Origin of the sequence: Coprobacillus cateniformis, from assembly GCF_009767585.1 — a bacterium.
Taxonomy (GTDB): Bacteria; Bacillota_I; Bacilli_A; order Erysipelotrichales; family Coprobacillaceae; genus Coprobacillus; species Coprobacillus cateniformis.
In genome coordinates this window covers 3140755-3371440 of record NZ_WSNW01000001.1, presented here as the reverse complement: position 1 = coordinate 3371440, position 230686 = coordinate 3140755, and the positions used below count along the sequence as shown (strand labels likewise).

At 31.6% G+C, this 230686-nt stretch carries 235 protein-coding genes, 11 tRNA genes, 2 pseudogenes, 1 riboswitch and 2 other annotated features (2 of these 251 running past the window's edge); of the genes and pseudogenes, 33 read left to right on the top strand and 215 right to left on the bottom strand.

Annotation, left to right across the window (positions count from 1 at the left end; genetic code table 11):
* The 73 genes and pseudogenes from GQF29_RS16690 to GQF29_RS16345 form a co-directional block, all read right to left on the bottom strand.
* Window positions 1-530, bottom strand: the 5' portion of a protein-coding gene (locus tag GQF29_RS16690) for a SpoIVB peptidase S55 domain-containing protein (protein ID WP_008789683.1). Its footprint begins 466 nt before the window's first position; the window shows 530 of its 996 coding nt (coding positions 1-530); its start codon is at window positions 528-530; the stop codon falls past the left edge of the window.
* 63 nt (window positions 531-593) lie between these two features.
* Window positions 594-2243 carry a DNA repair protein RecN gene (gene recN / locus GQF29_RS16685; RefSeq protein ID WP_054688607.1) on the bottom strand — a complete coding sequence of 550 codons (1650 nt, stop codon included), beginning with the start codon at window positions 2241-2243 and terminating at the stop codon, window positions 594-596.
* 8 nt (window positions 2244-2251) lie between these two features.
* Window positions 2252-3055, bottom strand: coding sequence for a TlyA family RNA methyltransferase (locus GQF29_RS16680; RefSeq protein WP_054325147.1), 804 nt, complete (start codon window positions 3053-3055; stop codon window positions 2252-2254).
* Complete coding sequence (gene dxs / locus GQF29_RS16675; protein ID WP_117598785.1) at window positions 3036-4910, bottom strand: 1-deoxy-D-xylulose-5-phosphate synthase; 1875 nt, start codon at window positions 4908-4910, stop codon at window positions 3036-3038. The genes GQF29_RS16680 and dxs overlap by 20 nt, the downstream gene beginning before the upstream one ends.
* A complete protein-coding gene (locus GQF29_RS16670) occupies window positions 4911-5759 on the bottom strand; it encodes a polyprenyl synthetase family protein (RefSeq protein WP_008789687.1) in 849 nt (282 codons plus the stop codon).
* Window positions 5760-5762: 3 nt separating this feature from the next.
* On the bottom strand, window positions 5763-5978 hold the full coding sequence (xseB, locus tag GQF29_RS16665) for an exodeoxyribonuclease VII small subunit (protein WP_008789688.1): 216 nt from the start codon (window positions 5976-5978) through the stop codon (window positions 5763-5765).
* 8 nt (window positions 5979-5986) lie between these two features.
* Complete coding sequence (xseA, locus tag GQF29_RS16660) at window positions 5987-7237, bottom strand: exodeoxyribonuclease VII large subunit (RefSeq protein WP_008789689.1); 1251 nt, start codon at window positions 7235-7237, stop codon at window positions 5987-5989.
* On the bottom strand, window positions 7237-7641 hold the full coding sequence (gene nusB / locus GQF29_RS16655) for a transcription antitermination factor NusB (RefSeq protein ID WP_008789690.1): 405 nt from the start codon (window positions 7639-7641) through the stop codon (window positions 7237-7239). Before nusB ends, xseA begins: the two co-directional genes overlap by 1 nt.
* A gap of 104 nt (window positions 7642-7745) precedes the next feature.
* Entirely contained in the window at window positions 7746-8090 is a 345-nt protein-coding gene (locus GQF29_RS16650; protein WP_008789691.1) for an Asp23/Gls24 family envelope stress response protein, read from the bottom strand.
* Window positions 8091-8145: 55 nt separating this feature from the next.
* Entirely contained in the window at window positions 8146-8604 is a 459-nt protein-coding gene (locus tag GQF29_RS16645) for a SpoIIIAH-like family protein (RefSeq protein WP_008789692.1), read from the bottom strand.
* Window positions 8605-8667: 63 nt separating this feature from the next.
* Window positions 8668-9225 carry an elongation factor P gene (efp, locus tag GQF29_RS16640; RefSeq protein WP_008789693.1) on the bottom strand — a complete coding sequence of 186 codons (558 nt, stop codon included), beginning with the start codon at window positions 9223-9225 and terminating at the stop codon, window positions 8668-8670.
* A 117-nt stretch (window positions 9226-9342) separates the two neighbouring features.
* On the bottom strand, window positions 9343-9501 hold the full coding sequence (locus GQF29_RS18455; RefSeq protein ID WP_008789694.1) for a hypothetical protein: 159 nt from the start codon (window positions 9499-9501) through the stop codon (window positions 9343-9345).
* Window positions 9502-9503: 2 nt separating this feature from the next.
* Window positions 9504-9881 (bottom strand): hypothetical protein, encoded by a 378-nt coding sequence (locus tag GQF29_RS16635; protein ID WP_017143735.1) that lies wholly within the window; start codon window positions 9879-9881, stop codon window positions 9504-9506.
* A complete protein-coding gene (locus GQF29_RS16630) occupies window positions 9865-10257 on the bottom strand; it encodes a competence type IV pilus minor pilin ComGF (protein ID WP_008789696.1) in 393 nt (130 codons plus the stop codon). Before GQF29_RS16630 ends, GQF29_RS16635 begins: the two co-directional genes overlap by 17 nt.
* Window positions 10258-10323 (bottom strand): annotated as a pseudogene (locus tag GQF29_RS19075) (prepilin-type N-terminal cleavage/methylation domain-containing protein); the annotation flags it as partial.
* A gap of 150 nt (window positions 10324-10473) precedes the next feature.
* A complete protein-coding gene (gene comGD, locus GQF29_RS16625) occupies window positions 10474-10905 on the bottom strand; it encodes a competence type IV pilus minor pilin ComGD (protein ID WP_236916456.1) in 432 nt (143 codons plus the stop codon).
* Window positions 10856-11161 carry a competence type IV pilus major pilin ComGC gene (gene comGC / locus GQF29_RS16620; RefSeq protein WP_008789699.1) on the bottom strand — a complete coding sequence of 102 codons (306 nt, stop codon included), beginning with the start codon at window positions 11159-11161 and terminating at the stop codon, window positions 10856-10858. Before comGC ends, comGD begins: the two co-directional genes overlap by 50 nt.
* A 15-nt stretch (window positions 11162-11176) precedes the next feature.
* Window positions 11177-12175 (bottom strand): type II secretion system F family protein, encoded by a 999-nt coding sequence (locus tag GQF29_RS16615; RefSeq protein ID WP_008789700.1) that lies wholly within the window; start codon window positions 12173-12175, stop codon window positions 11177-11179.
* Window positions 12168-13151 (bottom strand): ATPase, T2SS/T4P/T4SS family, encoded by a 984-nt coding sequence (locus GQF29_RS16610; RefSeq protein WP_008789701.1) that lies wholly within the window; start codon window positions 13149-13151, stop codon window positions 12168-12170. The genes GQF29_RS16615 and GQF29_RS16610 overlap by 8 nt, the downstream gene beginning before the upstream one ends.
* A gap of 78 nt (window positions 13152-13229) precedes the next feature.
* The gene (locus GQF29_RS16605; protein ID WP_008789702.1) at window positions 13230-13841 is read right to left on the bottom strand and encodes an MBL fold metallo-hydrolase; all 612 of its coding nucleotides are present in this window, start codon (window positions 13839-13841) and stop codon (window positions 13230-13232) included.
* Window positions 13842-13880: 39 nt separating this feature from the next.
* The gene (gene rpmG / locus GQF29_RS16600; protein WP_008789703.1) at window positions 13881-14030 is read right to left on the bottom strand and encodes a 50S ribosomal protein L33; all 150 of its coding nucleotides are present in this window, start codon (window positions 14028-14030) and stop codon (window positions 13881-13883) included.
* Window positions 14031-14095: 65 nt separating this feature from the next.
* Window positions 14096-16147: a peptidoglycan D,D-transpeptidase FtsI family protein gene (locus tag GQF29_RS16595; protein WP_017143736.1), complete on the bottom strand. Its 2052-nt coding sequence runs from the start codon at window positions 16145-16147 to the stop codon at window positions 14096-14098.
* A 241-nt stretch (window positions 16148-16388) separates the two neighbouring features.
* Window positions 16389-18197: a translation elongation factor 4 gene (gene lepA / locus GQF29_RS16590; RefSeq protein ID WP_008789705.1), complete on the bottom strand. Its 1809-nt coding sequence runs from the start codon at window positions 18195-18197 to the stop codon at window positions 16389-16391.
* A 77-nt stretch (window positions 18198-18274) separates the two neighbouring features.
* Window positions 18275-18607, bottom strand: coding sequence for a single-stranded DNA-binding protein (locus GQF29_RS16585; protein ID WP_008789706.1), 333 nt, complete (start codon window positions 18605-18607; stop codon window positions 18275-18277).
* Between the two features lie 491 nt (window positions 18608-19098).
* Complete coding sequence (locus GQF29_RS16580; RefSeq protein ID WP_008789707.1) at window positions 19099-19641, bottom strand: hypothetical protein; 543 nt, start codon at window positions 19639-19641, stop codon at window positions 19099-19101.
* A 372-nt stretch (window positions 19642-20013) separates the two neighbouring features.
* The gene (gene acpS / locus GQF29_RS16575; RefSeq protein WP_008789708.1) at window positions 20014-20343 is read right to left on the bottom strand and encodes a holo-ACP synthase; all 330 of its coding nucleotides are present in this window, start codon (window positions 20341-20343) and stop codon (window positions 20014-20016) included.
* Entirely contained in the window at window positions 20343-20948 is a 606-nt protein-coding gene (locus GQF29_RS16570) for a hypothetical protein (protein WP_017143737.1), read from the bottom strand. The genes acpS and GQF29_RS16570 overlap by 1 nt, the downstream gene beginning before the upstream one ends.
* Window positions 20949-20960: 12 nt before the next feature.
* Entirely contained in the window at window positions 20961-21563 is a 603-nt protein-coding gene (ytpR, locus tag GQF29_RS16565) for a YtpR family tRNA-binding protein (protein WP_008789711.1), read from the bottom strand.
* 10 nt (window positions 21564-21573) lie between these two features.
* Entirely contained in the window at window positions 21574-21897 is a 324-nt protein-coding gene (locus GQF29_RS16560; protein WP_008789712.1) for a thioredoxin family protein, read from the bottom strand.
* A 2-nt stretch (window positions 21898-21899) separates the two neighbouring features.
* Window positions 21900-22550, bottom strand: coding sequence for a tRNA (guanosine(46)-N7)-methyltransferase TrmB (gene trmB, locus GQF29_RS16555; protein WP_008789713.1), 651 nt, complete (start codon window positions 22548-22550; stop codon window positions 21900-21902).
* A 35-nt stretch (window positions 22551-22585) separates the two neighbouring features.
* Window positions 22586-23290 carry a pseudouridine synthase gene (locus tag GQF29_RS16550; RefSeq protein WP_008789714.1) on the bottom strand — a complete coding sequence of 235 codons (705 nt, stop codon included), beginning with the start codon at window positions 23288-23290 and terminating at the stop codon, window positions 22586-22588.
* A complete protein-coding gene (locus GQF29_RS16545) occupies window positions 23287-23760 on the bottom strand; it encodes a hypothetical protein (RefSeq protein ID WP_008789715.1) in 474 nt (157 codons plus the stop codon). Before GQF29_RS16545 ends, GQF29_RS16550 begins: the two co-directional genes overlap by 4 nt.
* A gap of 61 nt (window positions 23761-23821) precedes the next feature.
* Window positions 23822-23971, bottom strand: coding sequence for a DUF1540 domain-containing protein (locus tag GQF29_RS16540; protein WP_008789716.1), 150 nt, complete (start codon window positions 23969-23971; stop codon window positions 23822-23824).
* A gap of 37 nt (window positions 23972-24008) precedes the next feature.
* Window positions 24009-24176 (bottom strand): sporulation protein Cse60, encoded by a 168-nt coding sequence (locus GQF29_RS16535; protein ID WP_008789717.1) that lies wholly within the window; start codon window positions 24174-24176, stop codon window positions 24009-24011.
* 38 nt (window positions 24177-24214) lie between these two features.
* On the bottom strand, window positions 24215-25093 hold the full coding sequence (locus tag GQF29_RS16530; protein WP_008789718.1) for an aldose 1-epimerase family protein: 879 nt from the start codon (window positions 25091-25093) through the stop codon (window positions 24215-24217).
* Window positions 25094-25105: 12 nt separating this feature from the next.
* Window positions 25106-26236 carry an N-acetylglucosamine-6-phosphate deacetylase gene (gene nagA / locus GQF29_RS16525; RefSeq protein ID WP_008789719.1) on the bottom strand — a complete coding sequence of 377 codons (1131 nt, stop codon included), beginning with the start codon at window positions 26234-26236 and terminating at the stop codon, window positions 25106-25108.
* 90 nt (window positions 26237-26326) lie between these two features.
* Window positions 26327-27073 (bottom strand): SDR family NAD(P)-dependent oxidoreductase, encoded by a 747-nt coding sequence (locus GQF29_RS16520; protein ID WP_008789720.1) that lies wholly within the window; start codon window positions 27071-27073, stop codon window positions 26327-26329.
* Between the two features lie 99 nt (window positions 27074-27172).
* Window positions 27173-27517 carry a 30S ribosome-binding factor RbfA gene (gene rbfA, locus GQF29_RS16515; RefSeq protein ID WP_008789721.1) on the bottom strand — a complete coding sequence of 115 codons (345 nt, stop codon included), beginning with the start codon at window positions 27515-27517 and terminating at the stop codon, window positions 27173-27175.
* Window positions 27518-27530: 13 nt separating this feature from the next.
* Window positions 27531-29387 carry a translation initiation factor IF-2 gene (gene infB, locus GQF29_RS16510; RefSeq protein ID WP_008789722.1) on the bottom strand — a complete coding sequence of 619 codons (1857 nt, stop codon included), beginning with the start codon at window positions 29385-29387 and terminating at the stop codon, window positions 27531-27533.
* Window positions 29388-29391: 4 nt separating this feature from the next.
* Window positions 29392-29694, bottom strand: coding sequence for a L7Ae/L30e/S12e/Gadd45 family ribosomal protein (locus GQF29_RS16505; protein ID WP_008789723.1), 303 nt, complete (start codon window positions 29692-29694; stop codon window positions 29392-29394).
* Window positions 29684-29938 (bottom strand): RNase P modulator RnpM, encoded by a 255-nt coding sequence (gene rnpM / locus GQF29_RS16500; RefSeq protein WP_008789724.1) that lies wholly within the window; start codon window positions 29936-29938, stop codon window positions 29684-29686. Before rnpM ends, GQF29_RS16505 begins: the two co-directional genes overlap by 11 nt.
* Before the next feature lie 11 nt (window positions 29939-29949).
* Window positions 29950-31395: a transcription termination factor NusA gene (gene nusA / locus GQF29_RS16495; RefSeq protein WP_008789725.1), complete on the bottom strand. Its 1446-nt coding sequence runs from the start codon at window positions 31393-31395 to the stop codon at window positions 29950-29952.
* 14 nt (window positions 31396-31409) lie between these two features.
* Window positions 31410-31871: a ribosome maturation factor RimP gene (locus GQF29_RS16490; protein ID WP_008789726.1), complete on the bottom strand. Its 462-nt coding sequence runs from the start codon at window positions 31869-31871 to the stop codon at window positions 31410-31412.
* Between the two features lie 114 nt (window positions 31872-31985).
* Window positions 31986-36302 carry a PolC-type DNA polymerase III gene (locus GQF29_RS16485; protein ID WP_008789727.1) on the bottom strand — a complete coding sequence of 1439 codons (4317 nt, stop codon included), beginning with the start codon at window positions 36300-36302 and terminating at the stop codon, window positions 31986-31988.
* Window positions 36303-36344: 42 nt separating this feature from the next.
* Window positions 36345-37430: a M50 family metallopeptidase gene (locus tag GQF29_RS16480; RefSeq protein WP_008789728.1), complete on the bottom strand. Its 1086-nt coding sequence runs from the start codon at window positions 37428-37430 to the stop codon at window positions 36345-36347.
* Window positions 37431-38582, bottom strand: a complete 1152-nt coding sequence (locus tag GQF29_RS16475) for a 1-deoxy-D-xylulose-5-phosphate reductoisomerase (protein ID WP_008789729.1) — start codon at window positions 38580-38582, stop codon at window positions 37431-37433.
* Window position 38583: 1 nt separating this feature from the next.
* On the bottom strand, window positions 38584-39372 hold the full coding sequence (locus GQF29_RS16470) for a phosphatidate cytidylyltransferase (RefSeq protein WP_008789730.1): 789 nt from the start codon (window positions 39370-39372) through the stop codon (window positions 38584-38586).
* Window positions 39369-40118 (bottom strand): isoprenyl transferase, encoded by a 750-nt coding sequence (locus GQF29_RS16465; RefSeq protein ID WP_008789731.1) that lies wholly within the window; start codon window positions 40116-40118, stop codon window positions 39369-39371. The genes GQF29_RS16470 and GQF29_RS16465 overlap by 4 nt, the downstream gene beginning before the upstream one ends.
* A gap of 157 nt (window positions 40119-40275) precedes the next feature.
* A complete protein-coding gene (gene uvrA, locus GQF29_RS16460) occupies window positions 40276-43920 on the bottom strand; it encodes an excinuclease ABC subunit UvrA (RefSeq protein ID WP_008789732.1) in 3645 nt (1214 codons plus the stop codon).
* 100 nt (window positions 43921-44020) lie between these two features.
* Window positions 44021-44419, bottom strand: coding sequence for a GyrI-like domain-containing protein (locus GQF29_RS16455; protein ID WP_279383774.1), 399 nt, complete (start codon window positions 44417-44419; stop codon window positions 44021-44023).
* The gene (locus GQF29_RS16450) at window positions 44389-44850 is read right to left on the bottom strand and encodes a MerR family DNA-binding transcriptional regulator (protein ID WP_049939220.1); all 462 of its coding nucleotides are present in this window, start codon (window positions 44848-44850) and stop codon (window positions 44389-44391) included. Before GQF29_RS16450 ends, GQF29_RS16455 begins: the two co-directional genes overlap by 31 nt.
* 77 nt (window positions 44851-44927) lie before the next feature.
* On the bottom strand, window positions 44928-45473 hold the full coding sequence (gene frr / locus GQF29_RS16445) for a ribosome recycling factor (RefSeq protein ID WP_008789733.1): 546 nt from the start codon (window positions 45471-45473) through the stop codon (window positions 44928-44930).
* Between the two features lie 2 nt (window positions 45474-45475).
* Window positions 45476-46195 carry a UMP kinase gene (gene pyrH, locus GQF29_RS16440; RefSeq protein WP_008789734.1) on the bottom strand — a complete coding sequence of 240 codons (720 nt, stop codon included), beginning with the start codon at window positions 46193-46195 and terminating at the stop codon, window positions 45476-45478.
* Window positions 46196-46258: 63 nt separating this feature from the next.
* The gene (gene tsf / locus GQF29_RS16435) at window positions 46259-47146 is read right to left on the bottom strand and encodes a translation elongation factor Ts (protein ID WP_008789735.1); all 888 of its coding nucleotides are present in this window, start codon (window positions 47144-47146) and stop codon (window positions 46259-46261) included.
* Between the two features lie 65 nt (window positions 47147-47211).
* A complete protein-coding gene (gene rpsB, locus GQF29_RS16430) occupies window positions 47212-48078 on the bottom strand; it encodes a 30S ribosomal protein S2 (protein WP_008789736.1) in 867 nt (288 codons plus the stop codon).
* Window positions 48079-48233: 155 nt separating this feature from the next.
* Window positions 48234-48992, bottom strand: a complete 759-nt coding sequence (locus GQF29_RS16425; RefSeq protein ID WP_117768892.1) for a site-2 protease family protein — start codon at window positions 48990-48992, stop codon at window positions 48234-48236.
* Window positions 48958-49548: a M23 family metallopeptidase gene (locus tag GQF29_RS16420; protein WP_054325074.1), complete on the bottom strand. Its 591-nt coding sequence runs from the start codon at window positions 49546-49548 to the stop codon at window positions 48958-48960. Before GQF29_RS16420 ends, GQF29_RS16425 begins: the two co-directional genes overlap by 35 nt.
* 44 nt (window positions 49549-49592) lie before the next feature.
* Window positions 49593-50369 carry a septum site-determining protein MinD gene (gene minD, locus GQF29_RS16415; RefSeq protein WP_008789739.1) on the bottom strand — a complete coding sequence of 259 codons (777 nt, stop codon included), beginning with the start codon at window positions 50367-50369 and terminating at the stop codon, window positions 49593-49595.
* A complete protein-coding gene (locus GQF29_RS16410; protein ID WP_008789740.1) occupies window positions 50338-50928 on the bottom strand; it encodes a septum site-determining protein MinC in 591 nt (196 codons plus the stop codon). Before GQF29_RS16410 ends, minD begins: the two co-directional genes overlap by 32 nt.
* Window positions 50928-51449 (bottom strand): hypothetical protein, encoded by a 522-nt coding sequence (locus GQF29_RS16405; RefSeq protein ID WP_008789741.1) that lies wholly within the window; start codon window positions 51447-51449, stop codon window positions 50928-50930. The genes GQF29_RS16410 and GQF29_RS16405 overlap by 1 nt, the downstream gene beginning before the upstream one ends.
* Window positions 51446-52300, bottom strand: coding sequence for a rod shape-determining protein MreC (gene mreC, locus GQF29_RS16400; protein WP_008789742.1), 855 nt, complete (start codon window positions 52298-52300; stop codon window positions 51446-51448). Before mreC ends, GQF29_RS16405 begins: the two co-directional genes overlap by 4 nt.
* 72 nt (window positions 52301-52372) lie before the next feature.
* Window positions 52373-53053 carry a RadC family protein gene (gene radC, locus GQF29_RS16395; RefSeq protein ID WP_008789743.1) on the bottom strand — a complete coding sequence of 227 codons (681 nt, stop codon included), beginning with the start codon at window positions 53051-53053 and terminating at the stop codon, window positions 52373-52375.
* Entirely contained in the window at window positions 53046-53405 is a 360-nt protein-coding gene (locus GQF29_RS16390; protein ID WP_008789744.1) for a hypothetical protein, read from the bottom strand. Before GQF29_RS16390 ends, radC begins: the two co-directional genes overlap by 8 nt.
* 68 nt (window positions 53406-53473) lie before the next feature.
* Entirely contained in the window at window positions 53474-53638 is a 165-nt protein-coding gene (locus tag GQF29_RS18445; protein ID WP_008789745.1) for a hypothetical protein, read from the bottom strand.
* Between the two features lie 93 nt (window positions 53639-53731).
* Window positions 53732-56362, bottom strand: a complete 2631-nt coding sequence (locus GQF29_RS16385; protein ID WP_054688621.1) for a valine--tRNA ligase — start codon at window positions 56360-56362, stop codon at window positions 53732-53734.
* A complete protein-coding gene (locus GQF29_RS16380; RefSeq protein WP_054688624.1) occupies window positions 56343-57026 on the bottom strand; it encodes a DMP19 family protein in 684 nt (227 codons plus the stop codon). The genes GQF29_RS16385 and GQF29_RS16380 overlap by 20 nt, the downstream gene beginning before the upstream one ends.
* A 34-nt stretch (window positions 57027-57060) precedes the next feature.
* Window positions 57061-57263 (bottom strand) — a binding site (T-box leader).
* Between the two features lie 29 nt (window positions 57264-57292).
* On the bottom strand, window positions 57293-58198 hold the full coding sequence (locus GQF29_RS16375) for a hypothetical protein (protein ID WP_054688626.1): 906 nt from the start codon (window positions 58196-58198) through the stop codon (window positions 57293-57295).
* Window positions 58195-58923, bottom strand: coding sequence for a LysM peptidoglycan-binding domain-containing protein (locus GQF29_RS16370; RefSeq protein WP_117768890.1), 729 nt, complete (start codon window positions 58921-58923; stop codon window positions 58195-58197). Before GQF29_RS16370 ends, GQF29_RS16375 begins: the two co-directional genes overlap by 4 nt.
* A gap of 65 nt (window positions 58924-58988) precedes the next feature.
* On the bottom strand, window positions 58989-59294 hold the full coding sequence (locus GQF29_RS16365; protein WP_054325077.1) for a PTS sugar transporter subunit IIB: 306 nt from the start codon (window positions 59292-59294) through the stop codon (window positions 58989-58991).
* A 56-nt stretch (window positions 59295-59350) separates the two neighbouring features.
* Window positions 59351-59941, bottom strand: coding sequence for a ribosome biogenesis GTP-binding protein YihA/YsxC (yihA, locus tag GQF29_RS16360; protein WP_117768889.1), 591 nt, complete (start codon window positions 59939-59941; stop codon window positions 59351-59353).
* A 334-nt stretch (window positions 59942-60275) separates the two neighbouring features.
* Window positions 60276-62600, bottom strand: a complete 2325-nt coding sequence (lon, locus tag GQF29_RS16355) for an endopeptidase La (RefSeq protein ID WP_117768888.1) — start codon at window positions 62598-62600, stop codon at window positions 60276-60278.
* Between the two features lie 95 nt (window positions 62601-62695).
* Window positions 62696-63976: a trigger factor gene (tig, locus tag GQF29_RS16350; RefSeq protein WP_117768887.1), complete on the bottom strand. Its 1281-nt coding sequence runs from the start codon at window positions 63974-63976 to the stop codon at window positions 62696-62698.
* 64 nt (window positions 63977-64040) lie between these two features.
* The gene (locus GQF29_RS16345; protein WP_117768886.1) at window positions 64041-64964 is read right to left on the bottom strand and encodes a hypothetical protein; all 924 of its coding nucleotides are present in this window, start codon (window positions 64962-64964) and stop codon (window positions 64041-64043) included.
* 176 nt (window positions 64965-65140) lie between these two features.
* On the opposite strand from GQF29_RS16345, the gene ald reads away from it, so the two are divergent.
* Window positions 65141-66250 (top strand): alanine dehydrogenase, encoded by a 1110-nt coding sequence (ald, locus tag GQF29_RS16340; RefSeq protein WP_117768885.1) that lies wholly within the window; start codon window positions 65141-65143, stop codon window positions 66248-66250.
* A gap of 48 nt (window positions 66251-66298) precedes the next feature.
* Here the strand turns inward: ald and GQF29_RS16335 are convergent, their stop codons facing one another.
* The 8 genes from GQF29_RS16335 to GQF29_RS16300 all read right to left on the bottom strand — a co-directional run bounded on the left by GQF29_RS16335 (window position 66299) and on the right by GQF29_RS16300 (window position 74475).
* A complete protein-coding gene (locus tag GQF29_RS16335; protein ID WP_117768884.1) occupies window positions 66299-67417 on the bottom strand; it encodes a 6-phosphofructokinase in 1119 nt (372 codons plus the stop codon).
* Window positions 67418-67686: 269 nt separating this feature from the next.
* Window positions 67687-68250 carry a Maf family protein gene (locus GQF29_RS16330; RefSeq protein ID WP_054688632.1) on the bottom strand — a complete coding sequence of 188 codons (564 nt, stop codon included), beginning with the start codon at window positions 68248-68250 and terminating at the stop codon, window positions 67687-67689.
* Window positions 68243-70375 (bottom strand): polyribonucleotide nucleotidyltransferase, encoded by a 2133-nt coding sequence (gene pnp / locus GQF29_RS16325; protein ID WP_117768883.1) that lies wholly within the window; start codon window positions 70373-70375, stop codon window positions 68243-68245. The genes GQF29_RS16330 and pnp overlap by 8 nt, the downstream gene beginning before the upstream one ends.
* Window positions 70376-70491: 116 nt before the next feature.
* Window positions 70492-70947: a hypothetical protein gene (locus GQF29_RS16320; protein ID WP_054688634.1), complete on the bottom strand. Its 456-nt coding sequence runs from the start codon at window positions 70945-70947 to the stop codon at window positions 70492-70494.
* Between the two features lie 2 nt (window positions 70948-70949).
* Complete coding sequence (gene mgtE / locus GQF29_RS16315; protein WP_117768882.1) at window positions 70950-72308, bottom strand: magnesium transporter; 1359 nt, start codon at window positions 72306-72308, stop codon at window positions 70950-70952.
* Between the two features lie 160 nt (window positions 72309-72468).
* A complete protein-coding gene (gene rpsO / locus GQF29_RS16310) occupies window positions 72469-72735 on the bottom strand; it encodes a 30S ribosomal protein S15 (protein ID WP_008789762.1) in 267 nt (88 codons plus the stop codon).
* 122 nt (window positions 72736-72857) lie between these two features.
* The gene (locus GQF29_RS16305; protein ID WP_054688638.1) at window positions 72858-73556 is read right to left on the bottom strand and encodes a class I SAM-dependent methyltransferase; all 699 of its coding nucleotides are present in this window, start codon (window positions 73554-73556) and stop codon (window positions 72858-72860) included.
* Entirely contained in the window at window positions 73549-74475 is a 927-nt protein-coding gene (locus GQF29_RS16300) for an AraC family transcriptional regulator (protein WP_054325080.1), read from the bottom strand. Before GQF29_RS16300 ends, GQF29_RS16305 begins: the two co-directional genes overlap by 8 nt.
* A gap of 100 nt (window positions 74476-74575) precedes the next feature.
* Between GQF29_RS16300 and GQF29_RS16295 the strand changes: the two genes are divergently transcribed.
* Window positions 74576-75472, top strand: a complete 897-nt coding sequence (locus GQF29_RS16295) for an NAD(P)-dependent oxidoreductase (protein WP_117768881.1) — start codon at window positions 74576-74578, stop codon at window positions 75470-75472.
* Here the strand turns inward: GQF29_RS16295 and GQF29_RS16290 are convergent.
* The 18 genes from GQF29_RS16290 to GQF29_RS16205 all read right to left on the bottom strand — a co-directional run bounded on the left by GQF29_RS16290 (window position 75444) and on the right by GQF29_RS16205 (window position 89893).
* Window positions 75444-76328: a DMT family transporter gene (locus GQF29_RS16290; protein ID WP_117768880.1), complete on the bottom strand. Its 885-nt coding sequence runs from the start codon at window positions 76326-76328 to the stop codon at window positions 75444-75446. The two genes, GQF29_RS16295 and GQF29_RS16290, sit on opposite strands and share 29 nt — an antisense overlap.
* Before the next feature lie 1402 nt (window positions 76329-77730).
* Entirely contained in the window at window positions 77731-78135 is a 405-nt protein-coding gene (locus tag GQF29_RS16285; RefSeq protein ID WP_054688642.1) for a hypothetical protein, read from the bottom strand.
* 63 nt (window positions 78136-78198) lie between these two features.
* Entirely contained in the window at window positions 78199-78681 is a 483-nt protein-coding gene (locus GQF29_RS16280; protein ID WP_117768879.1) for a DUF6609 family protein, read from the bottom strand.
* 53 nt (window positions 78682-78734) lie between these two features.
* A complete protein-coding gene (locus GQF29_RS16275) occupies window positions 78735-79175 on the bottom strand; it encodes a DUF695 domain-containing protein (protein WP_054325084.1) in 441 nt (146 codons plus the stop codon).
* Window positions 79176-79287: 112 nt separating this feature from the next.
* Window positions 79288-79842, bottom strand: a complete 555-nt coding sequence (locus tag GQF29_RS16270) for a hypothetical protein (RefSeq protein WP_054688648.1) — start codon at window positions 79840-79842, stop codon at window positions 79288-79290.
* Between the two features lie 126 nt (window positions 79843-79968).
* A complete protein-coding gene (locus GQF29_RS16265) occupies window positions 79969-81183 on the bottom strand; it encodes an IS110 family RNA-guided transposase (protein WP_054325087.1) in 1215 nt (404 codons plus the stop codon).
* Window positions 81184-82368: 1185 nt separating this feature from the next.
* Window positions 82369-82506 (bottom strand): hypothetical protein, encoded by a 138-nt coding sequence (locus GQF29_RS16260; RefSeq protein ID WP_160340845.1) that lies wholly within the window; start codon window positions 82504-82506, stop codon window positions 82369-82371.
* 79 nt (window positions 82507-82585) lie between these two features.
* Window positions 82586-83503 carry a dihydroorotate dehydrogenase gene (locus tag GQF29_RS16255; RefSeq protein ID WP_054325089.1) on the bottom strand — a complete coding sequence of 306 codons (918 nt, stop codon included), beginning with the start codon at window positions 83501-83503 and terminating at the stop codon, window positions 82586-82588.
* Entirely contained in the window at window positions 83496-84254 is a 759-nt protein-coding gene (locus GQF29_RS16250; protein WP_054325090.1) for a dihydroorotate dehydrogenase electron transfer subunit, read from the bottom strand. The genes GQF29_RS16255 and GQF29_RS16250 overlap by 8 nt, the downstream gene beginning before the upstream one ends.
* Window positions 84254-85528, bottom strand: coding sequence for a dihydroorotase (locus tag GQF29_RS16245; protein ID WP_117768983.1), 1275 nt, complete (start codon window positions 85526-85528; stop codon window positions 84254-84256). Before GQF29_RS16245 ends, GQF29_RS16250 begins: the two co-directional genes overlap by 1 nt.
* Complete coding sequence (locus GQF29_RS16240; RefSeq protein ID WP_054688652.1) at window positions 85521-86393, bottom strand: aspartate carbamoyltransferase catalytic subunit; 873 nt, start codon at window positions 86391-86393, stop codon at window positions 85521-85523. The genes GQF29_RS16245 and GQF29_RS16240 overlap by 8 nt, the downstream gene beginning before the upstream one ends.
* A gap of 112 nt (window positions 86394-86505) precedes the next feature.
* A complete protein-coding gene (gene coaD, locus GQF29_RS16235) occupies window positions 86506-86991 on the bottom strand; it encodes a pantetheine-phosphate adenylyltransferase (RefSeq protein ID WP_054688654.1) in 486 nt (161 codons plus the stop codon).
* A gap of 3 nt (window positions 86992-86994) precedes the next feature.
* Complete coding sequence (gene rsmD / locus GQF29_RS16230; protein ID WP_054688655.1) at window positions 86995-87546, bottom strand: 16S rRNA (guanine(966)-N(2))-methyltransferase RsmD; 552 nt, start codon at window positions 87544-87546, stop codon at window positions 86995-86997.
* Between the two features lie 7 nt (window positions 87547-87553).
* The gene (locus GQF29_RS16225) at window positions 87554-87901 is read right to left on the bottom strand and encodes a YlbF/YmcA family competence regulator (protein WP_054688657.1); all 348 of its coding nucleotides are present in this window, start codon (window positions 87899-87901) and stop codon (window positions 87554-87556) included.
* Between the two features lie 8 nt (window positions 87902-87909).
* A complete protein-coding gene (locus GQF29_RS16220) occupies window positions 87910-88071 on the bottom strand; it encodes a YlbE-like family protein (protein WP_236916455.1) in 162 nt (53 codons plus the stop codon).
* 13 nt (window positions 88072-88084) lie between these two features.
* Entirely contained in the window at window positions 88085-88393 is a 309-nt protein-coding gene (gene ylbD / locus GQF29_RS16215) for a YlbD family protein (protein WP_236916454.1), read from the bottom strand.
* A 31-nt stretch (window positions 88394-88424) separates the two neighbouring features.
* The gene (locus GQF29_RS16210; RefSeq protein ID WP_054688659.1) at window positions 88425-89636 is read right to left on the bottom strand and encodes an FtsW/RodA/SpoVE family cell cycle protein; all 1212 of its coding nucleotides are present in this window, start codon (window positions 89634-89636) and stop codon (window positions 88425-88427) included.
* Window positions 89633-89893, bottom strand: coding sequence for a UPF0223 family protein (locus GQF29_RS16205; RefSeq protein ID WP_160340844.1), 261 nt, complete (start codon window positions 89891-89893; stop codon window positions 89633-89635). The genes GQF29_RS16210 and GQF29_RS16205 overlap by 4 nt, the downstream gene beginning before the upstream one ends.
* Window positions 89894-90015: 122 nt before the next feature.
* On the opposite strand from GQF29_RS16205, the gene GQF29_RS16200 reads away from it, so the two are divergent.
* Entirely contained in the window at window positions 90016-90228 is a 213-nt protein-coding gene (locus GQF29_RS16200; RefSeq protein ID WP_008789786.1) for a hypothetical protein, read from the top strand.
* Between the two features lie 73 nt (window positions 90229-90301).
* On the top strand, window positions 90302-90871 hold the full coding sequence (gene def / locus GQF29_RS16195) for a peptide deformylase (protein ID WP_054325092.1): 570 nt from the start codon (window positions 90302-90304) through the stop codon (window positions 90869-90871).
* A gap of 418 nt (window positions 90872-91289) precedes the next feature.
* On the opposite strand, the gene GQF29_RS16190 is transcribed toward def, so the two are convergent.
* Complete coding sequence (locus GQF29_RS16190; protein ID WP_160340843.1) at window positions 91290-92570, bottom strand: O-acetylhomoserine aminocarboxypropyltransferase/cysteine synthase family protein; 1281 nt, start codon at window positions 92568-92570, stop codon at window positions 91290-91292.
* A gap of 203 nt (window positions 92571-92773) precedes the next feature.
* Complete coding sequence (locus GQF29_RS16185) at window positions 92774-93199, bottom strand: hypothetical protein (protein ID WP_054325093.1); 426 nt, start codon at window positions 93197-93199, stop codon at window positions 92774-92776.
* Between the two features lie 113 nt (window positions 93200-93312).
* Here GQF29_RS16185 and GQF29_RS16180 point away from each other — a divergent pair, with 113 nt between their 5' ends.
* Both GQF29_RS16180 and GQF29_RS16175 read left to right on the top strand, forming a co-directional pair.
* Entirely contained in the window at window positions 93313-93738 is a 426-nt protein-coding gene (locus GQF29_RS16180; RefSeq protein ID WP_160340842.1) for a spore coat protein CotJB, read from the top strand.
* Window positions 93739-93755: 17 nt separating this feature from the next.
* A complete protein-coding gene (locus GQF29_RS16175) occupies window positions 93756-94337 on the top strand; it encodes a manganese catalase family protein (protein ID WP_054325094.1) in 582 nt (193 codons plus the stop codon).
* Window positions 94338-94373: 36 nt separating this feature from the next.
* On the opposite strand, the gene GQF29_RS16170 is transcribed toward GQF29_RS16175, so the two are convergent.
* The 4 genes from GQF29_RS16170 to GQF29_RS16155 are packed head-to-tail and all read right to left on the bottom strand — an operon-like array spanning window position 94374 to window position 97390.
* Complete coding sequence (locus GQF29_RS16170) at window positions 94374-94850, bottom strand: hypothetical protein (protein ID WP_054325095.1); 477 nt, start codon at window positions 94848-94850, stop codon at window positions 94374-94376.
* A complete protein-coding gene (gene galU / locus GQF29_RS16165) occupies window positions 94850-95743 on the bottom strand; it encodes a UTP--glucose-1-phosphate uridylyltransferase GalU (protein WP_054325096.1) in 894 nt (297 codons plus the stop codon). The genes GQF29_RS16170 and galU overlap by 1 nt, the downstream gene beginning before the upstream one ends.
* 11 nt (window positions 95744-95754) lie before the next feature.
* Entirely contained in the window at window positions 95755-96405 is a 651-nt protein-coding gene (locus GQF29_RS16160; RefSeq protein ID WP_236916453.1) for a rhomboid family intramembrane serine protease, read from the bottom strand.
* On the bottom strand, window positions 96398-97390 hold the full coding sequence (locus tag GQF29_RS16155) for a DNA-processing protein DprA (protein WP_160340841.1): 993 nt from the start codon (window positions 97388-97390) through the stop codon (window positions 96398-96400). Before GQF29_RS16155 ends, GQF29_RS16160 begins: the two co-directional genes overlap by 8 nt.
* Window positions 97391-97592: 202 nt before the next feature.
* Here GQF29_RS16155 and GQF29_RS16150 point away from each other — a divergent pair, with 202 nt between their 5' ends.
* Both GQF29_RS16150 and GQF29_RS16145 read left to right on the top strand, forming a co-directional pair.
* Window positions 97593-98192 (top strand): helix-turn-helix domain-containing protein, encoded by a 600-nt coding sequence (locus GQF29_RS16150; protein ID WP_054325097.1) that lies wholly within the window; start codon window positions 97593-97595, stop codon window positions 98190-98192.
* Between the two features lie 136 nt (window positions 98193-98328).
* On the top strand, window positions 98329-98610 hold the full coding sequence (locus GQF29_RS16145) for a hypothetical protein (RefSeq protein ID WP_160340840.1): 282 nt from the start codon (window positions 98329-98331) through the stop codon (window positions 98608-98610).
* Window positions 98611-99089: 479 nt separating this feature from the next.
* Here GQF29_RS16145 and GQF29_RS16140 read toward each other — a convergent pair whose 3' ends face one another.
* The 6 genes from GQF29_RS16140 to GQF29_RS16115 all read right to left on the bottom strand — a co-directional run bounded on the left by GQF29_RS16140 (window position 99090) and on the right by GQF29_RS16115 (window position 108368).
* Window positions 99090-100295 (bottom strand): phosphatidylinositol-specific phospholipase C domain-containing protein, encoded by a 1206-nt coding sequence (locus tag GQF29_RS16140; RefSeq protein ID WP_054325098.1) that lies wholly within the window; start codon window positions 100293-100295, stop codon window positions 99090-99092.
* Window positions 100296-100413: 118 nt separating this feature from the next.
* A complete protein-coding gene (gene ppdK / locus GQF29_RS16135) occupies window positions 100414-103047 on the bottom strand; it encodes a pyruvate, phosphate dikinase (RefSeq protein WP_054688669.1) in 2634 nt (877 codons plus the stop codon).
* 173 nt (window positions 103048-103220) lie between these two features.
* Window positions 103221-104783, bottom strand: coding sequence for a DEAD/DEAH box helicase (locus tag GQF29_RS16130; RefSeq protein WP_160340839.1), 1563 nt, complete (start codon window positions 104781-104783; stop codon window positions 103221-103223).
* A gap of 278 nt (window positions 104784-105061) precedes the next feature.
* Window positions 105062-106747, bottom strand: a complete 1686-nt coding sequence (locus tag GQF29_RS16125; protein WP_054688672.1) for a GNAT family N-acetyltransferase — start codon at window positions 106745-106747, stop codon at window positions 105062-105064.
* A 39-nt stretch (window positions 106748-106786) separates the two neighbouring features.
* Window positions 106787-107113, bottom strand: a complete 327-nt coding sequence (locus GQF29_RS16120; RefSeq protein WP_008789799.1) for a cyclic-di-AMP receptor — start codon at window positions 107111-107113, stop codon at window positions 106787-106789.
* A gap of 67 nt (window positions 107114-107180) precedes the next feature.
* Window positions 107181-108368 carry a deoxyguanosinetriphosphate triphosphohydrolase family protein gene (locus tag GQF29_RS16115; protein WP_008789800.1) on the bottom strand — a complete coding sequence of 396 codons (1188 nt, stop codon included), beginning with the start codon at window positions 108366-108368 and terminating at the stop codon, window positions 107181-107183.
* Between the two features lie 48 nt (window positions 108369-108416).
* On the opposite strand from GQF29_RS16115, the gene mutY reads away from it, so the two are divergent.
* Entirely contained in the window at window positions 108417-109445 is a 1029-nt protein-coding gene (mutY, locus tag GQF29_RS16110) for an A/G-specific adenine glycosylase (RefSeq protein WP_160340838.1), read from the top strand.
* 113 nt (window positions 109446-109558) lie between these two features.
* On the opposite strand, the gene GQF29_RS16105 is transcribed toward mutY, so the two are convergent.
* From GQF29_RS16105 to GQF29_RS16055, 11 genes are all read right to left on the bottom strand, one after another.
* Complete coding sequence (locus GQF29_RS16105) at window positions 109559-110524, bottom strand: PhoH family protein (protein WP_160340837.1); 966 nt, start codon at window positions 110522-110524, stop codon at window positions 109559-109561.
* Entirely contained in the window at window positions 110508-111449 is a 942-nt protein-coding gene (locus GQF29_RS16100; protein ID WP_054325099.1) for a sporulation protein YqfD, read from the bottom strand. Before GQF29_RS16100 ends, GQF29_RS16105 begins: the two co-directional genes overlap by 17 nt.
* A complete protein-coding gene (locus GQF29_RS16095; RefSeq protein WP_008789804.1) occupies window positions 111430-111633 on the bottom strand; it encodes a YabP/YqfC family sporulation protein in 204 nt (67 codons plus the stop codon). The genes GQF29_RS16100 and GQF29_RS16095 overlap by 20 nt, the downstream gene beginning before the upstream one ends.
* 56 nt (window positions 111634-111689) lie before the next feature.
* On the bottom strand, window positions 111690-111872 hold the full coding sequence (gene rpsU / locus GQF29_RS16090; RefSeq protein ID WP_008789805.1) for a 30S ribosomal protein S21: 183 nt from the start codon (window positions 111870-111872) through the stop codon (window positions 111690-111692).
* Window positions 111873-111948: 76 nt separating this feature from the next.
* Window positions 111949-112611 (bottom strand): deoxyribose-phosphate aldolase, encoded by a 663-nt coding sequence (gene deoC / locus GQF29_RS16085; RefSeq protein WP_160340836.1) that lies wholly within the window; start codon window positions 112609-112611, stop codon window positions 111949-111951.
* On the bottom strand, window positions 112589-114064 hold the full coding sequence (locus GQF29_RS16080) for a UDP-N-acetylmuramoyl-L-alanyl-D-glutamate--2,6-diaminopimelate ligase (protein ID WP_160340835.1): 1476 nt from the start codon (window positions 114062-114064) through the stop codon (window positions 112589-112591). The genes deoC and GQF29_RS16080 overlap by 23 nt, the downstream gene beginning before the upstream one ends.
* Window positions 114048-115358, bottom strand: a complete 1311-nt coding sequence (gene mtaB / locus GQF29_RS16075) for a tRNA (N(6)-L-threonylcarbamoyladenosine(37)-C(2))-methylthiotransferase MtaB (protein ID WP_160340834.1) — start codon at window positions 115356-115358, stop codon at window positions 114048-114050. Before mtaB ends, GQF29_RS16080 begins: the two co-directional genes overlap by 17 nt.
* 11 nt (window positions 115359-115369) lie before the next feature.
* The gene (locus tag GQF29_RS16070; RefSeq protein WP_054325100.1) at window positions 115370-116140 is read right to left on the bottom strand and encodes a hypothetical protein; all 771 of its coding nucleotides are present in this window, start codon (window positions 116138-116140) and stop codon (window positions 115370-115372) included.
* Window positions 116140-116874: an RsmE family RNA methyltransferase gene (locus tag GQF29_RS16065; RefSeq protein WP_008789810.1), complete on the bottom strand. Its 735-nt coding sequence runs from the start codon at window positions 116872-116874 to the stop codon at window positions 116140-116142. The genes GQF29_RS16070 and GQF29_RS16065 overlap by 1 nt, the downstream gene beginning before the upstream one ends.
* A 68-nt stretch (window positions 116875-116942) precedes the next feature.
* Window positions 116943-117440: a flavodoxin family protein BilS gene (gene bilS, locus GQF29_RS16060; RefSeq protein WP_008789811.1), complete on the bottom strand. Its 498-nt coding sequence runs from the start codon at window positions 117438-117440 to the stop codon at window positions 116943-116945.
* A 71-nt stretch (window positions 117441-117511) separates the two neighbouring features.
* Window positions 117512-120082: an ATP-dependent Clp protease ATP-binding subunit gene (locus tag GQF29_RS16055; RefSeq protein WP_008789812.1), complete on the bottom strand. Its 2571-nt coding sequence runs from the start codon at window positions 120080-120082 to the stop codon at window positions 117512-117514.
* A gap of 219 nt (window positions 120083-120301) precedes the next feature.
* Here GQF29_RS16055 and vanG point away from each other — a divergent pair, with 219 nt between their 5' ends.
* Genes vanG through GQF29_RS16030 form a run of 6 tightly spaced genes read left to right on the top strand, consistent with a single transcriptional unit; the run spans window position 120302 to window position 125443 of the window.
* Complete coding sequence (gene vanG / locus GQF29_RS16050; RefSeq protein WP_029158175.1) at window positions 120302-121366, top strand: D-alanine--D-serine ligase VanG; 1065 nt, start codon at window positions 120302-120304, stop codon at window positions 121364-121366.
* Window positions 121344-122087, top strand: coding sequence for a M15 family metallopeptidase (locus tag GQF29_RS16045; RefSeq protein WP_008789814.1), 744 nt, complete (start codon window positions 121344-121346; stop codon window positions 122085-122087). Before vanG ends, GQF29_RS16045 begins: the two co-directional genes overlap by 23 nt.
* Window positions 122080-122565: an acyltransferase family protein gene (locus GQF29_RS16040; RefSeq protein ID WP_049939232.1), complete on the top strand. Its 486-nt coding sequence runs from the start codon at window positions 122080-122082 to the stop codon at window positions 122563-122565. Before GQF29_RS16045 ends, GQF29_RS16040 begins: the two co-directional genes overlap by 8 nt.
* Before the next feature lie 50 nt (window positions 122566-122615).
* Window positions 122616-123131 (top strand): acyltransferase family protein, encoded by a 516-nt coding sequence (locus GQF29_RS19070; protein ID WP_008789815.1) that lies wholly within the window; start codon window positions 122616-122618, stop codon window positions 123129-123131.
* Window positions 123091-124266 carry a serine racemase VanT catalytic subunit gene (vanT, locus tag GQF29_RS16035; protein WP_008789816.1) on the top strand — a complete coding sequence of 392 codons (1176 nt, stop codon included), beginning with the start codon at window positions 123091-123093 and terminating at the stop codon, window positions 124264-124266. The genes GQF29_RS19070 and vanT overlap by 41 nt, the downstream gene beginning before the upstream one ends.
* Window positions 124238-125443: a M15 family metallopeptidase gene (locus tag GQF29_RS16030; RefSeq protein ID WP_008789817.1), complete on the top strand. Its 1206-nt coding sequence runs from the start codon at window positions 124238-124240 to the stop codon at window positions 125441-125443. Before vanT ends, GQF29_RS16030 begins: the two co-directional genes overlap by 29 nt.
* 250 nt (window positions 125444-125693) lie before the next feature.
* On the opposite strand, the gene GQF29_RS16025 is transcribed toward GQF29_RS16030, so the two are convergent.
* From GQF29_RS16025 to GQF29_RS15960, 14 genes are all read right to left on the bottom strand, one after another.
* Window positions 125694-126593 carry a DegV family protein gene (locus GQF29_RS16025; RefSeq protein ID WP_008789818.1) on the bottom strand — a complete coding sequence of 300 codons (900 nt, stop codon included), beginning with the start codon at window positions 126591-126593 and terminating at the stop codon, window positions 125694-125696.
* An 18-nt stretch (window positions 126594-126611) separates the two neighbouring features.
* Window positions 126612-127202 (bottom strand): thiamine diphosphokinase, encoded by a 591-nt coding sequence (locus GQF29_RS16020; RefSeq protein ID WP_008789819.1) that lies wholly within the window; start codon window positions 127200-127202, stop codon window positions 126612-126614.
* Window positions 127199-127843 (bottom strand): ribulose-phosphate 3-epimerase, encoded by a 645-nt coding sequence (rpe, locus tag GQF29_RS16015; protein ID WP_008789820.1) that lies wholly within the window; start codon window positions 127841-127843, stop codon window positions 127199-127201. Before rpe ends, GQF29_RS16020 begins: the two co-directional genes overlap by 4 nt.
* Window positions 127836-128711 carry a ribosome small subunit-dependent GTPase A gene (gene rsgA, locus GQF29_RS16010; protein WP_008789821.1) on the bottom strand — a complete coding sequence of 292 codons (876 nt, stop codon included), beginning with the start codon at window positions 128709-128711 and terminating at the stop codon, window positions 127836-127838. Before rsgA ends, rpe begins: the two co-directional genes overlap by 8 nt.
* 16 nt (window positions 128712-128727) lie before the next feature.
* Entirely contained in the window at window positions 128728-130518 is a 1791-nt protein-coding gene (gene pknB, locus GQF29_RS16005; protein ID WP_008789822.1) for a Stk1 family PASTA domain-containing Ser/Thr kinase, read from the bottom strand.
* On the bottom strand, window positions 130505-131257 hold the full coding sequence (locus GQF29_RS16000) for a Stp1/IreP family PP2C-type Ser/Thr phosphatase (protein ID WP_008789823.1): 753 nt from the start codon (window positions 131255-131257) through the stop codon (window positions 130505-130507). The genes pknB and GQF29_RS16000 overlap by 14 nt, the downstream gene beginning before the upstream one ends.
* Window positions 131258-132286: a dual-specificity RNA methyltransferase RlmN gene (rlmN, locus tag GQF29_RS15995; RefSeq protein WP_008789824.1), complete on the bottom strand. Its 1029-nt coding sequence runs from the start codon at window positions 132284-132286 to the stop codon at window positions 131258-131260.
* 4 nt (window positions 132287-132290) lie between these two features.
* Window positions 132291-133541, bottom strand: a complete 1251-nt coding sequence (gene rsmB / locus GQF29_RS15990; RefSeq protein ID WP_008789825.1) for a 16S rRNA (cytosine(967)-C(5))-methyltransferase RsmB — start codon at window positions 133539-133541, stop codon at window positions 132291-132293.
* 4 nt (window positions 133542-133545) lie between these two features.
* Window positions 133546-135735: a replication restart helicase PriA gene (priA, locus tag GQF29_RS15985; RefSeq protein ID WP_008789826.1), complete on the bottom strand. Its 2190-nt coding sequence runs from the start codon at window positions 135733-135735 to the stop codon at window positions 133546-133548.
* A gap of 895 nt (window positions 135736-136630) precedes the next feature.
* On the bottom strand, window positions 136631-137116 hold the full coding sequence (locus GQF29_RS15980) for a nucleoside-diphosphate kinase (RefSeq protein ID WP_008789827.1): 486 nt from the start codon (window positions 137114-137116) through the stop codon (window positions 136631-136633).
* A gap of 119 nt (window positions 137117-137235) precedes the next feature.
* Window positions 137236-139458, bottom strand: a complete 2223-nt coding sequence (locus GQF29_RS15975; protein WP_008789828.1) for a RelA/SpoT family protein — start codon at window positions 139456-139458, stop codon at window positions 137236-137238.
* Between the two features lie 42 nt (window positions 139459-139500).
* Window positions 139501-140013: an adenine phosphoribosyltransferase gene (locus GQF29_RS15970; RefSeq protein ID WP_008789829.1), complete on the bottom strand. Its 513-nt coding sequence runs from the start codon at window positions 140011-140013 to the stop codon at window positions 139501-139503.
* A gap of 59 nt (window positions 140014-140072) precedes the next feature.
* Entirely contained in the window at window positions 140073-141695 is a 1623-nt protein-coding gene (recJ, locus tag GQF29_RS15965) for a single-stranded-DNA-specific exonuclease RecJ (protein ID WP_008789830.1), read from the bottom strand.
* A 39-nt stretch (window positions 141696-141734) separates the two neighbouring features.
* Window positions 141735-142022: a post-transcriptional regulator gene (locus GQF29_RS15960; RefSeq protein ID WP_008789831.1), complete on the bottom strand. Its 288-nt coding sequence runs from the start codon at window positions 142020-142022 to the stop codon at window positions 141735-141737.
* Window positions 142023-142101: 79 nt separating this feature from the next.
* Between GQF29_RS15960 and GQF29_RS15955 the strand changes: the two genes are divergently transcribed.
* Complete coding sequence (locus tag GQF29_RS15955) at window positions 142102-143403, top strand: oligosaccharide flippase family protein (RefSeq protein WP_008789832.1); 1302 nt, start codon at window positions 142102-142104, stop codon at window positions 143401-143403.
* 26 nt (window positions 143404-143429) lie between these two features.
* On the opposite strand, the gene GQF29_RS15950 is transcribed toward GQF29_RS15955, so the two are convergent.
* The 4 genes from GQF29_RS15950 to GQF29_RS15935 are packed head-to-tail and all read right to left on the bottom strand — an operon-like array spanning window position 143430 to window position 146710.
* The gene (locus tag GQF29_RS15950; RefSeq protein ID WP_008789833.1) at window positions 143430-144545 is read right to left on the bottom strand and encodes an aminotransferase class I/II-fold pyridoxal phosphate-dependent enzyme; all 1116 of its coding nucleotides are present in this window, start codon (window positions 144543-144545) and stop codon (window positions 143430-143432) included.
* On the bottom strand, window positions 144545-145270 hold the full coding sequence (locus tag GQF29_RS15945) for an amino acid ABC transporter ATP-binding protein (protein ID WP_008789834.1): 726 nt from the start codon (window positions 145268-145270) through the stop codon (window positions 144545-144547). Before GQF29_RS15945 ends, GQF29_RS15950 begins: the two co-directional genes overlap by 1 nt.
* Entirely contained in the window at window positions 145263-145943 is a 681-nt protein-coding gene (locus GQF29_RS15940; protein WP_008789835.1) for an amino acid ABC transporter permease, read from the bottom strand. Before GQF29_RS15940 ends, GQF29_RS15945 begins: the two co-directional genes overlap by 8 nt.
* Window positions 145944-145951: 8 nt before the next feature.
* Complete coding sequence (locus tag GQF29_RS15935; RefSeq protein WP_008789836.1) at window positions 145952-146710, bottom strand: transporter substrate-binding domain-containing protein; 759 nt, start codon at window positions 146708-146710, stop codon at window positions 145952-145954.
* Window positions 146711-146834: 124 nt separating this feature from the next.
* Window positions 146835-147042, bottom strand: a binding site (T-box leader).
* Window positions 147043-147414: 372 nt separating this feature from the next.
* Between GQF29_RS15935 and GQF29_RS15930 the strand changes: the two genes are divergently transcribed.
* Window positions 147415-148056 carry an alpha/beta hydrolase gene (locus GQF29_RS15930; RefSeq protein ID WP_008789837.1) on the top strand — a complete coding sequence of 214 codons (642 nt, stop codon included), beginning with the start codon at window positions 147415-147417 and terminating at the stop codon, window positions 148054-148056.
* Between the two features lie 194 nt (window positions 148057-148250).
* Here GQF29_RS15930 and GQF29_RS15925 read toward each other — a convergent pair whose 3' ends face one another.
* Together GQF29_RS15925 and GQF29_RS15920 are read right to left on the bottom strand one after the other, a co-directional pair.
* On the bottom strand, window positions 148251-148814 hold the full coding sequence (locus tag GQF29_RS15925) for a GrpB family protein (RefSeq protein WP_017143761.1): 564 nt from the start codon (window positions 148812-148814) through the stop codon (window positions 148251-148253).
* Between the two features lie 9 nt (window positions 148815-148823).
* Entirely contained in the window at window positions 148824-149054 is a 231-nt protein-coding gene (locus tag GQF29_RS15920) for a hypothetical protein (RefSeq protein WP_008789839.1), read from the bottom strand.
* Between the two features lie 204 nt (window positions 149055-149258).
* Between GQF29_RS15920 and eno the strand changes: the two genes are divergently transcribed.
* Window positions 149259-150512: a phosphopyruvate hydratase gene (gene eno / locus GQF29_RS15915; RefSeq protein ID WP_008789840.1), complete on the top strand. Its 1254-nt coding sequence runs from the start codon at window positions 149259-149261 to the stop codon at window positions 150510-150512.
* A gap of 190 nt (window positions 150513-150702) precedes the next feature.
* On the opposite strand, the gene GQF29_RS15910 is transcribed toward eno, so the two are convergent.
* Window positions 150703-152439, bottom strand: a complete 1737-nt coding sequence (locus GQF29_RS15910; protein WP_017143762.1) for an ABC transporter ATP-binding protein — start codon at window positions 152437-152439, stop codon at window positions 150703-150705.
* Between the two features lie 82 nt (window positions 152440-152521).
* Window positions 152522-154228, bottom strand: a complete 1707-nt coding sequence (locus GQF29_RS15905) for a Na/Pi cotransporter family protein (RefSeq protein ID WP_008789842.1) — start codon at window positions 154226-154228, stop codon at window positions 152522-152524.
* Window positions 154229-154412: 184 nt separating this feature from the next.
* Between GQF29_RS15905 and GQF29_RS15900 the strand changes: the two genes are divergently transcribed.
* Entirely contained in the window at window positions 154413-155462 is a 1050-nt protein-coding gene (locus tag GQF29_RS15900; protein ID WP_008789843.1) for a hypothetical protein, read from the top strand.
* A 15-nt stretch (window positions 155463-155477) separates the two neighbouring features.
* Window positions 155478-155993 carry a GNAT family N-acetyltransferase gene (locus tag GQF29_RS15895; RefSeq protein ID WP_008789844.1) on the top strand — a complete coding sequence of 172 codons (516 nt, stop codon included), beginning with the start codon at window positions 155478-155480 and terminating at the stop codon, window positions 155991-155993.
* 14 nt (window positions 155994-156007) lie between these two features.
* Here GQF29_RS15895 and GQF29_RS15890 read toward each other — a convergent pair whose 3' ends face one another.
* The 3 genes from GQF29_RS15890 to htpG form a co-directional block, all read right to left on the bottom strand.
* On the bottom strand, window positions 156008-156547 hold the full coding sequence (locus GQF29_RS15890; protein WP_008789845.1) for a nitroreductase family protein: 540 nt from the start codon (window positions 156545-156547) through the stop codon (window positions 156008-156010).
* A 13-nt stretch (window positions 156548-156560) separates the two neighbouring features.
* Window positions 156561-156938, bottom strand: coding sequence for a hypothetical protein (locus tag GQF29_RS15885; RefSeq protein ID WP_008789846.1), 378 nt, complete (start codon window positions 156936-156938; stop codon window positions 156561-156563).
* Window positions 156939-157006: 68 nt separating this feature from the next.
* Window positions 157007-158902, bottom strand: coding sequence for a molecular chaperone HtpG (htpG, locus tag GQF29_RS15880; protein WP_008789847.1), 1896 nt, complete (start codon window positions 158900-158902; stop codon window positions 157007-157009).
* A gap of 154 nt (window positions 158903-159056) precedes the next feature.
* On the opposite strand from htpG, the gene GQF29_RS15875 reads away from it, so the two are divergent.
* The gene (locus GQF29_RS15875) at window positions 159057-159446 is read left to right on the top strand and encodes a PH domain-containing protein (RefSeq protein ID WP_008789848.1); all 390 of its coding nucleotides are present in this window, start codon (window positions 159057-159059) and stop codon (window positions 159444-159446) included.
* A 44-nt stretch (window positions 159447-159490) separates the two neighbouring features.
* Here the strand turns inward: GQF29_RS15875 and GQF29_RS15870 are convergent, their stop codons facing one another.
* Window positions 159491-160366, bottom strand: coding sequence for a LysR family transcriptional regulator (locus tag GQF29_RS15870; protein ID WP_017143763.1), 876 nt, complete (start codon window positions 160364-160366; stop codon window positions 159491-159493).
* Between the two features lie 119 nt (window positions 160367-160485).
* On the opposite strand from GQF29_RS15870, the gene GQF29_RS15865 reads away from it, so the two are divergent.
* Complete coding sequence (locus tag GQF29_RS15865; protein WP_008789850.1) at window positions 160486-160830, top strand: cupin domain-containing protein; 345 nt, start codon at window positions 160486-160488, stop codon at window positions 160828-160830.
* Between the two features lie 50 nt (window positions 160831-160880).
* On the opposite strand, the gene GQF29_RS15860 is transcribed toward GQF29_RS15865, so the two are convergent.
* The 9 genes from GQF29_RS15860 to GQF29_RS15820 all read right to left on the bottom strand — a co-directional run bounded on the left by GQF29_RS15860 (window position 160881) and on the right by GQF29_RS15820 (window position 169358).
* Entirely contained in the window at window positions 160881-161738 is an 858-nt protein-coding gene (locus GQF29_RS15860) for an SPL family radical SAM protein (protein ID WP_017143764.1), read from the bottom strand.
* 122 nt (window positions 161739-161860) lie between these two features.
* A complete protein-coding gene (locus GQF29_RS15855; RefSeq protein ID WP_008789852.1) occupies window positions 161861-163153 on the bottom strand; it encodes a uracil-xanthine permease family protein in 1293 nt (430 codons plus the stop codon).
* A 38-nt stretch (window positions 163154-163191) separates the two neighbouring features.
* Window positions 163192-163869 carry a Type 1 glutamine amidotransferase-like domain-containing protein gene (locus tag GQF29_RS15850; protein WP_008789853.1) on the bottom strand — a complete coding sequence of 226 codons (678 nt, stop codon included), beginning with the start codon at window positions 163867-163869 and terminating at the stop codon, window positions 163192-163194.
* Between the two features lie 68 nt (window positions 163870-163937).
* A complete protein-coding gene (locus GQF29_RS15845; RefSeq protein ID WP_017143765.1) occupies window positions 163938-164681 on the bottom strand; it encodes a CPBP family glutamic-type intramembrane protease in 744 nt (247 codons plus the stop codon).
* 21 nt (window positions 164682-164702) lie between these two features.
* Window positions 164703-165251, bottom strand: coding sequence for a helix-turn-helix domain-containing protein (locus GQF29_RS15840; protein WP_008789855.1), 549 nt, complete (start codon window positions 165249-165251; stop codon window positions 164703-164705).
* Window positions 165252-165397: 146 nt separating this feature from the next.
* A complete protein-coding gene (locus GQF29_RS15835; protein WP_008789856.1) occupies window positions 165398-166810 on the bottom strand; it encodes a glycoside hydrolase family 1 protein in 1413 nt (470 codons plus the stop codon).
* A gap of 228 nt (window positions 166811-167038) precedes the next feature.
* Complete coding sequence (locus GQF29_RS15830) at window positions 167039-167881, bottom strand: MerR family transcriptional regulator (RefSeq protein WP_008789857.1); 843 nt, start codon at window positions 167879-167881, stop codon at window positions 167039-167041.
* 14 nt (window positions 167882-167895) lie between these two features.
* Window positions 167896-168639, bottom strand: a complete 744-nt coding sequence (locus GQF29_RS15825; RefSeq protein WP_008789858.1) for an ABC transporter permease — start codon at window positions 168637-168639, stop codon at window positions 167896-167898.
* Window positions 168636-169358: an ABC transporter ATP-binding protein gene (locus GQF29_RS15820; protein ID WP_008789859.1), complete on the bottom strand. Its 723-nt coding sequence runs from the start codon at window positions 169356-169358 to the stop codon at window positions 168636-168638. Before GQF29_RS15820 ends, GQF29_RS15825 begins: the two co-directional genes overlap by 4 nt.
* A 200-nt stretch (window positions 169359-169558) precedes the next feature.
* Here GQF29_RS15820 and GQF29_RS15815 point away from each other — a divergent pair, with 200 nt between their 5' ends.
* Complete coding sequence (locus tag GQF29_RS15815; protein WP_008789860.1) at window positions 169559-170407, top strand: helix-turn-helix domain-containing protein; 849 nt, start codon at window positions 169559-169561, stop codon at window positions 170405-170407.
* On the top strand, window positions 170400-171728 hold the full coding sequence (locus tag GQF29_RS15810; RefSeq protein WP_008789861.1) for an MATE family efflux transporter: 1329 nt from the start codon (window positions 170400-170402) through the stop codon (window positions 171726-171728). Before GQF29_RS15815 ends, GQF29_RS15810 begins: the two co-directional genes overlap by 8 nt.
* 278 nt (window positions 171729-172006) lie before the next feature.
* Here the strand turns inward: GQF29_RS15810 and GQF29_RS15805 are convergent, their stop codons facing one another.
* Window positions 172007-173905 carry an Ig-like domain-containing protein gene (locus GQF29_RS15805; RefSeq protein WP_008789862.1) on the bottom strand — a complete coding sequence of 633 codons (1899 nt, stop codon included), beginning with the start codon at window positions 173903-173905 and terminating at the stop codon, window positions 172007-172009.
* Between the two features lie 95 nt (window positions 173906-174000).
* A riboswitch (cyclic di-GMP riboswitch) is annotated at window positions 174001-174086 on the bottom strand.
* 71 nt (window positions 174087-174157) lie between these two features.
* Complete coding sequence (locus GQF29_RS15800) at window positions 174158-175558, bottom strand: glycoside hydrolase family 1 protein (RefSeq protein ID WP_008789863.1); 1401 nt, start codon at window positions 175556-175558, stop codon at window positions 174158-174160.
* Between the two features lie 153 nt (window positions 175559-175711).
* Between GQF29_RS15800 and GQF29_RS15795 the strand changes: the two genes are divergently transcribed.
* Window positions 175712-176587 (top strand): MurR/RpiR family transcriptional regulator, encoded by an 876-nt coding sequence (locus GQF29_RS15795; protein WP_008789864.1) that lies wholly within the window; start codon window positions 175712-175714, stop codon window positions 176585-176587.
* A 19-nt stretch (window positions 176588-176606) separates the two neighbouring features.
* On the opposite strand, the gene GQF29_RS15790 is transcribed toward GQF29_RS15795, so the two are convergent.
* The 8 genes from GQF29_RS15790 to rbr all read right to left on the bottom strand — a co-directional run bounded on the left by GQF29_RS15790 (window position 176607) and on the right by rbr (window position 184240).
* Window positions 176607-178073 carry an IS1182 family transposase gene (locus GQF29_RS15790; protein ID WP_008789865.1) on the bottom strand — a complete coding sequence of 489 codons (1467 nt, stop codon included), beginning with the start codon at window positions 178071-178073 and terminating at the stop codon, window positions 176607-176609.
* A 175-nt stretch (window positions 178074-178248) separates the two neighbouring features.
* A complete protein-coding gene (locus GQF29_RS15785) occupies window positions 178249-179136 on the bottom strand; it encodes an SPL family radical SAM protein (protein ID WP_008789866.1) in 888 nt (295 codons plus the stop codon).
* Between the two features lie 78 nt (window positions 179137-179214).
* The gene (locus GQF29_RS15780; RefSeq protein WP_017143766.1) at window positions 179215-180696 is read right to left on the bottom strand and encodes a flotillin family protein; all 1482 of its coding nucleotides are present in this window, start codon (window positions 180694-180696) and stop codon (window positions 179215-179217) included.
* Between the two features lie 126 nt (window positions 180697-180822).
* Window positions 180823-181110, bottom strand: a complete 288-nt coding sequence (locus GQF29_RS15775) for a hypothetical protein (protein ID WP_008789868.1) — start codon at window positions 181108-181110, stop codon at window positions 180823-180825.
* The gene (locus GQF29_RS15770) at window positions 181104-181703 is read right to left on the bottom strand and encodes a DUF1700 domain-containing protein (RefSeq protein ID WP_008789869.1); all 600 of its coding nucleotides are present in this window, start codon (window positions 181701-181703) and stop codon (window positions 181104-181106) included. The genes GQF29_RS15775 and GQF29_RS15770 overlap by 7 nt, the downstream gene beginning before the upstream one ends.
* Complete coding sequence (locus GQF29_RS15765; RefSeq protein WP_008789870.1) at window positions 181696-182013, bottom strand: PadR family transcriptional regulator; 318 nt, start codon at window positions 182011-182013, stop codon at window positions 181696-181698. Before GQF29_RS15765 ends, GQF29_RS15770 begins: the two co-directional genes overlap by 8 nt.
* A 94-nt stretch (window positions 182014-182107) precedes the next feature.
* The gene (locus tag GQF29_RS15760) at window positions 182108-183478 is read right to left on the bottom strand and encodes a sodium-dependent transporter (protein WP_008789871.1); all 1371 of its coding nucleotides are present in this window, start codon (window positions 183476-183478) and stop codon (window positions 182108-182110) included.
* 108 nt (window positions 183479-183586) lie between these two features.
* Window positions 183587-184240, bottom strand: a complete 654-nt coding sequence (rbr, locus tag GQF29_RS15755; RefSeq protein WP_008789872.1) for a rubrerythrin — start codon at window positions 184238-184240, stop codon at window positions 183587-183589.
* A gap of 437 nt (window positions 184241-184677) precedes the next feature.
* On the opposite strand from rbr, the gene GQF29_RS15750 reads away from it, so the two are divergent.
* The 3 genes from GQF29_RS15750 to GQF29_RS15740 are packed head-to-tail and all read left to right on the top strand — an operon-like array spanning window position 184678 to window position 187253.
* On the top strand, window positions 184678-185268 hold the full coding sequence (locus tag GQF29_RS15750; RefSeq protein ID WP_008789873.1) for an ECF transporter S component: 591 nt from the start codon (window positions 184678-184680) through the stop codon (window positions 185266-185268).
* Between the two features lie 18 nt (window positions 185269-185286).
* Window positions 185287-186480, top strand: coding sequence for a bifunctional phosphopantothenoylcysteine decarboxylase/phosphopantothenate--cysteine ligase CoaBC (gene coaBC, locus GQF29_RS15745; RefSeq protein ID WP_017143767.1), 1194 nt, complete (start codon window positions 185287-185289; stop codon window positions 186478-186480).
* Entirely contained in the window at window positions 186474-187253 is a 780-nt protein-coding gene (locus tag GQF29_RS15740) for a type III pantothenate kinase (RefSeq protein ID WP_008789876.1), read from the top strand. The genes coaBC and GQF29_RS15740 overlap by 7 nt, the downstream gene beginning before the upstream one ends.
* 20 nt (window positions 187254-187273) lie before the next feature.
* Here the strand turns inward: GQF29_RS15740 and GQF29_RS15735 are convergent, their stop codons facing one another.
* From GQF29_RS15735 to GQF29_RS15700, 8 genes are all read right to left on the bottom strand, one after another.
* Window positions 187274-188569 (bottom strand): patatin-like phospholipase family protein, encoded by a 1296-nt coding sequence (locus GQF29_RS15735; protein WP_008789877.1) that lies wholly within the window; start codon window positions 188567-188569, stop codon window positions 187274-187276.
* A 2-nt stretch (window positions 188570-188571) separates the two neighbouring features.
* Window positions 188572-190017, bottom strand: a complete 1446-nt coding sequence (gene malQ, locus GQF29_RS15730; RefSeq protein WP_008789878.1) for a 4-alpha-glucanotransferase — start codon at window positions 190015-190017, stop codon at window positions 188572-188574.
* 8 nt (window positions 190018-190025) lie between these two features.
* Window positions 190026-190667 carry a lactate utilization protein gene (locus tag GQF29_RS15725; RefSeq protein WP_008789879.1) on the bottom strand — a complete coding sequence of 214 codons (642 nt, stop codon included), beginning with the start codon at window positions 190665-190667 and terminating at the stop codon, window positions 190026-190028.
* Window positions 190615-190794, bottom strand: coding sequence for a hypothetical protein (locus GQF29_RS15720; RefSeq protein WP_008789880.1), 180 nt, complete (start codon window positions 190792-190794; stop codon window positions 190615-190617). Before GQF29_RS15720 ends, GQF29_RS15725 begins: the two co-directional genes overlap by 53 nt.
* Entirely contained in the window at window positions 190791-192800 is a 2010-nt protein-coding gene (feoB, locus tag GQF29_RS15715) for a ferrous iron transport protein B (RefSeq protein ID WP_017143768.1), read from the bottom strand. The genes GQF29_RS15720 and feoB overlap by 4 nt, the downstream gene beginning before the upstream one ends.
* Window positions 192793-193026 (bottom strand): FeoA family protein, encoded by a 234-nt coding sequence (locus GQF29_RS15710; RefSeq protein WP_008789882.1) that lies wholly within the window; start codon window positions 193024-193026, stop codon window positions 192793-192795. The genes feoB and GQF29_RS15710 overlap by 8 nt, the downstream gene beginning before the upstream one ends.
* Window positions 193027-193543: 517 nt before the next feature.
* On the bottom strand, window positions 193544-195982 hold the full coding sequence (locus tag GQF29_RS15705; protein ID WP_008789883.1) for a heavy metal translocating P-type ATPase: 2439 nt from the start codon (window positions 195980-195982) through the stop codon (window positions 193544-193546).
* A gap of 14 nt (window positions 195983-195996) precedes the next feature.
* A complete protein-coding gene (locus GQF29_RS15700; protein ID WP_008789884.1) occupies window positions 195997-196335 on the bottom strand; it encodes an ArsR/SmtB family transcription factor in 339 nt (112 codons plus the stop codon).
* Window positions 196336-196451: 116 nt separating this feature from the next.
* On the opposite strand from GQF29_RS15700, the gene GQF29_RS15695 reads away from it, so the two are divergent.
* Window positions 196452-196973 (top strand): cysteine hydrolase family protein, encoded by a 522-nt coding sequence (locus GQF29_RS15695; RefSeq protein WP_008789885.1) that lies wholly within the window; start codon window positions 196452-196454, stop codon window positions 196971-196973.
* A 10-nt stretch (window positions 196974-196983) separates the two neighbouring features.
* Here GQF29_RS15695 and GQF29_RS15690 read toward each other — a convergent pair whose 3' ends face one another.
* The 5 genes from GQF29_RS15690 to GQF29_RS15670 form a co-directional block, all read right to left on the bottom strand.
* On the bottom strand, window positions 196984-197445 hold the full coding sequence (locus GQF29_RS15690) for a gamma-glutamylcyclotransferase family protein (protein WP_008789886.1): 462 nt from the start codon (window positions 197443-197445) through the stop codon (window positions 196984-196986).
* The gene (pcp, locus tag GQF29_RS15685; protein ID WP_054325108.1) at window positions 197445-198086 is read right to left on the bottom strand and encodes a pyroglutamyl-peptidase I; all 642 of its coding nucleotides are present in this window, start codon (window positions 198084-198086) and stop codon (window positions 197445-197447) included. The genes GQF29_RS15690 and pcp overlap by 1 nt, the downstream gene beginning before the upstream one ends.
* Before the next feature lie 10 nt (window positions 198087-198096).
* Entirely contained in the window at window positions 198097-199104 is a 1008-nt protein-coding gene (locus GQF29_RS15680) for a DUF979 domain-containing protein (protein ID WP_008789888.1), read from the bottom strand.
* Window positions 199104-199781 (bottom strand): DUF969 domain-containing protein, encoded by a 678-nt coding sequence (locus tag GQF29_RS15675; RefSeq protein ID WP_008789889.1) that lies wholly within the window; start codon window positions 199779-199781, stop codon window positions 199104-199106. Before GQF29_RS15675 ends, GQF29_RS15680 begins: the two co-directional genes overlap by 1 nt.
* Window positions 199782-199911: 130 nt before the next feature.
* Window positions 199912-200310 carry a PTS sugar transporter subunit IIB gene (locus GQF29_RS15670; protein WP_008789890.1) on the bottom strand — a complete coding sequence of 133 codons (399 nt, stop codon included), beginning with the start codon at window positions 200308-200310 and terminating at the stop codon, window positions 199912-199914.
* A 123-nt stretch (window positions 200311-200433) separates the two neighbouring features.
* On the opposite strand from GQF29_RS15670, the gene GQF29_RS15665 reads away from it, so the two are divergent.
* The gene (locus GQF29_RS15665; protein WP_008789891.1) at window positions 200434-201498 is read left to right on the top strand and encodes a branched-chain amino acid aminotransferase; all 1065 of its coding nucleotides are present in this window, start codon (window positions 200434-200436) and stop codon (window positions 201496-201498) included.
* A 65-nt stretch (window positions 201499-201563) separates the two neighbouring features.
* On the opposite strand, the gene GQF29_RS15660 is transcribed toward GQF29_RS15665, so the two are convergent.
* The 7 genes and pseudogenes from GQF29_RS15660 to GQF29_RS15625 form a co-directional block, all read right to left on the bottom strand.
* A complete protein-coding gene (locus GQF29_RS15660) occupies window positions 201564-202043 on the bottom strand; it encodes a PTS sugar transporter subunit IIC (RefSeq protein ID WP_147331703.1) in 480 nt (159 codons plus the stop codon).
* Window positions 201997-202569: pseudogene (locus tag GQF29_RS18750) on the bottom strand (HAD hydrolase family protein). Before GQF29_RS18750 ends, GQF29_RS15660 begins: the two are co-directional and overlap by 47 nt.
* Before the next feature lie 23 nt (window positions 202570-202592).
* Window positions 202593-203927, bottom strand: a complete 1335-nt coding sequence (locus tag GQF29_RS15645) for a citrate synthase (protein WP_008789895.1) — start codon at window positions 203925-203927, stop codon at window positions 202593-202595.
* A 71-nt stretch (window positions 203928-203998) separates the two neighbouring features.
* The gene (locus tag GQF29_RS15640) at window positions 203999-204520 is read right to left on the bottom strand and encodes a hypothetical protein (RefSeq protein WP_008789896.1); all 522 of its coding nucleotides are present in this window, start codon (window positions 204518-204520) and stop codon (window positions 203999-204001) included.
* A gap of 74 nt (window positions 204521-204594) precedes the next feature.
* On the bottom strand, window positions 204595-205368 hold the full coding sequence (locus GQF29_RS15635) for an HAD-IIB family hydrolase (protein WP_160340833.1): 774 nt from the start codon (window positions 205366-205368) through the stop codon (window positions 204595-204597).
* A gap of 60 nt (window positions 205369-205428) precedes the next feature.
* The gene (locus tag GQF29_RS15630) at window positions 205429-206442 is read right to left on the bottom strand and encodes an AI-2E family transporter (RefSeq protein ID WP_054688707.1); all 1014 of its coding nucleotides are present in this window, start codon (window positions 206440-206442) and stop codon (window positions 205429-205431) included.
* 54 nt (window positions 206443-206496) lie between these two features.
* On the bottom strand, window positions 206497-207891 hold the full coding sequence (locus GQF29_RS15625; protein ID WP_008789899.1) for a polysaccharide deacetylase family protein: 1395 nt from the start codon (window positions 207889-207891) through the stop codon (window positions 206497-206499).
* A gap of 111 nt (window positions 207892-208002) precedes the next feature.
* Here GQF29_RS15625 and GQF29_RS15620 point away from each other — a divergent pair, with 111 nt between their 5' ends.
* Entirely contained in the window at window positions 208003-208545 is a 543-nt protein-coding gene (locus tag GQF29_RS15620; RefSeq protein ID WP_008789900.1) for a hypothetical protein, read from the top strand.
* Here GQF29_RS15620 and GQF29_RS15615 read toward each other — a convergent pair.
* The 28 genes from GQF29_RS15615 to GQF29_RS15485 form a co-directional block, all read right to left on the bottom strand.
* The gene (locus tag GQF29_RS15615) at window positions 208534-210885 is read right to left on the bottom strand and encodes an HAD-IC family P-type ATPase (protein WP_008789901.1); all 2352 of its coding nucleotides are present in this window, start codon (window positions 210883-210885) and stop codon (window positions 208534-208536) included. The two genes, GQF29_RS15620 and GQF29_RS15615, sit on opposite strands and share 12 nt — an antisense overlap.
* Before the next feature lie 567 nt (window positions 210886-211452).
* Window positions 211453-213822, bottom strand: a complete 2370-nt coding sequence (locus GQF29_RS15610) for an InlB B-repeat-containing protein (protein ID WP_008789902.1) — start codon at window positions 213820-213822, stop codon at window positions 211453-211455.
* Window positions 213823-213952: 130 nt separating this feature from the next.
* Window positions 213953-215134 carry a BTAD domain-containing putative transcriptional regulator gene (locus GQF29_RS15605; RefSeq protein WP_017143773.1) on the bottom strand — a complete coding sequence of 394 codons (1182 nt, stop codon included), beginning with the start codon at window positions 215132-215134 and terminating at the stop codon, window positions 213953-213955.
* Window positions 215135-215755: 621 nt separating this feature from the next.
* Window positions 215756-215832 (bottom strand) — tRNA-Ile (locus GQF29_RS15600).
* A gap of 42 nt (window positions 215833-215874) precedes the next feature.
* A tRNA-Met gene (locus GQF29_RS15595) sits at window positions 215875-215951 on the bottom strand.
* 28 nt (window positions 215952-215979) lie between these two features.
* Window positions 215980-216055 (bottom strand) — tRNA-Phe (locus GQF29_RS15590).
* 4 nt (window positions 216056-216059) lie between these two features.
* Window positions 216060-216136: transfer RNA gene (locus GQF29_RS15585), tRNA-Asp, on the bottom strand.
* A gap of 4 nt (window positions 216137-216140) precedes the next feature.
* A tRNA-Met gene (locus GQF29_RS15580) sits at window positions 216141-216217 on the bottom strand.
* Window positions 216218-216242: 25 nt separating this feature from the next.
* Window positions 216243-216335 (bottom strand) — tRNA-Ser (locus GQF29_RS15575).
* A gap of 13 nt (window positions 216336-216348) precedes the next feature.
* Window positions 216349-216424: transfer RNA gene (locus tag GQF29_RS15570), tRNA-Ala, on the bottom strand.
* Between the two features lie 6 nt (window positions 216425-216430).
* A tRNA-Pro gene (locus GQF29_RS15565) sits at window positions 216431-216507 on the bottom strand.
* 23 nt (window positions 216508-216530) lie between these two features.
* A tRNA-Arg gene (locus GQF29_RS15560) sits at window positions 216531-216607 on the bottom strand.
* Window positions 216608-216697: 90 nt separating this feature from the next.
* A tRNA-Leu gene (locus GQF29_RS15555) sits at window positions 216698-216786 on the bottom strand.
* A 6-nt stretch (window positions 216787-216792) separates the two neighbouring features.
* Window positions 216793-216867: transfer RNA gene (locus GQF29_RS15550), tRNA-Cys, on the bottom strand.
* Window positions 216868-217003: 136 nt separating this feature from the next.
* A complete protein-coding gene (locus GQF29_RS18440) occupies window positions 217004-218056 on the bottom strand; it encodes an ABC transporter substrate-binding protein (protein WP_008789904.1) in 1053 nt (350 codons plus the stop codon).
* Window positions 218040-218714 carry an ABC transporter permease gene (locus tag GQF29_RS18435; protein WP_236916451.1) on the bottom strand — a complete coding sequence of 225 codons (675 nt, stop codon included), beginning with the start codon at window positions 218712-218714 and terminating at the stop codon, window positions 218040-218042. The genes GQF29_RS18440 and GQF29_RS18435 overlap by 17 nt, the downstream gene beginning before the upstream one ends.
* Before the next feature lie 94 nt (window positions 218715-218808).
* Window positions 218809-219699 carry an ABC transporter permease gene (locus tag GQF29_RS15540; protein WP_008789906.1) on the bottom strand — a complete coding sequence of 297 codons (891 nt, stop codon included), beginning with the start codon at window positions 219697-219699 and terminating at the stop codon, window positions 218809-218811.
* A complete protein-coding gene (gene potA, locus GQF29_RS15535) occupies window positions 219699-220742 on the bottom strand; it encodes a spermidine/putrescine ABC transporter ATP-binding protein (protein WP_008789907.1) in 1044 nt (347 codons plus the stop codon). Before potA ends, GQF29_RS15540 begins: the two co-directional genes overlap by 1 nt.
* Before the next feature lie 10 nt (window positions 220743-220752).
* Entirely contained in the window at window positions 220753-221286 is a 534-nt protein-coding gene (locus GQF29_RS15530) for a helix-turn-helix domain-containing protein (protein WP_008789908.1), read from the bottom strand.
* Window positions 221287-221443: 157 nt separating this feature from the next.
* Window positions 221444-222274: a prephenate dehydrogenase gene (locus tag GQF29_RS15525; RefSeq protein WP_008789909.1), complete on the bottom strand. Its 831-nt coding sequence runs from the start codon at window positions 222272-222274 to the stop codon at window positions 221444-221446.
* 10 nt (window positions 222275-222284) lie between these two features.
* The gene (locus tag GQF29_RS15520; RefSeq protein WP_008789910.1) at window positions 222285-222656 is read right to left on the bottom strand and encodes a hypothetical protein; all 372 of its coding nucleotides are present in this window, start codon (window positions 222654-222656) and stop codon (window positions 222285-222287) included.
* Window positions 222653-224122: a nicotinate phosphoribosyltransferase gene (locus tag GQF29_RS15515; protein WP_017143774.1), complete on the bottom strand. Its 1470-nt coding sequence runs from the start codon at window positions 224120-224122 to the stop codon at window positions 222653-222655. Before GQF29_RS15515 ends, GQF29_RS15520 begins: the two co-directional genes overlap by 4 nt.
* 65 nt (window positions 224123-224187) lie before the next feature.
* Window positions 224188-224550, bottom strand: coding sequence for an FMN-binding protein (locus tag GQF29_RS15510; RefSeq protein WP_008789912.1), 363 nt, complete (start codon window positions 224548-224550; stop codon window positions 224188-224190).
* A gap of 56 nt (window positions 224551-224606) precedes the next feature.
* Complete coding sequence (locus GQF29_RS15505) at window positions 224607-224873, bottom strand: LysM peptidoglycan-binding domain-containing protein (RefSeq protein WP_008789913.1); 267 nt, start codon at window positions 224871-224873, stop codon at window positions 224607-224609.
* Between the two features lie 63 nt (window positions 224874-224936).
* Window positions 224937-225635 carry a ribonuclease III gene (gene rnc, locus GQF29_RS15500; RefSeq protein WP_008789914.1) on the bottom strand — a complete coding sequence of 233 codons (699 nt, stop codon included), beginning with the start codon at window positions 225633-225635 and terminating at the stop codon, window positions 224937-224939.
* Window positions 225632-226615, bottom strand: a complete 984-nt coding sequence (plsX, locus tag GQF29_RS15495; protein WP_008789915.1) for a phosphate acyltransferase PlsX — start codon at window positions 226613-226615, stop codon at window positions 225632-225634. The genes rnc and plsX overlap by 4 nt, the downstream gene beginning before the upstream one ends.
* A gap of 35 nt (window positions 226616-226650) precedes the next feature.
* Window positions 226651-228660 carry an ATP-dependent DNA helicase RecG gene (gene recG, locus GQF29_RS15490; protein ID WP_008789916.1) on the bottom strand — a complete coding sequence of 670 codons (2010 nt, stop codon included), beginning with the start codon at window positions 228658-228660 and terminating at the stop codon, window positions 226651-226653.
* 59 nt (window positions 228661-228719) lie between these two features.
* Window positions 228720-229631 carry an AEC family transporter gene (locus GQF29_RS15485; RefSeq protein WP_008789917.1) on the bottom strand — a complete coding sequence of 304 codons (912 nt, stop codon included), beginning with the start codon at window positions 229629-229631 and terminating at the stop codon, window positions 228720-228722.
* Between the two features lie 130 nt (window positions 229632-229761).
* On the opposite strand from GQF29_RS15485, the gene GQF29_RS15480 reads away from it, so the two are divergent.
* Both GQF29_RS15480 and GQF29_RS15475 read left to right on the top strand, forming a co-directional pair.
* Entirely contained in the window at window positions 229762-230538 is a 777-nt protein-coding gene (locus tag GQF29_RS15480) for a Cof-type HAD-IIB family hydrolase (protein WP_008789918.1), read from the top strand.
* On the top strand, window positions 230535-230686 hold the start of the coding sequence (locus GQF29_RS15475; RefSeq protein WP_117598793.1) for a TraX family protein. The gene runs 619 nt beyond the window's last position; 152 of the gene's 771 nt are visible here — the first part of the coding sequence; it begins with the start codon at window positions 230535-230537; the stop codon falls past the right edge of the window. The genes GQF29_RS15480 and GQF29_RS15475 overlap by 4 nt, the downstream gene beginning before the upstream one ends.

Here is a 230686-nt window from a genome sequence, read left to right as displayed (position 1 = left end):
TATGAATTATAGACACTGCCTTTTTTAATAATAACATCACTTTCTAACGATACATCCATCATAACATGCCCTAAGGCCCCAAAATGATGTGTGGCAGGATTAAAATATGTCATTGTTCCTACACCAGTCAACCCATCCTGTACATATAAACCTGTTGTGAACTTCCCATCTGATTCCTGGAACTTTAATTCTTTGTGGAGTTCTTTTTTATCACGTGAGAGTGTAAGTGTAATCGTATTTTTGTTATCAATTTCCTTTTCAACGTTTGCCATTAAAGTTGATATTGAATCAATACTTTGTCCATTCACTTTCTTAATGATATCTCCTGTTAAATACCCATCTGAAGAAGGATTGTACTTTTTATTGTCAATAGAAATATCATATGTTCCAGTAATCAATACACCATCATAATCTAACTCTATCCCTATTGATTGTCCACCTAAAATAACATCTGCTGCAAATACATTGACTGTCTGGAATAACATCGTCACGACAATAACGAGTGTAATACTTAACTTTTTAAAAAGCAAAGCATATACACCTCCCTGTAATCTTTTTTTGATTACAGTTTATTTTGGCATATATGCTTTGAATTATACATTCAATAATTTTTTTGCATTTTCTATAGCTTCAGGTGTTAATTTTTCTCCTGAAAGCATCTTAGCAATTTCTTCTATACGACTATTTTTACTTAAAAGATGCACTGCTGTTGTCGTTTCATGATCAGTAATCATTTTTTCGATACAATAATGATGCTCAGCTAAACAAGCAACCTGTGGTAAATGTGTAATACAAATAACTTGCTTATTTTGTGCCAATTGAAGCATTTTATCACCAATACTAGATGCTACTTTACCACTAACGCCAGTATCGACTTCATCAAAAATAATGGTTTCTATTGAACTATATGCCAAAATAATTGTCTTTATTGCAAGCATAATACGAGATATTTCTCCACCACTAGCACTTTCGTTAAGCAAACTCAAATCTTGACCTTTATTAATAGAAACTAAAAATTGTATTTTATCAATTCCATTTTTACATAGTTCAACTCTATCAAAATTCACTTTTAATATTGCTTTATCCAAATATAAGTCCCTAAATTCTTTTTGGATAAGCCTTTCAAAATGATTTGCATTTTTTAAGCGAATATGATGCATTTGATTAGCAATTAAAAGTGCAGCATCTTTTGATTCAGAAACTTGTTTTTGCAAATCTTGAATATATTCTTCACGATGAGATATTTTTTCTATTTTTTCGATGATATCATTTCGATATTCCTTAATTCTTTCCATCGTAAAACCATATTTTCGCTTTAATCTATTAATTATATAAAGAGTTTCTTGAATTTCATTAAAACGATATTGATCGAATTGAAATTCCCTATATGTTTCCATAACATTTTCATAGTCATCAATAAGTAAATAGTACTGATTATAAATGTTATCATATGATTTTTGAAATGCCTCTATTTCATTGACTGACTCTAATGCATTTAAACTTTCTTTAATTAAAGGCAATGCTCCTTTTGAAGAATTCATTAATCTATCAAAATTCTGTATATCTTCGTTCATTTTTTCAAAATTTTGAAGCATTTTTAACTCGTTTTCTAATTCATCTACCTCATCATCAGTATACTCAACTTTATCAATTTCATCCAATTGACTCTCTAAAAAATCTAATTGTTCATCACTCATATCTTCTTCAAGTGTCTTTTTTAATTTCGTTTTAAGTTCTTTATAAGAAGTATATAAATCTGCATATTTTTTTTGTAAATCAGCCAATTCCTGAGAAGAAAACTCATCTAATAATATAATATGGTTTTTTTCTTCAAAAAGTTTTTGAGTTTCAAACTGTGAATGAATATCTATTAGCAAAGGCATCAATAACTTCAATGCTTGATTTGAAGCATTTTGATAATTTATTTTAATATTGCTTTTTCCTGATTGAAGAATTTCTTTAGTAATAACAAACTGTTCATCTGGTTCAATATGTAACTGTTCACATATATCTTCCAACGCTTCATTCATAGTTGCATCAAAAACACCCTCTATAATCGCTTTAGAGCAGTTTTTCTTAATTAACGATACAGAAGCCCTATTCCCACACAACTGCCCTAATGCATCAATAATAATAGATTTACCAGCGCCTGTTTCACCAGTGAGAACACTCATACCACTTTCAAAATCAATACGTGTCTGATCAATAATAACAAAAGAAGAAATATATAAACTTTTTAACATACTATCACCTACCCTTTAAAGTATTGATGTGCTGTAGCAACAACTTTTTGAACATCTATAAAACAATCCTGAGTTTCATTGTTTTGAAAACAACCTAAAAACTCTATATTACCAACACCACCAGTAATAGGTGAATATGTCAATTGTTTTAAAGACATGTGAGAATCATGAGCATAATCAATAACTTCCTTAATAACACGCTCATGAACAGATGGCTCGCTTACAATCCCATGCTTTCCAACATCATCTTTTCCAGCCTCAAATTGAGGTTTGATTAATGCAACAATATAACCATCTTTTTTTAAAATATGAGACAGTGCAGGAAATATATGCTTTAAAGATATAAATGAAACATCAATGCTTACAAATTCAGGTTGTCCAAATTGAAACATATCAAGTGTTGCATATCTAAAATTCGTTTTTTCCATTACATGAACACGTTCATCATTACGTAACTTCCAAACCAATTGATTCGTCCCAACATCCAAAGCATAAACTTCTTTAACGCCATTTTGTAGGCCACAATCTGTAAATCCACCAGTGGATGATCCAATATCTAGCATAATCAAACCGTTTAAATCAAGCCCAAATTCTTTGATAGCTTTTTCTAATTTTAAACCACCACGGGAAACATATGCCAATTGTTCACCCTTTATATAAAGCTGTGAATCAACAGGTATTTTTGTTCCTGGCTTATCAATATAATCATATTCATCTCTAACAATCCCAGCCATAATTGCTCTTTTGGCTTTCTCTCTTGAATCAAATAAACCTTGCTCTACACAAAGAACATCAACTCTTTCCTTCTTCATGACATTTCTCCTTTATAACATTGAAAAGATCATCCAAACTCATGTTTTCATATTTTAATAAAGTTTCAACATCTCCTTGAGGTGTATACCTGTCATCAATTCCTAAATAATCTATACTTATATTCATATGATTTTGAGAATAATATTTTGCAATCATCGATCCTAATGAGCCAATCATTAAATCAGTTTCATAAATAATTAAATCCTGATGATTATCATAGAATTCATTGAGCATCTTCTCATCCATTGGTTTTATAAATCTTGCATTGACAAGATTAATTGGCAAATGATTTTTTTCAATCAACTCTTTAACTGTATTAACTTTAGCATCATATGTAATAATTGTTAAATGATGTGTTTGATCATCAATGATTTTTTCCCAAGTCCCAATCTCAATAAACTCATCAGTTGCAACATCACAATCAAAAACATTTCCGCGAGGGAATCGCATAATATATGGCATATCAAAGTTTTTCATAGCTGTATTAACCATTCTGCGAGCCTCTTGCGTATCTTTCGGAGTCATATAGACAATATGAGGTATAGCAGACAGAAAACTTATATCAAAAACTCCATGATGTGTTTCACCATCTGCTCCCACCAGTCCACATCTGTCAACACCAATAAGACATGGCAAATTCATTCTAGCTATATCATGATTAATTTGATCATAGCAACGCTGTAAAAACGATGAGTAAATAGTAATGTATGGTTTTTTATGGGCAACAGATAACCCTGCTGCAAAAGTCATAGCATGTTCTTCTGCAATACCAACATCAAAACTCCGATGAGGATATTTTCTAAAAATTTCACCTAAACAACTCCCTGAAATCATAGCAGGAGTAATAACAACAATATCTTCGTCTTCTTTCATTAATTTTTCAATTTGTGAAGAAACAACAGCACTCCAACTCATAAGTTGTGACTCTTTTTTATATATTCCTTCTTTATAATCAAAAGGTGCGACACCATGATAAACGCCTTGGCGGTCATTTTCAGCCAATACATAACCTTTTCCTTTTATTGTATGAACATGGACAACCACACTGTGTGACATTTCCTTTGCTAAACTCAATGCATTAAAAAGTTCTCTAAAATCATGCCCATCTACTGGACCAATATAATCCAAACCAAACTCACCAAAAATATTGTCTTCTAAAACATTTTCCTTGATATGATCTTTAATTCTCTTTGTGAATTTATAGACTTTTTTTCCAAGTTTTGATTTTTCAAGAAAAGATACATAATTGTATTTAGCATTCTTATATTGTGTAGAAATACGCACCTCAGATAGAAAATTACTAAATCCACCAACATTTTTTGAAATTGACATATCATTATCATTCAAAATAATAATGACTTTAGAATCAATAGAACCTAAATGATTAAGAGCTTCAAAAGACTCACCACTCATAATAGCTGCGTCTCCAACTATACAAAGCACATCTCCATCTTCATGATTAAGATCACGTGCAACAGCCATCCCTATACCACCTGATATAGCTGTTGAAGAATGTCCAGCTTCCCAAACATCATGAACACTTTCCTTTCGTTTTTGAAAACCACTCAACCCTTCAAATTGTCTAAGCGTTGTAAAATCTTTAGCCCGTCCTGTCAATATCTTATGCACATAAGATTGATGTCCTACGTCATAAATCATTTTATCCTGTGGAGAATCAAAAATATAATGAAGTGCTATTGTCAATTCAACAATACCAAGATTGCTAGAAAAATGACCACCAGTTTGTGAAACGCTCTTTATAATAAACTGTCTGATATCACTTGCAAGATCTTCCAACTCCTCAATATTTAATTGTTTTATAAATTCTGGATTTTTGATCTTTTCAAGATTCATCTAATTCACCCTTTTCAAAATAATTGATAATAATTCTAGAATTAATCCATGATTAATTCTCATTGCATATATATTTTCATAACATTTTTTAAATAATTCCTGAATTGCTAATTCTGATTTATCAATCCCTATTAATGAAACATATGTTGTTTTATGATTTTCTTGGTCACTGCCAACTTTCTTTCCTAACTGTTCTGTATTTCCAACAACATCCAAAATATCATCTTGAATTTGAAAAGCAAGCCCTAAATCAAAACCAATACTTGTCCAATATTGATAATCACTAGGATTGGCAATCAAACTGCCTAATTGCATACTTACAGCAATCAATTCACCTGTTTTATGTTTGTGAATATCTTTGAGTTGTTCTAAATTCGCTAATTGCTTTTCAAAAGTGATATCCTGTTGTTGACCATAAATCATACCATTAATACCACTCGCTTCATAAAGACGATTCAAAAGTTTCACCTTTAAATCACTATCAATAGATATATTTAAAATAGTATTTACACCTAGATTTAGTAAGGCATCACCTGCCAAAATAGCAGTAGCTTCATCAAATTGTTTATGGCACGTTGGACGTCCACGTCTCAAATCATCATTATCCATTCCAGGTAAATCATCATGAATTAATGAATATGTATGAATCATTTCTATTGCACAGGCAATATCCATATAAATATGATAATCAATTTGATAACTTCTTAAAACACTTAAAAATAGCAATGGCCTTAATCTTTTTCCAGGAGCTAATAAAGAATAGCTCATAGCTTCTTTAACAGGTCCATTTTTTAATGGTTCTAGAAGTTCCTCTAATCGTGAATTTATCTCAGTTCTTAATTGTTCCATAAACTATTCCTCTGTCTTCATATCTTTTAATTGTCCATTTTCATAAATCTGAGCAACTTTTTCTTGAATATTCTTAAGTTTATCATCACAATATTTAGATAATTCAATTCCTTCTTGAAACAATGCAATACTATCCTCTAAAGGTATTTCATTTCCTTCAAGTTTTGAAACAATTTCTTCTAAACGTGAAATAGCTTTTTCATATGTCATATTTTCCATTTTCTCACCTACTTAATCTCTGCTTTTTGATGACCATCTTGAAATTGAATATCAATAATATCTCCAGATTTTAAATCTTTTGATTTCTTAATCATAGTTTTTTCTTTTTGAATGAGTGTATAACCTCTTTGTAAAACCTTCAGTGGACTCAATGCATCTAAAGTTGTAATATGTTGATGCAATTGATGTTCATATGCCTGTAATTTCAAATCTATTTGATTTTTAAGTTCGGTTTGATAACTTGCTAGTTGTTGATACACTCGCATATCAAAAACTTTAAATTGATATGACAACTTATCCTGCAATTTAGTCAATCTTAAAAACTCATGAGAATAAATCACTTCTGGATTATTTAAGTAATAAGATTGTTGTAAACGAGATAAGTATTGTCTTTGTACATCTAGGCGATGTTTCATTTTATATAACAATTGTCTTTGTAAGTTTTCTTGATATACTCTCAGTTCTTTTTGATCAGGTGTTGCTTTCACCGCTGCAGCTGTTGGAGTCGCACTACGATAATCACTGACAAAATCACAAATTGTAAAATCAGTTTCATGTCCAATGCCTGTTATAATAGGTGTTTGACATGCAAAAACACAACGTGCTAAATCTTCTTCATTAAAATTCCATAAATCTTCAATAGAGCCACCACCTCTTGCTAAAATAATTGTATCAAAGCCTAAGGTATCAACTTGTTTTAAAGTTTCAATAATCTGTAAATAAGCATTTTTACCCTGAACAGGTATTGGAAAAACAATGACTTTTGCAAAAGGAAATCGTAAATGTATTGTTCGAACAATATCTTGTACAGCAGCACCTTGCTTAGCTGACAAAACTGCAATTCCTTTAGGGAAAGAACGAATAGATTGCTTATACTTTAGATCAAAGAGTCCCTCTTTTTCCAATTTTCTTTTTAGTGCTTCATATTGCAGATAAAGGTTTCCTATACCATCCTGTTGAATTGTTTGAACATAAAGTTGATATTGTCCAGAAGCCTCATATACTGAAACGCTCGCATGAATAAAAACTTGCATACCATTTTCAATTTGAAAACTCATCTTACGGGCGGCAGATGCAAACATAATTGCACTTACCCTGGAATTCTCATCTTTTAAAGTGAAATAAAGATGACCACTAGGATGTGGCCTATAATTTGAAATTTCTCCTTTAATATAAACATTTTGCAAAGAAACATCTTGATTCATCTTTGCCTTAATATACTTATTTAAAGCAAAAACACTTATGTATTGTCTTTCCATTAAATAATTTGACCTAATACACCATTAATGAATTTGTAAGAATCATCATCACAGAATTTCTTAGCATTTAAAACTGCTTCATTAATAACGATAGTTTTAGGTAAATCAGACTCTAATAACTCACAGGCAGCAATCATTAAAATAGCTTTTTCCATCATACTCAAACGTTCGAATTTCCAACCCTTCTTTAAATGTTTTTCTATCAAAGTTTGATATGATTCTTTATTTTGAAGAGTTGTTTCTACTAACCAACGACTAAATGCCATTGTCTCTTCACTTTTTGTCAATGTTTTTTCTTCGCTCAAAAAAGTTAAAATATCTTCAAGAGAACTATCAACCAAAAGATTCTGATAAACTCCAATAGTTGCTTTTTCTCTAGCGATTTGTCTTCGTGTTTTTTCCATAAAATCAAAATGCCTCCACACTCTCTAAATATAACTTATTCTACCACAAATAACGATAAAAATAAACAAAAGAAAAGTAAGAATGCATATTCTTACTTTTGTTGCTAGAAATCAATATTATCAACTTCAATATCAACATGTTTAACTAAAACGCCTGTCATTTGTTTAATAGAAGTTGCAATTTTTTCTTGTATTTCTCTTGTCATTTTAGACACATTCACACCATATTTCAAACGAACATGAATGCATACATAAACTTCGTTATCCTTAATTGAACAAGAAACAACTGCTTTTGTTCCAGGAATTTGAATACCTTTAGATGTATCTAAAGAAACATTTTTCATTTCACTTACAGTTTTCTTAGTAATTTCATCAAAGACTTGAATATTCATTAAAATCTTTCCATTCACAGTTCCTTGATCAAATGTATAGTATTCATTATGTGCCATAATATTACCTCTTTTCTATACTCTATTGTATATAAAAAGTCATAAAATTACAAGGTTATTCACTAATAAATTTGACTTCAACTTGATAATTATCTCCTACCAACTTTAAAACTTCTTTGATAACTTTTGAAGCATCACTTTGTGTTGCATCTTTCTTTAAAACAGTTACTTTAATTGTTTGATTGTCTATTTCAACATAAACATCTTGATATCCAAGTTCTTTAATCTTTGCAACAATACTCTTTTCTTTTTCACCAAGGTTTTTCGTTTCACTAATTGTTTCAAGCGCTTCATTGATAGAATCTGATGTACTTGATTCTTTAGCAATAATCTCATTGTTTTTAGCAATGATATCATCTCTTTTTTTATTTAATTGTTGTTGCAATTGTTCAATTGTTGTTTGTGTATTGGTGACAACTTCTTGATTAGAACTTGGTGGTAACATAATGTAATAAATAGACAACACTAATATCAAACTAAAGAGTGTTAAAAAAGTAAAAGCTTGTTTATTCATATCCCATTCTCCTTTGTCTTCTACACTATATGAATAAACATTTAAAAATATGAAAAAAAGAGCTTACGCTCTTCCTTGATATTTACCATCTTCAGTATTAACAATAACTTTTTCACCTTCGCTGATGAATAATGGCACTTTAATTTGAAATCCTGTCTCAATTGTCGCATTTTTAGATGCACCTGTTGCAGTATCACCTTTCACAGCTGGTTCAGTTTCTGTAATTGTAAAAGCAACATTTACTGGTAATTGCACTCCTAAAACTTCATTTTCAAAACTTGTAACTTCCACTTCATCAGAAGCTTTTAAGAAATTTAATTCCCATTGTAAACGATCACTAGGTATTTCAATTTGGTCATATGTCTCATTATCCATAAAAACTAACATATCTCCACTATCATATAGATATTGCATTTTTCTTTTTTCAATATGTGCTTTAGCAACTTTTTCACTATTTCCAAATGTAACTTCAGTTGTAGAACCAGTTCTCATGTTTTTCATTTTCACTTTAATATTTGCAGCTGCACGTGCAGTTTTATTATGTGAGTATTCTAGAACAACATATAAGTTGCCATCATATTGAAAAGTCATACCTGGTCTTAAATCACCAACATTAATCATAATCAATCTCTCCTTTGTATAATTTCCTTTAGAATTATAACAAATTTCTATGAATATGTAAAATAAAAAATAACACGTATACCATATTCGCTTTATTTTTGTGCTTTTTCTTTTATTCTATGCTACAAAAAATGTAAAATATGCCACAAGCAACAATAATATAAAACTTGCCATACGAAGTTTGAATTGCATATCACGATTATCTTGATAACGTTTTTGCCTTAAATATGTTAATATAAAACTTATTATTAATAATGCCATAATAAAATAAAACATGGTTACACCTCCCTATATTCAAATTTTAAAACCCTAAAATTTTCCATACTTATTTGAACGAAAAAACTATAATTCATTTCTTTTGACTCTACATATGTTGTAATATCATAGACTGTTCCCAAATCATCAATTTGGTTATAAATATGATATCCTGATTCTTCATAATCATCGCTTAATAAAATATCATTTTCCATTTGATCAACATAATATGCAATAAGGTTAATTTCAAGATTCTTCTGTTTCATCATTAAATCCACTAATTTGTAATTACTAACATTGAATTGCATTGTCATAAGACATGTCGTTATAACAAAAATAATAACAAGAAAAATAACCAAAACGATCTGAAGAATTGATCCACGATTATTCAAGTTCTTCATCAGGAATATCTTCCTCCTCTTTTTCTTTTGCATAGTTAACCAAAAAACGATATTCTCTTTCGCTTCTTTCAATATTCATATATATATTATTATTTTCTATAACAAAATATAAGTTATCAATATTCGTCAACATAATTTCAAATCCAGGAGTTTTTACAAGTCGTCTATTGTTGAGCTCAAAAGTTACCTCCTCTTGTTCAAAATTATAATATGTATAAGAATCATCAACTTCTTCATAACAACTCCCTATAGCATACTGACTCACCTGTTTGGCAGCAATATAGATATCCTCATCATAAGAAGATATTTGATTCGAGTGAGCAATTATACGATAAAAACCTGTTAATGACAATACAATAATCATTGTAATTGACAAAGATAAAAGAACCTCAACTAATGTAAAACCTCTTCGATTAAACCTATAAAATCTTCTTTTTCTAATAATACCTCCTCCTTCTCCAAAATTTTAGTATAATTTTCTTTCAATCTTAATTCATGATTATATATAGTTGTCAATGATGTTATTAACACAATTAATACTGATATAAATATTTCAAAAGCCAACAAACTTTCAATCAGAGTGGAGCCTTTATTATTGAACATAAAAGCACCCACTACCAACTTGATATACAAACTGAAAATCCTGTTGCAAAGTATGATATGTAACAGTTTTTGCAGTTTTAATATGACCAGCCGAATTAAAAGTCATTTTGTATGAATCAAAATAAGTGTTTTCACTTAATTGATAGTTTTTTTCTTTATCAGTCGTTTTCCAGAGGACCTTATCTTTTAAAAATTGAACTGTAACAGTTTTTTTTGAAACGATCGCTTCCAATTTTGCTTGATTTAAAAATTCTGTTATTTCTTGAATAATGACTTGATTATTCTTATTTGGTAGATGCAATGTCATTGTGAGCAAAGAGAGCATACAAATAATAAATAAAACAAATAGTGTTTCCACCAATGTAAAACCTCTATTCGTCAACATATGCTTGACCATCATCAATTGAAATGCTTTTTCCATTAGGACATATTCCTTGCTTTTCAGTCAAATAAGGATGTGTCCCACCTGTTAAATCAGAAATACTTGTTGGTAATTCTCCATTCTCTATTTCATACAATAATATTTGAGAATTGACAACTTCAATTTGAGCATCACACCCTTTATTTTTAACAACTGTATTTTTTGATGTCACGTTTGGAATAACTAATAAGAGAATAACTAAGATAACGCTAATACAAAATATCATTTCAATTAATGTAAAACCTTTTTTGTTCATATAAACCCTTCCTTTCTAAATTTCAGAGATAATATTCATCATCGGAATAATAATAGATATATAAATCGTTATTACAAAAACTGCCACAAAACTATAAATAGAGGGTATTAGATATTTTAGAAAACTAGCAATCCACAAATCTATCTGATCATAAGTTAATTGTATATAATATATTAATGAATCATGTTGTGTAGGATTTTTCATATACATTTGAAAAAAACTAAGAAACAAAGGATCTAAATATTCAAAGTCCACAAGAATATCTTCTAATGTTTCTCCCTCTTGCAAACGATTATTCATTTCATATAAAACAATTTTTAAATCACTATGATTCATCTGTTCATTTAAAAGTTTAATAATTCTTGCACTATCCATATCCTCAGTGAGTAATTCCTGATAGTATGTAGCAAATTTAAGTGAAAAATATTTCTGTAAAAACACCTTAAACAATGGCAATTTTAAGTACCATTCAATAATACGAAATGACTTTTTCTTAAGTGCTATTATTAATTTTGTTAACAAATAAACAACAGCTATACCCAATACAATTATCAAAAAAGGAATCAAATAAAATGAAATAAATGCCACCTGAATCCATAATGTCTTTTCAATTTGAAATGAAATAAAAAGTTGATTAACATTAGGCAATAAAATAAAAACTACAAAAACAGAAAAAAGAAATAAAAACACAATAAGAATAAGAGGATAAGTTAGCTTCGATTTTAATTGATTTTGATAATTTTGTAATGATGTGCAAATATCTAAGCTTTTTTCAATGGCTTCTGATAAACATTTCTTGTTTTTAAAAAAATAGAAATATTCTTTAAATAATTCTGGCAGTTCAGCATTTAATATAATATTTTCTAAATCCATTCCTTTTTGAAGTTCATTATTCATATATGGAATAGCCGGATGATTTAAAATATGTTTACAAATAATCAGTGATTCTTCAACCGTATAATGACTACTTAAAAGTGTATAAAAATTTTTAAGAAACATATAATCCTTATTCATAAGCTTCCTCAATAAACAAATCAGATGAAAATCCCTGAGATATAAGTTGTTCAGCCTGATCAGAAAAATTAATATAGTTAAGACAATCCTTCTCTAAATAGTTTTTAATCTCTAATTGGTTCATTAATTCTGAAAGAACAATCACTCTTTCATTTTCCTTATCATATATCATTTTTTGTGATATAGCGCCAATGACCACATCAATTATATCAACTTGGGATATCCCCAAATTCATCAATCTCTTTAATAACAAAGGAGCATTACTAGCATGGATAGTTGTTAATACAAGATGTCCTGTTAATGCGCATGTAATGGCTATTTTTGCAGTTTGTTCATCTCTTATTTCTCCTATCATGATAACATCTGGATCATGACGCAAAATTTGTTTCAATGTATTATGGTAAGTAATCCCCAATGTCTCATTTAATTCAATTTGTAAACAATCCTGAAGATGCATTTCTATAGGATCTTCAATAGTAATGATATTTTTGTTATGTAGTCGTATAATTTCCTTTAAAACAGTATAAAGTGTTGTTGATTTTCCTGAGCCAGTTGCACCACCTATCAAAAACAAACCTGTTGATTGTCTGGTTAACCAATACAAAAAATCTTGAATGTTTTTAAGATAAGTTAATTCATTAATTTTGAGGACCTTATGATTGTTTAGAATTCTAATAACGATACTTTCAAATTCTTGTGATGGCAAATAAGATACTCTTAGAAAAAATTCTTTTTGATGTACTATTACTGAAAAGTCACCAGTTTGAGGCAATAATTTATAATTGGTATTAATTGAAGACTTATATTTAATATAATTCATCAATTTTCTGCCAATGACCTTATCAATATCCTCATATTTCTTTAAATCTCCAAAAATTCGAAATCGAATACTCAATTGCTCTTTGAGAACAAGATGAATATCAGTGGCCTTTCTTTTCAATGCTCTATAAAACATTTTGTCAAATAGTTCTTCCATAATTACCCTCCTAATATATATATTCTCATTTATTTTTGATTTTTCTTCTTTTTTATGAAAAAAAGTCATAATTTTTTATTATGACTTTAAATAAGGATTATTCTGTTGTTCATATTTCAGTGTACTTTCTTCACCATGACCTGGTAATAGCCTTGCGTCAAACGTAAATTCTTTAATTTGTTCTAATGATTTTTTTGTCTGTAAATGTGAAGATGTAGGAAAATCATAACGCCCAATAGATCCAGCAAACAAAACATCTCCACTCATTAAGGCATTTTCAGAAGGAATGTAAATCATACTACTCCCTTGACAGTGTCCCTCTAACAACAACCATCGAATCTCATATCCTGCTAACACCATCTTATCATGTGCTTCCTGGATAGGTGAATCAACAGTAAATGACTTTTCATAAAAAGATAGATTCAATTGAGCATCTCTCATCAATTCTATTGATTCTTTATGAGTGTAAATAGAACATTTATATTTACTATATAAATAATCAACAGCACCCACATGATCAAAATGCCCATGAGTTAACAAAATGGCTTTAAGAAATAATTCATTTTCATCAATGAATTTAGCCACTTTTTGACCATTAGCCCCCGGGTCAATAACAATACATTCTTTTTCACTATTATATACAACATAACAATTGGTTTGCATCATACCTAAAATAAGTTTCTTTATCATGACAATCTCCTTTTCCCTAAAGAAAAAAAGCCAATTGGCTTATTTCTTTTCTTTATGAGTTGTTTTTTTATTACATCTTGAACAATATTTTTTTACTTCCATTCGATCTGGATGATTTCTTTTATTCTTAGTATTAATGTAGTTTTCTTCACCACATTCAGTACATTTTAAAATGATGTTTTCTCTCATTTTTACACCTCCATCATGACTTCGCCATACTATAATAGCATAAAGTTTAGAAAATTGCTACAATTTTATTCACTTTTTACTCCATATTTCTCAAAGTATTTTGTAAAAGCAGTTTTTGATAAACCATTACATGCACTCGTTGATGTTCTTGTTTGTGTATCTGACATACAAGCAACTGCAATTTGAGGATTATCATATGGAGCATAACCAACAAAAGCACGATTCTGATATTCTTCACCCTTGATCATAACCTGTGCTGTACCAGTCTTACCAGCCGCTTGATATGATCCATTAATACTTTTAGCTAATCCTGAGACACACCCTTCTCTAAAGCCAGTTTGAACACGTTCAAAAGCTAATGTATAACTTGAAACATCATCAAGAACTTTCACTTTATGTTGAAGAAGAGAAATCTTTTCTCCCTCTTCTGTTTCAGTAAACGAATCCATAAACAAATGTGGTTGAATTCTTTTTCCACCATTGGCTATAGTTGAAACATATTGAGCCATCTGCATTGGCGTATATGTATCATATTGACCAATTGCAAAGTCAAGTAAGTTCCCGCCTTGACGTTTAGTAACATCTCCACGATACCCCAATTCTTCTTTAGGAACATCTAAACCAGTTTTAACACCCAAACCTAATTCACCAGCATCCTTACGCAAAATATCAAATGCCTTGGGATCAATATTGAGAGTTTCACGAGGAACATAAACACCACCGCCTAGTTTAATAGCAACATAGAACATATAGACGTTTGAAGACTGGGCCAATGCCTGTATCTCATTTAAGCGCCCAAGACCACTCTTATTCCATGATCGTTTAACAGGAGTTCCTTTGATTTGAATCCCATCAGCAGTATCATTAAAATATGTGTTTTTTGTAATTAAATTTTCTTTAAATGCCGTATATATTGTTGCACCTTTAAATGTGGATCCAATAGCATATGCATAAAGATAGTTTCCAGCTGCAAAATCGCTAATTTCGCCAGTTTTTGTATCACGTTTTTTCCCTGCCATAGCAACAATTTCACCACTATTTGGATCCATTAAAGTAATAAAAATATGATTATTGTTAGGACCACCTGACCTGTTTTTTAAAAAATCTTCAATTTCTTTATTCAAAATTTCCTGTAGTTCCCAATCAATAGTTATACGCATATTACTTCCTTTAGAGCCACTAGAAACCGGTTGAACAATTGGCGTTCCATTTCTATCATAGGAGATAGAATATTTTGCATTGTCACCACTGAGAATATGTTCATATTGAGCTTCAAGCCCACTAACACCTACACGCGCATCATTGTTATAATCTTCTGCCAATAAGATATCTTTTGTATTGGCTGGAAGCCCTTGTTTTTTAGTTGTCACTTTCCCTAAAACCTGATTCAAAGAGTTCTTGTATGTATATTCTCTTGACCAATCATTTGTTACTTTAATCCCTCTTAAAAGACTTGAGTTTTCACCAATAATACTTGCTTCCTTAATAGAAAGTCCTTCCAAAAGCACCGTTGATCCTCTTGTGCAATTTGCAATTTTAAAATATAGCATATAATATTTTATATCATTTTCAGTCAACCTCTGATTAACCATTTCATCAGTAATACGCTCAATCTGTAATTTATAAACAGTATCAGAATCCTGCTTTAATTCTTCAGCAGTCAAAAGACTCTTCACAAATTCTTCATCTTTTTTTATAAGATAATCTTTTTTATCACGCGGTTTTACATCGCTTATATCAACTGTTACATTATTAATTAAAAAATTAATAATAACCTCAATTTCTTCAGGTTGAATATTCTTGACAGCATAATATGTTGCACAATTGATATTTTTATTATAAACAAGTCTGTTATAATTTCTATCATAAATATTTCCTCTAAAAGTATCACTTGTAAATATACTTGTATTGTATTGAGAAAGTTTAGTTGCATAATAATCTTTTTGTCCAATTTGTGTCATAAACAAACGAATCAATAAGATTGCACCACCAATCGCCACACCAACCATTAATATTTTAAATCTTCTAGAGATAACATGATCAGTTTGATTTTTAAGCCTTGTTTCTACTTCTTTTTTACCATCAAATCTGATCTGATTCTTTTTCCAAAAACTCATTTCATGCACCTCCATGACCTATTATATTATAAACGATATTGAAAGTAAATCAACCCAAAAGAAAAAGAGAATTTCACAAATTTTCTTAATTCATTCTTAAGAAATTGAATACAGTGAATTATAACCACAATAAAATTGACAGTTACTTAACGTATATTTTTTAAATATACAATAAAAATGAACAACATAAAAATAGCCACCTGTTCATAGATGGCTAAGAGACCTTCATTAGTTAAATGGATTAATCATCGTCAACAGAAAGTATAGCCATAAAAGCTTCTTGAGGAATTTCTACACTCCCAACAGCCTTCATACGCTTTTTCCCTTCTTTTTGTTTTTCTAAAAGTTTTTTCTTACGTGAAATATCCCCACCATAACATTTAGCCAAAACATTCTTACGCATTGCCTTAATGTTTGTTCTTGCTATCACTTTCCCTTGTAGAGCAGCTTGAATAGGAACTTCAAACATTTGTTTAGGAATAATTTCCTTTAATTTTTCACAAATAATACGACCGCGATTATAAGCAAAGTCTTTGTGAACTATTGTTGAAAGAGCATCAACAACATCACCATTTAGCATAATATCCATACGCGTCAATTTACTTGTACGATAATCATCAAATTCATAATCAAAAGATGCATATCCTTTTGTACAAGATTTTAATTTATCAAAGAAATCATAGACTATTTCACTTAATGGAATCATATAAATAACATTACGACGCAAATCATCAATATATTCTATATCCATATATTCTCCACGCTTAGATTGGCAAAGTTCCATAATAGGTCCAACATATTCATGAGGTGTCATAATCGATGCTTTTACATATGGTTCCTCTATATGATCAATTTTCTGTGGCCCTGGTAACGATGCAGGATTATCAATTTCCAACATTGAACCATCAGTTAAATAACAATGATAAACAACTGAAGGAGCTGTAGCGATTAATTCTAAATCAAATTCTCTTTCCAATCGTTCTTCAATAACATCCATATGCAGCAGACCTAAAAAACCACATCTGAATCCAAATCCTAATGCCTGTGATGTTTCAGGTTCAAAAATCAGTGACGAATCACTCAATTTCATTTTCTCCAAAGCTTCTCTTAAATCCTTATATCTTGCATTATCAACTGGATAAAGTCCACAATAAACCATTGGATTTAGACGACGATATCCTGGCAATTGTGTCTGTGCAGGTTGTGAGAGTGTTGTAATTGTATCCCCAACATGAACATCTTGGATAGATTTGATTGAAGCAGCAATCCATCCAACTTCTCCAGTGACCAAAGAATCTTTTTTAACTTCTTTAGGATTTCTTACACCAAGTTCTACAACTTCATAAATTGCATGACTTGCCATAAATTTAATTTGATCTCCAACACTAATTTTACCCTCTTTAACACATACAAAAACAATAACACCTCGATAACTATCATAAAGAGAGTCAAATATCAATGCCTGAGTCGGATGACTCACATCACCTCGAGGAGCTGGAACATTTTTAACAACGTCTTCTAGAACATCAATAACATTCAATCCTGTCTTAGCAGAAATCAAAGGTGCTTCATCTGCGGGCAATCCAATGATATCTTCGATTTCTTGAATGACACGTTGTGGATCAGCACTCGGTAAATCAATTTTATTAATTACTGGTAAAATCTCTAAATCATTATCCAATGCCAAGAAAACATTAGCTAAGGTTTGTGCTTCTACGCCTTGAGCAGCATCAACAACCAAAACTGCTCCCTCACAAGCTGCTAATGAACGAGATACCTCGTATGTGAAATCGACATGTCCCGGTGTATCAATAAGATGCAATAAATATGTTTCCCCATTTTTAGCAGTATATGTTAATTGAACAGCATTCAATTTAATTGTAATTCCACGTTCTCTTTCTAAATCCATACTATCAAGGAGTTGTTCTTTCATTTCCCTATCACTAACAGCACCTGTTAATTGTAAAATTCTGTCAGCCAAAGTAGACTTTCCATGATCGATATGCGCAATAATAGAAAAATTTCTAATATGTGATTGATCTATTTTCATAATCAAACTCCTTTCTTTTTACTTTATCTATTTTACACAATTATTATTAAAAAAGAAACAAAAAAGTAGTATTAATACTACTTTTTTATAAAATATTTATCAAAAAATTCAACATGTTCGACTTTCACTTCCATGACAGTCATTGATTGATTATCAGCAGATTCAAATGTCCTTGATTGTAATCGCCCTTTAACCCCTAAAAAGCTTCCAATATCACAGCAATCCATGACTTGCTGGCTAATACCTTTCCAAAGCACACATGTAATGTAGTCATGATCATTGATACCTAAATTATTTCTATAAGGTCTTTCAATATCTAGGACAATTGTTGCCAGTTTTATACCATTTTGTGTTTCTCTCATAACAGGCTTATTTGCCAACCTCCCTATAACAATGATTTCATTAAACATAGTTTTCTCCTCCTCTTCTTCATTATAAAGGAAGACAAACAAATGACCAAATTCTCCATTTTTCCTATTATTACAGCATATTTATACATTTTGGTTCTCAATTTATCAAAAAAAGAAACTTTTTTCATCAATAAGTCGCAAATATAAGTCCAAAATTCATTATTTAGATATATTTTAATAGACTTATTTTAAATTTAAAAAATAACATTTATAATCTTTACAATATAAAACAAGGGATATCTTAGATATCCCCGTTATAAGAAAGCTCATTTCAGTAACGATTTATAATTCTCCCATCATCTCTGAATCTATAATATTTTCATATATTTAATCTCTTCTACATTATTATTTATTTTAACTATAAAAGTTTATTCATTTGTATCAATAAATTTTATGTTATATGTACAATTTTCCACTTTCACTGTGATCATGCTTAAAGATATTGTAAAAGCATATATGAAAGCCATTAAGCATTTTACATTCTCTTTACTTTAATGATTTTCTTCATTTAATTTTATGCTGTCCTTCATAATTTCATAAACAATAGTTTTCATTTTATCTAACTCTGTATCTATTTGCGAATTGTTTATCCTAATTCTTATTATACTCTTTTCATTATTGTTATGAGCTGCCACGTAAACACCAGAACTGTCAAAACAATAATAGATATTAAAATCTTTATCTATCAATTCATATTCTGCTTCTATTTTTTCAAATTCATCTTTAGTAAACTCTGATACCGAATAACTCACCTCTAAACTATTATTAACTTGAAATTGCATGCTGTAATCATTATCTACACTTCCTTGATACCAAATCTTCACATAATTTATTGCACTAAGAGTTTGTTTCTTTGATGTCTGATCTAAATAATATTCTGGAGCATAAAAATCATAAAAATGCCTTCCTGTACTGAGTTCGAACGCTTTGACTGACGAATATGAATTTCCCATATGTCTAGGAAATCCCACACATAATAGCCAAAAAACAAATAACAAAGATAAAACAATTATTAAAACAATGCGCTTATTCATACTATCCCCTCTCTTTCAAATTCATATTGTAAGATTACAACTAATGATTATCAAAGGTTCATATCAATCAATTTCACCCACTTTTTATTAATATTTATTATGATACCTCTTTCTATCTTTATAGTATTAAATAATAAGTTCATTGTCAATGTGATGATTACAACTATAATAAGTGTTAACTGAATTTCTATAGCCTGTTTACATATTTAAAATAGTACCAACAATTATATATTGAAAAATATCTTGATATGGCAGCATACAAGAGTCCAATTCGTGTGACTTTGAATTAAATATAACAATAAGTTTACAAAAAAGACACAAGTGAAATTGGTATTACTTTCAATCTAAGCGTCAAAGAGTAAAGCTTACGCTTTACTCTTCTAATACAACGAATGCAATTGCATATTTTTTTTCATGAGAAATTGATATATGTGCTTTTTTATCATTCAAATAAGGACAACCAGTTTCATCATTAAGTATCTGTATATCATGAAAATCTATGCCACCTAGGCCTGTATGATGAGCTTTTAGATAAGCCTCTTTACCTGCAAAGCGACCACCTAAAAACTCTAGCTTTCTTTGCTGAGTATGAATCATGCGAAAGATTTGATATTCTTCAACCGTTAATATACGTTCTACAAAATGCAAATTATCAATATCTAATCGATCAAGATCAACAATATCTACCCCTATACCTCTCATTAATCTTTAAATTTCTTTTCATAAAGACTCATTAATTCATCTAAACTCATAGAGTCTTCAATTTCATCAATAAACGAATCTTCATCTTCTTTATTCAAATCTAATTTAAATTCACCTGTACGTTCTTCAATAATTTTTAATTGATCTTGTTCTTCTTCTACAATTTTAGCAATATTTCTTAAATTTTGTTCAACACTAGGTTCTTCTTTGACCATTTTAGCTTTAACTTCAATTTCTTTTTCTTCTTGTTCGTCTGCTGGACCAAAAAAAGGACTAATAATAGGAATCAAATGATCAGTATCTTTTTTTATTTTTTTAGGTTTAGGCTTAGAAACATGTACCTCTGGCTTTCTGCTTTCTTTTATACCAGAAATAGGTGAAATAATTTCACTCATGTGATAAGTTGATTCACTCACAGGAGGTATGAATTTCTTAGGTTCAGTTTTTTTAACCTCTTTCTTTTCTTCTTGCTTCTTTTCCTCTTCTTCCTCATTATAAATGAGAGGGGTGCTAAATTTCTCTTTACGCCTTTGTTCTAAGACAGGATCAACCGTTTCATAAACTTCTTCCTCTTCTTCATCTTTCATAAAAAATTTCTTAAACATATATTTTACCTCCTATTTAAAAAATGGATTTCCGACTTGATAGTCATTTTCATCTAAAATCAATATACCACGTACTTGTGGAGCATTTGGCAAAGCAAGTTCTTTTGCTGAACAAAGCATACCATGAGATTCAACACCACGCAAAGAAGATGGTTTAATTATTAAACCAGATGGCATAACTGCATCATTTTTAGCAACAACAACCAATTGATTCAAAGCAACATTGGGTGCACCACATACAATTTGTAAAGTTTCATCTCCAGTATCGACCTGGCAAATATGCATATGATCAGAATCGGGATGTTCTTCAATTTGAATAACCCTCCCAACTCTGAATCTATCATCATAATCACTTTCAACCAATTCTTGATTTTCATTTTTTAAAACCCGATTTAACTGCTCAACAAATTCAGGTGTTATTTTGACTTTTCCATCTTGTAATGAAGATATATATGTAGATGCATGAAAAAGATTATATCCAATCACTTGATCATGATGATATAGCACACAAAGATCATGATATTGCTGATAATGAGTCACTTCTCTTTGCGAACATAAGCGTATCAGCAAATCATCACCAATATATTTTGAATTATAAAAAGCATGTAAGTTCATTTTATCCCACCTATTCTTCTATTGCATCAATAAATGCTTGTATATCAGATTGTGTTTTTCTCAATTTATTAACGAAACGCGAAACTTCCAGACCATCTTTATAAGCAATAAAAGATGGAATTCCCATAATATCTAAATCAATGCATAAGTCAACCATTTTATCTCTATCTATGTAATAAAATGTCCAATCCCTATTTTCTTCCACTAATTTATCAATAAAAGTTTTTAAAAAATGACAATCCGGACACCAAGTTGTTGAAAAAACCATTATAGCTTTTCCTTGTGTGGCCTTATCATATGATTCTAAATCACTTAATTCTAACAAGTTATTCATAGTTACTCTCCTTTAAATGTTGTTACAATTCTATAAATAGGTCCAAATGGTGAAAACTTTCTTTCATATTCTGTCTGAATGTTATCTTCATATCCATCACTGTGATGCAAATCCAAGCAAATATCATGAAAATCCATGTGAAATTGTTGAAACGATATTAAAGAAAATTCAAACAATATTCGATTATCTGTCTTTAATATTAACTCTCCATCTGGCTTCAATAATTTTTGATATATTGGCAAAAATGTATGAGAAGTTAGCCTTCTCTTGGCATGTTTTTTCTTAGGCCAAGGATCACTGAAATTTAAGTATATACGACTAATTTCATTATCTGCAAAGACTTCATTTAAAAATAATGCATCTTCTTTCATAAATCTTAGATTTTTTAAATCATATGATGAATCATCATACTTCTTAAGTGCTCCTACTATGACACTTGGAAATTTCTCAACTCCAATAAAATTAATATTAGGATATTGTTTGGCATTTTCTATAATAAAATCACCTTTTCCCATACCTATTTCAATAAATATAGGATTATCATTATCAAAGATATTTCTCCAATGACCTTTGTGTTCTTTTGTATTTAACACAACAACATCTTTGTGATTTTCTAAAATCTCATTTGCTTTAGGGTTATTTCTTAAACGCATATTTTCCTCCAATTTTTATATTATTGTATCACAATTTATACCTTTAATCTATCTAATTCTTCATCAGTTAAATGACGATATTCTCCGAGCTGTAAAGAATTGTCTAAACACAGATCTTTCATTCGAATTCTCTTTAAATATGTCACTTCTTTTCCTACTGCTATAAACATTTTTTTCACCTGATGAAATTTCCCTTCATAGATAGTGACTTCAATTTCACTTGTTGTAGCACTTGTACTAAGAATCTTTAATTCAGCACTTTGACATTGATAGTCATCTATAGTTATTCCATTAAAAAAAGCTTCTACATCCTGATTTGTAACAATTCCATTAATTTTTGCATAATAAACTTTTGGACAATGTTTTTTCGGTGATAATAACTGATGTGCCAACACACCATCATTGCTTATCAACAATAATCCCTCCGTATCAACATCTAACCTTCCTACTGGAAATAAATCATCTCGATAATAATCATCAATTAAATCAACAACAGTTGGGTAAAGATTGTCTTCTGTTGCACTTACATAGCCAGCAGGCTTATTGAGCATATAGTAAACAAATTCCTCATATGTAATGACTTCGCCATTGACACAGACTTCATCAGTTTGTGGGTCAACTTGCATTTTATCTTTTTCAGCAATCTCTCCATTAACTGTGACAATTCCTTTTTTGATAAAGTCCTTAACTTCTTTTCTTGTTCCAAAACCACTATGGGCTAATAACTTATCTAATCTCATTCTTCGTTAACCTCAATATATTTTTCAACACTTTTCTCTCTTTTCTCATCTGTAAAATAACGTAAATAGAGCTTAATTGTTTGTTTCTGAGAACATTTCCCAGATAATTGTATCCCTTTATAAAAACCCTCAGATTTATTTATGTAATTAACCTTTAAACTATATGTATCTTCATCAAATATCCCAATAGTAGGACAGATTTGTTGATCATCCTCATGAGCATAAGCAACTGCCATAATATCATACATATTTTCCTGAACTTGATCAATAACAATATCATAACGATATTCATTATCTAAAGGATTAAAAATCACAGAAATACGACAAGGAATATCCTTATCCATATCTTCACGAACAATCAACTCTTTTTTTAATTGGTTATATAATTCAAATTGTTTATCTTCTTGTGTTGATGCTGCACATGCAGAACAAAAAACAAGAAACAACAATAAAAGTATGGTCTTTCTCATAATATCACCTTGTCCATTATAACATCTTTTTCATAATGAAAAAAGGCTATAATAGCCTTTTCTATTTTAATTCAAATGTGTCACAAGCTGTTTCAGCAACATCTTTTGCATGTTGACAATGACAATTATCAACCATAATACAACTTGCATCACAACACCCATCACAATTATATTTACAACTTTCTACAGTACATTTTACATCTTTAGCCATGATTTCACCTCCATTGTTAGTATGGCAAAAATCATCATTAATATTCAATGAGACAACTAAAACTGTATTCCAGTTCACCATTGTGAGAGGTCATAGAAACTTGATAATGAATTTTATGAATTGTCGGATTTTCCTTCTCAATAAAATCATTAACTGCATCTTCTAAATCTAATTCATGTGTTTTTTCAATTATTTTTATCTTCATAAAACTATGATATCAAATCATAATTAAGTTTTTTGTCACTATTGGTTGATTTCTACAGTAAATTTACACTCGAACTCCTGATTTTGTGGAAGCGCAACGATACTTTCTTTTTCTTTAAATTCTCCTGTAAATCCAACATAATCATTATGTCCAACCCAAGGCTCAATAGCAATTAAACCACCTACATGTTTAGCAGCCCAAATTCCTAAGTGTTCAAAATTCTCCATATAAAATTTAATTGATTTTTGATGATGAATAGACTTTAATGCAACCCATTTCGATTGAAAATTTTTAACAACAACTGCATCGTTATTAAAAAGAGCTTGTCTTATAAAAAATCTTCTTTCATGATCAAAGAGTTGTTTCGTTTCATGAGACATACCACGCTCTTCTACATTAATGATTTTTTGATCTAAAGTTTCATCTTTTTCAAATTCTATATAGTATTCATTGCTTGACTCATTTTCCATAAATGGACAAGCAAAAGCTGGATGTCCACCAATTTGAAAATAAATTGTTTTTGAATCTGTGTTCCTAACAATGCAATGACATTCTAGCTGATTTTGATTTAGTGTATAAATTACCTTCAAATCAAATAAATAAGGATACTGTTTTAAAATATCTTCATTAGGAGTCAATTCAAATTCTACACACGTATCTGACAACTGATGTGTCATAAACTCATTATGCCTTGCAAAACCATGTTGCGTCATTGTATAGGTTTTTCCATCTATACGGCATTCATTATTATTAATAGCACCAACAATTGGAAATAAGATAGGTGCACTATTTGCCCATTGGACAGGATCTCTTCTCCACATATAATTCATATTGTCCTTTTGACCAACAATTTTAATTATCTCTGCACCTTTAGCATTTAATTCTACTTCCAACAAATCATTTTTCAAAATTGTCATAAATAAATTCTCCTATTTCATTTCACCTTTTATCATTGTCTTTTGGATGTTAATACGATCATCAAAGAAAATAATATCAGCAAACTTACCTTCTTTAATTTCACCTAATAATGGTTCTCCTAAACTTTGTGCCGGATTATAACTAGCTAAATTCACAGCCTCATTTAAAGTCAACCCAAGATGCTCAAAAGCATTTCTCACACAATCATTCATATTAGCAATACTTCCCGCTAATGCCCCATTAGCCAATCTTGCTTCACCATTTTTAACATATACTGGTTGTGTTCCAAGCTTATATGTTCCATCAGGTAATCCAGCAGCTTCTATTGAATCTGTGATTAAAATCACTTTATCTTTACCTTTTGCACGCAATAAAGCTTGTGCTGCAGCAAAATTAACATGAATACCATCCAAGATAAGTTCTGCATAAACACTATCATTCACCATAATAGCACCAACAACGCCAGGTGCTCTATGTGTCAATGGTGTCATAGCATTAAAAGTATGTGTTCCAGAAGTTGCTCCTGCATCAATAGCCACCTGAGCCTCTTCATATGTTGCATTTGTATGTCCCAAAGATACAACTGTGTTCTTATCATTTAAATAAGTAATTAATTCTATTGAATGTTCTAATTCTGGTGCAATTGAAATTTTTCTAACTATATCTTGATGTTCTTTTACAAAAGATAAATAATTTTCAACAGTTGGAAGAATCATACATTCTTCTGGTTGAGCACCTTTATAAATTTTATTGAAGAAAGGTCCCTCAAGATGAGTCCCTAATATCTGAGCACCTTCAACTTTATTTTTATTTATAGCAAGATTTTCTACTGCTTTTGCAATATCTACAGCAGGCATAGTCATAGTTGTTGGCAACAATGTTGTAACACCAGTTTTTAAAGCAGCCTTTGAAATCGTATTTAAATCCTCAAAAGTTGGATACATTGTATCACTTCCAGCACGACCATGTGTATGGACATCAATAAATCCAGGCGCAACATATAATCCATGAGCATCAATCACTTCTTCATCGCAAGGCTGACGCTGACTTATTTCCACTATTTTATCATTTTCAATAAAAATATTTTTTTCTACAATTTCATCATGTAGAATAACTTTCCCGTTCACAATACATTTTTTCATAATTTTGTCCTCCTTGTTATATTATACCACTTCTCTTCATATCTTCAAATAAAATACACAGAAAAAGGTATACAAAAGTATACCCAATTCTTACGACATTGTTGCACCATCAACTGACAAAATAACACCTGTAATATAACTAGCCATATCACTCGCTAAAAACACAAAAGCATTCGCAACATCTTCTGGTTCTCCAACTCTTCTTAGTGGAATTGTATTAATAATTGGTTGGATAACCTCATCTGGTAAAGCAGCAACCATATCTGTTTTGATAACACCAGGAGCCACAGCATTCACTCGAATATGATCTTTTCCCAATTCTCGTGCTAATGATTTTGTCATCCCATTAACTGCGAATTTTGATGTTGGGTAACCTGCGCCAGCTGGTTGTCCATATAAAGAGACCATAGAACTTGTATTCAAGATAACTCCGCCACCTTGATTCTTCATCAAAGAAGCTGCTTCTTTTGAACATATAAAAACAGCATTAACATTCAAATTCATAATCATCTCAAAATCTTCAATATTATAATCAAATATTTTATCTCTTTGTGAAATACCAGCATTATTGACAAGAATATCAATACGCCCAAATTCATCAACAACTGTTTGAAACGCTGATTTCACTTCTTGGGGATCCATCAAATTAGGGTGCAGCCCTATGACAGGATAATCAGCATTCTCTTCATTCAATTTTTCTAAAGCTATTTTGACAGTTTCTTCTCTTGACCCAAAAAGCGCTACCTTTGCTCCTTGCTCTAAAAAAGCTTTTACTGTTGCATAGCCAATTCCTCTTGTTCCTCCAGTGACAACTGCAATTTTTCCTTCTAATAACATATTTTCTTTTTCCTTCTTTCTGTATTGTCTTTTATATTTTATACTCATTATTATACTATGTCAATTATTTCACATAGTATATTATAAAAAAAGGCAAGCCTACGACTCACCTTTCTCATTCAATTCCTCAATAATATTATCAATTTTATTTCCATACTCCAAAGATGTATCTAAAACAAAATGAAGTTCAGGGCATTTGCGAATTGTCAAACGCTTAGCTAATAACGAACGAATAAACCCTTTAGATCTTTCTAAAGCCTCCATGCTTTTCTTAGTATTTTTATTTAAGAATGAAACATAGATTTTAGAAATTGATAAATCAGCTGTTGTATCAACACCAGTAATTGTACAAAAGCCAATTGATGGATCTTTTACTTCAGTTTGTAAAATAGTAGAAAGTTCCCTTTGAATAATATTATTCATTTTCTCTTTTTTTAATACCACTAGAAATCAACTCCTATTTTCTTTCAACTTCTTCCATGATATAACCTTCAATAATATCGCCTTCTTTAATATCATTGTAATTTTCAATTGTCATACCACATTCATATCCAGTTGCAACTTCTTTTGCATCATCTTTAAAACGTTTAAGAGAAGCTAATTTACCTTCATAAATAACCACACCATCACGAATTAAACGAATACCGCAGTCTTTACGAATATAACCATCAGTTACATAACATCCAGCAATATTCCCAACTTTTGATACCTTGATAACTTGTCTGATTTCTGCTTGTCCAGTTACAACTTCTTCAAACTCAGGAGCTAACATTCCTTTCATAGCTGCTTCAATTTCTTCAACCATTTTATAAATAATGTTATGCAACCTAATTTGAACGCCCTCTTCATCAGCCTTACGTCTTACATTTGCATCTGGACGGACATTGAAACCATAAATAATAGCTTTTGAAGCACTTGCTAATAAAACATCAGATTCACTGATAGCACCAACTGTAGATCGAATAACATTGACTCTTGCTCCATCAATATCAATCTTCTCCAATGATCCTTTGACTGCTTCAGCAGTTCCATTCACATCAGCTTTAACAATAATATTCAAATCAGCAACTTGTCCTTCTTTAATTTGATTAAATAAATCATCTAAACTCATCGCTGAATTCATACCACGATCTTTAACCTGTTTTACTTTTTGTCTTTCTTCCCCAACATGGCGTGCCATTTTTTCAGTTTCAAAAGCCATAAACTTATCACCTGCAACAGGAACTTCATTTAACCCAGTAATTTCAACAGGTGTAGATGGACCAGCATGTTTGATCTCTCTTCCATTGTCACTTAACATTTGACGAACACGCCCAAATGCTGTTCCTACAACAATAGGATCACCTGATCTTAATGTCCCATTTTCAACTAATAAAGTTGCAACTGGTCCACGTCCCTTATCAAGTCTACCCTCAACAACTGTCCCATATGCATAACGTTTTGGATTTGCTTTCAAATCTGCCAATTCTGCAACAACAGTTAATGTTTCTAATAATTCATCAATACCAGTTCCTTGCTTAGCAGAGATATTACAATAAATTGTCTCTCCACCCCACTCTTCTGGCATTAATCCAATTTCACTCATTTCACCCTTGATACGTTCAGGATCAGCACCTTCTTTATCAATTTTATTGACAGCGACAACGATTGGTACTCTTGCGGCCAAAGCATGATCAACAGCTTCCTTTGTTTGTGGCATAACACCATCATCAGCTGCTACAACAATGATAACAATATCAGTAACCTGTGCCCCACGTGCACGCATAGCTGTAAATGCCTCATGCCCTGGTGTATCCAAGAAAGTTACTTTTTTCCCATTCACATCTACTTGATATGCACCAATATGCTGCGTGATTCCACCAAATTCACCATCAACAACTTTAGATTTTCTAATTGAATCTAATAATGTTGTTTTTCCATGGTCAACATGTCCCATAATTGTCACAACTGGCGGACGACTTGTTAAATCAGCTTCATCATCAACAATCTCAATCTCTTCGAAGTTAATTTCACTGACAACAACTTTCTTTTTTGTTTCATAACCATATTCAAGACAAATCAATTCTACTTGTTCATCATCTAAAGATGAATTAATAGTCACCATTGTTCCTAACACAAATAAAACTTTAATAACATTAGCAGGTGTTTGTCCAATCTTTTCTGCTAACTCTCCAACAGTAATCCCTTCCTCATATTCCACAATTCCATCACCAATAATTTTCTTTTCTTCTTTGGCTTTATTTGGAATATTAGAAATCAATTTCTTTTTATGCTGATTACCTCTCTTTTTTGTTGAAGTATTCTTTTTTGCCATAATATCAACCTCCTAACTTTGATTTGATTTTATCTGCAAAACCTTTATCTTTTATTCCCACAGCAACTCGGTTATCTTTTCCAACTGCATGAGACAATTCATCACTTGTACCTATTATACGATAATCAATCTTATAATAAGTACATTTATCACTCCATTTTTTCTTTGAATTATCACTTGCATTTTCAGCTATAATAACAAGTGAAACACTTTTTGAACGAATATCTTTAAGCAAGACATCACCTGAACAAATTTTTCTTGCTCGCGCAGCAAGACCTAATAAAGAAAAAACATCACTATTTAACATAAGACTTTAATTCCTCATATATCTCATTAGGAATATCAATTTCTAATGAACGCTTCAAAATAGCTTTCTTTTGTGCTATTTCAATAGCTTCAAGACTTTTTTTCAGATAAGCTCCTCTACCATTCATTTTTCCAGTAGGATCAACAAAAACTTGACCCTCTTTATTTTTAACAACGCGAATTAATTCTTTTTTTGGCAATTGTTCACCAGTTGCCACACATTTTCTTAAAGGTACTTTTTTCATAAGTTTCACCTCTATTTTTCATCATAATATTTGTCAAATTCATCATAATCAATATCTTCATCATATTTAGGATCATAATCTTCATAATCATCATAATCCTCGTCATCATAATCTTGATCACTATAATCAGTAAATATCTCCTCTTCAATCACTTTTGTCTCCATATCATTTTCAACTTCATCATCTAAAAGTATTTCAGGCTCAGTTACTTCCACATCTGCCTTGACTTCTTCAACAATTGGTTGAACGACTGGTTCTTCAACAATGATATTTTCAGTGATTGGTTCTTCGATTATATCTTCTAACTCTTCAAAACTTTCTTCAATCATGACATCTTCAATAACAGGTTCATCTTTTGTCATTTCTTCTACAAATGTTTTTTCAAATTCAGCATCCTGACCATAAATAATACCTTCTCTAGCAGCTTCACTTACTGATTTAATATCAATTTTCCAACCAGTCAGTCTTACAGCCAATCTCGCATTTTGTCCTTTCTTACCAATTGCTAATGACAATTGATTATCAGGGACAATAACAAGTGCACTATGGTCATTCTCATTAATATCAACATTTACAACTTCAGATGGTGATAAAGCATGAGATATAAAGATAACTGGATTTTCATTCCATTCAACAATGTCAATCATTTCACCATTGAGTTCATTAACAACATTGCGCACACGGCTCCCTTTGGGACCAACACAAGAACCAATCGGATCAACATTTTCATTAGTTGTATAGACAGCAATTTTACTTCTATCTCCAGCTTCACGAGAAACAGACTTAATTTCTACAGTCCCATCATAAATTTCTGGAACTTCCATTTCAAACAATCTTTTGACTAAACCAGGCTCAGTTCTAGAAACACCAATATGTGTTCCTTTTGTATTTCTTTCAACATCACTGACATAGACTTTTAAGTGTTGTCCTTCGTAGATTGTTTCACCAGGAATTTGTTGATTAGATGGCAGCAAAGCTCCAGTTCTGCCAATATTGATAATCGCAAATCGTTCTTCAACACGATCTACAATACCTGTAATAATATCATCTTTTTTATCAACAAATTCATTGTAAAGTGTTTCTTTTTCAGCTTCTCTAATCTTTTGTTTTAATAACTGTTTTGTTTGAACTGCTGCTAAGCGACCAAAAACTTCTGGATCAATCTCATTAACAACATCATCACCTATTTGGTACTTAGGATTAATCATTTGAGCTTCTTCTAAAGATAATTCAAAATCTTCATCATTGACATCATCAACAACATGTTTAATTTCATATAAACGAATTTTTCCATTATTTTCATTAATATCAACACGAATAATAGATTCAGGTCCACCATAATTTTTCTTATAAGACTTTTCTAAAGCTTCTTTTAATGCCTCTAATACAACTTCTTTTTCAATTCCTTTTTCACTTTCTAATAATTCTAAAGCTTGAATAAACTTCTTGCTAGCCATTTTTATTTTCCTCCTTAAAACTTAACAGCTAATCTGATGAAAGCAATATCATCATATTTAATATCACATTTCTTTTTAATGTTCTTAACCATATATTGAAGTTCAATCATTTCACCATCAACATTGAAAAGAGTTCCATAGACTTCATCCATTCCAAGTGTTGGTTTTTTAAATTGAATATAAACATATTCTCCAATAGATTGTTGAACTTTTTCTAACGTTTTTAATGGTTTTTCAGCACCAGGCGAAGAAACCTCTAAATAGTATTCATTTGTAATGATATCTTCTTCATCCAACTTCAAACTAATATCTTCACTAACAGCAACACAAGTATCCATATCTAAGTGTCCATCATTTTTTTCAATAAAGATCCTCAAATACCACTCGTTTTTTTCGCTGACATATTCAATATCATCAAGATAAACATCATGATTATCTAAAATCGGTTGAATTAAACTTGTGATTTTCTCTAACATATAACCCTCCGTTTACAAATATAAACGAGAGGGTTACCCCTCTCGTAAATCACTTATTACAGATATAATATAGCACAGATGAATCAAAAAAACAATGCTTTCATCATATTTTTTCTATAAATCAAACAATGATAGCTGATTCTCATCTGACATATCTTCAAATACGCCAATTTTCGTCAAGAAATCGATTTGTGTATTCGTCAGTTTCGTACGCTTTGTAACATCTTCTTTTGATAAAAATGAATTCACTTTACGTGCTTCAACTACACTATCGCCTACGGCTGCCCCCAAACCATCAATTGATGTAAATGGCGGAAGCAAACCATGTTCATCATCAGGATCAAGAATAAAATTACGAGAATCTGATTTTTCTAAAGATATATTATTAAAGTGAATATCTCGTTCATACATTTCTAATGCGATTTCAAACACAGAAATCAAAGCTTCTTCTTTGTTAGAAATTTTCACTCCATTTTGTTTATCATTTAAAATTTGTTGATATTTTGCATAAATAACATCTTTCCCCTGTAATAGCGTTTCAATATCATAAGCATCACAACGTGTCGTAAAGTAAACAGCATAGTACTCACGTGGGTAATAAAGTTTCCACCACGCCACGCGAACCGCACTTAAAACATAAGCAGCTGCATGGGCTTTTGGGAACATGTACTTGATTTTCTTACATGATTCAATATACCAAGTTGGTACATCATTTTCACGCATTAATTCTTCATATTTCTTTTCTGGGAAAACAACAGGCGATTTTCCTTTACGTACGCATTCCATAATGTCAAATGCATCTTTATTTGGCAAGCCTTTTTCAATCAAATAAACCATAATATCATCACGACATCCAATGACCTCTTTAAGGGTGCATGTTCCAGATGAAATCAATGTTTCTGCATTTCCCAGATAAACATCTGTTCCATGAGACAAACCAGAAAGAATAACAAGATCACTGAATGATGTTGGATGTGTCTGTTCAAGCATGCCTCGAACAAACTTTGTACCAAACTCTGGCAAACCTAAAGCACCTGTTTTACAATTCAAATATCCTAAATCAATCTTTAACGCTTCTGTTGAGTTGAACAAACTCATAACTTCTGGATCATTTGTTGGAATATCCTTTGGATCAATGCCAGTTAAATCTTGTAGCATTCTAATAACTGTTGGATCAACGTGACCCAAAATATCAAATTTCAAAACATTGTCATGAATGGCATGGAAATCAAAGTGAGTTGTCTTCCATTCAGCACTTAAATCATCAGCTGGATATTGATATGGAGTAAAATCATAGACATCCATATTTTCAGGAATAACAATAATCCCCCCTGGGTGCTGTCCAGTTGTACGCTTAACACCAGTACATCCTTTTGCAATTCTTTCTAATTCAGCTGTACGAATTGAATTCTCTCTCCCCATCAATTCTGCATAACCTCTAGCATATCCATAAGCAGTTTTTTCAGCTACTGTTGAAATTGTTCCAGCACGATAAACATGGCTTTCTCCAAAAATTTCTTTTGTATAGGCATGAGCAGTTGGCTGATAATCACCTGAAAAGTTTAAGTCAATATCAGGTACCTTATCAGCATTAAACCCCAAGAAAGTTTCAAATGGGATATTATGGCCATCACCTTTGAGTGGTTTGCCACATTTTGGACAGACTTTATTAGGAAGATCAAATCCATTAGCTATAAAGCCATCTGGCAAAAACTCATTATATTGGCAATTTGGACAATAGTAATGCGGAGGCAAAGGATTAACTTCTGAAATTTCAGCCATCGTAGCAACAAACGAAGAACCTACAGAACCTCGACTTCCTACCAGGTACCCTGCTTCATTTGACTTTTTAACTAACTTATGAGCGATATAATAAATAACTCCAAAACCATGTTTAATAATGTTGTCCAACTCTTTTGTTAAACGCTTTTCAACAATATCTGGCAAAACTTCTCCATATTGTTTATGAGCATTATCAAAACATAATTTTCTTAAGTTCTCATCAGCATTATCAATATGTGGGGTAAAAAGTTTATCATGTACAACATGAAAACTTCCGTCAATCATATCAGCAATTTTATTTGTATTTTCGACAACATATTCATATTTTTCATCATCAGTAAGATATGGCAAACTATCCATCATTTCCTGAGTTGTTCTTAAATACTCATCTGGTGTCCAGGCACTAGGATTATTACGATCAGTTAAAGGGTGAAGTGTACCACCTAATCCAATTTTAGGATTACATGTAAAAACATCTCTAAAAATTTTATCTTTTTGATCAAGATAATGGACATCACCTGTCGCAACAATCATTTTTCCCATCTCTTTTGCAGTATCAACAATACGTCGCAAAATACGTTGTAAATCCTCTTTTGTATCAACTCTTCCACGTTCCACAAAATAATCACAGATATCCAAAGGAAGAATCTCTATATAATCATAAAAAGCCATAGCTTTTTTGAGTTCTTCAATACTTCGTGTCATTGCTAAATCAAAGATTTCAGAGTTATAACAACCACTTCCAAACAATAAGCCTTCACGATAAAATTCAAGTCGTTCACGTGGAATACGTGAAGTTTTTTGATAATATGTTGTATTGGCTTCTGAAACCAATTTAAACATGTTTTTTAAACCTGTTTTATCTTTTGCAAGAACACACATATGTTTAGGACGGACAATTTTATATGCACTTTCACATGGCATTGCATTCATATCTAAAAGTGAATACTGCTGATTTTGCATCATATCATGAAGCATCATATTAAACACACCTGCCAAGACTTCAGCATCATAATCAGCTCTATGAGCATCATCGCCATCATAAGCAATACGATAATATCTCGCAACATTTCCTAAACGGAATCCCTTGAGTTGAGGCAATAATTTCCATGCTAAAGCTAATGAGTCAATTGCAGGATTTTTTAATTTCTCATAACCATGTCTTTGAAGGATTTCATTTAAAAAGCCAACATCAAATGTCGCATTATGCGCAACAATAACATCATCTCCAAAAAACTCTAAAATTTTTGGAATATACTCCTGAATAGTTGGTGCATCCTTGACATCTTCATTCGTAATATGAGTTAAATTAGTAATCTTTTGTGATATACGTTTATTTGGTTTAATTAAACTTTGCAAACGACCAATTTCCTGACCATTTTTAATCTTGACAGCTCCAAATTCTGTAATATCGTCATCCATAACAGATAACCCAGTTGTTTCAAGGTCAAATGATATGAAAGTCAAATCTTTGAGTGAAATATCTTTTTCATTGAAAACAACAGTAAATTCTGGGTCTATCATATACATCTCGACACCATAAATCATTTTTATTTTATTTTTTATACTTGCCATTTGCGCTTCTGGAAAAGACTGTACATTTCCATGATCAGTAATTGCAATAGCTTGATGACCCCAATATGCTGCTCGATTGATATAGTCAGTAATACTCCCAATACCATCCATTGCTGACATTTTAGAGTGTGTATGCAATTCAACGCGCTTTTTTGTTGCATCATCTTGACGAACTTTAGGTGATGGAATCACTTCTACTTCTCTAGCAATAATGACAGTATCTTTAGCATATGTATCATACTCAACATTCCCTTTAATCCGAACCCAAACACCACCCTTTTTCACTTTGTTCATTTCTTCAAGGCTATTGCCACCTTTATTTTCAAAACGTTTAACGACTATACTGTTTGTATAATCTGTCACATATAAGGATTGAATTGTTTTACCAGTTTTAACCTTTTTAGAATCTTCATTAAATACATAACCCTGAATTTGTACTTCTTTTACATTTTCATCTATCTCATCGATTGTTAATGAAAAATATTCTTTTTTATAACTTTGGAACTTTGGTTTTCTATCTATAACTACCTCATCAACTTGATCAAAGGTTTTTTGATCAACTTTCACTTCATTTAATGCATTCATTTCTTCTTGAATTGATTGATATGTTTCATTGTTTTGATCAATATAAGCATCAAATCCAATTTGAATTCCAAATTTATTAAAATACTTATCAAATATCTTATAAAGCTGTTGCATTTGATTCAATTGAATGTCATTTAAAACTTCTATTTTTAATGTATTTTCTTCAAAAGATAACGAACCTTCATTAATAAAATCTATTTGAGGAAAACGTCCTTTTAAACCATTCAAAATAAACATCGCATAATCCTGAACATCTTCTGCAGTATATGATGACATCCAATCAAAAACAAAATCACTTGGATAAGGAAATTCATTCTTAGCAGAAAATAATTTTCTTATTTCCTCTAATGGAACAATATGTGAAGCAGATACATAAAAAACATATGAATTATCAGCATTAACAACAACTCTATCTATATTAGCATTCTTTAACTGTCGAACATCATTTTCCAGATGAAGTTGCTCCAACAAAATTAACATTTTATTCATTTTGATTCCTCCTTTTCAATATGAAAAGGGATATAGTATCCCTTATCCAAATATTCTCATTATATCTTGATATGTTACAAATACCATCAACAACATAACTAACCCTAACCCAATCATCTGTAAAGTCAGTTTTAATTTTTGTGGAAGTTCTCGACCTATCATCTTTTCAACTATAGCAAAGATAACTTGACAACCATCTAATCCCGGGATTGGCAATAAATTAAAAATCCCAACATTAATTGATAACATTGCTAATAAATTTAGAATATAAGTCACTTGTCCAGATTCTGTGACCTGTGCAGTAATTTGATAAATACCTGCTGGCCCAGAAAGCTGTGTGACTGTATCAGTAAACTTTGTGATTAATTGTCCAACTGCTACAAATATAGCAACACTCATCTCACCAAATGAAATAAATGTATGTTGAACTGCTTCTACAAAATTCATTGGACGAGTTGCTTGTGTAATTCCTAAGCGATATCGCGCATCTGTTTGGTCACATTGTACTTTCATTGTCAAAACTTTCTTTTCATTTTGCCTTTGCACAGTCACATTCATAGTAATTTCATTAGCCGTTGTTTTTAAGTTTTCTTGAGTAAAATATATATCTTCATAATTTGAAATCAGAATCGTTTGCCCTGTTTCTACAATATCCACTTGTTGAATGATATCTCCAACTTGCAAACCAGATTTTTCAGCAGCAGATCCTTGACTTATTGTTCCTACTTGAGCAACATTCACAGGTAACTGTCCAGCAAAAACATTCACAGACAAAAGCACAACAATAGCCAATATGAAATTCATAAATACACCTGCTAAGAATATAATGACTTTTTGATAAGCCTTAATTCCCTTCAGTGTTCTTTCAATTGGAATATCTTGCATCTCTTCATTATCTTCTTGATTCTCTTCACCAGCCATAGCTACAAATCCACCAAACGGTAAAGCACGAATCTCATATTCAGTTTCTTTTCCTTTTTTTGACCAAATTTTAGGACCAAAACCAATTGAAAACTGACCACAATAAACGCCAAAGAATTTGGCAGCTAAAAAGTGTCCCAATTCATGAATAATAATGATAGATCCTAAAATCAATAAAAAGACTAAAACGTTAATAATATTTTGCATCTAATCTTCTCCTACTCTTTTCAAAACAAAATCTCTTGCCCATTGGTCTATTTCTAATAATTGTTCTAATGTTGGATGATCAACCCACTCATGAGCTCGCATAGCATCTTCCACCAATCTTTCAATATCTAAGAAACGAATACGACCATTTAAAAATAAAGAATTAGCCTGCTCATTAGCGCCATTTAGAACACAGGGCATAGAGCCCCCTTGACGTCCTGCTTCATATGCTAATGCCAAAGCATGAAATCTTTTCAAATCAGGCTTGTAAAAATGAAGACTTCCGACATCATTTAAAGAAAGACGTTGACCATTAATTAATGGCTGACGACGAGGATATGTGAGTGCATATTGAATTGGCAAACGCATATCTGGAGTTCCTAATTGGGCAATGACAGATGTATCCTGATATTCAACCATAGAATGAACAATACTCTCAGGGTGAATTAAAACTTCTATATCATCATAATCAACATTAAACAGCCATCTTGCTTCCATAACTTCCAAGCCTTTATTAAATAATGTTGCACTGTCTATAGTAATCTTAGCACCCATAGACCAATTCGGATGCTTCAATGCCTGCTCAACAGTCACATCGGCAAGTTCATCACGAGTCCTATCTCTAAAACTGCCACCACTTGCAGTCAAAATAATTTTAGAAATATCTTGATGATTCTCACCATTCATGGATTGGAATATAGCTGAATGCTCACTATCAACTGGCAACAATGCAACTTGATACTCTTTAACCAAAGGACAAATTAAATGACCAGCCACTACTAAAGTTTCTTTATTTGCTAAAGCAATATCTTTATGTGCTTTGATAGCTTCCATCGTTGGCAGTAATCCAGCAAATCCAACAATGGCATTCAAAACAATCTCAACTTCTGGTAAAGTTGCAATTGTCATTAAGCCATCTTGTCCATAATAAAAATGACAATCTTTGTATTTATTCTCTAAATACTCTTTATCCTCTTTATTTTGAACACAAATATGGGAAACATTCAATTGCTTCATAATCTCTTCTAAAGCATCAATATTACGACCAGCACTCATAGCAACAATTTCAAACTCATCACGATGATGCACAACAACATCAACTGTTTGTTGACCAATTGAACCAGTTACACCCAATACTGTTATTTTTTTCATACTATATCACCGCCATTGCTATAAAATGAAGTAAAAGCCCAAAAACCATTGCATTAAATAAAATGGAATCAAAGCGATCTAGGACACCACCATGGCCTGGTAATAACTGTGAATAATCTTTCACTTCAAAAGTTCTCTTGATACTGCTAAAAGTCAAATCACCAATCTGTCCAGTTATTGTTAAAATTAAACACACAGCAATCAATAATGTCAAAGGTATGTTCACTTGAATATATGCACCATAAGCAACAGAAAGAACAGTTCCAAACAACATACCGCCAATTGACCCTTCAATAGTCTTCTTAGGTGAAAGTCTTGGATTAAGTTTATGTTTACCAAACATCATCCCAGCAAAATAAGCACCCGTATCTGTCCCAAACGTTGCCAATGCCAATATGATAAGATATTCAACACCATATGTTAAACGCAACTGATAAATCATATGTAACCCCATAGCAATCAAAACACCTGCTGTAAAATAATAGCATAAACGATGAAAGTTCATACCATTATCAAACATGCTACAGGCCAATAAAGTAATCAGATATACCATGATGATTTCAGTTGAAATCATCAAAGAATTCATAAAAAATAATGAATAAAATACAAATACACCAACTAATGGATACAAATAAATATTTGCTTTTGGACGATCACAAATAGAGAGCATCTCAAAAACCGCTGCTCCCGCAACAATTCCTACAAGAACTTGAAAAGGAATATTACCAATAATAACACAAGGTAAAATAATTGCAATTAAGACAAGTCCTGTAATAATTCTTGTTTTCATTTTAATACTCCTCCAAATCTTCTTTCTCTGCCTTGATAAATAGCTATTGCTCTATGTAAATGTTCTTCATCAAAATCAGGCCACAATGTTTCATCAAAAATAAATTCTGCATATGCCAATTGCCAAGGTAAGAAATTAGACAAACGACATTCTCCACTACTTCTCACCATCAAATCAACTGGTGGTAAATCTTTTGTCATTAAATGCTGTTCAAAATAGTCCTCAGTCATATCATCTAAAGAAATCTCACCATTCTTATACTTTTCACAAATCACTTTAGTTGCTTCAACAATTTCATCACGTCCACCATAAATAAAAGCAAAAGTTAAGATCAAACCACTATTAACAGAAGTTCTTTGGATTGCTTCCTTAATAATATTCTGAGTTTCAATGGGAGCCATTTCTAAATGACCTATATAACGAATTTGAACATTATTTTCCATTAATTCTTTTAGATATAAATTAAAGAACTCTTTAGGCAATTTAAAAATATACTCAACTTCACTAGCCTCTCTTTTAAAGTTTTCTGTAGAAAAAGCATAAACAGTCATTGCCTTCACACCTAAACGATTTGCTTCTAAAGCTAGAGTACGAATAGTTTTTGTGCCCTCATGGTGCCCATAAGTTCTTGGCATCTTTCGCTTCTTCGCCCATCTGCCATTACCATCCATAATAAAAGCAATATGACCAGGAATATTATGCATGTCTAAATCATAATCATGTTGCATTTTTTTCTTAAAAAACATACTTTCACCTCATAATCTTTTTGTATTATATCATAAACATTTCATTATGAAAACAAAATACAGAAAAGAAGTCTGTTTCATTCACTACTTCACCCGTTTACTTGAAGTATTAAATTGATAAAAGTAACACAAATAAAAGAGACTCCTTAGAAAGTCTCTAAATATTTTCATCGATATAACATTGCTTTAAAAGTTGACCAGTATAACTTTGAGAACATTGTTGGACATCATAAACAGTTCCTTGAACATTCACATTGCCACCCTTCTCCCCACCCTCAGGGCCCATATCAATAATCCAATCTGCATTTTTAATAACATCTAGATGATGTTCCACCAAAATAATTGTATGCCCTTTTGAAATCAAACGATCAAATATGTTTATAAGTTTCTGGATATCACTTATATGCAACCCAGTTGAAGGTTCATCTAATAAATATAAGGTATGCTGTGGATTTGGCATTTGGAGTTCAGCTGCCAATTTAATTCTTTGTGCTTCTCCTCCAGATAAAGTCAGTGAACTTTGTCCTAGTGAAATATAACCTAATCCTATATCAATAAAAGATTGAATTATTTGAGATATTTTCTTATGTTCTAAAAAAAACAGAAGGGCTTCTTCCATACTGAAATCTAATATTTGAGAAATATTTTTTCCTTTATATAAAATCTGTAATATAGGTGAATGAAATTTTTTCCCTTTGCACATTGAACATTTTGTTTTCATTTCTGGCATAAATGGTACTTCAATGGTTTTATAACCATAACCATGACATGCTGGGCACTGTCCTTCTTTACTGTTATAACTAAAATGACTCATTGAATAGTTTCGGATTTTTGCCATCTCAGTTTTTGAAAAAAGCATACGAATTTCATCCATAAGACCAGTATAAGTGGCAGGTGTAGAGCGGGAAGAACGACCAATAGGCTTCTGCGTAATATGAACCATACGGCGAATTGAATCGCCACCTGTTATGCTTTCATAATATCTATTTTTATCAATAGAATTTTCAATAACTGAGTGTACTGAAGGAATTATTCCATAATTAATGAGGCTACTCTTTCCTGAGCCACTCACTCCTGTAATACAAGTTAATGCATTCAACGGAAAAGTTATATGAATATTTTGAAGATTATTCCCATTGATTTTCTTTATATCAACCCAATGATTTAAAGAAGATGCTGTGCTTCTTGTAATATTTTTTTGACCACATAAATATTTTCCTAGCTGGCTTTGAGAACTCTTTAAAATCTCTTGAGGACTTCCTTGAGCAGTTAAATACCCACCCATCGTTCCTGCTTTAGGACCTATATCAATAATATGATCAGCCGCCAACATCATGTCTCTATTATGTTCTACCATAATAATAGTATTATTAAGCTTTTTTAAACTCTCTATAATTTCTAAAAGCAAAGCATAGTCTTTAGGGTGCAATCCAGCAGTAGGCTCATCTAAAATATAAAGAATATGAGAGAGTCCAGTATTTAACTGACTGCCCAGTTGTAATCTTTGCCATTCACCACCAGACAGTGATGGTATACTTCTGTCAGAAGTCAAATATCCGACACCAATTTTAATACAATGCATTAGCTTAATATGTATTTCTTTTAACAATGGATTGACAAGTTCAATTTCATGCAAATGAATCTGCTCAGGTAAATTCATTATCCAATTGTTCATTTCATCCATATTCATTTGAATCACCTCAGGAAAACGTTTGTTTCCAACAGTGACAAGACGACTTTCAAGTTTCAGCCTCTCTCCATGGCAACAATGACACAGTTGTGAAGTTAAAAAATGGGTAATCATAGATTTTTGAGAAATACCTTCCCTATTTTGAGATAATCTTTTTAAAATATAATACGCTCCTTCAACTGGCCTACAAATCGAATTTGTTCTGCCATGAGTTCCTGTATACCTCCATGTAACTTTATCATTGCCTGTCCCATAAATCACTTGTTTCTTAAATATTTCTGGTAAATCATTCCATGGTAATTCCAAATTAACATTTAATAATTCTGCCAATGCAAGAACTTCTCCTTTCATCCAATTGGCATTGGGGTTTTTCTGAAATTTCCTTAATTTTCCCCAAAACAATGAAGCTCCATCTAATATAGATAGATTCGGATATTGTACAATACGTTTCACATCAACATCCATAATAACACCTAATCCTCGGCATACTGGACACATACTTTCAGGATGATTAAAGCTGAAATCAGCAGGTGTTAATTCAAATAAGATATGATTGCAATCATAACATTTCTCAGTGGTTTGTAGAGTCAACAAGTCATCATCATCATCTACTAAGACTTGAATTGCCCCTTTTCCATACTGTAAACATTTTTTAACTTGAGTTTCTAGCAGTTGAATGTCATCATCATATTGTTCATTTCGTTTATCAAGAACAATTATCGATTTTTCATATTCCTTTTCAAATATTGGTTTTATCTTTAAAGAAGTACCAGCACGACAACATGAAAGAAGTTGAAGAATTTCCTCAAAAGATAACTTCTCAATAGAACGCCCACATTTTGGGCAATGTCTCATTCCTATATTCGCAAATAGTGTTCGCAATAAACTATTTATATCTGTTACTGTTCCAACTGTTGAACGAGGATTTCTGTTATTATTTTGTTGTGAAATTGCTATAGCAGGCGGTAATCCAATAATTTGATCACAATCCGGTTTCTCTAATTGTAAAAAATGATTTCTTCTAGAAAGCGACATACTAGCTAAAAATCTTTGTTGACTCTCTGCATAAATCGTTTCAAAAGCCAAACTAGATTTCCCACTTCCACTCACTCCTGTTATAACAGTTATTTTATGATATGGTATCATAACATCTATGTTCTTCAAATTATTCTGTCGCGCTCCTTTGATCATAATTCCTTTGTGAGACACTGGTTGTAATGTAGCTTCATCAAAAGAAATTCTTGTTGATATGTTCTTACGAGATTGATCAATATATTTTTCAAATTTATGAGAATCTGCTATTAACAAAATTGGTTCATGCATTATTGTGAATTCACTATCATCTAGCCATTCTGGCCAATGATTTAGCCAATTTGGCAAACGATATTCAACAACACAATCTCTATCTGGCACATACGGACTAATACCTAAACATGTTGTCTTATCAAAGCAGTCCAACGCAGAAACTTTAATGCGCTTCATATCTTCATCAATATCTAATATTTTTGCTGTTGTTATTGCTATGGGATTAGGTCGGACGGGTGAACGTGATGCAAAGACACCCGTTCTAGGAGCATTTTCATACGGCGGATCACATTCTAATATTCTTCTGTACTTATCAGTTTCAAACTTATGAAACCACCACACAATCTTAATATGAGAATAGTCTTTTAAAATATCCGCATAGTCCTCAAAACACTTATTGATTTCAATATAATATTGTCCTGCTTGTTTTCTAATTACACCTAATTGTGATACAGAATTCTTTAATAAAAATTTATAATTCCTTTCTTCAAAAACAACTGCATCTTTAACTCTATCTTCGTTTGGAAAATATGGTTTTATATCATACAAAAGGCTCTCTCTATCAAATTTATCCAGACCCTCTACAATTATTTTCCCTTGATATTCGTGAACCTCTTTTAATAAAACTGTTTTTTGGCAGAGGTTTGTATTTAATATATTTGAATTTTCACCATTTTTATAAATTAAAATAGCATGACTAAACATAGAAAGATATTTTAAACCTTTATTAAACTTTGAATTCACATTGATGATATGTTCTTTATCAATTGTTCCAATTGGATTCATTTGAAATTGATTTTGACTCACTTCATATTTCACTCCTTTGTTCATTAGTTAAAGAGATCTTTTTCTCTTTATAAACTGAGCATAAACCCTCACATCATGTAAGAGTCAAGGAAAAATATTTTTATCCATTCATAATATGAACAGGAATTTGAATTTCTGTTAGATAGTCATTTTCATTATTCTCATTCGTATAATCTCGATGACATATTTGTCTTGAAAGACCATTCATTTGATATTGAGGGTTATCTTCTAACCATTTAGCAAAAGACTGATAAGCAAGATTTAAATTTTGATAACTCCCTCTTACCATCATACAAGCCATAGTTTGAACACCTTTTATCACCTTGCATTGATAAGGCGTTGAACATTCAACAAAATGTTTAACTAAAAAGCAAACTTCTATATCTACCTGTCCTTCTTTATGTTCTTCATCATAATAAATAGCTATATTATTATTGTTCTGCTTTAATATTTCTATATGATTTTTCCTTACATATTGATAAAGTTCTTTCCATAAAATACCTTCGTTATGATAATGTGGTATTTTTTTCTTAATGAAATAACATATTGATCAAAAACTTCTCTTAAAATAACATTATAGTGTAAATCAAGTTGCTCTGTTTCGATACTATGGATTGTCTGTTCTATTTGCTTAATCAGTTTATTTTCCTTTTCAATTAAAGTCTCTTTTTCTAATATCTTGCATTTCATCTTTTTGATAAGCGTTTCCTTTGACCAATCATGAAGAGCACTTTGAATCTCTGGAATTTGAAAATGAAGATCACGAAGCATTACAATTTTTTGCAAGTCTGGAACTTGTGAAACAGAATAGAACCGATACCCATTTTGAGCATCTATTTTGATTGGTTTTAGTAATCCAATTTCATCATAATGATGAAGCATTCGAACAGAAATATTCGTTAGTTTCGAAAATTCTCCAATTTTAAGCATCTTAACTCCTCCTTTAAAGATGATTATAATATCAAACAAAAAGAGATAAAAGTATAAAACCTTTATCTCAATCGTTATTAAACACTCATCAAATCTTCTTCTTTATCTTTTGCTAATTGATCAATAATCTTTACATATTCATCAGTCAACTTCTGAACTCTTTCTTTTCCTTGTTTAACTTCATCTTCAGTTAAACCAGCTTTATCAACATCATCATTTGCTGATCTTCTAATGTTACGCAATGCAACTTTAGCATCTTCAGCAAATTTTTTTGCTTGTTTCACGTAACCCCTTCTTGTCTCTTCAGTCAAAGCAGGAACATTGATACGAATGACTTCTCCATCATTTTGTGGAGCCAATCCCAAATCAGCTTCATAAACACCATGTTCAATATCTTTTAATGTTGATTTGTCATATGGTTTAATCATTAACTGACGACCTTCAACAACAGAAATACTAGCCATTTGGTTCAATGGTGTCTTCTCACCATAATAATTAACCATAACTCTATCTAACATTGTTGGATTAGCACGTCCTGTTCTTACTGTAGAAAGTTCATTTTTAAAAGCATCAATAGATTTGTCCATCTTTTCTTTTGTTTCTTCTAAAATCAAATTTAACATATTTATTCTCCTCCCTTTGAAATAATTGTTCCAATAGAAGCACCATCACAAGCTTTAGCGATGTTTCCATCTTCTTGCATATTAAATACACATAAATCAATACCATTATCTTTACATAAAGTAATAGCTGTTTGATCCATAATATGTAAATCTTCGTTTAAAACATCTAAATAAGTGATGTGATCATATTTTTTAGCTGTTGGATCAACTTTAGGATCAGCTGAATAAACACCATCAACACCATTTTTAGCCATTAAAATAACATCTGCATTCATTTCAGCAGCTCGTAAAGCCGCAGTTGTATCCGTTGTAAAGAAAGGACTCCCTGTACCAGCACCAAAGATAACAATTCTTCCCTTTTCCAAATGACGAACTGCTCTTCTTCTAATATATGGCTCAGCAACTTCCTTCATGTCAATAGCAGATAATAATCTTGTATTAACACCAATAGCTTCTAGGGCATTTTGTAAAGCCATACCATTCATAACTGTAGCGAGCATTCCCATATAGTCTGCTGCTGCTCTTTCCATACCCATATCACTACCAGTTTTTCCACGCCAGATATTTCCGCCACCACAAACAATAGCAATTTCAACACCTAAATCTTTTGCATCTTTAATTTGTCTTGCTACATCAGCGACAACAACTGGATTAATCCCAAATCCTTGCTCTCCAGCCAATGCCTCACCACTTAATTTCAACAAAACTCTATTGTACTTCATATAATTCTCCTTCATTTTACAAGAAAAGGGCACAAAAAGTGTCCTCCCCCTTATATTCAGTTATTATCCCTTCATTTGAGCAGCAACTTCTTCAGCAAAGTTTTCTTCTCTTTTTTCCATTCCTTCACCAACTTGGAAACGAACCATTTCTAAAACTTTTCCATTTCCTAAGTATTTAGCTACAGTTTGATCAGGATCTTTAATGAATTCTTGATCCACTAAGCACATTTCTTTTAAGTTTTTGTTCAAACGACCTTCAACCATTTTTTCAATAATATTTTCTGGTTTAGGTTTAGCACTTGTAGCATTTTCTTCCATTGCTTGAGCTTTTAATACAGTTAACTCTCTATCTAAAACTTCAGTTGGAATAGCAGTTCTATCAATATATTGTGGTGCACTTGCAGCAACATGCATAGCAATATCTTTTGCTTTTTCTTCATCAGAATCACTTAATTTAACTAATGCAGACATTTTTCCACCCATATGTGAATATGCCCCAAAAACTTCAGCATCTTCTTTAGTTAAAACAGCAAATCTTCTTAAACTCAATTTTTCTCCAATTTTACCACTTTTTTCAGCAATCACTGTTTCTAAATCTTTACCATCTAATTGTAATTTTAAAGCAGCATCCAAATCTGCTGGTTGATTTGCTACAATTACTTTTGCAATATCTGCTACTAATTCTTGGAACTCAGCATTTTTAGCAACGAAATCTGTTTCAGAGTTCACTTCTACGATTGATGCAGCATTTCCATCAATGACAAAAGCAGTTAAACCTTCAGCAGCAATTCTGTCAGCTTTTTTAGCAGCTTTTGCAATTCCTTTTTCTCTTAACCAGTCAAATGATGCTTCTAAATTCCCATCACATGCTTCTAATGCTTTCTTACAATCCATCATTCCAGCACCAGTTTTTTCACGTAATTCTTTTACTAATTTTGCACTAATAGCCATTCTTTTATCCTCCATTTATGTTTTTTTATAAAAAAGGGAAAGACATAAGCCTCCCCTTGTTCTCACTATGCTTCAGTTTTTGGTTCCTTAACTTCAGCTGGTTTGCTTACTTCAGCATTTCTGTTATATCTAGGACGCCCTTGATTTTTATATCTAGGTCCTCTTTGTTTGCTTTCTTCTACAGAAGCGACAGCATCATTCATAGATACTTCTTTATCATCTTCATCTTTTACATATGCAACAGTTAAAGGTTCACCTTTTGCTTCACATACAGCATCAGCCATTGCAGCAACGATTAATTTAACAGCTCTGATTGCATCATCATTTGCTGGAATAACATAATCAACTTCATCAGGATCACAATTTGTATCAACAATACCAAATACAGGAATTCCTAAGATTTTTGCTTCTGCAACTGCATTATGTTCAACTTTAGGATCAACTACAAATAAAGCATTTGGTAATCTTCTCATTTCTTTGATACCACCTAAGTTCTTTTCTAACTTAGCTTGTTCTTTTTTAAGTAAGATTGCTTCTTTCTTAGTAAATAATTCTAAAGTTCCATCTTCATCCATTTTTTCTAATTCTTTTAATCTTCTAATTCTCTTTTGGATAGTTTTGAAATTTGTTAAAGTTCCTCCTAACCAACGAGAATTTACATAGAAACTTCCAGATCTTTGAGCTTCTAATTGTACAGCTTCTTGAGCTTGTTTTTTAGTTCCTACAAATAAAACTTTTCCACCCTTAGCAACGATATCCATCATAGCTGCATAAGCTTCATCGATTTTATCAGATGATTTCTTTAAATCGATAATATAAATACCGTTTCTTGAAGTGAAAATGTATGGAGCCATTTTTGGATTCCATCTTTTTGTTTGATGCCCAAAATGAACACCAACTTCTAATAATTTTTTCATTGAAATTACTGCCATTGTAACTTCCTCCTTTTGTTTTTTTCCTCCATTGCTTCTAACATAAACCACTCTACCAGAGCACTCGATTCACGAATTCACAATGTGTGTATTTGAAATACCTGTAGTATGATATCATAATCTATCAAAAAAAACAAGATATAATCTCATATTTCCTATTTTTTTACATTCTTAATCAATTCTCCTACCATTTCCTGTTCATCATATATCAAACCATCTACCTGGTAATAATTATGAAATCCTCTCCGATAAGTCAAGGTACGATTTAAAACAATCTTATCACGCGGATATAAGCTTGGTATCTGAGTATAGTATTTCCGTAAATAGACTGGTATAAACTTCAGATAATAAAATTGCTGGATAAACAAATAACTAAGTATAACAAATGTATTCATTTGACAATAAAAACAAAATAATATACAAAAAACAAACACAGATATTTTCAATGTTAAATACAAAGCTTTTTTTAAGTCCATAACACTTTGGAGAATCAAACCGATAATACGACCCCCATCCATTGGGTATATAGGTACAAGATTAAATACAAATACCATCATATTCATAGTTAAAAGATATTCTTGATAGACACCAGAACTCAACACCAGAATGAGCCCATAGATTAGCAAATGACTGCACGGTCCAGCCAAAACCACACAAATCTCTTCACGTATAGGGTGAAAATAAAAATCATTTAAAGACAAATAGGCTCCAAATGGTAAAATCTCAACTTTATCAATTTCAAAATCAAAATAATATGCCATCAAAAGATGGCATATTTCGTGAAGGCACACAATTAGCAAAGTGGAAAGATACCATTTTAAATATCCCCCTATCCATGCAAGTACAAAATATATAAGTGTAACTGGGTGAATATCAATTTTATGAAATAAGTTCTTCAAACGTTGAATAGTCAATTTCCTTTTCACCTTGCGTAAAGATAATCATAACCTGATTTTGATATGTTCCAAGTATCGTTGCCGCATCAACCTGATCATAAGCACTCACAAAGACATCTGTCATCTGTCCAAAAGTCACTTCAATATTGTTTTCTAATAAAACAGTAACATATTGCCCAAGCATATCTTGTTTTCCAACATAAATGACACGACCTTTATCAAAATTCAAAACTTCATTAGATTGATTCGTATAATAGTTATCTTTAATATTTTTATAGGATACTTGACTAGAAACGGTTGCTGCATTATCATTCTTTTTATTAAAAGATAACAATTGATTATTCACCCATTTTGTCAATTCGGTAAAATGCATATCATTCAAAACATAATCTTTTATATATTCGCCATTTGGACTCACCTTCACATAAGCACAAATTGCCACTCCCACCAATAATACAACCATACATTTGATCATTCCATTATACAACCTTGAAAAATGGCGATCAGTTAATGTTGGGTGATGGTGTGCCCTACGCTTTTCCATACGTCTTTTAATTTCATCTATTTCATTCACAAGTATGTCACCTCATCTATACTTATGAAAAAAATATAAAATTATTATCCAAATATTCTTTCAAACAACGGTTTTTTCTTATTTTTTTGAAAAGGAACTTCCTGCCCATCTAATCTCTTAATAATTCGATCAAAACATCCACTAATAGACAAATTCTTCTGTAAATAAATTGGCATTCCCTTATTGTTTGCCTCTAACATTTCATGATCATCATAAACAAGTCCCAGCAAAGGAATTGACAAAATGTCATAGGCATCTTTTAATGTCAAACTTCTTCCCTTATGTATATCTTCATCGTTATATTTATTCACCAGCATATGTAAGTTAGTGACTCCCTGCTTCAATAGCAATCCCACAACACGATCTGCATCTCTTAATGAAACAACATCTAGTGTCACAACAATAATAGCTTCTTGTGATAATCCACTTGCATATTGAAAACCTTTTTCAATTCCAGCTGGACTATCTATTAAAATAAAATCAAATTCATTTTTTAATTGTTCAATCATTTTCATCATATAATCAACATTCAAATTCTCAAATGATAACGATTTACATGCTGGCAACAAATACAACGAATCCATCCTCTTATCTTTTACTAAAATTTGTTTCAAAGAACATTTATTAGAAATGACATCATTCAAATCATAAATAACACGATTTTCTAATCCCATCATAACATCGAGATTTTTTAATCCAAAGTCTGCATCAATCAAACACACTTTCTGTCCCTGCGATGCTAATGCATACCCTAAATTAATTGTCATACTACTTTTTCCAACTCCACCTTTACCCGATGTAACTACAATAGTTCTGCTCATAACCATCCTCCTTCTTGGCTTTAATACAATTATCTTTATAATAGACACTTGTTAGTGCAGATGTTGTCAAATCATGCAAAGTTTCTTGATTTATGACAATTTGAGCGTTTTGAAAATCATGACCATAAATCTTTACATTTTCATTCATTGCAACTATTGTGCCACGTACAGTATTTAAAAAATAAACATTGTCATAACAATAAACATAACTTCCAGGATTCACTGTCCCTAAAAATAAAGTTTCTTTATCAATGAAAAGTTCTTCCCCATTACGCAATTGTTGTCGTTTGATTTCTAGTTGATTCTGAACATGCGGCAATGACAAACCATCAAACAAGATTTTCTTCTTTTGCTTTATCAACATAATCAGATGATTTAATTCTTCTTTTTTCAAATATCGACACCCAAAATCAAAATATGCCCTTGGATAATAACCATCTTGTTGAAAGATAGGTTGTTCCAAGAGCATATTTAAATCATTTAATACTGTATCAAAATCACAAAACTGATTCACTTTCAAAACCAAAACACCATTTACACCTTTAACTTCAATATTCATTATTCCACCTCTATCTTAACTTTATTATAGACCCAATAAACACCTACAGATAATACAAGATTAACTATTAAAGTAGGTAACATCCTCATTGTTAAGAATGAAACAATAGGATATCTTGTCATATTGGTAATCCACATCAGCCAATATACCACGCATTCTTGCGCAAATATTGTCAAAATACAGAAAATCATAGATTCTATCAAACTTAAAGACTCTAATTTGAAAAGATAAGATCGAACAAAGGCGATTAAACAATAAATAAGTATATAAATAGCTAAAGAGTTCGAATAAACAATCGAATAATAAACACTACATATAGCTGCAAAAAGATATCTCTCTGCACCATCAACAGTCCTCACAAGCATTGAAAACATCATCAAACCTAAGCAAGGGACTATTGTCATCCCAACTTTTGTATAGTTATAAGGCAAAAAATAACTGATTGTACTATCTAAAACAAAACAAGCGATAACAAGCATAATACATTTGAATAAATAACTATCTGTCATTCTTGTTTTCATTCTTCATTCACCCTTTGAACCACAGCAACATAATTTAATGAATTAAAATCTGCGCTTGGTTTTGCAGTACATACAGACTCAGTTGCATCATCACCCAATGTAAAACCATCTACTGTCCCTACCAAAATCCCTTTAGGACTCTTGCCAGGACCACCTAATCCACTCGTTACAACCTTTGCACCATTTTCGAGTTTTTCTACATCACTTAACAGTGTAATACGATAACTTTTTGTAGATAAATCATAACGATTTAAAAGACCATAATATTCTTTATCACCACTCAAGATCATAACCGGTAACTGACTCTTTGAATTTTCAGAAGATAATAGTGAAACAGTTGATGAAATTTCACTTACACTTGTCACTGTTCCAATCATACCTTGGGCAGTTATCACCGCCATTCCTTCTTTAATCCCTGAAAGTTTTCCAATATTTATAGTTACTTCATTTGTCCAGTTTTCAGCATCTCTAGTAATAACTGTTGTATATTTCACTTGATAATCAGTTGGTAGATATTTGATTTTTGTAATATCTTTTAATTGATTCAACTCAGAAGTTAAAACATCATTCATGGCTGATTCACGAGCTAAATCATCTAATTTCTGCTTAAGCTTTGCATTTTCTTCATAAACATCCTTCATCTCACTATATTCATTAAAAAGACCACTTACATATTCAATTGGTGCTTTAATCACATAATATTCAATATTTGCAATGGTATCTTTAAAAATTGTTTCAATTCCAGAAGCAGAACGACTTGTGACTAAAGTCACAACAGAAAAGAGTACCAATATAATTGTAACAATTACAATTCTTTTATTATGCTTATTCCATTTATTCTTTTTATACAAAATATCACCCCTAGTCTCATACCATTATAATATCTGGTATAAAAAAAAGCAAATTAAAAAAGGATAAACATTTCAACCATGATTATCATAATAGAGTTGTTTCGCTTTTATGCTATAAAATTGATTCCAGCCAATGATGATATGATCCATTATTTCAATAGCCATCATTTCGCCAAGTTTAACAAATTGCTCTGTCAAATACAAATCCTCCTGACTAGGCAAGGCATCACCACTGGGATGATTATGTAAAAGTATCATTTTAGCACTACTGACTCCAATAGCCTCTTTAAAGACTTCACGTGGCGTAACAATACTCATATTTAATGAGCCTATAAATATTGTTTTCTTCTTAATCACACGATTACGAATATCTAAGCACAAAACCACAAAATGTTCCTGCTTCAACATCATCATTTCATTTTTAACATAATCATAAATATCGCTTGGTGATAACAATGATTCATGTGATTCTTTTTGTTTTAATCGCTTACTCATTTCAATAACACTTAATAATTCAATGGCTTTGGCCTTTTTAATCCCTTTAAGCGCAATGAGATCAGCATAACAAATATGAGATAATTGTGATATACCACCGATTTCCTTTAATAATCTTTGTGCTAATTGGATAACCGATTCATCTTTATTACCAGTTCTTAAAACAAGTGCCAGCAACTCAACATTGCTTAAAGACTCAATCCCATTGACAATCGCTTTCTCACGTGGATTTTCTTCTATTGGTAATGATTTAATCATGTATAACTCCCTTCGATAAGTTGTCTAATAAAGTTTTAACTGTTGTATCGGATGATACAACATAAGTTTTCATAATCCCTTTCATATCAACCGCATGTTTTTCAACTTTCTTTTGATCTTCACTAATCATTGATAAAACATAGTATTGTCCATCTTTTTTATAACAATACCCTTCAATGCCAGATTCTTTAAGTTCAGCCAGCTTAGCATCTTTATTGCTTGCTTCTTTATAAATCCCAACCTGATAAGCATATATTGTCTTTTGGGTAAATGAACTTGCATATGTAAACACAAACATACATACTATAGAAAAAATAATACTCATAATAACAACTTTCACTTCAAATTTCATTTTCTTCACCTCACCAATTATATGCTCTAACAACAAAGAATATGAAAGGCAAAATGCCTTTCATATCATTAATTACGCCATTCCAAATTCACTAATCTTGGTATCGAAATACGCCCTTTTTTCGACCTCAAAATTTTATAAACTCCAGCACCTAATAACAAATAAAGAAGTGCTGTTCCTATAAATGAGCCACCTTGAATCTCGCATTGCTGTTGTAATGATAATTCTCTCATAATTTCTTCTTCCTTTCTATTAGCCCCCTTACTATATATATTCACTTCTTTTATAAGATTTTTCTTCTCAAAAATAAAAAAAGGTGAATTTTTTTATTTCACCTTTTCCATTTCCTCTAATTTAGCTTGAACAGCATTATATTTTGATTGATAATCAGCCATTTTAGCTTCCTCTGCTTTAACTTTTTCTGGTGGAGCCTTACTAGTGAAATTAGGATTTGAAAGCATTCCCTGACAACGTTTAATTTCACCTTCAAGTTTTTTAAGTTCATCCTCCAGTTTTTTCTTTTCAGCATTTAAATCTATATAATCACCAAGTTCAACAATTAAAGCATGTCCACCTTTAATCATTTCAGTAGCTACATGAGATGATGTTTCCACATTATAACCAATACAGCGAGCATTACATAATTTAGAAACATATAAAGCAATATCTTCCAAAAGTTCAGATAATTGTTCATCTTTTGTTTGAATACTATAAGCTATTTCAATAGAGTTTTTAATAATATATTGAGCACGAATATTTCTAATTCCTTTGATAATATCAAATAAGTATTGAAATTGTCCATTAATCTTAGTGTTTTCAAAATAAGTATTCACTTCAGGCCATTTTGCTATACAAATAGATTCCTCTAAATGTGGAATAGACTGATAAATTTCTTCTGTCACAAATGGCATAAATGGGTGCAATAAACGAACAATAGCATTGAGAACATAAACTAATGTTTCTTGTGTTGCACGTTTTTCAATCTCATTATCACTATTTAAATGAGCTTTAGATAATTCTATGTACCAAGAACAAAAATCATCCCAAATAAAATTATAAAGTTCGCTTCCCACATTCACAAACTCAAACTTATCCATATTTTCATCAACTGATTGAATAACATCATTAAGACGATTTAAAATCCATTGATCTGATAAATTTAAATATGTAAATGATAAATCCTCATATTTCATATCTTCATCAATATTCATTAATACAAATCTTGCTGAATTCCAAATTTTATTAATGAAATTCCAAGATGCTTCTAACTTTTCTGGGATATAACGCAAATCCATGCCTGGAGCAGAATTGGTTGTTAAGAAAAAACGTAATGTGTCAGCACCATATTCATCGATAACATCCATTGGATCAACACCATTGCCTAAAGATTTAGACATTTTGCGACCTTGCTCATCACGGATCAAACCATGAATTAAAACATCTTGAAATGGTCTTTCATGAGTAAACTCCAAGGATTGAAAGATCATACGAGATACCCAAAAGAAAATAATATCATATCCTGTAACTAAAGTATCAGTTGGAAAATAACGTTTGAACATTTCACTTTCTGTATTTGGCCAACCCATTGTTGAAAATGGCCATAACGCACTTGAAAACCATGTATCCAAAACATCTTCATCTTGCTTCCAATTTTCAATATCTTCTGGAGCAGTTTTTCCAACATAAACTTCACCTGTTTCCTTATGATACCATGCTGGTACTTGATGCCCCCACCATAATTGTCTAGAAATACACCAATCCTCAATATTTTCCATCCATTGTTTAAACGTTTTTTCAAATCGTCCTGGAACAAAATTGACTTTAGAATCTTTCTCCTGATTGGCCAAAGCAGCTTTGGCCAAAGGTTTCATTTTAACAAACCATTGCTTTGATAGATAAGGTTCAACGATTGCATGACTACGTTCCGAATGACCAACTTGATGTATATGTGTTTCAATATGATCAACAACTCCTGCTTCCTCAAAATCCTCTAAAAGGGCAGCACGACATTCAAAACGATCCATATTGGCATATTTTCCACACATGTCATTCATCGTTCCATTATCATGCATACAAATAGGCATACTTAATCCATATTTCTTAGCCAAAGCAAAATCGTTAGGATCATGAGCAGGCGTACATTTCATAACCGCAGTTCCAAAACTCATATCAATATAACTGTCTGCCATAATTGGCAAAGCTTCCCCATTAGCTGGATTTATTGCATGTTTCCCTACTAAATGTGTATAACGTTCATCATCCGGATGAACAAATATAGCCTGGTCAGCAAACATTGTTTCTGGACGTGTTGTTGCAATAATCAATGTCTCATCATTTTCTACCACTTTGTATTTAAAGTAATACATATGCCCTTCAATCTCTTTATGAATAACTTCGATATTAGACAGAGCTGTTCTTTGTACAGGATCCCAGTTAATAATACGTTCACCCTGATAAATTAATCCTTTTTCATATAAAGTAATAAAAACTGTTTTAACTGCTTCACTCAAACCTTCATCTAATGTAAAGCGTTCCTTAGAATAATCTAAAGACAGCCCTAGTTTTTCCCATTGATTACGAATAATAGAAGCATACTCTTCTTTCCAAGACCACGCTTTTTCTAGAAATTTCTCTCTTCCTAAATCATATCGAGAAAGCCCTTCTTCACGCATTCTTGCTTCAACCTTAGCTTGCGTTGCAATTCCTGCATGATCCATTCCAGGAAGCCACAAGGCATCAAATCCCTGCATTCGTTTATAACGAATAATCATATCCTGAAGTGTTGTATCCCAAGCATGTCCTAAATGTAATTTACCAGTAACATTCGGTGGTGGTATCACAATACTATATGGCTTTTTAGAAATATCACCAGCCTCAAAATAATGATGATCAATCCATGTTTTGTATTTACCTTCTTCAACTTTTTGATGATTGTATTTAGTCGCTAATTCTTTCATCTATCTCATCTCCATTTCCATCAATTTCTTTAGGAATATCTGTATCATAAAAATCTTCCTTATGATCTAAGATAAATCTTGTGATTTTTTCATTCAAGTTAGTTGTATTCACCAATGAAACAAATTCATTAGTAAAATCCGAGAAATTATATCTTGAAAAATCTCCCATTTCAGGATCATCTTCATCATCTTCTTCATCATTTTCAATAATCTCTGCAAAACGTCTTGCTGCTCTCATTAATTCTGCTATATCATGAGCACCGACCTCTTCAAAAATATCCACAACAATAGGAACAAATGGACGGTTTGAAGGGCTCAAGAAAAAACTATGAATAGAAGACCCCTGTCCTTCCAAAGATAAAGACACCTGATAGATTCCAAAAACAACTTTTTCACTATAATTCATTTTTTCAAAATAATGATCAAAGTCTTCATCTTCTTTTCTTATACAATGAAAAATAGCGGCTGCTGAAACATCTTCTCTAGGACATGTATCAAAAATCCCTGGTCTTAAATATGTATATTTCTCTTTTCTTTCTAAATATTCCATTTGCATTTGTTGTCTTATCTTCTTATTATCTTTGACTCTTTTTGTAAAGAAATAACCTAAAAAAATAAGCGCTCCAATAAATAATACCCAAACAACCAAATCAACAGTTCTCATATCTCTTCCTCCTTTAAATAAAAAAGAGCATTCGTATAAGGACGAATGCTCGTGGTACCACCTTAATTTATATACTTTCGTATACCTCAAAACTTTAACGCAGTTCTACGTGTTTACCTACATGATTTCAATAAACATACTCCGAGGCTACCTTCCATTTTTTCTTCTGTCTCTTCACACCTGCCAGAAACTCTCTTAAAGAATACAAAATGTACTCCTCCTCATCAACGTATGTTTATTTTAACAAAGCTGTAGATTAAAGTCAATTATAATTGACCTATAAAGTTATGAACTGAGTCTAAATAGTACAATAATCTTGATAATCTGATGATATTTTCAATTTCATCAGGGCCATAATCAATAAGAGGAACAACATTCATAAGACAACACAATAACAACTTCTCATCTTCTCTAATTTCTATCTTTTTAAAGTAATATTCACTAAAGCAATCTAAATCAAAGAGAATATCTGGAATTCTTTGATAAATATCAAACAAATCATAAATCGGTAAATCAATACAAACATTATCAATTGATAATAAAACCTTTGATTTTAATGAGATATGATCATAATCAAAATGTTTATAATTCAAGCATACACGAACCTGATGATAATCTTTGGTATGTTCTAAATATTGTGATAAATATTGGCGAGCACTGCACAATGCTTCATAAATGCGATAATAATTCATAACAAGCATCCATTGACTTGGCGATCTCATTGCAATATTCTCAAAATTCTGAATCATCTGTTCATAATAAACAGTTCGTTCATTAATAATTCTTAAGATATCAGAATTAAGTGTATCAAAATATTGCTGGTTCACTTTAGTGAAATAAAAACTGTTATAATGAAGATAAGCTAATGTTTCAAAATAATATTTAATCTTCATTTCTTTCAGTAATCCCTGATTGTTGTCTACATATGGCATGAGATAAAGATAGTTGTTTTGATAAGGTGTAAGAAGTTCGTTGTTTTTATTTAATAATATTTGAACAAAACAATGGATATGCAAAGTCTCAATATATTCATAGATTGTTTCAATGTGTTTATCTTCAACACATTTAGCAACATAATAACCATCATTTGTTTTCAATTTATAAACATTTTGAGTCAGTTTTATCAATCCAACAACTTGAATCTTATAGTATTGTAAAATCAGTTCATTCATGAATAATAAGGAACAATAACGATAGTTCCTTTCGTCAAAGGACGATCGTGATTGTAGTCTTTAAGCTTATATTCATCTACTTGATAATGAGCTGCTACAGATTGATAACTGTCCCCATCTTGAACAACATATAAATAATAAGTACCAATATCCTCATCATCATCTTCTTCAGGCATTTCTTTTTTCACTTCTACCGTTTCTTCTTTAATGGCAGCAACTGGAGCTGTCTCTACGACTGGTATAGCTATTTCTTTAGGAATCTCAACAACGGGAATTTCAACCTCCGGCACTTCTTCTACAACATCTTCTTCACGCAATAAACTTTCAATTTCTTCTACAACTGCTTCATCATTCGTTTCCTCAACTCTTGGAGCAGAAGTTTCAATAACACGGTCTTCATCATCTAAAACACCATAAACACAGGCCTGTATGACAAGTGATAAATTACCTTCATTGATCACATAATCAAAATCTTCTACTTTTACATGAAAATCTCTTTTATCAGTGATTTTTTCAAACAAGGCCATAATATCTAAATCAATAGATTCATGGAAACTATGTTTACCTTTTTCATCTTTATAATCTCCATTCATCATAATACTACCTACTGCTCTCATTCCTTGGCTTTCCATTTTATAATTGATTGATTCATCAACTGAAATAGATACCAATTCTTTTAATTGATGATTCAAATCCACTAACTTCTTAAAATATATCTTTTGCATACTTTCCCTCCTATCAAACTGTATGCAAAAAAGTTCAGAATATGAAAAAAAAGAAGTTACATTGCTTACTTCTTTTCAATCAAATCTAAGGCTTGTTTTAAAACAACAGCACCATTCATCATTCCGTATTCTCTCATACCAATATTGGCAACTGGAACACCAGGTGCTTCAGACTCTATCTTTTTTTGTGCATATCTTACTTGTGGTCCAAGCAAAATAACATCTGCCTTATCAGCATTTTCTCTTATTTCATTTGCCCCTACAGCCCAAATATCAACCTTTATGCCATCTTGAGAGGCTGCTTTTTTCATTTTTTCTACCAATAAACTTGTTGACATCCCCGATGCACAACATAACATAATATTAATCATTTCTCCATTACCCCCTAGTCGCAATTATACATTATTTAGGAATATTTGTTAAGGATTTATTGTTCACAAAGCTCTAAAATTTTCTCCCAAACCTCATCAATACCCACTTTATTTAAACTTGAGAAACGCAAAAATATATCATTCTTATCAAATCCTAAAGTATCCTTAATGATTTTTTCATTCTTTTTTAAATCATTTCTTTTTAATTTATCTTCTTTTGTTGCCACAACAATAACTGGAATATGATAATGCTTAGCATAATCGTACATCATCTTATCATCATGAGTTGGTTTATGTCGATAATCCACTATTAATACCAAACCTTTTAAAACATCCCGTTCTCTTAAATATGTATCTAACATATCTCCAAAACTTTCTTTAATTTTATCATTGACTTTAGCATATCCATATCCTGGGACATCTACCAGTCTAAGTTCATCATTAATATTAAAAAAATTGAGTGTTCTTGTTTTCCCAGGCGTTCCAGATACCTTTGCCAATTTACTATGATTTGTAATAGTGTTAATAAAACTTGATTTTCCAACATTACTACGACCAGCTAAACAGATTTCTGGCAAATCATTTTCTGGCCATTGTGATTTCCAGGCTGCGCATAGCATAAATTGAGCTTTATGAATTTTATACATTGTTTTCCTCCATTCTATTATTTCCTATTTCTATTTTCTTATTCATCTTATCATAATTCAAATAAAATAACTATTAGAAAAAATATCTATTCATCTTAAATTCTTTTTTGAAACATAAATCTTAATATTGAATTTCAATCATTTTTGCCTTCCTATGATTTCAATGAATTCTATCTTATGTCAACAAAATAAAAACCTTTTATGAAATTATTAAATTAAATCGTAAAATGAATAAAAGAAAGTACATATTCCAACAATCTTTAACTCATTAACAATACATATTATCATACAATTATTTGGCATGTAAAAAGGGACATAATCATGCCCCTTTCATTTATTTTACTAATGCATGTTCTAAAACTGTATCAATATGATCAGCCAAAACAATATCTAAATCCGCTTGTACTGATTTTGGAATATCATCAATATCTTTGGCGTTATCTTTAGGAATAATAATCTTACGAATACCACTACGGTGCGCAGAAATAGATTTTTCTTTCAAGCCACCAATTGGTAAGACTTGTCCACGCAAAGTAATTTCACCTGTCATTGCAACATCATCTCTCACTGGACGATTACTAAATGCTGATAAAATTGCTGTTGTTAAACTGACTCCAGCACTTGGGCCATCTTTTTTGACTGCCCCTTCAGGAACATGAATATGAATATCTTCTTTATCAAAAGCAATATTCTGCAAACCATACTTCTCGCGATTTGCTTTCATATAGTCAAGCGCAATAGAAGCAGATTCTTTCATAACATCGCCTAATTGCCCAGTAATAATAAATTTACCAGTTCCATTGAAATGATTGACTTCAATTGGTAAAATATCTCCACCATATTGAGTATATGCCATTCCTGTAACAACACCAATTTGAGGTTTATCCATTTTCTTAGTATGCTCAAAAGGAGCTTTTCCTAAATAATCCTCTAAATCACTCACTTGTAATGTTAACTCTAAATTACCTTGTTTTAAAATCTTTAAGACTGATTTACGACAGATTTGAGCAACCAATCTTTCCAATTGTCTAACCCCTGCTTCTCTTGTATAATGACGAATCACATACATCATTGTCTCATCAGGAATATTTAATTGCTCAGCTTTTAAACCATACAGTTCTCTTTCCTTCTTTAATAAGTGACGTTTAGCGATTTCTAATTTTTCTTGTTCAGTATATGAAGAAATTTCAATAATTTCTAAACGATCACGCAATGGTTCAGGAATGCTTCCTAAATCATTTGCAGTTGCAATAAAGAGAACTTTTGATAAATCATATGGTTCTTCTAAATAATTATCTGAGAAGAACTGATTTTGTTCTGGGTCAAGCACCTCCAACATTGCACTTGTAGGATCACCTTTATAATCACTAGACATCTTATCAATTTCATCTAATAAGAAAACTGGATTAATAACTCCGGCTTTTTTCATACTTTGTATAATTCTACCAGGCATTGATCCTAAATAAGTTCTACGATGCCCTCTAATTTCAGCTTCATCTTTGACTCCACCTAATGATGCTTTCACAAATTTTCTACCTAGTGCTCTTGCAATAGACTTAGAAATAGATGTTTTCCCGACACCTGGTGGGCCAACCAAACAGATAATTGGAGCATTCAAAGATTGTGTCATTTGCTTGACAGCCAAATGCTCTACAATTCTTTCTTTTGGCTTTTCTAATCCAAAGTGATCTTCATTTAAGACTTTCTCAACTTCATTGATATCTTGAATATCTTCAGTCTCCTGATACCAAGGTGTTTTCATAACCCAATCAATATAAGATCTTACAACATTTGCTTCTGATGAAGCAGATGGCATCATATCATAACGTCTTAACTCTTCTTCAATCTTTTCCTTGATATAATCAGGATATGGATGATTATTCAACTCTTCACGAATAGCATCAGCATCATCCTCTTTATTAGGAGTATCCCCTAATTCTTCTTTAATAGCTCTTAATTTTTCTCTTAAATAATATTCTTTTTGATTTTCATCAATACTTTCCTTGACTTTTAAATTAATCTTTTCTTCTAATTCATTAATAACCTTTTCTTCTTCCATACTTCCTAAAACAAGAAGCAAACGCTTATTAATATCACATTCAGCTAAGATTTTCTGTTTTGTTTGTAATTCTACATTGATATATTGACCAATTGTATCTGCCAATGCACTTGCACTCATCCCTTGTGAAAGATTCGAAAAAACTTCACGTGGGAACATTTGTAGATTTTTATTCATTGACTGCATTTGTTCACTAACCTTACGAACCAATGCAATTTCTTCAGTTTTTTCACTTTCAATATCTTCAAGATATCTTGTCTTTGCAAATAAACATCCATCTTTTTCGTCAAGACTTAAAATTTCTACTCTTTTTTGACCTTCAACAGTCAACTTGATTGTTCCATGATTATCTCTTTTAATTCTTCTTTTCACTTTACATAAAGTCCCAAAGTGATAAACATGTTCAAAATCTGTATTTTCATCAAGTGGATTGATTTGAGAAATAAAGACAATATTTTCATCAAATTCATTCACACCTTTTTCAATAGCTTTAAGACTAAAATCTCTTCCAACATCTAAAGAAATTTCATGGTTAGGAAAAACAATCATTCCTCTTGTACAAATGACAGGTAAATCAACTACAATATCTAACTCTTCCATAATTCATTACCTCCTTTTCATTCGACATCATTATATATAATAATATCACATTTGTCTAATCAAATGACTTAACAAAACAAGACGCATCAAGCGTCTTATTTCACGTTATCTTTGATTAGTTGAACTGCTTTACGAGTTGCTAAATCTGATTTGATTTGTCCCATTTGAGCTTCAAAAATTGTTTTGACTTCATCAAATTCTCTACCATAATAAGTCGCAATTTCTTTGATTTCATCATCAACTTCTTCATCAGAAATTTCAATGTTTTCAGCTTTAGCAATTTCAGCTAAAATCAAATTAAATTTTACACGTTTTTCAGCTTGTTCGCTCATTTCAGTTTTCATATCTTCCATTGTTTTTCCAGTTAACTGTTGGAACAGTTCCATATTCAAACCCTGTTGTGATAAATTTTGTTCAACTTCTCTTAACATTGTTTGTGTTTCTGTTTCAATCATTGCTTCTGGAACTTCTAATGGAGTGTTTTCAATAACCGCGTTAAAGATATCATCACTAAATTTAGATTCTACTTCTGTTTGTTTTTTATTCTTGATTTGTTCTTTTGTATAAGTTTCCAAATCAGCTAATGTTTCAATACCATCAATATTAACATCTTTTGCTAATTCATCATCAATATCAGGTAAAACTTTCGTTTTAATTTCATGTACTTTCACTTTGAAGACAGCCTCTTGTCCTGCTAATTCAGCTGATTGATATTCCTCTGGGAAAGTAACATTAATTTCTTTTTCTTCCCCTACTTTCATACCTATAACTTGTTCTTCAAAACCTGGAATAAATGAACCTGATCCAATTTCTAATGAATGATTTTCAGCTTTTCCACCTTCAAAAGCAACACCATCTTTAAATCCTTCAAAGTCAATAACGGCAGTATCACCGTTTTCAACAGTTCCTTCTTCTTTAATGATTAATTCTGCAAATTGATTTTGATAGTTAGCTAATTCAGCTTCAATTTCCTTCTTAGTTACTTTAACAGTTCCCTTTTTCACTTCTAATCCTTTATATTGTCCTAAAGTTACTTCAGGAGCAACAGGAGCAGTGACTGTTACTTTTAAAACATCTTCTGTCAATTCATCAATTTGAACTTGAGGTTGACCAACTGGTTGAATATTGTTATCTAGTAAGATAGCAGCATAACTTTTCTTCAAAACAACATCTGTTGCTTCCTCTAAGATTGCAGCTTTCCCCACTCTAGATTTAACCATTTTCATTGGAGCTTTACCTTGTCTAAATCCATCAATTTTTACATTTTTAGCTAATTTTTCTAATGCTTTTTCTTGAGCATTTTTCCATTCTTCAGTTGTGAAAGTCACTTTCACTTCCATCATACATTTTTCTAGTTTGTTACAAACTGTTTCCATTTATACTTCCTCCATTATTTCAACATGCATATTATACATGAATCATTATAAGAATGCAACCATTTTAACACTCTATTTGTTTGAGTGCTAAAATTCGCTGTTCAATCTCACTTTTATCACAATAATACATCACTTCTAAATCATTCAAGTCAATATCCATAGACTGCAAAGTTGCAACATAATAATGAATAGCTGCTGCTAAAACATGACAATCTTCTTCATATATATCTTGTGGATATAACGCATATAAGGTATATTCAAGATATTCAACACATTGCTCAAAAAGTGATGGATTTTCATCTTCAATACCGTTTTGTAAATATTTTAAAGTCTCAGCATACTGAGTTTGTTCAAGAACTAATGCCATATAACTTGGATTGATATCATAATATCTACCAAATTTTTCAACCTGTATATCTTCATCTATTTGTTGGTCAATCATAATTTCGATCAGTAATGTTTTAGCAAAAAAATGATTCTGAGGATTCATCAAATAATCTTGAATAACGGGAATAATCATGCGAACATTTAATTGTTGTAATTGATCTAGTGCCATATATAACAAATCTTCATTACATTCCTTGTTTTTTAAGACCTGTGAAATTTCTTCAATTGAGAAAATTTGGTTTTTCGATTCAACTTCATAGTTTGCTTCTTGTTTATCTAACAGAACTTCATCATACGCAGTATTAAATAAAGTTTCATATTGATAAGGAATATAAGGCATAGATAACTCTTCAATCAAAATATTAATAGCTTCTTCAAACTCACCCAATTCTTTTAATGTTGTCACATACATAGAAACAACATCATAATAAGTTTCTTTAGCATTTGCTTTTGCCCATGCCCCTTCTGTTTTAGCTTGTTGATATTCTCCCATTCCTACCAAACACACCAATCTTAAATATCTTACACTTTCATCATTCATATCTTCTAGCATCGTTAAAGCCTGTTGATAGTTTCCACATTGAATTAGTTCCTCAATCATCTTTTAACCTCCTTGACTTGCAATAGACATTCTATCAAAGTTATTTCTTTTCATCAACCAAAACTACAAATATTTTCAACGAAATTCAATAGATAACCACTATACCTATCCAAAATAAATTTACTTTATCTGTAAGTTCATGTTATAATGTGGCAATAGAAACGGAGTGTGAAAATATGATTATTGGAATTCCAAAAGAAATCAAAAACAATGAAAATCGTGTCTCATTAACACCAGCAGGTGTTCTTTCATTAGTCAAATTAGGGCATACTGTCCTTATTGAGGAAAATGCTGGTTTAGGTAGTGGTTTTTCAAATGAAGAGTATCAAACAGTTGGTGGAACTGTTTGTCATAGAGAAGAAGTATTCAAATCAGCCAACCTGATTGTCAAAGTCAAAGAATACTTAGAGAGTGAATATCAATATTTACGTGAAGATCAGATGGTCTTTACGTATCTGCATATTGCAAGTAATGAACCTTTTGCAGAAGCGTTAATGAAATCAAAAACAACTGCAATTGCCTATGAAACAGTTATTGGCAAAAACAACAGTCTTCCACTCTTAACACCAATGAGTGAAGTTGCTGGACGTATGTCAGTTCAAGTTGGTGCAAATTTATTGCAAAAAACAAATGGTGGAAGTGGCTTGCTTCTTGGTGGTGTTCCAGGAGTTATGCCAGCAGATGTTGTTATTATTGGTGGTGGTACTGTTGGCTTCAATGCTGCCCGTATTGCTAGCGGTCTAGGGGCCAGAGTTCATGTTTTTGATGTCGATGCCCAACGAATGGCTTATATTGATGATATCAGCAATGGAACAATTCATACTATATACAGCAATGAATATAATGTTCGAAACGCTCTTCAAACAGCCGATCTTGTGATTGGTGCGGTATTAATTCCTGGTGCTCGTGCCCCTAAGATTGTAACAGAAGACATGGTCAAAGAAATGAAAGATGGAAGTGTGATTGTTGATGTTGCAATCGATCAAGGTGGATGTATAGAAACTTGTGATCATACAACAACGCACGATCAACCAACATTCACAAAACATGGTGTGCTTCATTATTCAGTGGCTAATATGCCAGGAGCAGTTCCAAGAACATCTACGATAGCTTTATCGAATGCAACTTTACCATATATTATAAAATTAGCTGAATATGGTTTAGATGCCCTCAAACAAGACGAAGGTTTCTTATTAGGACTTAATACCTATAAAGGACTTTGCACTTGTCAGGCAGTTGCTGAAGCTTTAGATAAACCTTATAGAAATCCGAAAGATTTATTCTAAATAAATAATCCTCTGAGTCATTTCAGAGGATTATTTTTGTCTCATATCTTATTCATCACCAAAGCAAACACCAATAGCCTTTGCAGCTCTTATTAGTTCACCATTAGGATCAACACGTTTTTGCTTTCCAAATTTAGCATCACCAATCACTTCTTCCAATGAAGTATAATCCATAGTTTCACCATGAAGAGTGACAACATTTCCAAATTGACCTTCATCAATAAGTTCACAGGCCTTAACACCAAAACGAATAGATAAGATTCTATCATATGGAGTAATATCTCCACCACGGATAATATGTCCAGGATTCACTGAACGAACCTCATGATTTGGAATAACCTTTTCCAAATCATCAGCAACTTTTGCAGCCAAACCACTATAACGAACTGGATCTGGAGAATCTTCTACAATTTTACCAATAACTTTTGTACCATCAGCATATTTAGCACCTTCAGCAACAGCAATAACTGTATAAGGCATTCCTTGTTCGTCACGTTTAGCAACATGTTTAGCAATATTTTCAATAGTAAATGGAATTTCAGGAATTAAGCATACACCTGCATTCCCAGCCAAACCAGCATATAAAGAAATCCATCCTGCATCTCTACCCATCAACTCACAGCAGATAACACGATGATGAGATTTTGCAGTTGTTTGTAAACGATCAATAAAATCAGTTCCCACACTCATAGCACTAATAAATCCATAAGTCAAATCAGTACTTGATAAATCGTTATCCATTGTCTTAGGCACACCAATAACTTGCACACCCTTTCTTGAAAAATCACGAGCACTTGTTAAAGTTCCATCACCACCTAAAACAACCAATACATCAACACCAGCATCTTTTAGATTTTGAACACCAACATCACTTACATCTTTTTTTATTTTTCCACCTTTTCCATCATCTACTAAGTAATCAAAAAGATTATCCTTATTAGAACTAAATAGAATAGTTCCTCCCTCTTTATAAATATTTTCAACTTTTTCTTCTGTTAATTCAATATAATTATTGTTATATAAGCCTCTATATCCATAAACATAGCCAATGACTTCCCAACCATATTTAGAGATAGCAGTTTTTGTTATTGTTCTAATAACGGCATTTAATCCAGGACAATCTCCGCCCCCTGAAAGTAATGCAATTCTTTTAACTTTCTTTTCCATATATTTATCCTCCGTTTTTTTCCTACTTATCTATTATAGTAAAATTTCAACAAGAAAACAACAAGAAATGTATCCGTTTACATCATTTTTGAAATAAAAAACAACATTTCTAAAAAAGAAAATTCTTATCATTTTAACCTTGATAAACCTTTATTGATGATTACAGTACAAATTTACACCTATTTATCAATTATTTTTATAAAAAAAGAAAAGCAGAATTCTCTCTGCCCTCATTTCAATATAACATCAAATCATTTTATATTCTAACCTCATGATTTACCCTGAAGATAATCTAAGAATTCTTTGATACGCATTACTGGTAATCCGATAACAGTATCCTTATCACCCACAATACGCTCAACAAATACAGAAGCTTTGCCTTGAATACCATATGATCCGGCTTTCCCCATCCATTCCCCAGAATCAAGATATTCATCTATCATTGAAGAAATATCTTTAAAATAAACTTCTGTTTTTTCACAAAAGGTATGTAAACTATTACCATTATAAATAGCTACAGCTGTATAAACAATATGTTTTTGATTTGATAACATCATTAATGTCTGGTATGCATCTTCACGATTTTTTGCTTTCCCAATAATACAGTCCTGAAAATAAACAATCGTATCTGCTCCAATAACAATATCTTGTGGATATTTATGATGAATAGGTTCTGCTTTGTCTTTAGACAATTGACACAATCTTTCTTTGATTGGTAATGTCTCATCCATCGTTTCATCTATAGAAGAAGCATCGACTATAAAATCGATGCCTTCTCTTTCAAGTAATTCCTTCCTTCTTGGAGAAGTACTTGCCAATATAATTTTATTCACTTTCTTTTTTTTCTTCTTTCACAATTGGTTTAGGTAACAATGCTTTTCTAGAAACATTAACACCTTTATCAGTTATCTTGATGACTTTAACCTTAGCTGTATCTCCTACTTTTAAAACATCAGAAACTTTATTAATTCTTTCATGAGCTACATCACCAACATGTAAGAAACCATTTGTTCCTTCAAACAATTCCACAAATGCAAACTTATCTTCAACTCTCACGACTTTACCATCATAAACTTCACCAACTTCAGCTTTTTTAACAATATTTTCAATTAATTTAGCTGCAGTATGAATAGCCTCTTGATCAAAATGATAAATAGTGACACGTCCATCTTGTTCAATATCAATCTTCACATCATTTGACTTTTCAATAATTTCATTAATGTTTTTACCACCAGGTCCAATAACGTCTTTAATTTGTTCTGGTTCGATTCTCATCATGAAGACTTTTGGTGCATATGGACTTAATTCTTTTTTAGGTTCAGAAATTGCCCCTAACATACAGTCCATAATTTGTTGTCTACCAACATTAGCTTGAGCCAATGCTTCTTGTAAAATTTCTTTTGTAATTCCTTCAATTTTAATATCCATTTGCAATGCGCAGATACCTTTCTTAGTTCCTGCAACTTTGAAATCCATATCACCCAAATGATCTTCCATACCTTGAATATCAGTTAAAATTGTATAATCATCACCTTTTTTGACAAGTCCCATAGCGACACCACTGACTGGATTACTAATAGGTACACCAGCAGTCATTAATGCCATAGATGATGCACAAATAGATGCCTGTGAAGAAGACCCATTAGATTCTAACACTTCAGAAACAACACGAATTGTGTATGGGAATTCATCTTCACTAGGGATAACTTGAGCCAATGCTCTTTCACCTAAAGCCCCATGTCCAATTTCACGACGACCTGGTGCACCCATTCTTCCTGTTTCACCAACTGAATATGGTGGGAAGTTATAATGATGCATAAATCTCTTTTGATCTTCTAAACCTAAACCATCGATTTTTTGATGTTCTCCCAAAGCTCCTAAAGTACATACTGAAAGAACTTGAGTTTCTCCACGTGTAAACAATGCAGAACCATGAACTCTTGGCAATAAATCAACTTGTGCATTCAATGGACGCACTTCATCAATTTTTCTACCATCAGGTCTGATTTTATCTTCTGTGATTAATCTTCTGACTTCATCTTTCTCTAAATCATGTAGAACAATTTTTACTTGTTTTAAGACTTTAGCTTGTTCTTTTAAATCAGCATAATCTCTGTTTTCAAATAATGTAACAACTTCTGCATTAATATCATCAATAGCCCCATATCTTTCTAATTTACCAGGAATAGAAACAGCTTTAATCATTCGCTCTTTTGCTAAAGACTCAACTTCTTCAACTATTGCAGAATCCAATTCAAATAATGGGATTTCAATTTTTTCTTTCCCACAAGCTTCTACGACTTTTTCTTGAAACGCAATTAATTCTTTAATCTTTTCATGACCAAACATTAAAGCATTTAACATTGTTTCTTCATCAACTTCCTTAGCATCAGCTTCAACCATGTTAATTGCTTCTTTTGTCCCAGCAACTTCAAGATTAATCAAACTTCTTTCCATGTCTTCTGGACCAGCATTGATTGTAAATTCACCATCAATCAATCCAACATTAACACCAGCAATTGGCCCATTAAATGGAATATCAGATAAGCATAATGCAAGCGATGCTCCAAACATAGCTGCCATTTCAGGAGATGCATTTTGATCAACAGATAACACTGTATTCACAACTTGTACTTCATTTCTAAAACCATCAGCAAACAATGGTCGAATTGGTCGATCAATCATACGAGCAGTTAATGTACCATGCTCACTAGGACGTCCTTCTCTTTTTAAGAATCCGCCAGGAATCTTTCCTACCGAATATAATTTTTCTTCATATGTAACAGTCAATGGGAAAAAGTCCACATCTTTTGGTTCTTTCCCTGCTACAGCAGTTGACAAAATAACCGTATCATCATATCTCACTAAAACAGAACCATTGGCTTGTTTCGCAAGTTCTCCTGCTTCTACAGTTAATGTCTTTCCATAAAATTCTAAGTTAAACACTTGTTTTGACATTATATTTCCACCTCATTCATTATCTAAGTCATTATAGCATAATTTACTTTAATAACAAAACATTTCTTTTTTTTATAACCAAAAAAAGACAAAAAGAAAAGCATTTATGAAAATACTTATCTTTTTATCTCTAAGAAATGTTCTCTATGTATACCAATATGACCAATTCCTAAAATAATTGTAGAAAAAACAAGTAGCCAGTGTCCCTGTGATAATCCCAAAATAAGAAAGGCTATAACTGGCAAAGTCGCTCCAGCCAAAGGAATTTTTAAATAACTACAATAAAAATCAGACAATTTCTTTTCACTTTTAAAATATTGAATCCAGTACCCTTCATACATAAGCATGAAGACAAACGAAACCAAGACAAAGATATTCCAATCCATAGTTTCAAACATAATAACTCCAAAACAGCAAACAAGTACTTCGCCAAACCTTTCAAACATTAATAAAATTTTGTTTTCATGACTTGAATCATAATTCTCAGGTGTATTTTTAACCCATATCATATTAGGAATAAATAACATAAATAAGTAAACAATGCCAACAATTGAAATATATATATTCTCCATATCTATAATCCTAAAAAAATTCCTGCAACATTGAAATAAACAATTAATGATAGAGCATCAACAATTGTTGTAATAAACGGACTCGCCATAACAGCTGGATCAAATCCAATTTTACTTGCCAAAATCGGTAATGTACAGCCAACCAGCTTTGCTACAACAACAGTTACAAACAATGTCATACAAACAACAAAAGCCACAAGTATTGATGTACGATCAATAAGTAAAATTTTTCCAAAATTTGCAAGTGATAAAGTTGCCCCAACAAGAACAGAAACTTGCATTTCCTTCCATATAATTTGTGGCAATTCTTTAAACTCAACTTCGTCTAGTGACAAAGCACGAATGACTGAAACAGAAGCTTGTGACCCACAATTCCCTCCTGTATCCATTAGCATTGGAATAAAAGCAGTTAAAATTACACATGTTGATAAAGCCGCTTCAAAACCCTGTATAATCTTCCCTGTTATTGATGCAGATATCATCAATAACAATAACCATGGAATTCGTTTTCTATATGTTTCAAAAACACTGGTTTTCATATAAGGCTGATCAGTTGGCGTAATAGCAGCCATCATTTCAATATCTTCAGTTGCTTCCTCTTCTAATATATCCATGACATCATCAACAGTAATAATCCCAACTAAACGATTTTCGTTATCAACCACTGGCATAGCTGCAAAATCATATTTTTGAAATTGTTTTGCAACTTCTTCTTGATCATCTAATGTGTGTACAGTAATGATATTTTCATTCATCAAATCCTTAATGCTTTCCTGAGCATCTGCTAAAATAATTTCTCTTAATGTCACAATACCTAACAAATGTTTTTGAACATCTGTAACATAACAAATATTAATCGTTTCTTTATCTACACCTGTCTTTCGAATACGTTCAATAGCATCCATCACACTCATATATGCACGTAAATCAACAAATTCAACAGTCATAATACTTCCAGCAGAATCTTCTGGATACTTCAATAAGTTATTGATATCTCGACGTGTTTCTTTATCCGTTGCTGCCAATACTTTTTTTACAACATTAGCAGGCATCTCTTCAAGCATATCTACTGCATCATCTGAATACAAGTCGTTCATTATCTGTCCGATTTCACGCATTGTCAAAGATTCAATAATCATTTGCTCATATTCCACTGGAATATAAGAAAAAACATCAGCCGCACTATCTTTAGGTAAAAGTCTAAAAACACGTACAACATCTTCTTTTATCTCTATTGTCTCAATAATTTCAGCAATGTCTGCCTCATTAAGATCCATCAACAATTCTCTAATTTGATGATATTTTTTATCATCTAAAAGTTCTTTAATCTTAACTTCCAATTCTTCAATTCTTTCTTCCATAATTGCTCCTCCTGAATTTGATTGCTGTCTATAAAACTGGGCTCGGGAACATCATTATCTTTATATAACATGCAATCACATCCTTTCGTCACAATTCATCAATTATTATAACAAAATCAAAACAAAAAGGATATTGTTTTTTCAACAATATCCCTCATGACTATCTTCTTAATCCTAACTTATCAACTAATGTTGTATATCTATCAAGATCTTTATTTTTTAAATATTTTAACAAATCTCTTCTTCTACCAATTTTCTTTAAAAGACCTCTATTAGAATGATGATCTTTTTTGTGAACTTTAAAATGTCCATTTAATTTGTTGATATCAGCAGTTAATACAGCAATTTGTACTTCTGGAGAACCTGTATCTCCTTCTTTAGTTGCATATTCTTTCATGATAGCAGTTTTTTCTTCTTTAGTTAACATTTATGTTTCCTCCTTTTATTTAACTTAGCCAAATCCAAGGTATAGGTCGAGGACTCTTATATCCTAGAGATAGCCGCACTTGTTATTATATAGAAAGATACGAAAAAGTCAAGATAATTTCGTTAAATCTCTTTGTGATAGAAGACATGATGAAAAAAAGCAATGGATTGAAATTCAGGAATTGTACTGACTCTTTCTTCTATTTCAATCATATTTTCCTGCCACTCCTCCTCTGTTTGAACATCTTGATTTTGCTGTAAATCCCAAAATGTACGAATCCCTAAAGTTTTCTCTAATACAAAACGTTTTTCCCATCTGCAAATATCCTGATCATCAAAGTAATGAATCTCACCAAAATCTTGTGCATATCCATTTTGACCATCTAAAATTTGATGAGCAGTTGCAAATTCATTTAGCAAAACAACCATTTGCATGACTCTTCCTCTCTTATTATGTTTAACAACTGATAAGAATCCTGCCGGTTTTAAAAGTCTATAAAATTCTTTAACAATCTCTTCTCGACACTGAGCATATTCTAAAACATTGTGACACACAATGACATCAAAGGATTCTTTTGTTTGCTTTCTTAATTCCTCTAATCCGCCAATAATTTGAATAAATGAATTCTGATAAAGCATATCTTTGAACATATTTTGATTTGGCTCTATTGCAATGACTTCATTATCTTTAGCTAAATATGAAGACATGACACCATTCCCACTTCCAAAATCAAGAATTCTCTTATTCTTGATTCGCCCTAATTGTTTATATGTTATTCTTTTTTGTAAAAGTTCCCAAGTTGGAATTGTTTTTTCATTCATTATTATCACCAAATTTAATTGTATCATTATCTAAACAGGAGTCAAGAATAGGTATCCAATATTCTATTAAGCTCATACCTTGCTCATCACTCTGTTCACCATACTTCACAAAATCATACATACAATTTTGATTAAATAATAAAGTTGTTTCTAGAAACCAATGATTATAAATGTATTCTATAATATCTTGCATACTTTCTTCATTATGCCCTTTCAAGGAAAATACAATATATTGTGAAGCAGGTAAGCTTTTTGTTGTCATATTCACTGGAACATCTTTTAAATCCACCACTTCAGCAACTGCATAATAATCAAAATGAGGCTGTTCTTTATTTTTTTCAAAGAATGAATAGTCATTGATACCAACCAAAAAATCATTATCCATTCGATTTAAAATGAGATGTTTATATTTATGTAATTGATGCCAGCATTTGCCAATGACATAAAAACCTTTAGAAGTATTAGCTTTCATCCCAACAAATATCATTGAATTCTTTTCTTCAATTCTGACATCAAATATTTTTGTTTCACTTAAAGAAAGACAAGTCTCTGATAATTCATATTTCACTTGCACAGGATCATACTTTTGTTTGTGACGATAAGCATTTGGTGTCACATGATGTAATTTCTTAAAAGCTTTAGAGAAAGAACGTTGAGACTCATAACCAGCTTGTAAGGCAATATCAATAATTCTTTGATCTGTTTTCACCAATAATTCTCCTGTTTCACTCAACCGCCTTCTTTGAATATAATTATGAAGAGAAAAATGTGTTGAAGCAGTAAATAAACGATGCAAATGATACCTTGAATAACCAAAATGTAATGCAATACGATCAAGATTTAAATTCTCATCATAAAGATGACATTCAATAAAATTTAAAATCTCTTCTATCAATTCTTTGTTTGTAGATTTGTTCATCCTACCAACCTCCCTGATTCCATTATATAACTTCTTTTTGGTTTATTTGACATCAAATTTGCTATAATGCATAAAGAAAGATACCCAATCAACTTTATCCATGATAAAATATAAAAAAATTAAGGAGGAATATATAATGAAAAATATAGCATTTATAGGAGTAGGTGTTATGGGAAAATCGATGGTTCGCAATTTAAATAAAGCTGGATATCATATCACAATTTTTACACGTACAAAATCAAAAGTGAATGATTTAATAAATGAAGGTATAGACTGGTGTAACTCAATCCAAGAATGTGTCCAAAATAAAGATATTATTATGACAATGGTAGGTTATCCAAAAGATGTGGAAGATATTTATTATGGAAATCATGGAATCCTAGAAAATGCTAAGGAAAATGCAATTTGTATTGATTTTACAACATCTGCTCCAGCTTTAGCACAAAAGATTTATACTGATGCAAAAATCAGAAATATAAAAAGTTTAGATGCTCCTGTTTCTGGCGGTGATATAGGTGCTAAAAATGGAACACTTTCAATTATGGTTGGAGGCGACAAAAATGTTTATGAAGATGTTTATCCCCTTTTTCAAATTCTTGGTCAAACAATCAATTATGTTGGTCAAGCAGGACTTGGTCAACATACGAAAATGACAAATCAAATTGTGATTGCTGGAACAATTGCAGGTGTTGTAGAAGCTATTCATTACGCTCACCAAACTGGTCTTGAAACAGATACAATGATGAAATGTATTAGCAAGGGTGCAGCTGGAAGTTGGCAATTAGAACATAATGGGCAAGCCATTTTAGATAACAATTTTAATCCAGGATTCTATATCAAACACTTTATCAAAGATATGAAAATCGCTCAAAAAGAAATGAGCGATCGTGATATCCAATTAGACATATTGAATAAAGTTTTAGAAATGTATACAAACTTAAATGAAGATGAGTTAGGAACACAAGCGCTTATTCATCACTACGAGAAAGAGAATTAGTTCTCTTTTCTTTTTGCCCATTCATCATATAAATCGCAATTGCCAAAATAACAAATCCTATAAAATGAATAATATCAAATTTCTCATTCAAAAACAGCAGTGACTCAATATAAGTAATAATAGGATTTAAACTCAGAAAAAAACTTGTCTTCAAAGCCCCAATAACACCAATAGAACGCATATAAGTCACCTGTATAAATGCAAATCCAATACCTGATATTATCAAAAACAATAACCAATGAAACAAAGAAATTTCAAATAATGGTTGTAATTGAAATTGTCCTTGAACAAAACAATGAATAGTTAAAAAGAAAAAACCAAATAATAATTCATAAAATGAGAGAATCAAGGAATTATGTAATTTCCATTTTTGAATGCATACATTTGCTAACATATATAAAACCATTCCTAGAAACAAATACCAAAAACCTATTTTAATTGAAAATATTTTAAAGCGTATAGATAATAAAAAAGCAAAAACTGTCATACCAATCGCAATATATTCTTTCATATTGCCTTTTTGTTTTAATAACAACAAAGAAAACACAAAAGTAAGTATAGGCGCCAAAGCATTCATAAACGCATTATCTATCCCTTTCACTTGATTCATTCCTAAAAAAGTAAAAAAGAAATTCAAGTAAATCGCTAAAATCCCAATAGCCAATGCTTTTTTCTTATAATCATAATCAAAAGAAATCTTTTTCCACTTTAAGTAAATCCCTAAAAAAATAAGAGATAAAAAAACACGCATTGTAGCCAATAATAAAAATGGTATTTCATCCAGAAGAAGTTTCATAACAATAACATTACTTCCCCAAAAAAAACTTGCCAATAAAAGTTGTATATATATAGACATAGAATCACCAAGATAAGTATGCACACTTATTTATAATTTAACAAAAAAATAAGCAGAAAATCTGCTTATTTATTCTGCACAATAGATAAAAATTTAATTACTTCCATTGATAAAAAGACAACCAGTCCCTTATTATCTGTATTCGATTATGCAGGTTGTGACTTTTATATTACATATATGCTTATGTGTCACCAGCGAGAATGAATTGTAGTAATTATGAATGGATACCACTATAATCTACATTTAAGGAGATGTTTTTAGAAAAGTTCAAAAACTTTAAAGATGAGATTCATATCACTATGGAATCCACAAGTTGTTATCATTTGCCTATCTCTTATTTTTAGATTAGAAATAAAACGGTATAGATACCAAGATATTCATAACCATAAAACAGATTGTATTGATTCATTAATCATAGCTCAATATGACATTGATTTTTTGATATCGCATAATGCGACAGATCGATAGAACTCAAGAGCATCAGGAACTCTGTCTATTAGGGAAACAATACGAGCAGTATATGAAATGCATCGCTTATTGCTAGTTACTCAATCAACTGATTGTTCAGACCATGCCTAATGTATATAGATTATTAGATATTTCAATCGCTATAATGGCAAAGATAAGCTATATGACTTCGTTTTTGACTATTGGCATTGCGATAATATTGCAAAGAGTTCAAAGAAATTATTCATTAAAAAGTATCTTAATTAGTTAAAGAAAAATGAATACCGCCACAATGAAAACGAAGCCCACAAACTCTGTTTCATATTTCAATCAAGTATCACCACATTTCCATCTTACTTAGCATCAACAAAAATGCTTTTCCAAGAGGCGGTAACAGTTCTAAAAAAAATTAATTCTTCCCTCTTTATCATTTTAAACCAAATGAGAAATTTAGCTAAGAATACGCCTGAATACAGCATAGTTCTTTCGATGGGTGGCGTTAGAGAAACACTAGCCCCAAGACATATTGCAGAAATAGGAGATCTCGCTATTTTCATAGCACTAAAGTACTGCTGGGTGTAGATGCCCTCTATCATCTAATCAATTCACAGGCACTAAACGTCATATATCAAAATGCGATTCTTCAACATTAAGAAAAATAAGATATAAATTATTGGAATCTATAAACAAGCATTGATTGATGGCATTAGATGTCAATTCTTTTTAAAGAAACGTGAAGAAGGAAAAGTGTATAGAGTATCTCTGATAGCTGACCATAATAAATTTTTAAAGATATATCATCCACGTGTATCAAAAATATTGAATGAATCAGAAATAAGTAACACCAAACAAACTAGTGAAATACACATTTCTATTGCCTTTTCATTATTCCGTAGCAAAACTATAAAATATTTTAAAAATATACTTAATTTCTATTAGCCAGTTTGTATATAACTCAACTCTCATCATGAATAACTTCTAGTCCGTATTTATTTATCACTAAGAAGTAACAAAAACCTATTAAAGTTCCAACTATACCATATACTGCATCTAAGATATCAGTTGTGTTCATAAAACCCATTACTGTTTCGCATAAAATATTTGCAACAATAATAAACACTCCCAATAAAATGATTTTATGAAATGTCTTTTTTTGCAAAATCCAAGTAAAACCAACACCTAAATAGAACACCAAACTTAATGCAAAGTTTGAAATATGAGAATTTATTTCTGCATTAATCACTATTATGTCATTATTAAAGACACTCATCCAACGTGTGAATGCTAGTATAGCAGCAAATAAAATCAAAAAATTATATACAATTTTTGTTACCTTTTTGGGCTTTAATTTATCATTCATTATCACGCTTTGCTCCCTTAAAAAATTATAATTTTACAGTTTGACAAACTGAAATTTGTAGTTCTATATAAACAATAATGCAATCCCCATAACAATTTTCAATAGTGCATCTATTAAAAGTGTTATATAAACAGAACTATCTTTTTTGACAAAAGAATATATAGCATTCAAAGTAACTAGAATACTTAAAATAATAGTATAAATTGAATTAAATGGTAGAAAGTGTATTCCTACACTAAATAAAATTCCTACAATTACATATTTTTCACCTTTGTTACCTAACAAAATATAAGATAACATAATACCTATGATTAAAATTATAAGAGAAGGTATAGAATAAAAATTACTATTTGATGATACATTCAAATATGACTTTATAGGATTATCAGTCATCAACATAAGAATACCAAAAGTATAAAGGAAACCAAATGTCATCCACGCATATTGCATTTTCCTTGTTTTATAATATACTGAACACATCAAAAACATTGATAACCCCATAATAATTAAAAATAATCCAAGAAGTCCCTCTTTGCCCTGTATCATAATTTCCTCCACAAATTCTCATTTTCACAACTCTATAAACTAGAATTTCACAATCAATACCTCAAAAAATCAGGATATAAGACATGTTTATAATATCCCATATTATCATTTGGATAAATTCCTGTTATTAAGTCTGTATCTATTGTTTCTTTAATATAATCATTCCACTTAATATCTAAATTTGAAGCAAATGTAATATAACTGCTTCCACCAAATGTGGCTGTGCCCAAAAATACAACATTATCTTCGAATGTATTCTTTACCATTTCAAGCACTCTTTCTTCCAAAACTGCTAATTCATTTAGAAATTCCTTATTTGGTAAATCGTTGACTTCTTCTCCACTATATTTTAATTGAATATAGAAAGTATTATTGTAATTTTTATTAACATATTTAGTATCAACTCTTACACTTAACTTTTGATCTCCTAGCATATCTTGATAAACTTTCCAAGACTCTTTTTCTTTCTTTTTTATTTTGCTAAATAACCCCATAATCATTCCCTCCCAATCTTAACTACAAATTCTAATTTATCACTTCGATAAACTGGAATTTGTATAATTATTTCTGAATAAAAAACCTATTCCATTATATGAATTTATTTATTTATTTGAAAATTTCATTTAATAGTGCTAATTCATTAGAAACATTTGAAACATGACTACCTTGACAATATGTTTCTTCTAAGGGCCACTCTTTTAAATCAAGATAATTTCTGTCATAAATAATATCATATAATTTTAAATATAAACTAAGTGGAAATTCTTCGTCCCATTCAGTCCGATAACCGTATATTCCAACTCTCTCAATTAGTTTTGTCAAACTATCAAAAAGAGTTTTTATAAATTCAATGTAATCACATTGAATTTTTGTTGTTTCTATTTGTTTTTTTCTAGTTTCATCTTCAAAACAATTGATTTGTATAATTAAATTATTCTCTTTCTTATATAATAACCAATCATCAATAGCAGGTTCCCAATATGCAGTAAATTTTTCTCTATTCATTCCTTCAATGTACCCACCTATAGACAATGTTGCTTTTAATAAGTCATTCAAAAAATTTGAAATCCAACTATAATCAAAATACATCTTTTTTTCTTCGGTTACAATTTCACCCTTGATCCAACCTGCTTCCAATGTTATAAAATTTATTTTAATCATATGCTCCCTCCTACAAACCTGCTAATAAAAGTCAACATATTTTTGACTTTATTTACTTATGATTATACACCACGCCAAAAAGACCAGCAAGACTGGTTTTTTTTATTTTATCCTCTCAGCTAGGATTTATTGTATTGTTTTATTCAATACCTCTTTTACTTTAGCGTAATAGATTCTTAAAAATTTATTATATCCTGCAATCATTGCTACTCTATAGGCTTTTCCTTCAGCTCGTTTTTTCATAAAGAATTGACAAACTGCATCTTCATTAAGTTTCACTTGATGCTTATTGATGGAATCCATCAGTTCATATCCAATCTTTCTTAACGTTGATGATCCTCGTTTTGATATATGACGTTTTGTTCCTATAAATTGACCAGATTGATATGGTGGTGCATCAATCCCTGCATATGCCACAAGCGCCTTACCACTATGATACATGTGTGTATCACCTATCTCTGCAATTAATCTTGGTGCTAATGTTTCTCCTACACCTCCCATGGAAAGTACTGTACTGTATTCAGGCATGGTCTTGGCTAATTCTCTCATTTGGTTTAAAATAGTAAAGAGAGATAGATTGATTCCTTTCAAAACATTAACTGCTTCTTGTACAAGTAATTTGGTTGATTGTGCAGTTGAAGATAATGTTGAGATACTTGTTTTAGCGAGAACATAAAGCTGGCGTGCTTCTTTTTCGTTTTGATGGTATTCTTTTTTCTTTAGCCAATTGAGATACTTTTTAATAAATACTTTTTCAGAACTCTTTATAATATTATCGTTATGCCAATAGTCATAAGCAAAATCTGACAGTTTATCTTTACCATTATTACGATTAAAACCACTCAATAATTCATAAACACCAGGCATTGTTTGATCTAGTAACCCATTGAGAGCCTGACAACGTGCCACTCGACTTTTCATAAATTGCTCATATTGTCTTCCCAATAAGCGTAACTCTTGACGTTCTTGCACTCTATCATTTTGTTGCTTTACACGATACCAAAAATCTATGCCATACTGCGCTATAATCATGGAATCAATACGATCTGTTTTTGGATTACGGATTCCCTGACAACGATAACGCTTCATCTCTAAAGGATTTATTATTGAAATAAAATAACCTTTAGATTTGAGGTACATGTAAATAGGTAAATGATAATTACCTGTTGCTTCCAGAGTAATATGGATTTCTTCATTAAACTTACTGAGATTTTTAATCAATCGATCCAACTCTTCTGTAGTGTGTTTGTAGTCTTTTGGACTTAGCAGTACTTCGCCATATGCTTTCATAGCACATACTGTACTTTTTCCTTTTGAAACATCAATCCCTACACTAATCATTAAAAAAACACCTCCTAAATGTAGATTATAGTGGTACCCATTTACACTTACTATAACTCATTTTCGTTGGTGACACGTAATCTTTTATAATAAAAGTCACAACCTGCCTAATCGAGTATAAATAATAAGGGAATGGCTAACTGTTTGTGGACGGGAGTACTGGAGTATCCCTATTCTAATTACGTTAGACCACTACACCCTTATTATAAAAGCAAGTGCAGATGAATGTAACTACCATCTACACTTATATAGTACGAAATTCTAATTTGTAATCTTATCTTCATCATATCACTTTTACCTTTCAACAACAAATATATATTAAAAAATGACCAATTATGCTTCATGATAACTGGTCACTTTCTATTTGTTTTTCACGACATTTTTGCGTTTTTATGGAAAAGTCAGCAGTTTTATCTAACATCGTATACTGTCTGTATGCATCCAAAAGCGCCCGATTTATTGGCTGTTTTAATTTATATGCTATCTGTGTGGTACCTGTAGAGACCTCTACTTATTCTTGATATGAGCAAGAGGATACAGTCACCTAGAGATTGTTTTACTATTTTTAAATTTGATTTGACAATAGAAATCTCCTTTATCATATAATAAATAACAAACGCAAATCATAAAAAATAGTTTCTGCCTTTTGAATTTTTTCTAATGCATATTTTTTCTCCAATGGGATATAACAATAAGCAATCAATAATTTCATCAAGAGAAATTGCAGTTAAATTAACAAATGATATATAGAAAACAATAATATTGATAACGAGAAAAGTCCATTTATACTTTTTTGCAAAAGGAAGTAGAAAACGATATTAATAATAATCTCAATGTGTGAATTTTTGACCAATAAAAGACGATAGAATCAAAACGATCTCCAATTCTAAAACCATCATAGGTATTTCTAATATACATAGAATAAACAAAATAAATACATAGCCTTTCATAAAAATAACAATTTGCAATTAATCGATAAGAATAAAGAATAAGAGAACCCCAATGACAAACAAGAGCAACAGCATAACCAATTCTTAAAAATGCTTGATTGCTTCTTAAAATAATTCTTTTTGAAATTGATATAATATAAAAATTTTGCCAACTTGTCGTTATAATAACTATAAGCAATAAGAGAAAGAGAAAAACTATCCCCAAATATCCATACTGTTTTTTTGCTAAAGAAGGTCATTCTTCTTCAATTATACATTCAATAAATATCTTGTACCCATCCGATTCCAAATTACCAACAATTTCATTTGTAACAATTCTTGAATATCTAAAATCGAACTGTTTTGCTTGATAGTCATGTTCTTTTTTCAACATCTTTAATTATCAAAATCAATCCCCTCACTTTCTTTTACACCGTAAAAGTCAAGACATAAAAAAAGATGCATAATGCATCTTAATATTGATGAGATTTTCCAACAATTTCATTAATATCTTTAATACCCATTTCATCTAAGATTTCATTCATCTCTTGAATAATTTTTGGACATGCATATGGATCAACAAGATTTTGACACCCTACAGCAACAGCGTTTGCTCCCGCTATCATCATTTCAATAGCATCTTTACCACTTGAAATTCCACCCATTCCAATAATAGGTATAGAAACAGCTTGTGAAACTTGATAAACCATTCTTAAAGCAACAGGGAAAATCGCTGGCCCACTATATCCACCAGTTTTATTAGCAATAATTGGTTTCCCCGTTTTCAGATCAAAACGCATACCAATCATCGTATTGATCATAGTAATGCCATCAGCACCTGCTTCTTCAACAGCTAAAGCCATATCAACAATATCAGTAACATTTGGAGATAATTTGACATAAACTGGTTTACGGCTTACAGCTTTTACTGCTCTTGTAACCTCAGCAGCCATCTCTGGATTCGTACCAAATTGAATGCCTCCACAATGAACATTTGGGCAAGAAATGTTTAATTCTAAGGCTCCTACCATGTCATGGGCAGATAAGCATTTGGCTGTTTCTACATAATCATCAATTGCACTTCCGCCAATATTGGCAATTACTTTATCAGTGTATAACGGACGTAATTTCTCTAATTCTTCATTGATAACTGCATCAACCCCAGGATTTTGCAAACCAATTGCATTTAACATACCGCTAGGTCCTTCAGCAATTCTTGGTAAAGGGTTTCCAAATCGAGGTTCCAGTGTTGTGCCTTTTAGCATCATCGATCCCAAAAGATTGATATCATAAAATTTAGCAAACTCATAACCAAACCCAAATGTTCCACTTGCTGGAATAACTGGATTCTTCATATCTAACCCTGGTAAATTCACTCTTAAATTAGCCATTAACAATCACCTCACTCGAATGCAAAATCGGTCCTTCTACACAAATTCTTTTATATGGCTTTGTTTTGGTCTTGCATGAACACCCCATACAAGCTCCAAATCCGCATCCCATTCGTGCTTCAAATGAAAGATAGCCATTATCAGGATACTTCTCAACCAAAGCATCTAACATTTTTTCAGGACCACATGTATAATAAACATCCATATCAAATCGTTGCTGTTGTAAAACATCAACGACAGTTCCTTTCATCCCTAAACTGCCATCCATTGTAGCAATATATGTTGGACACAATTTCTCAAACTCTTCTTTATAAAATACATCATTTTGACCATTGAACCCTAATATAGCCGTTACTTTAACTCCCTTTGCCAATAAATCTTTTGTTAATTTATACATTGGCGGAACTCCAAGTCCACCACCAATCACAACTGCTGATTGATGGTCCAAATCAATAAAACCATTACCCAAGCCAGTTAAACAATCCAATTGATCCCCGACTTCCTTTTTTGAAAGTATTTGAGTTCCTTCACCGACTACTCTAAAAATAATTGTAATATGAGACTCATCATAATCACAGATACTCATTGGTCTTCTTAAATAAGGCTGTAATGAATCTGTAATTTTAATATTAATGAACTGACCTGGTGCAGTGACATAGCTAGCAGCTTCACCCTCTAAAATCATTTCATAAACATCTTTGACAAGTTCTTTTTTAGAAAGAATAGTCATCATTCCTTGATAATTTGCCACTATAATTCCCCCATTTCCACTAATTTTCCATTCATAATATTTGCTACAATCTGACCTTGACAATGCACTCCAATAAAGGGTGTATTGATAGACTTAGACTGAATATCTGCTTCTCTTATTTCAAATTCTTTATCCAGATCCACAATACATAAATTTGCGACATCACCAATGTCAACTGTTCCCTTTAATCTCAAAACATGTGCTGGTCCTATTGTTAATGCATCCAAAATTGTTTCTAATGATACTAAATTTTTCTTAACTAAATATGTATACAGAAGTGGAAATGCATGTTGAATGCCAATAATTCCAAATGGAGCATCTTGTATTGGTCGATCTTTTTCTTCCCTAGCATGAGGCGCATGATCAGTTGCAATAACTTTGATTGTATGATCATTGAGTCCTTGAATTAAAGCAGCATGGTCTTCAATTGAGCGCAATGGCGGATTCATTTTATAATTCGGATGACAATCTTTAATATTTTCTTCTGTTAGAATTAAATGATGTGGAGAAACTTCTCCAGATACAGGCAATCCATCTTTTTTAGCTTGTCGTAAGAGTTCAACAGTTTCCTTTGTTGAAATATGACACACATGATATCTATTGTTATATATCTTGACAATTCCTAAATCGCGCGCCACCTGCTGATATTCAGAAGCACTATTAATCCCAATCAAATGATGCTCTTTGGCATACTTGCCATCATGAATACATCCTCCATGAAGTTCACGCTCATCTTCACAGTGAGCCACAATGATTGAATCTATATTGCTTGCAAGCTGCATTGCCAGTTCCATCATCTCATCACTTTGAACACCTTTTCCATCATCTGAAAAACCTAAAACAATATCTTCTTCAACAACATGCGCCATATCTACTAATTCTTGGCCTTTGAGGTCTTTTGTAATGGCACTATATGTATAAACATTCACATAAGCATCTTTTTCTACACGCTTTTGAAAATCTTGAATTGTTTCTATATCATCCATACATGGTAAGGTATTAGCCATTGCAACAATCGTTCCATAACCACCATACAACGCACTTAAACTCCCTGTTGCAATTGTCTCTTTATGTTCAAATCCAGGTTCTCTTAAATGTGTATGAATGTCTATAAAATTATGTGAAACCATTTTTCCTTTTAAATCATATGTATGAATATCAGTTTGTATATCTGGAGCAATTTCTTTGATTTTTCCATCAACAATCAATATATCTACGTTCTCAAATTTTTGATTTCTATATAAAGAAGCATTCTTTAACAAATAACTATTCATTTTCTAACACCTCATGAATCATCGCCATTCTTATAAACACACCATTATGCATTTGTCTAAAAATACGACTCTTTCCACTTTCTACAAGTTCATCTTTAATTTCAACATCTCTATTTATAGGAGCTGGATGCATAATAATTGCAGTCTCTTTTAATCGTTTATATCGTTCTAATGATAAGCCATAGATTCGATGATAATTTTCTTTAGAAAAATCTTCATCACCAGCATGTCGTTCATGTTGTACACGCAATAACATAACAACATCCATATCTTCAATTACATCATCAAAATCAACATAGTTATAGCCATCTTGCTTATATTCTAAAGGACCAGATGTATAAACTTGCATTCCTAATCTTTGCATAACATCATAGTTAGAATGAGCTACTCTTGAATGTAAAATATCTCCTACAATAACAACTTTCAATCCTTCAAAATGACCGAATTCTTCTTTGATTGTCATTAAATCTAACAGCGACTGTGAAGGATGATTTCCTTTTCCATCACCCGCATTTAAAATAGGAATATGAATTCCTTCTAATTGCTTATAATAATCATCATCAGTATGTCTAATAACTAAAGCATCACACCCTATACTTTCAAACAATTTACATGTATCATATAAAGTCTCACCCTTTTTTAAACTAGAGTTACTGGCTTCAAAATTTTGTGTACGGCATCCCAAATTTCCAGCTGCCATGTCAAAACTATAATGTGTTCTTGTTGATGGTTCAAAAAACAAATTAGCAACGACCTTTTTTTGATGATAATCAACAGTTTTTCCATTTTTAAATGCAATGGCTTCATCAATTAAATGATGAATTTGTTCTAAACTCAAATCACTCAAATTCACAATATTCTTCATGTCCTTCTCCTCTCAAAAAAAATATACCTCTGTAGGTATATTGATTCTTCATGAATAGATATACCCTTATCCTTAATATCATATCAAATGTATAATATTTTGACAATTTATTCTACTCATTTATTTTTGTTTTTAATGCTTTTTCTACAATGTGTGGTACTAAACCAGAAACACTATGATGATGTGAAGCTATTTCTTTTACTGATGATGAAGAGATAAAAGAATGATTTGGTCTTGTCATTAAAAAAACCATATCTACACTATCATCTAAATATTGATTAGAAAAAGCTAGTTGTAACTCATACTCAAAATCCATTGTCGCACGTAACCCTCTAACCAATACACTTGCTCCAACTTTTTTAGCATATTGAACAGCCAATGCTTCACTACTATCAACAGTCACATTATCAAACTGAGATGTAACTTCTTTTAACAGAGTCATTCTTTCTTCTAATGTAAACATAGTTTGTTTAGATGGATTGTTAAAAATAGTCACATATAAATGATCATACATGCGACTTGCACGTTCTATAATATCTAAATGTCCATTCGTTACTGGATCAAACGTTCCAGCATATACTGCTTTGATATTTTTCATTCCTTACTCCTCATATACAATTATCTGCAAAGTTGTAATTCCATAAGATTGCTGTTTTTTTAATACAAATGGTTCTTTTATTTCAATCACTTCTTCATTTAAATCCTCAATAACAAGTAAGCACCCTTGTTTAAGCATACAGTTTTTAACCAGAAAATCAAGTATTTTTTGACTGATTTTCAAACCATATGGTGGATCTAAGAAAACCAAATCAAATTGAATATTCTCATTGGCGAATTGTTGCAAAGCTTTTTGATAGTCCATCTTATAAACATGAGCAACATCTTGAATCTTTAAAGTTTGAATATTTTCTTTAATCGTAGCAAAAGCTTTATATTGTTTATCAACACTATAAAGTTCATCCATTCCTCTACTGATGGCTTCAATTCCTAAGCCACCACTTCCTCCAAATAAATCCAAACAGACTCCACCATTAAAAAAAGGTCCGATCATATTAAATAAATTTTCCTTATTCTTATCTGTTGTTGGTCTTGTCAATTTAGAATCCACGCTTTTTAATTGTCTACTTTTAAATTTACCTGCTATAACTCTCATAATAACCTCATAATGTCAACTGATGAAAAGATAATTCTTCACTTATACCTTGAAAAATGATTTCTGTAACTTTTTCTAGTAAATCATTTAGGGCATAATAATTTTGATAATAAGATTGAATCTGAGGGTGCTCAAACAGTTCTTTTTTTACTTCTTTTAACTGCTCTTTTAAATCATCAGAAGTCATATAGTTCTGATATTGTTTCACCCTCAAATAATCTTCTTGTAACATTTGATGCCTTGATAACAGCAATACTATTTTTTCATCATGTAGTTTTTTTTCAGATTGTAAATATTGTTGAAAAATTTCATCAACATAAATTGCTTCTATTAATTCATCTATTTCTTTATACATTGTTTCTCCTATAATAACATTTCAATCATTTGCAGCATTGTTCCAACTTTTTCAATTCGATCAGCAAATGTTAATTTGTTCTCAACTTTATATTGTTCTATCATTGTCGGAAATTCTTGTGGATATCGTGAAAGGATTAAATACCATTTCGGATGTAATCTTAAATACATCCGAATTTCATCATTAATCATCATACCATTGTTTTTGTTGAGGTTTTTGATCATCTTTCACAACAAATCCACTAACTAAATCTAAAATCTTTTGAATACCATCAAAACTTTTTGATAATGCATTCAAATCCACATTCTTTACAATATCTAATATACCGCTTAAATCCATCTGTGACTTTTTATAAGGTTCCCACATTTTATCATTTTCACCATATAAAACATAAAACTCATATAATTGCTGCCAAGTATAGCGACCACTCACAACATCATCTTTTACTGATGGTATCGTTCTAACAAACGCTTTAAAATCATCTATTTCCATATTCTCACCCATATTAGAATATGCCAAAAGTCTAGATTTGTTCTTTTAAAGTATCACGATTGTATTTTGCTATAATAGATTGTGCTATTCCAATACCTATCATAGCCGCCCATGTTGATGAACCACCTGATGATATTAATAACAAAGGAACACCAGTCATTGGAATCAATCCAGATACCCCTCCGACATTAACAACCAGATGTGTAAAGAAATATATTCCAACACCATAGAGTATTAATTTACTTTTGGTTTCTTTCACTTTCATACCATACTGAAACATTTTATATATAATAATACAGTATGGAATTAAAAACAACATAAATCCAGCCAATCCCAATTCTTCATATATAATTGGAGCTATAAAATCATTATGGGATTCTGGTATGTATCCATATTTTTGACGCGATGCTCCAAACCCTTTTCCAAACAATCCGCCTGCTGTAAAGGCAATAAGAGCATTTGTTAACTGCCAACCATCATTTTGAACATCATATAAAGGGTTCAACCATGTATATATACGCCCTAACTGGTGAGGTTTTAAAACAAACGCTGCTCCAAAGAGAACCATAACACCAAAAATCAATAAAATAATCAATGCAAGTTTTTTATATTTAGAGTAATACGGCCTTGGAGTTATAAAAAATAATACCATACAAACAAAAGCCAAAATCAACGCACTTCCTAAATCTTTTTGGACAAATGCTCCAATAGCAAACGCAAAAACAATGGCCATAATAGGTTTAGCAACACAATACATAAATTTTCTTTGCTGTAAAACTTCACGTTTAGACTTAGAAATATTTTTAGGTATCTGACAAAATTCTTCCATCTCACCAAAATGAAAAGATAAAAAGAGAATCATAAAAATTTTCATAAACTCTGCTGGTTGAATTGTAAAAGAACCAAAGCGAATCCAGGCATGAGATCCTTTAACAGCGGTAAATGCCAAACATGAAAGCATTAATGCGATTCCAATAAAATAAAGAATCCATGTTGAACTAGAATTCACCCAACTCTTTTTAAAACAACGTGTTAAAAAAATCATAAAACAAAAACCAGTAACAACAAATATAATTTGCTTAACCATATTAATTGTTGCATACGCAGCTCCCATAGAAGCTGTTTGACCAACTGATGCACTTCCAATCATAACAATTCCAAAAATAGTTAAAATAACAACGCATGCATAAACAGTTTTATCAACACCTCGACTTTTAAATATCCTTCTAATTAAAGTAATCATCGCATGTCAATCCAATCACTGTTTTTTGATCTTTGAAACACTTTATATATAGAATAATGTGATACTCTTTCAAATTCAGCATTAATTTTCTTTTGTTCACTTTTTGAATCTACAACCATCGTAAAACGACGATAACATTCCATAAATTCCTTTTGAGAAATTCCTTCCTCATAAGCTTTCTCAACTGCATTATATAATGACATCACATCAATAATGTCTTGGGTACTCCAATAAGGATCCAATGGATAATCATACATGTCTCTCACTTCCTTGTCCTAACCATTATACATGATATCTAAAAAAAATAAAATAAGAATTGGGTAGAAACACTAGCAATTTTGTAAAACAGGAATATGTTAAATTGAAAGGAGGGAATTCAATGAACTCTTGTTATAACTATGGAGGTTGCGGATGCAATAGCTATATGCCAACATTTCCTTGTAACCCATTCGGTTGTGGTGGATGTGGATGTCAATCATTCAACAACTGTGGATGTGGCGGATTCGGTGGCGGAAGCGGATGCACTTGGTTTGCTATTGTATTAGTTGTCTTCTTATTACTCATCATCTGTGGATGTACTAAAATCTGTTAATTTAAGAAAAATATGCTAGAATCTAGCATATTTTTTATTTTTGTGATAAAATAATGCAGCGAGGTGAAAGTAAATGTTATTAATGAAAGATATAATTGATGATCATCATCCTTTGATTCGTGAGATTTCACAACCTGTTGAAATGCCTATATGTCAAGAAGATGAACAATTATTGCTAGATATGCATGAATTCTTAGTGAATTCGCAAGATGAAGAAATGTCTGAAAAATATCATCTTCGTCCCGCTGTTGGAATAGCAGCTGTTCAAGTTGGAGTTTTAAAAAGAATGTGTGCCATTCATGTTCTATCATATGATGATGATGGAAATGTTTCAAAAGCAGATGATTATGCATTGGTTAACCCTAAAATAGTTTCTTATACTGAAAAAGGATCATACCTTAAAGATGGCGAAGGCTGCTTAAGTGTCAATGATGATGTTGAAGGATTGGTCCCTAGACATGCCAAAGTCACTGTAAAAGGCTATGATGTCTTAACACATAAAAATGTAACAATTGTCGCTAGAGGATATTTGTCAATTTGTTTACAACATGAATTAGACCATTTTGATGGAAAACTTTTCTATGATCGTATTAACAAAGAAAATCCGAAAGCACCTATTCCTAATGCTATGGTTATTGAATAATATAAAGACTCTTATCTGTTTAAGCAGAGAAAATACACAAGAGTCTTTTTTATTATTTAATTTTTTATCGTGGAAGTAAATACTTAATCACCGCTATCCAAGCATCAATATATTGCACATTCCAAACCCAAATGTTAAGCAGCACAAATTAAAAAGAATTGTATGAGAACTTATTTTTGTCTATAAAACCTCTTTCAACTTTTTCCATTCATCCCACGTATACCCTTCTATCCATTCTTTTGAGATACACTTTCATACTGACATTATAAACTACACACCTTCCTTCTAATAATGGATATTTTTATTTGTTTCGTAGCCTTTATATATACATCTTTTATTAAACCTTATAATAATTTATAACAAAAAAGATGATTTGTATGAAACAAAATCATCTTACTTTATTCATCCTCACGATTTATTAAGCCTCAATTTTATCAAACACTTGTTTCAAATCATCAATCAAATCAATGGGGTTTTCTAATCCAACAGAAATACGAATTGTTCCTTGTTGTACACCACCAGCTAGTCGTTCCTCTTCACTCATTTGTGCATGTGTTGTTGAAGCTGGGTGTGTTAATAAACTTCTTGAATCTGCGAAATTTGTTACATGAGTAAAAAGTTTAATATTATTAATAACTGTCTTTCCACCAGTTAAACCGCCTTTTACGCCAAATGTAAATAATCCACCAAACCCACGTGGGAAATATTTTTGACATAACTCATAAGAATCATGATCTTCAAGTTCAGCATAACTCACCCATTCTACTGCTTTTGATGTCTTTAAAAATTGTGCAATCTTTCTAGAATTCGAAACATGTTTATCCATACGCAATGATAATGTTTCCAAACCCAACAATGTCATATAAGCATTAAACGGTGACATACATCCCCCTAAATCTCTTAATGTTTTTGCAATCATTTTGGTACATAAAGCACCTTCGTTCATATCAGCATAAATAATATCATGATAAGCTTTGTCAGGTGTCGTAAACAATGGATAGCGCTCGTTATGCCAATCAAATTTTCCACTGTCAACAACGATTCCACCCATGACATTTCCATGTCCAGCAATATATTTCGTTGTAGAATAAACAACAATATCAGCTCCATGAAGAATTGGTTGGAAAAGATATGGTGTTGGTGTTGTATTATCTACAACAAACAATACTTGATGTTTTTTACATATTGTACTAATAGCTTCAAAATCAAGCATATCACCATTGGGATTTCCAACAGCTTCTACAAAAATCATCTTTGTCTTTTCATTAATCAATGATTCCATTTGTTCTAAATCTCGAGGATTCACAAAATGAGAATGAAATCCCATTCCTGTCATTGTTCCTGACAAAGAACCAATTGTACCACCATAAAGATTATTTGCTGCAATAATCTCATCTCCCGATTGACAAACAGTCATGATTAAGCCCATGATGGCTGCAGTTCCAGATGAAAATGCAACAGCACCTACTCCACCATCTAAAGCCGCCATTCTTTGTTGTAAAACATCTACTGTTGGATTAGACAAACGTGAATAAAAATATCCCCCTTCTTCTAATGCAAATATATTTTTTGCCTGATCAGCATCATCAAACGTAAAAGCATTTGATAAACATAACGGTACACCAGTTGCTTTAGTCACTGGATCAGGTTTTTGTCCAGCATGAATTTGTAATGTATCAAATTGATAATTTTTGTTCATTTTATTATCCCCCTTTGTTTTAAGTATTTTACCATACCTTTATCACAAAAAAAAGAGCATTAAATTTTTTATTTCTTTTTTAGCAATAAATCTTTTATTTCCTTTAAAAATATACTCAATTATAGATAATTTCAATTAGAAAGGAATTTAAAATGCAAGACTACAAAAAAAAGGAAAGTTATCTTTCCTCTATACTATGCTAATTAATAATAATGATTACAAACATTAACCATGTCTTCTATATAAGTGCGACCATCAGAAATGATATCATCACTTAAAACACATTTTGAAAGTAACCCTTTTTTACAAGAATATGTTTCTCTCATTAAAGGTAAATCTTGTTTTTGACATAATTCAATAATTTGATCCATTTGTTTATTTTTCAAACAGAACAAATTAAACAATGCAACATTTCTAATATATTCTCTAGATAATTTACAAATAAATTCTTCTAATTCTTTATCTTTCAAACAAGGATATTCCTCAAACCCAATTACCAGTAAATCAATTTCTTCATGAAAATTAAAATCAGTCATAGGTTTTGCATAAGTACGTGCATATCTTGCCATGTCTTCAGCAAGTAATTTTGCTTCTTTACAATGAGTTGTATATACGACCTGTACTCTCATATGACCACCCTTTCCATCTCATCTTATTATAATGAGATAATATGAACTGAAAATAAACATTTGTCCTTATCACTAAAAAAAGAATTGAATAGTGTAAAGAGAAGGAGGTTTTTATGAACATTTTTCAAGACAATCAAAATTGTTTTCAACCCTATTTTATGAACAACGCAATACAACAAGAAAAAAATCCTAAACTATTCGATCCACAAGAAGCTATCATGTTAGGTAATTTATTTAAAGATCTATATATGACTTATAATGGATTTTCTAACTACTGTTTACAACCACACAATCGTAGACAACAAGCTTTATTAGAAGTACAAATGTATGGATTTGTTGCTCATGAAATAAACTTGTATCTTGATATGCATCCAAATAACCAACGAATGGTAGAATTGTATACTGAATATGCTAAAAAAGCAAAAGAAGCTACAGCTGCTTATGAAAAAGAATTTGGACCATTGTCTGTACAAGATACACCAAACAAAACCCCATTTGAATGGGTTCAAGGTCCTTGGCCTTGGGAATATCAAAACTAAAAGGAGGAATTTATTGAATGTGGGCTTATAGCAAAAAATTGCAATATCCTGTCTCTATAAAGAACAAAGATTTATCAATGGCAAAATATATTATCACTCAATTCGGTGGTCCAAACGGAGAATTAGGAGCTTCACTACGTTATCTTACACAAAGGTATGCTATGCCAGATGACAAAGGTAAAGCTTTATTAACCGATATTGGCAGCGAGGAACTGGGCCATATGGAAATGGTTTCATCAATGGTGCATCAGCTAACTGCTGGAGCAACAATTGATGAAATAAAGGCTGCTGGATTAGAGGCCAACTACACTGAACATGGTGTTTCACTCTATCCAACTGATGCAAATGGTGTGCCTTTTACAGTTCAATATTTTGCAGTTACTGGCGATCCAGTTGCTGATATAGCAGAAGATCTAGCGGCTGAACAAAAAGCGAGAGCGACTTACGAACATCTTATGGATTTAACTAATGACCCAGATTTATTAGCACCTCTTTCTTTCTTGCGACAACGTGAAATTATCCACTATGCAAGATTTAAAGAGTTATATGATGAATATGTTAAAAAATATTATCAACCTGATTTTAATCAAAACTGCTAAAGAGGATGCATAACATCCTCTTTAATTTATAAATCATTATTGTGATTGCTGATATGCAATAAACAATCCTAATATAGCAATAATTGTTGTAAATAAATTTTCAATAAAAAGACTCTTACAGCCTGCCACAAATAAATCAATCAAATTTAAATGTTGGAGTCCTACTCCTAATTGTTGTAATGGCAAATACATCATTGTCATTTCACCGACTATAAAACAAACAAGAGTTACACACACACTCACAATAGCAATCTGTTGAGAACGCACACCTGCAATTCTTGTCACTGCCATAGCAATAACATATCCACAAATCAAATAAAATATTGACGATGTTATACGTAATGTCGAAATGACAACACCTAAGATGATTCCAACTGCTATTGCTACTACAAGACCACCTAAAATTGTCTTCACCCATTGAGAAGAATCTAGAAATTGGTCATTATTTGATCTAAAGTATTTCTTTGCTTCTTGTTTTTCTTGATATTCCTTAAACTTATCCTGAAACGACATTATTCTTCACCTGCAATTTCTTTAATATATTCAAGCACCTGATTATGCAATTCATCTCTATCTAAAGCAAAATCAATAGTTGCCTTAATAAAACCAAATTTATCACCCACATCATAACGAACGCCTTCAAAGTCATACGCATAGACTGCTTGACGATCCATTAAACGCTTAATTGCATCAGTTAATTGTACTTCTCCTCCAGCACCAGATTCTTGAGTTTCTAGTAACTCAAATATTTCAGGAGTCAATACATATCTACCCAAGACAGCCATTTGGCTTGGTGATTTATCAATTTCTGGTTTTTCAACCATACTAGACAATTTTACAAGCCTTCCCTCATGGCTATGCATTCTATCAAGTTCAACAATTCCATATTTACAAACATCTTCTTTTGCAACTGTTTGTACACCAACAACAGAAGATTTTGTTTGTTCATAAGCATCGATTAATTGCTTTAAAGCGGGCTTACTATTTTTATTGACAACAACATCATCACCTAATAAAACTGCAAATGGTTCTTCACCAATAAAAGTCTTAGCACACAAAATAGCATGTCCCAATCCTTTAGGTTCTTTTTGTCTTATATAATATATATTTGCCAAATCAGCTATATCCCTAATTAGTTTCACTTGTTTATCTTTTCCTGAAGCTTTCAATCTTTCTTCCAATTCATAATTCACATCAAAATGGTTTTCCATTGCATGCTTATTACTATTTGTTATCACAAGGACTTCCTCAATTCCACTTGCTACTGCTTCTTCAATAATGTATTGAATTGTTGGGATATCTACAATTGGCAACATCTCTTTTGCTAAAGCCTTTGTTGCTGGTAAAAACCTTGTTCCTAAACCAGCAGCTGGAATAACTGCTTTTCTCACTTTTTGACTTTTCATAATATTCTCCTTTAATTAATCAAATCACTGTATTTTGATTTTTTCTTATATGTATGAATATGTAATATAATATATGTAGCAATAAATCCTCCAATCATACCAGCAACATGCCCTGATAATGATATAGATGGAACAACAACCGATATGAACAACATCAATAATAGATTAGGAGCCAACTGTCTAAAAACATCCAAAAAGATATCTCGATATTTAAGTGCCAATGCCCCTAATGCCCCAATCAAACCAAAAATCACACCGCTAATACCACCACTGACTGTATTCGCCTCAAAACCATTTATCAAGTACAATAAATAAGGCAACCCCGTTGTTGCAAGAGCACTAATCAATAGAACAATGCAATACTTCTTAGGTTTTAACGATGATTCAATAAACATTCCTATTCCATATAATGAATAACAATTAACTGCAATATGAATAACTCCAAAATGAATAAAATTAGCAGTTATTAAACGATAATATTCATGATTTAATTGAACAAAAACAGGATTATATCCACCAAAAGCCATTCCTTCATAAACATTCATTTCTTCACCATAAAGTAAAAATGAAATGACATAAATAACAACACACAAAGCAATAAGAACAGATGTTACAGGTGCTCTTTTATATTGTTTTAATAATTGTTTTTTCATATTATTCATCTAGAAACTCATAAATAGACATTTGATCTATTAGAATCTCTTCTTCCTCCTCAACAACTTCATTATTTTCAACAATTTGATCTAAAGTTAATAAAGATAGTATATCTTCATAAGTCACTTTAATCGCTCCCATTTCAAGCAATCTAATATTTCCATTATACCTATCATCATCCAATACCAATTGCTTAGTCCAGTGATAATGGAAATTTTGAATAGTGGTAAACCACACACCCCCACTATTGATATGACTTGCTGTAATAAACTGCAGTTCACTTAATCCACACACATAGATATTTCTGTCTAAAGCATTCGTCACATTAAAATAAGCAAATGGATCAACTGCACTCATCAATACAAGTTTACCCTCTCTAATTGGTTTTGCATACGTTTTTTTCTTATCAAACATATGATCACTCACAAAACAAACTGCCTTTCCACCCAATTGTAAATGAACTTTTAATGCATAAGCATCAATACCTTTTAAACCACTAGAAACTAAAGTTCGCTCTTCATCATAGATTTTTGTAACTAAATTCTTAGTAAAAGAATGTAATCTTTTCTCTACATTCTGTGGTCCCACAATAGAAACCATATTATTAGCAAGTGACAAATCACCAACATAATATAAGAATAATGGTGCTCTTTTTTTCAAAGAAGTTGCTAAACAGCTTGGATAATTCTCTTCATATTTTGTTGTTATGTAAATTCCTTCATTTTCTAAATTTGCTAAAGCAAACATTAAATCATTTAATGTTGATAATCTTGAAATCATTTTATATGCTATATATTCATCTATACCTAATATTTGAATCAATGTATCTTTATTCATTCCAAATAATTTAGAAGGCAACTTTTTTGATGAACTTTTCAATTTTTTCTCTACATCATACCATTCATCTTGTGTTAAGGGTGCAGTATTGTCTACAACTAAGTCACCACAAAATAAAAGAACTGCCATACTATCTAAATTTAATTGAATTCGCATTATACCCACCTACACTTTGTTAGATATTATAACATAGTTCTGACATTCAGTCGATATGATATAAATAATATTTCTCTTTCTTCTATAATAACTCAATTGAAAAAGTAAATTCCACTCATATCATATTGAGGATAGAATTTAATCTTTCAAAGGTTTATTATTTTTTGGGATATTCTGTTTATTATCTTGGAGTGAGAATACTATGAAAAATAAACATATGAATCAACATGATAGACTTATCATTGAAAATGGATTAAATAATTGTTTTTCCTTTAAGGCTATCACTTTAAAACTCGGTAAGGATTGTACCACTATTTCTAAAGAACTTCGTACAAATATGGTTCATTGTGATATCTCCTATTATGGTAGAGTTTTTAACAACTGTATCCATAGGTCTTTTTGTATAAAAGAAGATGTTTGTGATACTTGTCATTTATCAAAGCCAAAACGTTGTCATTCATTTGATTTTTGTAGAGATGAGTGTCAGGACTTCGTTGAAGAAATCTGTCCCAGACTTTCTAAGCCTCCTTATGCATGTAATGGATGCGAAGATAAGCAAAAGTCTACTCCTTCTAAACAAATGTATTTTGCTTTACAGGCAAATAAACAATATATGAAAAGATTATCTAAATCTAGATCTAGCTTCATTATTAATGAAGACGTGATTAATCATCTTAATAATCTATTTGTGCCTCTTTGTAAAAATCAGGGCCAATCAGTTCATCATGTCTTTATTAACCATAAGGATGAAATTATGTCTTTGAGAAAACCATATATTCGCTTATTAACAAGTATATATTGAAAATAAGAAAAAAAGATATCGTCCTCGTAGAAAAAAATCAACAACTTACAAGATTGATAAAAACTGTCTAGCAGGATGAAAATATGAAAACTTTCTAACTTTTATAAAAATTCATCCTGACAGAGCTATTGTTCAGATGAATACCGTTGAAGGCAAGAAAGGTGAATCCTGTTTATTGACTCTTCATTTTACAACATCTTCTTTCATGATTGCCTTCAAAAAAGATACTAATAATTCAAAATCTGTTATTCATTTTTTCAATGATATCTATGAAAAACTAGGAAGAGAATTATTTATGAAACTCTTCCCTATTATTCTAACTGATAATGGAACTAAGTTTTCCAATCCCTGTGCAAAAGAATTTGATAAAGAAAGATTAAGAAGAATCCATCCTAAAGGTCACTCATGGAATTCTTAAACACAAAGGGACATCAACTTAATGATGACCCTTATCAATTCCTATGTAAGAGAAACAATAAATAATAAGTCACCACACTTATTATTGAAAACATTATATGGAAAAGAAGTTCTCAATATCTTTAATATAACTTACATAGAAACAGATGATATTAATCTTACACCTAGCTTAATATCAAAATAAAATCAATAATAATCAGAATATCCAATAGCACAAATCAACTTTTTAGATATTTTCAAATATATTTTCACCCAATTAAATTCTACAGTTATCATAACAGTGGAAATTAATTTTTCATTTAACATTCTTCTATAAGATATCTTGTTATATAAACAAATACATAACGAAAACTCATTATATTTCAAAAACTAATAAATAGAAGAATAGTGCAAATCTTAGCCTATAAAACAAGATTTCCATACCATTTTTAATAAAATGTATATATGATTAATTTTGTAATTTTTCAGAAATTGACACTATCATTTAATGAAATTATTATTCTTAATTAGTCTGCTAACAAGACTAACCCAATAATGATCTAAAAGTTGGATCCCATGTTCACATGTTCCCATAAAACTTGAAGATCGATCCATCAGGCTATTTACTGCCCACGCAAGAGCTGATATTTTATATTTCCAATCATATATATTCCATCCTATATAATCCAAAGTTTCTGCTTCAAATGTTTGATTAGCCAAAAACTCATCGATAATTTTCTTTTTATAAGCTGTTTGAGAATCAAACCCACTATATGGAACATTATATTGATTTTGGTAATAAACTGTTATGTCGTAAATAGTAAAATGAGCTGTCTTTTGATTAATTTGCATATCTATAAATGGCAGATAACAAATTCCATTTTTATCTTTTAACCCAACAAAACTAGCACTATTACTACCACCTATAATGAGTATCTTTCCCCTTAAATCCCCAATTGTTGGCATTTTCTCTGTACCACACACTCTTGAATATCTGTGAAGGACTTTTTGAACTTCAATTGCCAAAGAACAATCTGATGTATGATTCTCTTTTTGCAAACTCAAAATGATAAATTCTCTTGGATGTTTATCCAAAAATTTTGAACAACAATTCATAACATCAACTAATGAAACGTGACAACTTATTCTATCGTGCCACATTTCTGGTTGTACACTGTCATGTGTCATTCCAACTCTCAGATCAAGAAAACGAATTCCTTCTTCTAATTGAATATGAATTGGTTGAGTTTGACACTTTGACATATCTTCAATAAGCGCGGAACTATGAATTCCAAACGTACAAGAATCATGCGTTCCAGGAATTGTCATTTTACGAAGTGGAATCTTATCATCTAAAGCACTAATCCATTCAGATAATATAATATCATCCTGTTTATTGGATGAAACATCATCGCTTTTTTCTACTGACTTCATAGAATATTCCCATTTACCTGATAAGGAATCTAAACCCTCTCTACTTTCTAACACAATGTGATTCGATGTTTCTAACATATGATATATCTCCGTACGCCCATCTTGATAATTAATGATTAATTGTTGACCATCCAAACTATAATTCGCACTCTCTTCTTCTGCACTAAAAGTTTTTTGATTTAAAATTTTCATAATATCAAGTTTATGATTAGACTCATTAAAAACCAATCCTTGAATAACCGTTTCCATTCTTCTTTCCAAAGCTAACTTCATTATATTCCCTCCATTTCTTTCAGTTTTAGAATACTCTTATATATTTATTATTGCAATGAAAATCATATAATCATAAAAAAAGACGTATCACATAGGATACATCTTTTTATACCATTTTTTATTCTCCCATTTTTTCTTTAACAGCAGCTTGAGCAGCAGCTAAACGAGCTAATGGTACACGGAATGGAGAACATGAAACATATGATAATCCAAGTCTATGGCAGAATTCTACCGAACTTGCTTCACCACCATGTTCACCACAGATACCTAATTTAATATCTGGACGTGTTTGTCTACCTTTTTCAACAGCAATTTTCATTAATTGTCCAACACCTTCTTGGTCAACTTTTGCAAATGGATCTGCTTCAAAGATTTGTTTAGAATAGTAATCATCCAAGAATTTAGCAGCATCGTCACGGCTAAATCCATAAGTCATTTGAGTTAAATCATTTGTACCAAAACTGAAGAATTCAGCTTCTTCTGCAATTTTATCAGCAGTTAATGCGGCTCTTGGAATTTCAATCATTGTACCAACTTTGTATGGTAAATCAACTCCTGCTTCTTTAATAATACTATCTGCAGTATCAGTAACAACTTTTTTAACATATTGTAATTCCTTAATATCTCCAACAAGTGGAATCATAATTTCAGGAATTACATTTTGACCTTCTTGGTTTGCAGCAATTGCAGCTTCAATAACTGCTCTTGTTTGCATTTCAGCAATTTCAGGATAAGTAACTGCTAAACGACAACCTCTATGACCCATCATTGGATTGAATTCTTTTAATGATTCAACACGTGCTTTTAAAGCATCAAAAGTCATTCCTAAACTTTCAGCTAAAGGTCTAATTTCATCATCAGTATGAGGTAAGAATTCATGTAAAGGTGGATCTAAGAAACGGATTGTAACTGGATAGATTTCCATAGCTTTAAATAATTCTCTAAAATCTGATCTTTGGTAAGGCAAGATTTTTTCTAATGCTTCTTTTCTTGCTTCTACTGTTTCTGCAGTAATCATACGTCTAAAGTTGAAAATTCTTTCTTCTTCAAAGAACATATGTTCAGTTCTACATAAACCGATACCTTCAGCACCAAATTTACGTGCTTGTAATGCATCTCTAGGTGTATCTGCATTTGTTCTGACTTTCAATGTACGAACTTCATCAGCCCATTCCATGAATGTTTCGAAATCACCACTAATTTCTGGTTCAACAGTTTTGATTTGTTCACCATAAACATTACCAGTGCTTCCATCTAATGACATATAATCACCTTCATGATATTTTTTACCATCAGGTGTTGTTAATATTTTTGTCTCTTCATCAATCTTTAATGAACCACATCCACATACACAGCAAGTTCCCATACCTCTTGCAACAACTGCAGCATGTGATGTCATACCACCACGGATTGTTAAGATACCATGAGCAATGTTCATACCTTCAATATCTTCTGGAGATGTCTCAAGACGAACTAACAAGATATCTTGAACACCATTTTTATGAGCTTCGATAACGTCTTCAGCAGTGAAATAAATACGTCCAGTTGCAGCTCCAGGAGATGCAGCTAAACCTGTTGCAACAACATGCGCACAACGTAATGAAACATCATCAAAGTTAGGATGTAACAATTGATCTAATTGTTTAGGTTCAACCTTTAATAAAGCTTCTTCTTTTGTAATCATACCTTCTTGTACTAAATCAACAGCAATTTTTAATGCAGCAGCAGCAGTTCTCTTACCATTACGTGTTTGAAGCATGAACAATTTACCATCTTCAATTGTAAATTCCATATCTTGCATATCTTTATAATGATCTTCAAGAACTTTATTGATTTTTACAAATTCATCATAACAATGAGGCATAACTTCCTTCAAAGTATCAATTGTTTGTGGTGTACGGATACCAGCAACAACATCTTCACCTTGAGCATTCATCAAATACTCACCATATAATTTCTTTTCACCAGTTGCTGGGTTTCTTGTAAACGCAACACCTGTACCAGAAGTTTCACCACGATTACCATAAACCATTTCTTGAACATTAACAGCAGTTCCCCAGCTACCTGGGATATCATTCAAACGTCTATAAGTAATAGCACGGTCATTGTTCCATGATCTAAATACAGCCTTAATTGATTCCATCATTTGTTCTTTTGGATCCTGAGGGAAATCAACACCAGCATGTTTTTTGTATTCAGCTTTGTAAATTTCAACAACTTCCATCAAATCTTCAGCAGTTAATTCTGTATCGAATTCAATATTTTTTTCCTCTTTAACTTTATCAAACATTCTTTCAAATGAGCTTTTTGGGAATCCCATAACAACATCAGCAAACATTTGAATAAAACGACGATAACTATCGTATACAAAACGTGGGTTATTTGTTGCTGTTGCAAACTCTTTTGCAACTTCATCATTTAAACCTAAGTTCAAAACTGTATCCATCATACCAGGCATTGATGCTCTTGCACCTGATCTTACAGAAACAAGAAGCGGATTTGCAGCATCTCCCATTTTCTTACCTGTAATTTTTTCAAGTTCAGCAAGTTTTTCGTAAACTTGTTCTTCGATTTCTTTAGAAATCACTTTTCCGTCTTCATAGTATTTAGTACAAGCTTCCGTAGTGACAGTAAACCCTTGAGGTACTGGTAAACCAATGTTAGTCATTTCAGCTAAGTTAGCACCTTTACCACCAAGTAGGTTTTTCATGTCTTTGTTACCTTCACTAAATAGGTAGACATATTTTTCCATTTCTATTCCTCCTTTATTACTACTTTACCTATTATACACTATGTGAGTGCTTACATTCAACCTTTAATTACCTGAATTTGTGAAAAAAAGAACAGAGTCATTTCGACATCTGTTCTGCTATTTTAAATTATGCTTAATATATCATTGAAATTTAGATTTAAACAAAAAATGAATTATCTATCACTTGCATACTCTAATTGTACACGACGTTGATTCAACTTCTGTTTTTGACATCCTTTCATTGCTTTATGACTCACTTTTGGTTTAATATCAACAAAAGTGAATTTTCTCTTAATTGTAATATCACCAATATCACTGCTTTTAATTTTTCCATACTTCGTTAAAAATTCAATAACATCTTTAACATTAATTCTATCCATTGAACCACAAGTCATAAAAATACGATCATATTGAGATCCTGCAGATGTTTCTTCCTGATAATCAAAACCAACGCGTTGTTGGTAACACATTGATAATAATGTTGCCATCACATCATTTCTCATATCGTGAGGAATATCTTTAATAGTATCCATAAAAACATCTTTATGAGACTTTAGCATCTCTTCTTGTACATCAAATAATAACTCTTTTATTTTTTGATCAAATATTTCTTGATTTGAAGGAACATCTAATTTTTCAATATGACTATTTGTTCTTTTTTGGATAGACATTAAGAAATTCTTTTCTCGATTGGTAACAAGTGAATAAGCTTCACCTTTTTTATTTGCTCTACCAGTTCTTCCAATTCTATGAATATATAATTCTTCATCTTGTGGCATCTCATAATTGATAACATGTGAAATGTTATCAACATCAATTCCTCTAGCAGCCACATCTGTAGCAACCAAATATTGAATATGTCCACTCTTAAATCTTTTCAATGTATTTGTACGTTGATTTTGTGATAAATCACCATGCATAGCTTCAACATCATAATGTTTTTGTTGCATTGAAGCCACAACTTCATCAACACTTCTTTTTGTTTTACAAAAAATGATTGTATTTTCCATTTGTCTTGAATCTAAGATTCTACATAATGTTTCAAATTTATTTGTTGGTCTTGTTTCAAAATAATATTGAGAAACGGTAGAAGCTGTTTTTGTCTTTGATTTGATTTGTATATGCATATAATCATCCTGCATATAATTGCTCGCAATCTTTTTGATTGTTGCTGGCATTGTTGCTGAAAACAAAACAGTCTGTTTATTTTCTGGTGTCGCTTCTAAGATTGTTTCAATATCTTCAACAAATCCCATATTTAACATTTCATCCGCTTCATCTAATACCATAAAATCAATATTATTGATTTTCAAAACACGACGACGCATTAAATCTTGCACACGTCCAGGTGTTCCCACAACGATATCTGCACCACGTTTTAAATCTTTGATTTGTCTTTCAATATCACTTCCACCAAAGACACTGACAATTGATAAATTTGTGCATTTCCCAATTCTTTTTAATTCTTCATGAATTTGCAATGCCAACTCACGTGTTGGTGATAAAATCAAAGCTTTAACATGTTTACCTTCTTTTTGTATTTTTGATAACAAAACACTCCCAAAAGCCAATGTTTTTCCTGTCCCAGTTTGTGCTTGTCCTATAATATCCTGTCCTTCTAGTAAAACTGGTATTGATTTTTCTTGAATAGGTGAAGGACTCACATACCCCATCATCTCAATCCCTTTTAATACATCACTTGACAACCCTAAATCTTTAAATGTTACTTTATTCATAATTTCCTTCTTTCTTTGCATACGTATCTATTGTATTGTTTTATCCACTTGGAAATGTATGTTTTCTTTGGCATTTCCCTACAATCACAAGATAGACTCTTTGCAAATCAAGGTCAACGCTAAACATATTCATTTTCGACTACTACTGTGCATTTCATACCTACAATATTGAAGATTTCCAAAAAGAAAACCAGGAACAATGATCTCCTGGTCTTTTCAGTCGCATTTTTTCTTCATTGAGATAATAACATAATATATCTCAAATAGCAAGTTTTATTTCATGAAGTTTTTTTCTGCAACAGATAAATATATGGTCTTACCTGCGAAATAAAGTAGAGTGATCCAGTAATAAAGACAACACCATTATGATGATACGATTCATCAATTGCTTTTTTCCAATCTTTTTCAATTTTTACTGGAAAATTCTCAGCCAATTTTTCAGCACTTTGTGCCCGATGAAAATCAAATTCACAGATAGTCACATCATGTGTTAATTTTAATAATTTTTCAATCATAGCATGAGTATCCTTATCTCTCAAGGCACTAAAGATGATTTTAATATTTTGATATTTCTTAGCTGACTGATAAAATGCTTCAATGCCTTCTTTATTGTGTGCACCATCAATAATCATCAACGGTTGCTGACATACAATTTCAAAACGTCCTTCCCAAACAGCCTCTCTTAAACCTTCCAACAAAGTTTCATTATCTAAAACAATATATCCATTATTCTTAAGATAAAGCAAAATCTCAATTGCTAATGCACTATTTTCACATTGATATCGAGCACCAGTTTGTAAGACAACATGATAAGTTGCATAATCAAATGAAATACTATTTTTATCTTCTTGGATATTTTGAATATCTTGAACCTTAATGAATTGACTATGATGTTGTTGACATAATTCTTCAAAAACCTTTAAGCAGCCCTGCTTTGTTTCTCCTGTTACAAAAGGAATATAATCTTTAATAATTCCTCCTTTTGTAAAAGCAATCTTTTCATATGTATCTCCTAAGTATTCTGTATGGTCTAAACCAATATTTGTATTGGCACTCAAAATCGGTGCGACTATATTTGTTGCATCCAATGCACCACCTAATCCAACTTCAAAAATCGCAAAATCTACACGATGTTTCAAAAAAAACATAATTGCAATAAAAACTTCAATCTCAAACATAGATAATTCATATTCTAACCATAAAGACATATAACGATTTGCATAACATATAATTTCATCATCTTGAATATGCTGATTATTAATACGCATAATTTCTAATCTCGTGACCAAAACTGGAGATGTAAAAGTTGCTACACGATATCCTTCTTTTTGCAATACAGAACGAATATAATTAGTAGTAGAGCCTTTCCCATTCGTTCCACCTATATGAATTGTCTTTAACAAAGTTTGAGGATTACACATATCATTCATAAAACGTTTAAAATTATCCAATGCATAAACTCGGTCTTTTTGACTTGCTATAAAATCATGAACTTGATCATAATTGCCAAACTTTTCTTCATTAACACTATGATACACCATAGGTACAAAACGTATACCATGAACAACTTGCTCATCATGTACTCTTTGAAAACCTTGGCTTCGATAAAATGTTTCTGCAGATGGTGCAGAATTCACATATATATCACCATACATGAGTTGTTTTGCAGATTTCAAAAGTTTTGTTCCTACGTGCTGACCTTGATATGTTGGATCAACAAAAAGACTTTGAATATCTTTTAAATCACGAATCCCAATGACTCCAACCAACTTTTCATCAAATGCCCCAAGCATTAAAAGATGCTGTTCTTTCATCAAAGAGAGAATATGCTCATCATTAAAAGATGATAAAAACGTTTGTATACCTTCCTCTACATAAGTTGGTGCTATCTGTCTCATAAACACATCTTTAATTAACTGATTGGCCTCGCTAACCTCATGTCCTCTTAATATTCTTATATCCATATATACTCCTCACTAAGAAAAAAGCAGCCTGAGCTGCTTTTAAATCTTTTCAAATCGATCTACATCAACCACAAACACTGTTGCTCCACCAACCAAAACATCTACCATAATTGGAGTAAAGAATTCTCCCATTTCTGTAGGTGGAACTGTCGGTTCTTTTTCAACACGTTTTCGTGCATGCGCTTTGATAATTTCTAATGCAGGATCAACTTTATCATCATTGGTTCCAATAAAGAAAGTTGTATTTCCTTTCTTTAAGAATCCCCCAGATGTCGCAAGCTTTGTTACAAAGAAACCACCTTCTGTTAAAGCAGATTGAACAGTAGAACTGTCATCATTATTGACAATGGCAATTATAAGTTTCATAACATTACCCCCTTCTTAATTATATATTAGCACTTTTTCCAAATAATTACACTCATTTTTTATTATCTTATATCATTTCTCCATGTTGCTTAGGTAAAAAACGATCACAATAAACTTGTAAAGCATAACTATCTGTCATTCCAGACAAATAATCACTGACAATTAATTCATTAGGTGTCTCTTGATAAGTTTCAATCATTTTTCTCACATGATTATCAATCCCAGAATCATCATTTCCATCATCTGTTAAATCATCATAAAAAGCATTGTATAACTGTTTGACGAGTCTTGTCAATTTTTCGTTTTCCTTAACTAATGTAGGATGATGATGAATATGTGTAGAAATAAATCCAAAAAGAACTTCTAAGGCCTGATAGACTTCTTCTGAGAACTCCAAATAAGGTTTACGATAACTATGAATAACAATATCACCAATTAAACGATTAATCATTGATTTGTTATCTTTTCCTAAAACATTAACGACTTCTTCAGGCAAATCATCTTCCTTAATAATTCCAACTGTCATTGCATCTTCAATATCTTTACCAACATATGAAATCACATCTGAAATACGTACAACACACCCCTCCAAAGTCATTGGAGCAATTTTTTTAGAATAATCTTCAACATGCCAGCACTTCTCATATTCTTCCCAGAATTGCGCAATCGTCTTATTCTTATCAGGTTTATAAATTCTTGAAAGAATCTCACCATTATGACATAAAATTCCATCAAGAACCTGTAAAGAAACATTATATCCAATTCCTTTTCTTTCAATAAACAACAAATGTCTTACACTATTAGCATTATGATTGAAATATCCAAATTGTCTTTCTTTCAAACAATCATCAATGGCTTTCTCGCCAACATGTCCATAAGGTGCATGACCTAAATCATGTCCCAATGCAATAGCTTCAATTAAATCTAAGTTTAAATTTAATCCTCGTCCAATTTGTCTTGCAATTCTTGATACCCATTGAACATGTAAAGAACGTTTTGTAATATGAACATTACTAAAGAATGATAATGCCTGTGTCTTATCAACATATCTTGAATAACTTTTTGAATAAAGAACACGATCTATGTCCTTTTCAAATGGCCAGCGAATATCAAATTCAATTAATGGCTTATGGGTATGTTTAACCTTAATGCACTCACTGTTTTTGGTTGCATAAGGAGATAATCTTTCATCCATGAGTCTTGTTTCTACTAACGATGTGTGTATAATTTTGTCTTCTTTTTTCAAAAATATCACTTCCTTTGATTTCTTTATAATTTATAGTATAATACTTGTGGTGATCTTATGCAAAATAATATGCAAAACAATTTAATTAACTGGTATCATCAATACCATCGACAATTCCCCTGGCGTGAAACTGAAAATCCTTATTTTATTTGGATTAGTGAAATCATGCTTCAACAAACAACGACTGAAGCTGTGATTCCTTATTTCAATCGCTTCTTAACGACTTTTCCTACCATTACTGATTTGGCAATAGCTTCACTAGAAGACGTTTATAAACTCTGGGAAGGATTAGGATATTATCGTCGCGCAAAACATATCCATGAAACTGCAAAAATCATTGTTCATCAATATAATGGGATATTTCCAAATACCCACAAAGAAATTCTTGCTTTAAAGGGAATCGGTCCATATACAGCTGGTGCTATTTGTTCAATTGCTTATCATATGCCTACTCCTGCCATTGATGGCAATGTTTTAAGAATTATATCGCGTCAATATTTACTAAAAGATAATATTGCTGAAACAAAGACACAAAAACATATTACCAGTATTGTTGCTGAGTTACTTATGGGATATGATGCTTCAGCTTTTAATCAAGGCTTAATGGATTTAGGAGCAACTATTTGTCGTCCATTGAATCCCAAATGTGATCAATGTCCAATTCAAAAAACTTGTTTGGCTTATCAAAACAATCAACAAAAAGTTTTACCAATCAATATAAAAAATATAAAACACAAAGAGCTTCACTATATTACTGGAATCATTACATACCAAGATCAATTTCTTTTGTTTCAAAATCCACCAGGTCTATTAGAAAATCTTTATGGTTTTGTACAATATGAATGTGAAAGTCCATATCGTTTTCAGGAAGAATTCGAAAATCAATATCATCTTCCTCTATCTATTGTGTCATATATTCAAGATATTAAACATGTCTTTACACATCGTACATGGCATATGCACATTTATCACTTTGTTATAGACAAACCAATAAAAGGTCTTTATACACTTGATGACATTCACAACTTACCATTATCAACAGCACATTTAAAAGTTTTAAAATCATTCCTTAAACATATGAAATAATAATTCAATTTATTGATTTTTTGACAGCAATCTTTGATTGCTGTTTTATTATATAATACAAACAAACTCGTGCATAATGAAAATACAGAGTATAAAAATACTCTGTACCTCTTTTAATCGTCTTGAGTCTCATTATCATTTTCATAACGTTCAATGATACGTTGAACAACTGGATGCCTTACAACATCTAGTGCACTTAAATAAATAAATCTAATTCCTGATACATTCTTCAAGATATGCAAAGCACGTCTTAATCCGCTCATTGTTCCTCGTGGTAAATCAATTTGAGTAATATCACCTGTAATAATCATCTTTGAATTAAACCCTAAACGCGTTAAAAACATTTTCATTTGCGCATCAGTTGTATTTTGTGCTTCATCTAATATCACATAGGCATCTTCTAATGTACGCCCACGCATATAAGCGAGTGGAGCAATCTCAATTGTCCCCTTATCAATAAGGCGTTCAGTTTGCTCTTGGCCCAACATATCATATAAAGCATCATAAAGTGGCCTTAAATAAGGATCTACTTTTTCCTTCAGATCGCCTGGTAAAAACCCCAGGTTTTCCCCTGCCTCAACTGCTGGTCTTGTCAAAACTATCTTTTGAACTTCGTTATTTTTTAACGCCTGAACAGCGAATATAACAGCTAAATATGTTTTTCCTGTTCCAGCTGGTCCTATTCCAAAAACCACATCATTATTCTTCAATGCGTAATAATATTCTTTTTGCCCTAATGTTTTAGGATAAATAAGTTTACCACTCATTGTTCTCGCAATTTTAATCTGATAAAGTTCATCTATCGCCTTTAAATTATGTGTTTCAGATAATTTAAGAGTATACATGACATCTCTCTTGCTAATTGTTTTCCCTTGTTTTACAAGTTTCAATAAAGCATCTAACACTTCTTTAATTTGCTTTCTTTTGTCATCCTCATCATTCAAGACAATTTCATCACCACGAACAATCATTTCTGTTTGAAAAGTATCTTCTAGTATCTTTATATTTTCTTCTTGATGACCAATGAATCTTTTGACTTCATCTATTGTATAAGAATCTAGTTTAATGATTTCCTTCATTCTCTTCTCCTTTAATGGCTATATCTTCTAATAAGGTATAGTGTACTTTTAATGTTATTTTACTACGAGTCTTTGTCATTTGTAAAACATTTTCTTTATCAATCACTGCATCGGTTGGTAGTTTTGCTCGAATAGACAATAATAATTGATAAAAAACTTCCCCTTGATCCTGATTTACATTCTTTACACTTGCTTCATATTGATTAAATGTGTACGCATATACATGACCTTTAACTGGAATAATCTTTGTTTCATTCTGGGTAGATATTAAAGTGTTTTCAACAAGTAAATCACCCTTTTTAACATAATCATTCTTCTTTATTTTAATTAGTCCGCTATCTACATCAAAAGATTCAATCATACCATCTTTTTTGGCATACAAATTCTGATAGTCATCTTTTTCTTTCTTATCCTGTTTACGTTTTGTATATTCAACATGAAATACGCTCCCTACCTGATAAATGTTAATATATTCAACCTTATCCTTGTAAATGGTTTTAAAATTAGAAAGAATTTCATTTAATCTTTCATAACTCTTTAAAGGAGATAATATATCAACATGTTCCTTCTTTAAATCCGTAATCATTTGTTTGTTGACTTGGGGCATTGTTCCAATAATTTGAATATCAAAAACAAAATAAGAACACGCAATCACAGATGCCATAAAACATATAACTCCTAAAATATTTAAATATTGACGAGACAAAAAGAGAACATATTTTAAGAGTCCAATTGTTTTGATATAATGTACTGGTTGTTCAAATGCTCGTAATGTGTACCTTTGATATGTAGGAATATAGAAAGTATACATATCATCTTTTAATCTCAAATGTAAAAGTTTAATTTTTTTGTTTTTTGCATACCTTAACAGCAGATAAATATATTGTGCATCTATACAACAAAAATCATACCCTATTTTCATCATATTCAATCACTTTCACATGACCATTTAAACGTATTTCATTTTGGTCATAATAATATATTTCCAATTTTTCTCCTCTCACACACAAACAATATTGATCCATTTGTATCTTAAAGAGATTTTGGTCCATCATCAGTATTTCTTTATAATCTTTCACAAATAATTGATTTTTATCTATAAGAAGCATGCAATCACCTCAACCTATTATATGAAAAACAAAAAAAAGAAGAACAATAGTTCTTCTTATCTTTGTTTACCTTTATTTTTTCTAGCAGCTTCTGATTTCATTTTACGTTTTAAACCAGGCTTAACATAGAATTCTCTTTTACGAGCTTCTTGCAGGGTTCCTGTTCTTGAAACTTGTCTTTTGAAACGACGTAATGCATCATCTAAAGACTCATTATCTCTTACTACAGTTTTTGCCATTTTTGAACTTCCCCCCTTTACTATTAAGTACATGCGTTATTATACATGGATAATCCAAGAAAATCAAGGGTTTTTGTTAATAATCTTGATGACTTTCTTCATTGTTCATCAATTGAACACCAGCAGACGTCCCAATTCTTGTCGCACCAGCTTCAATAACTGCCATCATATCTTCAAAATTACGAACACCTCCGCTCGCTTTCACTTCACAACTATCACCAACTGTTTTTTTCATTAAAGCAACATCATGAGGTGTAGCACCCCCTGTACTAAATCCAGTTGACGTTTTGACAAAAGTTGCTCCTGCTTTTTTAGCAAGTTCACAAACAGTGACTTTTTCTTGATCTGTTAATAAACATGTTTCAATAATAACTTTTACACATTTTCCATCACTCGCATCAACAACAGCTTTAATATCATTGTAAACAAGTTCCGTATGACCATCTTTTAGTGCACCAATATTAATAACCATATCTACTTCATCAGCCCCATGTTCAATTGCATTTTTTGCTTCAAAAGCTTTAACTTCAGGGGTGTTAGCACCTAATGGAAACCCAATAACAGTACAAACTTTTACATTAGAATCCTGTAAATAATCAGCACAATAACTAACCCAAGTTGGATTGACACAAACTGATGCAAAATCGTAATCTTTAGCTTCTTGACATAACTTTGTAATCACTGCTTTCTGTGTATCTGCTTTTAATGCAGTATGATCAATAAATTTGTTGTAGTTCATTTTCATCTTCTCCTTTAAATATTTTATCTATTGCTTCTAATGCTACATATTTATCACCAGGATAAGGTTCATTACCAATTGATGATGCCATAAATTGTTCATGCCCCTTTCCCAAGATTAATATGATATCGCCATGATTTGCAATTTCAATAGCCTGTTCTATAGCAATCCGCCTATCTTCTATAATGACACTGACTGGTTTTTCAAGATATTCTTGAATATCTAAACAGATATCATGAATATCTTCATCACGATTATCTTCGGCTGTTAAGATCACCTGATTACAATATTGATTGGCGAGTTTGCCAATTTTTTCTCGTTTGTTATAATTCTTTTTACCAGGAGCTCCAAAAACAGCAATAATACGACCATTTGTCTGGACACTTTTTGCAAATTGAAATACTTTTTCAAAACTTTTAGCATGCTGACAGTAATCAACAATCACTGTAAATGGATATGGATGCTCTAAAAGTTCCATACGACCATCTACCCCTCGAATATAACCAATAGACTCAAGGACTTGATCCATTGGCATTTCTAACGCTAACATAGATGTGATAACAGCTAATACATTAGAAATATTAAAACGCCCTAGAACTGGCACAGAAACATGTCTGAGATCATCATGAATCTGTAAATCAAATTCACTATGATCAATAAATAATTGGATATTCCTTGCCATAACATGAGCTTTATGTTCAATTCCATAGGTCAAAAGATGACAACGTATAGAATCTTTCACAAGATTGTAAAACCGCACCTCATCAGTATTCAAAATTGCATAACCTTTTTCATCAATCAAGGTAAACAATTTGGCTTTAGAAGCCATCAAATGTTCCATTGTTCCATGAAAATCGAGGTGTTCTTCATAAACATTTGTAAAAATAGCGATATCAAAATGAACACCATCAACACGTTTCAACGCCAATCCATGACTAGAGACTTCCAATGTCACGCCCTTTACATCTCTTTTCACCATATCATTTAAATGACGTTGCATAAAGATTGTTTCTGGTGTTGTATAAGGACATTGTTCAATAACACCAGCATATTCAATATTATTTGTACCAATATATCCCATCTTTAAATAATGAGATAAAACCTCTTTAATCATTAAAGCAACAACTGTTTTTCCACTTGAACCAGTCACACCAATCATTGTCATCTTATAGCTAGGATGATCATAAAAAACATCAGCAACACGATTCAACTCATCCAACACATTATTGACTTTAATATACAAAACACCACGATGTTTATAAGCTAATGGTTTTGAATAGACAATACATTTAGCTCCTTGAAAAACTGCATCTTCAATATATTTATGCCCATCTACACTCAATCCATCTACACAAAAGAAAATTGAATCCTTTCCAACATAGCGCGAATCACTATGTATAGAAACAACTTTAAACTCTTCTTCAACATCAAACAACTCATTTATTCTTTTCACTCTCAACACATCCAATCAATTCAGTTCCATTTTGAGATAAAATCTTCACACGATAAATATGCCCAATAGATGAATCAGGTAAATCAATATGCACCTTCAAATAATTTGAAGCATGACCAACCATTCTGTCCCCATGCCTTTCTTCAATTAAAACTTCTAATGTCTTTCCAATCTGGTAAGATGCAAATTCACTTTGCAGTCTTTGTGATAAGTCCATTAAGCTTTTTACCCTATCATGTTTGACATGACCATCAATCTGATCTTTCATACGAGCAGCAGGCGTTCCTTTTCTTATTGAATAAGGAAATACATGAAGTTGATTAAAATGCATTTTTTCAATCCATTGGTAAGTCTGCTGAAATTCTTCCTCAGTTTCTCCAGGGAATCCCACAATAACGTCTGTTGTTACTGAAAGAGATGGCAATTTTTCTTTTAAATCTCTTAATTTATCACTAAATTCAGCAGTTGTATAATGGCGATTCATACGCTTTAATGTTGCATCACAACCAGACTGAATGGGAATATGCAGATGATCAACAATAATAGGTGACATCGCAATTAAATCAATAATTTCCTGCGTAATCTGACTCATTTCAATAGATGAAATACGCAAACGTTTAAGTCCCTTAATTTTCGTTGTTAAATCTACTAATAAATCATAAAACGAATAATTTTCAAAATCTTGTCCATATCCAGCTGTATGAATTCCTGTCAATACAATCTCAACAAATCCATGATCAACCAATGATTGTGCTTGTTTCAAAACACTTTCTGGTCTTCTTGAACGAATCTGTCCCCTTGCATAAGGAATAATACAATACGTACAAAAATTATTACATCCATCCTGTATTTTTAAAAATGCACGTGTATTCCTTGTAAACTCATCTATATCTAAATCTTCAAAACGCGATAGTTTCATCACATCTGAGACTTTAATTACTGGCTTTTGTGTTGTCTTATATTCATTAACAAAATCTACAATCTGATTTCTAAATTGTGTTCCTAAGACAACCCCTACCCCTTCTATAGATACAACTTCTTCACTCGCCACCTGACTATAACATCCAACAACACAAACAATTGCTTTTTCATTTTGACGGATAGCCTTTCTAATCATTTGACGTGATTTAGAGTCTCCTGTATTTGTCACAGTGCATGTGTTAATAACATACACATCTGCTTTATCTTTAAAATCAACAGCTTCGTATCCAGCTTGATGAAATAATTTTAACATCGCTTCAGATTCATAAGTATTGACTTTACATCCCAAAGTTAAAAATGCTACTGTTTTCATAAACATCCTTTCTATTTATATTTCTTCAAAACTTTTTTATAAGTCTTTTCACAAATCAAATTCTTTTCTTTCAATAAATCTAAACATTGATTATACTGATATGTTTCAATATAATTAGCAATCTTTTTCACATCAGCAATATCTGGCGTTGCTTGACATTCCTGATCTAAAATAATCACTTTATTCAACAACTCTTTAGTTTCTTTTCGATAAATATATATTGTCTTTAACTGCTCATAATAAAGACAGACATGACGTTCATCTTCATAAACATTCTCAAGTGATGAAAAATTGGTTTGAAAAATATAATCACCATATAATTTCACAGGTAAATCTTGTTGAATTTTATAGTTCTTTAAGTAATCTTGATGTTGTTTTAGCATCATGAGTTGATAATCATCAGTATATCGCTTATTGACAAATGGTTCTAAATATGGAATATAAATCTGTGTTTGACTATCCTCATCATAAAAACTTGGTGCATTCTTTAAAATAGGTAAAATATCATTATCAAACATCTTTCTTTTTTCTTCATAATTTAAATAATCTAACAAATCATAATTTTGATTCATAAAAATTTCATAGGCATTTTCTATATTATGTTGTGTTAACATACCATTGTATATAACTTCATAATCAAACAAATCAAATTCATTCTTGATTTTGACCTTTAACCCCATAGCTTCTAATGATATTTGAGATGCTTCAATCTTTGCATATATTTCAGTCTTTTGAACTGATATTTTCTTACCAAATTTATTTAAAGTGTCAATAAATCCCACTATCTCATCAACTCCCTACTATACCCAATCACACTCAACATATAAAGCGGTGCAGTTTCACTTCTTAAAATCCTTTTTCCTAACGAACATTCCTGAATACCTAAAGCTTTCATTTGCTCAATTTCAGATTGATCAAAACCACCTTCTGGTCCCACAATAATTGTTAGTGTTTGATAATTCTGTTTTAATGCTGAAGCAAAACAACATTCTTCGCCACGCTTACTTGCTTCCTCATAAGCCACTAAATTAATATCTGATAGATATTGAGATAAATCTTTGATTGTTATTAACTGAGTTAACTCTGGTATCATTTGACGATAAGACTGCTCACTCGCTTCTTTTAAAATGCGTTGATAACGTTCTTCTTTTTTCGAAAAAGTTTTAGCATCGGTTTTAATAATACTACGTTTTGACAAAAATGGAACAATTCTCTTAACACCTAACTCTGTTGCTTTTTGTAAAACCCATTCAAATTTATCACTCTTTGGCAAGCCATAAATCAAAGTCACATTCACATCTAACTCATGATTTTCATGAAGTTCTTCAACGCGTTTTAGTAATCCTGTTTCAATATCTATAATTTCATATATATAAGTCTTAGCGGATGGCAAAATACAAATCACTTGATCACCATTATGATAACGCATAACTCTTTGCATATGTTTATGGTTATAAGCATCAATTCGAATCTCTTCATCTTTTAGACATTTTTCATCAATAAAGTATCTTTGCATATACACCCTCCTTTGGCTATTTTATCACAATTCATTCGATATAAAAAGAAAAAGGATACCTTTTTCTCTTATTTGACAGTTTCTAAAATTGCACTCCTGAGGTTTTCTAAATCCTGTAGATCTGGATGTGTTACTGCTTCTTCAAAATTAGCAATCATTTGTTGAATATGTTCATCATGAGGTTTTTCTAATGACATTTTTAAGTATCTTTGTTTGACACTATCAGGCATTTTCCCCTGACACATATATGTTCCTACAATCTCATTTGTATCATCTATATAAGTTTGAACTCTTGTGAGAATTCCCTGAAAATAACTTTTATCTCCACCAAATCCTGCTGTTCCAAACAAAAATATTTTTTGATGATGTAAGCCTTTTAAGAATCTTTTTACATCTTCATCACACTCTCCTTTGTCAGTCCAAAAACCAACATAGACAAGTTCCACATCTTCTACATCAACTGAAGTTATTAAAGATTGAGCTTTGATATGAAGTTGCTGAGCAATGATATCAGCCAAAAGTTTTGTATTTCCACCTACACTCTTATAAACAATTGCACTTTTCATAATATAACCCTTCTTTCGTCAATATCATACACCTATTTATTAGACTTGAAAAGAAAAAAGCATAAGTTCCCTTATGCCTTACTTAATCCAAATTGACCATGACTATATTCCACAGCAACATGATCACCTTTTTGAATTGTTCCTTTAATCATTTCTTTAGCAATTAAAGTTTCAATATGCCCTTGAATAAAACGTTTTAATGGTCTTGCTCCAAAAGTCGGATCAAAGCCTTCTCTTGCAATCTCAGCTTTTGCTTCATTGCTAATTTCAATTGTGATTTTCTTATCTGCTAATCTTGAAGATAACTGATTGACAAATTTATCAATAATTTGATAGACAACCTTTTCGTCTAATGAATTAAACATAACTGTTTCATCAATACGATTTAAGAATTCTGGTTTAAAATGTTGCTTTAATTCCATTTCTACCTCACGTCTTGTTTCTTCAGTATTTCCTTGCAATAAATATTGAGAACCAATATTTGAAGTCATTATAATAATAGTATTTTTAAAGCTTACTACATTTCCTTTTGAATCAGTAATACGTCCATCATCTAAAACCTGCAATAAAACATTAAAGACTTCCGGATGTGCCTTCTCAATTTCATCCAATAAAACAATGCTATAAGGAGCACGTCGCACTGCTTCACTTAATTGTCCACCTTCTTCATAGCCTACATATCCAGGTGGTGCTCCAAGCAAACGAGAAACGCTGAATTTTTCCATATACTCACTCATATCAATACGAACAATATTCTTTTCACTATCAAATAACTGTTCAGCCAGACTTTTAGCGACTTCTGTTTTACCTACTCCAGTTGGTCCTAAGAATAAGAATGAACCAATTGGACGATTTTCATCATTGATTCCAGCACGTGATCTTAAAATAGCATCACTTACTTTCTCAATAGCTTCATCTTGACCAATAACTCGTTGACGTAATATTTCATCAAGATGTAAAAGTTTCTCTCTTTCAGATTCCATTAACTTATTCATTGGAATGCCAGTCCATCTCGCAATCACTTCACTAATTGTATCCACACTGACTTTTTCCTGTAATAAGGCATCTTCAGATTCCTGAGATTGAAAATCAGAAATTTCTTGATTGATTTTTGGTAACGTTTCGTACTTAATCTTAGATGCTTCTTCAAGATTTCCCTCTGTTTCATACTTATCTTTTAAGGCTTCAAAACGAACTTTTTGATCCTTTAATTCTTTAATATGATCTAGTGCCTTCTTTTCCTCTTTCCATTTATCACTCAAGCCAATCATTTGCTCATCTAATGAAGCAATACGACTCTTAATTTCATCCAATCGTCTTTCATTATCCTCATTCTTATCTTCTTTCTCAATAGAAATACGCTCCATTTCAAGACGATTCTTTTCTCTTGTAATAACATCAAGTTCTTCTGGCAATGAATCAATTTCCATACGCACAGATGCGCAAGCCTCATCAATTAAGTCAATTGCTTTATCTGGTAAAAAACGATCTGTAATGTATCTTTGTGACATATGAACTGCTCCAACAATTGCACTATCTGTAATTTGGACACCATGATGTGATTCAAAACTATCTTTCAAACCACGTAAAATAGCAATTGTATCATCTGTATCAGGTTCATCAACAGTCACTTTTTGGAAACGTCTTTCTAAAGCTGCATCTTTTTCAATATATAATCGATATTCATCCAAAGTTGTAGCCCCAATACAATGGAGTTCTCCACGTGCTAACATTGGTTTTAAAAGATTAGCTGCATCCATAGCCCCATCAGTTTTTCCTGCACCCACCAATTGATGAATTTCATCAATAAAAAGAATGATATTTCCTTCAGCCTTCTTGATTTCGTTCAAAACAGCTTTCAATCTTTCTTCAAATTCACCACGGAACTTCGCACCAGCAACCAGCGAACCTAAATCCAGTTCATAAAGTGTTTTGTTTTGTAAACTTGTAGGCACATCGTTTTTAAATATACGCCAGGCCAAGCCTTCAACAATCGCTGTTTTCCCAACACCTGGTTCACCAATTAAGATTGGATTATTCTTTGTTTTACGTGATAAAATCTGCACAACTCTTCTGATTTCTTCATCACGACCAATAACAGGATCTAATTTACCATCTCGTACATCCTGAATCAAATCACGACCATATTTTGTAAGAACCTCATATTGATTTTCTGGATGAGGACTATTCACAGTATTTCCTCCTCGCATATCTTCAATTATTTTTTCTACACTTTTTTTATTCAAATGAAATTGTTGAATAATTTCCTGACACAAAGTACTTTGTGTTGCAAACAAAGCCATAATCAAATGTTCAACGCTTAAATATTCATCTTTATATTGTGACATTGTTGTTTGTGCTTTTGTAAGCAATTGATTTAAATCATAAGAAATTCTAAGTTGACTTTCATCAACACCCTCTACAACAGGTTTCTGTTGACGTTTATTTTCCAAATAGTTTATCAATCCTGCTATATCCACATCAGCCTTAACGAGAACACGATAAAATATACCACTAGTGTCTTCAATCAATGCTAACAAAAGATCCTCAATATCTACAACTTGCCGAGACATTGATAATACTTCCTGAAAAGCCTTCTGTAGTGCTTCTTGCATTGCTGCTGTCCATTTTTCTATATTCATAATCTCACTCCTTTAGCACTCTTATATCCTTAGTGCTAACTATAGTATACCACTAATTTTAGCACTGTCAACCCTAAAGTGCTAAAATTATCATACAAACTCTCTTAATGTTTTCATAAGATTTTCTTAATCAAATCATCATAATATATTATGAACACTTTCAGACATTCTTATTATTTGTTTGTTAGAATATATCTGCATTCAAATTATGGAGGTTATATTATGAAAAAAACAATTGCAATTCTTTTTGGAGGACATTCAAGCGAATATAGCGTATCACTTGAATCAGCATACTCAGTTCTTTGTCATCTAGATCATGATAAATATAACATTTATATGATTGGCATTACAAAAGATGGGAAGTGGTATCATTTTGATGGCGATATCTTAGATATTCAAAATGACACATGGTGGCAGCATCCTCTTCACGAAGTCACAATTTCACCTGATCCAACCAAACATGCACTTATAGAAATGAAAACAGATCACTTTATACTTGTTCACATTGATGCGATTTTTCCAATTTTACATGGTAAAAATGGTGAAGATGGAACAGTTCAAGGTTTAATTGCATTATCTGGCATTCCCCTCATCGGTTGTTCTGTAGCCAGTTCAGCATTATGTATGGATAAAGAACGTGCTCATCAAATTGTCAATCATGCAGGCATTCGTGTGCCAAAATCTTTTGTCCTAACATCCATGCAAGATTATCAATTGCAAAAAAACAATTTTCTCAAACTCTCTTTGCCACTCTTTGTGAAGCCAGTAAAAGCAGGATCATCATATGGGATTACAAAAGTCACTCATCTTGATGAAATAGAAAAAGCTATTGAATTTGCTTTTACTTATGATAATGAGATTCTTATTGAAGAAAATATTGAGGGATTTGAAGTTGGATGTGCAGTCATGGGAACTGATCAACTCATTCTCGGTCGTGTTGATGAAATTGAATTATCACAAGGTTTTTTTGATTTTACTGAAAAATATACTTTAAAATCTTCACAGATTCATATGCCTGCTCGTATAGATTCTCAAATTGAAAAACGCATTCAGGAAACAGCACAAATGATCTATAAAGCTTTAGGATGTCAAGTTTTTGCAAGAGTTGATATGTTCTTAACACCAGAAAATGAGATTGTCTTTAATGAAGTGAATACAATTCCTGGCTTCACATCTCACAGTCGTTTCCCAAGCATGTTGCAAGGCATTGGATATAGTTTTGAAAATATTTTAGATAAACTTATTGAAATGGGGTTAAACCATGAAAACAATTATTCTCAATAAAGCTGATATTCATAAAGGAAATTTAATTCTTATTAATTATCAGTATCCATACCATAACAATCCTGATCTTCCTATTTTAAAAGAAGATAACATTTCATTAGAAAAAAGAACATATAACTTACTCAAAAATATTCTCCAAGACATAAATCAAACACATCAAATATCTCTTGTCAGCGGTTTTCGTACAGAGGAAGAACAAACCCTTATATATAAAGATTCACTATATAACAATGGCATCGAATTTACCAATCGCTATGTTGCCTTACCACAACATAGTGAACATCAAACCGGCCTTGCTATAGATTTAGGACTCAATTCAGATCATATTGATTTTATACGCCCAGAGTTTCCACATGTAGGTGTTTGTCAAAACTTTAGAAACATAGCATATCAATATGGCTTTATTCAACGCTATGAAGAGGACAAAGAAGCAATGACACATATTGCAAATGAACCTTGGCATTTCCGTTATGTTGGCATTCCCCACTCCATGTTTATGATGGAAAAACATTTATGTTTAGAGGAATATATTGAAGATATAAAGAACTATTCTATACACAAACCATTAAATTACTATTTTCAAAATCGATTATTTTCTATATTTTATGTACCAATATTAAACCAAACAGCAACAATCACTTTAGCAGACAATGCTGTATATCAAATTTCAGGAAATAATATTGATGGCTTTATTGTCACTGTTTGGAGGACATATGCATAAGAGAAATTATCCAATGATTGATATTATGCGTATTATTGCTTCAATCCTTGTCATTGGCATTCATACATACCCATTTTTACAAATCAGTCCATCACTTGATTTTATAACAACACATATTATTGGCAGAATTGCTGTCCCTTTCTTTTTTATGACAACTGCTTTCTTTCTGTTTGAACATGGAGAACCTACACTACAAAGATTAAAAAAGACACTTAATCAACTGGGAATAATTTATCTGATATGCATCTTTATATACATTCCTATTCAAATCTATAATAATACTCTTATTCAATCAGTTCCAAATCTGATTCAGGATATTTTTATGGATGGAACATTCTACCATTTGTGGTATCTTCCTGCAACACTTATCGGAATAAGTTTGGTTTATATAATATATAAGTACTGTTCTTTAAAACTTGGATTTATTCTTGTCATCATTTTATATATTTTGTCATCATTTTATATATTATTGGTTTAGGCGGAGATTCTTATTATGGATTCAGTATTCAAATTCCTATTCTCAAAAGCTTGTATAATTCTATTTTTCAATTTTGTGAATATACACGAAATGGTCTATTCTTTGCTCCAATATTTTTATGGCTAGGAGCTTATATTGCTCAGCACCAACGCAGAATTTCCAGATATCATTGGTATATTACACTCTGTATTAGTTTTCTTTTCATGGCTGGCGAAACTATTATTTTAAATAGTTATAATATACCCAAACATGATGCTATGAATATATTTTTACCTATGTCTATGTATTTGCTTTTTATGATTATAATATCTTATACAGGTCAGCGTTATCCAAGGTGTAAAGATTTATCTTTGATGATTTATATTATTCATCCTATGATGATTGTTGTCACAAGAATGCTAGGAAAGATTTTACATTTAGAAACTTATTTTATTGATAATCATTTAATACATTTTTGCATTGTAACACTTTTATCAATAATCTGCTCATATATTTTTATCTTCATCAAGAAAGGAATGATTCAGCATGGAAAAACTCAAGTACCAAACAGATCGAAGTTGGGTTGAGATTAATTTAGATGCTTTAGAAAACAATGTTCAAGAAATATCAAAATTACTACGTTCTCGTAAACAGATTATGGCTGTTGTTAAAGCAGATGCTTATGGTCATGGAGCAATAAAAATTTCTCAAGAGTTAGAAAAATTAGGAATTGATTGTTTTGCAGTCGCAACCATTGATGAAGCTATGATATTAAGACAAAATCATATTCATGGGGATATATTAATTCTTGGTTTTACTGCACCACATCTTGCACCACTCTTATTAAAATATCATTTAATTCAAACAGTTATTGACTATGATTATGGTCAACAATTAAATGCTATGCAGCTGCCTTTACAAATCCATATAAAAATTGATTCAGGTATGCATCGTCTAGGTGCTGATTATCATGATTTAACACATATTCGACGACTTTTTGAATTACCTTACTTACATGTTGAGGGTGTATTCTCTCATTTATGTGTTGCTGACAGTTCAAAGATGGAGGACATTCATTTTACTAAGCAACAGTTCTTAAACTTTAATCAAACAATACATCAACTCCAGGAATTTGGTTATGATGTTGGCAAAGTCCACATCCAAAGCAGTTATGGTCTTTTAAATTACCCTGACTATCATTACGATTATGCTCGTATGGGAATTGCTTTGTACGGAGTGCAATCTAGTACTGATGACTATATGAAAAACCATCTGAATTTACAACCAGTTTTATCAATCCAATCACATATTGCTTGTCTGCATCATTACCCCGCCGGCTCTTCACTTGGTTATGGGAGAACATATACACTTGAAAAAGACAGTCTGATTGCAGTTGTTCCTCTAGGATATGCAGATGGACTTCCTCGTCAGCTTTCACAAAATCAAGATGTCTTGGTTCGCGGTAAAAAAATACCAATTGTGGGAAGAATATGTATGGATCAATTAATGATTGATGTGACTTCTTTAAAAGATGTACAACTCAATGATATTGTCACTTTTATTGGTCATAATCATCAACAAACAATTGGTATAGAAGAATTGGCTAAAAATGCACATACAATATCTAATGAGATTTTAAGTCGTATTGGTCAACGTCTTCCAAAAGTTTATATAAAGAAAGGAAATATCATTAATGAAAACACCCAAACGTTCTTACTATAATCAAAAACGCTCTTTTTCTAAACGTATTTTAATTATTCCTATTGTTGTTATATGCTTGACAGTTCTTATGTTCTTCCAATGGACAAGAATCCAACTGGCTTTCAAAGGATATAGTTTAACAGAACAAAATATGATTCTAAAACTTGATGACGAAGAAATCAAAAGTTTTTTAAACAATGATAAAATCAATAGTTTAGAATCTTGGAATGAATTAGAAAATGAAAATCATTATCAAGAATATGCTTATTATCAAAAATTACATAGCCAATTATCAAAGAAAGATGTTATTGCATATATTGATACATTCTATCAGAAATACTATGACAAACTTAAAGAATTAAATTATTCAGATGATGTGTTATGTCAGATGATGAAAAAAGCACAATTAAGTGATTTTGAATATATCACAAAACAGAATTTAAACTATCAGCAAACAAAATCATATCTTGATATAACAGGTGTAATTTATACTGATTTGAAAGCGTATATAGATTCACAAAAACAACCTCTTGAAGCTGTTTTATCTATCTCTTATCCATTTATCAATTCTCAAAACAAGGTGAATAGAACGTATCAAATTATTAATCCTGATTCACTTGCCACTATCATTAAAAAAGGGTTTCAAATTGCATCTGATTATATACCTAACGATCTCGTCACACCAAATATTATTTTCAGTCAGGATTGTACAAATAGACAATTAAGAAAAGAGGCATCTGAAGCTCTCGAACTTATGGCACAAGATGCTTCTAAAGAAAATTTACATCTTGCCATCAAAAGTGCATATCGTTCTTATCAAGAACAAAAAGATATTTATGATGAATATCATCAAAAATATGATCAAGTCACTGCTGATAGCCTTGTTGCCATCCCTGGGTCAAGTGAGCACCAATTAGGTCTTGGTGTCGATTTAACAAGCCAAAGTGTTATTGATGGGGAATGGCGTTTCTTTGGTGATACTCCAGAATACAAATGGGTTGTTGCCAATGCACATCGATATGGCTATATCTTACGTTATCCTAGTCACAATTCCAAGATGACAGGAACAACCAATGAACCATGGCATTTTCGTTATGTAGGTAAAGAGATTGCTAAAATCATTCATGATAATAATTGGACATTAGAAGAATATGTTTTACATTATGGTTTAGGTTCAGATTGTCTCATAACAAAATAAATATTACAAACAAACACAACCTATGCATAATAAGTTGTGTTTTATTTTGAAAATGATATTTTCCCTGTCGAAATATATTTTATATGATGACTTTTAAGATTCTTCTTTTATAGTGAAACATCAATACTCTCCACTTTCAACATTCACAAAGATGTCAGTTTAACTTTTTTATTTTTAGCATTTTAAATCAACTAACTATATTTATACATTAACAATTCATAGCTAAAAAAGAAACGTAACAAGACGTTTCTCATGATTTATTATATTTTTTAATCAACCCAACACCTATAGGATATGGTCCAGTATGGACTCCAATAGTTGCTCCAATATGCTGAATGAATATAGGTTCATTAAAACCAGATAACTTTTCTTTCAAAGAAGACTCTAAAAGTTTTTGAAACACTTCACCTTCTTTTTTATCGTAACCATAACCCACACAAAATGCATAATCATATGGGTTTAAATGATTCTCTCGAAAATAATCAATGACATTTTCAATGACTTTACGTTTTGACTTTTCCCTACCTCTTGTCACACCAGATGCAAAGATTTCCCCATCACGTAAAACAATCAATGGTTTAATCCCTAATGTCTTAGCAGCAACACCAGCAACTTTGCCAATACGTCCTCCATGAATCAAATATTCAAAATTGCCAACTGTAAAAAAGATTCTTCCTGTTTCTTTAATCATCTCAATTTTTTCAATCACTTCAGCATATTCATAGCCATTTAAACGCATTTTTCCTGCTTCTAAGACTAACAATCCTTGAAGCACAGTATTGACTGTCGAATCAATAATTGTTATACGTTGTAAAGGATAATGTGCTTCTAACATTTGTTTAGCTGTCAAAGCACTATTATATGAACCTGAAAACTTTGTTGTAATACAGATACATAAAATATCCTCTTTATTTTCTAGAATAGATTCAAAAACTCTCATATAATCTTGAACAGATGGCATAGATGTTTTAGGAAAAACATCTATGTGATCAACCATAAATTGATAAAATTCTTCAACAGAAATATCTTCTTTTTCTTTTTGATGAGTTAACCCATCTTTAGTAATATAAAATGGCACAACATGCAATTGATATTGTTCAACTAAAGCTTGTTCTAAATCACATGATCCATCCGTTACAATTTGAAACATTATTTCTTCCTTCTTTCTTTATTGCGATTGAATAAATAAAACAGATTCTGTATTTTCAACAATTGCATAATCATTATTCATTTGATTCGATACACATAAAGGATCATGTCTAATTAAATGATAGTGATTAAGAAGATAATGACATTCCTTAAGTGTAATAAAACTTTCTTTAAAGGCAAACAATGAAAAGTAATGATAACCATCTTTTGGTATTGTATGTATTCCTGGTCTTAAAACAAAGATTTTATTTTGTTGATCATATATTGTAATTGCATAATTTTGATATTGTTCTAATAGACACAAAACTGCAAGAAAATGATCCATACGCCTTTGCGTTACACCATACAAATCAATCTCATCATAGCCCTTCGCAATCGCATATTTAATAGCCAAAGCAGTATCAGTATCATCTTTAATACTTGATACTTGATCAACATCAAGTCCATTTAACAATGTTATATCTTCAATAGAATCCATATCCCCTAAAGCAATAATAGGTGTAATATTTTGCTTCAACAAATGTGAGACACCTCGATCCACACCAATATAATCAAGTGTCAAATCCCTTACATTTCCAACATCTACACCACAATAAATTCCTATTTTCATTTTAAAGAATCAATAGCCTTTTGACAATTATCTGCTTGGAAAACATAACTTCCTGCAACCAGCACATCAACACCAGCTTCTTTACACAAAAGACCTGTCTCAGCATTGATTCCCCCATCAACTTCAATAATAAAGTGTCTTCCATTTTTTAGAGAATGTAATTTTCTAATTTTATCAATTGCTTGATGTTGGAAAGACTGTCCTCCAAATCCAGGTTCAACACTCATAACCAAAACCAAATCTACATCATCTAAATACTTTTCAATTTCATCAACCTGTGTTGTTGGTTTAATGCTTAAACCAACATGAATTCCTTGATTTTGAATATGTTGAATTAACTCTCTTGTTGATGTTTCGTTTGCCATTGCTTCAACATGAAATGTTATTAATGAAGCTCCAGCTTTAATAAATTCATCAACATACTTCATAGGATGACTAATCATCAAATGGACATCTAAATACATATCAGTTACTTTTGATATATCTTTTAAAATACTATAACCAAATGAAATATTAGGAACAAAATGTCCATCCATAACATCATAGTGAATCCAATCAGCACCACATGCTTTTATCATATCCAAATCTTTCTTTAATTCAGCAAAATTTGCTGATAATACTGAAGGTGCAACCTTAACCATATTTCTTCTCCTTTAATGCTTTTGTTTCTTTTAAGAACGATAAATAATCTTCATACCTTTCCTGGGATATCCTTTCATCAGTGACCGCCTCTTTAACTGCACAATAAGGTTCACTATCATGAAGACATCCTCTAAACTTACAGAGTTGTGATAACTCTTCAAAATCATGATAACTATGAGCAAGTTCAATTGGTTCCATTGTTAATTCTAATGAAGAAAAACCAGGAGTATCGGCAACATACCCATCATACATCTTTAACAGTTCAACATGACGTGTTGTATGCTTTCCTCTTCCCAAAGCTTTAGAAATCTCATTTGTTTCAATATTCAAATGAATATCTAATGCATTAAGAAGGCTTGATTTGCCAACTCCGCTTTGACCAGTGATAACAGTGACTTTTTTCTTGAATAAGTGTTTAATCTCCTCTATCCCTTGGTTTTCTTGTGCACTTACATAATAAACACGATATCCAGCTGCTTCATATGGAAACATGAGTTGATGAACATCTTTTTGTACAGCTAAATCCATTTTAGATATACAAATTAGTGGCTCAATATGAAGATGCTCAATAAGTATTAAAAATCGATTTAATAAAAGCGTGTTTAAATCAGGCTCTTTAGCAGAAAAAACCAAAAGTGCCTGATCAACATTACAAATAGGAGGTCTCACTAATGCGTTTTTTCGTGGCAAAAGTTTAAGAATATACCCTTCCACTTCATTTTCTATAGAGAATTCACAAAAATCTCCTACCAATGGCGTTTGATCATTTTTTCTAAATTTTCCTCTTGCCCGACACTGATATATTTTTTCCTCACTCTCTACATAGTAAAATCCAGATAACGCTTTAATAATTCTTCCGCTTTGCATTTACACACCTCTTTCTTTAATTTGTTGGATTTGTTGTAGTTCCACTATCATTTCCTGAATTGTTTGGTTCATCAGTCCCAGGAGTTGTTGGATTATCAGCAGGTAAATCAGGTTTATGATCATAATATTCTAATATAATCTCCTGATTTTTCTTATATACCACTGTAAAAGCTTTAATTGATTGACTTTGAACCACATTGATTTTCATTGTTTGAATTTCAGCAGCTGTTGTTGGTGGTGTCAGGACTTTCAAAGTGACTTTAAATCCTGCTTTTTCAAGAATATCTTTTGCTGTTGTAATATCTTGACCATAAACATTTGGCACAGTTGATTCATAACCTTTAGAAACAGTTAAAGTAATAGTCGTTGATTTTGCTTCATCAGGTTTCAATTTTTCTCCAGAATCAAGAGACTGACTGATGATTTTCCCCTTATCAACTGTATCACTTATTTCCTCTTCTTTTTTAACATTCAAGCCAAGTTCTTCCAAATTCTTAGCAACCGTTTCAAAATCTTTACCAGTGTAATCCTCAATCACAACATATGTTCCTGAAGATACCGTTAAAACAATTGTATCTCCTTTTTTTACTGCCGTTAGTGGTGCTGGATCAGTTGTAATAACTCGTCCCTCTTCCACATCATCACTTACTTCCTGTTTCACAACATCATCAACCTTAAAACCTTCATCTGTCAAAATTGTAATAGCCTCTTCTTTAGTCATATTTCTGACATCTCTAAGTTTAATCGTATCTGCTGGTTTTAAGAAAATAAAATAAATAAGCAAGAAAATGAGTAAAGCACCTGCGACACAGCCACCTATAATTGCTATTTTCTTTTTATCTATTGTTTTTTTAACCTCTTCGACTTCCTCTTCAATAGGTGTTGGACGCATTTGCGTTTGCGTAAAGAAGTCTTTTTCCTCAGCCACAATTGTTGCTGATTCTTCTCCATCGTGATAATCAAAAACAAGCTTTTCTTCATTATCACGTGTTAAACATGTCATTAAGTCTTCCAACATATCATTAGCATATTGATAACGATCTTGAATATTCTTCGCTGTTGCTTTTATAATGATATTTTCAACTGATTGAGGAATAGAAGGATTAAAAGTTCTCACTGAAGGAATATCATCACGCATATGCTTTAAAGCAATATTAACAGGTGATTCACCATTAAAAGGTACCTCTCCCCTTAATAATTCATAAAAAACAATTCCCAATGCATAAATATCACTTTGAGATGTCGCTTTTTCACCACGTGCTATTTCAGGCGCTAAATAATGTAATGACCCCATAATTGTATCTGTTTGAGTGACTTGTGATAAAGATTGGATAGAAGCAATACCAAAATCTCCTATCTTAACAACACCACTATCTGTAACCATAATATTTTGTGGTTTTAAATCTCTATGAACTATCCCCATAGAATGAGCTTTAGCAGTTGCACTCACAACCTGTCGCATAATGTCAACAGCTTCTACAAAATGAAGAGCTCCACGTTTACGAATCAACTCTTTTAAAGTTTGTCCTGGGACATATTCCATAACAATATAATAATCGTCTTCTTCATCACCTACATCATAAATTTCAACGATATTTTTATGTGATAAAGCAGCTGCTGCACTTGCTTCACGATGAAAACGTGTGACATAAACAGGATCTCCTGTTAAAGATGAACGCATAATTTTAACTGCAACAGTTCTTTTTAAAATCTTATCATCAGCCAAATAGACATCAGCCATTCCACCTTGACCAATCAAGTCCTTTAAGACATAACGCCCAGCAATTGTTTTATTAACATGACTCATTGTTGACAACTCCTTTTTTTGATATTAATGCAAAACCAATGTTATCTTTACCACCATAAGTATTTGCACTTTCCATTAATTCTTTCCCCATTTTTTCAAGACTTAATTCTTTTTGTAAAATATCTATTAATTGTGAATCGAACAAAGAATTATACAATCCATCCGAACATACTAAAATAATACCATTATCAATTTCTTGAAACATAAAAGAAATCTTTAAAATATCACTAACCCCAACAGCCTGTAACAAAACATTTTTCTGTGGATGATATAAAGCTTCATCCTTAGAAATTGTTCCTGAATCTACAAGCACATTGACCAATGTATCATCCTTCGTTAATTGTTTTAACTCATGATTTTCATAAAAATAAGCACGTGAGTCTCCAACATGAGAAATATAGATATAATCATCTTTTAATAGTGCTAAAACAACTGTAGTCCCCATACCTTCTAAATCATCAGAAATATGACTTTTTGACTTCACCAATTCATGAGCATGATTAATCATCTCCATCATCCATATGCGAATATCTTCCTCATTATGAAAATCCCCATGATTTTGATAATGTTCAATGATATCATCACATGTCAATTGAGATGCCACTTCACCCGCATTATGTCCTCCCATACCATCGCAGAGAACAATCAAACATTCATTGTCATTTTTTTGGAAATAACGCACATAATCTTGATTAACTGTCCTCACATTTCCAATATCACTCATTGCAATGACTTCCATCTACTTCTCACCTACTTTCTTTGCTCGTAATTGTCCACACGCTCCATCAATATCACGCCCATGCTCTTTTCTTTGCGTTACATTGATATGAAACCTCAAAAGTTCTGCCTTAAAAGCTTCAACATCTTTTTGTAGTGACTGTTGATAACCATGTTCATCAACAGCATTATAAGGAATCAAATTGACATATGCATTCAATCCTTTTACATAATGCGCCAATTGTCTAGCATGTGTAATATCATCATTAACGCCTTTTAAAAGAATATATTCTAATGTCACACGACGATTTGTCTTTTGAATATAGTATGCCAATGTTTCTCTTAACTTATCCATTGGATACTTTTTATTAATTGGCATTAACTGATTTCTAATTTCATCATTGGGAGCATGTAGAGAAATTGCCAAATTACTTTGAATCCCTTCGTGAGCATACATTTCAATCTTATCACATAAACCACATGTTGAAATCGTTATATGTCTAGCGCCAATTGCCAAACCTTTGGGATGGTTAATAATATGTATGAAATTCATCATATTGTCATAATTATCAAAAGGTTCACCTGTTCCCATCACAACCACATGAGATACACGTTCTCCTGTATCATGCATAACAGTTAAAACTTGATTGACCATCTCTCCTGCTGTCAAGTTTCTTTGCTTCTTTAATAATCCACTCGCGCAAAACTCACAAGCCATATTACAGCCAAGCTGACTTGTTATACACAAACTTCTCCCATAATCATGAACCATCAAAACAGCTTCTATCAAACCACCATCTTCTAATTCAAAAAGATATTTTATTGTTCCGTCCTTAGATACCTGTTTAACATTAATTTGAAGAGGTCCTATTGAATATAGTGCTGAAAGCTTTTGTCTGAGACCCTGTGATATATTATTCATTTCATGAAATGAATTCACATTTTTAAGATACAGCCATTCAAAAACTTGCGTTGCTCTAAACTTCTTTTCTCCTAATTCTAAAAATTCATCAATCAGTTGTTCTTGGGTATAATCATAAATTGATTTCATTATTTCATTCCTTTTCTAATAAACACATATAGAAACCATCACTATGGTATTGATATGGTAAAATTGTTGTTTCTTCAATCTTTTTCATATCAGAATGATTTTTTATAAAGGTTTCTATTTGCTTTCCGTTTTCTTTTTTATTAATTGTACAAGTACTATACACAATTCTACCACCATTTTTCAATAAAAAATATGCATTTTCTAATAATTTTTGTTGGATTTGAATAATTTCATCCATAGAATCAGAATCATGGTACTTTATTTCAGGTTTTCTTGCCAATACCCCCAAACCACTACATGGCGCATCTAATAAAATTCTATCAAATGTATCCGCTGGATATAATTCGATAAGATGTGTAGAATCATATGCTTGAACATGAACAATATCAACTCCCAAACGCTGCATTTGTTCTTTAACCAAAGGAATTTTATGTTCATATAAATCATAAGCATCAATTCTTCCCTGATTTTTCATCAAAGCAGCAAGATGTGATGTTTTCCCTCCAGGGGCACAACACATATCTAAAATATATTCATGAGGTTGAGGATTTAAAAGTCTTGCAACCATTTGACTAGATTCATCCTGAATGGTAACAAGTCCTTCCTGGTAATATTTTGTATTCGCAATATTTCCACGTTGATAATAAAGACAATCTGGACTCAATTGACCTTCACTCCACATGTCATCTTTTAATAATGATTCCTTTTTTGTTTTTAAAGTATTCACTCTGGCACTTTTATAAGGAACTTCATTATCAGCATAACAAATTTTCCTTGTTTCCTCTTCACCATATTGCTTAGAAAGCATTTTTACCAGCCATAAAGGATGACTTGTTTCAATTGATAAGCGTTCTTTTTCATCATCAAGTTCATCTAGGGAACGATGCTGATGAAAAGCATGGTTTAAAACTGCATTGATAAACTGGGCAGTTTTTGTTCCTTTTTTCTTTTTCGCCAAACGAACTGCTTCATTGACAATTGCATAATCAGGAATACTATCCATAAATTCATGCTGATATAAACTCATTAATAAAAGCATTTTTTCATAAGCTTTCACTCTTGTTTTTAAATGTGGTTCTAATAAATATTCAAGATAAAGCATATTTTGAACTGTTCCATACACAACTCTTGTTATAAAATCTTTTTGTTCTCTAGAAATCTGTTGATTTTGAAAACAGGCATGAAGAGATAAGTTCAAATAACTCTTCTCTTGTTTATATTTTAATAAAATGTCTAATGCAAATTGTCTATCCATAAATCTATATTTGTGAGTATGGATTAAAATCACATACTACAGTTACCTTTCCTTTTTGTTTTTTATTATAGAATTCATTAATAGTTTCTAAAGCCTGATAAACTTCTTGACTATGAATAAATTTTATGAGAATTCTCTCACGATATATATCCTGCATTTTAAAGATGCCACTTTTTGCTGGACCTAATAATACAGCTTGCTGAATATGTTTATCTAAATAGCCTTTGATTTCTATTGCTGCTTGATGAACCAGCCCTTCTTGTCGTGATTGAATAATTAAACTGACCATATGACAATATGGTGGATACTTAGCCTTTTGACGATAAAGCATTTCCTGTTTATAAAATGATTGATAATCATGATGAGCAGCGGATGTGATTGCATAATGTTCAGGATTATAAGTTTGTATTAAAACAGTTCCTTGTTTTTGACCGCGTCCGCTTCTTCCAGCCACCTGACACAATAACTGGAAGGTTCTTTCACTTGCCCGAAAGTCGGGAATATTCAAGCTTAAATCAGCATTCAATACACCAACAAATGTCACATCTTCAAAATCCAAACCTTTCGCAATCATTTGTGTTCCTAAAAGAATATTTCCCTCTTTATTCTTGAATTTTTCTAACAATTTCAAATGACCATTTTTTTGACGTGTTGTATCCACATCATAGCGAATAACACGAGCCCCATGAAACATTCTTTCAATTTCCTCTTCAATTTTCTGTGTTCCAAATCCAACCGTTTTTAGGTGCTTCGAACCACAATGAGGACAAACTTGAGGGTAAGGAATCTGATACTCACAATAATGACATTTTAAACGATGTTCATCCTTGTGATAAGTCAAAGATACATCACAATGGGGACATTTTATCACTTCTCCACAGTCTCGACATTGAACATAACTGGCATAGCCACGTTTATTCAAAAGCAAAATAACTTGTTCCTGCCGATCAAGAGTCATTTGAATGCGTTCTTTCATCGTTCTTGAGAACAATGAATAATTTCGATGATGCATTTCTTCTAACATATCAACAATCTCAACCTTTGGCAAAGGCTTCTGATTAATTCTTTTATCTAATGTATACAAATCATAAATGCCCTTCATTGCACGTGAATAACTCTCTAAAGAAGGTGTTGCGCTCCCCAATACAACAGAAGCATGATGTGATGAAGCACGCATTTTGGCAATTTGAGAAGTCAAATAGCGCGGTTTTGACTCTTGCTTATAACTCGCATCATGTTCTTCATCAAGAATAATCAAACCAATATTTTCAAGCGGTGCAAAAACAGCTGATCGTGCTCCTACAACAATTTTGACTTCCTGACGCTTAATGCGACGATACTCATCATATTTTTCACCTTGTGATAAGCGTGAATGCAAAATAGCAACAGCCTCTTTAAAACGTCGTTTAAACACTTCTACCATCATTGGTGTCAATGAAATTTCAGGCACCAGCATCATAACTGTCTTCCCTTGCTCTAATATATATCCAGCCAATGCCAAATAAATTTCTGTTTTTCCAGATCCAGTCACACCATGAATCAAAGAAACTCTCCCTGTTTTTTGCATAATCCCATCAACGATTGCCTGTTGATCAGATGTTAGTTCAACACGTTTGTTTTCCATTATATCTTTTGAAAATGGATTACGATAATCTTCCACTTGAACATATTGAACAAAACCTTGTTCAACTAATCTATCAACAACTCCTTTAGTATAAGGAATATCTTTGGCTTGTGATTGAGGATTTTCTTTTAAATACTCCAAACATTCTTTTTGTTTAATAGTTTGAGGTGTTCCATCATTTAACACTTCAATAATTGTTTTTAATTTTACTCCTACCGCATGTGTTGTACTTGGTTTTAATTGTGTTGGCAACATAGCTTGTAAACAGGCAATACGAGGAGATAGTGTCATTTGAGATAATGTATTCGCCAAATCTTGTAATTCCTGATTTAATAATGGTTCTTCATCAATCACTTCCAATATATAATGATATGTAAAACCAGCTTCTTGTTCTAATTCTTCCTTCGTTAAAGATGTTTTTTCAACATTCTCTACATATCCAATAATCTTACGATGATGAAAAGGAATCAAAACACGTACACCTTTATTTAAACAACTTTCACTTAAATAATCAAAAGTTGTATCTAAAGAATGAACAGGATGTTCAGTCAATACTTTGACAATATACATTTTCTCACCACCTTATTGTTGTTATTCTATCATAAAATCGCTTTCTTGAATAGAAAGAAATATGAAACCACTTCCCTTAGACATACCAAAATATAATAAAATTGATAAATCTTTCATATAAAACATATTTGCTTTTAATTATAAAATCAATAATGAAAATCATACTAAACATATGAGTTAACTCTTTGATTACATAATCATTTATAAGACCACTATGCTATCAAAAAAAGATAGGAGTTTTTATAACTCCTATCCCTTTTATATTAAGAAGAAATATTTATCTTCTATGTGAATAATTTATATTTTTCAATCTTAATTAATTATTCATATTCTTGTGAATAACTCATTTACTTATCATTCATATTTCATTCCATTATAAACAATTTCCTATTATCTACTCTTCACATTCTGACTTATCTATTTTACATATCTTAGGAATTTTTATAATTTCATTTCCATATCAATCATAATCTCACGAAGGATGTTTACATCTTTTCCATAAAGTGATTTCATTATACTTATTTACTAATGAATTTCTTATATATCTATATGAATTCATTCCAAATAAAATATATCATTCATTTATAAACTATTTTGTTCACTTATAATGATCTTTCTTTACTATATCATGAACTTTTTTCTTTATATCTAAGGCCTTTTCTTTAGGCCTAACGTATGTTAGGGGGTAAAACGTCTCTTATTAATCTATAATCTTTTGGTAGATTTAGATTAACCATGAATACAGGTCCCAAATATAAAGTTTTTATTCTTCTACTCTCCAGCATCTCTGTGACCTCCTTTCATGTTCTTTCCTTTTCTTCATTTATATCTTAACATATTTCCATCAAAATTGAAAGCCCTTTCACTTTCATATTTTGAAAATAAAAGATGGCTATTATAAGTTTAAAAATTTTTCCCAAATATGCAATTCCCTATTGGCAGATTCATGTGAATCAGAGGCATGAATAATATTATTAACAAGCCTATGTTCCTGATCAGCTTTCACATAACTATCCTGACTAAAATGCCCTCTAATCGAGTCTGGATCAGCCTGTACAGGATTCGTCTTTCCTACCAGTCGACGAGAATATGTAATAATATCCTCATCACCTTCATATGAAATTTTCATAGGCATAATATATTTAGGTCCATTGTAATAAAATGTATAAAAGAGTTTACCAGTAAAATCAATCTCTGCACCCTTTTCATCTATCACTTGTTGATAATGATCCAATAATATTTTCATAACTTCCATATCAACTTCTAATAAACATGATGACTCAACATGCAATCCATATTTTTCTAATTCCTGAATAACTTTTTCTTTTTTACCATCAACAAAAGCATCTGGCTTTAACATCATATATGTATATTGTTTCATATAAAATCCTCCTACTCTTTATAATATAACATACTTTTCAGTATATGAGAAATTATTCATACATATACAAAAAATCATATATTTGAAAATAGTTTTCCCAAATATATGATTCTTTATCATTAATGTATAACTCTTTTAATCTCATAGATTCCCTGAATCTTATTTAAATTATCAATTGTGAGTTGTAAAACTTCAGCATTTTCAACTGATAATCTCAACTGTATATTGGCATCCATATCATGAATACCAGCATTAATATTAAGAATATTCACTTTTACCTGCCCTAAGACTGTAATAATATCATTTAATAAATTAGGACGATCTAATCCTACTAATTCAATATCAACTTCAAAACGTTTTTCTGTAATATTTGTATAATCCCAATAAACATCAATCAATCGGCCTTTTTCTGCTCCATTCAAATTGGGACAATCAGCTCTATGAACCTTAATCCCCTGTCCTTTAGAAACATATCCAATAATTGGATCACCTGGAATTGGATTACAGCATTTAGATAATTGTACTTTTAATCCATCAACACCATTAACACTAATTCCTAAACTGCTACTATTTGAACGTTTCTGATTTTTAATAGCATTATTATTTTTTTTCAGCATTTTTGATAGATTATCAAAGAAACCTGTATGATTTGGGATAACTTTATCAAGTAATGTTGAAGCTGTTGCTTGTTTTTTTCCAATCACAAGCATTAAATCTTCAAAGTTATTTGCACCAAACGAACCATAATAAGCCTTGTAAGTATCCGGATCCATATACTTCTTTTCATCTAATTCACGTTTTTTAATTTCTTCTCTTAATAGTTTCTTACCCTCTTCAATTGTTTCTTTATGCGTTTCACTATCTTGTTTAGAAATATATTGACGTATTTTATTTCTGGCACCTGCAGTTTGAACAAATTTCAGCCAGTCTTCACTAGGACCAGAGTTTTTATTTGTCTTAATTTCACAAATATCTCCAGTCTTCAATTTAGTATTAATTGGGACCATAACATTATTAACAATGGCTCCAACTGCATGATGACCAACTTCTGTGTGAATACGATAAGCAAAATCAATAGGTGTAGCCCCATTTGGAAGTTCAACAATCTTTCCTTGTGGTGTCATCACATAAACATTGGCTTCAAAGATATCACGTCTTAAAGAATCATAGAATTCTTTTGCATCACCATCTTTAATTTCATCACTTAATGTAATAAAATCACCAAGCCATTGCAACTTCTCCCCAATTTCTTTTTGTTCTTGTTTAGAAGAGTAACCTTTATTTTCTTTATAACGCCAATGTGATGCCACTCCACGTTCTGCCAGTTCATCCATTTCTTCAGTTCGAATTTGAATTTCAAAAATATGTCCACCTTCACCAATAATAGCTGTATGAAGTGACTGATACATATTTGGTTTAGGCATTGCAATATAGTCTTTAAAACGCCCTGGCAATGGACGATAATGATCATGTACAATACCTAAGACTTCATAACATTTCATTTTATCTTTTAAAATAATGCGTAAAGCATTTAAATCATATAATTCATCAAATCGTTTATGCTTGATAACCATTTTCTTATAAATACTATAAATATGTTTAGCACGACCTTTCATGCGATAATCAATATGATTTTCATCTAATAATTGTTTGACAGATTGCATCATTTTATCAACTGATTCTCTCCGTTCGCTACGCTTTTCTTCAAGTAAATCAGAAATTTCTTTATATGCTTTTGGATCTAAATAATACAAACATAAATCTTCTAACTCAATACGAATATCGTTAATTCCTAAACGATGAGCTATTGGTGCATAGACTTCCAGCGTTTCTCTTGAAATACGCTGCTGTTTATCAGGACGCATATATTCTAGAGTACGCATATTATGCAGACGATCTGCCAATTTAATCAAGATAACACGAATATCTTTTGCCATTGCAATATAGATTTTACGATGATTCTCTGCATAAACATCTGCTTCATCTTTGAATGGCATTTTATTAATCTTTGTAACACCCTCAACAAGTGTTGTAATTTCTTCACCAAAACGCTCTACCATCTCTTCATGAGACACATCACAATCTTCCATAACATCATGTAACAAACCAGCAGCAATCGTAATTGGTCCTGTTTCTAAAGTCGAAAGAATGTATGCAACCCAGATCAAATGAATTGTATATGGTTCCCCACTTTTTCGTTTTTGTCCCTCATGTTTAACCATAATGAAATCATAAGCCTTTTTAATAAGATCAATACTTTCCGGTTTTGTAATATAAGTTGAACAAACATCTAAAACATCCTGAAATATGACTTGATCATGTGCTCCTTTATATTCCATCATTCTTCCTCCTTTCATTTATGAAAAAAGAGACAATGTCTCTTTTTAATACTTTAAGACAGAATAAATATCATATCCTTTTAAAAGGTCTCTTCCTTTTAATGCTTCTAATTCAATCAAGAAAGCAATTCCTACGACATTTCCACCCATTTGTTCAATTAAAGACACAGCAGCTTCAACAGTCCCTCCTGTTGCTAATAAATCATCAACAATCAAAACATTTTGCCCTGGCTTAATACTATCACTGTGCATTTGAATTTCATTATGACCATATTCTAATTCATAAGTCTTAGACAAAATTTCTCTTGGTAATTTCCCAGGTTTTCTTACTGGAACAAATCCACATCCCAATTCTAAAGCAACAGGACATCCAAATAAAAACCCACGTGCTTCTGGTCCAGCAATAACATCTACGTTTTTATCCTTACCAAATTCAGCTAACAAACGAACAGACTCTTGATAAGCATCTTTATCAGCAAGTAAAGGTGTGACATCTCTAAACAGAACACCTGGTTCAGGAAAATCAGGTATATCTGCTATATATTTCTTTAAATCCATAGCTAAAAAGCCCTCCTTGTTTCTTTATTATACCAAAATTCATCATAATAATAAAGAATCTATACAATATCTTTTATAATAAAATTTATACTCTTTTGATTTCTAAATTCATTTACACTTAAAGTGCCAACAATACTTATATATTTTTTATCCTTTAATTCATCAAATAACTGTCCTTGTTGAAAATACAATGCAGTCATCTTTGTACGAGGAAAATCAATATCCATTTTTAAATGTTTTCCTCCACTTAACTGATAAAATTTCATGACAGGAACATCTTTCAAAAGATATAAAGGCTCTTCATTTCCCATCCCAAAAGGTTCCAACATAGCCAAAGATTCTATATTTTCAATACTTAAATCATTTTCATCAATCAATAAAGCATTGGTCGTTGCATGAAGTTCAACATCCTTTAAATTCTCTTCTATACAATGATAAAAAGATTCAAAATGGTCTTCATCAATACTAAATCCACCAGCTAAAGAATGCCCTCCAAAAGCCACAAATTGCTCACTATGAGCAGTGAAAAATTCATGCAAAGAAAATCCATCAACACTTCTCGCACTGCCTTTATATATACCAAGTTGTTTATCATAATGCATAACAAAACTTGGTCTTTCATATTGACGAGTATATTTACCAGCAATTAATCCAACCAGCCCCTCATGAACATCTTCGCTAGCCCAATATAAAAATTCATCATTCATTTTTTCACTTGCCAAAGTATATTGTTCATTTGTTAAAGCCTGTCTTTTTGAATTAATTTGTGTCGCCATTTGAGCAACTTTCATCATTAAATCTCTTGGTGCATCCTTTAAGAAATATTTAACCAGAATATTCGGATTGCATAATTCTGGCAATCTTCCAAATGAATTGATTTTAGGAGCAATTGTAAAACCTATTGTTGTTGTCGTATAGCTTTGCTGATCTCCTAATAATAATTCTAAAGATGGATATTTTTCACTCTTCATAAAAGTCAATGCTTTTTTAACAAGAGAACGGTTCTCATCTAATAAAGGCATCATATCAGAAATCGTTGTAATAGCTGCCAAACAATATAAATATTTATCTTGTTTCTCTAATAATGCACTCGCCAATTTATAAGCAACAAACCCACCTGATATTTCTTTAAAAGGATATTCTGGTGAAAGTTTGGTATGAATAAAAGACATAGCGTCAGGCAAATCATTATCAAATTGATGATGATCTGTAATAATGACATCAACACCTAACTCATTTGCACACTCTACAGCATCAAAAGCTTTCACACCATTATCAACTGTAATGATTAAAGAATATCCTCTTTGAGCCATTTGCTTCACTCTAGCAGCATTTAATCCATAGCCATCATCAAAACGATTAGGAATATGATAACCTACCTGTACTCCTAATTCTGCAAACGCCTGGACAAGAATCGTTGTTGCTAAGATTCCATCACAATCATAATCACCATAAATGCATATTTTTTCTTCATTCTCAATAGCCTCATGAATTCTTTCTAATGTCATATCAGCTTCTTCAAACAAAGAAAAATCATGATAGATGAGTCTAGGACTTAATAGTGTTTGTAAAGTCTCTTGATCATATTCATGAATATCAATAACTTTGGCCAATAAGGAATTGACTTGATATTGATTTTGAATATCTTGATATTTTTTTGGTTCTATAATTTTATATTCCATAATATATTCTCCTTAAAAAGAAAAATAACTGACTAACAGTTATTTCGCAATCAATTCACTAAAATCATTTAAATTCAAAGACGACGCTTCTTTAATCACTTTCACTTTTAAATAATCAAAGACCTCCGAAAAACGAAGAGACATAATATCATCAATCACATCACACATAGCCAATGTTTCTTCATTTTTCCATTTGATTTTATAAAGGTATTCTTTAATATCACTAGCATCGATATCATGAACCCCCTCTGTCTTGAACTCATTAGCCTTGATTCGAATTAAAAAAAGAATATCTAATGGCAAGTTATTCTTGAGATTGATTTCCATTTACTGCACTTCCTAACATATTTCTCAATTTTTCAACATATTTATTATAAAGGAAAATCACCAATAAAGGAAGTGTTTTATGAAAAGAAAATTGATTAATTCATTTATTATCTTAAGTGGCAGTACCCTCATAACCAAGGTCTTCTCAGTGTTTAACAGAATGCTTTTATCGAGACTTTTAAGTGAACAAGGTATGGCATTATACATTTTGGTTATTCCGACACTTTCTTTGTGTATAACCTTAGCCCAGTTTTCCATTCCGTCTGCTGTCTTTCGATTAATTTCACATCCAAAATACAACAATAAGAAAGTCATAATCTCAGCAATTCTGATATGTTTTGCCTCTTGTCTTTTGATAATGTTATCTATTTTATGTTTTTCACAAATTATAGCCCATGATTTTTTAAAACAAGATCAAGCCTATTATCCACTTTTAACTATGCTGCCTTTTATTCCTTTGGTTGCTATTAGTGGAATTATTAAGAATTATTATTTAGGAAAAGAAGATGTTTGGACTTTATCAGTTGCTCAATTACTTGAAGAAGTTGCTCGAATTATTTTCACTTATTTTATGATTAAATCATTTGTAAACCTTGATATGACTTATCTTGTTTCTATTGCAATACTCGCTATGAGCGTTGGTGAACTTGCATCTATCATTTATTTATATTTCAAAATGCATCGCAAAGTTAATGTAACCTACCACCCCATTGAATACTTTAAAGATCATTTCATTCTCAAAGACATGATGAATATCGCCCTACCTTTAACAGGCTCACGCATTTTGCATACATGCTATAACTTTATTGAGCCAATTGTTCTGGTGGCAATTTTAACCAAATTAAATATTAATGAATCAGATATTCATATGCAATATGCTATTATCAGTGGCTATGTTATATCATTGCTTGTTACTCCAACATTCTTCAACAACGTTGTTTTACGTTTATTACTTCCCATTTTAAATAAAGATATAGCATACCGGCGTCTAAGAGACTTACGGAAACATGTTATTTATGGTGTTATCGTTTGCTTCCTTATCAGTTTACCATTTACTTTGTTATTTTACTTTTGGGGCGACAAGTGCCTGCTGTTTATGTATAACACAAACAACGGTTATGATTATCTAAAATACATGTCTATTCCTTTTACCCTCTTTTATTTGCAGACCCCCTTAAGTGCAACACTTCAGGCTCTCAATAAGAATAAAGAAATGTTCATGATGAGCACTCTAGAAGTCATTATTGAATTTGTCTGCTTATTAATATTAACTCCTCGCTATCATGTTTTAAGTGTTGCTATGGTTATGCTGATTGGTCTATTTACAACTCTGGTGTTATCCATTTATCATGTTTATAAATATGTTTATAGAGAAGCATAAAGGAGGATTATTTCATCCTCCTTTAACTATTTATCAAATTGTCTTAACCATTGTGAAAACAATGGTAATCCTTCTTTAATCTCATTTAAATGAGTCAATCCAAATCGTAAATGATTTTCCACTCCAAACGCACTTCCTGGAACAAAGAATATACCTGTTTCTGCCTGTAATTTTTCACAGAATTCAATAGATGGCATATCAACTTCATATTTCAAGAAACAAACTGTTCCTTCATCAGGAATAACACAAGACACCAAATGCTCTTGTTCTAACCATGATTTTAATATTTTTTTACTTTCATCACAAATATAAAGACTTCTCTTGATAATATGCTCTTTGTTTTCAAGAACAAGACATGCAAGATAATCGTCCATTGGTCCACTACTAATAATATGATAATCTCTACGCATATCAATTGTGTGAACAACCTCTTTAGAACCTTTTATCCAACCTAAGCGAAGCCCAGGAAATGAAAAGACTTTTGATAGACTCTGTGTCACGATAGCTTTCTCATAATAATCACTAAATGAAGGAGACATAGTTTGGGTAATGGTATTGACACCCCGATAAATTTCATCACACAAAATATAACAATCAAAATCCTTAGCCAAAGTGATAAGTTCTTTCATAAATGATAATGGCAGTGTTGTTCCCGTTGGATTATTAGGTGAATTTAAACAAATCATCTTTGTATTATTTCTCATACATTGTTTAAAATCTTCAATTGTTGGCATCCATTTTTTTTCTTCAGATAAATGAATCAAAGACACTTCACAGCCCAATGATTTAGGAAAGTCGTACATTTGTTGATAAGATGGAAATAGACTGACAATATGGTCGCCCGGTTCTAGCAATGATATCATAACCAACTCATTAGCATTGATTGCACCATGTGCGATGGTAATATTCTCTACAGTACCTGTTTCATATAAAGACAAAATAGCTTGTTTAAGACGAGATGACCCAACTATTGGACCATAGTCCAAGGTCATTGACATTATTGTTTTAGAAATATCTTCTTGAACATATTTTTGAAGGTCATTTAAAGACAAGGATGACACACATGTCTCTGTCAAATTATATCGACAATGATTTTCATGATCTGTCATCCAAGTTTCAACTTCAAACTCTGCAATTTTCATTAATGCATGACCTTATTCAAGAAGTCTTGGGCTCTTTCTGTTTTGGGCTGAGAAAAGAATGCTTTTGAACTATTTTCCTCAATAATCTTACCATCTTCTAAGAAGATAACACGATCAGCAACTGTCCTAGCAAATCCCATTTCATGTGTAACAACAACCATTGTCATTCCTTCTTTTGCTAGTTCCTGCATAACTTCTAAAACTTCAATAACCATCTCTGGATCCAGAGCACTTGTAGGTTCATCAAATAACATAATCTCAGGATTCATACACAAACTTCTCGCAATTGCTACACGTTGTTTTTGTCCACCTGATAACTTGTTTGGATACTCGTCTTTCTTATCCAATAAGCCAACTCTTTTTAAATATTGGCAAGCAATCTCTTTCGCTTCTTCTTTTGATTTTTTCATAACTTGAATTGGTGCTAAAGTTAAATTTTCTAACACTGTCATATTGGGAAATAAATTGAAGTGCTGAAAGACAAATCCCATTTTATTTCTTAATTCACGATAATGTTCTTCTTTAGGGTCTAATAATTGATCATTTAAGTAAACAGCCCCTTTTTCTGGCTTCTCTAAACCATGAATACATCTTAAAACAGTACTTTTCCCTGAACCAGATGGTCCAATTAAACAAACAATCTCACCTTTTTTAATTTCTAAAGAAACGTCATCAACTGCTTTTAAACTATTGAATTGTTTTGTCATATTTTCTACTTTAATCACTGGCAGCCAACTTCCTTTCTAGTCTTCTTGCAAAATATGAAACTGTTAATGTCATAGCCAAATACATACATCCAGCAGTCACAAGTGGAACAAGATAATTAGAGTAATTTGCTCCCATTACTTGTGTTCTTAATAACAATTCACTAACACCAATACAACTGATTAAAGATGAATCCTTAATCAGCGTAATAAATTCACTAACGATTGGTGGAACAATTCTTTTAAAAGCTTGTGGTAAAATGACATGACGCATAGTCTGAATATAATTCATCCCAATTGTCTCACATGCTTCCCACTGCCCTTTATCAACACCTTGAATCCCACTTCTAATCAGTTCTGTTGAATAAGCACCACTATTGATACTTAATGCAATTAAACCACAAATAAATGGATCAGCATTAAACCTTTCTCCAGTGATTGATTGAATAATCAATGGAACAGCCAAATAAAAGAATAAGATTTGAAGTAACATTGGTGTTCCTCTGATAACTTCAACATAAACATTTCCTAAAATACGTAATATTTTATACTTAGAAAGTTTTGCAGCAGCACCTAAAGTTCCTAAAATCAATCCTAAGCATACAGCTATCGCCGCAAGTAACAAGGACAACCCTGCTCCTTGAAGCATAAATATTAAATTGTCCTGAGTTAAAAACTTTGTAAGTACATCCATCTATATTCCTATGCTCCCCATTTTTCTTTTAATTCATTATATTTATCTGAACCAACAAATTCATCTAATGCTTTATTAACAGCATTCATTAATTCAGTATTTCCTTTTTTAGAAATAATTAAGTTTTCTTCTTCCAATAAAGCTTGATCAATCATTTTAAATCCTGAATTATCAACATAGTTCTTAGCCACTGCATAATCTAAAATAACTGCATCTACTCCACCAGTTCTTAAAGTTTCAACCAATACTTTTACATCTGTAACTGCTTTTACATCAGCATTTTTAATATCTTTAGCACAAGTTTCACCAGTTGCTCCTACTTGAGCCCCTACTTTTTTACCTTCTAAATCAGCAGCTGTCTTAATATTACTATCACCAGCAATTAAAGCAACTTGTTTTGAATCGTTGTATTTATGTGACCATTCAACATCCCATTCATCATGTTTCGTAAATCCAGAAATTCCTAAATCAACTTGATCTGTTTCAACACTTGAACGAATTGACTCAAATGACATTTGTTTAAATTCATAAGAATAATTCCCACCATTTTTATTCATGATATCTACCAATTCTTTAGTCATATCAATATCAAAACCTTCCATTTCATTCTTTGTATTTAAAGATTCATATGGTGGATAATCAGGCGAAATCCCAATCAATAATTTTGTTTCTTTTTTATCGCCACTATCAGTATTGTCTCCACCACCACAAGCAGTCACCATAACTGCCATCATAATAACTAACATCACTTTTAATATCTTTTTCATAGTTCTTCCCTCTTCTTTCTTGTCTTATTTGTTTACCTTGATAAATGAATAGTTTCACCTACCGCAATAGACTCATCCTCATAAACTCAACCTCCCTAATAAAAAAACGCCTCTTAGTTTTAAACTAAGAGACGAAAGATTCCGCGGTACCACTCTTGTTGATATATCAAAGATATATCCCCTCTTGTCTTTAAAGCAGACTGACTCATTATCCTACTCAATTCAGATATTGCTCTCCAAAGTGCGGTTCATCTAAATCAGTATACTAACCTCACACCAACGTTAGCTCGCTTGATACTTCCTTAAACTACTCTCTTTTTCATTGAGTTTTTATATTTAACTGTATTATAACGAATTGTCTGCAATTGTCAATACTTAATTTTAATTTTCAACATTAAAAACAAAGGCAATTAATCATGCCATCTCTTAAAATACAATACTTAGGACTGTTCATTAATATAGAAAACATCTATTTTCTCAAAATGAATGCATAAGCCTATCTGTTTAAACAAATAGGCTTATGATAAAGATCATATTCATAAAACAACATAAAAACTTTCATTACTCAAAAAAATAACTTTCTCTTTCAATTGCCAATGTTATTGAACAGGTATATAATTACCCTATCAATATCGTTTGTGTTTAAATACTTTTTAAACTTTTTTATATGATGGCAAACGAGAATTCATAGGAGGAAATGAGTCATGAGATTGATGATGCTTTATGGTGTTAATTGTACGAAAGATGTATGGAATCATATAGTCCCTTACTTCAAAAATTTCGAAATAGATTATGTTGAATATCCTCATGAAATAACTTCAACCGCAAAAAAAGTTGATGATATAACTGAATGGGTCTATAAAAATTATAATCAGCATCACTATGATGCTATTATAGGTCATAGTCTTGGAGGAATAATTGCAATGCAATTAATCACAAAATACAAAATGAAAGTTGATAAATTAATTTATCTAGATACAAATCTAAAGCCCGCTAATAAATTTTATAGAAATTTGATGACACAAAAAAACATGGAAAAATATGGCGTAAGTATTCTACAAATATTAAATAAAGAACGAAGATTCTATACTGATGAATTATTGGAATCAATTCAAGTTGATTTTGATTATACCAATTTAGTTAATGAAATCCCACAGAATATTTACGCTATATATGGGGATAGAGGCATGCCTGAATATCCAAATAAAATTCAAGATTTAAATTTATCACCCCAAACCTTAAGCAACCTAAATTTGGTGTTTATCCACAATTCCTGTCATATGATTATGGTTGAAAACCCTAAGCAATTATCAGAAGTTATTAAAAAAATATTAGAAGCCAAATAGCAGCCTATGATAATTAGTAACTAAAATAATATGTTTTTAAAGATTTAAAATTTCAATAATTACCCTTGATTTTAGCCTCTCGAACTATAACAAGGGCAATTTTCACATTTTCTATAACAAACGGCAGTATTTATCATCCCATTATGCATAAACACTAACAGCAAAGAGCAAACTCTTTACTGTTAGTGTTTATATTATTTTGTTGATGCTCGTTCCATGATTTCTAAAACAACCTGACTCTTAGCATCTGCATAGTTTTGAACATATTTCCAAATCTGCTTTGCCAACTGACGCTTTGTATCAGCATACAATTCTCTATCAGCATCATTTTCACGCAGCCAATTTCTAAACAGCAGCATCTTATCAATTTCACTTGCTCCTTGACTAAAAACATGCAAATTAATATCAGTATCTGGCCCCTTAAGCATGCGATGTTCAAACCATTCTGGCTCTCTAATTTTTAGCCAATAACCTGCACTTAAAAGTTCTGGAATATAATCATCTTCGCTAGAAGAATCATCCACAACCATGAGAATATCAATAATAGGCTTAGCGCACAAACCTGGTACTGATGTTGACCCAACATGCTCTATGCATTTTATTTTGTCACCAAGAATTGTTAACAAGCGTTTTTCTTCATACTTATAAACAATTGGCCAAGAATCGTTATATTCTTCTAAAACGATAGTATGATTATACGGCTCTAATGATTGTACATTAACTTCATTTAAATATTCATCACTTAATCTCTTCTTCATGCCCACCACCTACTTCATATGACTTAAAATCTTCTTAGAAATATCATTTAATTTGGATAATGGTTCGTGCATCATATCCAATTGTTCTTGGACTTCATCTAACTGTCTATTTGTTTCTTCAATATCATGACGATATTCTTTAATTTCTTTAATTTCATGAGTCATCTTTTCTCTTTTATCTAAAAAATATACTGCTAAGATAAGAGCGAAAAGTCCTCCAATAATATAGATAACAATCATAACTATCCCTCATTTCTTTATTTATTATAACATAACTTTTCTTATTTGAATAATATATTCTTTGTCAATCTCTTATTCATCTATTATTGAATAACCACAAAAAAATATACAAATCACTGATTTAAAAAAGATAATTTGATTATCATATGAAAATGAATAATTTCTTTTATTTTGCCCACCCTATTCAAAAAGGAGTGAAAGTATATGCCATATATTACAAATATGTTTGCTAGACAAGTTTTAGATTCAAGAGGTTTCCCAACAATTGAAGTAGAAGTTTATACTGAAAGTGGTGCTAAAGGGAAAGCCATTGTTCCCTCTGGTGCTTCTACAGGAATTTATGAAGCTCATGAATTAAGAGATGAACAAAAAGATTGTTATTTAGGAAAAAGTGTTTTTAAAGCTGTTAATCATGTGAATGATCTCATTCAAGATCATCTTCTAGGTTATGATGTCACAAATCAGAGATTAATCGATGAAGAATTAATCAAATTAGATGGAACTCAAAACAAATCAAAGCTAGGTGCGAATGCTATATTAGGGGTTTCTTTAGCTTGTGCAACTTGTGCAAGTAATTATTATGATATGCCACTTTATCAATATATTGGTGGTTGCAATGCTCATGTTTTACCAATTCCAATGATGAATATAATTAATGGTGGCGCTCATGCTGATAACCCATTAGACTTCCAAGAGTTTATGATTGTTCCTGTTGGTGCTCATAGTATCCAGCAGGCTATCGAAATGGGTTCAACTGTTTTCCATCATCTCAAAAAGATTTTAAAAAACAAAGGCTTAAATACCTCTGTTGGTGATGAAGGTGGCTTTGCACCAATGTTAGAAGACAATGATGAAGCATTAAAATTAATTGTTGAGGCCATTCAAAATGCTGGATATAAAGCTAAAGATGATATTTGTATTGCTTTAGATGTTGCGGCCAGTGAATTCTATCATGACGGTTTTTATCATATGCAAGGTAAAAATTACACTTCTAGTGAATTGGTAACATATTATCAAAATTTATGCAGTCATTATCCCATCATTTCAATTGAAGATGGTTTAGATCAAGACGATCAAGAAGGTTGGATGGCTCTTACAAAGCATTTATCATCTATTATGCTTGTTGGTGATGATTTATTTGTCACAAATAAACAACGTTTACAAATGGGTATTGATGAAAACATTGCGAATGCGATTTTAATTAAAGTCAATCAAATAGGAACTTTAACAGAGACGTTAGATGCGATTGAATTAGCCAAACAACATCAATACAAAGTTATTGTTTCTCATCGTTCTGGAGAAACTGAAGATACATTTATTGCTGATCTCGCAGTTGCTACAAATGCTGGTTACATCAAAACTGGTTCCATGTCAAGAAGTGAACGTATTGCAAAATACAATCAATTGTTACGTATTGAAGAAGAACTAATTCCAACACAGTGTTATGGAAATCAATAAAAAAATCATATCCAAGTGATATGATTTTTTATATAAATTTCATTTTATCATTTATAACAAAAGACACTTATCACAAAAATATAATGCATAATATTCAAACATAGATCAAGTCATAACAGGTATGGAAAATTATCTTCAAAAAGTCTTAAAACAATTTTCTTTTCCTGACTTCCTCTTCAAATACTCTTATTTATTGATCTTTAAACTGCATATTATATAAATAAGCATATTGACCTTGACGTTCTAACAATTCTTCATGTGTCCCCTCTTCTTCAATTCCTTTTTCAGTTAAGACACAAATTCTTTTAGCATTTTTAATCGTTGATAAACGATGCGCAATAACAAATGTTGTACGATTTTTAGCTAATGATTCTAATGATTCTTGAACAATATGTTCACTTTCATTATCTAAAGCACTGGTTGCTTCATCAAAAATTAATATCGGTGGATTTTTTAAGAAAACTCTAGCAATTGACAATCTTTGTTTTTGTCCACCTGATAATTTAACTCCCCTTTGACCACAATCTGTATCGTATCCTTCAGGCAATTCCATAATAAAATCATGCGCATTGGCTTGTTTAGCAGCTTCAATAACCTCTTCATCAGTTGCACCGAATTTTCCATAACGAATATTGTCCATAATGGTTCCAGCAAACAAGTAAACATCTTGTTGAACAATTCCAATATTTTCTCTTAATGATGCTAGTTTGACTTCTCTGATATCTTTGCCATCTATCGTAATAGCCCCTTCACTCACCTCATAGAAACGAGGCAATAAAGAACATATTGTTGTCTTTCCTACTCCTGATGAACCTACCAAAGCAATATAATCAGCTGGTTTCACATCAAGGCTGATATGTTGAAAAACATAATCATTCTTTTCATTATATCTGAATCCAACATCATGAAATTCAATATGACCTTGAACATCCTTTAACTCAACAGCATCTTTATGATCTTGAATATCTGGTTGAATTTCTAAGATTTCCATAAAACGTTCAAATCCAGTTGCCCCCTCTTGGAACTGTTCAGTAAAATTAATTAATTTCTTTACTGGTTCAATTAAATTCGCAATATATAAGACAAAAGCTATTAAATCTGGTGTTGTAATCAATTCTTGACTAATAAACAGCGCTCCAAAGAAAATCACTGCAACTGTAATCAAACTCGTAAAAACACCTAATCCAGAATGATATTTCGCCATATATAAATAACTATTGCGTTTACTGTTAACAAAGTTTGTATTTTCAACTTGAAATTTATCCATTTCCTTAGACTCATTAGCAAAGCTTTTGACAACACGAATACCTGATAAATTATCTTCTATACGAGCATTAATATCACCAATTCTTTGTTTATTTCTCTTAAATGCTTTTTTCATTTTTTTGTTATAGTATAATGCAAATCCACCCATAACAGGAATAAATGCAAATACAATTAACGTTAATTGTAAATTGATTGTAGATAAAATAACAAAAGCTCCAACAAATTTAATTAATGAAATCACAATATCTTCTGGACCATGATGATAAAGTTCAGTCAGTGAAAAGATATCATTTGTGATACGAGACATTAATTGTCCTGTCTTTTGTTCATCATAGAAACTGAAAGATAATTTTTGATAATGCTCAAACAATTCATTACGGATATCTCTTTCCATATATGTCCCCATAACATGCCCTTGATAAGCTACATAGAAATTACAAAAGAATTCAATAATGACCAAAACAACCATAATCAATCCCAATTGATAAATAATTTTTAAATCAATTGGACTTTCAATCAATATAACTCCTGTAATATAACGGGTAAGCATTGGAAAAACCAAAGTAATAGCTGCCGCTACCATAGCACAGAACATATCTGTAAAAAACAACTTTTTATATGGCTTATAATATGATAAAAACTTTCTAAATCTTCCCTTCATTTTCATTTTCCCCCTTTATTCATGTTGATATTGTACATCATTTTCAAATCCTCGTCCATTGAAAAAGCCTACAATTATAGGCCTATAAAATATAATCAGAAGGATCAACATGTTCTTCTTCTATTAATCTGTTAATTTCTTCACTATCATCATTTAATATTGAGAAAGCAATGTTTGTCGCATGATCGCCAACTCTTTCTAAAGCAGCTGCTAAATCAGAATAAAGCATTCCTTCTCGTGGTGCAGTTTCTTTTCTTTTTATATCTGTTAAATAAGCTTTTTGTAATCTATCTTCTTTTCTATCAATTAATTCTTCTAATTTTAATATTTCATTTAAATGATCTAAAGATTTCTGAGTGAACATTTCTAAACTTAATTCTAATTCAGAATTAACCATAGTTAATAGTTCTCTAATTTCTACCTTATGCTCATGTGTAAAACGATACTTCTTGCGTTCACAAGTCAAGGTAATGTTACCAATTGATCTTGCATGATCGCCAATTCTTTCAATATCAGCAATGACGTGGAACAAAGGACCAATCATTCTTGAATCTTCTTCAGGTAAAGGTGATTGATTAATATGATTTAAATATTCAAAAATGGCATGATTTAAATAATCGATATGTTCTTCATTCTTTGTAATCTCATCCTGAGTCGAAGTATCTACATCCAATAAGGAATTAACAGCTAAATTCAAATTCTTTCTTGAGAGTTCAGCCATACGTTCAACCTCATGAATAACTTGTGGGATAGCAGTTGTCGCTGAAAAACCGACTTTTTCACTAATATACTGTAATGAGAATCCCTTGCTTTCATCATCACCTGGAACAAGTACATATGTTGCTTTCACAATCCATTTCGCAAATGGATATAAAATGATAACTTGGAAAACCTTAAAGATTGTATGTGCATTGGCAACATTTCTAGCCATTGCCTCATTCAATGCAGCGCCAGTTAAATTTTGCGAATTTGTTAATGCCATAATTCCATATTCTATCTGAGACATAAATAACTGTAAAACAATGACAATGGCTAATGAACCAAAAACATTGAATAAGAAATGTATGTAAGCAGCACGTTTGGCATTTTTCTTACCACCCAAACTTGCAATCAAAGCAGATACACACGATCCCATATTACATCCTAAAATAATATAAAAACAGATATTAAATTGTAAAAGACCTTGAGATGCTAACAATATAACTATTCCTACAGTAGCTGAAGATGATTGCAGTACAGCAGTAATTGCAAACCCAATGAAAATTGCAATCAATGGATTTGTCAATGTCGATAAAGCATTAACTATTACTGGTGAATCCTTTAATGTTGACATAGCCGCTGACATGGATGACAATCCAACAAACAAAATACCAAAACCAAGAATGACCTCACCTATTTTTTGGATATTTGGCTTCTTAGATGACATCAACATGATTACACCAGCCAAAACAAACAAAGGAGCAATATCAGATAAATTAAAAGCGATTAACTGTCCTGTAATTGTGGTTCCAATGTTGGCCCCCATAATAATTCCAGTCGCTTGATACAAATTCATTAATCCAGCATTCACAAAACTCACAACGAGCACAGTTGTTGCTGAAGATGACTGTACAATAGCAGTAAAAATCATTCCTACAATCATACCTATAAAAGTATTCTTTGTCATCTTTTCTAGTATATTACGTAATTTGGCTCCCGCTACATTTGCTAGGGAATCGCTCATTAATTTCATCCCATATAAGAACATTCCTAACCCACCCATTAGCGAGAATGCTAACGTCAAATCCATAAATGACCTCCTTGTATTTGCCATTTTTCTACAAAGTTACAAACGTATTATACTATATAAATATCTGATTGAAAACAAATAATTTACATTTCTTTAACCTTTTCTTAAGATAATCTTAACATAATATGACAAATTAGACATCTGTCATTAAGTTTGTTATAATAACACAGAAAGGAAAGTCATTATGTATAAAATTAAAATTATTAATTATCAGCCTTATGAATATGAATTATTTCAAAAAACTTTAGATAAACTTGGTCAAGAAGGTTTTTCATGTCAGGATTTATCTTTTATATCGCTTTTCAAAAAAGTGAAGCAACCTGTTTATTATAAAATCGATTTCTATAAAAGCGAAGGGAAATCAAGATTTGAAAAAATGGAAAATCGCAATCATTTCTTGAATTATTATATAGAAAGAGATTATCAACCTATTTATTCTAAAAGAGGAATGTATGTTTTTAAAGGTCAAAAAGAATGCGATACAAAAGAACGTCATTATGATAATTTAGAAACTATTATTTCATCACAACGAATAAAGACAATATTTCTTTCAATGCTTTTCTTATTTTTAATCTGTTTTCTATCTTTTCTTGTCATGAAAACAGCCACAATTGATAGTTGGTTAACATATGGAATCACATTTGTATACATAGGTATCTTTTTAGGTTTATTGACACTTTTTTATAGACAAATGATAGGTTTTTCTAGTTACAATCAATTATTTAAAAATATTAGACAGTCTTTCTCTAGGCTAAAAAAATGGCGTCTGATATATATTATTTGTGCAATGATTTCTTTATCATGTTTTGCTGGTGGTTTGGTAGAAGATATTTTTAATGCCAGAAGTTATACACTTAAAGAACATCCTATCATCACTTTAGAGAAGCTAGGCATTTCAGGAAAAAGCACAATTCAAACAAAAAAACATTCAAGCTTCACAGTCCCACATTATTATTCAGCTTTAGAAATGACAAATGATGAGACTATTCTCCTCACAAAGGAATATCAATTAAACTCCCCAACAAAGAGTAAAGAACTTTTTAAAAATTTCATTGATCACCCTGATCAATATTTATGTACACGTATAGAGGTTAAAGAAAACATTATTTATGGTTATCATGAAGACACTTTAACAACTTTAATTTTTCAAAAAGAAAAAAGTGTCATTATTGTATCATTCAGTTTTCAATTATCAACACAACAACTTTATCAAATCATACAATTCTATCAATAACAAAGGAGATATTCTATGCATACTATTGAAACAGAAAGATTAATCATTCGTCCTGTCAAATCAGAAGACAATTTAGCACTTTGTCAAATACGCAGTAGTGAATTTGTTCAAATGTATAATGCTATGAAAACACCTACACCAGAAGTTCTTACCCAAGAAATTCAAAACAACAATAAAGATATGTTCATTTTAGAACTCAAAGATACTCATCAAATTATTGGAGAAATATCAACACATCCTGATAATCTGCGTCATGGAATATCTTCTATTACAATATCCTATTATCTTGATGAAGCCTTTGCAAGAAAAGGCTATATGTATGAAGCTTTACATCATTTTTTAAAAGTCTTATTTAAAACTGATGTTGAAATCATTGTTGCTCGTCACTTTGGTGGAAACACTGCTTCTCAAGTCCTTCTTAAAAAACTCGGATTTGTTCACGAAGGAACTTTAAGAAAAGGGATAAAAGGTTATAAAGATATCATTTATGATGATTGCATATATTCATTAATGCCAGATGAATTAAAATAGAAGACACTCGTCTTCTATTTTTCATATATTCTCGTAATTTCTTCAAATGTTTTTCGTTGAGGCATATCTGGTTCAATATCTCCATATCCTACAGCAATAACACTCACAACACCTTCATTTTCTGGAATGCTTAGAAAATCTTTGATTTGTTTGGCATCCCTTATTCCCATCACAAGTGTTGATAACCCTAACTCTGTTGCCTTTAACAATAAATTCATGTTTTGTAAACCACAATCATAATACCCCCAACCATTTCCTAATTCATTACTAGGTGTTCCATCTCTTTCGTATCCTGAACGATTGAGTATAATAGTTGATATAATAAGAACTGGTGCATTCTTAACATTGTCAAAATTAAATTCAGGCAATGTGTTTTTTATTTTCTCCAACATTATTTCACCCTCCACAATATAATAACGTGTCACTTGGGAATTCTTCCATGATGGTGCTAAAATAGCAGCTTCTATCATTTGATGAATATCATCAATACAAACAAATTGCTTTTTATACTTCCTTATACTCCTTCTTTGCTTTAAAACATCATTCAATTGCATAACTATATCCTCCTTACCCTCTTAATGCTTTTTTTATATTGATCTCATAAAACTGTTTAGTAAAATCAAGCAATTCCTCTTCAGTTAATCCAATAGACTCAAGAAAACTATTGAAAGATGAATTATCATGATAACCAGATTCATCATAAACTATATACCCCTCAGAACTTCCCAGAAAAACAACTTGATAATCTTCATCCATAAAAATATCCCACTGTATTTCCTCTTGTCGTAAAAACATATTAGGTTGATGACTAGGTATCATTCCCATCGTGATATTTAGATTTTCTAATTGTTTGTATGTATCTTCATATGAAACACTGAAATGTGATGCTTGACATCCCCATAACATGATTAAAACACTGAAAACAATCACAATTTTCTTTCCCATATTTTTCTCCCTTTTTCTTATTTTAACATAAAAAAACAGTATATCAAAATTGATATACTATCTTTTTATTATTTATTAGCTTCAACCATTAAATCACAAACTTTATTAGAGAATCCCACAGGATCATCAATACTAAATCCTTCAATTAATAAAGCCTGATCATATAACAACGATGCATAATCCTTAATCTTTTCTTTATCTTTATCAAAAACTGACTGTAAAGCTGTAAAGATTTGATGATTAGGATTAATTTCAAGAATTCTTCCTGCTTTAACACCTTGAGCATCTGGCATTTGGCTCAATACTTTTTCCATTTCAAATGAAACACCTTCACCACTTACTAAACATACTGGATGTGTTTTTAATCTTGAAGAAACCTTAACATCTTGAACTTGATCTTTTAGTGCTTCTTTTAATGTTTCTAACAAATCTTTGTTATCTTCATTGACTTGTTCAAGTTCTTTCTTTTCTTCTTCACTTTCAATATCCAAATCACCTTGATTAATATTCTTAAAGGCTTTTTCTTTATATTCTCTTAACATTTGAATACAGAACTCATCAACATTATCAGTCAAATAAAGGATATCAAAACCTTTATCCTTAACCATTTCTACAGTTGGTAAATGATTAATCTTTTCAATTGTTTCACCACTTGCAAAATAGATTTCTTTCTGTTCTTCTTTCATAGCTTCAACATATTCATTTAAAGTGATGAGTTTCTTTTCATTTGCACTATAGAACAACAATAAATCTTGTAATTTATCTTTGAGCATACCATAACTATTATAGATACCAAACTTCAATTGCAATCCAAAGTTTTTAAAGAATTCTTCATATGTTTCTCTTTCATTCTTTAACATCTTTTCAAGTTCACTTTGAATACGTTTTTCAATTTTATCAGCAATTAACTTTAATTGACGATCGTGTTGTAACATTTCACGAGAAATATTTAATGATAAATCTTGTGAATCAACTAAGCCTTTTACAAATCTATAATGTTCTGGAACAAGATCACTTGCTTTATCCATAATAAAGACTCCACGTGAATAAAGTTGTAAACCTTTTTCATAATCTTGAGAATAATAGTTCATTGGTGGTTTTGAAGGAATGAATAATAATGAATCATATGAGATTGTTCCCTCAACACTATTATGCATAACTTTTAATGGTTCATTGAAGTCATTGAATTTATCTTGATAAAATTCATTATAATCTTCTTTTGTAATATCTTTCTTTGGTCTTTTCCATAATGGAACCATAGAATTCAATGTCTTATGTTCAACAACTTGTTCATACTCATCACTGTCTTCTTTTTGTTTAGAAGTTGTCATATCCATTTCAATTGGATAATGAACATAATCAGAATATTTTTTAACAAGTCTTTGAATTTCATATTCATCTAAATATTGATCATAATTTTCATCATCTGTATTTTCTTTTAAGAACAAATTAATTCTTGTCCCATGTTGTGGATAATCACATTCTTTAACAGTATAACCATCACTTGTATCTGATTCCCAAATATAAGCTTGATCTTCACCATATTTTTTAGAAATCACTTCGACTTTATGAGCCACCATAAATGCTGAATAGAAACCAACACCAAATTGCCCAATAATATCAACATCATCCTGTCCCTTTTCTAAGGCATTTTTAAATTCAAAAGAACCAGAATTCGCAATTGTTCCTAAATGTTCTTCCAACTCTTTTGCATCCATCCCAATTCCTTGATCAATAATAGACAGCATACGATGATCTTTATTGATCACAATTTGAATAGACAAATCTTCTCTTGAAATACCACTGATATTTTCAGTTAATGCTTTATAGTATAATTTATCAGAAGCATCACTTGCATTAGAAATCAATTCTCTAAGAAAGATTTCCTTATGCGTATAAATAGAATTAATCATTAAGTCTAATAATCTTTGTGACTCAGCTTTAAATTGTTTCTTTTTTGCCATTTTTTACATCTCCTTTAATTAGCACTCTTTGATTAACTGTGCTAATGATATCTTATACCTTTTTCTTAGCACTGTCAATATCAAACTGCTAATTTATAACATCTATACAAATTTCTATATTCATTGTATAATGTCGATATATGGAGGTAGGAATATGAAAACAAATGTCAAAAAACTTTGGTCAGATAAAAAAAGAATACTTGGTATGCCTATCAGCTTTACAACTTATTCTTTATCAGATGATCGCCTTTTTGTTGATAAAGGATTGGTCAGACTACAAAGTGATGAAATATTACTTTATCGCGTCCGTGATTTAAGTGTTTCTCAAACGCTAGGACAACGTATTTTTGGTGTTGGATCTATTATTGTCCAATCATCTGACAAAACATCACCTGTTCTAGAAATCAGAAATATCAAAACACCTTTTGATGTGAAAGAACTTCTTCATCAACATGTTGAAAAAATGAAACTGGAAAGAAGAATGCGTGTTGGAGAAATTCTAGAAGATGGACATGATTATGCTGAAGATTTAGATAATGATTAAGAGATTATAACCTGATAGATATCTATCAAGAGATAGTCTCTTTTTTATTCAATCAATTTTTTAGCCATATCTATAAAATGTTTTAAACTGGGCGATAGCCACTTATCTCTATGATAAATTAATTGCGATTGAATAGAATAATGAGTGAGATATTCAATTGCCTTTAATTGGTTTTGCTTCATTTCATCTTGAACAACAAACTCAGGTAATACACATATTCCTAGTCCACTTAATACAGATTGTTTAATAACTTGAATACTACTTGTCTCAAGAACAATATGAGGAGTTATTTTTATTTTATTTAAATCATAATCAAATTGTTGACGATAACAACATTCTTTTTTTGTGACAATGAGACGCTGATTAGCTAAATCTTTTAAAGAAACATTTTTCTTTTGAGCAAGTGGATGTTGTGGCAATGAGAAAATACCAATTGTTTCTGGAATCTGTAAAACCTTTTCAAAATGCAAATGAGCTAGTGGCCGATCTAATACAAATGCTATATCAATCGTATTGTTTGCTAATAAAGACAAATAATCATTGCTTTCTAATACATATAAACAAACCTCAACACTTGGATACTGATTTGAAAACAGTTTAATAATATTGGGTAAACGATATAGACAAAGAGATTCAGACGCTCCTATCACAATGCGACCATTATCCTGTTTAGCAAACTGAAATTCTATATCCTTAGAAAGAGAAAGCATTTTTTGAGCATAAGGAATTAATTTCTGCCCATCTGTTGTGAGACTAATTTTCTTTCCCAAACGTTCAAACAATTTGACATTTAATTCTTCTTCAAGCTGCTGAATCTGCATTGTCACATGGGACTGAGCATAATGAAGATGCTCAGCAGTCTTTGTAAAGTTCTTAATTTCACATAAGCATAAAAATGTCTGTAAATGCTTTAAATCCATAAAGACCCCCTTAATCATCTTGTTTTGTGATTGTTATCATCTAAACAATCTATTTTTATGATGAGTATATTTATGTTAACATAAATATATACAATTAACAATAACCAAGGAGGTCTGTTATGAAAACAGTCAATTTATTAAAAGAAGCCAACGCACTACAATGTCTTTATGTTTATAACAAGGTAGGAATTTTAAATGAACATGTTTTAAGTCTTGTTCAAGTCGAGAATCGTACATTAGATTTTCATATCCATGAAACTTCTGATGAACTGTTTTATGTTATTGAGGGTCATTTTATTTTAGAAACAAAAGACAATCAATTTCCAGTTCAGGCAGGAGAATTCATTATTGTTCCCAAAGGAGTTAAACACCGTCCAGTTGTAAATTCATTAACTAAATTTCTGATGATTGAACTGGCAGGAACATTAAACAAAGAAAACAGTGGTGATTTATATGAAGGGTGAAAATAAAAACTCATATCATAGGATACAATTCCTAAACTGATATGAGTTTTTCATTCGTCTTTATGTGTATCTTTAAGAACCTTATTTTCTAAATCATATTTTTTTCGGATTTGATTTAATGATTGATAAAATTCTTTTTTATATTCTTTTAAACAACTCCCTTTAGGATAAAGATGTTTTAATTTCCAATAAAGGTTTTCGTCATATTGGCGAATTGAATTTAAAAAATAAGGTTTTGTTTTTCCTCTTAAATACAATGTTCCAGGAACAATATAATCGAGATCAATTTGTTGAGCCAATTTGTAAATAGCTTCTATATTTTCATATGAATCAGTGATATATGGAATAATTGGCATCATTAAAATACCAACACTTGCATTGGTTTTCTGTTTCAAAATTTGAAGAACTTTCATTCTTTCCAAACTCGTTGCAGCACGTGGTTCAATAACCTGTTGGATACTTTCATCAGCACATGTCACTGTACAAGTCAAATTCACAGCTGCCACCTTTGATAATTCAGCCAAAAGATCAATATCCCTTAAAATCAATGTTGATTTGGTAGAAATATTGACAGGATTTTGATAACGAATCATTAACTTTAAAACCTCTCTCATCAATCCTAATTCTTTTTCACAAGGCTGATAACTATCACTCACGCTCCCAAAATTAATGATATTCTTCTGCCAACTTGGCTTGCTGATTTCTTTTTCTAAAATTTCTACAATATTCTCTTTATAATAAATATGGTCATAAAACTTTTCATCATCTAAATAATCATGTGAGTACAATGCATAGCAATATAAACATCCATGTTCACAGCCGCGATAAATATTGACATCATGTTGATAAGGCATTCCACCCCTCACCTTACGAATTGCACTTTTACATTGAATAGGTATATATTCCATTTTCTCACCACCTTTCTTCATTTTATCACATAACAAATCATTGAAAAACTTATTTTTAAGAAAAAAGATTTCAAATCTTTTCAGTTTGAAATCTTATATCCAATACAAATCATTATAAATGACTATTGTTCAGATTTTTCAGGTAAAATTAAATTTAAAACAACACCAACAATAGCAGCTAATGCTGTTCCAGATAAAGTTGCACTTCCACCCAGTGGGAAAACAGCTCCACCCAAACCAATCACCAGCATTGCAGAAGCAATAATTAAATTTCTTTGTTTATTGAAATCAACTTGCGCATCAATCAAAATACGAAGACCATTGCTTGCAATGACACCATATAATAATATACTCATTCCACCTAGTACACAGGCTGGAATAGAACTGATCACTGCTGCAATCTTTCCACAAAAAGATAAGAGAACTGCAATTCCAGCTGCTCCACATGTCACATAAACAGAACCAATTTTTGTCAAACCAATCACACCTGTATTTTCACCATAAGTTGTATTCGCAGGTCCTCCTAGAAATGCTGATACTGCAGTTGCAACACCATCTCCAATTAAAGTTCTATCTAATCCTGGATTTTTCAAGAAATTCTTACCACATATTTTCCCTAAAACTGTATGATCTCCAATATGTTCAGAAATTGTCACAATTGCAACTGGTAAAATAGCTAAAGTTTCTGGACCAAAATAGAAGTGATATTCTCTAAAACTTGTCCCAAATAAGTCTGGCATTGAAAATGGAAATGCAAAACTTGGGATTGAAAACCAATCAGCTTTAGCAACACCACTCAAATCAACAATTCCAAAACATAATGCCAATATGTAACCAACAACAATCGCTACTAAAAATGGAACAATCTTCAAGAAGCCTTTTGCTTGACTTGAAATGAAAGCAGCAACCAAGAATGTCACAATTGCGATAATCATGGGTGCAACATCACCATCAACAACAAATCCGGCATTTGTCACTGCATTTCCAGCTAAACCTAATCCAATAACTGCAATCATTGGTCCAATAACAATTGGAGGCAATAATTTATCAATCCAATCTTTGCCAACACATTTAATAATAATAGCAACAGCAACATAAATCAATCCCACAAGAATCAATCCTGTTTGGGCTGCAGAAATATCTCCACCCATAGCTTCAACAGCTAAAATAACTGCCGTAATATAAGCAAAAGATGATCCTAAATAAACTGGAACTTTTCCTTTTGTACAAAACGTATAAATGAATGTTCCTATACCAGATGCAAATAATGCCACAGATACTGGAAAACCAGTCAACATAGGAACAAGTATTGTTGCTCCAAACATTGCAAAAACATGCTGAAAACTCAAGAATACCCATTGAGGTGCACTTGGCATTTCATCAACATCTACGATTAATGTTTTTTCTTCTTTCATTCTTCTCTCTCCTCTTTTGACATATCTTGACTATTATATCAAAAGAATATCTCTTTGTCTTCACTATTATTCACTAAATAAGCATTTCCAAACGGAATCAACTTATCTTGATAACAAAGAATCCCTCCATCATTAGCGACCGTATATGTTGGTAATCCTTTTTCCTCAATGACTCTTTGTATTCCCATGTCTTGAACAGGACTATGGCAATAATGAACTTCTATTTCAAACCCACTCACTAATCCCAAACCTTTTTGATAATGATACTCAGGATAATCATCATCAGGAGTGATGTGATAATGATCGAATTGAATCATGGCACCAGCGCTTGCTCCAATGATCAGGGCCGAACTCTTTTGAATTAGTGGTATCAATTCAAATTGTTTTAAACGTTCAAAATACTGGTCTGGTAAACCACCAGTAAAGAAAAGAATATCAGCAGACATCACTTTCTTTTGAACAGTTTCTTTATCATCTCTAAAATAATCAACAAACTCAATATCATCTATTCCATAATAATGAAAAGGTCTTAAAATATAAGGAATATGTTGTCCATGAACACCATAATGTTGATCATAATCATCTACAGTTTTCACTTCCTTCTCATCAAATGAGAAAGGAATAACAACCACTTTCATATCTTGATGTAATAATGGGCGTATAATATCTTGTGCCCACTCTTCATGAAAATCATAAGAACTCAATAATATATTCATAAATTCCCTCCTTCCTTATCATATAATATTTGAAATTAAAAACAAGAATTTTAGTGCCTGACAAAACATTATATCCCTAGCATAATGAACCGGATGAAGTCAACAAAAGAATGTGCTCCTATCGCTGTTAACAAATTGATTTTTCTTGACATAAGAGCAAAAGGCAATCCAAAAAGCAATGAAAGAATAACAACACTCATCATATCAATTGAGAAAGAATTATGCAGCAATACATGTGGTAGAACCATAATGAAATAAGATAGTATAACTTGTGTATGATTCAAATAAGTAGATTGAGTGATGTGTAAACATAAAGCAAACAAAAACATTCTAAAAAATATTTCTTCAAAAATACCGGCCCTTAATGCGTCAAAAAGAAAATGTAAATGAAAGGAAATCTGCAACGAATAACTATTCATTGCCAAGAATACATTGATGCAACCTAGTAACCCCCCCATCATAAAGATAAAGAATAACGTTTTCCATAACTCATGTTTTTTTGCTGGATGATATAACATCATTTTTTGAGAATGATTCTCCATAATAACTTGAGCAGCTAAATATGCCAAACAAACAAAGATTGCCATGAATGCATTCGATATCATTGTTATCATTCCTAAGACAAGACTTATTATAATCTCTCTTTTTTTCATTTTCTCTTTATAACTCACAATAAAATATAAAGATAAAAGACCAATCAGGATAAACCATAAAATCATCATATTTGTGATATTTGTCAATAAAGAAAAGAATATCAAAATAACATTAAGTATAAGCAATTTGATTGTGTTCCTATTTTTCACAAAATCCATATGATCTCCTTTCCCAATAATTTAGTTTTCTTTTGAAATATCATCACGTATTAACAAATAAAAAAGAAAACCAACAACAGTAATTGAAACCAGTACATACCCAATAGGTTGAATATGCCTCATCTGACAATCCTTATAAACATATTTTAAAATCATTACTAAGAAAATAAGGTAAGCACAAAACATGAAAAAACCTGATAACCCTGCTATAAAATTCACAGTATTCGTATCATATCCATATCCTTTCATCACTACTGCAAACAAAAATATAACAATAAATAGTCCCAAGAATATCGAAATAGGAATGAGCACTTTTTTTCTAAACAAAAATTCTTTAAAAAAACTAGTTGACTCATAATCCTTTTTAAACTGAATATCGTTATCAATCAAATCTTCTACTGAAACCGAAAAGATCTCTGATAATCTTAATAAGTTATCTGTACTTGGTTTAGATAACCCTTTTTCCCATTTACTGACTGATTGACGACTCACATCTAACAATTGAGCAATACTCTCTTGAGATAATTGATTTCTTATTCTTAATTCTCTAATCTTTTCTCCAATAAACATAAACATCCTCCTAAGATGGCACAAGCATATCAGATTATCATAGATTCGTCTACCAACTGTAGCGCAACCACTACATTTTCTTTGTCAACTTTTAGGTACATAAAGAAAAAAGCACATCATTTTCATAATGTGCTTTATGATTTCTATTAATCTAAATCTTCACCATTAGATTCAAATGCCTTTTTGATCCATGCAAATGATTTCTTAGGAATACGTTTTAAATCTCTTAAATCTTTGTTTGTTCTATTAACATAAACAAAACCATATCTCTTATCCATATTACACATACTTGCTAAGATATCAATAGGCCCCCAAGTCACATATCCTAAGCATTTGACACCTTCTTCAATCATTGCATTCTTCATTTCTTGAATATGATCTCTATGATAATTTATACGATAATCATCTTCAATCATTTTTCCTTCTGCTAACATCTGATCAATTTCTTCTTGAGAGAAATCTTCACGCCATCCAATTCCATTTTCTAATACAAACACTGGTAAATCAGAACGTACAGCCAAATCATTTAATGTCCATCTAAATCCAATTGGATCAATTTCCCAATTCCACTCATTGGCTTCACAATGTGGATTTTTCACACAATGTTCATTGACAATTTCATGATAAGGTCTTTCATAATCAAATTCGCCTTCAGTAATTGTATTAGAACGATAATAACTAAATGCAATATAATCAACAGTATATTTTAACAATTCATCATCGCCTTCTTCAAATGTAGGCATCCATCCTCTATTTTCTAAATAAGCAACCATATAATCAGGATATTTCCCTTTTGCAAAAACATCACAGTGGAAACCATTCATATATTGATAAGCCTGCCATGCAAATAAGTTATTCTTTGGCGTATTTGTATATGGATAAATATTAGTGACAGCATTCATACCACAGAACTTTGCATCTGGTTGTAATTCTCTTAATGCTTTGACAGCCTTACAATGAGCAATAAAAACATTATGATTAACTTGATATAAATGTTTTGGAAGACTCACACCTTCTGGAATATCTTCAGCATTAGAAACTCTTAACATCATTCCATGTAAGTTTTGTTCATTGAAACTCATCCAATGTTTCACTCTATCTCCAAATCTTTCAATACATACTCTTGCATATCTTTCAAAACAATCAACAACATAACGAGAAGCAAAACCATTATGCTCTTTCACTAATTCATATGGCATATCAAAATGAACTAATGTAATCATTGGTTCAATTCCAGCAGCAAGCAATCTATCAATTAAACTATTATAGAAAGCAACCCCTTCTTCATTCACTGGTTCATCTAATGATCCATTAGGAATAATACGTGACCAGCAAATAGAGAAACGATAAAAATTGAACCCCATTTCTTTCATTAATGCAATATCTTCATCATAACGATGATAAGCATCAATACCAACACTCCAATCTGAAAACTCAGGGTTCATAGGTCTCACATCATAAATACATGTTCCTTTTCCACCTTCATCTCTTGCACCTTCTGTTTGAAAAGATGATACTGAGCCACCCCAATAAAAATCTTTAGGTAATTTCTTTTCCATTCAAAATATCCTCCTTATTTTCTCTGTCTTCATTTTATTTGAAATAAGCAAAAGAGTAAATATATTGTTAAGACTTTATAATATCGTTTCATATTTACTTAAAAATTGATACATTTTATGAAACTAATTTTCAACTTCTAATCTTTTTTATACAATTCCTAACTTATTATACAACTAACAAACAAAGCTTAACAAAAAAGAAAGCCATGAACAATCATGACTTTCTACTCAAATTTTACGAACTGGAAATTGAATTTCAGTTAACCATTCATCCTCAGTATCCTTATTCCAAATTCCATCTATATAAGATTCTCTTTGATATCCAATAATTTCATAGCCACTCTCTTCAATAAACTGGACTATCGCCCCATAGGCTTGTGGTAAAGTATAGTATGGCCCCTTATGTAAAACACATGCGGCCATATCAACAGCAGGAAGAACCTTAAACTGAACAAGTTCTGTATCTTCAGGCTTTTCTGTAATAGCTTCACAAATTTCTGCATGAATATCAGATTCTCTGTATTCTTCATCATAATAAATAGTAAAACAATATTCAGGGATTGCACATTCACAACCTGCTTTTTCCATTTCACTTCCCATTGTTGGCATACATTCAAAAAGATCTTCATAACTATCCATGTGTACCTGCATTGAAGCCACAATCACTTCTGGTATAGATTTCATAACAACACGATAATCACTATTTAAACAATTCCCTGCAAGATACCCTTCAACACATGCAATCTGTTTTTGGATATGAGCCATTTCTTGTAACAATTCACATTTTTTGCGTATCAGCAAATCTTTTTCTGAAACGCCATCATTGACTTTCTTTATTTCTTTTAACGAAAACCCAAGTTCACGCATAGCTAAAATTCTATGCAATTGTGGTAATTGAGCTGAAGTATAATAACGATAACCATTAATTTCATCTACGTACTCAGGTTTTAACAACCCAATATCATCATAATGTCTTAATGCTTTAATAGTTACTCTATTCATTTGTGCAAACATTCCAATTTTATATAACTTCTGAGGCAGTTTCTCTACATAACAATTTTCTCTACTCATAACGACTTCCTCCATTATTCCCATTTAAATGATACAACAGATATAACACATCCGACAATAGTAAATGCAACTAAAATGCCAATTGAAAAAAACATATGTTCACTTGAAACACCCATTGATATATCCTTTAATAATTTAATTCCATGTGTGAGTGGTAATATATTTGCTATATTTTGTAAAAATGAAGGAAATAATTCATATGGAATTGTTGCTCCTGATAAAAATAACATTGGAAAATAAACAAAAGTTGTCACAACATTTGCTATTTTCACCGTTTTACATAAACTCGCAATAATCATACCTAAACTAAACATTGACAAGACAACTAAGAAATATGCTCCAATAAATGCCCATACATTCCCTTGCATCTGATAACCAAACCCAAATATTGCAACAGCTGATACAATAATTGATGATAACAATGCAGTCAGCATTGCAATAATGACTTGTATAAACAACATAAGCATAGGACTGATTGGCGTCACAAAGAAATGCTTCAAAATCTTCTTATCACGATAGTCAGCAAAAGTGAGTGGCAATCCCATAAATGCTGTAGCACAAATCCCAACAGTTAACAAAGATGCAAAAGCACTTTCCATAAAAGTATAAGAACTTTGCCCACTCACAGTTTGATCTCCAGCAATAATTCCAATTAGGCACAGAACGCCGACTGGCATTCCAACTCCAAATATTAATCCATCAGGACATCTTAATGCTAATTTTCCTTCAACTTTCAACATTGTCATCATTCTTTTCATACAAGTTTCTCCTCTCCCATATACCATAAGTAAGCTTCTTCCAGATTGTTATAAGGACTCTTCTTGATAATCTCATCAACCGTTCCCTCAACAATTTTTTGACCCTCTTTGATAAGCAAAACACGATCACATAGATTTTCTGCCTCTTCCATATAATGTGTAGTCAGTAACAATGTCATTCCCTGCTTTTTCAGCAGTTTTAAAATCTGCCAAACTTCTCGACGAGCTGCAACATCAAGTCCTGTAGTTAATTCATCTAAAAAAATGACCTCTGGACGAGGAATTAAGGCAATAGCAACTGATAACTTCTGCCTTTCTCCACCTGATAATTGAGCAACTGGCTGATGAATATACTGTTCTAACTGAAATTGTTTTAAAAGATAATGATAATCTGCGGGGTGACTATACATTGCCGCTCTTTCTTCACAGACTTCACCAACACGAATATTGTTTTGATAATGTGACTGCTGTAATTGGACACCTACTTTTTCAAATACTGTTTTTCGATGCTTGGCTGCTTCTTTTCCCAACAACTTTGCAGAACCACTATCAGGGGTATTTAAACCAAGTATACACTCTATTGTTGTTGACTTTCCTGCCCCATTATGACCCAAGAGTCCATAAACCTCTCCTTTTTCAACCTCAAATGTCAGGTTGTCAACAACTTTTCTACCATCATATGTTTTTGTTAACTGATGGACTTCAATACATTTATTCATCTTCTCTTCCTCCTTACACGTCTAGGATATATCCTCCTGTTAGGGGAGAGTCAAGCAGAATAAAAAAACACTTTTCTATAAATATTATATAAGGTTTAATTTAAAAATTATTTTTTCATCATAATACTCAAAAACCGCAAGATTTATTAAATATTCAGATAATATTTGTATATAATGTTAAAGAAAGGAGGTTGATATATATGAATAAAATTCATAACATTATGACCGTTATCGATTATATCGAAGAGAACTTAAGTGACAAACTCAATTTATATAATATTTCTCAAGCTGTAGGCTATTCAAAATATCATTTACATAGAATGTTTGCTGATACCATTGGTATATCTATTCACGATTATGTACAAAGAAGAAAATTAACTGAAGCTGCTAAACTATTGGTTTTCTCCCAAAAACCAATATTAGAAATTTCTCTTGTTGCTGGCTATGAAAGTCAACAGGCATTTTCTAAAATTTTTAAACAGATGTATAAACAAACACCAAATGAATATCGAAACAATCAAAATTTTTATCCTTTACAACTGAGATTTCAATTCAATAAAGAGATAAAACACCTCACAAGTCAAGATATTCAAAAGAAAATTCATTTGGCTTCTTTATCAGATATTCCTGCCTGGATGAATTTAGTCCATCTTATCATAGATGGGTTTCCCAATTTAGATAAAACAAAGTATATGCAAACACTAGAAAAATACATTGATCAAAAAAGAGCCTTTATATTAAAAGAAGAAGATCTCGCTATTGGTGTCATGTTAATGAATGAAGAAACAGGAAGTATTGATTTCTTTGGAGTTCACCCACTTTATCATAAATATGGAATTATGGAAGCATTCATCAATAAACTGAGAAATGAACTCATTCCAGATATTGATATCACAATAACAACTTTTCGTTTAGGTGATAAGGCTGATACTGGTTATCGAAAACTTTATAAAGATTTAGGATTTATCGAAGATGAATTATTAATTGAATTCAATTATCCCACCCAAAAATTAAGACTTACCAAACAAGAGGAATCTTATTATGAATAATCCTTTAGCAAAAGACTTTACCTTTTCATCACTGTTACACTTTGCATTTCCAACAATTGTGATGATGTTATTTATGGGACTATATACAATTGTAGATACTATTTTTGTTTCACAATTTGTCAATACATTTGCTTTATCTGCATTAAATATTGTGTGTCCTGTCATTAACATTATTGTAGGAATTGGCACCATGATAGCAACTGGTGGTAGTGCTATAATCGCAAGACAAATGGGTGCTGGGAAAATGACAGAAGCACATCAAAACTTTACAATAATTTTTGTATTGACTATTCTTTTAGGTTTAATCATAACTTTAGTAGGTTTATTCTTTATTGAGAATATCATATGGGGATTAGGTGCAAGTCCTTTATTATTTCCTTACTGCAAGGATTATCTTCTGATTATTTTCATATTCACTCCAGCCAGTCTATTACAAGTCTTATTCCAGAGTCTTATTGTGACTGCAGGAAAACCAAAATATGGATTTTTTCTTTCTATCAGTGCTGGGATGATAAATATTATTTTAGATTATGTTTTTATTGTTGTTTTTGATATGGGTATTATGGGGGCTGCTTTAGGAACTGGTTTTGGTTATATGGTACCTGCTGTGTTTGGAATCTTCTTTTTTACAAATCATAAAGGAACACTCTCATTGACCACACCATCATTTAAACCAATGGTATTCATAGAATGTTGTACAAATGGTTCATCAGAAATGGTCAGTCAAGTCGCTACAGCCATCACAACTTTTTTCTTCAATCAAGCTATGATGACATTACTTGGTGAAAGTGGTGTTGCTGCTATGACAATTATGATCTATACTCAATTTCTCTTTACAACATTATATATTGGTTTTTCAATGGGTGTTGCACCTATTATTAGTTTCCAATATGGTGCTCAAAACTATAAATCACTTAAGAAAATATATAAAATATGTCTGACTTTTATTGGCATCAGTTCTTTGTGTATCTTTTTAGCTTCGCTATTTTCTAGATCTCAATTGATTCAACTTTTCACATCTTCAGATACATATGTTTATCAGATTGCATATTCAGGATTTACTATCTTTTTATTTCATTTTCTATTTATTGGTATGAACATCTTTACATCAGCAACCTTTACTGCCTTATCTAATGGGAAAGTATCTGCCTTCATTTCTTTCCTAAGAACATTTGGTTTTATTATGATTGGTTTACTTTTTTTACCAACATATTTCGGAGTGACTGCTGTATGGTTAACTGTTCCTATTGCCGAATGTCTTACTTCTTTAATATCTTTACTACTTATTTTCATATATCGCAAACAATATCATTATCTTTAATATGACAAAGACTATTTATTCATGAAGAATAGTCTTTTTTTAATTTATGCGACAAAGTATTTATCTTTTTATATTCAGAATTTATATATAGATTGTTCAATCATTTTCGTGTCAATAAAAAAATCATAATTTCAAGAAACAAAAGAAAGTCATTGTTATAAATTTATCTTTATTTTATATCTACATTTTTATTATAGTTTTGACTTCTTCTCATTTTTATAGATATGATTTAATGATAATCAAACAAAAATAGATGTTTTTTGAACATCTATCTTTTACTAATGATTTTTAGTTTTTGTATAATAACCTAGAACAAATAGTGAAGATATAAGAGAAATCAAGTAAAATATAAATAAAGTGGAATCCTCTGTTCGTACAGTGTCTTTATCCTCCAAATGACTGGAATTATCATTTGATTTCATTGGTTTATAAATTGCTTTTATAGTCATATCTTTAACAACATTTTGATAATTATCATCCCATTTTACAAATTCATACCCTTCCACATACGGTACCAATGGCGGTGTAGCTGCTTCTCCATGTCTCACATTTTCAGTTTTCAATATATGATTATTCATATCTACAAATGTAACAGTGTGAAAATTTTGTGTACTTTCCATTTCTTCTTCATACGCTATTGCATAAGTAGAAAAACGATCTGTCTGAAAACTTATCATATCATTTTGAATGGTTACAGGAAGCAATTCAGCGTTTCCATTATGCACACGAATGATATGAAATTTTCTTTGATTACTCAATAAATTCTGTTGAATTTTAACTGTCCATTCTGTATTATTTGGCAACACAGAAACATTTCCTAAAATATCACTTCCAGTTTTCAAGACTACACTTAAATCAAGGTACTGAGTAATCTTAATCTGACTTTTATTTTGTAAAGAAAGATTATCCAAAAGTATTTCTATTTTATCAATTGTAACTTGATCAATAGAATTTTTATCTATCATTTTTGCTGTTGGTTCTATAGTTATCGGTTTTCCATGAGTTAATGCCTGTTCAATAGCATTGATTGTATCTGAACTCATTGCACCTTCTGGTACATTAGAGTCAATAACAGAGTTTAATAGTTCTTTTAAGACTTCTAATGATTTTTGATCCACTGTTACTTGTGTGCTGTCAAGTGATTCATCTATTGCTGGTAGACTTGATATGATAATGGGCTTCACCACTGTTACATTGCAAGTTGCTGATTGACCAGCTGAAGATGCTGTAATGACAGCATTACCTTCTTTTAACCCTTGAACAACTCCTTGTTCATTAATTTCTGCAATTGATGAATCAGAAGTAATCCACATTATTTTTGAAGTGGCTTGTGATGGACTTATAGTTGCAAGGAGTTGAAATTCCTTTCCATTTTCTAATAAGAGTTTACTTTTATTTAAAGTTATCTTTTCTGCTTGAATTTCTTTTTTAAACTTCGCTCCTTTATACAAAAAGGATGGCAACTGAGTATTGTTACTCATTATCTGTTCAAACTCAATAATAGAATTTTTTTGATCATAGTTAAATAATAAACATGTAGAGTACGTATATACATACAATTGATGATTATATTTTACAGAACCATCACTATGAATGATATGATAAGAATCAAGATGATTATCTGATACAGTCATATCCTGAATAGTCACTTTTCCATTTTTATCAATAACGATACTATTATCTTTTGAATCAACGTATGTCCCTGCAAAAAGAGAACGATCAAAAGAACTTCCACTCTTTTCTCCAAAATCAATATTTGCATTATTATTTAACCCAGCACTTTGGATTGAAAGATAACTATAAGAATCTCTAGATTGATTCAATACAGAAGCAGGTATCTTTGTACATTTGTTAGAATCCAATTCCACACTATAAACTCCCCAGTCATTTTGAAAACTCACATGAATATCAGAAGCATCAAGCTGCTGATTATTTTCTACAAAAGAATCTATTTTTAAATAGACATCTTGTGAATCATTTTCTAAAGTGATGTATGTTTTATCAAATCCGCCAAATTGAAGGGGTGTTGGTGAATAAGGAGTCCAATCATTTCCATTATAACTTATTGAAAAAGTCAGTGCATGATTGAAACCAGTCTCAGCATGTCCCACTATCCCTAAAGACAACATCAAAACAAATACTGCAAAAACACAAAACACCTTTCTTAATTCTTTCATTACATTCTCTCCCTTTGTCATAATATAAAAACGCAAACTATTTCCACACGAAAAATAGAATGCGTAATTGACTACAGGTATATCAACATTATCATATTGGCAACTGGCTATCCTACTTCAACAAGCTTAGACCCTATAGTTTTGCGTACTCCATTTTTCAATGGGCTTGCTATTTACATATTTATTATATGCACATATATACAACAACGTCAATAAAATAATCCATTATTAAAATATTATGTTTAAATACCTTTATTCAAATTCGTTTGTTCTTGCTACTTCTCTAATCCATGAAGCAGATTTCTTTTCTTTACGTTTATATCCATCATCTAAACAGACTCTAACAAATCCATAACGATTCTTAAAAGCATTACACCAAGACCAGTTATCAATAGCTCCCCAATAATGGTATCCTAAACAGTTGGCTCCATCTTCAATTGATTTAGCAATCCATTCCAAATGATCTCTCACAAACTCAATTCGATAATCATCTTGAATTGTTCCACTATCATCCATGAACTTCTCTTCACCTTCAACACCCATACCATTTTCAGAAATAAAGAATGGCAAATCAGGACATTCCGTTTTGATTTTCATTCCAAAATCATAAATTCCTTTTGGATAAATTTCCCAGCCACGATGAACATTCATTTTTCTTTCTGGCCAGATATAAGGTTTTGCAATACATGGTAAACCATTTTCATCAAATTTTGAATCTGGTGCCTGGACTCTTGTTGGCTGATAATAGTTAAACCCTAACCAGTCGACCTTTCCTTGTGCTAAAATCGCTTCATCACCAGGACGTCTATCAATTTCTACTTTCCAGTCATTTTCAACAGTATCCAATACATCTTGAGGCAAATGTCCATGCGCCACAACATCTAACCACCAGCGATTATGCAATCCATCAGTCATACGGACTGCTTCTAAATCTTCTGGTGATGGATTTTCTTTTGTATAAGGAGGTGCAAAACAATTAATCATACCAATCTTGGCACCTTCAATTAATTTTCCTTCTTCTTGAAGTTTTCTAAAATTCATCACTGCTAAACAATGGGCCAATGTAATTCCATATTGAACATTGATAGATTGTTTGAAGTCATGTAAATATGGGTACCAAGCTCCATGTAAGAATTGTTGTTCTGGTTCTACAATTGGTTCATTGAAAGTAAACCAGTATTTCACTTTCATACCAAACTCTTCCATTGCCTTTTTGACAAAGTTTGCATATGCTTCTACTACTTCCCTATTTTGCCAGCCACCACGCTTAATTAAGTACTCTGGCATATCAAAGTGATACATATTCATATAAATATCAATCCCATTTTCATTCGCACAATCAATTAATTTATGATACCATGCAGCTCCTTCTGGATTAATATTGCCATCTTGATCTAATAATCTTGTCCATTGCATAGATGTTCTAAATGATTTAAAATTCAAACTTTTTAATAACTTAATATCCTCTTCATATTTATGATACATATCATTTCCAACATATGAACCGACATTATTATGGAAGGCATTGATTTCCTGATCAGAATACATATCCCAATATGAACGAAGTCTTCCACCAACGTTCCATGATCCTTCAGTTTGTGGTCCAGACATTGCTGCACCAAAGAAAAAATCTTTAGGTAATTTTATTGTCATTGTTATTCCTCCTTAATTTACACCCCTATTATATTTGAAAATGATATAAGGGTAAACAAATATTGAATTGTTTCAAAATAATTTCATAAACATTTCATAAAATCTTACTTTTATGAAACTTCGTTTCATGATATACTAATACTGGTGATAAAAATGAGCATAATGACACAGTTAGAATTTGAATTAGAGTTTTCCGAATCTGAAAAAGAGATTGCAAAATATATTTTAAATCATGGTGAAGCTGTTTTAAGTATGTCCGTTAAAGAACTTGCTAAACATACTTATACATCTCCAGCAACAATAGTAAGACTATGCAAAAAAATTGGTCTAGAAGGATACAATGACTTTAAAATCAAATATTCTGCTGAACTTCAATATGATTTACAACACACTGATCGTATAGATGTCAATTTCCCATTTCAAAAAGATGACTCACATCCTTTGATTTGTCATAAGCTGGCTTCACTTTCGCAAGAAGTCATTGCTGATACAGTTAAACTTATTGATTTTAATCAGCTTCATCAAATTGTTGATTTAATATATCACTATCCAACAATTGATATCTATGGTTCGGGAAATTCTTTATTGGCTGCTATGAGCTTTCAACATAAGATGATGAGAATTTCAAGAGATGTGAATTTAAGAGTATTACATGGCGAACAGATTTTCATGTCCTATAATACAAACCCTGATAGAATTGGAATGATTATTTCTTATTCAGGTGAAACCAATGAAGTGATTCAAATTGCTCAAACTTTAAAAGAAAAGAAAACACCACTTATTGTTTTAACTTCTATTGGCGATAATCGTTTATCTCATTACGCTGATTATATCTTAAATATAGGTTCTCGTGAAAAAATATTTACAAAGATTGCACCATTTGCTTCACAAATCTCTATGGAATATCTATTAAATGTTATTTTTTCATGTCTTTTTCAAAAAGATTATGAACAAAACATCCAAAATAAAGTTGGCTATGATAAAAAGAATGACTCTCGTCATCCTCAATCAAGTCCAGTGAGTGATTAAAAGCATCCTTAAGGATGCTTCAGATTGTTGACAAAGTGGTACTCCAAAACGAGTATCGCTTTTCTTTGTGTGTTTCAAAGCGGGAAATCATCATTTTCAACCAATTATGAATGGTATTTGATGAAGTTTTCCAACTCCACCTTGCCATTCTTTTTAAATTATGACATGCAAAAATCATCAGCGCTTGATGCTGATTTTTTTCTATTCCTCGCAATCTTGTATATCTTAAATTATGCTGCTCCTTACAATCTCCAAATACCCGTTCTATACTTTCCTTACGCTTTGGATATAATTCTTTCCATTTTGGAGTATGCCGTATCTCATCCATGACTTCTTCTCGATATTCTTCCCATACATGGCGTGTAATCACTTTTTGATAATTCTTTGATTGTGTACATTTTTCTAAAAATGGGCATTCCTTACACTCTTTTGGATTTGATTTATATTCTTTATAACCCAATTTATTCGTATTGCTATATTCCAGTAACTTTATATTTGGACATATGTAACAGTCATATCTTTCATCATATACATATTCGTATTTCTTAAAAAAACCTTTCTTCGTCATTGGTCTTTTGTATGGCGCATACATTTTTTGCTTGTGTTCTAATATTGTCTTGCATACTGCTGGTGTGATGTACCCTGCATCTAAACATAGATTCTTGATTTGGTCTTTATACTTTTTATTTAATAAATGATATGCTGGAAAGAAAGATACACTATCATGTACATTTCCAGGCACACATAGACTTAATACCACAAATCCATTCTTATCACAGAATGTTTGGTGAGAATAGGCAAAGCATCCGCTTTCTCCATCGGTTTTACTAACCTTAATATGCTTCGTTTCTATATCTTTTTTCAGTTCTCCACTTTTTTCATCAAAATTGAACTCTTCTTTCTCATTTGATTTCAATGGCTTTTTCCCATGTGCTTCTCTATCTTTATTGATTTCATCTAACAACTCATCTTCATACACCTTTTTTACTATTGCGACTTCTTTATCTAAACACTTATTTTTGTTTGCGTTTGCTTTTTGATGTGTTGAATCCCCAAAAATTGTTTCCATATCCACAAATCCATATCCCATAGCCTGCCTTAATATTTCATCAAATATCTGTTCAAATACATCGCTGTCACTATATCTTCTCATGTAATTTTGACTCCATGTAGAATAATTAGGAACTTCCTCATCCATAGAAATACCCAAAAACCATCGATACGCTAAATTGACTTGTATCTCCCTACATGTTTTCCTCATCGAATGAATTCCAAAAGTGATATTAATAAAAACCATTTTAAAAAGTACCACAGGATCAATGCTGGGTCTGCCAAAATTGCTGTATAGTTCTTTTACTAAGGGATAAATAAAATCCCAGTCTATACAGGAATCTAGCTTTCTTACATCATGATCTTGTGGTACTAAACCTTCTATTGTATTTAAAATTATATTATCATGTTTACCTATTCTTCTTGTCATTGTCATATGTATTTTCTCCTACTCAACCTATACATATTATACCATTTTTCCATTATAAAAGACAGTAAGAGCCACATGTTTTAGGTTGAGTAGTCATCTTACTGCCTTATTTATTCTATCATATTAAGTAAAGCCTGTCGACCTTCTTTGTCAACAGGCTGAAGCATCCTTAAGGATGCTTTTAAAATAATGTTAATTGCTCAAATTTTTGTTGATGTGTCTTATAAGCTTTAATAATATCATCCATTTTATATAATAAACCATATTTCTTACACTCTCTTTGAAAAACCCTCCACAAATGGCTTGCTTTTAGACAGTTGCAGTTATATCTACTTCCATAATATTTCATATATTTTTCTTTAAGACCAGGAAAAAATTCATCTAATTTTTCATAGTAATAATCTCTTTGTCGATCTCTCAAGGTCACCCCAAAATAAGCATGAATAAACTTAGCTTCATGAAGATGCGCCAATCTCACCATTTGAATAACATTGTCTTCAGTATCATTAATAAATGGTAAAACAGGACCCATTAAAATACCAGTAAAGAGACCAGCCTGGCTCATTTTTTTAATTGCTGCAAAACGCTTTGATGATACACAAACATGAGGTTCAATAATTTTAGATAAAGTATCATCATATGTCGTAATTGTCATCTTTACAATGACATCATTATATTTTTGAATTTCTAAAAACAAATCAATATCTCTAACAACCAAATCACTCTTTGTTTCTAAAGAAACACCAAAACGATAATCTCTAATTAACTGGAGAGCTCCTCTTGTTATTTCTTCTTTTTTTTCATATTGATTATAGCTATCACTCATTGCTCCAATTCCTACAACACCCTTTTGTCTTTTTTTCATCAATTCTAAACTCAATATATCTAAAGCTTTCTCTTTCTTTTTGACGATATCAAATTCATCGTTTTGATAACATTCACTTCGACTATCACAATAAATACACCCATGGTGACAGCCACGATATAAATTCATATTATAGTCATTTCCAAACCATACATTGGCATATTTATTTTTTGATAATATTGTTTTGGCTGGTATTGTTTGCATGTCTTTCTCCTTCTTATCTTTTGATTATTATAACATGAGAAAAAAGAAAAGAACTGAAAATTTTCAGTTCTCATTCATTTATTTTCTTTTATCATTTTTGTCATCAGTATCATCATGATCACTCGTTGCGATTTTTCCACCTAGAAAACCTGCCAACAAACTCTTTAAATCAATACCAATAGACTCATTCATTCCTTCACTCACTTGAGTTGCAGTTGTTACAATATCAGAAACAAGTTTAGCACTGTTACCTTCACCATACATTGTAATCTTATCAACATTCTCAAGAGGTTTAGCAGCAGCTTCAACAGCTTTAGGCAACATATTAAAATACATTTCCATAACGGCTGCCTCACCGTATTTTTTCATCGCATCAGCTTTCTTATTAAGAGCCTCTGCTTCTGCCATCCCTTTTGCTTCAATTGCTTTGGCCTCTGCTTCACCTTTTGCTTGAATCCCAGCTGCTTCTTGTTCCATTTGATATTTTATAGCTTCAGCTTGAGCCTTTTGTGCTTCAGCATCTTTTTGCATTTCAAACAATTGTGCTTCTGCCTCTTTTTGACGTTTATATAATTCAGCATCTGCTCTTTGTTGAGCAGCAAATTTTTCTGCTTCAGCTTGCTTCTTGATTTTTGCATCAAGTTCTTGTTCTGTAACTTCAACGTCTTTACGTCTCAATTCAATTTCTTTTTCTTGTTTCATAATATTTGCATCAGCTGTTGCAATTTCAATTGACTTACGAGATTGTTCCTCTTGAATCTTATAAGCAGCATCAGCTTCTGCCTGCTTAGCATCCGCAATTTTCTTTAACTCAGCCTGTTTAATAGCCAACTCATTATTACGCTCTGCAATCTTTGTATCTGCATCAACTCTTGCATCATTCGCTTCTTGAGATGCTTTGGCTTGAGCCTGAGCAATATCTCTTTCACTCACAGCACGAGAAATTGCCGCATTTTTTTGAATCTTTACAATATTGTCAACCCCAAGATTTTCAATAACACCATTGCCATCAACAAAATTCTGAACATTAAACGAAACAATATCCAAACCCATCTTTGCCAAATCAGGTTCAGCATTCTCCTTTACCAATTCAGCAAACTTTTGACGATCAGAAACCATCTCCTCTAGATTCATACGGCCAACAATTTCACGCATATTCCCCTCTAAGACTTCTCTTGCCACATTAGCAATATATTCAACTGGTTTATTTAAAAAGTTTTGAGCTGCGAGATTTAATCTTTCTGAATCATCACTAATCTTGATATTAACTGCTGCATCAACATTAATATTGATATAATCAGCAGTTGGCACAGCATTTGATGTTTTCACATCAATAGGAATTAACTGTAAATTCAATTCGTCCTTCTTTTCCAAAAAAGGAATTTTCACTCCTGCTTTTCCAATTAAAACCTTTGGCTGTTTTCTTAGCCCTGAAATAATATAAGCAGTATCTGGTGATGCTTTGACATATCCTGTAACAATAACTATGAGAATAAGTACAGCAACAATAACACCAATAATAACTGCCAAATTATTTGATAGCATATCTATAAATTCCATATATATCCCTCCATTTACTATCATATATATTTTACCACTTCCTTATTCATGTAGGCAACAAATATCGACAAAATCGTATCTCCAAAAAAAATAGGAACCCTAAGTTCCTACAAATTTCATATATCACTAAGGTGCAACAGGTGCACTTGGAGCTTGTGGCACTGCTGGTGCATCTGGTGCATCTGAAATCCCAAAACCACCAAAAGAAACCAAATCACCAAAAGTCACACCAAATCGAAACCATCCATTTTGATCAATATAAACAATTTGATACCATTTATGATTTCCATCTTCTTTTAAATATTCTGTATTTCTTTCCATTGCAAAACCTATACCAGTAAGAACAACACCAATTCCTAACATTAATGCAATTGCTGGAGCAACCAATTTATGCATTCCCATTGTTTTTAACATACAACGCCCACCTTTCTTAATATTTGAACACTAAATTCCTTAACATAAACTGTCATCTTTTTAGAATATGCAAGAATTGTTCCTGATACTCGATAAGTTAGGGCGATCCCAATAAGTCCAACAGCTCCAAATATTGCGCTCACACCTAATTGTGTAATTCCTAAAGAGACGGATTCTGTAAACAGTACAAATGAACCAAAAATCCCAACAATAAAACTCATAGAGCCAGCCAGTCCTAACGCAACTGTTATGATAGGAACACACCAAATTAAAATATATGCTGCCAACAACAAGCATAACCAAGCAGCCATTAAAGAACCCCAAAGAGGAAAACCTAATATTAATAAAATACTCACCCAAGCAGATGTTGTTGTTTTCATCTTTTTAATTTCAATAATTTCCTCATTCCCCTTAACATTCGCAACTGTTTCTTGAATGCTTCCTAGTTTTGAGATAGCATCCTCTTCACTATATCCATCTTCCATTAAATCAGCAATGATTTCTTCATAATAAGTCATCACTTGTGTAACAGTACTATAAGTTTCATCTTTTAATTCTGCTTCTAATTTTTCAATAAATTCTTTTTTAGTCATGATTTAACTCCCCTTCTATATAATGATATATATTTTCTATTTGATTCCAGCCAGATAAGAAATCCTGAATATGTTCCTGTCCATTTGCTGTTAACTTATAATATTTTCTAAGTCGACCATTATGTTCTACAGTATATGTCTCTACATAAGAATGATTTTCTAATCTTTTTAAAATTGGATAAAGCGTTGATTCAGATATATCTATACATTGACTCACATCTTTAATAATCTGATAACCATATGAATCTTTCTGAATTAAACTTGCCAATACACAAAACTCTAAGAACCCCTTTTTTAATTGTGTATCCATCAATATACCTCCTTATATCTTATACTATACATTACATAGTATAATGTGTCAAGAGGTATCATAAAAAAAGATACCTCATAACGAAGTATCTTAATCATTTCATAAAAAAAGTCCAATATCCTTGAATAAATATGAAAATAATAATACATGGTAAGATATACTTTAAATAAACTTTTGTCCATTTTGGAAAATGAATCCCTTGACCAGTATTCGCTTCTTCTAAAAAATTTTCAAATCCCCACCCATAGCGAGATGTACAAAAAATCAAATAAGCAAGTGATCCTAGTGGCAGAAAATTATATGTTACAAAGAAATCTTCTAAATCCTGAATATATGTTCCTGCTCCAAAAGGATGAAAGCCACTTAAAACATTAAATCCTAAAGCACATGGTAATGAAAGAAACAAAATCAAAACCAAATTAACAAATACAGATTTCTTTCTTGTCCACCCAAACAAATCAATACCAAAAGATATAATGTTTTCAAATACAGCAATAATTGTAGACATGGCTGCAAAACTCATAAAAACAAAAAATAAACTTCCCCAAAGCTGTCCCATCCACATTTCATTAAAAATACTAGGTAAAGTAATAAAGACAAGACCAGGTCCACTTTCAGGATTTACACCAAAAGCAAAACAGGCTGGAAAAATAATTAAACCTGACATCAAAGCAACAAGTGTATCTAATGTACAAACACTCATTGTTTCGCCTAATAAACGACGTTCTTTGCCTATGTAACTTCCAAATATAGCAATAGCTCCAATCCCTAAACTCAAGGTGAAGAATGCCTGTCCCATAGCTGCAAATATAACCTCCAAGACTCCATATCTAGCAATAGAATCTAAATTAGGAATTAAATAGAAAGCTAAACCTTCACCGCCACCAGGTAAAGTGATAGCACGAACAACCAAAATCAAAATAATGACAAATAATGATGACATCATAATCTTTGTCATCTTTTCAACACCATTTTGTAGTCCTAATGAACAAACACCAAATCCTAATGCAACAACAACAATCATCCAAAAAACCTGCATAAATGGATCTTGTAAAGATTGATTAAAGATATCTCCCACTTGAGTTGGTGTTATACCATTAAATTCTCCCTTGATCATCTTCAAGAAATAAGCAAGCATCCAGCCACCAACTGTTGTATAAAACATCATCAGCATATAATTTCCAGCTGCCTGAAAATAGCCAACACCTTTCCAGATTTTCTGCCCTGGCTTTAAAGTTGTTAAAGCAGAAACGGCACTTTTTTGACTTGCTCTTCCAACCGCAAATTCCATTGTCATGATTGGTGCTCCTAATAGAATTAAAAACAACAAATAAATTAAAACAAACAGAGCACCACCATATTGCCCTACCACATAAGGAAATCGCCATACATTTCCTAATCCAATCGCACACCCAGCTGAAATCAAAATAAAGCCAAAACGCGATGAAAATTTCTCTCTAGCCATAAAACCTCTCCTTTTTTCATGCCTTTTTATTCTACAATAAATCTCATAAAATGTGAACCCATTAAGAAAAAGAAAAAGTGATGAGAAAATCTCATCACCACATACTAATTAATAGTTTTCAGTCATTCTTTCAAAAAATGCTTTTGGATAACCACAAGTTGGACATCTTTCTGGCGCTTCTTCACCTTCGTAGATAAATCCACATTGTCTACACTTCCATCCCTTTGGTGCATCTCCTTTGAATGTTTTACCATTCTTATATGAATCCAATAATTTTAAATAACGTGCTTCATGTGATCTTTCCACTTTACCAACGTTTTCAAATTTAATTGCTAATTCTTCAAATCCTTCTTCTCTTGCTTCCTTAGCCATTCTTGCATACATATCTGTCCATTCTTCATTTTCACCAGCAGCTGCAGCAACTAAGTTTTCATCAGTCGCTCCAATACCATGAAATTCAGAGAACCACATTTTTGCATGTTGTTTTTCTTGATCTGCAGTTTCATCAAAAATAGCAGCGATTTGTTCTAAACCTTCTTTTCTTGCCATTTCTGCGAAATACGTATATTTGTTTCTTGCTTGTGATTCACCAGCAAATGCTTCCATTAAATTCTTTTCTGTTTTTGTACCTGCATATTTTGAATTTTTTTCTTCTTCTACTTTTTCAAATTTATCAGCTGAAACTTTACAAATTGGACATACTTCTGGAGGTGTATCTCCTTCATGTACATACCCACATACTTTACATACCCATTTAGCCATAATTAAATTTCCTCCTTCATTTTTTCATCTGTCTTTATTATACTACAAAAATTGGCAAAATCAAGAACTTTTTTAATAATAGTAATTATTACTATTAAATAATTATATTATTTAATATTTTTGATATGCTTTTTTATAAATACAATCATATCCAACATAATTATTTTAAAAAGCAATCTCTATACTAATATGATCATATCCATATTTAACATATGTCAGTGATTTAAAAAAAGACCACTCCCTTATTTCATTTTGATTGTCAAAATATGGAACATAAAATGAGTAGGAAAATTGTTTTTTCGTTATAAGTAGTGTATAATGGCTTTGTTAAAGGAAATATAACTCAAGTAGTGACTTTTATAAGCATTAACTTATATATTCTTTTGACAAATTTAAGGAAGCGTCGTATTCAAAAGAAACGACAGTGGAGGAGAAAAATGAATAAACAAAAAACAAAGAACCTTTCGTTCATGTCGCTATTTATAGCGATAGAAATTCTCATGGTTATGGTGCCTTTTCTTGGTTTCATTCCAATTGGACCTTTACGTGCAACAACATTGCATATTCCTGTTATTATCGCAGGAATTGTTCTTGGAAAAAAACAGGGAGCAGGCATAGGACTAGTATTTGGTATCTCTAGTTTAGTTATCAATACTATTCAACCAACCTTGACTTCTTTTGTCTTTTCACCTTTTATCAGTAAATCTTTGATGAGTGCATTCATTGCAATTGTGCCAAGAGTTCTTATCGGATATATTGCTGGTCTTCTTTTTGAAAAGTTAAAAGATAAAAATGAATTCATGGCAATGATTGTTGGTTCTTTTTTAGGTGCTATGACAAATACAGTTTTGGTATTAGGTGGTATTTATTTTATCTTTGGTTCTCAATATGCGAGTGCTATTGGTAAAGATTTAAGTGCTTTATTCCCTTACCTTATTGGTATTATAACAACAAGTGGCTTATTAGAAGCTATTGTTGGAACCATGATTGCAGTTATGGTCTCACGTATATTAATAAAATTAAAATAAAGAAATGAGGTTTATTGTATGTCTAAAAAGATTATTGTTGGAATAACTGGAAGTATTGCAGCATATAAAGCTATCCAATTGATTAGTGATTTAACAAAAAAAGATTATCATATTGAAGTCATGATGAGTGAGAGTGCTGCAAAATTTATCACACCAGTTTGTATTCAATCACTTACAAAAAGAAAAGTTTATATTGATACTTTTGATGATGAGAATCCTGCTATCATTACACATGTTGATATTGTCAAAGATGCTGATTTATTTATAGTCGTTCCAGCAAGTGCACATACGATTGCCAAATTAGCTTATGGGATGGCAGATAACATGTTAACAAGTGCTTTCTTAGCAGCAACTTGTCCAAAATTGATTGCGCCTGCTATGAATGTTCACATGTTTGAAAATCCTATAACTCAAAAAAATATGCAATCTTTAAAAGAGACTGGTGTATTGTTTGTAGAACCTACTTGTGGTTTATTAGCATGTGGCGATATAGGACGTGGAAAACTGGCTGATCAAGAAGATATTATGGAAATGATACATTATGCCTTGTCTAAAAAAACATTAACAGGTAAAAAGATTTTAGTGAGTGCTGGACCTACACAAGAAAGTATTGACCCCGTTCGTTATATTACAAATCATTCAAGTGGCAAGATGGGGTATGCCATCGCTAAAGCAGCCTTTTGTTTAGGAGCAGATGTTACACTTGTCAGTGGCCCTACTTATCTCAAAAAACCATATGGCATCAATTGCATAAACGTTGTGAGTGCGGATGATATGTATCAGGCTATTCATGAGATTTCAAAACAACAAGATTTTATCATTATGTCAGCCGCAGTTGGAGATTATGCTAGCCAAAATATCGCAGATCAAAAAATCAAGAAAAATGATCATAAAATGACTTTAGAACTTATAAAAAATAAAGATATTTTATTTGATTTAGGTCAAAAAAAATTACCACAGCAGATTCTATGTGGTTTTGCAATGGAAACCAGTGACTTGATTGAACATGCTCAGGATAAATTGAAGAAAAAGAATTGTGATATGATTGTTGCTAATCATTTAAAAACAGATGGTGCTGGCTTTCAAGGGGATACAAATATTGTAACATTTATAACTCAAGATAGTATGAAAGATTATGGATTATTATCTAAGGATGAGCTTGCTTATGAAATTTTAATGACATTAAAAAAGATGGAGGAATCATTATGTTAGTTGCTATCGATATTGGTAATACAAATATTACAATGGGAGTTTATGACCGAGATCAGTTAATTGGTAATTATCGTTTAACAACAAAGTTTCAAAGAACATCTGATGAATATGGATTCATGTTATTATCTTTCTTAAATGCATCTTCAATTGAAGTTGAACAAATCGAGGATATTATTATTAGTAGCGTCGTTCCAAAAATCAACTATTCTTTTACCAACTGTATTAAAAAATATCTTCATAAGAATCCTATATTTATTGGTCCAGGTGTCAAAACAGGTATTGATATTCGCATTGACAATCCTTCAACACTTGGTGCCGATCGATTAGTAGATGCAGCTGGTGCCTTTTATACTTATGGTGGACCTTGTTTGGTCATTGATTTTGGAACAGCAACAACTTATGATGTTGTTACTGCTAAGGGTGAGTTTATAGGGGGAGCAACTGCTCCTGGTATTGGTATATCAACAAATGCCCTTTCCTCACAAGCTGCTAAATTGCCAGAAATCGAAATTCAAAAACCTAATAAAATTATTGCTAAGAATACAATTAAAAGTATGCAGGCTGGAATTGTTTTCGGATATATTGGTCAAACTGAATATATTATTAGAACGATTAAAGAAGAATATGGAGAAAACCTAAAAGTCATTTCAACAGGTGGTTTAGGACGTATTATTGCAAGCGAAACTGATGAAATTGATATTTATGATGTTGATTTAACATTCAAAGGACTTAAAATTATATACGATAAAACGAAAAAGAACATATATATTTAATTATAAAAAGAGATAAGAACTCAGTTTTCAACTGAAGTCTCATCTCTTTTTTCATTATATAACATAAACAGAAGCCTAGCGATAATGACTTCTTTAGAAAATAATGTAAGAAATTTCTCAACATCGACCTTCTCTTCTGCAGGATACAGCATACCATGCAACAAACGTCCTACAACACCTAACTTATTAATATTCTTTAATGTTTTAGATATTTCATCTGTTGAACGTAATGATACCATTTGATATTCTGGATTTGTGTATTTTTCAAAATCCTTTAACAAATCTTGAACCACCAAATCAAACTGATAAACATAACTTGGATCACGCCCTACAAGTTCTAATGTCCAGTCTAAAGCTACAAATAAATAATCATTTTCACTTAAAGGCTGATCCTTATGAGCCTCCATGAATCTATAAACAAGATTACCACCTGTATCACTTCTAAACATTTTACGCATATAACGTTCTAAATAAAGAATATCTTTATAAAAAACATGAAACAAAGGTGATTCAAACTGCTGAAATGTATATTTTACCCCCAAGTAATCACCAAAACATTTCATGGCTGTTTGATAACCCAAACGTTTATTTCTATCTAATGCTTCACGACTAAAGTCCATGAATCCACCTAAATCCACATAAGGCATTGTATATGTGATATGAGGACGATTGACATAATGTTTATGAGTTGCTTCTTTACTATTCATATCCACAACAATAATCTCATCAGCACCCATATCAAAAGCGAGGTCAATTGGAACATTATCATAATAACCACCATCTATAAAGTCTTCGTTTTGAATTGAATGAATTGGAAAAACTGGAAAACATGATGCACTTGCAATGAGATAATCAAATATATATTGTTTGTTCATTTCTTCTTTGGTAATGAATAATGGTTTTAATGATGGATAATGAACTGTACACAAGCCAAAATCAATTGGTGATGATAAGAGTTGTTCTTCTTTTAACAAACTTCGAATAAGTTCCTTTAATGGTGTAATATCAGCCCCTTTTTCTTTTATATATTTCTTAAAAAAAGAAATAATTAAGTTAGATTGATTTAACATAGTATCTAAATCAAATTGAAAATCTGGTTGAAAGCCACCAGCAAAGACTTGAGAAATATCTATATGGTTCCAAAGTTTTTCCAAAGCCTCTAAATCTTGTTGAGCTAATAAACATCCATTCATTGCCCCTATTGATGTTCCTGTCACAATTTGGTAATCAATACCCAACTCACTAAGTGCTTTCATGAAACCAGCTTCATAAGCACCTTTAGATCCGCCACCAGCTAATACCACTGCACGTTTCATAATTAAACCCCTTTTCTTCCACTCACTTCTATCATATTTTTATAATCTTCTAAATATGAATCAAATTGTTCAAAGGATGACAAACGATACTCCCAGTTTGGCGAACCTATCTTACCAGGTACATTAAATCGTGCTGATGTATCACACCCCATCATATCCCATACTGGAACAATAACATGCATTGCTTCTAAATCTAAACAGTAATGAATGATTTTTTGATAATCGTGAACCTCATCATAATTAGCAATATATGTGGATACTTTTTTATAGTCTTCTTTTTCTAATGAATCTAACCAGCCAACAAGTGTATCATTATCGTGTGTACCAGTGTAAACAACAACCTTATGAAAATCAAAATCATAACAATAATGAAACTGAAAAACATACATTCCTTTCAAATGATAATGATCTCTTAAATCATAAACCTGATGACGAAGTTCGCCTAAATCTTCAGCGAGAATAGATAGTTCTGGAACCTTATTAAACAAAGTATCAAACAATTGATAACCAGGAGCTTCTATCCAATCACCAATAATAGCTGTTGATTCACTTTCAGGAATTTTCCAATACGTATCAAAGGCTCTAAAATGATCAATCCGTACTGTATCATAAATTTGTGAAGCTGCTTTCATACGTTCAACCCAAAAGTCAAACTGATGTTTAGATAAATACTCCCAATCATAAAGTGGATTTCCCCATCTTTGACCAAATTTACTAAAATAATCTGGTGGAACTCCTGCTACAAATGATGGCTTTCCATCTTCTTCCAAAAGAAAACATTGTTGATTCACCCAAACATCAACTGAATCTAAACCAACATAAATTGGCATATCTCCAATAATTGAAATACCTTTTTGATTTGCATAATTTTTTAATGCATTCCATTGTTTAAAGAAATAATATTGTAAGAAGATTTGATAATTAATTTCCTTTAAAAATGGTGTTAAAGAAAATGATAAATCACGATAATAATACTTATATTCGTCTTCCCATTCAACCCATGATTTTTGATGATTATGATCTTTAAAAACTTTAAAAACTGCATAAAGATGTACCCAATCATTTTCTTTTACAAAACGTTGATACTCATCAGTTTCCTCAAAACGTTCAAAAGCTTTCAAATATAATTTCTCTTTAACGTGTCTTACTTCTTTATAATCCACAAAATGATAAAGCGTATGAAAAGATGTCACTTCTTCAGCCAATAATAAATTATCTTCTACCAATCCAGCAAGACTTAAATAAATTTCATCTCCAGCATGAGTTGATAATGGCTGATATGGGGAATTTCCATAGCCTAATGGATTTAATGGTAAAATCTGCCATAGTGTTATTGATGCGCTAGCCATCTTATCAACCAGCTCATAAGCATGTTGACCAAAATCACCAACACCATAACGTCCTGGCAAAACTGATATCGGAAATAACAATCCTGCTTGTTTTTTCATAAATTCACCTAATATCCTAAATAGTCTTCAACAATGATGACTTTCATACGATTAACCTTCCCTTGATATCCTAATTTAACAAAACTGCTACAAATTCTTTCTGGACTATGGCATTCCATACATCTGCCTGTTTTTACACAAGGTGTTTTTTTATTTAAACGAATAGCGTTTGCTGGAGCACTACAATTTTTAATATGTGACAATGCACCTGCTTCATCTTGACAGATTTTATTCAATCCAGCAATCACAATAACCTCTTTTGGTCCAAATATCATTGCTGCTACACGATTCCCTGTTCCATCAACATTATACAAACATCCATCCATAGTTAAAGCGTTTGTACTCGTAATGAATAAATCAGCATAAAATGCCTCACGAAAACGATCTTCCATAACATCTCTTGACAATCCTTCTTCATATCGATCAATAAAATGGACATCACTCGTACGCAATAAATCAACAACACCCATTTGATTCAGCGTTACACTTCCACCAACAGCAACTTTCTTACCATCTTTTAAAATACTTTTTAAATAAGTCTCCAATTCTGTTTGATTTTTCACAAACATTAAAGTCATATTATTTGCCTCAAAAGATTTAATCAATTCTGTCTCTTTGATTTTCAATAAAGTCTTTAAATTCTCTTCCATCTTTCTTCCCTCCACAATTCTTATGACAATCTGAACAATTATGGCAATGTCCTTTTTTTATGATACGATAAGCCAAAATAATACATATACATAAAACTATAATAACAATGATATCAACTCTATTCATAGAAATAAATTTCCTATCTGATATATCAGCATAGCAACTAAATATGCCATCCCAGTTTGAAATCCAGCAGTTAATAAAGCCTGTAACCAACTACCTAGTTCTCTCTTTGTAGCAGCAAATGCTGCAATACAAGGCATATACAAAACAGTAAATACCAAGAATGCAAATGCACTCATAGGAGTAAATATTCCTGCCAAAGCACTATTTAAAGAAGTAGCTGTATTTGTTGCAGTTAAAACACTTAAGGTAGAAACAACAGATTCTTTTGCAGTAATCCCAGTCATTAATGCTGTTGAGGCACGCCAATCATTAAATCCAAGTGGCTTAAATATAGGCGAAACAAATGTACCAATTGCTGCTAAAATACTTTGACTGCTGTCCTCTATCATTTCAAATTGGAAGTTAAAACTTTGTAAGAACCATATCACAATAGAAGCTATAAAAATCACTGTAAAAGCTTTACGAATAAAATCTTTTGCCTTATCCCAAACATTTAGCATAACATTTTTAGCAGTTGGAATACGATATGCTGGTAATTCCAATACAAATGGGACAGGCTCTCCTAAAAAAATTGTATTTTTCAACAGCAAAGCTGAAACAACAGCAACAAGTATACCAATACAATAGATTGTAATCATAACTATAGCAGCTTTACTTGGAAAAAATGCTGCTATAATCATTCCATAGATAGGCAATTTAGCACTACATGACATAAATGGTGTTAATACTATTGTCATTTTACGATCACGATCACTTGATAATGTACGTGTAGCCATTATAGCTGGTACACTACATCCAAAACCTATCAGCATTGGAACAAATGATCTGCCAGATAAGCCAATTTTCCTTAAAGCCTTATCCATAACGAAAGCAACTCTCGCCATATATCCACTGTCTTCTAGCAATGATAAAAAGAAAAACAAAATAACAATAACAGGCAAAAAAGACAAAACACTTCCCACTCCTGCTAAAATACCATCCCCAATTAAGGCGCGTAACCAGTAAGCAACATGGTTCGTTTCTAAAAATGCCAATAACCAATCAGAAACAATGGTAATTCCACTATCCATCAAATCCTGCAAAGGAGCACCAATAAGATAGAATGTAAAGTAAAAAATGAATAACATAATCAATATAAATACTGGTATTCCTAAGTATTTATGTGTAAGTAGCAAATCAATCTTCTCTGAACGAATTTGTTCTTTGGTTTCACACTCTGTAAAAACACAGTCTTGACAAACCTCTTCAATGAAAGAATAACGCATATCAACCAATGCTGCTTCACGATCAGTTCCTGACTCTTCTTCCATTCCTTCCAGTATATGCTCAATAATATGACAGTCATTTTCAGATAATTGTAGAGTCTTAAACATCTCTTTGTCACCTTCAATCAGTTTTGTCACACAATAACGTACTGGAAGATGCAATGCTCTAACCTTCTGTTCAACAATATGTGAAATGGAATGAATCGCTTTATGAACAGGTCCATGACATAAATCTAAATGTCTAGCTGGCTGATCCATATTCCTTTCTATCTCAGTAATAACATCTTCAATACCTTCATTTTTACTAGCTGAGATAGGAACAATACTCATCCCCAGTTTTTCTTTTAAGCCATCCAAATCTATACAATTCCCACTGCTCACAACTTCATCCATCATATTTAAAACAAGAATCATAGGAATATTTAATTCCATTAATTGCATTGTTAAATATAGATTTCTTTCCATATTTGTTGCATCAACAATATTAATAATTAAATCCGGATGTTCATCTAATAGAAATTGAATGGAAACAATTTCTTCAGAAGTATATGGAGATAATGAATAAATACCTGGCAAATCAATTAATTCAAATTGCTCTTTATGCTTTTTTATGAAACCCTTTTTTTGTTCAACTGTTACGCCAGGAAAATTCCCAACATGCTGACTTGATCCTGTTAAAGCATTAAACAATGTTGTTTTTCCACAATTTTGATTACCTATTAACGCTATTTTTCTACTCATCACTAACCTCCTTGATTGCTATCTTGGAAGCATCATCTTTTCTTAAGGTTAAAACATAACTTCGTAAATAAACTTCTATTGGATCACCCATAGGTGCCACTTTACGAACCTTTATTTTTGTTTTAGGTGTTAATCCCATTTCTAATAAACGACGGCGTAATAGCCCTTTACCACCAACTGTTTCAATAACAACCGTCATTCCTGGTTTTACTTCATCTAATGTCATAAACAATCCCCCATTATTTATATTATAACGCATTTTTATAACGATGAAAACACAAGACATTCATTAAATCTTAAAAAGTTATCATATTCTAACTCAATATCATCAAAAAAACATAATCTTTGTCAAACAAGCACTAATCACTTGTTTATTGAAGACTATACTATTTATTTAATCTTTCCTTACATAGCAAATAAGAGTTTCAGTGACAACAAGATCCACCAAACCACCATACGATAAATAAACCAGTCTGACTCTTTTTTCTGGCTGAAAGTTAATTTGTTCTAATCATCAGACCATTGATAAAGTCATAGATGAATCATTTTTTAGAATTTTTATACCTTCTTGAGTCATATTATCTACCACAACTACTATTTCACTTGAAGCATCAATAGTCATTAATGAATACCAGCATTTCTTATTTTACATCAAAAAAAGATAGCATCTCTATGAAATCCCCCAAAGTTTAAACAACCTGATATTTGGGTTCATTTCATTATTGAGATACTATCTCTATTATTTATTTTAAAACTCTCATAGAATTAAGAATCGCAATTAATGTAACTCCAACATCAGCAAAAACACCCATCCACATATTTGACCAACCAAACATCGTTAACAACAAGACACCAATTTTAATAACTAATGTGAAAGTAACATTTTGCTTCAAGACTTTATTTGTCTTATGAGAAATGATAATTGCATCTTTAATTGTTTCAATATTATCTTGCATTAAAACAACATCTGCCGCTTCAATAGCAGCATCACTTCCAACACCACCCATTGCAATCCCGATATCAGCCCTTGCTAAAACAGGAGCATCATTGATACCATCACCTACAAAGGCAACATAACCATCTTGTTTCAATAACTTTTCAACCTGTTGAACTTTATCTTGTGGTAACAGCTCACTATAAACTGTATCAATTCCTAGTTTCTGTGCAACATCATTCGCAACCCTATGATGATCTCCAGTTAGCATAACAGTATTTTTAATTCCAACTTCTTTTAATAACTGAATTCCTTTCATTGTAGATTCTTTAATTTGATCTGCAACAACAATGGAACCAGCAAATTGTCCATCAATAGCAACATAAACGATTGTACCAACAGTTTTTGGCTCTTTCACTTGAATATTCATATCCTCAAAGAAAGATTCATTTCCTAGACATACATGTTTTCCTTGAATCTTAACATCAATACCTTTACCTGCAATTTCTTTAAAATCATCAATTTGATTCTCATCAATACTTTGACCATATTTTGCAACAATACTTTTTGCAATTGGATGATTACTATAAAACTCTCCATATGCACCATACATCAATAAATCATCTTGTCCATTCACTTCAACAACATCAAATTGCCCTTGAGTTAATGTTCCAGTTTTATCAAAAACAACAGTATCAACATCTTTTAATAATTCAAGATAATTCCCACCTTTGATTAGAGCACCCATTTTGCTTGCTTTACCAAGTCCAGCATATAAGCCTAATGGAATAGAAATGACCAAAGCACAAGGACAAGAAACAACAAGGAATGTTAGAGCACGATATAACCAATCACTAAAAACAGCATCTTCAAAAATAAACATCGGAACAATAGCCAACAATACCGCCAAAGCAACAACTGTAGGCGTATATATACGAGCAAACCTTGTAATAAATCTCTCAATAGGCGCTTTCTTACTGGCTGCATTTTCCATTAATTCCAAGATTTTTGAGACAGTAGAATCCACATACGGTTTTGTGACTCTTATTTCAAGAATGTTTGTTAAATTAACAACTCCTGCCAAAACATCTTCGTTTTCACGAACTTCTCTTGGCATAGATTCACCAGTCAAACTAGATGTATCTAAAGAAGAAATCCCCTTTACAACAACACCATCTAATGGAATTTTTTCACCAACTTTCACAACAATAATATCATCAACCTTAACATCTTCAGGCTCAACCTTTCTAACACCTGTAGATGTTTTTAGATTAGCAAATTCACTTTTAATATCCATCAATGAAGAAATTGAACTTCTTGTCTTATTAACAGCATAAGACTGAAAAATCTCTCCAACACTATAGAATAGCAATACTGCAACAGCCTCTTTATAATCACCTATACAGAAAGCTCCAATTGTTGCTATTCCCATTAAGAAATTTTCATCAAAAATTTCTCCTCTTAAAATATTTTTAATAGCCTTCCAAATAACTTCATAACCAATTAAGATATAAGAAATAAGAAAACCAAAAAATGAAATATTTTGTCCTTCTAATAAAATACTGATAAAATAAACAGCAACTCCTAAAACCAATGCCCAATTTTCTTTTAAACTAAATAACTTCGGCTTCCCTAGTGAGCGATTGGTATTTTTATATGATAATGTCACACCATCTTCTACTTTATCAACAGTTTTTTGTAAAGATGCAATCAAAATTTCTGCTTCGACATTTCCTTTTGCTTTCACTTGTAATGTTTCAGTAGAAAAATTTAATGCAGCATCTTCAATTTCATCCATCTTACGGATAGCTTCTTCAACTTTCATTGCGCAAGATGCACAATCAAGCCCAGATATTTTGTAAGAAATCGTTCCATCCCGATTCAATGAGTGTGTTTTGACATCAAGATGTTCATGGTCATGACTGCAATCACATTGATCATGTTTATGATGTGTATGGTCATGACCACAGTCACAATTGACATGTTCATGCTGATGCTCTTGATGTGTATGCTGTGATGACAATTGAGTTCGCTTTCCTTTCTCTTCTAATTGGACATCTGGTTCCACTTTTTGAATAGCCACTTGTAATTCATGAATATCAATATCATTTTGTGATTCAAGCACTAACAAACTATTTGCAAACGAAATTGAGCATTCAATAATATCATTTCTTTTGTTTAATACATCTTCAATTTTTTGTGCACATGATGCACAATCAAGATTTTTAATAATATATTTTTTCATCATAACAGCTTATCCCCCTATTCAATGACATGTTTATATCCAGCATCAAAGATTTGCTGTACATGTTCATCATCCAATGAATAATAAATCATTTTACCATCTCTTCTAAATTTGACCAAATTCGCATTTTTCAATATTCTTAACTGATGAGAAATAGCAGATTGTGTCATTTCTAAAGTTGCTGCCAAATCATACACACACATCTCAGATTCAAATAAAACACAGATAATCTTAATACGTGTAGAATCACCAAAAACCTTAAATAACTCTGCAACATCATATAATATCTCTTCATCAGGTAAAGCATCTAAGACTTTATCCACTGCATCTTGATTGACAATGATAGTTTTTTCCATACTTTGCCTCCTTCTTCATATGAACATATATTCATATGACAATATGATTATACAATCAAGTATTTGACATGTCAATATATTTTGGTAAAATAATGAAAAACGAGGAGATGAAAAAGATGAAAAGATTATTAATCGTAGTAGATTATCAAAATGATTTTGTTAATGGAAGCCTTGGTTTTGAAAAAGCACAATTATTAGAAGAACATATTATTCAACTGATTAAAGAGTATCATATGAATGGTGATGAAATTATTTATACAATGGATACTCACCAACAGAATTACTTAGAAACGTATGAAGGTCATCACCTACCAGTTGAACACTGCATTGAAAATACAGAAGGTTGGCAACTCTATGGAAAAGTTGGAGAATTACTTCAAGATTGCTTATGCTTCAAAAAACCTACTTTTCCTTCTTTAGACCTAGCATATTACTTAGAAGATAAAGAATATAAAGATATCACACTAGTTGGAGTTGTTTCACATATCTGTGTACTCTCTAATGCTATTATGGCTAAAGCTGCTCAACCTGATACACCTATTCGAGTAGATTTGAGAGGAACTTCTAGCGGTGACGAAAAAGTTCATCATGAAAGTATCGATGTTATGAAATCCATGCAAATTGAAATTATTGAATAAGAAAAAGAGTTTATTCTTCTTCAGAATCGAAGTCGAATAAACTCTTTTTTCCATCTCTTTTTTGTTGAATATATTGAACATAATCTAGACAGTGAATATCATCACCTAATAATAAAACATTATCTTCATTATCCATATTGTAAACATATACTGGAAGTTTTTCAATTTCATGGCCTTGATCATCATATATAGGACATATTTCCTTATTATATTCATTATCAATACAATTATATCCTTTATATCCTTCCATTTTATCAATTTTCTTTAAAGTCTCTTCATCAACTTCATGAATTTCACCTAAAATCATATGGTGACCCTCAGTTAAATAAGCTGGATAAACTTTTGTTAAAATTGTCATTAAACTTCCTTTGATGTATGCATAACTGCGAAACGAATCTTCATCCCTTAGATACAAATCATAATTATACATACCCAATCTTAAAGTTCCATATACAAATATTCGATGTTTCATTAATGTGTAGCCCCACCTGTTACTTTGATATCTTCCTGTGTGTCAATGATTGCTTCAATTGCAGCCGTCAGAGCTTCAACAATACTATCCAAGCTCATGCTTGGCATATTTTTCTTATCAATCACTTGTTGTGGCAAAAATGGGATATGTATAAATCCACTTCTTTTTCCAGGATATTTGGTTTCAATAATATGTCTCACCCCATAGAGAACGTGATTGCATACAAATGTTCCTGCACTATTTGAAACTGATGCAGGAATTTGACGTTCCTGGATACGAGCAACCATTGCCTTAATCGGTAAATTTGAGAAATAAGCAGCAGGTCCATTGGGAAACACAGGTTCATCAATAATCTGTTGACCATCATTATCTGGAATACGACAATCATCCATATTAATACCAATACGTTCCACTGTAATATCTGTTCTTCCTCCTGCCTGCCCAATTGATAAGACAACATCAGGATTATGTTCCTGAATTGCCTGATCTATAACTGCTAAAGAACGATGACAAACTGTAGGAATTTCCAATTTTACAATTTGTGCTCCAGCAATTGTATCTGACAGTTTCTTCACAGATTCAATCGCTGGATTAATTTTTTCTCCACCAAAGGGATCAAAACCAGTTACTAAAATTTTCATAACTTTCCTCCTAGAATCCTAAGACTAACATTAAAACAACGTGAATAACAATCATAATTAAAGCCATTGGCAACTGTGCTTTAATAACAGCCCATTTCTGGTCTTTTGTTTCTAGTACAGCACAAGGAACAATGTTAAAGTTGGCAGCCATAGGTGTCATCAATGTTCCACAATAACCTGCTGTCATTCCTAAAGCACCAATAACCGCAGGATTCCCACCTTGAGCAATAACAAATGGGTATCCTATGCCAATCGTAATAACTGTAAATGCTGCAAATGCATTACCCATAATCATTGTAAAAATAACCATTCCTAAAACATAGACAATAACACCAACAACAATATTGCCAGCTGGAACAACACTTGAAATGATTTGTGAAATAACATCACCAACTCCTGCCTCTTTAAATACAGCACCTAAAGCTCCTAACAATTGTGGCAACAAACAAGATGCACCAACTTGCATTAATAAACGTGATGTATCAGAACGTGTTTCAGAAACTTTAGGTCTACAGATAGCCATCGCTAATATCAAAGCAACCAGACAAGCTGTTCCAGTCATTACAGCACCATCTAAGGCAACTGCATCTCCACCACCGCTTCCAAATGAAATAATTGGTGCCAATATATCTCTAAAAGCAAAGAAGAATGTATTGGCATTATATTTAATAAATGATAAAAGCAGTGCCATAATTCCAATTGATACAGCTGGAATAAAAATCTTATTCCCTACTTTTTCACTAGCAGCCTGACGAAATTCAGGTGTTGACTCAACAAAGCTAGACATTCTCACTTGCTTCGTTGCTGTCAAACATCCCATAACAACCAATAAAGCCCCAGTAACAACAGAGGGAATCAATTTTCCAAACATAAAGATAATTCCAAGTAAACACCAGAATAATGATGTCCCTATCTTAGATTCTTCATTTTTAGTAGCTCTTAATGCAGTATCAAAACTCACCAAGCCACATAATACATAGAAAAATTCTGGAAGAAACGTTCCTAAAAATTCAGTCATTATCGATTTCCTCCTTTCTTGAGTTTCCTATCATACCATAGCACTTGTATTACTGTTAAAAAAACAGAAATAAAAGCAATGTAGAATGCTGATGATGAAATCATTGACAACGTAACATCTTGATATCCTAACCCAACCAACGTTCCTTGAATCAAAACAACTCCACTAGAAGCAGGAAAACAGTTTTGAGCAAAGAAATTTCCATAGTTTTCAACAGCAGCAGATAACCCTTTAATCTCTTCATCTTCAGCCTCAGTTAACTTCTCACCTTTTGATTTTTCAGCAGCAGCTTCACTCATAGGTAAAATTAAAGGTCTTACAAATTGAACATGCCCTCCGATTCTTACATTTAATCCTGAAGCAATTGAACGAATGACACTATAAATAGATAAAACTTTCCCAGCTGATGCATTTCTAATTTTCCCAATCAAATAAGCTGCTCTTTCCTTTAAGCCATATCTTTCGATGATAGCTATAACTGGAAAAATAATCAAGAAAATAGACATCAATCTATTATTGACAAAAGATTCACCAAGAATCCTTAAAATTTCTAAAAAATCCATTCCAGCAACTAGGCCTGTAACAATACCAGACACAATAACAACAGCCAATACATCTAGTTTTAATGCAAACCCAATAACAATAATAACAATACCAATTAATGTAATATATTGCATAGTTTCTTCTCCTTTCAAAATTTCTCGACGGTTTGTATTATATAGGAATTTACCCATTCTTTCAACAAAATATCAATAATTTCACATTCTGCAAAAAAAACATATCAAAATAAGATAAACATTGTTTATCTTATTGATGACGATATGCACATTGTCTTGTGATTCTTAAAACATTATCCTCATGGGGAAAATGAACAGGATTTTGATGTGTTTCTTGAAACATTTGAATCAAATCACAAGCATCCTGATAAATTTCTTTAATTTCCATGTTCCCATACATCCTTGGAGGTAAAACATAAATTGGAATGGGAATATCTTCTTTTTCAACCAATTGTTTCACATAAATATTGAGATGTGGACAACACACAACAATATCAAACTCTAAAAATCTATTTTTAGCAATAGAGAAAGGTGAAAATTCAATCATAACATCATCTTCCATTCCTAAATTTTGAATTTCCTTTTTCATTCTTTCAGCAACAAAACTAGAAGAAAAGCCACCACCACAACACAATAAAATCTTAATCATAAATAGCCTCCATTTTTATCTTATTCCTTAATATTATATCATTCTTTTTGATAATGTAAAAATATATTGCCACTTATATAAAAAAAGAGTATAATTTCATTAATTATCAAAGGGGGATTTATTATGGAAATCAAAATTGAAAAAGCGGCATCTCTCAAAGAGAAACCAGACCAAAACAATTTAGGATTTGGCAAATATTTTACTGATCACATGTTCATCTTGGATTGGAATAAAGAAAAAGGCTGGCATGATGCAAGAATTGTACCTTATGGTCCAATTGCTATGGATCCAGCGACTATGGTTCTACACTATGCCCAAGAAACTTTTGAAGGTTTGAAAGCATATCGTAATCCTGATGGGGATATTCTTCTCTTTAGACCAGAAATGAATGCACGAAGAATGATTAACTCTAACAAACGTATTTGTATGGCTGAATTACCCGAAGATATGTTTGTCGAAGCTGTTGAAGCGATTGTGAAGTATGAACAAGAGTGGATTCCTACAGCACCTGGAACTTCACTTTATATTCGCCCATTCACTTTTGCGACAGAACCTGGTGTTGGTGTTCATCCTGCTAATAGTTATAAATTTATAATTATTTTATCACCAGTTGGTAATTATTATCCAGAAGGAGTTAATCCTGTAAAGATTTGGGTTGAAGATGAATATGTTAGAGCTGTTAAGGGTGGAACAGGATTCACAAAATGTGGTGGTAATTATGCTGCCAGTATTGCAGCCCAGGTCAAAGCTGAACAAAATGGTTATACACAAGTCCTCTGGTTAGATGGCGTTCATAGAAAATATGTTGATGAAGTTGGTACAATGAATGTTATGTTCTTAATTAATGACACAATTGTTACTGCTGCTTTAGAAGGAACTGTCCTTCCTGGTGTAACACGAGATTCTATTCTGCATATTCTAAGAGATTGGGGCTACAAAGTTGAAGAACGTAATTTAAGTATTGATGAATTAATGGAAGCTGGAAAAACTGGGGCTTTAAAAGAAGCTTGGGGAACAGGTACTGCAGCGGTGATTTCACCAATCGGTGAGTTATGTTATAAAGGTGATAAAGTCACTATCAATAACTTTAAAACTGGGGAGTTGACACAAAAGTTATTTGATACTTTAACTGGTATTCAATGGGGTCGTTTGGAAGATAAATATAATTGGACAAAAATATTAAAATAGCAAAAAGGTTTCTCTTTATACTAGGAGAAACCTTTTTATCTCTACTTTTTTCACTTTGGGATTTATTATTTCATTGATAACTCATGATTTTTTTCTTTTTCTAATTCATTTTTTTCAAAGGCTTTAAAAAATGGATAAAAGATAATCAAACCAATAATAACATTCAAGAATACAACTACAATCGTCATCATATCACCAGAAGCTAATGGTCCTAAAATAAATGGAGGTGTAGCCCATGGTAATGTTGCATAGAATTTTGAAAAGACGCCTAACATACATAATCCATATGTCACAAAACTTCCGATGCATGTCGAAATGATAAATGGAATGATCAAAAATGGATTTAATGCTAGCGGTAATCCAAACATAACTGGTTCGATAATTGAGAAAATAGCCGCCGGAATTGAAAGAATTGCCAATTTCTTTAGAAACTTAACTTTTGAAAATAACATTAATATCAACAATGGCCAAACTGTGCTTGTCCAGATATGCAAATAATTAAAACCTGCAGTCCAAATATGTTCTAACGATCCGTTTGAAGCCATCACCTTTATCAATTCCTAAAATTGTTGCATCAGCACTTAAATGAGGATAATGTTCATTCAAAACCACAGTTTCCTTAAGTTCATTTTGAACAGCCTTAAATTGATCATAGTGTGAAAAATAAAGATCAAACATATAACCACTTACATCCTCATCATTAAAGTCAATCTGATAATAACCTTTTTTATAGGTTGTCATAATCTCTTCTAAAACTTGAATATCTTGATTCTCTAAATAACCGCTATCATGATCTATAAAAGCGAAACCACAGTGATGTTTTCTTATAACTTTCATAAAATATATAATCTGTTCATGATTCAGCGGTTCATCTCATAAAACCTTATTTCTATAAATAACATAGCGTCCATTACTTGCAATGAAGCCATCAACATATTGTTGAAAAAATTGTGAAGCATATTCATATGGACGACCTGTACAAATGAAGAGCAGATGCCCTTCTTTTTTTAATTCATAGAAAGCTTTTTGAATCGATAAAGGAACATCAGTTCCTATTGCTAATGTTCCCATCAATATCATAGAAAAACGCTTTTCTATCGGTCTTCAATGTTTTCATATTCATCAATTCCACCTACATATTTTGTTGCCGGTCTAATAATACGATTAGAATATAATTTGTTTTCAATATTATGAGCAATCCATCCTACTGTTCTTGCTGCAACAAAGAGCAATGTATATAAATCACTTGGAATATCTAACATGTCATAAACAAGTCCACTGTAAAAATCAACATTTGTACAGACACGAATACCCTTTCTTGTATATATTTCATCAATCGCAACCATTGCAAAGCGTGTATAAAACTCAAATTCTTCAAGACGATTTTTTTCCATTGCCAGTTCTTTACATTTCGCAGCCAATATCTCACTACGAGGATCACTTAAAGTATAGACAGCATGTCCAATTCCATAAATCAATCCACTCTTATCATTAAAATCTTTATCCAAAATGCGTTGTATAATAGTTCTGATTTGCTCATCAGATGCCTGCGTAGAAATCTCATTAATTGCTAATTCCATTTGCTTTTTAACAGCCAAATTTGCTCCACCATGACGTGGACCCTTTAGCGAACCAATCGCCCCTGCAACTGCAGAATAAATATCTGTACCTGTTGAGGAAATCACAACATTTGTAAATGTCGAGTTGTTCCCACCACCATGATCAGCATGTAAAACTAAAGAAATATCCAATATTTCTGCTTCTTTCTCACTAAAATTACCATCATCCCTCAGTAAAGACAGGATAGTTTCAGCTATACTATAATCCTGATTAACATGATGAATAAATAAGCTCTGTTCATCAAAATAATGAACTTTTGTCTGATAAGTATAGCAAACTATTGATGGAATTTTTGCTAATAAATTAATTCCTTTTTCTAATGTTTCCCTTGTTTCAGTATTATCAGGATTATCATCATAAGAATACAACATTAAAACTTCTTGTTGAAGTTTATTCATTAAATTTTTAGCTGGAAATCCTAAAATATTCCCCTCAAGATAATGTGGAGGCAATTCATAATTATCACTTAAAATTTGTTTGAACTCTTTAAATTCCTGCTCATTAGGCAAATAACCAAACAAAATCAAAAAGCAAACCTCTTCAAAAAGATATCTTTTTTCTTGACGCTGTGCTTCAATAATATCTTTGACATTTATACCTCGATAATACAGGCTACCATAATCATCAAACTTTTCTCCATCAACTTTTTTATATCCTACAACATCTGAGATTTTCGTTAATCCGACCAATACACCTGTTCCATCTTCATTACGCAATCCCTTTTTAACAGAATATTTTTTGTATAATTCATTATCAATTTGATTTTCTTCTAAAGATTTTTCAAAAAAACTTTGAATTCTATTTTCCATATCAATCACCCCTTTTATGATATAGAAATAATTATATCACACTTTTGTATAATTGTATACAATAAATTATTTTATACCATTTGAGGAACTTGATAATTAATCTTTAAGACATCAAACCATTTTTGTTTTTTTGACATATCTTGATTAACACCATGTGCTTTATACACAGTTGTCCCTTCTTTAACAACAAACCATACTTGATTATCAGAAGTCTTATAGCAAGTCACTGTCGATACATCAGAAATATTCGTTTCATTCTTATCCACGACTTCTTGTGACTTCATACTTTCTTTTAAAGTCTGATATTTGTGATAAGCTGTATCTTCAGATTTCATATAAAATGTTTCAAAACTTAATGAGTATACATCTTGATAATCTGGCGTTAACGTTCTTGTATGACGTACACATCCCTCATCATTTCCTGCATCTCCATATTCATCAACCTTCATACAATTTGGGTATTCACCTAGACCTAAGTAATCTTCATATCGATCACCTGATAAAAGAATTACAAAGGTTGAGATTATCACCATTGCGCCTAAAATCAATCCTATTATTTTTAGATTATGTTGTCCATAACGTCCACTGTTCATAGCAATGCCTCCTTACATATTTAAGGTTATACCAATTTTTTTCAAAAGTCAACATCATATGTAAGGGCTTTCTTTTATATCCATCCATAATGGCGACAAGCATATTCAATTCCATCATCATAGCTTGCCTTTGTAACAAAGTCTGCTTTTTTCTTCAATGCATCACATGCATTTCCCATTGCAATTGATGTCCATTCAGGTCGAAACATCACAAGATCATTATAATCATCACCAAAAACAACAACATCTTCAACCTTTCCATGAATTGTCTTGATCATATTTAAAATTCCTCGATCTTTTTCATCATGCTGAAATGTTAAATAGTCATCAACAAAACGAATATACCCAATTGAGTCTTTTAATTTAAGGTTCTTCTCATCATCTTGTGAAATTGCGATATATATTTTATAAATCTCTGGTATATCACAATAACGAAGTGATTGTTTTAAAAAATAGCGTGTTGGTTCCTGACGATATCCCACCTGATTGATAAAGTTATCATTAATCATAGTCACATCAATGCTATCATCAGTTGCAATTAACACGCCATAGCCTTTTCGTTCAGCTTCTTCACATAAAGCAACAGCTGTCTTATGGTCTAATGGTCTGTTAGCTATAACATGGTCATCGATTGTCAAAGCTGCCCCTCCATTACTAACAATGTGATGTATACCAGATATTTTTGCAAAATCTTTAGTTTTATAGTATGCACGTCCAGTCGCAATACACACAAAATGACCATTTTCTTGTAATTGACGAATTGTTTTTTGAGCACTCGGTACCAATTCACCTGTCAATTTATTAGTTAATGTTCCATCTATATCAAAGAAAAAATATTTTTTATTCATCTTTCTAACCTCATTTCTATGTTTTATTATAGCAAATTTGATTTTACGAAGAAAGAAATATTATTTATTCTCATTTTGAATGTCCAAAAAACCATAAATTAAACTCATATGAATTGGTGATAAAATAACTCCAATCATACCAAAGAAATACAAATGAACCATCATAGATAACAATAATAAGAATGAGGGTATCTTCATTTGTTTATTCATAATATGAGGTTCTAAAAGACTTCTTACAACATTAATAATTAAATAAATCAAAAAAATATAAAAAGCTTTCAGATATGCTCCTTGTAGCAAATAGACAATGCATAGAGGAATTAAAACAATACCAACACCAATAAATGGTAGACTATCTAAGAGTGCTGTTACAAAAGCATATAGTAATGGATGACTCATTCTCATGACAGCAAAACCTATAAGTAAAATAAAAAAACAAATAGACATCAATATCAATTGACACTTAACATAAACCCACAAACTCTTTAAACATTTATTTTTAATTCTGACAAAAGAATTCATGACATGCTGACTACATATCGATAACAAATTTCCTTTCATTTCTTCATAATCAAGCATAAAGAAAAAAGTTGAAATCACAAATAAGAAAAACGAAAATAAGTAAATTGGTATTTGAGTAATCACCGTTGAAAAAGAACCTGCTACATTCAATAGAGACTGACCCAAAAAGTTTTGTAATGCTAATAAATAGTCTTCATTCATCAAAATAGGGAAATGTTGTTGCACCCAAATTGTTAATTGCTCTAAAAATGGCAATAACATATCTTCATAGTACATAGGTATTTTTTCAAAAAAATGAATCGTGAAAAAGACACCATAAGTAAATAGACACCCTAATAATATTGCTAAAATCAAATAAATAACTAATAAAAGCGAAACACCTATTGCACTTCTTTGTATATGAAAACATTTTTCCAAACGATCAATTAAAGGTTTCATTACAAAATAACAGACAACTGCAAATGCAAAAGGAAAAATGACATGAAACATATATTTCAAAACAAAACAATATATAACAACACAAATAAGCCCAATCACTTTTGTCCTTTTCATAACATCACCACTAATATATATGCTCAAAAAGCAAAAAAAAGCCCTGAGGCTTTTTTAATTGTTTACTCTTTGATGTGGTACAAATGTTGAATCATCAATTGCTTTAAAAGTATATCCACGTTTTTGATAATATTCAATGACATCTGGTAGGATATCAACTGTATTCTGTTTTCCATTTGCATCATGCATTAAAATCATTATTTTCTTTTCTGAAGATGATGTAGCACGTCGCAACATTTCTTTTTTGCTCATCTTAGAGTAACCATCACCATTTTCAGCATTCCAATCATAATAAATATAACCTTTTTCTTCTACCATTTTTACTAACTTAGACATAATTCCAGGAGTGTATTTTTTAGAAATTGTATTCGATCCTCCACCTGGAAAGCGAATATATTTAGGGACAAAACCAATATATTCTTTAGCTAGAGCCCCAACTTTTTCTAAATCATCAAAATAAGCATTAATAGAAGCATAAACTTTAGAATAAGAATGCGTATAGGTATGCAAACCAATTGTATGTCCTTTATCATGTGCAATTTGTATGTATTTACGATAACTTGCATTCATACCTGTGATAAAGAAAGTCGCTTTGGCATTATAACGATCCAAAATTTCTAAAACTTCAGGAGTATGACGCGATGGTCCATCATCAAAAGTCAAATAAACAACTTTTTCATTTTCATCAGTCTTGTCAATAACCTGAATTGTTATTGTTTTTTCCGATTGATTTCCTGCTGCATCTTTAGCAATATATTTAATTTCATAGTTTCCCTTTTTATTGACATCAAAATCATTTGCTACTACATCAATAGATGGTTCTTTATCAAAATTATCTTTTGCACTTACCAAAGATTTTAAATCAGTTTTTGTTCCAACAATAATACTTACATTTCCAGCAATGATTTCAGGAGCCTCTTTATCCTCAACCACTTTAACCTTTGCTGTCTTTACTGTTTTATTTTGAGCTTCATCAGTTACCACAACTTCAACTTGCTGCTCACCTGCTTTATTAAAAGTATATTTTTCCTGAAACGTTACAGTTGTTTTTGTTACATCTTTGATATTCTTAACAAGATATTTTGGATCAATGGTTTGGTTCAAAGCAACAGTCTGATCCTGTACTTCAAATTCTGGTGGAGTTGTATCAACAACCTGGACCTTTAAAATTCTTTTTTCATCTTTGTATTTATAAACGACTTCATATTCTCCTAATTTTTCAACATTTACTTGAGAACTATCTATCTCTACATCAGTTGGATTGCCACCATCAACAGCTTTGATAAAATTTGTATAATCAACAACTGAATTAATCTCAATCTCATGACTTGACTGAAAATGAATACTTGAAGCCGTAAAGTATAAGTAAGCTACAAATATTGCCACTAAAGCTACAGCAACACAAACAGAATCAATTATTAATTTTTTTAATTTCAATTTTGGCTTCATGTTCATCCCTTTCTTGCCTAATTTTCTAAACATTAAGCATTTCTATATATATTTATCCTTTTCACTTTATTTTGTAGTTAAGTATATGTTACAACAAAAATGGTGAGACACATGCATATCTACAATTATAAACAAAATTCGCAATCTCCACATCATATTTTGGACCCAGATTATACATATCATACATCTTATGAAGCAGAGATTCTTTATCATTTTTTTAAAAATTTAATCATTCCTCAAAATATTAATACAATGGCAAGTATTTATATTGAATATCAGGTTTTGCCTTTCCTTTTTGAAAAATATCCATTTATTTATCAAAAAATTTCGCCATATATTCTCAAAGAAATTATGCAATATTTAGACTTCGGAAATGCAAACCTTTATACGAATCAAACAAACATGTTTTTCATTATTATGTTTGATGTCACTTCAGAGCAAATCAATACTGCATTTTTAAATCTAAAAAAACATTTGATTCAAAAAAACTTTTTATATAAAAACCATAATTGCCAATTTGATATTAAATGTGGTGTTTATTTTTCGCACACATATATTCATCCATTTGAATTCTACAAATGTGCTCAAGAACAATTTAACAACACACTAAAGCATGAGGAAATTATGATTTCAATCAAAGAACTATCTCTTTAATAAAATCCTTTTTTCATGCTGCTTGTATAAATAACGAATGAATTCCTTAAACGCTCCCATAACAAATATCGAACTTGCACAAAGAGGAATCGTCCATACAACTTGCCAGCTAATTATTGGATAAATTCCAAAGAAATTTGGCATTACAAGAAGTATCATATAGAACAAACATGTAATTATACTTGCTACAATTGCACGTAAGCGATTTAATGGCATACAGACTATAAATACAACTAAGAAACTAATAAATCCCGCAACGAGAAAGTAATATGTTGAATACATCTTAGCATCAAAATGCAACCATTGCCCAAGAATTCCAATACCTAACATATAAACAATCATTGTCATTGCACAAGGAACAGCTGTAGAAATAACATGTTTTAAAAAACCTTGAGATGATAGTTGTGAAGATCGCTCTAATGTCAGTAAGAAACTAGGGATACCAATAGCTAGCCCACTAATCAAACTCAGCTGTAAAGGAGTAAATGGATAGCTCATTTTCAATGCTGCAAAAATCAAACAAAGTACTGTTGAATAAATCGTCTTTGTGAGATATAAAGAACTGACACGTTCAATATCTGCAATAATTGCACGCCCTTCATTGACAATTGCCTTCATTGATGCAAAGTTAGAATCGAGCAAAACAATATGTGCTGCCTGTTTAGCAGCATCACTTCCAGCTGCCATAGCAATTCCACAATCAGCATCCTTTAGCGCTAATACATCATTAACACCATCACCAACCATGCCAACAACCAACCCTTGCAGCTGGCAGGCCTTGATAATCTGCTGCTTCTGTTCTGGTTTTACACGTCCGAAAACACGATAATGTTTCACAATATTCTGAAGTTCAATTTCATCCTCAGGCAAAGTCGTAGCATCAATATAAAGATCGCCATTTTTTAAACCTGCAAGCTGAGCAACACGTGAAACAGTCATAGGATTATCACCAGAAAGTATGCGAATTTCAACCCCTGCCTTTTCAAAGAAAGATAGTGTATCTTTCGCTTCTTTTCTAATACAATCATGAATAATAATCAGTGCCATTGGAAAGACATGACCAATTTGACTATTGTCCTCATCAACTTTATCTGTTCTCCCAAGTAACAAAACACGTAAACCTTGCTGCGAAAATGCATTGACTTGCCTCAATATTGGGTCATCCTCTCCCAACAAAAACTCAGGCGCACCTAAAACATATTGCCCTTGTTCTTGAAATGCAATTGCACGCATTTTTCGCTGAGAAGAAAACGGAATCATAGCAGTCACTTGATAGCCATCAGGTTTCTGAAAATAATCTCGAAGAGCTTTTTGAGTAGAATTAATATCATCAAAATAATATGCCATTGCACCCATTATTGTTTCAATATTTTGATTTGAATTATCTCCTAAAACAACAACATCTTCAACCTCTAATTCACCAGTTGTAATTGTTCCCGTTTTATCTAAACAAAGAATATTAACACGAGCCAATGCCTCAATTGCTTCCATTTCCTGAATCAAAGCTTTTTTTCTTGCGAGTTTTCCAACACCTAAGATAAAAGATAAACTTGTCAAAAGAACGAGCCCTTCTGGAATCATTCCTATGACACCACCTACAGTCTTCACAATTGCTGTAGCTTGGTCATTAGGAAAAGCAGCCATTTGAGATATAAATAAGATGATACCAACTGGAACAATAACAAAACTCAAAACCTTAATAATTTTTTCAATTGCATCTTTCATTTCAGAGGATGCTTTATTTTTATGTTTAGCCTTATGAACAAGCTGTGTAGAATAGTTATCATTTCCTACTCTAATAACCCGAGCATAGCCACTTCCAGCAACTACAAAACTTCCAGACATTAATTCATTACCATGTTTTTTCTTTACAGGTTTCGATTCTCCAGTTAACATAGATTCATTAACTTCCATACCACGTGATTCAATCACAACGCAATCAGAACCAATTTGATTTCCATTCTCTAAATAAATAACATCATCAAGTACCAATTCATTAATTGGAATAATTTTTTCTTGATGATTTCTCACAACTTTCACTTTCTTAACAGTTACAACGGTTAATTGATCAATAATTTTTTTCACTTTTAATTCTTGATAAATACCTACCAAAGCATTAATTGTAACAACACCCATAAAAGTTAAATTTGTCCAACGTCCAGTAGAAATAATAATTCCTGCCAAGAAGATATTTAAAAGATTAAAGTAAGTCAAAGTATGTTCGAGAATAATTTGTTTCTTTGTTTTAGAAATGTTATCTTGAGAAATATTAATCTGTCCCTTTTCAATACGCTCTTGAACCTCTTGTGTTGATAAACCCTGTTCTTCAATTATATCCATCTTCTCACCTACTTTAACAATATAACATATCGATATGAATAATTTGTGTATATAACAAAGATATGATTAATCATATCATACCATAATTTATAGCCTTTTGACATCATGAAAAATCATCTGTTCTTATAAAACTTATCAAAAATCAATATATAAAATAATATAATCCATTTCCTCATTCATAATTCTCTATTCAAAACATCAACACAATACTTTTACAATGATTATTTCTATTAAATTCAAATAAAATAATTAGAAAAGAGAATCATTTTCAATGATCCCACTGTTTCACAATTCAGTTCAAATTGATTTGTTATCCTTTGAATTCTTTTATCGTCTTAACCAATTTACCTTTCAGATAACTCCCACTCACTATAATTGACTCATCAATAATAAATCATAGATGAGGATACTGTTGATTTTGTGAATAAAAGAAAGGACAAAGCAAAGTCATATTTAAAATATATCTATTTGATCCTTGAAAATATCTACACTAACTGGCACTGCTATACTCTTGCTATATAAAAAAACTGTTCATTCTTTTTGAACAGTTTTTAGGACCGCTATTTTTTAACTCTCATTGATAACTGTTTGTTTTAATTGACCATTATCTTTATATTTTCTACCAATGATAGTCATAACAATCTGGATAAGACTTAATCCCAACATAATAATTGTATATTGATCAGTTAATTTCATTGGCAAGAAGATATTTTCTGTTACAACAAAGATAACAATAGATACTACTGCAATAATTATAGCTACTACTTTTGTCCATCTTCTTCTTGTTCTCATATCTTCATCTTCTTTGTTTCTTTTTGATAACAACAAAGCAATTGCTAGAATAAGACTTAACATGACTGCTATTAAATTAAGAACTGCCCATTGCTTTTCAACTGCTCCATGAGACTTTGGTGTCTGCTGATCTGTGATTTGAGCAATTTCTTCTTGTTCTGTATCATTTTGGTTATTACTTACCTCTCCACCTATTAATGATGTTTGCTGATTTGTATCTCCTGTAACAATCATTCTATCTGGTGGAGTTGGGAGCGTTGGTGCAGGAACAGTTATCTCTGGCAACTCAGTTGGTGGCTGTGTTGGTGGTATGACATCACTAGGATCATCTGCTGGTGGGATAACTGTTTGTCCAATTTGACGATATTGTGCAGTTACTATCTCATCGTTTTGAATGTTCTGATACGTTCCCTTCCAGCCTGTAAATTCATATCCTTCTATAGTTGGTACATCTGGCAAAGTTGCATCTTGACCATATTCTACCACTTGTCTGCTGATAGTATTGCCTTTTTGATCCTGAAATTCCACTGTATATGTATTGATTTTATATTGAGCTGTAATATCTAGAGAAGCTGTAATATTTGTCATATCCTTATCCCAGCCAGTAAAGTGCATTCCTGTTACTTGAGGAGCCTCTGGGGCTCTTGCAAAATCTCCATATTTTACTGTTTCACTCTTAATAACCTGACCATCTTTATCTAAGAACCTTACCTGATATTGTTCTCTTACATATTCAACTTTCATAACATTCTCATCCTTACCAATTGTGAGAGCTGGAGCAGAAAGTAATTTAAATCCTTCCTTATTCTTATCCACAAATTCCGTAATGATGTCATTGAGGTAGCCGCTGCCATTCTCATTTTTATCTATATCAAGTACTCCGTCATAATAATATTGAATAACATATGGATACTCTATTCTATCATAGTAGAAAGATATGACTTGCTGGTCTTGAACAATTTCTATATTCTTATCAGATTTCTCATTATTATATTTATAACCATCATATACGTTTTTCTGTTGGTCAGTAGCATTTATGACCGTTCCTTTAAAAGCAGATTTATTCTCACTTTGAATCAATTTATATCCCTTTATATCTTCCTGATAATATTTAATAGTGTATTGATATGATGGTACAGATTCAAAAATAGCATAATAGACAGAATCATAAATGACACTATCATTGACATTGAAGTCTCTTCCATTTCCATCCATACGTGTATTCCATTTAATAAATCTGTATCCTTCACGAATTGGAGTCTCTGGCATTGTTGCCTTTCCCTCATATTTAATATTTTGAACTGATAGAGTTTCATTACCATTCATAAATGTAACTGTCTTTATATCTCTATCATAATATAAGTTCAGTTCATCATCTTGACCAGCAACAATAGATTTGTCAGACTTCTCAGCATTAAAGATAAAGCCAGTTAATCCAGTTTTTATCATTGACTCAGCTAATATCAGTTGATTATTAGATGCCTGATTCTTTTTTGATTCATAGTTTTTATACTCACCATTCAACTGTTCTGTATAATGATTAACTGTGTACACTTTCTTTTCACTGTTCTTTACATACTTTGCATAGACATTCAAGTCTTCCTTAATAATGGAATCCTTTTCAAATCTATATCCCTGTTCATCATACCACCCCATAAAAGTATATCCTTCTTTTTGAGCAGGATCTTTAGCCTCATATCCAAGGTTATATGGAAAACGAACTGGCTTTGAATCTACTTGTTCATATGTATGATCTTGCGAACTTCTCCAGTCCATAAAATTGACAGTATTATCCATATAAGCACCAAAAATGATATCACAAGAATTTTTCCCCTTATAATCAACTTTTTTCATACCTACTGAAAGATAGAGCTGGATTCCATCGCTAGTTGTAAAATGAGTTGTTCCCCAAACATAAGAATCCTGAGCAAGATTGACATAGGTTTCTTCTTTGACAAGAATACGCTGCTCCAAATCTATTCTCTCACCATCCCAGTTAATATAGTTTTCTTGGTCATCTGTCAAGTAATAATTCACATGGACAGTCTTATCATTTGTTATGGCATTTGCTGGAATAATAGAAGCAGTACATATCATTGAAGCAATGGCTATTATAACTATAACAATTTCCTTTAATTTCCTCATCGTGTCACTATCCTCCAATCTTTATTGTCAGTTAGATTATAGTCACTCATGGTTATATTTTGGTTATATTTGTCATTTTTTGTAATCTTTATGATAAAAGTTCTACTTATTAACCAAGTAGAACTCTTTATCATGAAACCATTGCTTCTTCAATGCTATAATGTAAACGATATTTATTTTGATCACACTTTTTATAAAATTGTGAAGTAATTCTTTGGGCTATCAAATACACATTATCCACTTCTTTACAATTGACAAGTATGACCATTTGTGAATTATTCACTTTTGAAACGATATCACTACTTCTTAAAGAGGTCATGATAATAGTTTTTAATTTATTTAATACATAAATTTGTTTGTCACTTGACTCCTTGGTTTCAATTTTAAATAAAGCAATAAAGTACCTCTTTCTTTCTCTAGCTGCCCCTCGTAACGAAATTTCATATATATTCTTGAAAAGATCATATGAACAATAAAAGGCCTCATCGCGATTATGAGCTTTGTTATCAAGGTTCTCATGGAACTCTGATATACCTACAACATCACTATTTAGTTCATCATTTTGGTTAATACCATATAAATCATTAAAACGTGAAGAAAGACCAAAACCCAAGGCTTTATAAAAATTCTCATCAACCTTATTGTAATATTGCCGAACCTCATGATAATCTTTTGTACCTATAAGTCCATACATATAAAAATAATGTAGTTCCTCTACAAACGGTTCTAAAAGAATAGCACTATATGCAATTCTTTTTATATCCTGATACTTATGCTGCTGTAATAAACATTCACATCCCTTTGAAATCATTTCTATAAAAGCATTTCGATAATACTCCTGTTGTTGTATAATCCATAACAATTGGGAGGAAGTCGTATAAAGATGTCCTTGATAAATACTTAAAACTTGCTGCACATACTCTAATTCATTCTCTTTATAAGTTTGTCCCTCTATTTGAGAATAAAGATTATCAAAATGCATAAAATCACAATCATATGTATAATCCGGATTCATACGATATCCGTTTTTCGTCGTTATAATTAATTCCAGTTTATGCAATCCAGGAATTTTCTTCAATTCGTTTCGCAAACGAAAAACTGTAAATTTCATAGCACTATTAGGATTTTCACTTTCTGACCATAGTATATCCATTAGGAATTCTTTACTGACCTCTACTTGGTTTTGCAACAAAAGAATTTCCAGCAGGTTCACTAATTGTTTCCCAAAATACTGATTAACTACTATTTTTTCATTATAGCATTCAATGACAAAGCAACCAAACATCCTTATTTTTAATATAATATTATCCACTTTCTCACTCTTCTCTATAGAACACACGTTACCATGATAATACTTTTAACCAAGTGAATTACCTTAAAGATCCCTAGTCAATAAAAAAACATCTTATTATTTAGTATAATAAGTATTTTATAAGAAAGTCATTTATGTATTTCACTCTCTTTTAAATGCTTATCTGCTATACAATTCTTTATTATGTAAATTGTCAATTCTATCTTGTTGATCTCTTTTGTTTATCCATAACAAATTAATTCAAGATAAGCCAAACAAGATGTTAAAACTTTTGATGATATTAAAAATCATAAAGATAAAATCAATCACTTGTCACAGAGTAAACATAAATGATAATAACTCGTTTCTATGCATTAATTATATCACACTCACTTATACAGTACAATGAATATACAATTGCATTGAACATGACTTTTTGGTTTCTAATTACAGACATTTAATAATCAAAACAGATATACTTTCAATTAATATAATAATAATTCAAAGTATATCATTAATGAAGTTAAATATCTATGCACCATTAGAAACAATAATTTTTCTTTATACTTAAATACATTATCATTTCAAAACAAAAAAAGTATAATCAAGATTTTCCTATCGACTATACTTTCATATTTCTTATGGTGGACCCTGCAGGACTCGAACCTGCGACCAACCGGTTATGAGCCGGTAGCTCTAACCAACTGAGCTAAGGGTCCAAATAAAATAAAAAGTGGCATATTCACCACTTGTTAGCTTAATGGTAGCGGGGAAGGGATTCGAACCCCCGACCCACCGGGTATGAACCGATTGCTCTAGCCAACTGAGCTACCCCGCCATGTAGTGAATCGTTTGTAAAAAATAAATGGTGGTTCCGGCCGGAATCGAACCAGCGACACGAGGATTTTCAGTCCTCTGCTCTACCGACTGAGCTACGGAACCATAATGGCGGTCTGGACGGGACTCGAACCCGCGACCTCCGCCGTGACAGGGCGGCATTCTAACCAACTGAACTACCAGACCAAAATGGTTGCGGGAGAAGGATTTGAACCAACGACCTTCGGGTTATGAGCCCGACGAGCTACCAGACTGCTCCATCCCGCGATGTTATAAAACTTATTTTTTAAAATGGCGGAGGTTGAGGGATTCGAACCCCCGCGGGACTTTCATCCCCTGTCGGTTTTCAAGACCGATCCCTTCAGCCGGACTTGGGTAAACCTCCGCAATAATATTAATGGTGGAGCTTAGCGGGATCGAACCGCTGACCTCCTGCGTGCAAGGCAGGCGCTCTCCCAGCTGAGCTAAAGCCCCATTAAATGGTCGGGAAGACAGGATTTGAACCTGCGACCCCCTGGTCCCAAACCAGGTGCACTACCAAGCTGTGCTACTTCCCGAATCTTCAATTTTAATTCTCAAATGGCGCGCTAGGCAGGAATCGAACCCACAACCTCTTGATCCGTAGTCAAGCACTCTATCCAGTTGAGCTACTAGCGCATCTCTTTAACAGCGCCATTCAATAATAACATCTTTGCTGTTAATTTGCAACACTTTTTTTCATTTTTTTCAACATTTCTTTTTTAGAAATGGTGCCCAGGGCCGGAGTCGAACCGGCACGGATTTTAAGGTCCGCAGGATTTTAAGTCCTGTGCGTCTACCAATTTCGCCACCTGGGCAGATGATGGAGGTTCCAGCCGGACTCGAACCGACGATGACAGAGTTGCAGTCTGTAGCCTTACCAACTTGGCTATGGAACCATTTTCCTGTTGCTCAAATAGTATATAATATTTTGTATCTGATTGCAATACTTTTTTTACAAAAAAAGTATGTTTCTTTACCCCAATACAAAAAACAAAGTTCTGATGAGGTTTTTTCAACAGAACTTTTTTTAAATTATTGTGCTTTCACTTTTGTCCAATAGTTACTATACATTTCTTTAACATCTTGGCTTTGATATGCAAAAACTTCATCATTTTTATCCATGCGAATAGCATATGCGCTATTTCCTTCAAAATCGCTTTCTGAAGCTTCTTTTGCTGCATTGACATTAGATGTTAAATATCCTACTTCCAATGTGTTATTCAAAGCATTCTCATCACTTATCATATAATTAATAAACTCCATAGCCAATTGTGTTTCTTGACAATCTTTACTAACAACAAAACCATCAAACCAAATATTTGTACCTTCATTTGGCATATAAAAGCCCATATCCTGATTTTCAGCCATAACCGAAGCAGCATCACCAGAGTACATAACTGCCATTGCTTTTTCACTATTTTTCATAGCATCAATTGTTTCATCAGTTGCATATGTTGGATTCATCGTTTTTCTTTGATCAATTAACCAATTATACGCTTTTTCAATCTCATCTTTATTAGTTGTATTCATAGAATATCCTAATGCTTTTAAAGCAACCATGAACGAATCTCTTTCTGAATCATACATATAAATATTACCTTTATATTTTGTATTTCTTAAAACTTCCCAACCCGCACTTAAATCACTTTCAGAAACCTTTGTCTTATCATAAACAATTCCAACATTCCCATAAAAGTAAGGAACCCAATAATCATTATTTTTATCAAAATTTTGATTCAAAACCGAATTATCCAAACTATCCTTATTTGTCATTACATTCCAATCAATTTTTTGTAAAAGGTCTTCTTTAATTAATCTTTCAATCATATATTCAGATGGAACCATAACATCATATTTATCTCCACCTAATAACTTAGTATACATTGTTTCATTAGAATCAAATGTTTCATAAATAACCTTACAATCAAATTCATTTTCAAAACCACTAATGACATCTCTATCAACATATTCTCCCCAGTTAAACACCTTCAATGTTTTAGAAGCACCTTGAGAACTCGAACCACAGCCCACTAAAGTTGATAAAGATAAAACAGAAGCTAAAGCAATTTTAACTAATTTTTTCATTTAATTTCTCCCCTTTTCTTTTTACAATCAAATACGGAACAAAAGTTCCAACCAATAAAACCAACAGAATGACAACAAGAACAATAGTAGATAATGCATAAATACTTGGATTCATACGTTTAGACATGTTGTAAATCACAATTGATATATTTTCAACACCATTACCACTCACAAAGTAAGAAATAATAAAATCATCAAAAGACATTGTAAATGCCAGTAAAGCTCCTGCAACAATTCCAGGTTTAATCTGAGGTAAAATAACCTTTGTTAGTGTTTGGAGTGGTGTGGCTCCTAAATCCATAGCAGCATCAGCTAAATTTTCATCTAATTGTTTCACCTTTGGATAAACATTCGTAATCACATAAGGTGTACAAAAAGCAATATGTGCTAGCAGCATCGTTAAATAGCCTTTCTCAATATTCAAGAAAGAAAAGAATATCATCAAGGAAATAGCTGTAACAATTTCAGGGTTCATAATTGGTAAATTATTAACCTGCATAATAGCTGTACGAACAACTTTCTTTGATTTCGTTAAAGCAATAGCAGTTACAGTTCCTAAAATAGTAGATATAACTGTTGCTAAAATAGCTATTGTAACCGACACAATAACAGCATCTAACAATTGACTGTTTCCAAACAGAGACTCATACCAGCGCATTGAAAAACCTTTAAAATTAGACAAAGATTTAGCGCTATTAAAAGAGAAAAACGCCATAATAATTAAAGGAAAATATAAAAACGCCAAGCACAGACTAATGCATAAAATTTTTACGGATTTTCTTTCTTTTCCCACTACGTTTACCTCCCTCATCTTTTTCATCTGAAACATTTGTACGTTTCTCTACTTTATAAATCAAAGCCATCAAAATAATGACGATGACCGCAAGAACCAGTGATACAGCACTTCCAAAATGCCAATTTCCAACTGTAATAAATTGCTGTTCAATAAAATTACCAATAAGTGAATACTGTCCTCCACCTAACATCTTTGGAATGACAAAAGCACTTATAGCTGGTAAAAAAACCATTGTAACACCTGTTAACACACCACTCAATGATAAACGAAACGTCACTTTAAAGAATGTTTGAATACGTGAGGCACCCAAATCCATAGATGCTTCTGTCAATGATTTATCCATATTTGTTAATGATGTATGAATTGGTAAAATCATAAATGGTAAAAAGTTATAAACCATCCCCATAACAACTGCAAAATCTGTATACATCATTTGCACAGGTCCTAACCCAATACTTTCTAAAACATTATTAATAATACCATTATTACTAAGAATACTCATCCATGCATAGGTTCTCATCAAAAGATTAATCCATGTTGGAATTGTAATCAATAAAATCAAAACTGTTTGTGTCCCTTCTTTACATTTAGAAATCATATATGCAATGGGATAACCTATTAAAAAACAAACAGCAGTCGTCAAGATACCTAGAATCAATGATCTCATCAAAACAGAAACAAAGATAGGATCTAAAAATTTAAAGAAGTTATCAAAGGTAAATTTAAAAGTTGTAATCTCTGTACCTTTAGCAGTTAATGCATAAAATGCGATTAACATCATTGGTACAATCGTTAAAACGAATAGCCAAAAACAATAAGGCGAAACCAATTTCTTATATTGTTTCATTAATATGTCCCCATTGTTTCCATAACATGAATATCTTCAGGCCAAAAATCAAGATTTACCTTTTTACCAACTTCACTCATATCAGTTGTATGCACCTTATACATACGTTCCTCTGTTTCTACCATGATTTCATAATGAACACCTTTAAAAACAATAGAAGAAACAACACCAGCGATTTTTCCTTGCCCTTCTTCAACAATATCTAAATCTTCTGGCCTTAAGACAATATCAACATCTTGTCCTTCATCAAATCCTTTATCAACACAAACAAATTGCTGATGATCAAATTCAACTAAGAAATCTTTAATAAATTTCCCTTCAACAATATTTGATTCACCAATAAATTGCGCAACAAATCTATTCTCAGGTTCATTATAAATATCTGTTGGCGTTCCAATCTGCTGAATATTTCCATCATTCATAACAACTATTGTATCTGACATTGTTAATGCTTCTTCTTGATCATGAGTTACATAGACAAATGTAATACCAACTTCCTTTTGAATATTTTTAAGTTCAATTTGCATAGCTTTTCTTAACTTTAAGTCCAATGCTCCTAAAGGTTCATCCAACAAAAGAACTTTTGGTTCATTAACAAGTGCTCTTGCAATTGCTACACGTTGTTGCTGGCCCCCTGAAAGTTGTGAAATATTTCTTTTTTCAAAACCTTCTAATCCAACAAGACTTAACATTCTCATCACTTTTTGTCTAACAATATCTTTATCCAATTTCTTAATTTTCAATCCAAAAGCTATGTTATCAAACACATTCATATGTGGAAACAAAGCATATTTTTGAAAGACTGTATTGACCTCTCTTTTATAAGGTGGCAATGTTGAAATATCAATACCATCAAACAAAACCTCTCCTGAGCTGGCTTCTTCAAAACCACCAACAATTCTTAATGTTGTTGTTTTTCCACATCCACTTGGACCAAGCAAAGTCATAAATTCGTTTTCATGAATATCCAAATGAATTCCCTTGAGAACAACTTGTCCATTAAATTCTTTTGTTAAATTATCAAGTTCAATTAATTTTTTCATATTATCCTCCTTAAAATAGTGGTGGTGTTGATACCCATATCACTTTTGCTTTAGAATCACCAGAATTCTCAAGATAGTGTGTTCTTTTTCCTGGCAAATAAAAAGTTTCTCCCTTTTTAACATTTAATGTCTTATCACCATAATGCAAAAGCACCTTCCCGCTTATCACATATCCAAATTCCTCACCATCATGTGGTTCCATTTCCATTGATGATTTCCCTTTCTCTATCTCAATTAAAATAGGTTCCATATCATTCTTTTGAGCATTTGGAACAATATAAGAAATTTCATAATCATCCTGTGTATTAACAAAATAGTCTTCTTTCTTAAAAACAATTTGTTCTTCTTGAGTTTCACTGAAAAAATCATGTAAGGTGGTTCCCAATGCCTCTAATATATCTTCCAAGGTCGTAATTGAAGGTGAAGTTAAATTTCGTTCAACCTGAGATAAAAAACCTTTCGTCAGTTCACTTCGATTCGCCAATTCTTCTAAGGTCAATTGATTGGCAATTCTCAATCTTTTTATCTTACTACCAATATTCATACTCTCACTCCCCTTTGTTTAGTCATATGAAACTTAATGTTTAAAATACAAAACATAATCATTATACAAAATATTATAAAAATTGCAATATATTTTTAAACAAAATGTTTAATATATTAAACTTAACTATAAAAAAATAACCTACCCCCAAGATAAGTTATTTCTCAAGTTTCTCTCTACGCAGCGAAGATTCCTGAAACATTCTTTTCAAACTTTCCTCATCATTGCCTTTAAGAGCATGTTTCAAACAGTCAAACTGTTCTTCAAAGCGTTCCATTGAAGCCAGAAGATAATCTTTATTATTCAAAAAAAGTTCACTCCATAAATCAGCGTTAATATTTGCTATACGGGTTAAATCCCTAAAGGAATCACCAATGTATTTTCCAGTATCATATTTTTGATCATCACTGTTCATCAAAGCAACAGCAATCATATGTGGCAATTGTGAAGTAAAGGAAATAATTTCATCATGAGCATAAGGGCTCATAATTTTCACACTTTTAAATCCCAATTGAGAAACAAATTGGCACATAAATTCAATGGCTTCTTTTTTATTTTGTTGATGTTCAATCACAATATAGTTAGCATTTTTAAAAACCTCTTTGCTAGCATAAGCATAACCTTTTTTCTCACGACCAGCCATAGGATGTCCACTGACATATTCTACTGACTCATCAATAATTGTTAAAGCTTTTTCTAAAAAATATGATTTAATACCTACAACATCTGTAACAATGCTGCCTTTTTTAAAACTATGACTTGCAATAAAGTCCAATACCAAAGATGGGTACAAACAAATAATAGTCATATCACTTTTAGCGACAATATTATGCCCATCTCTATATCCTTCAACAATATATCCCTCAGCTTTTGCCTGTTGTAATGTCAATGTATCATTATCAACACCATATACCTCATGCCCTAATCCTTTAAGAGCCTGAACATAACTTCCACCAATAACACCTAAACCAACAACTGTAATAATCATATAAAACCTCCTACAGTTTCAAAATCATAGCTATAGCAAGTGAAAAACCACCAAAAATCAAAGCACAGAAACAGTATCTTACAAACAATGACTTTAGTGATGCGCGTTTTGCTTCTATGGCCCAAAAAACAACAGCAACAAGCACACTAGATATAACCCCATGCGAAATAACAAGTGCAGCAGCCTGCCCACAATATTGAGTTAAAAATGGATTGCATAGAAATTGTGAAAAAGCAAAAATAATTGCTATCATGACAAAACTCTTATAATGAAAAGGTATCCAAGTCAAATTAAAATCTGATTGAGATCTGGTTTCTTGTTCAAACTGTTTATGCGTTATCTGAGTTTTGTGATTTCTTTCTATACTTCTTTTAAAACTCATTCATTTTCTCTCCCATCAGCTAACATTTTCAATTTATAATCTAATAATTTTTTAGTTAAATCAACATAATATATATGAGGATATTCTAATCGGAATGCTTCATCCCAAAGCAGTTCTTTTTGCTTAATAGAATATTGACGAATATCTTCTAATGAATATTCTGGATATACACACTGTCCTTTATCAAAAACAATCGTCTGCAAAGGTTTGATTTCATATGTTCCAGCATAAAGTTTTTTGTTTTTCCATGCATCAGATTGATGATATATTGTTATATCTTTCTGTTCATCTAAAACTTCATCATGAAAAGCAATAATATCAGCAATCGCTTTGTTGTTTTCCTTTTCAATTAATCGATAAACTTTTTTATAGCCAGGATTTGTAATTTTTTCAGTATTTTCTGAAATTTTAATTTTAGGTATAATGACACCATCTTTTTCCACAGCCGCCAATTTATAAACCCCACCAAAGACTGGTGAAGATTTAGAGACAATCATATTTTCACCAACTCCAAATGAATCAATTTGAGCTCCTTGTTCTAAAACAGAGCGAATCAGATATTCATCCAATGAATTGGAAACAGTAATTTTACAATCATGTAAACCAGCAACATCCAACATCATTCTTGCCTTTTTTGTTAAATACGCAATATCTCCACTATCAAGACGAATACCAGCCAATTTTTTACCCATAGGTGCCAAAACCTCTTCAGCCACCTTAATTGCATTTGGGACTCCACTTTTTAATGTATCATAAGTATCAACAAGAAGTACACAAGCATCTGGATACACCTGTGCATAAGCCTTAAATGCTTCATATTCATTATCAAAGGATTGAACAAATGAATGTGCCATAGTCCCTAGCACAGGAACTCCAAAAGCTTTTCCGGCTGAAGTCGTTGCTGTTCCAGCCACTCCACCAATATAAGCCGCTCTAGCCCCATAATGTGCAGCATCATAACCTTGTGCACGTCTGGCACCAAATTCCATCACAGGGCGCCCTTTCGCTTCCTGACAAACACGATGTGCTTTCGTTGCAATTAAAGATTGATGATTAATTGTCACCAACAAAAAAGTTTCAATCAACTGTGCCTCAATCAACTTTGCTTTAACAGTAATCAGTGGCTCATAAGGAAAAACTGGTGTTCCTTCTGGGACTGAATAAAGTGTTCCTGTAAATTTAAAATTTCTTAAATATTCAAAAAATGCTTCATCAAAAATATTTAAACTTCTTAAATATTCAATATCCCCTTCTGTAAAACGCATATCTTTGATAGCCTCAATCAGTTGCTGCAAACCAGCAAAGATAACAAAGCCTCCATTATCTGGATTCTTTCTAAAAAACATATCAAAATAGACAATCTGATCCCCTTTGCCTAATTTAAAATAATTATATGACATCGTTAATTCATAAAAATCCATAATTAAAGTAATATTTCTTTCACTACTAACGTTAACTTTTTCCATTTTGTTGCCCCCTGTCATGACATCTATCATATACCAAATCACAAAAAAAATAAAGCATTTCTGCTTTATTCTGTCGTATTCTTTGCTTTTTCATATGCATTTTTGACAGCATCTTTTAATGCTTGTGAAGTTTTTGTTGCACCTGAGATTGTATCAACATCATACTTATTCTCAGTTTTCATTTTTTCAATCATTTGTTCCATTGCAACACCACCAATAGAAGGTGTCTCATTATGCTCCTTTACAACAATATCAACAACTTTATCATTTTTAATTGTTGTTTCCACTTGAAATTCTCCACCATAACCTGTAGCAGTTGTTGTATAAGTTCCATCTTTATAGACAGTCTTTTTGGTCTCTTCTTTTTTTGTATTGCCTGAACAACCACATAATAAGATTGCCATAGCAAATAACATCAACTTTTTCATTGCAAAAACCTCCTATTAATAGTGTTTGTCAAAGATCAAAACTTATTCATAAAAGATTAAAAATATAAATCATAGCTTTGTCTTTGATATGGCTGAGGCAATGGATTCACTTTTTGATAAACAATAGGAATCATTAATTGTTGATTTGGATGAATAAGCATATCTTCATTTAAATTATTCATACATCTTATCCAAGGCACTTCACTATTAAATGTTTTTGCAAGTCTATAAACATTATCGCCTTTATTCACTGTATATAAAATAATTTCTCCAACTCTTGGATATGTGACTCTTTCATCTTCATACATATATGGATTGTACATTTTATCCCTCCCAAAATACAATATGTCAAAAACACATATTTGACTGGGCGAAAAAACAAGTGACTATTTTTTTAAATAATCACTTGTTGCTAATTTATTCAATGCATCTTTAGCCGCTTGTTGTTCAGCACGCTTTTTGCTTGTTCCTTTCCCAACTCCCAAACGCATTTCATCCATAATAACTGCAACTTTAAATTCTGGCGCATTTGATGGTCCAGACGTTTCCAGCAATTCATAAGTCACTGTCTTTCGTTGATCCGCTTGTATTAATTCTTGTAATGTTGTTTTGTAATCAGTAATATCATCATAATCCAAATCATTGACATGTTGGAATATTGTTTGTTCTAAAATCTTAATGACCTCATCTTTGCCACAATCCAGATAAAGTGCACCAATAAATGATTCAAAGATATTTGCCAAAACGCTTTCTCTTTCTCTACCACCACTTTTTTCTTCACCAACACCTAAAAACAACAATTCTCCTAACCCTAGTTCTTTAGAGAATCTTGCTAATGATTCCTCACGAACTAACTTACTACGTAAAGTTGTCAATGTTCCTTCTGGAACATCTGGAAATAGGTGAAAAAGAAAATCTGAAACATACAATTGTAAAACTGCATCTCCCATAAATTCTAACCTTTCATAATCTTTATTATAATGATGTGCTTCATTTGCATATGAAGCATGAGTAAATGCTTCTTTGTATAAAGATAATTTTTGGAAAGGAATATTTTCTGCCTGTAAAAAATCTAATATTTTCATGAAACCTTCAATCCTTCTTTCATTTGTGTTACAACATCCATTTTTACCATTTGATAAGCCAATTCCATTGCATTATAGAAGGCTTTAGAATCACTAGCACCATGGGCTTTCACAACCGCCTTTTCAAAACCAACCATTAAAGCACCACCAACTGATTTATAATCAAATTGATCTTTCAACGAATAAAGTGATGACTTTGCAAAAAGTGCCCCAATCTTTCCTGATAATGAAGACATCATACTTTCTTTGACCATCTTCATCAATACAGAAGCAGCTCCCTCACATGTTTTCAAAGCAATATTACCACTAAATCCATCCGTCACAATCACATCAACTTCACCTAACAAGATATCTCTACCTTCAATATTACCAACAAAATTAATCATTTTATCTTCCTCTAACAATTGATAAGTTTGTTGATGAACTTCATCACCTTTTTTAGCCTCTGAACCAATATTTAGCAAAGCAACTTTAGGTTTTTGAATTCCTCTTATATTTTTCGCATAAACATGTCCCATAATTGCAAAATCTTTCAACTGTTCAGCAGTGTTTTCTGCATTTGCACCCACATCTAAAAGTACTACTCCCTTTTTATTATAGGTCGGAAGCATTGCCATTAAACAAGATTTTTCTACACCTTCAATACGTTTTAAAAACAACATAGCACTTGTATAAAAAGCCCCTGTTGAACCACATGAAACAACGCCATCAACAATACCATCATTTGCCAACGTTACAGCTTTAACCATACTTGATTCTTTTTTACGGCGAACAGACATAATACCAGCGTCCATTGGCACGACATCTCTTGCATCAACAATTTGAATACGTTCATGATGAGTTAACTTTTCTAATTCTTCTTTTTTTCCAGTTACATGAAGTTCTACATCAGCATGATCCTTAATAAAAGCAGAGCATGCTTCGACAACAATGCTACTCCCTAAATCTCCACTCATTGCATCTATTGATAATTTATACATTTCCATCACTCCTTATTTTTAGTAGTATAACACATTTAATCAACATATTCATTATTCTCTTTTAATTTCTCTTGAATTGTACTCATCAAATGATAATATTCATTTCTTTTTTCATAGCCTTCAACAATCCTCATAGCATCTTCTCTAGCAACATTCAAAATAGGAAAATCCTTAAAGACATCTGCCACCAGGAAAGTTGGCAAACCACTTTGACGATTTCCTAAGACCTCACCAGGTCCTCTAATCTGTAAGTCATACATCGAAATTTCAAACCCATCATGACTTTTCTCCATATATTTCAAACGTTCTATTGCTTCTTTTGATGTCGAAGAACTCATAAAAAAACAATAAGCTTGTTGATGACCTCGGCCAACACGCCCACGCAACTGATGAAGCTGACTCATCCCAAAACGTTCAGCATTATAAATAACCATCATGTTGGCATTTTTCACATCCACCCCAACTTCTACAACAGTTGTTGAAACCAGTATATGGATTTTTTGTTTTTGAAAGTCTTGCATAATTCTGTCTTTTTCATCATCTTTCATCTGACCATGTAACAAGCCCACTTGATATGTCCCACGAAAATACTGTTGCATGGCTTCAGCAATTTGAGAAGCGCTTTTTGCATCCAGAACCTCACTATCTTCAACCAGCGGACAAATCACATAGCATTGTCCTCCACTCGCAAGATATTCTTTTAAATCTTTAAGAATGGGTTTCATAGAAGATGATTTTATATATTTTGTAACAACTGGAATACGCCCTTTAGGCATTGTTTTCATTGTTGAGACATCCATATCACCATACATCGAAATTGCTAGTGTACGTGGAATCGGTGTCGCACTCATAATTAAGAAATCAACTTGACTCCCCTTGTTTTTCAATGCTTTTCTTTGTTCAACACCAAAACGATGCTGCTCATCAGTGATAACAAATCCCAAACGATGATATTCCACTTTCTTTTGAAATAAGGCATGTGTACCAACAATCATATCTATATCTCCATTTTGAATTTGTTCATAGATACGCTCTTTTTCTTTATTTGTTAATGAACCTGTTAATAAAGCAATTTTAACATCTGTATCCTTAAAAAAAGATAATAAAGTCTGATAATGCTGAGAAGCTAAAATTTCTGTCGGAGCCATTAACGCACCTTGATAGCCTGCCAAATAATTTGCATATAAAGCAACACTGCTGACAACTGTTTTCCCACTTCCAACATCTCCCTGTAGAAATCGATACATCATCCTTGGACTCTGTAAGTCCGAAACAATTTCCTTGACTGATGTCTGTTGATCTTGTGTTAATTGATATGGTAGGGATAATATAAATGATTGGAACTTTTGTACATCAAATCTCTTGGCAATTCCTACTTCTAAAGTTCTTTGCTGTTTTATTGTTTGCATTGTTAATTGAAATTTTAAAAACTCTTCGTATTTTAAATATTTCAATGCCTGTTTAATATCTTCCTGTGATTGTGGAAAATGAATATTCCACAATGCACTTTCTTTATGTATGAGTTGATGCTTTATGATATATTCTTCAGGAACAAAAGATTCTATGTTTCCTTTTAATAAGTTCAAAGCTTTTTTCACATATTGTTGAAATGATTTTTGCGTTAATCCTTCCTTAAGCGAATAGACAGGATGAACTCCCTGAATCTCACTTATAGGTTTAATCTTGATATCACTAGCAGTGATTTTATCTTTTTGACATTTTCCTATAATTGTTATTATTGTCATTTGTTTTAAATACTGTCTTAAAAAATGGCGATTAAAAATAGTAACCTGATAAACATTTTGATAACGATCCTCCACTGAAAAAGACATTCTTGACATTCTTCCTCTAAAAAAGATTTTAACAGGTGAAATCAATGTCCCTTCAATAATGATTTTATCATCTTCTTGTGTGGGATATGTTTCTTCAATAACATCATATCGATAAGGATAATGATTAATCAAATCCTCTAAACTCTCAATGTTCATAAGTTTCAATATATCCAATCTTTTTTCTGTTATTTTTAACAAACGAATATCACTCATCAAATCACCACCTGTCCCCTATTTTATAACAAATTTCAAAAAAAAGATACCATTTGGTATCAAATAAATAAAACCAGTAACACTGTCATACAAACAACTCCTAGAATAATACTTAGAGAATTTGCTGTTGCAGACATATCTCCAACGTAGCCAACCTTTTTTGTGAAAACTGCAGAAACAGTGGATAACGGAGCACAATAAGCCATTATTAAAATCTGCTTAGCTAAAAGTGGTAATGGGAATATAAAGTATGTAATGAGTGAAATCATAATTGTTCCTATAATTCTTAGATACAGGACTTTTATAACATTTTTAACTTCACGAGGTGATATTCTTATTTCTAATAGTAAGCCAATCATAAGCATAGCTAAAAAACTATTTCCTGCACCAATTGTATCAGCAATTGAGAGAATAGGTGTAGGAATTTGAAGTTTAAAAATGGCAAGTATAAATATCAAAACATAAACATCAAACGGAATAGATGAAAAGAGCTTTTTGAGTAATTCTTTTAAAGAAAAATGATTTTCACCACTTGCAACATGATCTGCTGCTGCATATGTTATTCCTAGTCCCATAAGTGCATTACCGATATCAAACGAACATAAATAAACAACTCCTAAACCAGGAAAAAAACTTTGTACAAATGGCAAGACAAAATTCCCAATATTATATCCTGATGTATTGATCATAAAAGAAGCTTTTAAGCAATTATCTTCATGTTGTGTAGCGAAATATCCAATCATAATCATGATAACATTTGTGAGTATCCCTATAACAATCAAAATAATAATAACTCCATTTAATTCAATCCCATTAGCACTTGTTAAAAGTGCACATGGCAATGTAATATTCATAATAATCGTCGCTAAAACATTAGCATCTTCTTTTTTTAGAACTTTAATTTGTTTTAAACTATATGCAATAACGATAATCAATATAAAAGTCAATGATTTAATCAAAACCTCTAACATATCTACCCCACTCTTTCTGCATGTATTATAACAGCCTGCTTGATAAAGATGAAAAATCCATCAAAATTTGAAAATCTTTTTTTCAATAGAAAGATATAATGCTATAATTGAGACAAGGAGGTAAAGAAAAATGATGAAAGCAATATTTTTTGATATTGATGGAACATTAGTGAGTTTTAAGACTCATAAGATTCCAGAAACAACATTTCAAACTTTATACCAATTAAAGGATAAGGGATATAAACTTTTTATTGCAACTGGAAGAGGTATTGATGGATTACATGTCTTAAATGACTTTCCTTTTGATGGATACATTACTTTAAATGGTCAATATTGTTATACTGATGAGCAATTAATTTATGAAAATACAATTCAAAAAGAAGATTTACAAGCACTTCTTGATTATTTAAAGATTCACCCTTTCCCATGTGGGTTCACTGAAGAACATACAAAATACTTTAATTTAAGAGATGAAAGAGTTGATGAAATTCATCGCATTACATTAAACGACGATCATCCAGCTGGTGATTGTCAAGATGTTGTTAATCACAAAGTTTATCAATGTATGTGTTTTGTTGATAATGACGAAGAAAAAGAACTTATGAAAGTAATGCCCCATTGCATTTCAGCAAGATGGCATCCTTTATTTTGTGATGTTTCACCAATAGGAGGAACAAAGCAAAATGGAATTGATAAATTCTTAGAACATTATCATATTGATTTATCTGAAACAATGGCTTTTGGTGATGGTGGCAATGATATCCAAATGTTAAATCATGTTGCTGTTGCAATAGCTATGGGAAATGCTAATGACGAAGTCAAAGCCATTGCTGATTATGTCACTGACGACGTAGATAATGATGGTATTACGAAAGCATTACGCCATTTTGGGCTTCTTAGTAAATGAAGAATTTGACAAGTTATCATCTGAAAATAATTGCAATGATAACTATGGTAATAGATCATTCCTGTAAAATATTTTCACTTTTACTCATTCAATTTTTAGGATTTTTAGAGAATCAAAATGTTGTATATTGCACATATTATTTTATTGA

Excerpts from the sequence above, each read along its gene's own strand:
- recN (WP_054688607.1), bottom strand. The coding sequence starts at position 2,243 with ATGTTAAAAAGTTTATATATTTCTTCTTTTGTTATTATTGATCAGACA.
- GQF29_RS16680 (WP_054325147.1), bottom strand. The coding sequence starts at position 3,055 with ATGAAGAAGGAAAGAGTTGATGTTCTTTGTGTAGAGCAAGGTTTATTT.
- dxs (WP_117598785.1), bottom strand. The coding sequence starts at position 4,910 with ATGAATCTTGAAAAGATCAAAAATCCAGAATTTATAAAACAATTAAAT.
- GQF29_RS16670 (WP_008789687.1), bottom strand. The coding sequence starts at position 5,759 with ATGGAACAATTAAGAACTGAGATAAATTCACGATTAGAGGAACTTCTA.
- xseB (WP_008789688.1), bottom strand. The coding sequence starts at position 5,978 with ATGGAAAATATGACATATGAAAAAGCTATTTCACGTTTAGAAGAAATT.
- xseA (WP_008789689.1), bottom strand. The coding sequence starts at position 7,237 with ATGGAAAGACAATACATAAGTGTTTTTGCTTTAAATAAGTATATTAAG.
- nusB (WP_008789690.1), bottom strand. The coding sequence starts at position 7,641 with ATGGAAAAAACACGAAGACAAATCGCTAGAGAAAAAGCAACTATTGGA.
- GQF29_RS16650 (WP_008789691.1), bottom strand. The coding sequence starts at position 8,090 with ATGGCACATAATGAATACTATACATTTGATCAAGGAACTGTGAATGGA.
- GQF29_RS16645 (WP_008789692.1), bottom strand. The coding sequence starts at position 8,604 with ATGAATAAACAAGCTTTTACTTTTTTAACACTCTTTAGTTTGATATTA.
- efp (WP_008789693.1), bottom strand. The coding sequence starts at position 9,225 with ATGATTAATGTTGGTGATTTAAGACCAGGTATGACTTTTCAATATGAT.
- GQF29_RS18455 (WP_008789694.1), bottom strand. The coding sequence starts at position 9,501 with ATGTTTTATTTTATTATGGCATTATTAATAATAAGTTTTATATTAACA.
- GQF29_RS16635 (WP_017143735.1), bottom strand. The coding sequence starts at position 9,881 with ATGAAGAACTTGAATAATCGTGGATCAATTCTTCAGATCGTTTTGGTT.
- comGD (WP_236916456.1), bottom strand. The coding sequence starts at position 10,905 with ATGGAAAAAGCATTTCAATTGATGATGGTCAAGCATATGTTGACGAAT.
- comGC (WP_008789699.1), bottom strand. The coding sequence starts at position 11,161 with ATGAACAAAAAAGGTTTTACATTAATTGAAATGATATTTTGTATTAGC.
- GQF29_RS16615 (WP_008789700.1), bottom strand. The coding sequence starts at position 12,175 with ATGAATAAGGATTATATGTTTCTTAAAAATTTTTATACACTTTTAAGT.
- GQF29_RS16610 (WP_008789701.1), bottom strand. The coding sequence starts at position 13,151 with ATGGAAGAACTATTTGACAAAATGTTTTATAGAGCATTGAAAAGAAAG.
- GQF29_RS16605 (WP_008789702.1), bottom strand. The coding sequence starts at position 13,841 with ATGATAAAGAAACTTATTTTAGGTATGATGCAAACCAATTGTTATGTT.
- rpmG (WP_008789703.1), bottom strand. The coding sequence starts at position 14,030 with ATGAGAGAAAACATCATTTTAAAATGTACTGAATGTGGTGAAGAAAAC.
- GQF29_RS16595 (WP_017143736.1), bottom strand. The coding sequence starts at position 16,147 with ATGAGTTTTTGGAAAAAGAATCAGATCAGATTTGATGGTAAAAAAGAA.
- lepA (WP_008789705.1), bottom strand. The coding sequence starts at position 18,197 with ATGAAAATAGATCAATCACATATTAGAAATTTTTCTATTATTGCGCAT.
- GQF29_RS16585 (WP_008789706.1), bottom strand. The coding sequence starts at position 18,607 with ATGTTTAATGAAATCATTGTTATAGGGAGGTTGGCAAATAAGCCTGTT.
- GQF29_RS16580 (WP_008789707.1), bottom strand. The coding sequence starts at position 19,641 with ATGAATAAGCGCATTGTTTTAATAATTGTTTTATCTTTGTTATTTGTT.
- acpS (WP_008789708.1), bottom strand. The coding sequence starts at position 20,343 with ATGAGAGGTATAGGGGTAGATATTGTTGATCTTGATCGATTAGATATT.
- GQF29_RS16570 (WP_017143737.1), bottom strand. The coding sequence starts at position 20,948 with ATGTTTAAGAAATTTTTTATGAAAGATGAAGAAGAGGAAGAAGTTTAT.
- ytpR (WP_008789711.1), bottom strand. The coding sequence starts at position 21,563 with ATGAACTTACATGCTTTTTATAATTCAAAATATATTGGTGATGATTTG.
- GQF29_RS16560 (WP_008789712.1), bottom strand. The coding sequence starts at position 21,897 with ATGAATAACTTGTTAGAATTAAGTGATTTAGAATCATATGATAAGGCC.
- trmB (WP_008789713.1), bottom strand. The coding sequence starts at position 22,550 with ATGCGTTTAAGAAATAACCCTAAAGCAAATGAGATTTTAGAAAATCAC.
- GQF29_RS16550 (WP_008789714.1), bottom strand. The coding sequence starts at position 23,290 with ATGAGATTAGATAAGTTATTAGCCCATAGTGGTTTTGGAACAAGAAAA.
- GQF29_RS16545 (WP_008789715.1), bottom strand. The coding sequence starts at position 23,760 with ATGAGAAAGACCATACTTTTATTGTTGTTTCTTGTTTTTTGTTCTGCA.
- GQF29_RS16540 (WP_008789716.1), bottom strand. The coding sequence starts at position 23,971 with ATGGCTAAAGATGTAAAATGTACTGTAGAAAGTTGTAAATATAATTGT.
- GQF29_RS16535 (WP_008789717.1), bottom strand. The coding sequence starts at position 24,176 with ATGAAGATAAAAATAATTGAAAAAACACATGAATTAGATTTAGAAGAT.
- GQF29_RS16530 (WP_008789718.1), bottom strand. The coding sequence starts at position 25,093 with ATGACAATTTTGAAAAATGATTTGTTGGAAGTAGAATTAAATGCTAAA.
- nagA (WP_008789719.1), bottom strand. The coding sequence starts at position 26,236 with ATGAAAAAATGTATTGTGAACGGGAAAGTTATTCTACATGATGAAATT.
- GQF29_RS16520 (WP_008789720.1), bottom strand. The coding sequence starts at position 27,073 with ATGTTATTAGAAGGAAAAATTGCAGTTGTCACTGGAGGAACAAGAGGA.
- infB (WP_008789722.1), bottom strand. The coding sequence starts at position 29,387 with ATGGCAAAAAAGAATACTTCAACAAAAAAGAGAGGTAATCAGCATAAA.
- GQF29_RS16505 (WP_008789723.1), bottom strand. The coding sequence starts at position 29,694 with ATGTTAAATAGTGATGTTTTTTCTTTATTAGGTCTTGCTGCGCGAGCA.
- rnpM (WP_008789724.1), bottom strand. The coding sequence starts at position 29,938 with ATGAAAAAAGTACCTTTAAGAAAATGTGTGGCAACTGGTGAACAATTG.
- nusA (WP_008789725.1), bottom strand. The coding sequence starts at position 31,395 with ATGGCTAGCAAGAAGTTTATTCAAGCTTTAGAATTATTAGAAAGTGAA.
- GQF29_RS16490 (WP_008789726.1), bottom strand. The coding sequence starts at position 31,871 with ATGTTAGAGAAAATCACAAGTTTAATTCAACCGATTTTAGATAATCAT.
- GQF29_RS16485 (WP_008789727.1), bottom strand. The coding sequence starts at position 36,302 with ATGAATAAAATGTTAATTTTGTTGGAGCAACTTCATCTGGAAAATGAT.
- GQF29_RS16480 (WP_008789728.1), bottom strand. The coding sequence starts at position 37,430 with ATGCAAAATATTATTAACGTTTTAGTCTTTTTATTGATTTTAGGATCT.
- GQF29_RS16475 (WP_008789729.1), bottom strand. The coding sequence starts at position 38,582 with ATGAAAAAAATAACAGTATTGGGTGTAACTGGTTCAATTGGTCAACAA.
- GQF29_RS16470 (WP_008789730.1), bottom strand. The coding sequence starts at position 39,372 with ATGAAAACAAGAATTATTACAGGACTTGTCTTAATTGCAATTATTTTA.
- GQF29_RS16465 (WP_008789731.1), bottom strand. The coding sequence starts at position 40,118 with ATGTTTTTTAAGAAAAAAATGCAACATGATTATGATTTAGACATGCAT.
- GQF29_RS16450 (WP_049939220.1), bottom strand. The coding sequence starts at position 44,850 with ATGCTTAAAATTGGAGAATTTTCGAAACTAACGAATATTTCTGTTCGA.
- frr (WP_008789733.1), bottom strand. The coding sequence starts at position 45,473 with ATGTTAAATTTGATTTTAGAAGAAACAAAAGAAAAGATGGACAAATCT.
- pyrH (WP_008789734.1), bottom strand. The coding sequence starts at position 46,195 with ATGAAGTACAATAGAGTTTTGTTGAAATTAAGTGGTGAGGCATTGGCT.
- tsf (WP_008789735.1), bottom strand. The coding sequence starts at position 47,146 with ATGGCTATTAGTGCAAAATTAGTAAAAGAATTACGTGAAAAAACTGGT.
- rpsB (WP_008789736.1), bottom strand. The coding sequence starts at position 48,078 with ATGGCAGTAATTTCAATGAAAAAATTATTAGAAGTTGGTGTTCATTTT.
- minD (WP_008789739.1), bottom strand. The coding sequence starts at position 50,369 with ATGAGCAGAACTATTGTAGTTACATCGGGTAAAGGTGGAGTTGGAAAA.
- GQF29_RS16410 (WP_008789740.1), bottom strand. The coding sequence starts at position 50,928 with ATGAATATTGAAGTTAAAGGTGTAAATGGTGTTTTGGTTTTGAAAGTG.
- GQF29_RS16405 (WP_008789741.1), bottom strand. The coding sequence starts at position 51,449 with ATGAAAACAAGAATGACAGATAGTTATTTATTCAAATGTATTATGCTT.
- radC (WP_008789743.1), bottom strand. The coding sequence starts at position 53,053 with ATGATTAAATCATTACCAATAGAAGAAAATCCACGTGAGAAAGCGATT.
- GQF29_RS16390 (WP_008789744.1), bottom strand. The coding sequence starts at position 53,405 with ATGAAATTTGAAGTGAAAGTTGTTATTATGAGTATTATTTTTTCTATA.
- GQF29_RS18445 (WP_008789745.1), bottom strand. The coding sequence starts at position 53,638 with ATGAGAGAATTATCATTACAACAGCAATGCGAGATTCAAGGTGGCTCA.
- GQF29_RS16385 (WP_054688621.1), bottom strand. The coding sequence starts at position 56,362 with ATGAAAGAATTAGCGACTAAATACAATCATCAAAAAGTTGAAGAAGGT.
- GQF29_RS16380 (WP_054688624.1), bottom strand. The coding sequence starts at position 57,026 with ATGAGAACTGTTGATTTGGTTGTTTGGGTATTATTTATTGGAGCGCTT.
- GQF29_RS16375 (WP_054688626.1), bottom strand. The coding sequence starts at position 58,198 with ATGAATGAACTGATTTTACAATACTATAAGATTCAAGTTGTTGGATTG.
- GQF29_RS16370 (WP_117768890.1), bottom strand. The coding sequence starts at position 58,923 with ATGCAAAAGATATATTTTAAGAAGTTAGTGGATTTGAATCATCAATTA.
- GQF29_RS16365 (WP_054325077.1), bottom strand. The coding sequence starts at position 59,294 with ATGATTAATATTATGTTATGTTGTGCATCGGGGATGTCAACAAGTTTA.
- yihA (WP_117768889.1), bottom strand. The coding sequence starts at position 59,941 with ATGTATAAAATTCATAAAGCTCAATTTATGCTATGCGCAGCCTGGAAA.
- lon (WP_117768888.1), bottom strand. The coding sequence starts at position 62,600 with ATGGAAGAGTTAGATATTGTAGTTGATTTACCTGTCATTTGTACAAGA.
- tig (WP_117768887.1), bottom strand. The coding sequence starts at position 63,976 with ATGGAAACAGTTTGTAACAAACTAGAAAAATGTATGATGGAAGTGAAA.
- GQF29_RS16345 (WP_117768886.1), bottom strand. The coding sequence starts at position 64,964 with ATGATTGAGGAACTAATTCAATGTGGAAACTATCAACAGGCTTTAACG.
- ald (WP_117768885.1), top strand. The coding sequence starts at position 65,141 with ATGATTATTGGAATTCCAAAAGAAATCAAAAACAATGAAAATCGTGTC.
- GQF29_RS16335 (WP_117768884.1), bottom strand. The coding sequence starts at position 67,417 with ATGGAAAAGAAAGTTAAAAGAATTGCATTACTTTCAGGGGGCGGAGAT.
- pnp (WP_117768883.1), bottom strand. The coding sequence starts at position 70,375 with ATGTCAAAACAAGTGTTTAACTTAGAATTTTATGGAAAGACATTAACT.
- GQF29_RS16320 (WP_054688634.1), bottom strand. The coding sequence starts at position 70,947 with ATGGAGAATATATATATTTCAATTGTTGGCATTGTTTACTTATTTATG.
- mgtE (WP_117768882.1), bottom strand. The coding sequence starts at position 72,308 with ATGGAAGAAAGAATTGAAGAATTGGAAGTTAAGATTAAAGAACTTTTA.
- rpsO (WP_008789762.1), bottom strand. The coding sequence starts at position 72,735 with ATGTTAACTAAAGAAGAAAAAACTGCTATCATGAAAGAATATGCAACT.
- GQF29_RS16305 (WP_054688638.1), bottom strand. The coding sequence starts at position 73,556 with ATGAATGAAAAAACAATTCCAACTTGGGAACTTTTACAAAAAAGAATA.
- GQF29_RS16300 (WP_054325080.1), bottom strand. The coding sequence starts at position 74,475 with ATGAACAAATCTACAAACAAAGAATTGATAGAAGAGATTTTAAATTTT.
- GQF29_RS16295 (WP_117768881.1), top strand. The coding sequence starts at position 74,576 with ATGATAAAATATAAAAAAATTAAGGAGGAATATATAATGAAAAATATA.
- GQF29_RS16290 (WP_117768880.1), bottom strand. The coding sequence starts at position 76,328 with ATGTCTATATATATACAACTTTTATTGGCAAGTTTTTTTTGGGGAAGT.
- GQF29_RS16285 (WP_054688642.1), bottom strand. The coding sequence starts at position 78,135 with ATGAATGATAAATTAAAGCCCAAAAAGGTAACAAAAATTGTATATAAT.
- GQF29_RS16280 (WP_117768879.1), bottom strand. The coding sequence starts at position 78,681 with ATGATACAGGGCAAAGAGGGACTTCTTGGATTATTTTTAATTATTATG.
- GQF29_RS16275 (WP_054325084.1), bottom strand. The coding sequence starts at position 79,175 with ATGGGGTTATTTAGCAAAATAAAAAAGAAAGAAAAAGAGTCTTGGAAA.
- GQF29_RS16270 (WP_054688648.1), bottom strand. The coding sequence starts at position 79,842 with ATGATTAAAATAAATTTTATAACATTGGAAGCAGGTTGGATCAAGGGT.
- GQF29_RS16265 (WP_054325087.1), bottom strand. The coding sequence starts at position 81,183 with ATGATTAGTGTAGGGATTGATGTTTCAAAAGGAAAAAGTACAGTATGT.
- GQF29_RS16260 (WP_160340845.1), bottom strand. The coding sequence starts at position 82,506 with ATGTTGAAAAAAGAACATGACTATCAAGCAAAACAGTTCGATTTTAGA.
- GQF29_RS16255 (WP_054325089.1), bottom strand. The coding sequence starts at position 83,503 with ATGGCTAATTTAAGAGTGAATTTACCAGGGTTAGATATGAAGAATCCA.
- GQF29_RS16245 (WP_117768983.1), bottom strand. The coding sequence starts at position 85,528 with ATGAATAGTTATTTGTTAAAGAATGCTTCTTTATATAGAAATCAAAAA.
- GQF29_RS16240 (WP_054688652.1), bottom strand. The coding sequence starts at position 86,393 with ATGAAGAATATTGTGAATTTGAGTGATTTGAGTTTAGAACAAATTCAT.
- coaD (WP_054688654.1), bottom strand. The coding sequence starts at position 86,991 with ATGAAAAATATCAAAGCAGTATATGCTGGAACGTTTGATCCAGTAACG.
- rsmD (WP_054688655.1), bottom strand. The coding sequence starts at position 87,546 with ATGAGAGTTATAGCAGGTAAATTTAAAAGTAGACAATTAAAAAGCGTG.
- GQF29_RS16225 (WP_054688657.1), bottom strand. The coding sequence starts at position 87,901 with ATGTATAAAGAAATAGATGAATTAATAGAAGCAATTTATGTTGATGAA.
- GQF29_RS16220 (WP_236916455.1), bottom strand. The coding sequence starts at position 88,071 with ATGTATTTAAGATTACATCCGAAATGGTATTTAATCCTTTCACGATAT.
- ylbD (WP_236916454.1), bottom strand. The coding sequence starts at position 88,393 with ATGGAAATAGATGATTTTAAAGCGTTTGTTAGAACGATACCATCAGTA.
- GQF29_RS16210 (WP_054688659.1), bottom strand. The coding sequence starts at position 89,636 with ATGATTACTTTAATTAGAAGGATATTTAAAAGTCGAGGTGTTGATAAA.
- GQF29_RS16205 (WP_160340844.1), bottom strand. The coding sequence starts at position 89,893 with ATGTATGATTATCCATTGGATCCTTATTGGAGTACCCAAGACATTATT.
- GQF29_RS16200 (WP_008789786.1), top strand. The coding sequence starts at position 90,016 with ATGAACTCTTGTTATAACTATGGAGGTTGCGGATGCAATAGCTATATG.
- def (WP_054325092.1), top strand. The coding sequence starts at position 90,302 with ATGTTATTAATGAAAGATATAATTGATGATCATCATCCTTTGATTCGT.
- GQF29_RS16190 (WP_160340843.1), bottom strand. The coding sequence starts at position 92,570 with ATGAACAAAAATTATCAATTTGATACATTACAAATTCATGCTGGACAA.
- GQF29_RS16185 (WP_054325093.1), bottom strand. The coding sequence starts at position 93,199 with ATGAGAGTACAGGTCGTATATACAACTCATTGTAAAGAAGCAAAATTA.
- GQF29_RS16180 (WP_160340842.1), top strand. The coding sequence starts at position 93,313 with ATGAACATTTTTCAAGACAATCAAAATTGTTTTCAACCCTATTTTATG.
- GQF29_RS16175 (WP_054325094.1), top strand. The coding sequence starts at position 93,756 with ATGTGGGCTTATAGCAAAAAATTGCAATATCCTGTCTCTATAAAGAAC.
- GQF29_RS16170 (WP_054325095.1), bottom strand. The coding sequence starts at position 94,850 with ATGTCGTTTCAGGATAAGTTTAAGGAATATCAAGAAAAACAAGAAGCA.
- galU (WP_054325096.1), bottom strand. The coding sequence starts at position 95,743 with ATGAAAAGTCAAAAAGTGAGAAAAGCAGTTATTCCAGCTGCTGGTTTA.
- GQF29_RS16160 (WP_236916453.1), bottom strand. The coding sequence starts at position 96,405 with ATGAATAATATGAAAAAACAATTATTAAAACAATATAAAAGAGCACCT.
- GQF29_RS16155 (WP_160340841.1), bottom strand. The coding sequence starts at position 97,390 with ATGCGAATTCAATTAAATTTAGATAGTATGGCAGTTCTTTTATTTTGT.
- GQF29_RS16150 (WP_054325097.1), top strand. The coding sequence starts at position 97,593 with ATGAAAAATAAACATATGAATCAACATGATAGACTTATCATTGAAAAT.
- GQF29_RS16145 (WP_160340840.1), top strand. The coding sequence starts at position 98,329 with ATGAATACCGTTGAAGGCAAGAAAGGTGAATCCTGTTTATTGACTCTT.
- GQF29_RS16140 (WP_054325098.1), bottom strand. The coding sequence starts at position 100,295 with ATGAAGTTAGCTTTGGAAAGAAGAATGGAAACGGTTATTCAAGGATTG.
- ppdK (WP_054688669.1), bottom strand. The coding sequence starts at position 103,047 with ATGGAAAAATATGTCTACCTATTTAGTGAAGGTAACAAAGACATGAAA.
- GQF29_RS16130 (WP_160340839.1), bottom strand. The coding sequence starts at position 104,783 with ATGAATAAAGTAACATTTAAAGATTTAGGGTTGTCAAGTGATGTATTA.
- GQF29_RS16125 (WP_054688672.1), bottom strand. The coding sequence starts at position 106,747 with ATGGATATAAGAATATTAAGAGGACATGAGGTTAGCGAGGCCAATCAG.
- GQF29_RS16120 (WP_008789799.1), bottom strand. The coding sequence starts at position 107,113 with ATGAAACTTATAATTGCCATTGTCAATAATGATGACAGTTCTACTGTT.
- mutY (WP_160340838.1), top strand. The coding sequence starts at position 108,417 with ATGCAAAATAATATGCAAAACAATTTAATTAACTGGTATCATCAATAC.
- GQF29_RS16105 (WP_160340837.1), bottom strand. The coding sequence starts at position 110,524 with ATGAAGGAAATCATTAAACTAGATTCTTATACAATAGATGAAGTCAAA.
- GQF29_RS16100 (WP_054325099.1), bottom strand. The coding sequence starts at position 111,449 with ATGATGAAAATAGGGTATGATTTTTGTTGTATAGATGCACAATATATT.
- GQF29_RS16095 (WP_008789804.1), bottom strand. The coding sequence starts at position 111,633 with ATGCTTCTTATAGATAAAAATCAATTATTTGTGAAAGATTATAAAGAA.
- rpsU (WP_008789805.1), bottom strand. The coding sequence starts at position 111,872 with ATGGCAAAAACTGTAGTAAGAGATAATGAGTCTTTAGATGATGCATTA.
- deoC (WP_160340836.1), bottom strand. The coding sequence starts at position 112,611 with ATGAACTACAACAAATTTATTGATCATACTGCATTAAAAGCAGATACA.
- mtaB (WP_160340834.1), bottom strand. The coding sequence starts at position 115,358 with ATGAAAACAGTAGCATTTTTAACTTTGGGATGTAAAGTCAATACTTAT.
- GQF29_RS16065 (WP_008789810.1), bottom strand. The coding sequence starts at position 116,874 with ATGCAAAGATACTTTATTGATGAAAAATGTCTAAAAGATGAAGAGATT.
- bilS (WP_008789811.1), bottom strand. The coding sequence starts at position 117,440 with ATGAAAAGTGCAATTGTTTATAAGAGTGTAGGTGGAAATACAAAACTT.
- GQF29_RS16055 (WP_008789812.1), bottom strand. The coding sequence starts at position 120,082 with ATGAATATAGAAAAATGGACAGCAGCAATGCAAGAAGCACTACAGAAG.
- GQF29_RS16045 (WP_008789814.1), top strand. The coding sequence starts at position 121,344 with ATGAAAACAATTATTCTCAATAAAGCTGATATTCATAAAGGAAATTTA.
- GQF29_RS16040 (WP_049939232.1), top strand. The coding sequence starts at position 122,080 with ATGCATAAGAGAAATTATCCAATGATTGATATTATGCGTATTATTGCT.
- vanT (WP_008789816.1), top strand. The coding sequence starts at position 123,091 with ATGGAAAAACTCAAGTACCAAACAGATCGAAGTTGGGTTGAGATTAAT.
- GQF29_RS16030 (WP_008789817.1), top strand. The coding sequence starts at position 124,238 with ATGAAAACACCCAAACGTTCTTACTATAATCAAAAACGCTCTTTTTCT.
- GQF29_RS16025 (WP_008789818.1), bottom strand. The coding sequence starts at position 126,593 with ATGTTTCAAATTGTAACGGATGGATCATGTGATTTAGAACAAGCTTTA.
- GQF29_RS16020 (WP_008789819.1), bottom strand. The coding sequence starts at position 127,202 with ATGAAAATAGGAATTTATTGTGGTGTAGATGTTGGAAATGTAAGGGAT.
- rpe (WP_008789820.1), bottom strand. The coding sequence starts at position 127,843 with ATGGTTAAGGTTGCACCTTCAGTATTATCAGCAAATTTTGCTGAATTA.
- rsgA (WP_008789821.1), bottom strand. The coding sequence starts at position 128,711 with ATGCAAAGCGGAAGAATTATTAAAGCGTTATCTGGATTTTACTATGTA.
- pknB (WP_008789822.1), bottom strand. The coding sequence starts at position 130,518 with ATGAGTCATGTTAATAAAACAATTGCTGGGCGTTATGTCTTAAAGGAC.
- GQF29_RS16000 (WP_008789823.1), bottom strand. The coding sequence starts at position 131,257 with ATGGAAGTCATTGCAATGAGTGATATTGGAAATGTGAGGACAGTTAAT.
- rlmN (WP_008789824.1), bottom strand. The coding sequence starts at position 132,286 with ATGAAATCAATTTATGATTATACCCAAGAACAACTGATTGATGAATTT.
- rsmB (WP_008789825.1), bottom strand. The coding sequence starts at position 133,541 with ATGGATAGACAATTTGCATTAGACATTTTATTAAAATATAAACAAGAG.
- priA (WP_008789826.1), bottom strand. The coding sequence starts at position 135,735 with ATGTATATTGTCAAAGTATTGACTGAACATCCTGTTCATTCTTTAGAT.
- GQF29_RS15980 (WP_008789827.1), bottom strand. The coding sequence starts at position 137,116 with ATGAAACAATATACATATATGATGTTAAAGCCAGATGCTTTTGTTGAT.
- GQF29_RS15975 (WP_008789828.1), bottom strand. The coding sequence starts at position 139,458 with ATGATGGAATATAAAGGAGCACATGATCAAGTCATATTTCAGGATGTT.
- GQF29_RS15970 (WP_008789829.1), bottom strand. The coding sequence starts at position 140,013 with ATGGATTTAAAGAAATATATAGCAGATATACCTGATTTTCCTGAACCA.
- recJ (WP_008789830.1), bottom strand. The coding sequence starts at position 141,695 with ATGGAATATAAAATTATAGAACCAAAAAAATATCAAGATATTCAAAAT.
- GQF29_RS15960 (WP_008789831.1), bottom strand. The coding sequence starts at position 142,022 with ATGGAAATCAATCTCAAGAATAACTTGCCATTAGATATTCTTTTTTTA.
- GQF29_RS15955 (WP_008789832.1), top strand. The coding sequence starts at position 142,102 with ATGAAAAGAAAATTGATTAATTCATTTATTATCTTAAGTGGCAGTACC.
- GQF29_RS15950 (WP_008789833.1), bottom strand. The coding sequence starts at position 144,545 with ATGAAAATTGCAGAGTTTGAAGTTGAAACTTGGATGACAGATCATGAA.
- GQF29_RS15940 (WP_008789835.1), bottom strand. The coding sequence starts at position 145,943 with ATGGATGTACTTACAAAGTTTTTAACTCAGGACAATTTAATATTTATG.
- GQF29_RS15935 (WP_008789836.1), bottom strand. The coding sequence starts at position 146,710 with ATGAAAAAGATATTAAAAGTGATGTTAGTTATTATGATGGCAGTTATG.
- GQF29_RS15930 (WP_008789837.1), top strand. The coding sequence starts at position 147,415 with ATGAGATTGATGATGCTTTATGGTGTTAATTGTACGAAAGATGTATGG.
- GQF29_RS15925 (WP_017143761.1), bottom strand. The coding sequence starts at position 148,814 with ATGAAGAAGAGATTAAGTGATGAATATTTAAATGAAGTTAATGTACAA.
- GQF29_RS15920 (WP_008789839.1), bottom strand. The coding sequence starts at position 149,054 with ATGATTGTTATCTATATTATTGGAGGACTTTTCGCTCTTATCTTAGCA.
- eno (WP_008789840.1), top strand. The coding sequence starts at position 149,259 with ATGCCATATATTACAAATATGTTTGCTAGACAAGTTTTAGATTCAAGA.
- GQF29_RS15910 (WP_017143762.1), bottom strand. The coding sequence starts at position 152,439 with ATGAAGGGAAGATTTAGAAAGTTTTTATCATATTATAAGCCATATAAA.
- GQF29_RS15905 (WP_008789842.1), bottom strand. The coding sequence starts at position 154,228 with ATGGATTTGACGTTAGCATTCTCGCTAATGGGTGGGTTAGGAATGTTC.
- GQF29_RS15900 (WP_008789843.1), top strand. The coding sequence starts at position 154,413 with ATGTATAAAATTAAAATTATTAATTATCAGCCTTATGAATATGAATTA.
- GQF29_RS15895 (WP_008789844.1), top strand. The coding sequence starts at position 155,478 with ATGCATACTATTGAAACAGAAAGATTAATCATTCGTCCTGTCAAATCA.
- GQF29_RS15890 (WP_008789845.1), bottom strand. The coding sequence starts at position 156,547 with ATGCAATTGAATGATGTTTTAAAGCAAAGAAGGAGTATAAGGAAGTAT.
- GQF29_RS15885 (WP_008789846.1), bottom strand. The coding sequence starts at position 156,938 with ATGGGAAAGAAAATTGTGATTGTTTTCAGTGTTTTAATCATGTTATGG.
- htpG (WP_008789847.1), bottom strand. The coding sequence starts at position 158,902 with ATGGCAAAAAAGAAACAATTTAAAGCTGAGTCACAAAGATTATTAGAC.
- GQF29_RS15875 (WP_008789848.1), top strand. The coding sequence starts at position 159,057 with ATGAAAACAAATGTCAAAAAACTTTGGTCAGATAAAAAAAGAATACTT.
- GQF29_RS15870 (WP_017143763.1), bottom strand. The coding sequence starts at position 160,366 with ATGGATTTAAAGCATTTACAGACATTTTTATGCTTATGTGAAATTAAG.
- GQF29_RS15865 (WP_008789850.1), top strand. The coding sequence starts at position 160,486 with ATGAAAACAGTCAATTTATTAAAAGAAGCCAACGCACTACAATGTCTT.
- GQF29_RS15860 (WP_017143764.1), bottom strand. The coding sequence starts at position 161,738 with ATGGAATATATACCTATTCAATGTAAAAGTGCAATTCGTAAGGTGAGG.
- GQF29_RS15855 (WP_008789852.1), bottom strand. The coding sequence starts at position 163,153 with ATGAAAGAAGAAAAAACATTAATCGTAGATGTTGATGAAATGCCAAGT.
- GQF29_RS15850 (WP_008789853.1), bottom strand. The coding sequence starts at position 163,869 with ATGAATATATTATTGAGTTCTTATGATTTTCATGAAGAGTGGGCACAA.
- GQF29_RS15845 (WP_017143765.1), bottom strand. The coding sequence starts at position 164,681 with ATGGATTTTGTGAAAAATAGGAACACAATCAAATTGCTTATACTTAAT.
- GQF29_RS15840 (WP_008789855.1), bottom strand. The coding sequence starts at position 165,251 with ATGTTTATTGGAGAAAAGATTAGAGAATTAAGAATAAGAAATCAATTA.
- GQF29_RS15835 (WP_008789856.1), bottom strand. The coding sequence starts at position 166,810 with ATGGAAAAGAAATTACCTAAAGATTTTTATTGGGGTGGCTCAGTATCA.
- GQF29_RS15830 (WP_008789857.1), bottom strand. The coding sequence starts at position 167,881 with ATGAGTAGAGAAAATTGTTATGTAGAGAAACTGCCTCAGAAGTTATAT.
- GQF29_RS15825 (WP_008789858.1), bottom strand. The coding sequence starts at position 168,639 with ATGAAAAGAATGATGACAATGTTGAAAGTTGAAGGAAAATTAGCATTA.
- GQF29_RS15820 (WP_008789859.1), bottom strand. The coding sequence starts at position 169,358 with ATGAATAAATGTATTGAAGTCCATCAGTTAACAAAAACATATGATGGT.
- GQF29_RS15815 (WP_008789860.1), top strand. The coding sequence starts at position 169,559 with ATGAATAAAATTCATAACATTATGACCGTTATCGATTATATCGAAGAG.
- GQF29_RS15810 (WP_008789861.1), top strand. The coding sequence starts at position 170,400 with ATGAATAATCCTTTAGCAAAAGACTTTACCTTTTCATCACTGTTACAC.
- GQF29_RS15805 (WP_008789862.1), bottom strand. The coding sequence starts at position 173,905 with ATGAAAGAATTAAGAAAGGTGTTTTGTGTTTTTGCAGTATTTGTTTTG.
- GQF29_RS15800 (WP_008789863.1), bottom strand. The coding sequence starts at position 175,558 with ATGACAATAAAATTACCTAAAGATTTTTTCTTTGGTGCAGCAATGTCT.
- GQF29_RS15795 (WP_008789864.1), top strand. The coding sequence starts at position 175,712 with ATGAGCATAATGACACAGTTAGAATTTGAATTAGAGTTTTCCGAATCT.
- GQF29_RS15790 (WP_008789865.1), bottom strand. The coding sequence starts at position 178,073 with ATGACAATGACAAGAAGAATAGGTAAACATGATAATATAATTTTAAAT.
- GQF29_RS15785 (WP_008789866.1), bottom strand. The coding sequence starts at position 179,136 with ATGCAAACAATACCAGCCAAAACAATATTATCAAAAAATAAATATGCC.
- GQF29_RS15780 (WP_017143766.1), bottom strand. The coding sequence starts at position 180,696 with ATGGAATTTATAGATATGCTATCAAATAATTTGGCAGTTATTATTGGT.
- GQF29_RS15775 (WP_008789868.1), bottom strand. The coding sequence starts at position 181,110 with ATGTTAAAAACAATGGGAATGCATAAATTGGTTGCTCCAGCAATTGCA.
- GQF29_RS15770 (WP_008789869.1), bottom strand. The coding sequence starts at position 181,703 with ATGACTAAAAAAGAATTTATTGAAAAATTAGAAGCAGAATTAAAAGAT.
- GQF29_RS15765 (WP_008789870.1), bottom strand. The coding sequence starts at position 182,013 with ATGGATACACAATTAAAAAAGGGGTTCTTAGAGTTTTGTGTATTGGCA.
- GQF29_RS15760 (WP_008789871.1), bottom strand. The coding sequence starts at position 183,478 with ATGGCTAGAGAGAAATTTTCATCGCGTTTTGGCTTTATTTTGATTTCA.
- rbr (WP_008789872.1), bottom strand. The coding sequence starts at position 184,240 with ATGGCTAAATGGGTATGTAAAGTATGTGGGTATGTACATGAAGGAGAT.
- GQF29_RS15750 (WP_008789873.1), top strand. The coding sequence starts at position 184,678 with ATGAATAAACAAAAAACAAAGAACCTTTCGTTCATGTCGCTATTTATA.
- coaBC (WP_017143767.1), top strand. The coding sequence starts at position 185,287 with ATGTCTAAAAAGATTATTGTTGGAATAACTGGAAGTATTGCAGCATAT.
- GQF29_RS15740 (WP_008789876.1), top strand. The coding sequence starts at position 186,474 with ATGTTAGTTGCTATCGATATTGGTAATACAAATATTACAATGGGAGTT.
- GQF29_RS15735 (WP_008789877.1), bottom strand. The coding sequence starts at position 188,569 with ATGAAACGTGCAGTGGTATTAGCTGGTGGCGGATCTAAAGGTGCTTAT.
- malQ (WP_008789878.1), bottom strand. The coding sequence starts at position 190,017 with ATGAAAAAACAAGCAGGATTGTTATTTCCGATATCAGTTTTGCCAGGA.
- GQF29_RS15725 (WP_008789879.1), bottom strand. The coding sequence starts at position 190,667 with ATGGAAGAGAATTTAAAGACTTTATTGAAAATCAAAGAGACAGAATTG.
- GQF29_RS15720 (WP_008789880.1), bottom strand. The coding sequence starts at position 190,794 with ATGAATAGAGTTGATATCATTGTTATTATAGTTTTATGTATATGTATT.
- feoB (WP_017143768.1), bottom strand. The coding sequence starts at position 192,800 with ATGAGTAGAAAAATAGCGTTAATAGGTAATCAAAATTGTGGAAAAACA.
- GQF29_RS15710 (WP_008789882.1), bottom strand. The coding sequence starts at position 193,026 with ATGACATTAGATGAAGTAAAACCAGGAATGACGGTTGTTATTGAAACA.
- GQF29_RS15705 (WP_008789883.1), bottom strand. The coding sequence starts at position 195,982 with ATGATGAAAAAATATATTATTAAAAATCTTGATTGTGCATCATGTGCA.
- GQF29_RS15700 (WP_008789884.1), bottom strand. The coding sequence starts at position 196,335 with ATGGAAAAAACTATCATTGTCAATCAAGATGCAGTGGATAAAGTCTTA.
- GQF29_RS15695 (WP_008789885.1), top strand. The coding sequence starts at position 196,452 with ATGAAAAGATTATTAATCGTAGTAGATTATCAAAATGATTTTGTTAAT.
- GQF29_RS15690 (WP_008789886.1), bottom strand. The coding sequence starts at position 197,445 with ATGAAACATCGAATATTTGTATATGGAACTTTAAGATTGGGTATGTAT.
- pcp (WP_054325108.1), bottom strand. The coding sequence starts at position 198,086 with ATGAAAATTTTAGTAACTGGTTTTGATCCCTTTGGTGGAGAAAAAATT.
- GQF29_RS15680 (WP_008789888.1), bottom strand. The coding sequence starts at position 199,104 with ATGACTGAATTTTTAGGAACGTTTCTTCCAGAATTTTTCTATGTATTA.
- GQF29_RS15675 (WP_008789889.1), bottom strand. The coding sequence starts at position 199,781 with ATGCAATATATTACATTAATTGGTATTGTTATTATTGTTATTGGGTTT.
- GQF29_RS15670 (WP_008789890.1), bottom strand. The coding sequence starts at position 200,310 with ATGATTAAGATTTTATTGTGTTGTGGTGGTGGCTTTTCTTCTAGTTTT.
- GQF29_RS15665 (WP_008789891.1), top strand. The coding sequence starts at position 200,434 with ATGGAAATCAAAATTGAAAAAGCGGCATCTCTCAAAGAGAAACCAGAC.
- GQF29_RS15660 (WP_147331703.1), bottom strand. The coding sequence starts at position 202,043 with ATGGCTTCAAACGGATCGTTAGAACATATTTGGACTGCAGGTTTTAAT.
- GQF29_RS15645 (WP_008789895.1), bottom strand. The coding sequence starts at position 203,927 with ATGGAAAATAGAATTCAAAGTTTTTTTGAAAAATCTTTAGAAGAAAAT.
- GQF29_RS15640 (WP_008789896.1), bottom strand. The coding sequence starts at position 204,520 with ATGAACAGTGGACGTTATGGACAACATAATCTAAAAATAATAGGATTG.
- GQF29_RS15635 (WP_160340833.1), bottom strand. The coding sequence starts at position 205,368 with ATGAATAAAAAATATTTTTTCTTTGATATAGATGGAACATTAACTAAT.
- GQF29_RS15630 (WP_054688707.1), bottom strand. The coding sequence starts at position 206,442 with ATGAAAAGGACAAAAGTGATTGGGCTTATTTGTGTTGTTATATATTGT.
- GQF29_RS15625 (WP_008789899.1), bottom strand. The coding sequence starts at position 207,891 with ATGAAGCCAAAATTGAAATTAAAAAAATTAATAATTGATTCTGTTTGT.
- GQF29_RS15620 (WP_008789900.1), top strand. The coding sequence starts at position 208,003 with ATGCATATCTACAATTATAAACAAAATTCGCAATCTCCACATCATATT.
- GQF29_RS15615 (WP_008789901.1), bottom strand. The coding sequence starts at position 210,885 with ATGGATATAATTGAAGAACAGGGTTTATCAACACAAGAGGTTCAAGAG.
- GQF29_RS15610 (WP_008789902.1), bottom strand. The coding sequence starts at position 213,822 with ATGAGGAAATTAAAGGAAATTGTTATAGTTATAATAGCCATTGCTTCA.
- GQF29_RS18440 (WP_008789904.1), bottom strand. The coding sequence starts at position 218,056 with ATGAAAAAATTAGTTAAAATTGCTTTAGCTTCTGTTTTATCTTTATCA.
- GQF29_RS18435 (WP_236916451.1), bottom strand. The coding sequence starts at position 218,714 with ATGCGCTGGTATGAGTCTCTGTTTGGAAACAGTCAATTGTTAGATGCT.
- GQF29_RS15540 (WP_008789906.1), bottom strand. The coding sequence starts at position 219,699 with ATGAAACAATATAAGAAATTGGTTTCGCCTTATTGTTTTTGGCTATTC.
- potA (WP_008789907.1), bottom strand. The coding sequence starts at position 220,742 with ATGAAAAAATTAATTGAACTTGATAATTTAACAAAAGAATTTAATGGA.
- GQF29_RS15530 (WP_008789908.1), bottom strand. The coding sequence starts at position 221,286 with ATGAATATTGGTAGTAAGATAAAAAGATTGAGAATTGCCAATCAATTG.
- GQF29_RS15525 (WP_008789909.1), bottom strand. The coding sequence starts at position 222,274 with ATGATTATTACAGTTGTTGGTTTAGGTGTTATTGGTGGAAGTTATGTT.
- GQF29_RS15520 (WP_008789910.1), bottom strand. The coding sequence starts at position 222,656 with ATGAGTTTTAAAAGAAGTATAGAAAGAAATCACAAAACTCAGATAACG.
- GQF29_RS15515 (WP_017143774.1), bottom strand. The coding sequence starts at position 224,122 with ATGGAAAAAGTTAACGTTAGTAGTGAAAGAAATATTACTTTAATTATG.
- GQF29_RS15510 (WP_008789912.1), bottom strand. The coding sequence starts at position 224,550 with ATGAAAAAGTTGATGTTATTTGCTATGGCAATCTTATTATGTGGTTGT.
- GQF29_RS15505 (WP_008789913.1), bottom strand. The coding sequence starts at position 224,873 with ATGTACAATCCATATATGTATGAAGATGAAAGAGTCACATATCCAAGA.
- rnc (WP_008789914.1), bottom strand. The coding sequence starts at position 225,635 with ATGAAAATATTAGATTTTTTACAGGCAGAAAATATTCCTTTCCAAAAA.
- plsX (WP_008789915.1), bottom strand. The coding sequence starts at position 226,615 with ATGTATAAATTATCAATAGATGCAATGAGTGGAGATTTAGGGAGTAGC.
- recG (WP_008789916.1), bottom strand. The coding sequence starts at position 228,660 with ATGAGTGATATTCGTTTGTTAAAAATAACAGAAAAAAGATTGGATATA.
- GQF29_RS15485 (WP_008789917.1), bottom strand. The coding sequence starts at position 229,631 with ATGTTAGAGGTTTTGATTAAATCATTGACTTTTATATTGATTATCGTT.
- GQF29_RS15480 (WP_008789918.1), top strand. The coding sequence starts at position 229,762 with ATGATGAAAGCAATATTTTTTGATATTGATGGAACATTAGTGAGTTTT.